General features: G+C 70.6%; 211 protein-coding genes, 4 pseudogenes and 1 riboswitch (1 of these 216 running past the window's edge). Of the genes and pseudogenes, 104 read left to right on the top strand and 111 right to left on the bottom strand.

Annotated elements, in window-relative coordinates; genetic code table 11:
• The 3 genes in view from LPA41_RS06130 to LPA41_RS06120 are tightly spaced (each overlapping or abutting the next) and all read right to left on the bottom strand, a layout consistent with a single transcriptional unit that may run on beyond the window.
• Positions 1-391, bottom strand: partial view of an NAD(P)/FAD-dependent oxidoreductase gene (locus LPA41_RS06130; protein WP_229068952.1) — the beginning only. 1,034 nt of this gene lie to the left of the window's left edge; only the first 391 of its 1,425 coding nucleotides appear in the window; its start codon is at positions 389-391; the stop codon falls past the left edge of the window.
• Positions 388-1,332 carry an FO synthase gene (locus LPA41_RS06125; protein WP_229068951.1) on the bottom strand — a complete coding sequence of 315 codons (945 nt, stop codon included), beginning with the start codon at positions 1,330-1,332 and terminating at the stop codon, positions 388-390. Before LPA41_RS06125 ends, LPA41_RS06130 begins: the two co-directional genes overlap by 4 nt.
• On the bottom strand, positions 1,329-1,772 hold the full coding sequence (locus LPA41_RS06120) for a MarR family winged helix-turn-helix transcriptional regulator (protein WP_229068950.1): 444 nt from the start codon (positions 1,770-1,772) through the stop codon (positions 1,329-1,331). The genes LPA41_RS06125 and LPA41_RS06120 overlap by 4 nt, the downstream gene beginning before the upstream one ends.
• A gap of 116 nt (positions 1,773-1,888) precedes the next feature.
• On the opposite strand from LPA41_RS06120, the gene LPA41_RS06115 reads away from it, so the two are divergent.
• Positions 1,889-2,971, top strand: coding sequence for a tartrate dehydrogenase (locus tag LPA41_RS06115; protein ID WP_229068949.1), 1,083 nt, complete (start codon positions 1,889-1,891; stop codon positions 2,969-2,971).
• 59 nt (positions 2,972-3,030) lie between these two features.
• Positions 3,031-4,014, top strand: coding sequence for an SMP-30/gluconolactonase/LRE family protein (locus LPA41_RS06110; protein WP_229068948.1), 984 nt, complete (start codon positions 3,031-3,033; stop codon positions 4,012-4,014).
• A 78-nt stretch (positions 4,015-4,092) separates the two neighbouring features.
• On the opposite strand, the gene LPA41_RS06105 is transcribed toward LPA41_RS06110, so the two are convergent.
• The gene (locus LPA41_RS06105) at positions 4,093-4,524 is read right to left on the bottom strand and encodes a universal stress protein (protein WP_229068947.1); all 432 of its coding nucleotides are present in this window, start codon (positions 4,522-4,524) and stop codon (positions 4,093-4,095) included.
• A gap of 172 nt (positions 4,525-4,696) precedes the next feature.
• Between LPA41_RS06105 and LPA41_RS06100 the strand changes: the two genes are divergently transcribed.
• The 8 genes from LPA41_RS06100 (at position 4,697) to LPA41_RS06065 (ending at position 13,952) form a co-directional block, all read left to right on the top strand.
• Positions 4,697-6,622, top strand: a complete 1,926-nt coding sequence (locus LPA41_RS06100) for an MFS transporter (RefSeq protein ID WP_229068946.1) — start codon at positions 4,697-4,699, stop codon at positions 6,620-6,622.
• 165 nt (positions 6,623-6,787) lie between these two features.
• Positions 6,788-7,246 carry a hypothetical protein gene (locus tag LPA41_RS43205; protein WP_374238116.1) on the top strand — a complete coding sequence of 153 codons (459 nt, stop codon included), beginning with the start codon at positions 6,788-6,790 and terminating at the stop codon, positions 7,244-7,246.
• 55 nt (positions 7,247-7,301) lie between these two features.
• Complete coding sequence (locus LPA41_RS06090; protein WP_229068945.1) at positions 7,302-9,167, top strand: pentapeptide repeat-containing protein; 1,866 nt, start codon at positions 7,302-7,304, stop codon at positions 9,165-9,167.
• 50 nt (positions 9,168-9,217) lie between these two features.
• Positions 9,218-9,892 carry a hypothetical protein gene (locus LPA41_RS06085; RefSeq protein ID WP_229068944.1) on the top strand — a complete coding sequence of 225 codons (675 nt, stop codon included), beginning with the start codon at positions 9,218-9,220 and terminating at the stop codon, positions 9,890-9,892.
• 139 nt (positions 9,893-10,031) lie between these two features.
• On the top strand, positions 10,032-11,069 hold the full coding sequence (locus LPA41_RS06080) for an iron-siderophore ABC transporter substrate-binding protein (protein ID WP_229068943.1): 1,038 nt from the start codon (positions 10,032-10,034) through the stop codon (positions 11,067-11,069).
• On the top strand, positions 11,069-12,112 hold the full coding sequence (locus LPA41_RS06075; protein ID WP_229068942.1) for an iron ABC transporter permease: 1,044 nt from the start codon (positions 11,069-11,071) through the stop codon (positions 12,110-12,112). The genes LPA41_RS06080 and LPA41_RS06075 overlap by 1 nt, the downstream gene beginning before the upstream one ends.
• A 5-nt stretch (positions 12,113-12,117) precedes the next feature.
• Entirely contained in the window at positions 12,118-13,143 is a 1,026-nt protein-coding gene (locus tag LPA41_RS06070; protein WP_229069128.1) for an iron chelate uptake ABC transporter family permease subunit, read from the top strand.
• Complete coding sequence (locus LPA41_RS06065; protein ID WP_229068941.1) at positions 13,140-13,952, top strand: ABC transporter ATP-binding protein; 813 nt, start codon at positions 13,140-13,142, stop codon at positions 13,950-13,952. The genes LPA41_RS06070 and LPA41_RS06065 overlap by 4 nt, the downstream gene beginning before the upstream one ends.
• Positions 13,953-14,029: 77 nt before the next feature.
• On the opposite strand, the gene LPA41_RS06060 is transcribed toward LPA41_RS06065, so the two are convergent.
• Both LPA41_RS06060 and LPA41_RS06055 read right to left on the bottom strand, forming a co-directional pair.
• Complete coding sequence (locus LPA41_RS06060) at positions 14,030-14,830, bottom strand: RNA polymerase sigma factor SigF (protein ID WP_229068940.1); 801 nt, start codon at positions 14,828-14,830, stop codon at positions 14,030-14,032.
• Positions 14,831-14,893: 63 nt separating this feature from the next.
• Entirely contained in the window at positions 14,894-15,187 is a 294-nt protein-coding gene (locus LPA41_RS06055) for an STAS domain-containing protein (RefSeq protein ID WP_229068939.1), read from the bottom strand.
• Positions 15,188-15,422: 235 nt separating this feature from the next.
• Here LPA41_RS06055 and LPA41_RS06050 point away from each other — a divergent pair, with 235 nt between their 5' ends.
• The 3 genes from LPA41_RS06050 to LPA41_RS06040 all read left to right on the top strand — a co-directional run bounded on the left by LPA41_RS06050 (position 15,423) and on the right by LPA41_RS06040 (position 17,693).
• Entirely contained in the window at positions 15,423-15,599 is a 177-nt protein-coding gene (locus tag LPA41_RS06050) for a hypothetical protein (protein ID WP_229068938.1), read from the top strand.
• Positions 15,600-15,791: 192 nt separating this feature from the next.
• A complete protein-coding gene (locus LPA41_RS06045; RefSeq protein WP_229068937.1) occupies positions 15,792-17,276 on the top strand; it encodes a SulP family inorganic anion transporter in 1,485 nt (494 codons plus the stop codon).
• Positions 17,277-17,303: 27 nt separating this feature from the next.
• A complete protein-coding gene (locus tag LPA41_RS06040; protein WP_229069127.1) occupies positions 17,304-17,693 on the top strand; it encodes a MerR family transcriptional regulator in 390 nt (129 codons plus the stop codon).
• A 56-nt stretch (positions 17,694-17,749) separates the two neighbouring features.
• Here the strand turns inward: LPA41_RS06040 and LPA41_RS06035 are convergent, their stop codons facing one another.
• From LPA41_RS06035 to LPA41_RS06015, 5 genes are all read right to left on the bottom strand, one after another.
• On the bottom strand, positions 17,750-18,532 hold the full coding sequence (locus LPA41_RS06035; RefSeq protein WP_229068936.1) for an ABC transporter permease: 783 nt from the start codon (positions 18,530-18,532) through the stop codon (positions 17,750-17,752).
• Positions 18,529-19,491 carry an ATP-binding cassette domain-containing protein gene (locus LPA41_RS06030; protein WP_229068935.1) on the bottom strand — a complete coding sequence of 321 codons (963 nt, stop codon included), beginning with the start codon at positions 19,489-19,491 and terminating at the stop codon, positions 18,529-18,531. Before LPA41_RS06030 ends, LPA41_RS06035 begins: the two co-directional genes overlap by 4 nt.
• Positions 19,492-19,763: 272 nt before the next feature.
• Entirely contained in the window at positions 19,764-20,609 is an 846-nt protein-coding gene (locus tag LPA41_RS06025) for a DUF4097 family beta strand repeat-containing protein (RefSeq protein ID WP_229068934.1), read from the bottom strand.
• A gap of 224 nt (positions 20,610-20,833) precedes the next feature.
• Positions 20,834-21,373 (bottom strand): ribbon-helix-helix protein, CopG family, encoded by a 540-nt coding sequence (locus LPA41_RS06020; RefSeq protein WP_229068933.1) that lies wholly within the window; start codon positions 21,371-21,373, stop codon positions 20,834-20,836.
• A 388-nt stretch (positions 21,374-21,761) separates the two neighbouring features.
• Entirely contained in the window at positions 21,762-22,322 is a 561-nt protein-coding gene (locus tag LPA41_RS06015; protein WP_229068932.1) for a hypothetical protein, read from the bottom strand.
• 125 nt (positions 22,323-22,447) lie between these two features.
• On the opposite strand from LPA41_RS06015, the gene LPA41_RS06010 reads away from it, so the two are divergent.
• Positions 22,448-22,708 (top strand): hypothetical protein, encoded by a 261-nt coding sequence (locus LPA41_RS06010; RefSeq protein ID WP_229068931.1) that lies wholly within the window; start codon positions 22,448-22,450, stop codon positions 22,706-22,708.
• Positions 22,709-22,936: 228 nt separating this feature from the next.
• Positions 22,937-24,214 (top strand): prolyl oligopeptidase family serine peptidase, encoded by a 1,278-nt coding sequence (locus LPA41_RS06005; protein ID WP_229068930.1) that lies wholly within the window; start codon positions 22,937-22,939, stop codon positions 24,212-24,214.
• Positions 24,215-24,220: 6 nt separating this feature from the next.
• On the opposite strand, the gene LPA41_RS06000 is transcribed toward LPA41_RS06005, so the two are convergent.
• The gene (locus LPA41_RS06000) at positions 24,221-25,393 is read right to left on the bottom strand and encodes a glycosyltransferase family 4 protein (RefSeq protein ID WP_229068929.1); all 1,173 of its coding nucleotides are present in this window, start codon (positions 25,391-25,393) and stop codon (positions 24,221-24,223) included.
• A gap of 90 nt (positions 25,394-25,483) precedes the next feature.
• On the opposite strand from LPA41_RS06000, the gene LPA41_RS42675 reads away from it, so the two are divergent.
• Positions 25,484-26,254, top strand: coding sequence for an FKBP-type peptidyl-prolyl cis-trans isomerase (locus LPA41_RS42675; protein ID WP_229068928.1), 771 nt, complete (start codon positions 25,484-25,486; stop codon positions 26,252-26,254).
• Between the two features lie 38 nt (positions 26,255-26,292).
• On the opposite strand, the gene LPA41_RS05990 is transcribed toward LPA41_RS42675, so the two are convergent.
• Positions 26,293-27,207 (bottom strand): pentapeptide repeat-containing protein, encoded by a 915-nt coding sequence (locus LPA41_RS05990; protein WP_229068927.1) that lies wholly within the window; start codon positions 27,205-27,207, stop codon positions 26,293-26,295.
• 130 nt (positions 27,208-27,337) lie between these two features.
• Positions 27,338-27,604 carry a hypothetical protein gene (locus LPA41_RS05985; RefSeq protein ID WP_229068926.1) on the bottom strand — a complete coding sequence of 89 codons (267 nt, stop codon included), beginning with the start codon at positions 27,602-27,604 and terminating at the stop codon, positions 27,338-27,340.
• 93 nt (positions 27,605-27,697) lie between these two features.
• Here LPA41_RS05985 and LPA41_RS05980 point away from each other — a divergent pair, with 93 nt between their 5' ends.
• Positions 27,698-28,099 carry a hypothetical protein gene (locus LPA41_RS05980; protein WP_229068925.1) on the top strand — a complete coding sequence of 134 codons (402 nt, stop codon included), beginning with the start codon at positions 27,698-27,700 and terminating at the stop codon, positions 28,097-28,099.
• Between the two features lie 44 nt (positions 28,100-28,143).
• Here the strand turns inward: LPA41_RS05980 and LPA41_RS05975 are convergent, their stop codons facing one another.
• Entirely contained in the window at positions 28,144-28,662 is a 519-nt protein-coding gene (locus tag LPA41_RS05975) for a MarR family winged helix-turn-helix transcriptional regulator (RefSeq protein WP_229068924.1), read from the bottom strand.
• A gap of 107 nt (positions 28,663-28,769) precedes the next feature.
• Between LPA41_RS05975 and LPA41_RS05970 the strand changes: the two genes are divergently transcribed.
• Positions 28,770-29,624 carry a class III extradiol ring-cleavage dioxygenase gene (locus LPA41_RS05970; RefSeq protein ID WP_229068923.1) on the top strand — a complete coding sequence of 285 codons (855 nt, stop codon included), beginning with the start codon at positions 28,770-28,772 and terminating at the stop codon, positions 29,622-29,624.
• Positions 29,625-30,974: 1,350 nt separating this feature from the next.
• Here the strand turns inward: LPA41_RS05970 and LPA41_RS05965 are convergent.
• On the bottom strand, positions 30,975-32,201 hold the full coding sequence (locus LPA41_RS05965) for an SGNH/GDSL hydrolase family protein (RefSeq protein WP_229068922.1): 1,227 nt from the start codon (positions 32,199-32,201) through the stop codon (positions 30,975-30,977).
• A 1-nt stretch (position 32,202) separates the two neighbouring features.
• A complete protein-coding gene (locus LPA41_RS05960; RefSeq protein ID WP_229068921.1) occupies positions 32,203-35,196 on the bottom strand; it encodes a glycosyl hydrolase 115 family protein in 2,994 nt (997 codons plus the stop codon).
• Between the two features lie 186 nt (positions 35,197-35,382).
• Here LPA41_RS05960 and LPA41_RS05955 point away from each other — a divergent pair, with 186 nt between their 5' ends.
• Together LPA41_RS05955 and LPA41_RS05950 are read left to right on the top strand one after the other, a co-directional pair.
• A complete protein-coding gene (locus LPA41_RS05955; protein ID WP_229068920.1) occupies positions 35,383-36,216 on the top strand; it encodes a MerR family transcriptional regulator in 834 nt (277 codons plus the stop codon).
• Between the two features lie 9 nt (positions 36,217-36,225).
• On the top strand, positions 36,226-37,044 hold the full coding sequence (locus tag LPA41_RS05950; protein WP_229068919.1) for an endonuclease/exonuclease/phosphatase family protein: 819 nt from the start codon (positions 36,226-36,228) through the stop codon (positions 37,042-37,044).
• Between the two features lie 44 nt (positions 37,045-37,088).
• Here the strand turns inward: LPA41_RS05950 and LPA41_RS05945 are convergent, their stop codons facing one another.
• The 4 genes from LPA41_RS05945 to LPA41_RS05930 all read right to left on the bottom strand — a co-directional run bounded on the left by LPA41_RS05945 (position 37,089) and on the right by LPA41_RS05930 (position 40,748).
• Positions 37,089-38,384 (bottom strand): GAF domain-containing protein, encoded by a 1,296-nt coding sequence (locus LPA41_RS05945; RefSeq protein ID WP_229068918.1) that lies wholly within the window; start codon positions 38,382-38,384, stop codon positions 37,089-37,091.
• 120 nt (positions 38,385-38,504) lie between these two features.
• A complete protein-coding gene (locus tag LPA41_RS05940; protein WP_229068917.1) occupies positions 38,505-39,191 on the bottom strand; it encodes a bifunctional 2-polyprenyl-6-hydroxyphenol methylase/3-demethylubiquinol 3-O-methyltransferase UbiG in 687 nt (228 codons plus the stop codon).
• Between the two features lie 188 nt (positions 39,192-39,379).
• Complete coding sequence (locus LPA41_RS05935; RefSeq protein ID WP_229068916.1) at positions 39,380-39,712, bottom strand: hypothetical protein; 333 nt, start codon at positions 39,710-39,712, stop codon at positions 39,380-39,382.
• Between the two features lie 529 nt (positions 39,713-40,241).
• The gene (locus tag LPA41_RS05930) at positions 40,242-40,748 is read right to left on the bottom strand and encodes an NUDIX hydrolase (protein ID WP_229068915.1); all 507 of its coding nucleotides are present in this window, start codon (positions 40,746-40,748) and stop codon (positions 40,242-40,244) included.
• 118 nt (positions 40,749-40,866) lie between these two features.
• Between LPA41_RS05930 and LPA41_RS05925 the strand changes: the two genes are divergently transcribed.
• Entirely contained in the window at positions 40,867-41,322 is a 456-nt protein-coding gene (locus LPA41_RS05925) for an N-acetyltransferase (protein ID WP_229068914.1), read from the top strand.
• A 21-nt stretch (positions 41,323-41,343) separates the two neighbouring features.
• Here the strand turns inward: LPA41_RS05925 and LPA41_RS05920 are convergent, their stop codons facing one another.
• From LPA41_RS05920 to LPA41_RS05905, 4 genes are all read right to left on the bottom strand, one after another.
• The gene (locus tag LPA41_RS05920; RefSeq protein WP_229068913.1) at positions 41,344-41,730 is read right to left on the bottom strand and encodes a VOC family protein; all 387 of its coding nucleotides are present in this window, start codon (positions 41,728-41,730) and stop codon (positions 41,344-41,346) included.
• On the bottom strand, positions 41,727-42,689 hold the full coding sequence (locus tag LPA41_RS05915; protein ID WP_229068912.1) for a MarR family transcriptional regulator: 963 nt from the start codon (positions 42,687-42,689) through the stop codon (positions 41,727-41,729). The genes LPA41_RS05920 and LPA41_RS05915 overlap by 4 nt, the downstream gene beginning before the upstream one ends.
• A 39-nt stretch (positions 42,690-42,728) precedes the next feature.
• Positions 42,729-43,565 carry a hypothetical protein gene (locus tag LPA41_RS05910; RefSeq protein ID WP_229068911.1) on the bottom strand — a complete coding sequence of 279 codons (837 nt, stop codon included), beginning with the start codon at positions 43,563-43,565 and terminating at the stop codon, positions 42,729-42,731.
• 118 nt (positions 43,566-43,683) lie between these two features.
• Positions 43,684-46,428, bottom strand: a complete 2,745-nt coding sequence (locus LPA41_RS05905; RefSeq protein WP_229068910.1) for an alpha-amylase family glycosyl hydrolase — start codon at positions 46,426-46,428, stop codon at positions 43,684-43,686.
• Between the two features lie 118 nt (positions 46,429-46,546).
• On the opposite strand from LPA41_RS05905, the gene LPA41_RS05900 reads away from it, so the two are divergent.
• Entirely contained in the window at positions 46,547-46,783 is a 237-nt protein-coding gene (locus LPA41_RS05900) for a hypothetical protein (RefSeq protein WP_229068909.1), read from the top strand.
• Positions 46,784-46,886: 103 nt separating this feature from the next.
• Here the strand turns inward: LPA41_RS05900 and LPA41_RS05895 are convergent, their stop codons facing one another.
• The 5 genes from LPA41_RS05895 to LPA41_RS05875 form a co-directional block, all read right to left on the bottom strand.
• Positions 46,887-47,243 carry a hypothetical protein gene (locus LPA41_RS05895; protein WP_229068908.1) on the bottom strand — a complete coding sequence of 119 codons (357 nt, stop codon included), beginning with the start codon at positions 47,241-47,243 and terminating at the stop codon, positions 46,887-46,889.
• 67 nt (positions 47,244-47,310) lie between these two features.
• A complete protein-coding gene (locus LPA41_RS05890) occupies positions 47,311-47,976 on the bottom strand; it encodes a dihydrofolate reductase family protein (RefSeq protein ID WP_229068907.1) in 666 nt (221 codons plus the stop codon).
• Positions 47,976-48,467, bottom strand: coding sequence for an SRPBCC family protein (locus tag LPA41_RS05885; RefSeq protein ID WP_229068906.1), 492 nt, complete (start codon positions 48,465-48,467; stop codon positions 47,976-47,978). The genes LPA41_RS05890 and LPA41_RS05885 overlap by 1 nt, the downstream gene beginning before the upstream one ends.
• 3 nt (positions 48,468-48,470) lie before the next feature.
• Positions 48,471-48,893, bottom strand: a complete 423-nt coding sequence (locus LPA41_RS05880) for a helix-turn-helix transcriptional regulator (RefSeq protein ID WP_229068905.1) — start codon at positions 48,891-48,893, stop codon at positions 48,471-48,473.
• Between the two features lie 60 nt (positions 48,894-48,953).
• Positions 48,954-49,790 (bottom strand): hypothetical protein, encoded by an 837-nt coding sequence (locus LPA41_RS05875; RefSeq protein ID WP_229068904.1) that lies wholly within the window; start codon positions 49,788-49,790, stop codon positions 48,954-48,956.
• A gap of 68 nt (positions 49,791-49,858) precedes the next feature.
• Here LPA41_RS05875 and LPA41_RS05870 point away from each other — a divergent pair, with 68 nt between their 5' ends.
• Complete coding sequence (locus tag LPA41_RS05870; RefSeq protein WP_229068903.1) at positions 49,859-50,215, top strand: VOC family protein; 357 nt, start codon at positions 49,859-49,861, stop codon at positions 50,213-50,215.
• Between the two features lie 14 nt (positions 50,216-50,229).
• On the opposite strand, the gene LPA41_RS05865 is transcribed toward LPA41_RS05870, so the two are convergent.
• Positions 50,230-50,565, bottom strand: coding sequence for a gamma-glutamylcyclotransferase family protein (locus LPA41_RS05865; RefSeq protein ID WP_229068902.1), 336 nt, complete (start codon positions 50,563-50,565; stop codon positions 50,230-50,232).
• A 76-nt stretch (positions 50,566-50,641) separates the two neighbouring features.
• On the opposite strand from LPA41_RS05865, the gene LPA41_RS05860 reads away from it, so the two are divergent.
• Complete coding sequence (locus LPA41_RS05860) at positions 50,642-51,241, top strand: GrpB family protein (protein ID WP_229068901.1); 600 nt, start codon at positions 50,642-50,644, stop codon at positions 51,239-51,241.
• A 6-nt stretch (positions 51,242-51,247) separates the two neighbouring features.
• On the opposite strand, the gene LPA41_RS05855 is transcribed toward LPA41_RS05860, so the two are convergent.
• The gene (locus LPA41_RS05855; RefSeq protein ID WP_229068900.1) at positions 51,248-51,904 is read right to left on the bottom strand and encodes a TetR/AcrR family transcriptional regulator; all 657 of its coding nucleotides are present in this window, start codon (positions 51,902-51,904) and stop codon (positions 51,248-51,250) included.
• Positions 51,905-51,954: 50 nt separating this feature from the next.
• On the opposite strand from LPA41_RS05855, the gene LPA41_RS05850 reads away from it, so the two are divergent.
• Entirely contained in the window at positions 51,955-52,974 is a 1,020-nt protein-coding gene (locus LPA41_RS05850) for a DUF2867 domain-containing protein (RefSeq protein WP_229068899.1), read from the top strand.
• 249 nt (positions 52,975-53,223) lie between these two features.
• Here the strand turns inward: LPA41_RS05850 and LPA41_RS05845 are convergent, their stop codons facing one another.
• Entirely contained in the window at positions 53,224-53,520 is a 297-nt protein-coding gene (locus LPA41_RS05845) for a hypothetical protein (protein WP_229068898.1), read from the bottom strand.
• Between the two features lie 263 nt (positions 53,521-53,783).
• On the opposite strand from LPA41_RS05845, the gene LPA41_RS05840 reads away from it, so the two are divergent.
• A complete protein-coding gene (locus tag LPA41_RS05840) occupies positions 53,784-54,356 on the top strand; it encodes a hypothetical protein (RefSeq protein WP_229068897.1) in 573 nt (190 codons plus the stop codon).
• 24 nt (positions 54,357-54,380) lie between these two features.
• Here the strand turns inward: LPA41_RS05840 and LPA41_RS05835 are convergent, their stop codons facing one another.
• Genes LPA41_RS05835 through LPA41_RS05825 form a run of 3 tightly spaced genes read right to left on the bottom strand, consistent with a single transcriptional unit; the run spans position 54,381 to position 57,009 of the window.
• Positions 54,381-55,370 carry a hypothetical protein gene (locus LPA41_RS05835; protein WP_229068896.1) on the bottom strand — a complete coding sequence of 330 codons (990 nt, stop codon included), beginning with the start codon at positions 55,368-55,370 and terminating at the stop codon, positions 54,381-54,383.
• Positions 55,367-56,710 carry a hypothetical protein gene (locus LPA41_RS05830; RefSeq protein ID WP_229068895.1) on the bottom strand — a complete coding sequence of 448 codons (1,344 nt, stop codon included), beginning with the start codon at positions 56,708-56,710 and terminating at the stop codon, positions 55,367-55,369. Before LPA41_RS05830 ends, LPA41_RS05835 begins: the two co-directional genes overlap by 4 nt.
• The gene (locus LPA41_RS05825) at positions 56,707-57,009 is read right to left on the bottom strand and encodes a DUF6403 family protein (protein ID WP_229068894.1); all 303 of its coding nucleotides are present in this window, start codon (positions 57,007-57,009) and stop codon (positions 56,707-56,709) included. The genes LPA41_RS05830 and LPA41_RS05825 overlap by 4 nt, the downstream gene beginning before the upstream one ends.
• 87 nt (positions 57,010-57,096) lie before the next feature.
• Here LPA41_RS05825 and LPA41_RS05820 point away from each other — a divergent pair, with 87 nt between their 5' ends.
• Positions 57,097-57,495, top strand: coding sequence for a hypothetical protein (locus LPA41_RS05820; RefSeq protein ID WP_229068893.1), 399 nt, complete (start codon positions 57,097-57,099; stop codon positions 57,493-57,495).
• 42 nt (positions 57,496-57,537) lie between these two features.
• On the opposite strand, the gene fahA is transcribed toward LPA41_RS05820, so the two are convergent.
• From fahA to hppD, 4 genes are read right to left on the bottom strand one after another with little or no spacing between them, the layout of a single operon-like run.
• Entirely contained in the window at positions 57,538-58,740 is a 1,203-nt protein-coding gene (gene fahA / locus LPA41_RS05815; RefSeq protein WP_229068892.1) for a fumarylacetoacetase, read from the bottom strand.
• On the bottom strand, positions 58,737-59,513 hold the full coding sequence (locus LPA41_RS05810) for a hypothetical protein (RefSeq protein WP_229068891.1): 777 nt from the start codon (positions 59,511-59,513) through the stop codon (positions 58,737-58,739). The genes fahA and LPA41_RS05810 overlap by 4 nt, the downstream gene beginning before the upstream one ends.
• Complete coding sequence (locus tag LPA41_RS05805) at positions 59,510-60,715, bottom strand: homogentisate 1,2-dioxygenase (protein ID WP_229068890.1); 1,206 nt, start codon at positions 60,713-60,715, stop codon at positions 59,510-59,512. Before LPA41_RS05805 ends, LPA41_RS05810 begins: the two co-directional genes overlap by 4 nt.
• Before the next feature lie 35 nt (positions 60,716-60,750).
• Positions 60,751-61,956, bottom strand: coding sequence for a 4-hydroxyphenylpyruvate dioxygenase (gene hppD / locus LPA41_RS05800; protein WP_229068889.1), 1,206 nt, complete (start codon positions 61,954-61,956; stop codon positions 60,751-60,753).
• A 154-nt stretch (positions 61,957-62,110) separates the two neighbouring features.
• On the opposite strand from hppD, the gene LPA41_RS05795 reads away from it, so the two are divergent.
• Positions 62,111-62,899, top strand: a complete 789-nt coding sequence (locus LPA41_RS05795) for a class I SAM-dependent methyltransferase (RefSeq protein WP_229068888.1) — start codon at positions 62,111-62,113, stop codon at positions 62,897-62,899.
• Here LPA41_RS05795 and LPA41_RS05790 read toward each other — a convergent pair.
• Positions 62,831-63,487, bottom strand: coding sequence for a GNAT family N-acetyltransferase (locus LPA41_RS05790; protein ID WP_229068887.1), 657 nt, complete (start codon positions 63,485-63,487; stop codon positions 62,831-62,833). The two genes, LPA41_RS05795 and LPA41_RS05790, sit on opposite strands and share 69 nt — an antisense overlap.
• A 16-nt stretch (positions 63,488-63,503) precedes the next feature.
• Positions 63,504-63,617: riboswitch (SAM riboswitch) on the bottom strand.
• Positions 63,618-63,800: 183 nt separating this feature from the next.
• Between LPA41_RS05790 and LPA41_RS05785 the strand changes: the two genes are divergently transcribed.
• On the top strand, positions 63,801-64,184 hold the full coding sequence (locus tag LPA41_RS05785; protein WP_229068886.1) for a TipAS antibiotic-recognition domain-containing protein: 384 nt from the start codon (positions 63,801-63,803) through the stop codon (positions 64,182-64,184).
• A gap of 27 nt (positions 64,185-64,211) precedes the next feature.
• On the opposite strand, the gene LPA41_RS05780 is transcribed toward LPA41_RS05785, so the two are convergent.
• A complete protein-coding gene (locus LPA41_RS05780) occupies positions 64,212-64,616 on the bottom strand; it encodes a DUF427 domain-containing protein (RefSeq protein ID WP_229068885.1) in 405 nt (134 codons plus the stop codon).
• 443 nt (positions 64,617-65,059) lie between these two features.
• Between LPA41_RS05780 and LPA41_RS05775 the strand changes: the two genes are divergently transcribed.
• A complete protein-coding gene (locus LPA41_RS05775) occupies positions 65,060-65,512 on the top strand; it encodes a VOC family protein (RefSeq protein ID WP_229068884.1) in 453 nt (150 codons plus the stop codon).
• On the top strand, positions 65,512-66,048 hold the full coding sequence (locus tag LPA41_RS05770; RefSeq protein ID WP_229068883.1) for an ATP-binding protein: 537 nt from the start codon (positions 65,512-65,514) through the stop codon (positions 66,046-66,048). The genes LPA41_RS05775 and LPA41_RS05770 overlap by 1 nt, the downstream gene beginning before the upstream one ends.
• A gap of 741 nt (positions 66,049-66,789) precedes the next feature.
• On the opposite strand, the gene LPA41_RS41745 is transcribed toward LPA41_RS05770, so the two are convergent.
• Together LPA41_RS41745 and LPA41_RS05765 are read right to left on the bottom strand one after the other, a co-directional pair.
• Positions 66,790-66,912 carry a hypothetical protein gene (locus LPA41_RS41745; protein ID WP_255689285.1) on the bottom strand — a complete coding sequence of 41 codons (123 nt, stop codon included), beginning with the start codon at positions 66,910-66,912 and terminating at the stop codon, positions 66,790-66,792.
• Positions 66,913-67,085: 173 nt separating this feature from the next.
• Positions 67,086-68,084, bottom strand: coding sequence for a Clp protease N-terminal domain-containing protein (locus LPA41_RS05765; protein WP_229068882.1), 999 nt, complete (start codon positions 68,082-68,084; stop codon positions 67,086-67,088).
• Positions 68,085-68,285: 201 nt separating this feature from the next.
• On the opposite strand from LPA41_RS05765, the gene LPA41_RS05760 reads away from it, so the two are divergent.
• Complete coding sequence (locus LPA41_RS05760) at positions 68,286-70,313, top strand: cellulose binding domain-containing protein (RefSeq protein WP_374238120.1); 2,028 nt, start codon at positions 68,286-68,288, stop codon at positions 70,311-70,313.
• Between the two features lie 36 nt (positions 70,314-70,349).
• Here the strand turns inward: LPA41_RS05760 and LPA41_RS05755 are convergent, their stop codons facing one another.
• Together LPA41_RS05755 and LPA41_RS05750 are read right to left on the bottom strand one after the other, a co-directional pair.
• On the bottom strand, positions 70,350-71,165 hold the full coding sequence (locus LPA41_RS05755) for an SAM-dependent methyltransferase (protein WP_229068880.1): 816 nt from the start codon (positions 71,163-71,165) through the stop codon (positions 70,350-70,352).
• Between the two features lie 61 nt (positions 71,166-71,226).
• The gene (locus tag LPA41_RS05750; protein ID WP_229068879.1) at positions 71,227-73,284 is read right to left on the bottom strand and encodes a hypothetical protein; all 2,058 of its coding nucleotides are present in this window, start codon (positions 73,282-73,284) and stop codon (positions 71,227-71,229) included.
• A 167-nt stretch (positions 73,285-73,451) separates the two neighbouring features.
• Between LPA41_RS05750 and LPA41_RS05745 the strand changes: the two genes are divergently transcribed.
• Entirely contained in the window at positions 73,452-74,492 is a 1,041-nt protein-coding gene (locus LPA41_RS05745; protein ID WP_229068878.1) for a hypothetical protein, read from the top strand.
• A gap of 23 nt (positions 74,493-74,515) precedes the next feature.
• A complete protein-coding gene (locus LPA41_RS05740) occupies positions 74,516-75,097 on the top strand; it encodes a dihydrofolate reductase family protein (protein WP_229068877.1) in 582 nt (193 codons plus the stop codon).
• 1 nt (position 75,098) lies between these two features.
• Here the strand turns inward: LPA41_RS05740 and LPA41_RS05735 are convergent, their stop codons facing one another.
• The 5 genes from LPA41_RS05735 to LPA41_RS05715 all read right to left on the bottom strand — a co-directional run bounded on the left by LPA41_RS05735 (position 75,099) and on the right by LPA41_RS05715 (position 78,634).
• Entirely contained in the window at positions 75,099-75,815 is a 717-nt protein-coding gene (locus tag LPA41_RS05735; RefSeq protein WP_229068876.1) for a helix-turn-helix domain-containing protein, read from the bottom strand.
• 240 nt (positions 75,816-76,055) lie between these two features.
• Positions 76,056-76,562: a hypothetical protein gene (locus LPA41_RS05730; RefSeq protein ID WP_229068875.1), complete on the bottom strand. Its 507-nt coding sequence runs from the start codon at positions 76,560-76,562 to the stop codon at positions 76,056-76,058.
• 192 nt (positions 76,563-76,754) lie between these two features.
• On the bottom strand, positions 76,755-77,672 hold the full coding sequence (locus tag LPA41_RS05725) for a hypothetical protein (protein WP_229068874.1): 918 nt from the start codon (positions 77,670-77,672) through the stop codon (positions 76,755-76,757).
• A gap of 129 nt (positions 77,673-77,801) precedes the next feature.
• Complete coding sequence (locus LPA41_RS05720; RefSeq protein ID WP_229068873.1) at positions 77,802-78,335, bottom strand: hypothetical protein; 534 nt, start codon at positions 78,333-78,335, stop codon at positions 77,802-77,804.
• A gap of 110 nt (positions 78,336-78,445) precedes the next feature.
• The gene (locus tag LPA41_RS05715) at positions 78,446-78,634 is read right to left on the bottom strand and encodes a hypothetical protein (RefSeq protein WP_229068872.1); all 189 of its coding nucleotides are present in this window, start codon (positions 78,632-78,634) and stop codon (positions 78,446-78,448) included.
• A 197-nt stretch (positions 78,635-78,831) separates the two neighbouring features.
• On the opposite strand from LPA41_RS05715, the gene LPA41_RS05710 reads away from it, so the two are divergent.
• Together LPA41_RS05710 and LPA41_RS05705 are read left to right on the top strand one after the other, a co-directional pair.
• Positions 78,832-80,787, top strand: a complete 1,956-nt coding sequence (locus LPA41_RS05710; protein ID WP_229068871.1) for an ATP-binding protein — start codon at positions 78,832-78,834, stop codon at positions 80,785-80,787.
• Positions 80,788-80,858: 71 nt separating this feature from the next.
• Positions 80,859-83,789 carry an Ig-like domain-containing protein gene (locus tag LPA41_RS05705; protein ID WP_229068870.1) on the top strand — a complete coding sequence of 977 codons (2,931 nt, stop codon included), beginning with the start codon at positions 80,859-80,861 and terminating at the stop codon, positions 83,787-83,789.
• Between the two features lie 52 nt (positions 83,790-83,841).
• Here the strand turns inward: LPA41_RS05705 and LPA41_RS05700 are convergent, their stop codons facing one another.
• Positions 83,842-84,651 carry a GNAT family N-acetyltransferase gene (locus LPA41_RS05700; protein ID WP_229068869.1) on the bottom strand — a complete coding sequence of 270 codons (810 nt, stop codon included), beginning with the start codon at positions 84,649-84,651 and terminating at the stop codon, positions 83,842-83,844.
• Positions 84,652-84,723: 72 nt separating this feature from the next.
• On the opposite strand from LPA41_RS05700, the gene LPA41_RS05695 reads away from it, so the two are divergent.
• From LPA41_RS05695 to LPA41_RS05685, 3 genes are all read left to right on the top strand, one after another.
• Positions 84,724-86,949 (top strand): SpoIIE family protein phosphatase, encoded by a 2,226-nt coding sequence (locus LPA41_RS05695; protein WP_229068868.1) that lies wholly within the window; start codon positions 84,724-84,726, stop codon positions 86,947-86,949.
• A gap of 82 nt (positions 86,950-87,031) precedes the next feature.
• Positions 87,032-87,388, top strand: coding sequence for an STAS domain-containing protein (locus tag LPA41_RS05690; protein ID WP_229068867.1), 357 nt, complete (start codon positions 87,032-87,034; stop codon positions 87,386-87,388).
• Positions 87,381-87,791: an ATP-binding protein gene (locus tag LPA41_RS05685; protein WP_229068866.1), complete on the top strand. Its 411-nt coding sequence runs from the start codon at positions 87,381-87,383 to the stop codon at positions 87,789-87,791. The genes LPA41_RS05690 and LPA41_RS05685 overlap by 8 nt, the downstream gene beginning before the upstream one ends.
• A gap of 194 nt (positions 87,792-87,985) precedes the next feature.
• Here the strand turns inward: LPA41_RS05685 and LPA41_RS05680 are convergent, their stop codons facing one another.
• Positions 87,986-88,585: a chemotaxis protein CheB gene (locus tag LPA41_RS05680; RefSeq protein ID WP_229068865.1), complete on the bottom strand. Its 600-nt coding sequence runs from the start codon at positions 88,583-88,585 to the stop codon at positions 87,986-87,988.
• Between the two features lie 173 nt (positions 88,586-88,758).
• Here LPA41_RS05680 and LPA41_RS05675 point away from each other — a divergent pair, with 173 nt between their 5' ends.
• On the top strand, positions 88,759-89,397 hold the full coding sequence (locus tag LPA41_RS05675; RefSeq protein WP_229068864.1) for a hypothetical protein: 639 nt from the start codon (positions 88,759-88,761) through the stop codon (positions 89,395-89,397).
• A 20-nt stretch (positions 89,398-89,417) separates the two neighbouring features.
• Here LPA41_RS05675 and LPA41_RS05670 read toward each other — a convergent pair whose 3' ends face one another.
• Entirely contained in the window at positions 89,418-89,564 is a 147-nt protein-coding gene (locus LPA41_RS05670; RefSeq protein WP_229068863.1) for a hypothetical protein, read from the bottom strand.
• A gap of 291 nt (positions 89,565-89,855) precedes the next feature.
• Here LPA41_RS05670 and LPA41_RS05665 point away from each other — a divergent pair, with 291 nt between their 5' ends.
• From LPA41_RS05665 to LPA41_RS42910, 3 genes and pseudogenes are all read left to right on the top strand, one after another.
• Positions 89,856-90,092 (top strand): hypothetical protein, encoded by a 237-nt coding sequence (locus tag LPA41_RS05665; protein WP_229068862.1) that lies wholly within the window; start codon positions 89,856-89,858, stop codon positions 90,090-90,092.
• Positions 90,093-90,498: 406 nt separating this feature from the next.
• The gene (locus tag LPA41_RS05660) at positions 90,499-91,062 is read left to right on the top strand and encodes a DUF5709 domain-containing protein (protein ID WP_229068861.1); all 564 of its coding nucleotides are present in this window, start codon (positions 90,499-90,501) and stop codon (positions 91,060-91,062) included.
• A gap of 57 nt (positions 91,063-91,119) precedes the next feature.
• Positions 91,120-91,247: pseudogene (locus LPA41_RS42910) on the top strand (ADP-ribosylation/crystallin J1); the annotation flags it as partial.
• On the opposite strand, the gene LPA41_RS05650 reads toward LPA41_RS42910, so the two are convergent.
• From LPA41_RS05650 to LPA41_RS05635, 4 genes are all read right to left on the bottom strand, one after another.
• Positions 91,248-91,814: a hypothetical protein gene (locus tag LPA41_RS05650; protein WP_229069142.1), complete on the bottom strand. Its 567-nt coding sequence runs from the start codon at positions 91,812-91,814 to the stop codon at positions 91,248-91,250.
• A 203-nt stretch (positions 91,815-92,017) separates the two neighbouring features.
• Entirely contained in the window at positions 92,018-92,935 is a 918-nt protein-coding gene (locus LPA41_RS05645; protein ID WP_229068860.1) for a S41 family peptidase, read from the bottom strand.
• Positions 92,936-93,051: 116 nt separating this feature from the next.
• Complete coding sequence (locus tag LPA41_RS05640) at positions 93,052-94,347, bottom strand: MFS transporter (protein ID WP_229068859.1); 1,296 nt, start codon at positions 94,345-94,347, stop codon at positions 93,052-93,054.
• On the bottom strand, positions 94,344-94,883 hold the full coding sequence (locus LPA41_RS05635; protein WP_229068858.1) for a transcriptional regulator: 540 nt from the start codon (positions 94,881-94,883) through the stop codon (positions 94,344-94,346). Before LPA41_RS05635 ends, LPA41_RS05640 begins: the two co-directional genes overlap by 4 nt.
• A gap of 175 nt (positions 94,884-95,058) precedes the next feature.
• Between LPA41_RS05635 and LPA41_RS05630 the strand changes: the two genes are divergently transcribed.
• Together LPA41_RS05630 and LPA41_RS05625 are read left to right on the top strand one after the other, a co-directional pair.
• On the top strand, positions 95,059-95,460 hold the full coding sequence (locus tag LPA41_RS05630) for a GNAT family N-acetyltransferase (protein WP_229068857.1): 402 nt from the start codon (positions 95,059-95,061) through the stop codon (positions 95,458-95,460).
• 209 nt (positions 95,461-95,669) lie between these two features.
• A complete protein-coding gene (locus LPA41_RS05625; RefSeq protein WP_229068856.1) occupies positions 95,670-97,235 on the top strand; it encodes an MFS transporter in 1,566 nt (521 codons plus the stop codon).
• 205 nt (positions 97,236-97,440) lie between these two features.
• On the opposite strand, the gene LPA41_RS05620 is transcribed toward LPA41_RS05625, so the two are convergent.
• The gene (locus tag LPA41_RS05620; protein WP_229068855.1) at positions 97,441-97,665 is read right to left on the bottom strand and encodes a hypothetical protein; all 225 of its coding nucleotides are present in this window, start codon (positions 97,663-97,665) and stop codon (positions 97,441-97,443) included.
• A gap of 228 nt (positions 97,666-97,893) precedes the next feature.
• On the opposite strand from LPA41_RS05620, the gene LPA41_RS05615 reads away from it, so the two are divergent.
• Positions 97,894-98,460, top strand: coding sequence for a hypothetical protein (locus LPA41_RS05615; RefSeq protein ID WP_229068854.1), 567 nt, complete (start codon positions 97,894-97,896; stop codon positions 98,458-98,460).
• Positions 98,461-98,499: 39 nt separating this feature from the next.
• Here LPA41_RS05615 and LPA41_RS05610 read toward each other — a convergent pair whose 3' ends face one another.
• Positions 98,500-99,402, bottom strand: coding sequence for an NYN domain-containing protein (locus LPA41_RS05610; RefSeq protein WP_229068853.1), 903 nt, complete (start codon positions 99,400-99,402; stop codon positions 98,500-98,502).
• A 913-nt stretch (positions 99,403-100,315) separates the two neighbouring features.
• On the opposite strand from LPA41_RS05610, the gene LPA41_RS05605 reads away from it, so the two are divergent.
• The gene (locus LPA41_RS05605; RefSeq protein WP_229068852.1) at positions 100,316-100,582 is read left to right on the top strand and encodes a GlsB/YeaQ/YmgE family stress response membrane protein; all 267 of its coding nucleotides are present in this window, start codon (positions 100,316-100,318) and stop codon (positions 100,580-100,582) included.
• Positions 100,583-100,690: 108 nt separating this feature from the next.
• On the opposite strand, the gene LPA41_RS05600 is transcribed toward LPA41_RS05605, so the two are convergent.
• The 4 genes from LPA41_RS05600 to LPA41_RS05585 form a co-directional block, all read right to left on the bottom strand.
• On the bottom strand, positions 100,691-101,230 hold the full coding sequence (locus LPA41_RS05600) for a hypothetical protein (protein ID WP_229068851.1): 540 nt from the start codon (positions 101,228-101,230) through the stop codon (positions 100,691-100,693).
• Positions 101,231-101,259: 29 nt separating this feature from the next.
• The gene (locus tag LPA41_RS05595; RefSeq protein ID WP_229068850.1) at positions 101,260-101,880 is read right to left on the bottom strand and encodes an SMI1/KNR4 family protein; all 621 of its coding nucleotides are present in this window, start codon (positions 101,878-101,880) and stop codon (positions 101,260-101,262) included.
• A 365-nt stretch (positions 101,881-102,245) separates the two neighbouring features.
• Positions 102,246-102,401, bottom strand: a complete 156-nt coding sequence (locus LPA41_RS05590; protein WP_229068849.1) for a hypothetical protein — start codon at positions 102,399-102,401, stop codon at positions 102,246-102,248.
• Between the two features lie 309 nt (positions 102,402-102,710).
• Positions 102,711-102,911 (bottom strand): hypothetical protein, encoded by a 201-nt coding sequence (locus LPA41_RS05585; RefSeq protein ID WP_229068848.1) that lies wholly within the window; start codon positions 102,909-102,911, stop codon positions 102,711-102,713.
• A 167-nt stretch (positions 102,912-103,078) separates the two neighbouring features.
• On the opposite strand from LPA41_RS05585, the gene LPA41_RS05580 reads away from it, so the two are divergent.
• Both LPA41_RS05580 and LPA41_RS05575 read left to right on the top strand, forming a co-directional pair.
• Entirely contained in the window at positions 103,079-103,870 is a 792-nt protein-coding gene (locus LPA41_RS05580; RefSeq protein ID WP_229068847.1) for a class I SAM-dependent methyltransferase, read from the top strand.
• 159 nt (positions 103,871-104,029) lie between these two features.
• Entirely contained in the window at positions 104,030-104,437 is a 408-nt protein-coding gene (locus LPA41_RS05575) for a hypothetical protein (protein WP_229068846.1), read from the top strand.
• 97 nt (positions 104,438-104,534) lie between these two features.
• Here the strand turns inward: LPA41_RS05575 and LPA41_RS05570 are convergent, their stop codons facing one another.
• From LPA41_RS05570 to LPA41_RS05545, 6 genes are read right to left on the bottom strand one after another with little or no spacing between them, the layout of a single operon-like run.
• Positions 104,535-105,497 (bottom strand): phage tail tip lysozyme, encoded by a 963-nt coding sequence (locus LPA41_RS05570; RefSeq protein ID WP_229068845.1) that lies wholly within the window; start codon positions 105,495-105,497, stop codon positions 104,535-104,537.
• Positions 105,498-105,500: 3 nt separating this feature from the next.
• The gene (locus tag LPA41_RS05565) at positions 105,501-107,264 is read right to left on the bottom strand and encodes a hypothetical protein (RefSeq protein ID WP_229068844.1); all 1,764 of its coding nucleotides are present in this window, start codon (positions 107,262-107,264) and stop codon (positions 105,501-105,503) included.
• Positions 107,261-111,631, bottom strand: coding sequence for a hypothetical protein (locus LPA41_RS05560; RefSeq protein WP_229068843.1), 4,371 nt, complete (start codon positions 111,629-111,631; stop codon positions 107,261-107,263). Before LPA41_RS05560 ends, LPA41_RS05565 begins: the two co-directional genes overlap by 4 nt.
• Positions 111,624-114,008, bottom strand: a complete 2,385-nt coding sequence (locus LPA41_RS05555; RefSeq protein WP_229068842.1) for a hypothetical protein — start codon at positions 114,006-114,008, stop codon at positions 111,624-111,626. Before LPA41_RS05555 ends, LPA41_RS05560 begins: the two co-directional genes overlap by 8 nt.
• Positions 114,005-116,038 (bottom strand): DUF6603 domain-containing protein, encoded by a 2,034-nt coding sequence (locus LPA41_RS05550; protein WP_229068841.1) that lies wholly within the window; start codon positions 116,036-116,038, stop codon positions 114,005-114,007. The genes LPA41_RS05555 and LPA41_RS05550 overlap by 4 nt, the downstream gene beginning before the upstream one ends.
• A gap of 1 nt (position 116,039) precedes the next feature.
• On the bottom strand, positions 116,040-116,882 hold the full coding sequence (locus tag LPA41_RS05545) for a hypothetical protein (RefSeq protein WP_229068840.1): 843 nt from the start codon (positions 116,880-116,882) through the stop codon (positions 116,040-116,042).
• A 224-nt stretch (positions 116,883-117,106) separates the two neighbouring features.
• Between LPA41_RS05545 and LPA41_RS05540 the strand changes: the two genes are divergently transcribed.
• From LPA41_RS05540 to LPA41_RS05525, 4 genes are all read left to right on the top strand, one after another.
• Positions 117,107-117,688: a helix-turn-helix domain-containing protein gene (locus LPA41_RS05540; protein WP_229068839.1), complete on the top strand. Its 582-nt coding sequence runs from the start codon at positions 117,107-117,109 to the stop codon at positions 117,686-117,688.
• On the top strand, positions 117,688-118,593 hold the full coding sequence (locus LPA41_RS05535; protein WP_229068838.1) for an ABC transporter ATP-binding protein: 906 nt from the start codon (positions 117,688-117,690) through the stop codon (positions 118,591-118,593). The genes LPA41_RS05540 and LPA41_RS05535 overlap by 1 nt, the downstream gene beginning before the upstream one ends.
• Positions 118,590-119,387 carry an ABC transporter permease gene (locus tag LPA41_RS05530; RefSeq protein ID WP_229068837.1) on the top strand — a complete coding sequence of 266 codons (798 nt, stop codon included), beginning with the start codon at positions 118,590-118,592 and terminating at the stop codon, positions 119,385-119,387. Before LPA41_RS05535 ends, LPA41_RS05530 begins: the two co-directional genes overlap by 4 nt.
• Positions 119,388-119,484: 97 nt before the next feature.
• Entirely contained in the window at positions 119,485-120,024 is a 540-nt protein-coding gene (locus tag LPA41_RS05525; protein WP_229068836.1) for a YsnF/AvaK domain-containing protein, read from the top strand.
• Positions 120,025-120,044: 20 nt separating this feature from the next.
• Here the strand turns inward: LPA41_RS05525 and LPA41_RS05520 are convergent, their stop codons facing one another.
• From LPA41_RS05520 to LPA41_RS05505, 4 genes are read right to left on the bottom strand one after another with little or no spacing between them, the layout of a single operon-like run.
• Positions 120,045-120,860, bottom strand: coding sequence for a hypothetical protein (locus tag LPA41_RS05520; RefSeq protein WP_229068835.1), 816 nt, complete (start codon positions 120,858-120,860; stop codon positions 120,045-120,047).
• Between the two features lie 11 nt (positions 120,861-120,871).
• Complete coding sequence (locus LPA41_RS05515) at positions 120,872-122,017, bottom strand: WXG100 family type VII secretion target (RefSeq protein WP_229068834.1); 1,146 nt, start codon at positions 122,015-122,017, stop codon at positions 120,872-120,874.
• Complete coding sequence (locus LPA41_RS05510) at positions 122,017-122,298, bottom strand: hypothetical protein (RefSeq protein WP_229068833.1); 282 nt, start codon at positions 122,296-122,298, stop codon at positions 122,017-122,019. Before LPA41_RS05510 ends, LPA41_RS05515 begins: the two co-directional genes overlap by 1 nt.
• Positions 122,295-122,594 carry an SAV_915 family protein gene (locus LPA41_RS05505; protein ID WP_229068832.1) on the bottom strand — a complete coding sequence of 100 codons (300 nt, stop codon included), beginning with the start codon at positions 122,592-122,594 and terminating at the stop codon, positions 122,295-122,297. Before LPA41_RS05505 ends, LPA41_RS05510 begins: the two co-directional genes overlap by 4 nt.
• 16 nt (positions 122,595-122,610) lie before the next feature.
• Here LPA41_RS05505 and LPA41_RS05500 point away from each other — a divergent pair, with 16 nt between their 5' ends.
• On the top strand, positions 122,611-123,459 hold the full coding sequence (locus LPA41_RS05500; RefSeq protein WP_255689281.1) for a copper homeostasis protein CutC: 849 nt from the start codon (positions 122,611-122,613) through the stop codon (positions 123,457-123,459).
• On the opposite strand, the gene LPA41_RS05495 is transcribed toward LPA41_RS05500, so the two are convergent.
• Positions 123,460-124,137, bottom strand: a complete 678-nt coding sequence (locus tag LPA41_RS05495; protein WP_229068830.1) for a TetR/AcrR family transcriptional regulator — start codon at positions 124,135-124,137, stop codon at positions 123,460-123,462. It lies immediately after the preceding gene.
• Positions 124,138-124,202: 65 nt separating this feature from the next.
• Between LPA41_RS05495 and LPA41_RS05490 the strand changes: the two genes are divergently transcribed.
• Entirely contained in the window at positions 124,203-125,324 is a 1,122-nt protein-coding gene (locus LPA41_RS05490) for an FAD-dependent monooxygenase (protein WP_229068829.1), read from the top strand.
• A gap of 71 nt (positions 125,325-125,395) precedes the next feature.
• Here the strand turns inward: LPA41_RS05490 and LPA41_RS05485 are convergent, their stop codons facing one another.
• From LPA41_RS05485 to LPA41_RS42905, 3 genes are all read right to left on the bottom strand, one after another.
• Complete coding sequence (locus LPA41_RS05485; RefSeq protein WP_229068828.1) at positions 125,396-126,052, bottom strand: DedA family protein; 657 nt, start codon at positions 126,050-126,052, stop codon at positions 125,396-125,398.
• A 182-nt stretch (positions 126,053-126,234) separates the two neighbouring features.
• Positions 126,235-126,873 (bottom strand): response regulator transcription factor, encoded by a 639-nt coding sequence (locus LPA41_RS05480; protein ID WP_229068827.1) that lies wholly within the window; start codon positions 126,871-126,873, stop codon positions 126,235-126,237.
• Between the two features lie 8 nt (positions 126,874-126,881).
• On the bottom strand, positions 126,882-128,039 hold the full coding sequence (locus tag LPA41_RS42905) for a histidine kinase (protein WP_229068826.1): 1,158 nt from the start codon (positions 128,037-128,039) through the stop codon (positions 126,882-126,884).
• A gap of 132 nt (positions 128,040-128,171) precedes the next feature.
• On the opposite strand from LPA41_RS42905, the gene LPA41_RS05470 reads away from it, so the two are divergent.
• Positions 128,172-128,861: a class I SAM-dependent methyltransferase gene (locus tag LPA41_RS05470; RefSeq protein WP_229068825.1), complete on the top strand. Its 690-nt coding sequence runs from the start codon at positions 128,172-128,174 to the stop codon at positions 128,859-128,861.
• 133 nt (positions 128,862-128,994) lie between these two features.
• On the opposite strand, the pseudogene LPA41_RS05465 reads toward LPA41_RS05470, so the two are convergent.
• Positions 128,995-129,714 (bottom strand): annotated as a pseudogene (locus tag LPA41_RS05465) (cytidylate kinase family protein); the annotation flags it as partial.
• Positions 129,715-130,047: 333 nt separating this feature from the next.
• On the opposite strand from LPA41_RS05465, the gene LPA41_RS05460 reads away from it, so the two are divergent.
• A complete protein-coding gene (locus tag LPA41_RS05460; RefSeq protein WP_229068824.1) occupies positions 130,048-130,545 on the top strand; it encodes an NUDIX hydrolase in 498 nt (165 codons plus the stop codon).
• Between the two features lie 493 nt (positions 130,546-131,038).
• Here the strand turns inward: LPA41_RS05460 and LPA41_RS05455 are convergent, their stop codons facing one another.
• Positions 131,039-131,965 (bottom strand): hypothetical protein, encoded by a 927-nt coding sequence (locus LPA41_RS05455; protein ID WP_229068823.1) that lies wholly within the window; start codon positions 131,963-131,965, stop codon positions 131,039-131,041.
• Between the two features lie 47 nt (positions 131,966-132,012).
• Here LPA41_RS05455 and LPA41_RS05450 point away from each other — a divergent pair, with 47 nt between their 5' ends.
• From LPA41_RS05450 to LPA41_RS05430, 5 genes are all read left to right on the top strand, one after another.
• Positions 132,013-132,192, top strand: a complete 180-nt coding sequence (locus tag LPA41_RS05450; RefSeq protein ID WP_229068822.1) for a hypothetical protein — start codon at positions 132,013-132,015, stop codon at positions 132,190-132,192.
• A gap of 56 nt (positions 132,193-132,248) precedes the next feature.
• Positions 132,249-132,971 (top strand): class I SAM-dependent methyltransferase, encoded by a 723-nt coding sequence (locus LPA41_RS05445; protein WP_229068821.1) that lies wholly within the window; start codon positions 132,249-132,251, stop codon positions 132,969-132,971.
• Complete coding sequence (locus LPA41_RS05440; protein WP_229068820.1) at positions 132,968-133,294, top strand: hypothetical protein; 327 nt, start codon at positions 132,968-132,970, stop codon at positions 133,292-133,294. Before LPA41_RS05445 ends, LPA41_RS05440 begins: the two co-directional genes overlap by 4 nt.
• Positions 133,294-134,097: a nitroreductase family protein gene (locus LPA41_RS05435; protein ID WP_229068819.1), complete on the top strand. Its 804-nt coding sequence runs from the start codon at positions 133,294-133,296 to the stop codon at positions 134,095-134,097. Before LPA41_RS05440 ends, LPA41_RS05435 begins: the two co-directional genes overlap by 1 nt.
• A gap of 205 nt (positions 134,098-134,302) precedes the next feature.
• Complete coding sequence (locus LPA41_RS05430) at positions 134,303-135,232, top strand: serine hydrolase (protein WP_229068818.1); 930 nt, start codon at positions 134,303-134,305, stop codon at positions 135,230-135,232.
• 29 nt (positions 135,233-135,261) lie between these two features.
• On the opposite strand, the gene LPA41_RS05425 is transcribed toward LPA41_RS05430, so the two are convergent.
• From LPA41_RS05425 to LPA41_RS05415, 3 genes are all read right to left on the bottom strand, one after another.
• Entirely contained in the window at positions 135,262-135,870 is a 609-nt protein-coding gene (locus LPA41_RS05425) for a DUF998 domain-containing protein (RefSeq protein ID WP_229068817.1), read from the bottom strand.
• Positions 135,871-136,456: 586 nt separating this feature from the next.
• Positions 136,457-137,218 (bottom strand): histone deacetylase, encoded by a 762-nt coding sequence (locus tag LPA41_RS05420; RefSeq protein ID WP_229068816.1) that lies wholly within the window; start codon positions 137,216-137,218, stop codon positions 136,457-136,459.
• A gap of 51 nt (positions 137,219-137,269) precedes the next feature.
• Entirely contained in the window at positions 137,270-137,773 is a 504-nt protein-coding gene (locus LPA41_RS05415; RefSeq protein ID WP_229068815.1) for an NUDIX domain-containing protein, read from the bottom strand.
• Between the two features lie 224 nt (positions 137,774-137,997).
• Here LPA41_RS05415 and LPA41_RS05410 point away from each other — a divergent pair, with 224 nt between their 5' ends.
• On the top strand, positions 137,998-138,594 hold the full coding sequence (locus LPA41_RS05410; RefSeq protein WP_229068814.1) for a hypothetical protein: 597 nt from the start codon (positions 137,998-138,000) through the stop codon (positions 138,592-138,594).
• 262 nt (positions 138,595-138,856) lie between these two features.
• Here the strand turns inward: LPA41_RS05410 and LPA41_RS05405 are convergent, their stop codons facing one another.
• On the bottom strand, positions 138,857-139,153 hold the full coding sequence (locus LPA41_RS05405; RefSeq protein WP_229068813.1) for a barstar family protein: 297 nt from the start codon (positions 139,151-139,153) through the stop codon (positions 138,857-138,859).
• Between the two features lie 2 nt (positions 139,154-139,155).
• Positions 139,156-144,588 (bottom strand): RHS repeat-associated core domain-containing protein, encoded by a 5,433-nt coding sequence (locus LPA41_RS05400; RefSeq protein ID WP_229068812.1) that lies wholly within the window; start codon positions 144,586-144,588, stop codon positions 139,156-139,158.
• A gap of 226 nt (positions 144,589-144,814) precedes the next feature.
• Here LPA41_RS05400 and LPA41_RS05395 point away from each other — a divergent pair, with 226 nt between their 5' ends.
• Genes LPA41_RS05395 through LPA41_RS05385 form a run of 3 tightly spaced genes read left to right on the top strand, consistent with a single transcriptional unit; the run spans position 144,815 to position 147,161 of the window.
• Positions 144,815-145,612 (top strand): ABC transporter ATP-binding protein, encoded by a 798-nt coding sequence (locus LPA41_RS05395; protein ID WP_229068811.1) that lies wholly within the window; start codon positions 144,815-144,817, stop codon positions 145,610-145,612.
• A complete protein-coding gene (locus tag LPA41_RS05390; RefSeq protein ID WP_229068810.1) occupies positions 145,609-146,370 on the top strand; it encodes an ABC transporter permease in 762 nt (253 codons plus the stop codon). The genes LPA41_RS05395 and LPA41_RS05390 overlap by 4 nt, the downstream gene beginning before the upstream one ends.
• A gap of 14 nt (positions 146,371-146,384) precedes the next feature.
• Positions 146,385-147,161 (top strand): MerR family transcriptional regulator, encoded by a 777-nt coding sequence (locus LPA41_RS05385; protein WP_229068809.1) that lies wholly within the window; start codon positions 146,385-146,387, stop codon positions 147,159-147,161.
• A gap of 54 nt (positions 147,162-147,215) precedes the next feature.
• On the opposite strand, the gene LPA41_RS05380 is transcribed toward LPA41_RS05385, so the two are convergent.
• Both LPA41_RS05380 and LPA41_RS05375 read right to left on the bottom strand, forming a co-directional pair.
• Positions 147,216-147,998: a hypothetical protein gene (locus LPA41_RS05380; protein ID WP_229068808.1), complete on the bottom strand. Its 783-nt coding sequence runs from the start codon at positions 147,996-147,998 to the stop codon at positions 147,216-147,218.
• The gene (locus LPA41_RS05375) at positions 147,995-148,516 is read right to left on the bottom strand and encodes a SigE family RNA polymerase sigma factor (protein ID WP_229068807.1); all 522 of its coding nucleotides are present in this window, start codon (positions 148,514-148,516) and stop codon (positions 147,995-147,997) included. Before LPA41_RS05375 ends, LPA41_RS05380 begins: the two co-directional genes overlap by 4 nt.
• 512 nt (positions 148,517-149,028) lie before the next feature.
• On the opposite strand from LPA41_RS05375, the gene LPA41_RS05370 reads away from it, so the two are divergent.
• From LPA41_RS05370 to LPA41_RS43200, 6 genes and pseudogenes are all read left to right on the top strand, one after another.
• Positions 149,029-150,129, top strand: coding sequence for a tyrosine-type recombinase/integrase (locus LPA41_RS05370; protein WP_229068806.1), 1,101 nt, complete (start codon positions 149,029-149,031; stop codon positions 150,127-150,129).
• Positions 150,126-150,446, top strand: a complete 321-nt coding sequence (locus tag LPA41_RS05365; RefSeq protein ID WP_229068805.1) for a helix-turn-helix transcriptional regulator — start codon at positions 150,126-150,128, stop codon at positions 150,444-150,446. Before LPA41_RS05370 ends, LPA41_RS05365 begins: the two co-directional genes overlap by 4 nt.
• 80 nt (positions 150,447-150,526) lie before the next feature.
• Entirely contained in the window at positions 150,527-152,032 is a 1,506-nt protein-coding gene (locus LPA41_RS05360; protein ID WP_229068804.1) for a hypothetical protein, read from the top strand.
• Positions 152,029-152,391 (top strand): hypothetical protein, encoded by a 363-nt coding sequence (locus LPA41_RS05355; RefSeq protein ID WP_229068803.1) that lies wholly within the window; start codon positions 152,029-152,031, stop codon positions 152,389-152,391. The genes LPA41_RS05360 and LPA41_RS05355 overlap by 4 nt, the downstream gene beginning before the upstream one ends.
• 149 nt (positions 152,392-152,540) lie before the next feature.
• A complete protein-coding gene (locus tag LPA41_RS05350; protein WP_229068802.1) occupies positions 152,541-152,834 on the top strand; it encodes a hypothetical protein in 294 nt (97 codons plus the stop codon).
• A 15-nt stretch (positions 152,835-152,849) separates the two neighbouring features.
• A pseudogene (locus tag LPA41_RS43200) lies at positions 152,850-152,993 on the top strand (hypothetical protein); the annotation flags it as partial.
• Between the two features lie 93 nt (positions 152,994-153,086).
• Here the strand turns inward: LPA41_RS43200 and LPA41_RS05345 are convergent.
• The gene (locus LPA41_RS05345; RefSeq protein WP_229068801.1) at positions 153,087-154,412 is read right to left on the bottom strand and encodes an NtaA/DmoA family FMN-dependent monooxygenase; all 1,326 of its coding nucleotides are present in this window, start codon (positions 154,410-154,412) and stop codon (positions 153,087-153,089) included.
• Positions 154,405-154,878 carry a flavin reductase family protein gene (locus tag LPA41_RS05340; protein WP_229068800.1) on the bottom strand — a complete coding sequence of 158 codons (474 nt, stop codon included), beginning with the start codon at positions 154,876-154,878 and terminating at the stop codon, positions 154,405-154,407. The genes LPA41_RS05345 and LPA41_RS05340 overlap by 8 nt, the downstream gene beginning before the upstream one ends.
• Positions 154,879-155,082: 204 nt before the next feature.
• Here LPA41_RS05340 and LPA41_RS05335 point away from each other — a divergent pair, with 204 nt between their 5' ends.
• Positions 155,083-155,664, top strand: a complete 582-nt coding sequence (locus LPA41_RS05335; protein WP_229068799.1) for a TetR/AcrR family transcriptional regulator — start codon at positions 155,083-155,085, stop codon at positions 155,662-155,664.
• Between the two features lie 565 nt (positions 155,665-156,229).
• On the opposite strand, the gene LPA41_RS05330 is transcribed toward LPA41_RS05335, so the two are convergent.
• The 3 genes from LPA41_RS05330 to LPA41_RS05320 form a co-directional block, all read right to left on the bottom strand.
• Positions 156,230-156,385 (bottom strand): hypothetical protein, encoded by a 156-nt coding sequence (locus LPA41_RS05330; RefSeq protein ID WP_229068798.1) that lies wholly within the window; start codon positions 156,383-156,385, stop codon positions 156,230-156,232.
• Between the two features lie 118 nt (positions 156,386-156,503).
• The gene (locus LPA41_RS05325) at positions 156,504-157,247 is read right to left on the bottom strand and encodes a cyclopropane-fatty-acyl-phospholipid synthase family protein (RefSeq protein ID WP_229068797.1); all 744 of its coding nucleotides are present in this window, start codon (positions 157,245-157,247) and stop codon (positions 156,504-156,506) included.
• Between the two features lie 126 nt (positions 157,248-157,373).
• Positions 157,374-159,242: a hypothetical protein gene (locus LPA41_RS05320; protein ID WP_229068796.1), complete on the bottom strand. Its 1,869-nt coding sequence runs from the start codon at positions 159,240-159,242 to the stop codon at positions 157,374-157,376.
• Between the two features lie 82 nt (positions 159,243-159,324).
• Between LPA41_RS05320 and LPA41_RS05315 the strand changes: the two genes are divergently transcribed.
• The 3 genes from LPA41_RS05315 (at position 159,325) to LPA41_RS05305 (ending at position 162,256) form a co-directional block, all read left to right on the top strand.
• Positions 159,325-159,819 (top strand): DinB family protein, encoded by a 495-nt coding sequence (locus tag LPA41_RS05315; RefSeq protein ID WP_229068795.1) that lies wholly within the window; start codon positions 159,325-159,327, stop codon positions 159,817-159,819.
• A gap of 125 nt (positions 159,820-159,944) precedes the next feature.
• Positions 159,945-160,667 (top strand): ABC transporter ATP-binding protein, encoded by a 723-nt coding sequence (locus tag LPA41_RS05310; protein WP_229068794.1) that lies wholly within the window; start codon positions 159,945-159,947, stop codon positions 160,665-160,667.
• Complete coding sequence (locus tag LPA41_RS05305; RefSeq protein ID WP_229068793.1) at positions 160,664-162,256, top strand: hypothetical protein; 1,593 nt, start codon at positions 160,664-160,666, stop codon at positions 162,254-162,256. The genes LPA41_RS05310 and LPA41_RS05305 overlap by 4 nt, the downstream gene beginning before the upstream one ends.
• A gap of 148 nt (positions 162,257-162,404) precedes the next feature.
• Here LPA41_RS05305 and LPA41_RS05300 read toward each other — a convergent pair whose 3' ends face one another.
• Entirely contained in the window at positions 162,405-162,737 is a 333-nt protein-coding gene (locus LPA41_RS05300; RefSeq protein ID WP_229068792.1) for a glyoxalase superfamily protein, read from the bottom strand.
• Between the two features lie 131 nt (positions 162,738-162,868).
• Between LPA41_RS05300 and LPA41_RS05295 the strand changes: the two genes are divergently transcribed.
• Positions 162,869-163,033: a hypothetical protein gene (locus tag LPA41_RS05295; RefSeq protein WP_229068791.1), complete on the top strand. Its 165-nt coding sequence runs from the start codon at positions 162,869-162,871 to the stop codon at positions 163,031-163,033.
• Positions 163,034-163,079: 46 nt separating this feature from the next.
• Here the strand turns inward: LPA41_RS05295 and LPA41_RS05290 are convergent, their stop codons facing one another.
• Positions 163,080-163,958 (bottom strand): hypothetical protein, encoded by an 879-nt coding sequence (locus LPA41_RS05290; RefSeq protein WP_229068790.1) that lies wholly within the window; start codon positions 163,956-163,958, stop codon positions 163,080-163,082.
• A 222-nt stretch (positions 163,959-164,180) separates the two neighbouring features.
• Here LPA41_RS05290 and LPA41_RS05285 point away from each other — a divergent pair, with 222 nt between their 5' ends.
• The gene (locus LPA41_RS05285) at positions 164,181-165,893 is read left to right on the top strand and encodes a hypothetical protein (RefSeq protein WP_229068789.1); all 1,713 of its coding nucleotides are present in this window, start codon (positions 164,181-164,183) and stop codon (positions 165,891-165,893) included.
• Between the two features lie 65 nt (positions 165,894-165,958).
• On the opposite strand, the gene LPA41_RS05280 is transcribed toward LPA41_RS05285, so the two are convergent.
• Entirely contained in the window at positions 165,959-166,123 is a 165-nt protein-coding gene (locus tag LPA41_RS05280) for a hypothetical protein (protein ID WP_229068788.1), read from the bottom strand.
• Between the two features lie 162 nt (positions 166,124-166,285).
• On the opposite strand from LPA41_RS05280, the gene LPA41_RS05275 reads away from it, so the two are divergent.
• Both LPA41_RS05275 and LPA41_RS42670 read left to right on the top strand, forming a co-directional pair.
• Entirely contained in the window at positions 166,286-167,437 is a 1,152-nt protein-coding gene (locus LPA41_RS05275; protein WP_229068787.1) for an acyl-CoA dehydrogenase family protein, read from the top strand.
• Positions 167,434-169,377 carry a SpoIIE family protein phosphatase gene (locus LPA41_RS42670; RefSeq protein ID WP_229068786.1) on the top strand — a complete coding sequence of 648 codons (1,944 nt, stop codon included), beginning with the start codon at positions 167,434-167,436 and terminating at the stop codon, positions 169,375-169,377. The genes LPA41_RS05275 and LPA41_RS42670 overlap by 4 nt, the downstream gene beginning before the upstream one ends.
• 73 nt (positions 169,378-169,450) lie before the next feature.
• Here LPA41_RS42670 and LPA41_RS05265 read toward each other — a convergent pair whose 3' ends face one another.
• Both LPA41_RS05265 and LPA41_RS05260 read right to left on the bottom strand, forming a co-directional pair.
• Positions 169,451-170,461 carry an ATP-binding protein gene (locus tag LPA41_RS05265; protein WP_229068785.1) on the bottom strand — a complete coding sequence of 337 codons (1,011 nt, stop codon included), beginning with the start codon at positions 170,459-170,461 and terminating at the stop codon, positions 169,451-169,453.
• Positions 170,462-170,624: 163 nt separating this feature from the next.
• Positions 170,625-175,157 carry a HAMP domain-containing protein gene (locus tag LPA41_RS05260; RefSeq protein ID WP_229068784.1) on the bottom strand — a complete coding sequence of 1,511 codons (4,533 nt, stop codon included), beginning with the start codon at positions 175,155-175,157 and terminating at the stop codon, positions 170,625-170,627.
• 310 nt (positions 175,158-175,467) lie between these two features.
• On the opposite strand from LPA41_RS05260, the gene LPA41_RS05255 reads away from it, so the two are divergent.
• The 6 genes from LPA41_RS05255 (at position 175,468) to LPA41_RS05230 (ending at position 196,064) form a co-directional block, all read left to right on the top strand.
• Complete coding sequence (locus LPA41_RS05255) at positions 175,468-176,262, top strand: RNA polymerase sigma factor SigF (RefSeq protein ID WP_229068783.1); 795 nt, start codon at positions 175,468-175,470, stop codon at positions 176,260-176,262.
• Positions 176,263-176,358: 96 nt separating this feature from the next.
• Positions 176,359-177,903: a methyl-accepting chemotaxis protein gene (locus LPA41_RS05250; protein ID WP_229068782.1), complete on the top strand. Its 1,545-nt coding sequence runs from the start codon at positions 176,359-176,361 to the stop codon at positions 177,901-177,903.
• A 346-nt stretch (positions 177,904-178,249) separates the two neighbouring features.
• Entirely contained in the window at positions 178,250-191,302 is a 13,053-nt protein-coding gene (locus tag LPA41_RS05245; RefSeq protein ID WP_229068781.1) for a hemopexin repeat-containing protein, read from the top strand.
• A gap of 27 nt (positions 191,303-191,329) precedes the next feature.
• Complete coding sequence (locus LPA41_RS05240) at positions 191,330-193,750, top strand: hypothetical protein (RefSeq protein ID WP_229068780.1); 2,421 nt, start codon at positions 191,330-191,332, stop codon at positions 193,748-193,750.
• The gene (locus LPA41_RS05235) at positions 193,747-194,730 is read left to right on the top strand and encodes a hypothetical protein (RefSeq protein WP_229068779.1); all 984 of its coding nucleotides are present in this window, start codon (positions 193,747-193,749) and stop codon (positions 194,728-194,730) included. The genes LPA41_RS05240 and LPA41_RS05235 overlap by 4 nt, the downstream gene beginning before the upstream one ends.
• Positions 194,727-196,064, top strand: a complete 1,338-nt coding sequence (locus LPA41_RS05230; RefSeq protein WP_229068778.1) for a cytochrome P450 — start codon at positions 194,727-194,729, stop codon at positions 196,062-196,064. The genes LPA41_RS05235 and LPA41_RS05230 overlap by 4 nt, the downstream gene beginning before the upstream one ends.
• A gap of 337 nt (positions 196,065-196,401) precedes the next feature.
• On the opposite strand, the gene LPA41_RS05225 is transcribed toward LPA41_RS05230, so the two are convergent.
• A complete protein-coding gene (locus LPA41_RS05225) occupies positions 196,402-196,734 on the bottom strand; it encodes an STAS domain-containing protein (protein WP_229068777.1) in 333 nt (110 codons plus the stop codon).
• Positions 196,735-197,361: 627 nt separating this feature from the next.
• Here LPA41_RS05225 and LPA41_RS05220 point away from each other — a divergent pair.
• From LPA41_RS05220 to LPA41_RS05210, 3 genes are all read left to right on the top strand, one after another.
• Entirely contained in the window at positions 197,362-197,679 is a 318-nt protein-coding gene (locus tag LPA41_RS05220) for an STAS domain-containing protein (protein ID WP_229068776.1), read from the top strand.
• A gap of 88 nt (positions 197,680-197,767) precedes the next feature.
• A complete protein-coding gene (locus LPA41_RS05215) occupies positions 197,768-198,151 on the top strand; it encodes a response regulator transcription factor (RefSeq protein WP_229068775.1) in 384 nt (127 codons plus the stop codon).
• A 158-nt stretch (positions 198,152-198,309) separates the two neighbouring features.
• Positions 198,310-198,498 (top strand): hypothetical protein, encoded by a 189-nt coding sequence (locus tag LPA41_RS05210; RefSeq protein WP_229068774.1) that lies wholly within the window; start codon positions 198,310-198,312, stop codon positions 198,496-198,498.
• Between the two features lie 319 nt (positions 198,499-198,817).
• Here LPA41_RS05210 and LPA41_RS05205 read toward each other — a convergent pair whose 3' ends face one another.
• Entirely contained in the window at positions 198,818-200,371 is a 1,554-nt protein-coding gene (locus LPA41_RS05205) for an ATP-binding protein (RefSeq protein WP_229068773.1), read from the bottom strand.
• A 482-nt stretch (positions 200,372-200,853) separates the two neighbouring features.
• Here LPA41_RS05205 and LPA41_RS05200 point away from each other — a divergent pair, with 482 nt between their 5' ends.
• Together LPA41_RS05200 and LPA41_RS05195 are read left to right on the top strand one after the other, a co-directional pair.
• Entirely contained in the window at positions 200,854-202,077 is a 1,224-nt protein-coding gene (locus LPA41_RS05200) for a PP2C family protein-serine/threonine phosphatase (protein WP_229068772.1), read from the top strand.
• A gap of 228 nt (positions 202,078-202,305) precedes the next feature.
• Entirely contained in the window at positions 202,306-203,307 is a 1,002-nt protein-coding gene (locus tag LPA41_RS05195) for a sensor histidine kinase (RefSeq protein WP_229068771.1), read from the top strand.
• A gap of 208 nt (positions 203,308-203,515) precedes the next feature.
• On the opposite strand, the pseudogene LPA41_RS05190 reads toward LPA41_RS05195, so the two are convergent.
• Both LPA41_RS05190 and LPA41_RS05185 read right to left on the bottom strand, forming a co-directional pair.
• Positions 203,516-203,722 (bottom strand): annotated as a pseudogene (locus LPA41_RS05190) (response regulator transcription factor); the annotation flags it as partial.
• A 306-nt stretch (positions 203,723-204,028) separates the two neighbouring features.
• A complete protein-coding gene (locus LPA41_RS05185; RefSeq protein WP_229068770.1) occupies positions 204,029-205,012 on the bottom strand; it encodes a chemotaxis protein CheB in 984 nt (327 codons plus the stop codon).
• A 255-nt stretch (positions 205,013-205,267) separates the two neighbouring features.
• Between LPA41_RS05185 and LPA41_RS05180 the strand changes: the two genes are divergently transcribed.
• From LPA41_RS05180 to LPA41_RS05170, 3 genes are all read left to right on the top strand, one after another.
• The gene (locus tag LPA41_RS05180) at positions 205,268-207,787 is read left to right on the top strand and encodes an ATP-binding protein (protein WP_229068769.1); all 2,520 of its coding nucleotides are present in this window, start codon (positions 205,268-205,270) and stop codon (positions 207,785-207,787) included.
• Between the two features lie 638 nt (positions 207,788-208,425).
• Complete coding sequence (locus LPA41_RS05175) at positions 208,426-209,691, top strand: PP2C family protein-serine/threonine phosphatase (protein WP_229068768.1); 1,266 nt, start codon at positions 208,426-208,428, stop codon at positions 209,689-209,691.
• Positions 209,688-210,032 (top strand): STAS domain-containing protein, encoded by a 345-nt coding sequence (locus LPA41_RS05170; protein WP_229068767.1) that lies wholly within the window; start codon positions 209,688-209,690, stop codon positions 210,030-210,032. The genes LPA41_RS05175 and LPA41_RS05170 overlap by 4 nt, the downstream gene beginning before the upstream one ends.
• A 35-nt stretch (positions 210,033-210,067) precedes the next feature.
• On the opposite strand, the gene LPA41_RS05165 is transcribed toward LPA41_RS05170, so the two are convergent.
• The 3 genes from LPA41_RS05165 to LPA41_RS05155 all read right to left on the bottom strand — a co-directional run bounded on the left by LPA41_RS05165 (position 210,068) and on the right by LPA41_RS05155 (position 212,902).
• Positions 210,068-210,430 (bottom strand): hypothetical protein, encoded by a 363-nt coding sequence (locus LPA41_RS05165; RefSeq protein WP_229068766.1) that lies wholly within the window; start codon positions 210,428-210,430, stop codon positions 210,068-210,070.
• A gap of 596 nt (positions 210,431-211,026) precedes the next feature.
• The gene (locus tag LPA41_RS05160) at positions 211,027-211,572 is read right to left on the bottom strand and encodes a DoxX family membrane protein (RefSeq protein ID WP_229068765.1); all 546 of its coding nucleotides are present in this window, start codon (positions 211,570-211,572) and stop codon (positions 211,027-211,029) included.
• Between the two features lie 67 nt (positions 211,573-211,639).
• On the bottom strand, positions 211,640-212,902 hold the full coding sequence (locus LPA41_RS05155; RefSeq protein WP_229068764.1) for a vanadium-dependent haloperoxidase: 1,263 nt from the start codon (positions 212,900-212,902) through the stop codon (positions 211,640-211,642).
• Between the two features lie 58 nt (positions 212,903-212,960).
• On the opposite strand from LPA41_RS05155, the gene LPA41_RS41730 reads away from it, so the two are divergent.
• From LPA41_RS41730 to LPA41_RS05135, 5 genes are all read left to right on the top strand, one after another.
• Positions 212,961-213,089, top strand: coding sequence for a hypothetical protein (locus tag LPA41_RS41730; RefSeq protein WP_255689276.1), 129 nt, complete (start codon positions 212,961-212,963; stop codon positions 213,087-213,089).
• 136 nt (positions 213,090-213,225) lie between these two features.
• On the top strand, positions 213,226-213,714 hold the full coding sequence (locus tag LPA41_RS05150; protein ID WP_229068763.1) for a hypothetical protein: 489 nt from the start codon (positions 213,226-213,228) through the stop codon (positions 213,712-213,714).
• A gap of 13 nt (positions 213,715-213,727) precedes the next feature.
• A complete protein-coding gene (locus tag LPA41_RS05145) occupies positions 213,728-215,704 on the top strand; it encodes a sensor histidine kinase (RefSeq protein WP_229068762.1) in 1,977 nt (658 codons plus the stop codon).
• Positions 215,701-216,348 (top strand): response regulator transcription factor, encoded by a 648-nt coding sequence (locus LPA41_RS05140; RefSeq protein ID WP_229068761.1) that lies wholly within the window; start codon positions 215,701-215,703, stop codon positions 216,346-216,348. The genes LPA41_RS05145 and LPA41_RS05140 overlap by 4 nt, the downstream gene beginning before the upstream one ends.
• Before the next feature lie 135 nt (positions 216,349-216,483).
• The gene (locus tag LPA41_RS05135; RefSeq protein ID WP_229068760.1) at positions 216,484-216,849 is read left to right on the top strand and encodes a hypothetical protein; all 366 of its coding nucleotides are present in this window, start codon (positions 216,484-216,486) and stop codon (positions 216,847-216,849) included.
• 48 nt (positions 216,850-216,897) lie between these two features.
• Here the strand turns inward: LPA41_RS05135 and LPA41_RS05130 are convergent, their stop codons facing one another.
• Together LPA41_RS05130 and LPA41_RS05125 are read right to left on the bottom strand one after the other, a co-directional pair.
• Entirely contained in the window at positions 216,898-217,092 is a 195-nt protein-coding gene (locus LPA41_RS05130; protein WP_229068759.1) for a hypothetical protein, read from the bottom strand.
• Positions 217,093-217,235: 143 nt separating this feature from the next.
• Entirely contained in the window at positions 217,236-218,483 is a 1,248-nt protein-coding gene (locus tag LPA41_RS05125) for a hydrolase (RefSeq protein ID WP_229068758.1), read from the bottom strand.
• 170 nt (positions 218,484-218,653) lie between these two features.
• Between LPA41_RS05125 and LPA41_RS05120 the strand changes: the two genes are divergently transcribed.
• On the top strand, positions 218,654-219,988 hold the full coding sequence (locus LPA41_RS05120) for a histidine kinase (protein WP_229068757.1): 1,335 nt from the start codon (positions 218,654-218,656) through the stop codon (positions 219,986-219,988).
• Positions 219,976-220,617, top strand: a complete 642-nt coding sequence (locus tag LPA41_RS05115) for a response regulator transcription factor (protein WP_229068756.1) — start codon at positions 219,976-219,978, stop codon at positions 220,615-220,617. The genes LPA41_RS05120 and LPA41_RS05115 overlap by 13 nt, the downstream gene beginning before the upstream one ends.
• Positions 220,618-221,411: 794 nt before the next feature.
• Here LPA41_RS05115 and LPA41_RS05110 read toward each other — a convergent pair.
• Complete coding sequence (locus LPA41_RS05110) at positions 221,412-222,293, bottom strand: hypothetical protein (RefSeq protein ID WP_229068755.1); 882 nt, start codon at positions 222,291-222,293, stop codon at positions 221,412-221,414.
• 669 nt (positions 222,294-222,962) lie between these two features.
• Here LPA41_RS05110 and LPA41_RS05105 point away from each other — a divergent pair.
• Both LPA41_RS05105 and LPA41_RS05100 read left to right on the top strand, forming a co-directional pair.
• Positions 222,963-223,850: a phosphatase PAP2 family protein gene (locus tag LPA41_RS05105; RefSeq protein ID WP_229069126.1), complete on the top strand. Its 888-nt coding sequence runs from the start codon at positions 222,963-222,965 to the stop codon at positions 223,848-223,850.
• Positions 223,851-224,778: 928 nt separating this feature from the next.
• Positions 224,779-225,531, top strand: a complete 753-nt coding sequence (locus LPA41_RS05100) for a hypothetical protein (RefSeq protein ID WP_229068754.1) — start codon at positions 224,779-224,781, stop codon at positions 225,529-225,531.
• A 209-nt stretch (positions 225,532-225,740) separates the two neighbouring features.
• Here the strand turns inward: LPA41_RS05100 and LPA41_RS05095 are convergent, their stop codons facing one another.
• The 4 genes from LPA41_RS05095 to LPA41_RS05080 form a co-directional block, all read right to left on the bottom strand.
• A complete protein-coding gene (locus LPA41_RS05095) occupies positions 225,741-226,292 on the bottom strand; it encodes a DUF4241 domain-containing protein (protein WP_229068753.1) in 552 nt (183 codons plus the stop codon).
• Positions 226,293-226,326: 34 nt separating this feature from the next.
• Positions 226,327-226,641: a hypothetical protein gene (locus tag LPA41_RS05090; protein ID WP_229068752.1), complete on the bottom strand. Its 315-nt coding sequence runs from the start codon at positions 226,639-226,641 to the stop codon at positions 226,327-226,329.
• A 120-nt stretch (positions 226,642-226,761) separates the two neighbouring features.
• Positions 226,762-227,121 (bottom strand): DUF6578 domain-containing protein, encoded by a 360-nt coding sequence (locus LPA41_RS05085; protein WP_229068751.1) that lies wholly within the window; start codon positions 227,119-227,121, stop codon positions 226,762-226,764.
• A 129-nt stretch (positions 227,122-227,250) separates the two neighbouring features.
• Positions 227,251-227,511, bottom strand: a complete 261-nt coding sequence (locus LPA41_RS05080) for a hypothetical protein (RefSeq protein WP_229068750.1) — start codon at positions 227,509-227,511, stop codon at positions 227,251-227,253.
• Positions 227,512-227,710: 199 nt separating this feature from the next.
• Here LPA41_RS05080 and LPA41_RS05075 point away from each other — a divergent pair, with 199 nt between their 5' ends.
• Positions 227,711-228,346 carry a hypothetical protein gene (locus tag LPA41_RS05075; RefSeq protein WP_229068749.1) on the top strand — a complete coding sequence of 212 codons (636 nt, stop codon included), beginning with the start codon at positions 227,711-227,713 and terminating at the stop codon, positions 228,344-228,346.
• The last annotated feature ends 199 nt before the right edge of the window (positions 228,347-228,545 follow it).

Genomic DNA, 228,545 nt, shown 5'->3' with positions numbered 1-228,545 from the left:
CCAGCACCAGCGCCCGGCACCGGAACGAGCCCCGGTTCGTCGTGACGATCCAGCGCTGCGCCGCCTCGTCGTACTCCGCCGCCGTGACCTCGTGCGACAGCCGCAGGTGCGGCGCCACCCCGGGACGCGCCGCGAGGCCGCGCAGATAGGTCTGGATCTCGCGGCCGGGCGCGAACGTGCGCGACCACGCCGGGTTCGGCGAATGCGCGAAGGCATAGAGGTGGGCGGGCACGTCACAGGCCACACCGGGGTACGTGTTGTCGCGCCACGTGCCACCCACGTCGGCGGCGCGTTCCAGCACCACGAACGTCTCGTCGCGGGCCGCCAGCTCGATGGCCGCGCCGATCCCGGCCAGCCCCGCACCGACCACGACGACGTCGACGTCTGTCACAGCAGGCCGTAACGGGTGGTGCGCTGCCGTGCCGGCCGGCCCAGTTCGGCGGCGATCCGGTCGACGTCCGCCCGGGTCAGCGACAGGCCCTGCTCCTGACCGGCGGACGGGTCCAGCTCGCCGTCGAGCAGCAGGCCGCCCAGGTCGTCGGCGCCGCCGCGCAGCAGCTGCAGCGCGCCCTCGGCGCCGACCTTGGGCCACGGTGCCTGGATGTGGTCGATCCGACCGGCCAGCAGCAGCCGGGCCACCGCGGTGATCGCCCGGGCGTCGCGCGGGGTCGCGGCCGGCGAGCCTGGCATCGCGATGAACTCGGTGAACCCGCCGGTCCGTTCCGCGATCCCGGCGAGCAGCCGCAGGTGCGCGACCCGCTGCGCGGGCGTCTCACCGATCCCGTAGACCATCGTCGAGGTGGAGGTGAGCCCGGCCGCGTGTGCCGTGGTGATCAGTTCCACCCAGCGGCCGACGGGCAGGTCGGCAGGGGTGCGCATCGCGTCGTCGAGGATCCGCGCGCCGGTGCCGGGCACCGAACCCAGCCCCGCCGCCCGGGCCCGGTCGAGGAACTCGCGGGGCGTGACACCGAGCCGGGCGGCCGCGTCGGCGACCTCCGCCGGCCGGAAGGCGTGCAGGTGGATGCCGGGGGCGGCGCCGGCGACCGCACGCACCAGCTCCAGGTAGCCGTCGTCGGGCGCGTCCGCCGGCAGCGGGCCCTGCACGCAGATCTCGGTGGCCCCCAGCGCGGCGGCCTCCACGACGAGGTCCCGCACCAGTGCCGGCGAGCCGCCGACGCGGGCGGTGTCCAGGTTGCGGTTGACCACGAACGTCAGCCGGTCGCCGGCGCGCTCCCGGCGCACCGCGTCCGCCCGGGCGCACAGGTCCTCCAGGCCGGCGCCGTCGGCGCCGAGCAGGTCCACGGCCTCGGCATCGGTCAGCGGGATGGTCATCGTTCACTCCGGGTGCACAGCAGCTCGGTCAGCTGCGGAAAGATAGGTACGGCACACTCCAGCGCCCGCCGGTCCTCCGGGCCGAGCCGGGCGAACGCCTCGGCCAGCGCCCGCTCACAGGCCGCGTCGTACCGGTTCAGCAGCTCGGCGGCGTACCCCGAGACGCGGACCGTCATGCGCCGCCGGTCGGCGCCGTCGCGGACCAGCTCGACGAGACCGGCCCGCTCCATCGCGCCCAGCAGGTTGCTCACCGTGGGGCGTGCCAGCCGCAGCCGTTCGGCGATCTCCGTGGTGCTCATCGTCTCGCGCCCCGCCAGGGCCCGCAGCACCTCGATGTGCGCCTCGGGCATCTCGGGCAGCCCGTCCGCGGCCCGGGTGGCCCGCAGCAGCGCCCGCCGCAACGGCCCGAGCTGCCGCCCGAACTCCCCGATGATCGTCACCGGTAGAGCCTACTGGATAGGTTCGTGACAAACCTTCCCGCGGTAGGTCCCGCTGGACGCCGGTGGCCCCTCGGCCGTCTACTCGTCGTAACGCCCGAACCACGACGGAGGCCGACGTGACCGATCCGCAGACGTTCCGCATCGCCGCCATCCCCGCCGACGGCGTCGGCATCGAGGTCGTCGAGGCCGGCCGCACCGTGCTCGACGCCCTCGCCGCCGCCTCCCACGGACGCTTCGCCTTCGCCTGGCAGGAGTTCGACTGGGGCAGCGACCACTACGCGAGGCACGGCCGGATGATGCCCGCGGACGGCCTCGACCAGCTCAAGGACTTCGACGCCCTCTACTTCGGTGCGGTCGGCTGGCCCACCGTCCCGGATCACGTCAGCCTCTGGGGGCTGCGCCTGAACATCTGTCAGAACTTCGACCAGTGGGCGAACGTCCGCCCCGTCGAGTTCCTGCCCGGCATCCAGAGCCCGCTGCGCAAGGCGGACAGCACCGACCTCGGCTGGGTCGTGGTCCGGGAGAACTCCGAGGGCGAGTACGCCGGGCTCGGCGGCCGCAACCTCGGCGCCCGCCCCGGCACCGGCGAGGTGGCCGTGCAGTCGGCACTGTTCACCGAGTACGGCTGTGAACGGATCATGCGGTTCGCGTTCGACCTGGCGCGTACCCGTACCGTCAAGAAGGTCTCCAGCGTGACCAAGAGCAACGCGCAGCAGTACGGCATGGTCCTGTGGGACGACGTGTTCACCCGGGTCGCCGCCGACTACCCGGACGTCGCGACCGAAAGTGTCCTGGTCGACGCGATGGCCGCGAAGTTCGTGCTGCGGCCCGAGGAGCTGTCCGTGGTGGTCGCCTCGAACCTGAACGCGGACATCCTCTCCGACCTGGGCAGCGCCCTGGCCGGCAGCCTGGGGCTCGCCGCCAGTGCCAACCTGAACCCGGAACGCCGGTTCCCGTCCATGTTCGAGCCGGTGCACGGCTCCGCCCCGGACATCGCCGGCCGGGGCATCTGCAACCCGGTCGGCGCGATCGGCAGCGCCGCCCTGATGCTCGACCACTTCGGCCTGCACGCCGAGGCCGCAGCGATCCGGCACGCCATCGAGGCGACCACCGGCAGCGGCGTGCGCACCCGCGACGTGGGCGGCACCGCCGCCACCCGCGAGGTCACCGAGGCGATCATCGGCAATCTCAAGCTCTGACCGGAAACGACCATACGCAGGCAATTGTCTTATCGAGCACCGGCGTGGATGATGACCGCATGCCGCGCCGACTCATTCATCCTCACCGATGGAAGCCGCCCGTCGCCGCCGACCGCGGGCCCACCGCGCCGCTCGTCGTGAAGAGCCTGCTGCCCACCGGCGGCACCGGGCCCGAGGATGTCGTCTTCGACCGGGACGGCCGGGTGGTGGCCGGGCTCGCGGACGGGCGGATCGTGCGGATCGACCCGGCGACCGGGGTGCGGGCCGAGATCGGTGACACCGGCGGGCGGCCGCTGGGCCTGCAACCCCGGGCCGACGGCGGCGTGCTGATCTGCGACCACGACCGGGGGTTGCTGCTGCTGCGCCCGGACGGCGGCGTCGAGGTGCTGGTGGGCCGGGTGGACGGCGAGCCGCTGCGGTTCGCGAGCAACGTCGTCGACAGTCCGGACGGCACGATCTGGTTCACCACGTCCACCAGGCGCTGGGACCTCGCCGACCACCTCGGCGACGTGTTCGAGCACACCGAGACGGGCCGGTTGCTGCGCCGCGACCCGGACGGCACGGTCCGCACCGTGCTGGACGGGCTGAAGTTCGCGAACGGCCTGGTGCTGGCCCCGGACGGCACGTACCTGCTGGTCGCGGAGACGGCCGGGTACCGGATCCGGCGGCACTGGCTGGCCGGGCCGCGCGCCGGGACGACCGAGATGTTCGCCGAGAACCTGCCGGGCTTCCCGGACAACATGAGCCTGGGCAGCGACGGCCTGGTCTGGGTGGGTGTGGTCGCGCCCCGCAACCCGCTGCTGGACCGGTTGCTGCCGCTGCCGGGCGTGCTGCGGCTGCTGGTCTGGAACCTGCCGGCGGGGGTGCGGCCGAAGGCGGAACCGATCGCCTGGGTGATGGCGTACGACCTGGACGGCCGGCTGGTGCACGACCTGCGCACGACCGACGGCTCCTACGGTTTCGTGACCTCGGTGGCCGAGCACGCCGGGACGGTCGTGGCCGGCAGCCTCACCGCTGCGGACGTGGCGGTGCTGGCGATCTGAGCCGGCGCCGGACGCGGCCGTCCCTGCGGTCTGAGCCGACGCCGGACGCGGCGGCCAGGGCGGTCTGAGCGGGGCGCCTCAGCGGACCACGGCGACGGTGCATTTCGCGTACGCGGAGACGTGCTGACTGACCGAGCCGAGCACCAGCCCGGCGAAGCCGCCGTGGCCGCGCTGCCCCACCACGAGCAGGTCGGCCTGCGCCGATTCCTCGATCAGCATCTTCGCCGGACTGCCCTGCCGGACCACCGGGCGAACCAGCACCGGCGGCTCCTCCCCCAGCTCCTCCTTGATCACTTGGAGCAGATCGTCAGCGGTGCGCTGGCTGGGGTCCGGGACGAACCTCTCGGACACGCTGACGCTGCCGGCCGGCGGCAGCAGGGTGTGCTCCCACACGTTGAGCACGACTAGGTCGGTGCCGTGCCGGGCGGCCTCGGCGGCGGCCCAGGTCAGCGCCTTGCGGCTGCCGGGGGAGCCGTCGACACCGACCACGATGCTGTGCCAGTCACTCATCGCCGCCTCCGTCCGCGCAGGCCATCACCCTCCAGAGTGGTCGAGATCTCGGTCGGCCGCCAGACCCGGATATTTTCACGCATCGGCGCTTGTCGTCACGCCAAGTTGCGGGCCTGTTACAGCGGGCTTAACTTCCGCTCAATTGGTCGGACGGCCACAGAGGGGGGCTCCCATGGCCACCACAACGACTGCCGGATCCGTCGCACCGGACGCCGGGCAGGTCGACCGCAAACCGCTGATGACCGGGCCCGCCCTGCTGATGATGAACCTGGGCTTCTTCGGGGTCCAGTTCAGCTTCGGCCTCACCCAGTCCGCGGTGAACCCGCTCTTCCTGCTGATCGGCGCCACCCCCGACCAGCTGCCGATCCTCAACCTGGCCGGCCCGGTCACCGGCCTGATCATCCAGCCGCTGATCGGGGCGATCAGCGACCGCACCTGGCATCCGCGCTGGGGGCGGCGGCGGCCGTTCATCACCGCCGGCGCGCTGCTCTGCGCGGTCATCCTGTTCCTGTTCCCGTTCGTCGGCATCCTGTGGCTGGCCGTGGTCTGCTTCTGGCTGCTCGACGCCGGCAACAACACCTCGATGGAGCCGTACCGGGCGTTCATCTCCGACCGGTTGCCCAAGTCGCAGCTGGCGCGCGGCTTCCTGACGCAGAGCATGTTCACCGGCGCCGGCGCGGTGCTGGCGAACCTGTCGCTGTTCCTGCTGGAGAAGGTCGAGGCGCTCCAGCGGACCGCCGGCAACGGCGTGCCGTACTGGATGTACCTGTGCTTCATGATCGGCACGTTCTGCATCCTGCTGACCGTGCTGACGGCGATGGCCCGGACCAAGGAACTGACCCCCTCGGACGAGGACATCGCCGAGATCCGGTCCGCGCCGAAGGGCCTGCACCATGCGGTGAAAGAGATCGCGGACGCGGTACGGGTCATGCCGGTGGCGATGCACAAGATCGGCGTGGTGTTCCTGTTCCAGTGGTACGCGATGTTCATCTACTGGCAGTTCGTGGCCGTCAGCCTCGGTGAGACCGTGTTCGGCACCACGCCGGAGCAGGGCGGCCCGGCCTGGGAGGAGGCGATCGGCTGGAGCGGCCTGACGAACGCCACCTACAACTTCGTCACCATGGTGTCCGCGCTGTTCCTGGTCGGGTTCGCCCGGCGGATCGGCGCGAAACGGGTGCACGCGGTGGCGCTCGGGATGGCCGCGGTGTCCCTGGTCTGGCTCTCCGACATCACCAACCAGTACCTCGCCCTGGTCCCGATGATCGGGCTCGGTGTCTTCTGGGCCAGCGCGGTGGGCGTGCCGTACCTGATGGTGGCGAGCATGGTCCCGGCCAAGCGCACCGGCGTCTACATGGGCATCCTCAACATGATGATCGTGGTGCCGATGCTGATCCAGACGATCACCTTCGGCTGGATCTTCGAGCACTGGCTGGACGGCAAGGGCAGCAACGCGATCATGCTGGCCGGTGTCCTGCTCGGTCTCGGCGCCGTCGCGATGCTCTGGGTGAACCCGCCCGACGAGGCCGACGAGTCCCCGATCGTGCCGCTCGGCGGCAAGCGCAGCATCACCGTCTACGACCGGGTCGTCGTCGGTTCGGACGGCACCCCCACCAGCCTGTACGCCGTGGACCGCGCCGCCGAGGTGGCCCAGGCCGCGCAGGCCCGCCTGGTGGTGGTGACCGCCTACCGGGAGGGCGGCACAGGCGAACCGCCGGCCGAGGGTGTGCACCGTGACCTGGTCGGCGCCGACGCCGCCCGCGCCGCCCTGGCGACGTCGGTCACCGGCCTGACCAGGGAGCGCGCCCGCTACATCGACCAGCGCCTGGTCGTCGGTGATCCGGCGCAGGCCCTGCTCGACGCGGTCGGCGCGGACCCGGCCAACCTGATCGTGGTGGGGAACCGGGGACTGGGCGCCAGCCAGGGACAGCTGCTCGGATCGGTGCCGGCGAACGTGGTCCGCAACGCCGTCTGCGACGTCCTGGTGGTGCAGACGTCCGCTCTCGACGAGGAGCGGGTGCTGGCCGAACACCCATCCGCCGGCCAACCGGCCGACCGGGCCGGTGAGCCGGACGCCGGCGGTGACCCGAAGATCACCTGAGGCCGCGGCTATGCAAGACACGGGAACTATGGTTAGCAAGTCGACGCTGCTGCGCGGCCTGGCCCGGCTGCTCAAACCCCGGGACGGCGCGGTGCAGCTGGACGGCACGGCCCTGGCGAACGGCCCCTGCAGCAACTCTCCGGCGGTCAGCGGCAGCGCGTCTGGGTGGCGATGGCGCTGGCCCAGGACACCGATCTGCTGCTGCTCGACGAACCCACCACGTTCCTCGACATCAACCACCAGGTCGAGTTGCTGCGCCTGCTGCGCACCCTGAACGAGCAGTCCGGCAAGACGATCGTGGCGGTGCTGCACGACCTCAACCTCGCCAGCCGGTTCTGCGACCACATCATCGCGATGGCCGACGGCAGCATCGTCGCCGTTGGCACCGGCCTGCGAGCCCGCGGCGCCACGGTCATCGATGCCTCCCGCATGATCGCGATGCCGGGCTTCGTCATGGAGATGGCCGGGCGGCCGGGTGTTCTCCCAGGCGTGGATGCCGATTCCGGCAGGAATACGGCATTCGCCTACGGCCGGAGGTCCCGAACGGTGGATTGCGAGGACATCACCACAGATGCCAGGCTGGCGGCCATGAGCGCAGCCCCACCACCGCGGCGCATGCGCTGATCTTGCTGGCTCGGAAAGCGAGCCTGTCGAAGCGCGGGATGAGAAGACAGGTGACATGCGCAGCCGCCACAGCGTCCGGGCCCGAGCTGTTCTCGCCGGCGCCGCGGTCCTCAGCGCTCTCGTGGTCGAAGCACGCGTCTGGCATTGGCCGTGGACCCACGCGTTCGTGTCCTGGCTCGGCACGCACGTCGTCTCGGTGATCGCCGCGATCGTGGTCGGCCTGGTGCTGCTTCCCAGCTTGATCCGCGAGAAGGTCGCGCCCGTCGACCGCAGTAACGCCACAGCCGGTGACAGCGCACGATGGCCGTGGCTGCTGTCGGACTCCGGGCTTCTCACGGTGGTCGGCACTCTGGCCGGAATCGGCATGGCCGCTTTGATGGTGATGCTCGAAGTCTCCGACGACCTGGCCGCTGGGCCGGACCGCGCCAAGCTGCAGATCGAGGCAATCAAGTACGGCCTCGGATCGATCGCGGCGGGCGGCGCTGCGGCCGCCCTTCTTCTCGCTGTCCGACGGCAGAGGCACACCGAGCAGATTCATGCTCACACCGTCGAGGATGCCGCCGAGAAGCGTGTCACGGAGCTCTACACAAAGGCGGTCGAGCAGCTCGGTTCCGCCGACGCCGCCGTACGCCTGGGCGGTCTCTACGCCTTGGAACGCGTCGCGGAGAACAACGTGAGTCAGCGCCAGACCGTGGTCAACGTCCTGTGTGCCTACCTGCGGATGCCGTACCGGCCGTCGAGCAGCCGAGGACCGGACTCCATCGGTGCGCTCCTGCCGGCACAACCGTCGCGGCAGAAGCCGCCTTCGGAGATCGTGACTCCCGCCGAGCGAGATCCTGCCCAGGAATTGCAGGTACGACTCGCAGCGCAAAGAATTCTGGCAGCACACTGCCGCCGGGACGACGGAGGACCACTCGTCACTCCACAGCCGTGGGGCAACGTACAGCTCGATCTCAGTGGAGCCGTCCTCGTGAAGATGATTCTTCGCGACGCGTCCCTTCGTCAGGCGACCTTCTCGGATGCGATATTCGTCGGCAACGCTGATTTCACCGGTACGGAGTTCACCGATGGCGTTTCCTTCGTTCGCGCGGAGTTCAGAGCCTCAACGGAATTCGGCAGAGCAACGTTCGACGGAAAGACACTGTTCGACAACACGGCGTTCGGCGACGCAACGGACTTCACTGATTGCAAGTTCACCGGCGCAGCATCGTTCAAGGCGGCAAGGTTCCGGGGACGCGCTCGTTTCCGGGAGGCCGTGCTGACAGAAGCCTCCTTCGTGAGCACGCGCTTCGAGGAGTCCGTTCAGTTCGGCGGAGCAGTCTTCAGCGGCCGGGCAATATTCTCCGGCACAGACTTCGAACAGGAGGCGAGATTCGGCGAAGCGATGTTCGCGAAATGCAAGTTCTTGAACGCTCGATTCAAGGGCGAAGCCTGGTTCGGCCGCACCTCCTTCGCTGACTCCGCGGACTTCGGCGGCACCATCTTCAGCGACAGCGCCCACTTCATCGAGAGCCGGTTCGCCAAGGACGCCAAGTTCGGTGAAACCCGATTTCAGTCGGAGACGTCGTTCGCCAGATCCACCTTCGAGCGCCTCGCGAACTTCGGCGCCTCGTCCTTCGCGGCCGGAACTTTCACCGGCGCCCGATTCGGCGGCCGCGCCTGGTTCGTCGCAGCGAACTTCGCCGAGGTCGGCGTCTTCGACGGGGCCACCTTTCTCGGGGACTGCCGCTTCACGAAGGACTTTCCGGGCGATGTCGTCCGATTCATCAACGCGCGCGTCCTGGCCAGGCCGGACCGTAAGGACGAATGGCCGGAGGGATGGCAGGCCCAGCACCGGGTTCCCGGCGACGACGAGGATTTCCTGGTTCTTCGACGAGCATCTGCCGCCGAGCCGGTGGCCGGAGACATCATCGACATCTAGGCGAGACACGAACTCACCGAAAGCGGGCGCAGGACGATGAAGGTATCATGATGGCGAGTTTCGCGAACATCCTCCCGGTGTATATCGTCGCTGACGAATCGGGTTCCCTGGGGCCACAGATCGAGGAGATCAATCAAGGCCTCGAATCCTTGCTGGATGCCATGCGCAACTCGCCCCTCGCGGCCGCCAAGATCCGGCTGTCGATCATCGGCTTCGCGGAAGATGCCGAGGTTCGCCTGCACCTCGCAGATGTACGGCAGACCACCACGCCACCGCTGCTGCAGAGTCGCGGAGCGTCCATTTACGGCGCGGCTTTCTCGAAGCTGCGCGACCTCATCCCGGCCGATCTCGTGACGCTGAAGAGCGAGGGCTATTCCGTCCATCGCCCGGCGGTCTTCTTCTTGAGCGACGGGCAGCCTTCGGACGGTGACGGATGGCGCCCGGCCCACCAATCCATCACGGACCGGTCCATCGCCAGATGGGCGCCCACCATAATCGCATGCGGCGTCGGGGACGCTGAAGCCGAAACGATGCTCAACGTGGCGACGAGTCCGGAGTACGCCTTCGTGGTCGCTCATGGGGTGGACATCGGTCCGGCGGTCTCGCAGTTCTGCCTGGCCCTGACAAGTAGCGTCGTGGCATCAGGGAAGTCACTCGGCAGCGGCGCCCCTCATCTGGTGGTGCAGCGCCCAGGAGGGTTCCTCATGGCCATCGATGTGGTGTGACCACAGCGCGAGCAACCGGCGCTCGCTCCATTGACCTGCGGCTTCGCCTCGGGGGCCGGGCCGAAGCCGATCATGCGGTCCGCCGGGGGCAGTGTTAGGTTAGGCACCCCTTACCCCGGATGTATGGAGTTCTCTCAGCATGCGCGCAACCCGATTCCTTGCCGGGATCGTCGCCCTCACCACCACGCTGGCGCTCACCGCCTGTGGTGGCTCCTCCGACACCGACGAGGCCCCGGCTGCCTCGGGCAGCGCCGCGGCGTCGTTCCCGGTCACCGTCACCCACGCGTTCGGCAGCACCACCATCGAGAAGAAGCCCGAGCGGGTCGCCGCGGTCAACTGGGCCAACCACGAGGTCCCGCTCGCGCTGGGCGTCGTACCGGTCGGGTACGCCAAGGCCAACTTCGGCGACGAGGACGGCGACGGCCTGCTGCCCTGGGACGCCGCGAAGCTCAAGGAGCTCGGCGCGCCCACCCCGGTGCTGTTCGACGAGACCGACGGCATCGACTTCGAGGCCGTGGCCAACACCAAGCCGGACGTCATCCTGGCCGCCTACTCCGGCCTGACGCAGCAGGACTACGACACCCTCACCAAGATCGCGCCGGTTGTCGCGTACCCGAAGGCGCCGTGGGCGACCGCCTGGCGCGACAGCATCAAGCTGGAAAGCCAGGCCCTGGGTCTGGCCGCGCAGGGTGACGCGCTGATCGCCGACATCGAGAAGCAGATGGCCACGTCGGTCGCCCGCTACCCGAAGCTGGCCGGCAAATCGGCGATGTTCCTCACCCACATCGACCCGACCGACCTGAGCAAGGTCAGCTTCTACACTACGCACGACACCCGGGCGCAGTTCTTCACCGACCTGGGCATGAAGGCGCCGGCCAGCATCGAGAAGGCCTCGGCGACGACCGACCAGTTCAGCCTCACCCAGAGCGCCGAGCAGGTGCAGAACCTGAGCGACGTGGACATCATCGTGACCTACGGCGACGCTGAGGGCACCACCCTGGCCACGCTGCAGAAGGACCCGCTGCTGTCGAAGATCCCGGCGATCGCCCGCGGCTCCTTCGTCTCGCTGCCCGGCAGCACGCCGGTGGCGACCGCCGCCAACCCGACGCCGCTGGCCATCCCGTTCGTGCTCAACGACTACGTGGACCTGCTCGGCAAGGCCGCCGACAAGCTCTGATGACGCTCGTCGAATCCCCGTCCGGGCCGGACGTCGCCGCCGTGCGACGCCCGGCCCGGGTGCGCCTGGCCTGGCTGCTGGCCGTCGTGGCGATCCTGGCGCTGGTCATGCTCGCCTCGGTCGCGTTCGGTTCCCGCATCGTCGGCCTCGCCGACATCACCGCCGCGCTGGGCGGCGCCAACGACACGCTGGACCAGGCGGCCGTCGCCAAGCGGCTGCCGCGTACGGTCCTGGCCGCCCTGGTCGGCGCCGCGCTCGGCCTGTCCGGCGCCGTCATGCAGGGCGTCACCCGCAACCCGCTCGCCGACCCGGGCATCCTCGGCGTGAACATGGGCGCCATGCTCGCGATCGCGCTGGCCCTGGTGACCGTGGGACTCTCCACCGCGACCGAGTACATCTGGGTCGCCATCGCCGGCGCCGGCGTCTCCGCGCTCTTCGTCTACGCGGTCGGCTCGCTCGGCCGCGGCGGCGCCACCCCACTCAAGATTGCTCTGGCCGGCGCGGCCACCTCGGCCGCCCTGGCGTCCCTGGTCGTCGCGGTGGTGCTGCCACGCGGCGACATCACCGACAGCTTCCGGTCCTGGCAGGTCGGCGGGGTCGGCGGCGCCACCTGGGACAGCATCGGCCACATCGCGCCGTTCCTGCTCGCCGGCCTGGTCATCTGCCTGCTCTGTGCCCGGCCGCTGAACTCTCTGGCCCTCGGTGACGAACTCGCCGCCGGTCTGGGTGAGCGGGTCGCCGTGGCCCGCGGGATCGCCGCCCTCGGCGCGGTGGTGCTCTGCGGCGCGGCCACCGCGATCGCCGGCCCGATCGCGTTCGTCGGCCTGCTCGTCCCGCACGCCTGCCGCCTGCTGATCGGCCTGGACCATCGCTGGCTGCTGCCGTTCTCGGCGCTGACCGGCGCGATCCTGCTGACCTTCGCCGACGTGGTCGGCCGGGTGGTGAACCGGCCCGACGAGATCGAAGCGGGCATCATCACCGCGCTGATCGGCGCACCGTTCTTCATCTCCATCGTCCGCCGGCAGAAAGTGCGCGAGCTGTGAGCACCATGACCCTGCAGGCCGTCACCCGCGGCCGGGTCCGGCGCAACCGGCGGCGCCGCACCGTGATCGGCGTGCTCGGCGGCGCCGTCGTCGCGATGTTCGCGGTCTCGCTGATGGTCGGGCAGACGTTCTACCCGCCCGGTGACGTGCTGCGGGTGATCCTCGGCGAGACCGTGCCGGGCGCCTCGTTCACGGTCGGCGAGCTGCGCCTGCCGCGGGCGGTGCTGGCCCTGGTCACCGGCCTGTGTTTCGGCATGGGCGGGGTCACCTTCCAGAGCATGCTGCGCAACCCGCTGGCCAGCCCGGACATCATCGGCATCAGCTCCGGGGCGAGCGCCGCGGCCGCGTTCGCGATCATCGTGCTGGACCTGGGCGAGGCCGGGGTCTCCGCGTTCGCGATCGGCGCCGGCCTCGGCGTGGCACTGCTCATCTACGTGCTGTCGTTCAAGGACGGCGTCGCCGGGACCCGGCTGGTGCTGATCGGCATCGGCATGGCCGCGATGCTGGACAGCGCCACCGCCTACGTGCTCAACCAGGCCGGCCAGTGGGACCTGCAGGCCGCGATGCGCTGGCTCAACGGCAGCCTGAACGGCTCCACCTGGGACGAGACCCTGCCGGTGGTGATCGCCCTGGTCGTGCTGGCCCCGATCCTGCTGAGCCAGGCGCGGGACCTGTCCATGCTGCAGCTCGGCGACGACACCGCCGCGGCGCTCGGTACCCGGCTGGAACGTACCCGTCTGATCGCGATCGTCGCCGCCGTCGGTCTCATCGCCTTCGCCACCTCGGCCACCGGGCCGATCGCGTTCGTGGCGTTCCTGGCCGGGCCGATCGCGGCCCGCCTGGTCGGCCCCGGTGGTTCCCCACTGATCCCGTCCGCGCTGGTCGGGGCGTTGCTGGTGCTGCTCGCCGACTTCCTCGGCCAGTACGCGTTCGACGTCCGCTTCCCGGTGGGCGTGATCACTGGCGTGCTCGGCGCCCCGTACCTGATCTATCTGCTCGTCCGCACCAACCGCGCCGGAGGCTCGCTGTGACCACCCAACACTCCCTGTCGGTGGAGAAGCTGACCGTCGGGTACGGCGACCGGGTCGTCATCGATGCGCTCGACCTGCTGGTGCCGCCCGGCCGGATCACCGCCATCGTCGGCGCCAACGCGTGCGGCAAGTCGACCCTGCTGCGCTCGATGTCCCGGCTGCTGGCGCCGAAAGCCGGGCACGTGCTGCTGGACGGCCGTGCCGTGCACAAGATGCCGGCGAAGGAGCTGGCCCGCACCCTCGGGCTGCTCCCCCAGTCACCGGTCGCGCCGGAGGGCATCACCGTCTCCGACCTGGTCGGCCGGGGCCGTAACCCGCATCAGCGCATCCTGTCGCGGTGGAGCCGCGAGGACGACGTCGCGGTGGCCGCCGCGCTGGACGCCACCCAGACCGCCGAACTGGCCGACCGTGCCGTGGACGAGTTGTCCGGCGGCCAGCGACAGCGTGTGTGGATCGCGATGGCCCTGGCGCAGCAGACCGAGCTGCTGCTGCTCGACGAGCCGACCACGTTCCTCGACGTCAGCCACCAGGTCGAGGTCCTGGACCTGCTCACCGACCTGAACCGGGATCGCGGCACCACCATCGTGATGGTCCTGCACGACCTGAACATGGCCGCCCGGTACGCCGACCACCTGATCGCCCTGGCCGCCGGGGAGCTGCACGCCGCCGGAAACCCGGCCGAGGTGCTCACCGAGGACTGCGTGCGCGCGGTCTTCGGCCTGGACAGTCAGGTGATCACCGACCCGGTCTCCGGCAAGCCGCTGATGCTGCCGATCGGCCGCCACCACGTGACGGCGACCGCAGGCTGAGGCGGGTCCGGGGTCCGACGCGGACGGCCGCGCCGGGAACTCCGGCGCGGCCGCGAGACGATTCGCAGGCGTACGGCTCAGCACATGGCGGAGTCGTCCAGGCGCTGGCGCAGCTTGGCCAGGGCCCGGGTGAGCAGCCGCGACACGTGCATCTGGGAGATGCCGATCTGTTCGGCGATCTGCGACTGCGTCAGGTTGCCGTAGAAGCGCAGGCTGACGATCCGCTGCTCCCGCTCGTCGAGGCTGGCCATCGCCGGGCCGAGCGCGATCCGCAGCTCGGCCAGCTCGAAGGCGGTGTCCTCACCGCCGAGGGTGGAGCCGAGCTCGGCGCCCTCCTCGTTGATCGGGGTGGAGAGGCTCGCCGAGGAGTAGGCGCGGGCGCCCTCCAGTCCTTCGAGGACCTCGTCCTCGGTGATGCCGAGGTGCTCGGCGATGTCGGCGACCGTCGGCGAGCGGCCGAGGGTGTGGCTCAGCGTGTTGTTGGCGCCGGTGATGGCCAGGCGCAGTTCCTGCAGGCGGCGCGGCACCCGCACCGACCAGGTACGGTCCCGGAAGTGGCGCTTGAGCTCGCCGACGATCGTGGGGATCGCGAAGCCGGCGAAGTCGACGCCGCGGTCGGCCTCGAACCGGTCGACCGCCTTGATCAGGCCGACCACGGCCACCTGGTAGAGGTCGTCGCGGGGTTCACCGCGGTTCGCGTACCGGTTGGCCAGGTGCCGGGCCAGCGGCAGCCAGGCCTCGATCGCCCGATCCCGCATCGCGGGCCGCGACGGGTGGCCGGCCGGGAGGACGGCCATCGCGTTGATCAGCTCACTGGCCCGATCGGTGCTCTGGTTAGCGTCGGTGCGGGCGGCAGTGGTGTCAACGAGCACGGTCATCTTCAACTCCTTGCGGTTCGGGCGTGGCGTGCACGCACCATTGCCCACTGCGGAGCGAACCAATCATCGCGTGGTCGTGAGATCACCCAATCCGGAGATCGTGAACACCGGGGCCAGCATCGGGCCGGTCACCAGCCGGATCCGCTCCACATGGGGGAACAGGCAGGCGAGCCCGGCACTGTCGATGTAGTCCACCGCGGTCAGGTCGACGACCAGCGGCTCCGCCCCGGCGTCGAGGGCCGCGGTGACCGCCACCCCGAACTCACCGGCGTTGCTCATGTCGATCTCGCCGACGGCGGTGAGCACCACCCCGCCGTCGGCGCGCCGGTCGGTGCTGAGGGTGAGCTGAACGGTCAACGGCCGGCCCTCGGCCGCGTGTCACACAGTCGCATAGCGGGCAATTTTACGTGGCCCGCCGGAAGCCGCAACGCGGGCGACGGCCCGCCGGAACGCCTCCGCCGAGGTCAGGCGGACAGGGCCTGCTCCACGATCGCGCAGGCCTGCGGCGTGTGTTCCGGTCCGCCGGTGGCCTTGGCCAGCAGCCGCCGAACTGCTCCGCTCCGGTGCGGTCCACTTCTTCCAGCTCCGGCACATGGGCGGGACCATCGCCGACGTCCCGCCGGAAGCCACCGCGTTCCCCCACCGCACGCCGGCCTTCCAGGCCACCACGATGGGCCGCAGCCGGGACCGGCTCGACACCGCCTGGGACGCGCTGGCGCCGCACTTCGACGGGCTCTACCGCCACGGTCCGCGACCTGGTACGCCGTGAACGCGGCTGAGGCTCGCGGTGATCATCGACACGCGCGACAGCCGCAACTCTCCCCTCACCGGAGAGTAGAGTCGGCGTCGCCATCCGCCCTCGCTGGTTCTTCCGCGCGCCGGGGCGCCGCCTGGTAGACCCGTACTGATCAGCCCTTCCGGCAAGGGCCGGCACGCTGTGCCCGAGATGGAAACGAGCCCCATGTCCTCGCAGTCCCCCGCGGCGTTGCCGCGCTGGTCCCGTCCGTCCTGGCTGTCGTCACCGCGGGTACTGCGCACCGAGGTGCTGGCCGGCCTCGTGGTGGCGCTGGCGCTGATCCCGGAGGCGATCTCGTTCTCCATCCTGGCCGGCGTCGACCCGCGCGTCGGGCTGTTCGCCTCGTTCACGATGGCCGTCACGATCGCCTTCACCGGTGGCCGGCCCGCCATGATCAGTGCCGCCACCGGCGCGATCGCCCTGGTCGTCGCGCCGCTGGTGACGTCACACGGCCTCGACTACCTGATCGCCGCCGTCATCCTCGGCGGGCTGCTCCAGGTCGTGCTGGCGATGCTGGGCGTGGCGAAACTGATGCGGTTCATCCCGCGCAGCGTCATGGTCGGGTTCGTCAACGCCCTCGCCATCCTGATCTTCACGGCTCAGGTGCCGCACCTGATCGGCGTGCCGTGGCTGGTCTACCCGCTGGTCGCCGTCGCGCTGGCGATCATGTTCCTGCTGCCCCGGGTCACCACGGCCGTGCCGGCGCCACTCGTCGCGATCGTCCTGCTGACCGCGTTCACCCTGCTGACCCACCTCACCGTGCCGACCGTCGGCGACGAGGGCGCCCTGCCCGACAGCCTGCCTGCCCTCGGCCTCCCGGACATCCCGTTCACGCTCGGCACGCTTCAGGTCATCGCCCCGTACGCGCTGGGTATCGCCCTGGTCGGCCTGATGGAGTCGCTGATGACGGCCAAACTGGTCGACGACATCACCGACACCCACTCGGACAAGACGCGCGAGTCGTGGGGCCAGGGCGTCGCCAACATCGTCACCGGGTTCTTCGGCGGCATGGGTGGCTGCGCGATGATCGGCCAGACAATGATCAACGTGAAGGCGTCCGGTGCCCGTACCCGTCTCTCGACCTTCCTGGCCGGTGCCTTCCTGCTGGTCCTGGTCGTCGCCCTCGGCGACGTGGTCGCCCTGATCCCGATGGCCGCGCTGGTCGCCGTCATGATCATCGTCTCGGTCGGCACGTTCGACTGGCACAGCATCGCCCCGGCCACGCTCCGCCGGATGCCGGCCGGCGAGATCATCGTCATGCTGGTCACCGTGGCCGGCACGCTCGTCACCCACAACCTCGCGATCGGCGTCGTGCTCGGCGTGCTGGCCGCGATGGTCATTTTCGCCCGGCGGGTCGCGCACTTCGCGGCGGTGGAGAAGATCGACGACCACACCTATCGCGTACGCGGTGAGCTGTTCTTCGCCTCCAGCAACGACCTCGTGTACCAGTTCGACTACGCCGGCGACCCGGACCACGTCGTCATCGACCTGTCCGGCACCCACGTCTGGGACGCCTCCTCGGTGGCCGCCCTGGACGCGATCACCACCAAGTACCGGCAGCGCGGCAAGACCGCCGAGATCACCGGACTGAACGAGGCAAGCGCCCGCATGCACGACACCCTGGCCGGGCAGCTGGGCGGCGGGCATTGAGAGACTGATCCGGTGACCGCAGGACTGATGCAGATCGGCGAGGCCGCCGACCGGGTGGGCCTGAGCATCCGCACCATCCGCCACTACGAGGAGGCCGGCCTCGTCGTGCCGTCGGCGCGCAGCGAGGGCGGGTTCCGGCTCTACACCGAACCCGACCTCGACCGGCTGCGCGTCATCAAGCGGATGAAGCCGCTCGGGTTCACCCTCGACGAGATGCGCGACCTGCTCACCACACTCGACGCCCTCAGCGACCCGGCCGTCACCGGCGACGGCCGGACCGTGCTGCAGGACCGCCTCGCCATGTTCCACACCGCCGCGCAGAACCGGGTCCAGGCCCTGCGCGACCAGCTGGCGATGGCCGAGGGGTTCGCCCACCAGATCCAGGAACAGATCGAGCGGCACACCGGCGAGTCCTGACCCTTTTTTTGTGCGGCGCTCGTCAGCTCGCCGCGCGCTTGTCGGAGCGGCGCTCGTCAGCTCGCCGCGCGCTTGTTGTAGCGGCGCTTGGCCCAGACGTACGACAGCACGGAGATCCCGGCGCACCACCCCAGCGCGATCCACGCGCTGTTGCCGATCCCGGACCCGAGCAGCAGTCCTCGGAACGTCTCGATGATCGGGGTGAACGGCTGGTACTCGGCGAAGGTGCGCAGCCCCGCGGGCATCGTCTCGGTGGGCACGAACCCACTGCCCAGGAACGGCAGCAGACTCAGGAACATGGGCGTGTTGCTGGCCGTCTCCACACTGTCGGCGACCATGCCGAGCGCCACCGCGAACCAGATCAGCGCGAACGACGTCGCCGTCGCCATCCCGACCACGGCCAGCCACTCGATCGGCGTGGCCGTCGGTCGGAACCCGATCAGCAGCGCGACACCGAGCACCGCGCCCAATGCCAGGAAGTTCTGCACCAGGCTGCCGAGGACGTGCCCGGTCAGCAGCGACCCGCGGGAGATGGCCATGCTGCGGAACCTGTCGACGATGCCCTCGGTCATGTCCATCGCCACCGAGATGGCGGTGCCGGCGGCCGCGCCGGCCATGGTGAACAGCAGGATGCCGGGGGTCAGGTAATCCAGGTACTCGGCACGCCCGCCACCGAGACCGGCGCCGAGGGTGCCGCCGAAGACGTAGACGAACAGCAGCAGGAAGATCACCGGCAGGCCGATGAGCATGACGGTCAGCGACGGGTACCGCCGCAGGTGCAGCAACTGCCGGTGCAGCATGGTCCGGGAGTCGGCGACGGCATGGGCCATGGTGGTCATCTGATCTCCTCGGTGGTGGCGGCCGGGGCGCCGGTGAAGGCGAAGAACACGTCGTCCAGGTCGGGCGTGTGGATGGACAGGTGATCGGGTTCGGCGTGCACCCGGTCGAGGGTGCCGAGCACGGCCCGCAGCGAGGCGATGTCGCCGTCACTGGGCACCTGCAAGGTCAGCGCGTCGTCGTCACGATGCGTCGTGTCCAGCACCGCGGCCGCCGCCTGCAGCGTCCGCGGATCGGCGAAACGCAGCAGCAGATGCCCACCCGGGATCCGGCGCTTGAGTTCGTCGGCGGTGCCCTCGACGACGATCCGGCCCTGGTCGAGCACGGCGATCCGGTCGGCGAGCTCGTCGGCCTCATCCAGGTACTGCGTGGTCAGGAAGACCGTGACGCCCTCGGCTACCAGTTCCCGGACGATCTGCCACATGGCGTGCCGGCTGCGCGGGTCCAAGCCGGTGGTCGGCTCGTCCAGGAAGATCAGCCGGGGGTCGCCGACCAGGGTCATCGCCAGGTCCAGCCGGCGCTGCTGACCGCCGGAGAGCAGCGACACCGGCTTGCGCGCCGACTCACCGAGGTCGAAACGCTCAATCAAACGATCCACCCGGCGTACGCCCTCCGTCCGGCCCAGCCGGTTCAGATCGGCCATCAGGCGCAGGTTCTCCCGGACGGTCAGCAGCCGGTCGACGGCGGCGAACTGCCCGGTCAGGCCGATCGCCGCGCGTACCGCATCCGGGTCGTCCGCCGGGTCGTGCCCGGCCACACGCACCGCGCCGCCGTCCGCCGCCAGCAGCGTCGCCAGGATCCGGACCATTGTCGTCTTGCCGGCGCCGTTCGGGCCGAGCAGGGCGAAGACGGTGCCCTCGGTGACGGTCAGGTCGATGTCGTCGAGCACCACCTTCGTGCCGAAGCGCTTGCGCAGGCCGGCCACCGAAACGGCGGGTCTGCTGGTGACTGTGGTGGTCATCTGTGCCTCCAGGGGGTTTCCGGGCAGGAGTCATCGCCGCCCGTGCCTCCGGGCGGAGCTTCCTCAGTGGGGTTTCTCAGCGGCGCTTTTCTCGCGGCGTTCTTCTCGCGGCGTTCTTCTCGCGGCGCTCTTCTCGCGGCGCTCTTCTCGCGGCGCTCTTCTCGCGGCGCTTTCTTCGGAGCTTCTCTTCGCGGGCTTCTCTTCGCGGGGCGTTTCTGGGCAGCGGCCATCGCCGACCGGTCGGCGGGCCGCGGCCGGGACGGCGGGTGGGGTTAGGAGCGGTGGATCAGGATGTCGCCGAACGAGGTCCGGGCACGCACCTCGGCCCGCTCGTCAGCCTCGGCCGGCCCGTCGGCGGCGGTCATCTCGTTGCGGATCTTGCCGTACTGGGTGTGCACGTCGAGCCTCGCCGCCGTACCCGGCCGGATGCCGATCTCGATGCGCCCGGCGGCGCTGCGCAGCGTCGTCGAGCCGCGGACCAGCTCACGGACGCGGATGTCGCCGTTCGATGTGTTCGCGGTGAGCGAGGCGGCGGCGTGGTCGGCCACGATGTCGCCGTTCGCGGAGTTGATCTGAAGTTCGCTGCCGGCATGGCCGACCCAGGTCTCGCCGTTGCCGTTCTTGAGCACGGCCGGCCCCGCCACCGAATGCACCTGAAGCTTGCCGGACCCCGTGGTGATCTTGGCGTCGCCGGTCACGGTCTCCGCGACGACCAGGCCCATCCCGGTGGTCAGCGACAGGCTCTCGGCCTGCTCGACCTGAAGATCGCCGGCGCCGCTGCGCATCCGGACAGCACCGAGCGCCCCGGTGACACGGCCACTGCCGGCGCCGAGCTTGGCCTCGAGGTCCGAGCCGACCGGCAGCTCGACGAGCACGTCGACGGTGCCGACCCGGCCGAACACACCGAGGCCGGGCTGCTTGGGGCCACGCACAATCAGGGTGCCCGACGTGAAGTCCACCCGGGTCTGCTCGGCGGCCCGCACGTCACGGCTCTGACTGTCGTCACCCGGGCGTACGTGCACCACGGTGTCCGTCCGATCGGTCGCGAGCACCTGCAGGTCGCCGGAGCTGAGCTCGATGGAGGCGGTGACGGGTCCGGGGGTGTCGAAAGTGGGCATGGCTGGTTCTCCGTTCTTCTTGAGGATCAGCGCGCCTTGAGGAGCTGCTCGCCTCGACGGGTAGCTCTCTCGACGGGTAGCTCTTGAGCCAGCTCTTGATGTCGGCCAGCTGCTGATGCGAATCAGCTCTTGATGAGGGCCAGCTGCCGATGCGGGTCAACTCTTGATACGGGTCAGCTGCTGATGCCGGCCAGCTCTTGATACCGGTTAGCTCTTGATGCGGGTCAGCGGACCCAGCCGGTGTAGCGCTGGCTTCCGGTGGCCGCGCTGATGGTTGCCGGGACGCCGGTGGCGGGTCGCCCGTGCTCGTTGTCCGCGGCAGCGGCCGCCGCCCGGATCAGCCAGGTGTTGATCGAGACGCCGGACCGGGCGGCGGACTGCTCCACCCGTGCCTTCAGGTTCTCCGGCAGGCGCAGACTGATCCGCACCGTCGCCTCGTCCTCACCGGCCGGCGCGGGCGCCGCGGCGGGCGGCGGGTCGTCGGGGGGCGGGGTGCCGGCGGGCCCGCTCCACGGATCCGGCGGCGCCGGTGTCACCACGAACGTCGGTTCGCGATCACGCAGCCGCAGATCGACCGACCCGGGCGCCAGATCACGGGTGATCTCGGCGGCCGCCTCGGAGAGCGCGTCCAGCAGGGCGAGCCGCACCGCCGACTCCAGCGGCGCGGTCAGCCGCTCGGCCAGCTCCCGCGCATCGTCGCCACCGGCCGCGGCGGCAACGGCGAGTTCATGACGCAGGGCGTCGATGTAGGGGCGCAATTCCATGACGCCACTATGACACCACGGTGATGCCACACGCAACCTCATGGCATCACGGTGGTGTCAGCGACGCCACGAAAGACCACGACGGCCGCCCAACCCGATCCCGGGTGCCTCCGCGGCCCGGCAGCGCGGCCCAGAGATCGCCGCACCGGGCACGTCGGCGGCGGGAATGGCCGCGCTGGCCAGACGGCGGCGGGATGGCCGCGCTCGGCGGCACAACCCTCGGGATCGCCGCGCTCGGCGGCGCGCGACCTGGGGACCGCTTGCGCTCGGCGGGGCGGCGGGCGACGCAGCCGTCCTTGGCGGCCGATGGACGCCCATACCGAGATGTTGATCTGCTAGCGCTACGAAATCGCGGTTTCAACCCCATGATCACCGCGATTTTGTAGCGCTAGCAGATCAACATCGACGCACCAAGCACATCCGCATCCCGCACGCGCTGCCCCACAAGCCCGGCCAGCGCCGCGGCCGCCTCCACCCGCCCGGTCCGGTGGCACCGCTGCGTCACGAACCGCTCGCGCACCCCGTCGGCCCGCACCCGCCGCGCGTTGCGGGACAGGTGGGCGCGGTGCCGCACGGCCACCGCCCGTACCGCTTCGAGGTCCTGCGTCGCCGGCAGCAGCAGCTTCACGTGGTGCTCGAAGTAACGCTGCGGCTGCGCGGCGCCCTGCGCCGCCGTGACCGGGGCCTCGGCACCGGACGCGGCCGCCTCCACCTTGAGCCGGGTGACAACGAAACCCTCCGCACGCAGCGTCGCAGTGGCCGCGCGGGCCTCCTCCTCGGCCGACGCGGGCGTGCCCGCGCAGAGCCAGCTCAGCATCGGCTGACTGGCGTGCTCACCCCGGTCGAGCTGGATGCGCGTGTACTTCACGCCCCGCGCGTCCGCCACCGCCCGAAGCCTCTCGTCACCAGCGTCGGCGGCCACCGTCAGGTGGATCTCGTATCGACTCACGGACGCACGCTATCGACCGGGTACGACATCCACGGCCCGCCATCCACAGCCCGCCCTGCCCGCCGCCCAACCTCGGTGCCGCCTCACTTCCGCTGGGGGTTGCGCCCGGGGGCGATGATGGCGGGATGGGCGCTGAGAGCTGGGTGATCCTCGAGGCGGGCACGTTCGCCTCTGCCGCGCTGGCTGTCGCGGCGTGGCTGTTCGCGTTGCAGGGCGTTGAGTTCGCGAGCTGGTTCGCCGGGGTGGCCGGCGTCGTGGTCGGCCTCGGCGCGATCATCCTGGCGCCGCAGGCCTCGCACCCCGCCGCGCCACCACCCGATCCGCTCCGGCCCGGCACCCCACCGGCACTTCCGGTCTCCGCGCCGCCCGCCGCCGTCCAGCACTGAACGGCCGGTGACACCGACGCCGGACGCACGGCACCGCATGGTCAGCCGGCTGCCGGTGGCCGGTCGAGGACGCCCAGGCTGATCTGGCCGCGCGGTCGTGGCATCAGGCGGAGCGAGGCTGGCCTCCAGCCGCTCAGGGGGCCCGGTGATGAGTGACGAACATTGCCAGGTTGTTTCCTCCGCGATACGTTGCAGCCATCGACAGACTTCGTTTTCGCGGGGGTCAGCATGGCCGTGCCCATCAGTCGCCGTACCGTTCTCGCCGCGTCCGCCGGCGCCGCCGCCACCCTGGCCGTCCCCGGTCTTGCCGAGGCCCGCACCGGCCGCCGCGAGACCGGCCGGGGCAAAGGCCGTGTCGGGTTCGTCCTGAACGCGACGACCCTCGACGGCGGCGAGCAGGTCACGTCGCTGACCCTGGACACGTCGCGGCTCGGCCCGATCGACCCGGCGAGCCTGAGCACCGGCACGTTCCGGGTGCACGCCACGGCGACCAGCCCGATCCCGCCGGCGCCCGGCGAACTGATCTTCAGTGAGTACGATCTGGACCGCGTCGTCACCGCCGTCCGGCTCGACCGGCGCGGCGACATCGTGCTGTCGCTGTCCACCGCGGAGGGCCAGCTCGGCGGCGGCACGCTCGGCTACCTCACCGCCAGGGGACGCAACGTCCGGCTCGACCTGACCTACACGATCACGCAGCTGGCGCCGCTGACCCGGCGGGACGGCCGGCCGGTCACGATCACCGGTTTCGACCAGGGGCGGCTGGCCAACTTCGAGGTGGACGCGTTCGATCACCACCGGACCGCGGACCTGAAGTACCGGCTGTACGAGCCGAAGTCGGCCCGGGGCGCGCGGCCCCTGATCGTCTGGCTGCACGGCGGCGGGGAGGGCGGGCTGCTGCCCGACGGGTACTACGACAACGAGACGACGCTGCGGGCCAACCGGGGTGCGCTCGGATTCGCCACCCCGCAGGCGCAGCGGATCTTCGGTGGCGCCTACGTGGTGGCGCCGCAGAGCACGTCGTACTGGATCGAGGACGGCGACCGGTTCGCCCCGCAGATCCAGCGGGTGATCCGGGACGTGACACGCCGGCACCGGATCGACCCGTCGCGGATCTACGTGGCCGGGTGCAGCAACGGCGGCTACATGAGCCTGAAAATGACGACGGTCTACCCGGAACTGTTCGCGGCGTCCGTACCCGTCTGCGGTGTCGTCGCCTCCCTGCAGGCCGGCGCGCCGCCGCTGATCCCGGACGCCCAGCTCGCCGCGATCAGCACCCCGACCTGGCTCATCACCTCACTGGACGACACCACCGTGCCGCCGGGCCCGAACACCATCCATGCGAACGAGGTGATCCCGGGGTCGCTGATGACGCTGTACGACAACGTGATCTGGGACGGCTACCAGTTCCCCGGGCACTGGTCGTGGATCTACCTGGCGCACAACGATCCGGCGATCGACGGCACCCGCGTCTGGCAGTGGATGTCGGCCCGGCGTCGCCGGCGCTGAACCGTCTCAGCGCGACGCCGGCACCAGGTCGGCCAGCAGCTCCTCCCAGCGGGCGGCGATCACCGGCATCTCGTACTCCGCCGCGGTCGCCCGTGCCGCCTTGCCCATCCGTTCCCGGTCGCCGCAGTCCGTGATCAGCCGCGACATCCCGGCGGCCAGCCCCGCCACGTCCTCGGCCGGCACCAGCAGCCCGTTCACCCCGTCGGCCACCACGTCCGCCGGACCGGTCGGGCAGTCGAACGACACCACCGGCAGCCCGGAACCCATCGCCTCGAGCAACACCATCGGCAGGCCTTCCTTGCGCGAACTGAGCACGAAGATCGACGCCTTGGCGAACTCGGCCTCCAGGTCGCGGCTCAGCCCCCGCAGCCGTACCACTCCTCCAAGATCTCGTTCGTCGATCATCGCGGTCAGTTTCCGCCGCGCCTTGCCCTCGCCGAAGATGTGCAGCTGCCAGCGCGGATGCGCCGCGTGCACCGACGCGAACGCCTCGATCAACAGATCGAAACCCTTCTGCCGGGCCAGCCGACCGGCTGCGGCGAGGATCGGGGCACGCTCCTGATGCGGTACGGGTGGACGAGGCGGAATCCCGTTCGGAAGGTGCACCAGCCGGACCCGGTCACCGAGCGCCTCCCGGTAGGACGCAAGGTCAGCACGGGTCAGCACGGTCACCGCGTCCAGCCGGTGGTAGGCGCGCACGATCTCGCGCCGCAACCGCACCGAGTAGGCGGCGAGGTTCATGTGGTCCTGCCCGATCCGCACCACCCGCCGCGACCCGAACCACGCCGACAGCAGGTTCAACGCCGGCCGCGTCGTGATCACCACGCCGTCCCGCTGCGCCCGCAGGTACCGGATCACGCGCAGGTCGACGAACGGGTCGAACAGCTTGTACCGGAAGTCCCGCCCGTGCGGCAGCGGGTTGCGGAAGTACCGGGTCTTGCGAGAGAACCGGGTGTTGCTGCCGGGCGTGTCCGTCCACCTGGACCCGTTGTCCCGCAACTCGGTCAGGCAGACCAGCCGCACCCGCGGATCCAGCGGCAGCGCCGGTTCGGCGGCACTGCGGTACACACTGGCGATCTCCACATCGTGGGTGCCGCACAACGCGTTGGCCTGGTTGAAGACCGTCCGGATCGTCCCGCCGACCCCGTACGCGTTGTGCAGCAGATACCGAATGTTCACCTTTGCCAACCTATGGCGGCCTGTCAATCACGACCGGCCGGCCGTGCTCGGGGGCCTGATTCTTGCGCTCAGGTGTCGTATTGTCGGGCGGTGCCTGATCCCGTAGCCAGCCCCGGCAGCGCGGCTGCCAAACGCGCCGCCGGCCCGCCCAGCAAGCTCGGCGGAGCTCAGCCGCCCGGCGCTCGGCCGCTCAAGGCTCAGCCGCCCGGCGCTCGGCAGCTCAACGCCCAGCCGCTCAAGTCGAAGGCCGAGAAGCGGGCCGAGGCGAAGGCCACGAAGGCACGCAACCAGGCGATGCAGAGACGCCGCCGGGCCCTGGCCATGGCCGGCACCGCCGCCGTAGTGCTCGCCCTGCTGGTCGGCCTCATCGTGTGGATCGGCAACTCGTCGCAGCCGAACCCCACCGCCGCGACCGCGACCACGGATGCCGCCCCCAGCCCGGCCGCGGCCACGCCGAACTCGACGTTCCCGCCGGTGCCCACGGGCGCCGACCCGGCCCTGCGGACGAAACCGGCCGCCGAGGGCGGCATCGGCACCGTCACCGAACTCAAGACGACGACCCTCGTCCAGGGCACCGGCCCGGCCGTCCAGTCGGGTCAGACGATCCAGGTGAACTACGTGGGCGTCACCTACGCCGACGGCAAGGAGTTCGACTCGTCCTGGGACCGGTCGGAGGCGTTCAGCTTCCCGGTCGGCGCCGGCAACGTCATCCAGGGCTGGGACCAGGGCCTGCTCGGCGTCGAGGTGGGCAGCCGGGTCCAGCTCGACATCCCGTCCGACCAGGCCTACGGCGACAAACCGACCGGCGGCCGCCCGGCCGGAGCCCTGCGCTTCATCGTCGACGTCCTGTCCGCGTCCTGACCACACCGCGCCCGTCCGGGTGCCTGGCCTGCCGCGGGTCAGGGACGGACAGCGGGATCGAACGTACCGGCCAGCGTGTCTTCGACAAGTTCGCCTCCGGTCCGCTTGAAGCCGTTCGCTGTCACCACCCCGTCGGTCACCACGGCGCCGGTGAAGTTGAGAAGGCCCGCGTCGAGGGTGGATTCGTTGAAGCTGACGACTCCGCCCTCGACGGCGATCTCGGTGAACCAGATGCGCGCCCCACCGAAGACGGCTCCGTCGAAGAAGAACTCCCCGTCGAGGAAACGGGCACGGTGAAAGGACACTTTGCCGCTCATGAACCGCGCCCCGGTGAGGTCGCCCCCGTAGAAGATCGCTTCCTCGAAGCGGAAGTTGTTCCCCTGCCAAGAAACGCTGGAGAAGCCGGGCCGCAGGTGATCGCGGATGACGCGCAGAATCGTCCGCCGTACCACTTTCTCCCCGTGCACATAGTGCTGGCTGGTGGGATCCGCCTCGTAGGGGATCTGCAGATACGCTGTCAGCACGTTGATGCACAGCTGCCGCTGCTCCGGCCAGTCATCGGCAAGCGAGGTCATGGCGTAGACCCCGGCCAGCCGGACCGCGGGGCTTTCCTGACCGAGTTGCTCCGAGGCCTTCACGAAACGACCGGTCAACTGTTCGGCATCCGCACGACGGGCGTCGCCTTCGGCGAGTCGCTGCTTGCGGTAGGCGTACACGCCGGCGAGGACCGCCCCCGCGAAGGTCGCCACCGTCAGCGCCGCCTTCAGGACGTTCAACGACCGGTCGGCGTCCGAGGCGCCCGGCGCAGCCGCGGGCACGAGACTGTGGTCGAGCAGGAAATAGACCGCCCAGAAAGCTACGGCCGCGGTCACCAGCCAGAGAACGGCCACCAGCCAGACAGGCTGCAACCGAGGCGCATGCCCGGCCTCTTGTCCCGCCGCACGAATGCCCATCCAGGAATCATGACAGGGTTGTCGATCGACCAGTGTCACTCGATCGACTGTTTCGCGGATCGACGAGGCCGACTGGGGCATCCGCGTGTCCGGGGACCGCGCGTGACGCCGACGTCCGCCCGGTGGCGCGTCAGCTCGCGTGATCGCGCGGCCGATAGCGGACCACGGCCACACCGCCGAGGCAGATCGCGGCCACCAGGGCCAGAACCGCCGGGAAGGCCGCGTCGTGGCTGTTCAGCCAGCTCGCCAGCGACAGCAGGACCACGGCGAGGCCGAAACAGAGCCCGTACAGCCCTGCCCTCCGCCGCCGCGTCCGGGCCAGCGTGATCATGCCGTAGACGGCTGCGCCGGCGCCGAGCACTCCACCGGCAAGAACCAACCAGAGAGAAGACGACATGTCTTCCTGCTACCCCGATGCGTCCGGCGGCAATCGACGTCCGTCTCGGCGTCACCGACGGAGCCGGATGCGGCGGGTCCGGGATACGGCACCATGAGGGTTGTGCCTTTCCACCCGGCGCCCGGGCGCGCTGAGCGTGATCCCCGCTTCGATGCCTACCGCGAGCGCGCCGGAAGGCTGTCCGCGCACGGCGGGCCGTTCGGACTGCTGTACCTCCGCTTCGACACCTACTGGCATCGACTCGGCGGGAACCTGTGGTGGCGCCGATGGTCGGAGCCGAGGGAACTGGTCACCGGCTATGTCGCCGTCAGCCATGGCGGGTTCGACGACTTCGTCCAGGATGCGGCCACACTTGCCGACGAGCTTGAGCACTGGCGGCGCGGCCTGTTCCCCTACCGCGGCGAGATGCTGGACGTCGAGTGGCTCGACGACGCCGGCTCACGCCGGGCACGGGACATCACCTTCGCCCTGGACGAAGGTTCTGGGCTCGACTGAAGCATCGGCCCTGGCTCGCGCTCCCGGGTGCGGCGGCTTCGTCGTCACGGGCGGGGGCGCGGCTCCTCACCGGGTGGGCCGGAGCTCAGGCACGGGTCGGCGGGGTCGATGACGCGCATGATGCGGCGGGCGATGTCGCGCAGCTGGCGTTGCTGTGCCTTGGTGAGCGGGTCGAAGACCAGCCGCCGCGCCTCGGCGACGTGCCCCGGAGCGGCCGGGACGAGCTTGTCCCAGCCGGCGTCGGTCAGGATGGCGAGGGTGAACCGGCCGTCGGCCGGGTCCGGGGTGCGCCGCACCCAGCCGCGCTTCTCCATCTTCGCGACCACCTGTGACAGCCGCGGCAGGGAGCCCTCGGCGAAGGCGGCGAGCGCGCTCATCCGCAGCGTCCGTTCCGGTGCCATCGACAGGCCCGCCAGCACCTGGTACTCGAAGTGGCTGAGCTGGGAGTCGCGCTGCAACTGCGCGTCGAGGGCGGCCGGCAGGCGCGTCATCAGCGCCGCCACGGCCAGCCAGGTCTGCTGCTGGTCATCGTCGAGCCAGCGCGGCTCCGAAACCTCACCCATCCCTGGAGTATAACTTCAGCCTTTAACTTACCCGTACGCTCAGATCACTTGCGTTCTTAAGTCATCAGCGCCTACATTGACTTAAACGTTGAAGTTAGGTACGAGCCATGACCACTCGATCCGTTCCGGCCGGCGCCTACGACGCGCTCCTCGCGCGGGCGCTGCCCCAAGCCCGAACCCAGCGCGCGTGGGAACCGGCCGACGGGCCCCTGCCCGCGCTCTTCGTCAGCCACGGCGCCCCGCCGACCCTGGACGACCCGCAATGGCTCGACGACCTGTTCCGGTGGGGACAGTCCATGCCGAAACCCCGGGCGATCGTCGTCGTCTCGGCACACTGGGAGAACGCGCCTGTCGCGCTCTCGGCCTCCGCCGCCGGCACCCCGCTCTACTACGACTTCGGCGGCTTCCACCCCCGTTACTACACCCTGCGGTACGCCACCCCGGACGCCACCGACCTGGCCCGCCGTCTCGCCGGCACGCTGGGCAGCACCGGTGGAGTACACCAGTTCGTCGACCGGGGCCTCGACCACGGCGCGTTCATCCCGCTGATGGCGATGTACCCGGCCGCCGACGTACCCGTCGTGCAGGTGTCCATGCCCAGCCTCGACCCGCAGGCGCTGCTCACCCTCGGCCGGCGCCTGAAGGAGCTGCGCCGGGAAGGCATCCTCGTCATCGGCTCCGGCTTCATGACGCACAGCTTCGCCGTCATGCGCGACCCCCGCCTGACCGGCTACAACGCGGCCTTCGACGAGTGGGCCACCGACGCCGTCACCCGCGGCGACGTCGACGCCCTCACCGACTTCCGCGCCAAGGCACCGGGCGTCGAGGTCGCCCACCCGACCGCCGACCACTACGTTCCCCTGCTGCTCACCGTCGGTGCGGCCGACGACCCCACCACGGCGACCTCGGCCATCGAACGCATGACGTTCGGCAACTCCATCCGTTCCCTGCGCATCGACTGATAGTCCTGGGCTTCGGGCCGGTGGCGGCGCGGTCGCGGCGCTGCCCGGGTCCGTGCCGTCGGGCAGGGTCGTGCCACGGCAGGCGGCAGGGCGGCAGGCGGCCAGGTCGGCAGGCGGCCAGGTCGGCAGGCGGCCAGGTCGGCAGGCGGCCAGGTCGGCAGGTCGGCAGGTCGGCAGGTCGGCAGGTCGGCAGGTCGGCAGGTCGGCAGGTCGGCAGGCGAAGCATGGCAATGCTGACTCTCTGCAACAAGGAACATGGGCCCTGCCCACGCGCGGGACGGCTGTGTGGAGTCGCAGTGGGCCTATGGGCCCCTTGGAATTCCAAGATCTGCGATACGAGGCCGCATGCTTGAGATCATCTTGACGGAGCGTGAGGCCGCGGGGCCCTCAGCGCCTGACTTCGCGCAGCTCCGGCTGCAACGGCTCCAGCTGCAGCGGCTCCAACTGCAGCGGCTCCAGCTGCAGCGGCTCCAACTGCAGCGGCTCCGGCTGGCGACTTTCGCGTCGCTGGAGCGGCTCGACCGGGATCCCTGGCTGCCGGCGTCGACGAGTTCGGCGATGCGCGCGATGTGTCTCGCAGGCGTACGCCCGGATGTTCGCCCTCGCCGGCGGCGGCATCGCGCTGCTCTCCAAGGCGTAGCCGGGTCGACGCGAAACCGGCAACTGTCGCGCGGTGAAACGCCCGGGATGGTGCCGCTATGTCGGTCCGGCGGAACACCGCGAGCAGCCTGCGTCTCCGGAAGCGGACGTCGCTGGTCCGGATCCGGAAGCGGACGTCGTTGGTCCGGATCCGGAAGCGGACGTCGCTGGTCCGGATCCGGAAGCGGCCCTCGCCAGTCCGGATCCGGAAGCGGCCCTCGCCGGTCCGGATGACGCCTCACAGGCCGCCTAGCCGAGATGTTGATCTGCTAGCGCTACGAAATCGCTGTGATCAAGGGGTCAAAACCGCGATTTCGCATCGCCAGCAGATCAACATCGCCACGCGGACGCACCGCGGGGGATCGAGCCGGCCACTGGCTGACCGCGCCTACGGTGGCGTGGGGTGACAAGCCGGCGGACGTCCTGCGCTGTGGCACCGCCCGGCCCAGGCCGGCCTCGCGCAGCCTCTTCAGGTGGTGCGAAATGACCGGCCCGAACAGCTGTTGCGGAGGCGGCCCGACGCACCGCCGACAGCGCGCCCCACGCACCGCCGACAGCGCGCCCCACGCACCGCCGACAGCGCGCCCCACGCACCGCCGACAGCGCGCCCGACACACCGCCGAGAGCGCGCCCGACACACCGCCGAGAGCGCGCCCGACGCACCGCCGACAGCGGTGCGCCGGACCTCGGGCCGACTCGTGGCGGGCGACCTCAGAACAAGCCGCGGGGCACCGCTGCTGCCAGGGACGCGTACCCGGCGGGGTTGAGGTGCAGGTGGTCGCCGGTGTCGTAGGCGGGGGCCAGCCGGCGCGGGTGGGCGGGGTCGCGGACGGCCGCGTCGAAGTCGACGACGGCGTCGAACAGGCCGCTGCGGATTGCCGCGTTGACGACTTGGCGCGACCGTTCCCGTACGCCGTCGGGGTCGTCGTAGATGTTGCCACCGAAGGGGGTGAGTGTCGCGCCGTAGACCCGCAGCCCGGCTGCCTGCGCCCGCAGGACTATCTGCCGGTACGCGCCGAGCAGGTCCGCCACGATCTGCTCCTGGTCGGTGACCGGCGCCGTCCCGATGTCGTTGACGCCTTCGAAGACCAGCAGCCACCGGGCGCCGCTGATCGCGAGGACGTCGCGGTCCAGCCGGGCGAGCGCGTTGGGGCCGAGGCCGTCGCGCAGCACCCGGTTGCCGCCGGCGGCCTGGTTGAGGATCGCCAGGCGGGGGTCGCGGAGCCGGTCGAAGAGCTGGTCGGGCCACCTGTCGTTGCCGTTGGTCGTGGAGCCCCGGCCGTCGGTCAGTGAGTCGCCGAGCAGGACCAGGCCGGCGGCCTCGCTGCGGATCTCGACGCCGCTGATCAGGTACCAGTGGTCGCTGGGTGTCGCGCCGGCCAGGTCCGGATCGCGGTGGTGGTCGCCGTTGACCAGCCACGACGTGGTCCGCGAACCGGGGTGGGAGCTGAGTTCGGTGGTGGCCTGGCCGTCCCGCAGGTACGTCGTGATGCTCAGGTTGGCGCCGGCGAGCACGGCCAGGTCGATCGGGTCGGAGACGATCTGCGCGCCTTTCGGGACGGTCACCGAGGCCCGGCCGCCGAAGGTGAGCGGGCGCAGGGTGCGGGGCCGGATCGCGGAGACCCCGGCCCGGCCGTCGGCCGGCAGCGCGACCGCCGCGGCGGTGATCGGCAGGTCGGCGCCGCCGAACGCGTTCGACAGCCGGATCCGCAGCCGGTGCCCGCCGGCGGTGACCCGCACGGTCTGCCGCAGCGTGGTGTTCACCAGGGTGGCGTCGGTGCCGGTGAACGGTGCCGGCGGCATGTTGTGGGGTTCGGTGAGCTGCGGCATCGCGGCCCAGGTGTGCACCCACGCGGGTGGCGGGCCGGGCAGACCGCGACTGATCAGCCCGGCGGAGGCGGCGGCGCCGGTGGAGGCGAGCAGGGTGCGCCGGCGCATGTCAGAACCTCCGGCTTTCGGCCGGGCCGAGGTAGCTGTACCCGACGCCGCCGGTGTCCACGACGAGCCGTTGCAGGATGACGGTCGGGTCGACGGCGTGGAAGGTCAGCGTGTGGGTGCCGGGCCGGTCGATCACGTGCGTCGTGGTGGTGACGTTGACGTTGTCGGAGGTGTTGCGGGCCCACTGCCGGTTCATCGTGGTGTCGTCGGCGCCGGTCGCGGCGATCACGTCGACTGTCTGCGGCGGCTGGTCGTCGACCGATATCGCATATCGCAGGCCGGTGTTCCCGGGCAGCACGTCGTTGCGCGGCGACAGGTGCGCGGAGATCTTGACGGGACCGGTGGTGGTGAGGGTCAGCCGATAGTCCAGGCGACCCTTCCCGGTCACCGCTGCCATGCCGTTGCCGACCTTGCCGATATCCGGAAGCAACTGCCAGTCACCGGTCCGGCGGTGGTAGTGGTCCGCGTTGATCGCCACGTACCCGCCGGCTTCGGCGAAGCCCACCGGCCTGAGCGCGGGGTTGCGCACGGCGACCTGCACGGTCTGGGTGCCGCCCGGGCCGTCGATCTTGATGGGTACGGTCGTCAGCCCACCCGGGGCCCGCCGCCAGTCGACGCTGACCGTGACGGTCCGCTGCTTCTCCACCCGCCCGGACGCCGGGGTGACCGTGAGCCACGGCTGTCCCGTGCTGATCCGGTAGTCGAAAGCGGTCGTCCCCCGGTTGTAGATCTCGAAGCTCTGCCGCTGCCGGGCCGCCCACGGGCTGAACTCGGCAAGTTCCGCGTCCACGCCCATCGACGCCGCCGCCGGGACCTCGATGCGCTTGAGGTGCGGGTAGATCTCGTCGGGCAGCGCGACGTGGTCGTCGGTCTGCGGCTGCTGCCAGCCGGCGTTGTTGTAGCGCGCCGCGTTGCCGTACCCGATCTTCGGCTGGGTCTGCCAACCGGCCCATTTCCCGCCGGCGAGCCGGGTGTTGTAGTGCTCGCTGAGCGCCTGGTCCTCGGCGAACCGGGCCTCCGCCTCGTCGGCGAGCGCGTTCGTCGCGGCCCGGCCCTGCGCGGCGTAGCGGATGTTGGTGAATTGGGCGCGGCGCAGTTCGTACAGGTTGGCCGAAGCCTGCACCTGGTAGCCGACGAGCTGGAAGTAGGCGTCCCGCCAGGCCGCCGGCACCTGGCGTTCGATCCGGGTGGCCCGGTCGGCGAGGCGCTGCCATTCGGCGACCACGCCGTCCATCTCGCGGTGGTGGTACGGGTTCTCCTGGTCGTTGTAGACGACGTTCTGGGCGTCGCCGGTGATGCGCCGGTTCAGCAGTTCCGGCTTGCGGCGGGACTGCAACCGGCCGTACTCGGACAGCACCTCGGCGATCGCCGGCGCCAGCGTGGGCCCGAAGTTCTGTGCCGCGTAGGACCGTTCCCATTCGTCGATCCGGTGCACCGGCAGCGCGTCCGGGTTCCAGGCGTAGTCGAGGAAGAACTGGGTGGGCAGTTCCTCGTTCTTGAGGTCGCCGACGTTCACCATCCAGAGACGGTCGACCCCGCTGGTGTACGCCAGGTGCAACTGCTCCCACGCATTGACCAGATTCGTCGTGTCGACCCATTTGTAGTTACGGCCGTCGCCGACGTAGTCGAAGTGGTAGTAGAGCCCGTACCCGCCGCTGCGCCGCGGCAGACCGGCGTCCGGGAGTTTGCGCATGTTGCCCCAGTTGTCGTCGCAGAAGACGACAGTCACGTCCTCCGGCGGCTGATAGCCGTTGTCCCAGTAGCGCTGCACCTCCTTGTAGAGGGTCTGCACCTGGGGCGCCGCCTGGAGGCCGAATTCGCGCAGGATTTCCCGCTGGGTGTCGATGATGGAGCTCATCAGGTCGATGCCGTCGCCATCGGGAAGGCTGACGTCGCCGTTCCCGCGCATGCCGAGCGTGATGACGCCCTCGAATCCCTGCTCCTTCATCCGGCGGGCGCCGTCGCGCCAATAGGCGACGATCGCGTCCCGGTTGCGCCGGAAACTCCATTCGCCGGTGCCACCGTACGGGTCGCTGCCGGGCGTGACGATCGTGCCGTTCGCGTCGCGGACCGCCGCTTTGGCGTGCCGGTTCCATTCCTCGATGCCGCGCATCATCGGCGCCTCGTGGGAGGTGCCCATGACGACGCCGTACCGGTCGGCGGTCTCGTGGTTGAGCGGGTCGTCCTCGGCGAACGCGCGCCCCCACACCGCGGGCCACAGGTAGTTCGCCTTGAGCCGCAGCATGGTCTCGAAGACCTGCGCGTAGTACTGCGCGTTGAGCCCGCCGGGGTAGCCGGGCACCTTGCCGGGCCCGAAGTGGTTCGGCGCCCAGGTGCCGGTCGCCGGGTTCTCGTCGTTGATGAAGAAGCCGCGGTACTTGACCTTCGGCGTGCCCTGCGTGTGCCGGCCGGGCAGCGCGTAGAGGGCGTCCGCGTGCGGCACCGGCACGTCGTCCCAGAAGTGCCAGGGCGAGACCCCGATCTTGCGGGACACGTCGTAGACGCCGTAGATGGTGCCGCGCTGGTCACTGCCGGCGATCACGAACGCGCGCCGCACGCCCGGCAGCGGGTTCTCGACGACCTGCTGCAGCGAGGTCTCCCACTTCCCGGCGACGCCCCGGGTATCGATCTTGCGGGTGCGCACCAGGCGGTCGATCAGGTCGCTGCGCCCGATGGTGCCCACGATGATCGGATCCTGGTTGCCCGGCGGCGCGTCGTGCGTCAGGCCGGGCCGGACACCCGTCGCGGCCTCGAGGTCGGAGCGCAGATCGCCGGCGACGCGGACCACGCCCGGATGGTCGTCGCCGTCGATCACGATGGGTGCCGCCTGGCCGGCGGCCACGAGGGGGAACCGGCCGGGGCCGGGCTGGGTGGCGATGTAGCCGGTGGGGTGGCCGGCCGCGGCGGCCTGCGGCGCCGCGATCACGGCGAGCGTGGTCGCGGTGAGGGCGGCGGCGGTGAGGGCGGCGAGGGTACGGGGGAACGGACGTCGCATGGGTACGCCTCCGAAAGTTTCGGATTCGTTTCGCGGGAATGACGGCAACATATAGTCGTGCGTCGATCGCGTCAAGGCGTGAGCAGCCGCCGGGCTTCATGCCGGAAATCCCGGAAGTTTCGGGACCGGGCCGAAACGTACCCCCTGGCTTGCCCTTCTGGTTACTGGAGGGGCGAACCTGGTGACATGTTGTCGATCAGCGAGTTCAGCGAGATGACCCACCTGACCCCGCAGGCCCTGCGCTTCTACCACGCCGAGGGACTGCTCGAGCCCGCCCACGTAGACGAACGGACCGGCCACCGGTCGTACGCCTTCGAGCAGGTCGAGCAGGCCATGCTCGTCACGCTGCTGCGGGACACCGGGATGAGCGTGAAACTCGTCCGGCAGGCACTCGACGAACCGGACCGGGTGCTGAGCCTGCTCGACCGGCACAGCGCGGAGGTCGACCGGCAGCGGCGCGCCCAGGACGAGGCGATCCAAGCGGCCCGGACCGTTTTTGATACCTGGCCGGCGCCTCAGGTGCGCCACGTGCCGGCGATGACAGTCGCGACCCGGCTGGTGCACGGGACGCCGCTGGGGCGTACCGCCCAGGAATGGCAGCAGGCCGAAGCCATGATCGAGGCGGCCACCGCCGAACTCGTCACCGCGGTCGAGGACGCCGGCATCCGCGCGCCCGGCACACCGTGGCGGACCCTGGCCCTGGAGACCCCGGAGCAGGATCGGCGCGTCCTCGACGGCAAGGGACCGTTCTGGATCGTCAAGGTCCCGGTCACCGCGGAGGCTGCCGCGCTGCCCGACGGCGTACGCCTGCAGCAGCAGCCGGAACGCGACGAACTCCAGATCTTCATGCCCGGCCGCAACACCATGGCGAAGTACGGCACGGTGATCCTGCGCCTGCTCAACGCGGAACTGCCCGGTGAGGATCTGTTCGTCAACTTCGCCCTGGCGCGCCAGGAGATCCACCCGGACGGCGTGCTGAGCGCCGCGCCGGTCCAGCGCGCCCCCGGGACCCCGGGTTAGATTGCCTCGATGGCGGACCACACGATCCGGGCGATGACGTGGAACCTCTGGTGGCGCTTCGGGCCGCACTGGCGGGACCGGCAGGCGGGCATCCGGGCCACCCTCGACGGCGTACGCCCCGACGTCCTCGCACTTCAGGAGGTGTGGGCGGGCGACGGCACCTCGCAGGCCGACGAGCTGGCCGAGGCGCTCGGCATGCACGCCGTGTTCGCGTCACCGTCCTATCCCCCGCCCGGCGCCGACCCGGACACCGCCGATTGGGCGGACATCGATCTGGGCATCGCGGTGCTGAGCCGGTGGCCGATTCTGGACAGCGAGGCGCTGGTGATGCCGGCCCGGCACCGCGACTGGGACCCGGTCGCGCTGTGCGTGCGGGCCGACCACCCGGCGGGTCCGCTTCCGATCATCGGGGCGTGTCTGGACTACGGGGTCCCGTACACCGATGACCGGATCGCGCAGGGCGCGTTCCTCGCCGACCTGGCCACCCAGCCACGCCTCGACGGCCCGTGCCCGGTGCTGCTGCTGGGCGACCTGAACGCCGCGGCCACCTCGCCGGTCCTGCGCGCGGTCGGCGACGTGCTGACCGACGCGTGGGTCGCCGGCGGGGGTACGCCCGACGCCGTCACGCTGCCCTCCACGCACCCGTCGGCGCCGCTGGAGGCGGGCCCGCAGATGATCGACCAGCGCATCGACCACATCTTCTTCCGGCCCGGACGCGAGGACCAGCACGTCCGGGTCGAGGCCGTCCGCCTCGCCGGCGACCCGGTCGGCGGCGTCCACCCCTCCGACCACCGGGCCGTCGTCGCCGACCTGCGCTGGCACGGCTGACCCCACGCCGCGCGGCCACGGCGTGCGTGATCGCGGCCCGGCGGTCAGCGGTCGCGGTAGGCGGCCAGCCCGCCGAGCTCCTCGCTGGCGATGAACACCGAGCGCACGTTGATGATGGCCTCCTCGACGTGCGTGGAGCACCCCCACGCCGAGTCGCCCCACGAGTCGGCGATCTTGATCTCGGCCGGGGCGGTGCATCCGGCGGCGCCACCGAGCTGGCAGTGCTCCGGGTGCGGGCTGTCACCCTGCGCGGCCGCGGCGGCACGCATCCGATCGGCGAGTTCCGCGGCGGTGGCGGCCCGCTGGTCCGCTTCGGTGCGAAGTTGACGCTCCGTGCGTACGGCCTTGGCAAGCTCGTCATGGGCCTGCCTGGCCCGTGCCTCCGCCGCCGCCTTGGCCTCTTCGATGTGGTGGCGCTCGATGGCCAGCGCCGCGGTGTCGGCGAAGACCTGGGTCAGCGCGAGGTCGGCGTCCTGGGGGATGCGCGGGCTGCGGTGATACATGGCGAACGTGCCCAGCAGGCCGCCGTCGCGGGCCAGGATCGGGGTCGACCAGCAGGCAGCCAGCCCGGCCCGGCCGGCCAGTTCGCGGAAGTCGGCCCAGAACGGATCGGTGGTGATGTCGGTGACGATCACCGGTTCCCGGCGGTGCGCGGCGGTGCCGCACGAACCGACGCCCTCACCGGTGGCGATGCCGTCGATGGCCTCGTTGTAGAAGTCCGGCAGGCTCGGCGCGGCGCCGTGGCGCAGATGCCGGCCGTCGTCGTCGGCGAGCAGGATCGAGACCAGAACCTCCTCCGGCGCCAGGTTCTCGATGCAGCGGGCCATCCCGTCGAGCACCTCGGCCAGGGGCGCCTGCCGGGCGATCTGTTCCAGCAGGGCGCGGTGCTCGGTCATCAGCCGCTGGGCGTGCCTGATCTGGGTGGTCTCCACCCCGATGACGTGGATGCCGGTCACCGTGCCGCCGGCGGCGCGCCGCGGCTCGTAGGTGAAGTCGAAGAACGCCTCCCGCGCGTGCGCCCCGGTGCCCAGCACCACCCGGGCGTCGCGGCCGGTGTAGGACTCGCCCGTGGCGTAGACCCGGTCGAGCAGCGCGAGGAAGCCCTGCTCAGCGAGCTCGGGCATCAGGTCCCGCAACGCGATCCCGGTGCGCGCCCGGTCCCCGCCGCCGATGGCGGCGAAGAAGGCCGGGTTGGCGGTCTCCACCACGTGCGCCGGCCCGGACAGCGACGCGAACACGGCGATGGACTGCCCGAACAGCGCGCGCAGATCCTCCGGCACCGCCCGATCGGCGTCCTCGTGATCCGGTGCAGCCGGTTGCCGGCCCGATACCGCCGTCATCGTTGTTCTGCCTCTCACCTCGCCGTGGTGGCCCGTGCCGCAACATCTCAGCATGTCCGGCGGCCACCCGCATCACGGGGTGACACCCGCCTGCTTGACGCGGCGCGACGCGGCCGCGGGTCAGATCCGGCGGGCGCAGCCGAGGTAGGTCACCACCGGGCGGGCGCCCGGCTTCTCCAGCACGAACTCCACCAGATCCACCACGCCGTCGTCGGAGATCCGGCCGCTGCGCCGGGCGAACACCGCCTTGACCAGGTCGACCGGGTTGCCGGGCTTGAAGCCTCGGACGTCCTCACCGGTCAGGCCGTGCGCGGCCAAAGCCCGCAGGACCTCGTCGGGCCGGCGCAGGCGTGCGGCCGTGTACCGGCCGGGCGGCATGATGCGCGTGGACGGCAGCCCCTGGAACAGGCCGAGGTAGACGATCCCGCTCAGCGGGCTGCGGGTGACGGTGTCGTAGAACAGGATGCCGCCGGCGGCCAGGACCGCGGCCGCCGCGCCGACCACCCGATCGAGGTCATCGGGGACCTCCAGGGTGTCGGCGCAGTAGACCACGTCGAACGGCCCACCCAGACGGTCCAGGTCGTCGGCCTCGGCGGTCTCGGACCGTATGCCCAGGCCCGGATCGGAGTCCCGTTCGCGGGCGCGCCGGGTGGCGACCGGCGACGGGTCCACCGCGGTCACCCGCAGTCCCAGGCCGGCCAGGTGACGGGCCAGGTCACCGCGGACGCTGCCGATCACCAGGGCCGATCTGCCGGCCGGCGCGACGCCGAGGCGGCTGAGCAGTTCCCGGACGTACCGGATCCGCACGCCGTTGAAGGCGACGGCCCGCAGGTGCCGGCCGTCGATCGCCTCGTCGGTGCCGGCGTTCAGTTCGATGCGCTCCTGAGCGCCCTGAAAGTCACGAGGCCCCGGAGCCTGGCCCTTGAGGCGATATCGTCCCGGCGGCCGGCCCGACCGCCGGGACGCATCCGCTCGGCACCGTCCGGGCGCGCCGGTCAGCTCAGCGGCAGCTCGACCCGGCGGCCCAGCCCGAACTCCTCGGCCTCGTCGTCGGTGACCATCGCGAACGACCCCGGCGGAACCCGTTCGAGCGTCGCCACCCGCGACGCCGCCCGGAGCACGGACGCCTCGTCGGTGCCGGTGAGGAAGAAGACATAGGCGTCGCCGTACTCCTCGCCGTCGTCGTAGCCCGCCGCCCCGTCGGTCTCCACGTCGAGGCCCGCGAGGAAGTCCTCGACGTCATCGATCCAGGGCAACGGGTACTCCCCGGGTGCGACGTCCGGCGCCGGCCGCAGCGGGACATGAACCTCAATGATCAGTGTGGGCACCGCGACATGATCCTTGGCGGGCCGGCCTCGTACAAGATGCTCCTTTGTCTGCGGACCGGAGCCGGCATCAGTCCGGTGTGCCGAGCACGCCGGCGACGCCGTCCACGAACCAGCGTTCGAACTGATCGGTCGTCCAGCCGCGCTCGCGGGCCACCGGTGTACACAGCGTGCCACTGCGCCCGGTGTGCCGATAGGTGGCCCGATCCGCCGCGTTGGGTACGCGTGGCCTTGTTGATCTGCTAGCGATGCGAAATCGCGGTTTTAGGCCCATGATCACAGCGCTTTTGTAGCGCTAGCAGATCAACATCTCGGCAGGGGCGGTGCCGCCGAGGCCGAAACGACGGCACGGGCTGATGCGCGATCGACATCGGCCGGGGCGGCGGTCAGGGCCGGGCCGCGGTGCGATGCGGGCGGGCGCGATGCGGGCGGGCGGACCCGGTGCAGGCGAGCGGGCGCGATGCAGGCGGGCGGGTGCGATGCGATGCGGCGGCCGGAGGTGCGATGCGACGGCCCTGGGTGCGGCGGGGGGTCAGGCCGTTGGGCAGCCGTTCTCGAGGTAGGCGGTGAGTCCCTCGGCTCGGGCCCGGCAGCTCGCGGCGGCTCTGCGGGCGAGCAACGGCGAGAGTCGTTGTTCCTGTTCGGACGGCGTCGACCAGGCCCAGCTGCGGAGTTCGTCGGGTGGCAGTTGGATGGCCGCGACCTGCTCGGGTGACAGCATGCCACCGTCGAACACGAGCATGAGGCCTTCGGTGCGTCCGGAGCGTGGTGGGACCCAGTCGATCGCGAGCAGCCGGCCGGGCTCGACGGTCAGTCCGAGTTCTTCGTGGATTTCGCGGACGGCGGCGGCGCGGGGCGACTCGTCGGCTTCGACGCAGCCGCCGGGCAGTTCCCAGTGGTCCTTGTGGTAAGCCGGTTCGACGAGCAGGAGCCGGTCGGTGTCGTCGAAGAACAGGACTGCTGCGGCCATGCGCTTGGTGGGCAGGCCGGCCGTGTAGTCGGCGACGGCCTGGTGAGCGCCGGCGGAATTCGCGGTCATCGTCGTCCTCCGGTCGGAATGCGGGTGGACCTTGGCAGAATCTCATTCTGTCCCGCGGCTGACGGGGAGGCGTGCCCGGGAACGCCGGACCGGCGGTGATCTCGGTAGGTTGTCGGGCATGACGGACGTACGGCTGGAGCCGATGACCGAGGACCAGTACCGGCCGTGGCGGGCGGAGGGCGAGGCGCATTACGCGCGGAGTGTCGCCGCCTCCGGCCAGTCGGCGCAGGAGGCGGCCCGCACCGCCGCCGACACCTACGCGAAGCTGCTGCCCGACGAGTTCACCACCCCGGACAACCATTTCTGGTACGCCTGGGACGGTGACCGCCGGGTCGGCTTCCTGTGGATGAAGGTCACTGGTGAGACCGCGTTCGTCTACAACGTGGCTGTCGAGCCGGACCTGCGCCGCCGGGGCTACGGTCGCGGGATCATGCTGGCCGCCGAGCGCTGGTGCCAGGAGAACGCGCTGACCAGAATCGGTCTGCAGGTCTTCGCCCACAACCCCGGTGCCCGGGCCCTCTACGAGCAGCTGGGTTTCACCGAGGTCAGCCGCAACATGGCCAAGGACCTCTGACGGCGATCCCCGGGGCGGGGTTCAGGCGGGCTGGAAGAGCTCGATCGGGTTGCCGGCCGGGTCGTCCAGGACGATCTGCCGGCCGCCGGGTCCGCTTATCACGTCGCTGCGGAAGTGGATGCCGGCCGAGCGCAGCCGGGTCACCTCGGTGTCGATGTCGTTGACGAGCAGGTGGATGCGGTTCCAGCCGCCGGGCCGCGGCCGGCTGCCGTCGGGCAGGTCGCGCCCGGCGGAGCTCGCCGGGCCGGACAGCAGCAGCCGCAGGTGGCCGCGCCGGACGTCGGCGAAGGCGGGCAGGAACGTGGTGTTCGACGTGAAGCCCAGGTGGCCGGTGTAGAAGTCGACGGCGGCCTGGACGTCGTCCACCAGGTAGCGCACGTGCACGTTCTCGTCGGTCGGGCTGGTCATGACAGTCCCTCCTCGGTGCTGGCAATGGCGGACGATGTGCTGGTCGCGGCGTTCGACGGTGTCTCGGCGGCGGCATAGGGCGGTGTATCAGAGGCGTAGGGCGGTGTATCAGCGGCGTAGGGCGGTGTGCCGGTGACCGCGTGCGACGCCGGGCGGACGATGGCGTACGCCAGGAAGGTGATTCGCTCGCTGAGCTCGTCGGCGACCTGGTCGAAGGCGCTGAGGCCGGCCGGATCGCCGGCCGGGTCGGCGATGCTCCAGTGCACCGGCCGGGCCGGGCCGCCGAAGTCGGGGCACACCTCCTTGACCCGGTCGCACAGCGTGATGACGTGGTCGAAGTGCCGCCCGCTGAACTCGTCGAGGTGTTTCGCCCGGGCCGCCGACAGGTCGATGCCCCGGGCCGCCATGGCGGTCACGGCGTGCGGATGGACGGCGGTGGGCCGGCTGCCGGCGCTGCAGGCTTCGACGGCGCCGGCGGTGTGGTGGCGCAGCAGCGCCTCAGCCATCTGCGAGCGTGCGCTGTTGCCGGTGCACAGGAACAACACGCGCGCCGCGACGGGGACCGTCGCCACGACGGCGAGCGCCGGCACGGACGGCACCGCAGGAGCGGACGAGACCCCCGGCGCGGGCGAAAGCGCCGGCGCGGGCGAAAGTGCCGGCGCGGGCAGGAGCAACCGCAGTGCCGGGTGCAGGGCGGCTCCGGCGCCGCTCAGCAGATCCGAGCAGCGGGCCAAGTCCAGCGAGTAGTAGGTGTCTCGCCCGTCGGCGCTGCTGCGCCGGGCGGTGACCAGACCGGCCGTGCGGAGTTTGCGCAGGTGGTAGGAGACCAGGTTCTGTGGCTGGTCGAGCAGCGCGGTCATTTCGCGGACGGCCAGGTCACTGCGGGCCAGCTCGCCCAGCAGCCGCCACCGCACCGGGTGCGCGGCGGCGGTCAGGAACGTCGGCGGCTGTTCTCCCATCTCCGGAGATTACATCAAATCATTTTGATGTAATAGCGTTCACGTTCGGGGAAGACCGATCGGGTTCGGGTACGGGACCACTCCCCCGGCCGCCTTCGCCAGCGGCGCCAGCAGTTCCGCGAGCCGGTCCCGGTCCACCGGCCCGAAAGCGGCCCACGGCTGCCCGGCGAGCCGGTCGGTGCCGTCCTCGACGGCCCGGTGGGTGTCACGCCCGGCGTCGGTGGCCCGGCCCGCATCGTCCAGCAGGCCGCGATCGGCGAGCGCCCGGGCCGCGGTGTCCCAGTCGTCGTTGGTCCAGCCGCGGTTCGGTTGGGTCTGTTCCCGGCCGCCGTGCAGCGCGTCCCGCAGCACCAGGGCCTGGCATCCGGTCAGTTCGGCGTCGACGAGAGCGGTGATGTGCCCGTCGCCGCGGTGTTCGCGCAGCACGGTGGCGGCCTGCCACAACCGGCCCACGGGGTCGGCGGGCCGGGGCAGGGCGGCGTTGGCGGCGCCGAGCGCCCGGCCCTCGGTGGTGGCCGCGTCAGCCACCGATTCCAGCACGTCGGCGGCCCGGGTCACGCGTGCCGGATCGTCGGGCAGCACGGCCTGGAGGGCGGCCGCCGCGCCGTCGAGACGGGCGGCCAGGGCCCGCTCCGGTGTGGCGAGGTCCCACACGCCGGGCAGCGCGCGGGCCACCATGTGCGGCGCGAACGAGAAGAACAGCGCGGTGACCGGCGCCGCCGTGACCGCGCCGAGCGGTGCGGCCCGCCCGGCGAAGTAGCCCCGCCAGAACCCGCGCAGCCCGGCCCCCTCGAAGGCGGCCCGGGCCTGCGGCGCGAAGTAGGTGACCGCGTGCAACGGCTCGAACAACTGCCACAGGTCCCGCACTGATGTCATCGACCGATCGAAGCACGGCCCGCGCGGTCGGGCCATCCCCGACGGCCGGGCCGAGCCTGGCCCCCGGGCCGAGCTGGCCCCCGGGATCAGCGGGTGGGCGGGTCAGCGGGTGGGCGGGTCAGCGGGTGGGCGGTGGGCTGGTGTGCACGGCCGGGTCGCCCTGGACGATCCAGACCTCCGGGTTGTCGATCGGCGTGAACGACCGGTCACCGCCCGGTTCGCGGCTGGTCGGCACGGTGTCGCCGTTCGGCAGGTGCACGATGAAGTTCACCGGCTTGGTGTCGTCGGCGAGCGCGATGTCGTACTCCGCCCAGCCGTCCACGATCCGGGTCGGCGGCATCGGCCTGTCCCAGGCGATCCCGGCGAGCAGTTCCGGGTCGACGCCGTCGCCCCACAGGTGCAGGCCCCACCCGTCGTAGTCACCGGCCGGCCGCAGATAGCGCAGCGTGGCCGTCTCCCGCGGCGGGCCGGCGTAGCGGACGGTACGGGCGGCGCTCGTCACCCGGGTGCCGTCCGGTTCGGACAGGATGGCCCGGTAACGGACTGTCGTGCCGGCGGCCAGGTTCAGCGCGGCCAGGTCGTCGAAGGCGGTGTACGCCGGTGAGGAGCTGTCCGTGCCGGTCCGCGTCCACCCGCCGTCACCGACGCTGCGTTCGAAACGGACCACGTGGGTGGCGCGTTCCGGGTCGGCCACGGCGCGCACCTCGACGCGGCCGCGCACGTTGCTGCCCTCGGCGGGCGCCTCCACGGTGAGCTGCGGCGCCGGCACCCGGGCGGCCCGGGCCGGGCTGGTCGCGGTGTGGCCGCCGTTGTCGAGCACCACCGCGCGGTACTGCACGGGTGTGCCGGTGCGCAGCCCGCTGACGTCGTGGAACACCCGGTAGGGCGCGGTGTCGTCGGTGCCGACCGGGGTCCAGCCGCCGCCCGCGGTGCGGGCGTAGAACGTGACCTCGTAGAACGAGTTGCCGGCCACGGCGGCGTCCACCCGCATGCGCCCGCGGGACTCGGGGGCGGCGGTGGGCGTGCCGAGTGAGACGGCGGGGGCCTTCTTCGAGTACGGGATCCGGCTGTCGGACGCGTACACCACGGTGGACAGCGGCGGCACGCTCAGCGTGACCGCCCCGCCGGTGCCGGAGGTGACGCGGTCCGGGCCGGTGCCGTAGACGCGCTGGTAGGAGCGCTTGCCCGGGTGCAGCGGGACGGTGGCGGTGGCGGCGGTCTCGCTGTTGTTGAGGGCGACCACGTACTCCCGCTGCTGTTCGCGGTCGATGCGGGAGAAGGCGTAGACCCCGGCCGCGTCGTCGGCGTACCGATGCTGGTGGGCGCCGTCGCGCAGGGCCGGATGTGCGCGGGTGAGCGCGGCCAGGTCCCGGATGCCGCGGTAGAGCGGGTGGGTGGCGGTGAAGTTGTCGCTCGCGTGGGTGGCGTCGGTGCCGAGCAGGTCGTCGTCGAGGTAGTCGGGAACGCGGCTGGCGAACATGGTCTGCCGGGCGTCCTGGTCGCCGCCGGGGCCGGTGAAGCCCTGCTCGTCGCCGTAGTAGACGACCGGGTTGCCGCGGGAGAAGTACATGAGTTCGTGCGCGAGCCGGTCGCGGGCCAGCCGTTCGGTGTCGTCGGCGCCCGGGTTGTCGGCCACCACGAAGCCGCCGATCCGGCCCATGTCGTGGTTCCCGAGGAAGGTCGGCAGCTGGTAGACGTTGGAGTCGGCGTCGGTGTACCAGTCGTCGCCGGCGAAGAACTGCCCGAGCTCGGCGGCGGGGCGGCCGCGGGAGGCGAAGTTGCGGGCCGCCTCCTGGAACGGGAAGTCGATGACCGCCTGCATCCGGTTGCGGGTGGTGTACTGCGAGGTGAAGGACCGGCTGGTGTCGAACACCTCGCCGAACATGAAGAACTCGCGCTTGCCCCGCGCCTTGGCGTAGGCCAGCACCTCGGGCCCGAACCGCTGCCAGAACGCGTCGTCGACGTGCTTCATCGTGTCGATGCGGAAGCCGTCGATACCGAAGTCGGCGATCCACTTCTTGTAGATGTCGATCATGCCACGGACCACGCGCGGGTTCTCGGTGAAGAGGTCGTCGAGGCCGAAGAAGTCGCCGTAGTACGAGTCCTCGCCGGTGAACGTGGTGTCACCGCGGTTGTGGTAAAGGCTGACGTCGTTGAGCCAGCCCGGCACCTTCAGGTCCTTCTCCGCGTCGTCAAGAACCGGGGTGTACGGCGGCGTCAGCACCGGAAAATCGGGGCGCCCGGCGTAGTCCCGGTCGTCGACCGGCGTCCCGTCCGCGGTGCGGTAGGGCGCGACGTCCTTGCTGACGTACGGCCGGCGCGCACCCTCCTCGTACCCGATGACGTCCGCCGTGTGGTTGGTGATGATGTCGAAGTAGACCTTCATCCCGCGCCGGTGCGCCGCGTCCACCAGCGCCCGCAACTCCTCGTTGCTGCCCAGGTGCGGGTCGATCCGGGTGAAATCGGTGATCCAGTACCCGTGGTAGCCGGCGGACGGCCCGTCCTCCAGCTGCACCGCCTTGTTCTTGAAACTCGGCGTCAACCAGATCGACGTGGTGCCCAGCCCTTGGATGTAGTCGATACGGTCGAGCAGCCCGCGCAGGTCACCGCCGTTGTAGAAGCCCTTGCGGGTCGGATCGAACCCGGACACCAGCGGATCGTCGGGCAACCCGCCCCGGTCGTTGCCGGTGTCACCGTTGGCGAACCGGTCGGCCATCACGAAGTAGAAGTTCTCGTCGGTGACCGGCCCGCGCAGCGAGTGCCGGCCGGCCAGACCACCACCGGAACCGGGCGCGGCGACGGCGGGCGACCCCACCAGCAGGACGGCGGCCAGCGCGACAGCAACGACACGACGCATCGACATGCATGCTGATGCTACGCATCCGGACGGTGCCGCAGAACCCGTACGCCTGATGCGCCCGGGTTGTCCGTGAAACGGCGGGGCCTACAATCACTGACCCCCGCACCGAGGAAAGGGCACCATGGAGCGCATCCTCTACGGACTGGTGGCGGTCGCCGGCGTTGCCGTCATCATCGGTCGCAAACAGTTCGTGAAATCCTCCGAACGAGCCAGCCGGGACATCTTCCGGCGTGACGTCGGCTCCCGGGAGGCTGCCGCCCAGTCCACCTTCACCCAGGTGCTGGCGTTCGTGGTCGGCGGTGCGTTCATCGTGATGGGCTTGCTCGCCATGTTCGGTGTGATCTGGACCGATCTGTAACGAGCACGGTGCGAACGGTGGGCCGGGACCTTCGGGACCCGGCCCACCGGCGTATGCGCGGTCAGGATGCCGTGGTCCGGTCGCCGCGGTCGAGGCCGTGGCGTCAGGCGGCTCCGGCCGGGGATTCCGGGATGTCCGCGCGCCATTCCAGCTCGAACTCCCGCCGCGGCGTGCCCTCGATCAGCGCGAGCAGGTCCAGCAACGCGGACCGGTCGCGGGCCACACCGGCCAGACCACCGGCGCCCTCGGCTCGCTGGCGCACGAAGTCGCCCGCCACCGCTGTCGCGTGCGACCCCAGGAGACGGTCGATGTGGTCCTGCAGGTAGTTGAGGACCTCGTCGGGGACGCCGCCCTGCACGTACGCGTCCTCCGTCAGCAACCACGCCTCGAGAGCGTCGAGGGCTTCCCCGACGTGCCTGCCGTCCTCTTCCGCCTGCCGCAGCACGTCGTCATCGTCCATGCCCACATCCTGGCAGCGCCCCAGCGGCCCGGTCCCGGACTTCGGCAAGTCCGGACGGCGACGGCGGTCAGCGTGGGTGGACGGTGTAGGTCAGGTGCGTCGCCCGCGCGGTCGGCTCGGAGCGAACCGGTTTCAGCGTCACCCGGGACGCGTCGACGCCGTCGAAGAGGCGGGTGCCGGCGCCGAAGAGGACCGGGGAGAGGGCGATCGTGAACTCGTCGACCAGGCCGGCGTTCAGGTACTGCAGGATGGTCTCGCTGCCACCGGCGATGCGGACGTCCCGGTCGCCGGCGGCCTCCCGGGCCCGGGCCAGGGCGCGGTGGATGCCGTCGTCGACGAAGTGGAACGTGGTGCCGCCCAGCCGTTCCCACCTGTCACGGCGCTGGTGGGTGAGCACGAACACCGGGCTGTGGAAGGGCGGCTCCGCGGGCCAGGAGTGCTCGCCGAGTTCGAACATGCGTTTACCCATGACGCTGGCGCCGGTGCGCGCGAACGTCTCCCGTACGACGTCGTTGTCGGGCCCTTCCTCGCCGCCCTCCCCCAGCTTCAGGTTCTCCCGGAAGAACCGCTGCGGGAAGATCCACGCCTGCAGCTCCATCCACTGCGCCACCCAGCGATCCGGCCTCGGGTCCTGTTCCCGCTGCTCAGGCGTGGCGCGGATGCCCTCCATCGACTCGGGCGCGCTGTAGCCGTCCAGCGACATGGACACGCTGAAGAAGACCTTGCCGGCCATCAGCGGGCGATCCCTTCGGCGTACGCGGCCAGATGGCTCAGCGTCTGCTCGCCGCCCTCGACCGCGTGGTACTCCGTCGCGGCCCGGTCCCGCAGCTCCTTGGTGGGGAAGATGGTGCGCATCTCGATCCGGGTCGCGGTGCCCTGCGGCGCGAACGTCAGGACCGACTCGAAGGCGTCCGGGTCGTCGCGGGACTCGCCGTGCAGCATCGCGATCCGCTCCGGCGGGACGATCTCGGTCCAGGTGATCCACTCGGGGTAGTCGGTGCCGTCCGGTCCGTGCATCACGAAGTCCCAGACCGCGCCCTCGCGGAACTCGAAGGACCGCGTGGTGGTGGTGAACCCGTTCGGCCCCCACCACTGCGACAGGTGCCGGATCTCGGTGAACGCCTCGAACACCAACTCCCGCGGTGCGTCGACGACCCTGGAGATCACGATCTCCCGGTCGGCGGTCGCCGGTTCCGCCCGCGTTTCGTGCCGTGCGCCTGCCATCACTCATTCCTCCTGCTGTGTCTGCTCGAGGTCCGGCACGGACCCGGTCTGCTCGAGGTCCGGCACGGACCCGGTCTGCTCGAGGTCCGGCACGGGCGCGGTCTGTTTGAGGTCCTGCACGTACGCGTCCAGCCGGTCGAAGCTCTCGTTCCAGAACTGCTCGAACCCGCCGACCCACTCGTGGATCGGCCGCAGCCCGCGGGCGTCCAGGCCGTAGAGGCGCTGCTTGCCCACCCCGCGAACCCGCACCAGCCCGACCTCCCGCAGCACCCGCAGGTGCTTGGAGGCCCCCGGCTGACTCATCCCCAGCTCCTGGGCCAGATCGGACACCGGCCGCTCCCCCGTCCGCAGCAGAGCCAGGATGTCCCGGCGCTGCGGCTCGGCGATCGCGTTGAACGCGTCCGACGTCGTCGCTGCTCGTGCCATAGCGGCAATCATATTCCCATATAGGAAAACGTCAAGCCGGTGCGGACCCGGCCGGGCAACTCACCGGGGTCCGATGCGCTGGGCGTCGCCGTACACCATGTCCCAGAACGCGAGAAGGTCACGGCGGCGGTGCAGGGCGGTGCCGTACAGCGAACCCGCACTCTCCCGGCGGCGGATCCGCAAGGCCTCCCGGGCGATACGCTCCCAGCGGGAGGGGAAGGCCTCCAGCGCATGCACGGCACCGCCCTCCTTGCCGGTGATCATGCCGCTGACCAGGGTGTAATGGATCCGGCTCAGACCGGTGACGCACCACACCACCGCCTGCGGCGTGAGGGACACCAGACCGTACGGGCTCGGCAGCCGGTCACCGGCCTGCCGCAAACGCCCCCAATAGGTGTCCAGGTTGCCGAGCACCCAGCGACGCAGGGTGTCCGTGTCCGTCCACACTCCGAGAGCCGCGACGTCCGGCCCGAGACAGGGCACGCCGCACTGCGCGAGCGTGTGCCACTCCACCGGACCCCGCACGACAGGTGACGCGGCGAATCGGCCCTCGTGGGACGCCGGCCCGGCGGGAACGACAGCCGGATCGGCCGCCAGGTCGCCCCACGTCACGTAGTAGCCGTCGAACGCGGGACGTTTCCGGTAGGCCCGCAGCCGCCGGTGCACGCGATCCAAAGCGGCCATCCCCGCGTCATCGAGCCGGTCGCCGGTGACCGCGAGGAAGTCAACGTCGCTGGCGTACGGGCGGAACTCGTCAAGCGCCACGGAGCCGACGAGGTGCAGACCTTCGACAAGTCCCGGCGCCTCGTCGTCAGCCAGCCGCAGATAGGCCCGCACCACATCCGCAGCCTCGGACGGCACCGCCCGACTCGTGCCCTCATCACCCGTGCTCGGCATCGCGCCCTCCTTCCGGGGTACGCCGCACAGTGCCACGCGCTGTCACGGTGGTCGATATCGTGGTCGGCATGGCCATCGCCCGCATGCCCCTCATCGTGATCGACTGCCCGGATCCCGGCGCGCTCGCCAGGTTCTACGGCGCGATGCTGGACTGGACGGTCGACGTCTCCCCGGAGCGGGCCGCGGCCTGCGGCGACAACGGCCAGTGCATCTCCTTCCACCGGGTCGCCACCTACCGGCCGCCGACGTGGCCCACCCAGGAACGCCCCCAGCAGATGCACCTCGACGTGCTCGTCGAGGACCTCGACGCCGCCGAGGCCGCGGCGATCGAGCTGGGTGCGACGCGGCATCCGGGCCAGCCGGGTACGAGCTACCGCGTCCTGCTGGACCCGGCAGGCCACCCCTTCTGCCTGTGCCTGCACTGATGTGTCGGGCTCCGTTATTCGTGCCCCACGTACACCCAGGCGGTGTCGTTCGAGGCCAGCGAGGCCTCCACGCGCCGGTAGTCGTCGACCTCGTAGCCGTCGGCCAGCAGGAGCTCGTCCTCGGTGACCTCCAGCGCCGACCCTTCGACGGTCGCGGTGGCGTCGCCGGTGCGTACCAGAATGGGGTGAAAGGCCTCGCCGCTCACCGCGAGCACCGCGGGGTCTGTGATCTCCAGGCGGTCGACCCGGAACCCGACGATCCGGTCGGTGCGTCCGGCGAGTTCACGTCCGAAGACACTGCGTTGCACGGCGGGATCGCGCAGCGTGCCATAGGAGAACAGCAGTGGCATAAAGTGATCCTATCCGGACAGTCCCCGCCTCGGTGTCGTATCCTGGTCGACTTTGCCGAACCAGGAGGTAAGAACCATGCCCGCCTATTCCGAGGACGTCCGGCAGCGCTTGCTGGGCACGCCCGAACAGGATGCGACACGTCTGGTCCGCGAGCCACCTCACGGCTGGCGGACGGTCGTCATCGAGGACTACGACCCGGCCTGGGCGGACCGCTTCGACGCTGTCGCCGCCGTGCTGCGCGACGCCCTGGGCGCGTCGGTCCTGGGCCTGGAGCACGTCGGGTCGACGTCGGTGCCCGGCCTGGCCGCCAAGGCCATCGTGGACGTCGACCTCGTCATCGCCGGCACCGAGGACGAGTCCCGCTACGTGCCCGCGTTGGAGAAGCTCGGGTACATCCTCGTGCTGCGCGAGCCGTGGTGGCACGGGCACCGCATGCTTGTCGACGCCGACGAGGACGTCCACCTGCATGTCTGGCCGCAGGGGTCGCCGGAAGTGATCCGGCACCAGCTTTTCCGCGATTGGCTGCGCACCCACCCCGAGGATCGCGAGCTGTACGCCTCGACGAAGCAGCGCCTGGCCCGGGAGGCGTCCGCCGACGACTACGGCATGGCCAAGAGTGACGTCATCGACGCCATCTTCGCACGCATCTTCGCGGCGGCGGACACGGCCGGTTAGCCGAGGTCAGACCTCCGGGACGTGGTGCCCGGCAGCCGGTCGGCCGGCCGCCGGGCCCGCCGCGGTCAGCAGCCACACGACCCGATCGACGTAGGCGTCGCGGTCCGCCTCGGTGACCGGCAGGCTTCCCGGCGCCACGTGTGCCATCTGCGCATATCCCAGGTAGGCGGTGACCGCCATCAGCCCGCGGCGCCGGGCCTCGTCGGCCGGCCAGCCGAGGGCCACGAACAAGCCTGAGGTGTACGCCACCCGCCGCTCCGTGACCCGTGCCAGCACCGGCGCCACATGCGGATGGTCGGCCGTCGCCAGCATCGCCAGTTCGATCGAGCCCTCCGGCTGCAGCGACGTCGACCCCAGCACCAGGCTGATGAGCAGCCGCAGCCGGGCCAGCGGGTCAGGTTCGGCGTCGACCAGGCCGATGACGCCCTCGGTGTGCTCGCGTTCCCAGCGCAGCACGGCCGCCTCGATCAGGGCGTCCCGGTTGGCGAAGTGCCAGTAGAAGCTGCCTTTCGTCGCGCCGAGCCGGGCCGCCAAGGGCTCCACCGCAACCGCCGCCAGGCCCCCGGTCGCCATCGCATCCAGCGCCGCCGCGGTCCAGTCGCCGGCCGTCAACCGCGGCGCCGTGCGCTTGCCGGCACCGCCCCGGGCGCTTCGCTCACTCATCACCGTACGGTAGCGTATGGAAAAACATACGGGACCGTACGGAGGCGACGATGGCAGCCCTGGTGCACAACGTCCACGAACGAGCACTACCGGTTCCGGCCGCCGAGGTCGGCCGGCTCCTGGACCGCGTCGGAACCGTCGACGACCCGCTCTGGCCCGCCGGCTGGGCCCCGATGCGGTTCGACCGGCCACTCGCCGTCGGCGCCGACGGCGGGCACGGCGTGGTCCGCTACCACGTCACCGGCTACCGGCCCGGACGCAGCATCGAACTGACCTTCCACCCGGTCACCGGCCTGCTCGGCACACACACCCTGGAGATCGAGGACCGCGGCCCGTACGCCTGCGTGCTGCGCCACCGCCTCGACGCCCGCCCGGCCGGCCGGATGCGGCTGCTCTGGCCCGCCATCGTCCGGGTCTGCCACGACACCGTCCTCGAACATCTGCTGGACAACGCCGAACGCGCCGTCACCGGTACCGTCGCCGCGCCCGTGCGCTACCCGTGGCGCGCCCGCCTCGCGGTCGGCCTGGAACGCCCGCGAGCTCACGCCGTGCCGGTCCCGGCCGCCGCGACCCTGCTCACCGCCGCCATCGACCGGCCCGACCTCGCCGACGCCTTCGCGCTCCGGGTGACCCCGACCACCACCACCGACCCGCAGGACTGGGCCGACGCGATCTTCCGGAACCCGCCCGGCATCGTGCGCACGCTGCTGAACCTGCGCAACCGTCTGGTCACCCCGCTCGGCATCGAGCGCGGCGACGCCACGGCCTTCGACACCATCGCCCGCACCGACCGGGAAGCACTGCTCGGCACCGACGCCGGCCACCTCGACTTCCGCGCGAGCGTGCTGGTGGCCACCGACCCGTCCGGCACCACCGTCACCGTGTCCACCGTGGCCGCGACCCGCACCCGCGCCGGCCGCGCCTACCTCGCCGTCGTCCGCCTGGTGCACCCCTGGGTGGTCCGTGCCATGCTGCGCCACGCCGCCCGCACCCTCCAGGCCCAGCCCACCCAGGCCCGACCCGCGGGGCAGGTGGCGGCGAGCACCGGAATCAGCGACGCCTCCGCATAGCGTGAGGTGGCCCGGTTCGCGGCACCACCGACGAGCGAACCTGGCGACCGTCAGGCACCTGCGCCTGCCCCTCGATCCCGTGCCGACCCTCCCGGCCGCGATGGCACCGGACGCCCTGCCCTGCCGAGATGTCGATCTGCTAGCGATGCGAAATTGCTGTTTTCACCCCTTGATCACAGCGATTTCGTAGCGCTAGCAGATCAACATCGCCGCGCGCACCCAACACAGCGAACCGCGGCCACGCCGCACTCACTCACCTGCCTCACCGGCACCCTGCACGCCATCCCCCGCACCTGTTCGGATATCGCGGTACAAGCCCTGCGCGCGCAGCATGGCCACCCACTTCGGGTCGGGTTCGCCGCTCGGCGTGAAACGGGGCGGGCGCCGCCCCGGGAAGTCCTTCGGGAAGAGGGCGAACGTGGTCCGGCGCGACAGAATCGCGTACAAGAACTCGATGATGCCGCCGGGAAACCGCGGCCACATCATGCCGCGAGCCTCGGTGGCGGTGATGGTCCAGGTGTCCGGTTCGCCCGGGCGTTCGATCACCCAGTACACGGTGTCGCCGTTGTCCGTGCCGGCGGCAGAACTGTCCGGGACCGTAGATCTCGACGAGATTCTTGTAGTCGGCGGGCAGCCGGAGACCGACTTCCGCCTCGACGGGTTCCCAGTCGATTTTCGCGCGAGCGTGTGCCGGAGCGGGCACCAACGCGAGCAGTTCGTTCAGCGCCGGCATTTGAAGATCGTAAGGGCGGCCGCATCGGGGTCCGGGCCTGGGAGGGGGCGGAACCGGCTGATTACAGTGTGCGGCCATGGGACACGTCTTCGCCCGCCTCGCCGGTCACGGCCTGGTCCTGATGCCGCACTGGCCGTACAGCTTCGAGCGCGCCGACCCCACGTCCGACGCCGTGGTGGTGACGAACTGGCGTGCGGACGGGCCGGCGACGGCGCTCGTGGATCCGGCGGAGGCGCGGACCGTGCCCGGCGTCGTGGACGTGGAGCCCGGCCCGGAGCATCCGTTCTGGGTCATCGAGACCGGCGTCTTCGACGCGGCCTGGCCGCACGGGTTCGGCATCGCGTCGACGGTCGACCCGTACTGCCTCGTCGGTGAGCACGACGCGTCGATCACCGTGCAGGGCCCGGTCCGGGTCGACGACCCGGCCGAGCTGGTCGCGCCGGGTCAGACGGTCGCGGCCCGCCGCACGACGGACCAGGGGGTACGGGTGGTCGAGCTCACCTACGAGCACGAGGGCGAGCCGTGGTGGCAGGGCCTCTACCTCTACCCGCGGGCGGGCGACCAGGTGCTCGTCTTCGCCGCGCAGTCCCGCGAGCCCGGCATCGCCGCCACCCGGCACGGTGTGGAGTGGATGCTGGGCCTGATCTGAGAGGCCGGGCGGCCGGCGGCGCGGCTATCGGCTCTTGCGGATCACCGCGTCGGCCTTCTCGCGCGTCCTGCGCCACCGGCCCGGCCCGCCGCGGCCCGCGCGCCGGCCGGGTCCGGTGCTGCCCGGCAGGGCGTCCGTCCGACCGATCAGCTCTTGCACCCGACGGGTCAGCCGGCGGGCCGCCACGTCGTCGACGGGCGCGGTCATCTCGTCCAGCAGCTGCAGGTATTCGCCGGTCAGCCTCTCCAGCTCCTGCCGGTCGCCGGTGTGCCGGAGGGAGGCGTCGAGGTCGATGATGTGCTGGGCGAGCACGGACACCGCCGCGCTGAGCGCCGCGCGGTCGTCCTCGGCCGCCGTCAGGCGCTCGTGCCGCTCCGCTGCGAGCCGGCCCGCCCGGCGGCCGGCCGACCACACGATCAGCGCGCCCAGCACCACCGTCGCCAGCGCGGCGAAGGCGACCAGGAAGCGCGGGAACGACGGGCTGATCGTGCGGGCGCCGTCGGGTACGAGGCCGGAGCGCACCATCAGGTCGTAGGTGACGACGACGACCTTCAGTGCCTCGACGGGGCGGTCGGTGAACTGGTCGACGCCGCGGGAGATGGTCGTCTCGACGGCCAGGGACCGGCCGAACGACTCCTCGCCTTTCTCCGAGTCCGCCTTCGGCAGCATGTCGCAGCCGTAGCGGTCGTAGCCGCCGTCGGCGTCGTGCCGCAGGACCAGCACCAGGGTGCCCCGCGCGGCGCGATCCACGCGGTCGCAGCCGTCCTCGGCCGGGTCCGCGCCGGGCGACAGGAACAGCACGACGAGTCGCCGGTTGCCGATCACCTGTTCCGCGGCCTCTTCGTCGACGGCCGTGCCGAAGCCGGGGTCGACGTGGACCGACGAGGTGCGCACGTCGCGGCCCGCGCGGCTCTCGAAGACGCCACCACTCCACAACGCCCAGCACGCCAGGAGCACCATGACCACCGAGGTGAACCCGAACGGGGTGGCGACGAGCCGTCCGAAACGCCTCATGTCAGCCGGCCTCGCAGATAGTCGTCGGGGCGGTACCCGCGGTACGGCAGTCGCCGGCCCGCGTCGTCCAGGTCGCGCTCCGCCTTGGCGAGCAGCTTCCGCACGTGCGAGGCCGGCAGTCCGTGATCGAGGGCCTCGCGGGCGGCGGACAGGGCGGTCAGCGCGCGGGCCAGGGCGGGCTCGCTGTGCTTGTCGGTGAGCGCCGACATCTCCACCGCGAGCGCGGCCAGGCCGGCCAGCTGAGCGGCCGGCCCGGCGCTGCCGGGTGTGCCGACGCGGCGCGGCGAACGCAGCAGCGAGGTCGCCGAGAGCAGGAAGAACGTGAGCACGCAGCCGGCGAACACCCACGGCAGGGCGGGCAGGGCGACCCGCAGCGGGTCGAACGGCTGGAAGGGCAGCGGGCGGTCGAACAACCCGGCGTACCGGATGTCGCTGATCCGCCAGAGGTAGAGGCCCAGCACGTCGGTCTGTGGGTAGGCGGACCGGCTCATCCGATCGTTGAACTGGCTGTAGAAGCTCGCCGCGGCGACGTCGTCGAAGCCTTCGGCGCCCGGTCCGTCGTACTCGACCCACTGGCCGTACATGACGATCACCGGACGGCCGGGGAACTCGGCGGTCAACGCCGGGCCGAACCGCGGCATCGGCTGCCCGAACGGCTGCTGCGGCAGCGCCACGACCAGTGGCTCCGCACCACCGAACGCGGTGCCGGCCTTGGCGGGGAGTTGCGCCGCAAGCGTCGTCCCGGGCGCGCGGTGCATGCCGGTGCGCCGCAGGTCGGCCACCACCGCGCCGATTTCCGCGGCCGTGGGTTCCCGGCGGGTGAGGGTGTCCGGGGCGTCCGGCTGTTGCTGTTCCCGGGCCTTGGCGATCACGGCGACCAGCGAACCGGTCACGTCCCCGGTGGCGAATCGGGTGCGCCAGCCGGAGATCCGGTCGGGGACGGCCGTCCAGATGTCGCCGGAGACCTCGGTGCCGATCACCCGGATGGTGGCCGGCTCGACGTCACGCACCCGGGCGCGTTCCTCCTCGGACAGTCCGGGCGGCGCGACCAGGATGCGGTAGCCGGAGTCGCCGATCGCGGCCCGGACCCGCGCCTCGTCCCAGTGTGCGATCGACCCGGGCAGCCGGACCACCGGCGCGGCGCGCACCGCCGCTGTCATCTCGGCGACGGTCGGCACCGTCGCGCTGCCCGACAGGCCCGCCGATTCGGTCATGAACTGGGTGGCGGGCGCCGGGGCCCGGTAGCTGACCTCGACGTCCTGCCGCTGGGCGCCGAGGAACAACACGAGCACGACTGCGGCGACGGCCAGCGGGACCAGGCGCAGGATCCGAGAGGTCATCGGCGGGCATCCCCGCGCCACAGCCGGTCGGCGTGGCCGGCGAGGCGCTCGGCCTGCTCGGCGGCCCGGTGACCACCGCGGTGCGCGGCCAGGTTCACCGCCTGGTCGAGCAGTCGCTCGGCCTCGATCACGCGGGACTGCGAGGCGTCCCGGCTGACCGAGGCGATGTCGATCGCGGCACGCGCGGCCGACCAGGCCATGCGCCGCCGCAGGCGGGCCGACCGCAGCCGGGGAACGGCCGTGGCGGCGAAACCAGCGGCGACGATCACCAGCACGCCGAGCACCCAGACCCACCACATGATCGTTATTGTGGCAGCCCGCGCCAACGGTCCCGCAGCGCGGGCGGCGGCGGGAACTTGTCGTACCCACCGTCTACGTTGACCGCCATGGCAGAACGACCGAGCACCCGATGGCGACGGCAAGTCGATGAGCAGACGGCCGAGGTCGCCGGCGGCGTCCTGACGGAGGACAAGGCGTATGCGGCCCAGCTGTGGCCGCCGACCTTCATCGACGCGGTCGACCAGGCGCTGGCGGCCTATGAGCGTGAGGTCGCCCAGTTCGCGGCTGCTGCCGACGACGAGCAGGTGTGGGCGGCCGTCGAACGGGTCGTGACGGCGCTGAACGAGTTGGACGTCGAGGAGGGCCGCATCGAGACCGAGGAACGCGAGGATCTCGCCGAATACATCGACGCCGTCCTGACCGGCGCGGGCGTCGACGTCGAGGGCCTCACCGCGCGGCGGGACCTCGACCGGTCGGAGCTGACCGACGAATGGCGGGAGTGGTGAGCTGAGCCCGGGGCGCCCAGCGGACGCCCCGGGGGCATCGGATCAGAGGGACGGGGCGGGCACGACCCGGCCGCGGACCTCGCCGAGGCCGATGCGCGTGCCGGCGGCGCCGGGGGCGTAGGCGCTGATCACGACCTCGTCGCCGTCGTGCAGGAAGGCGCGGGTGGATCCGTCGGGCAGGCGCAGCGGGTTCTGGCCGTTCCAGGACAGTTCGATGAGCGATCCGGGTGAGCCGCCGCTGATCGTGCCGGAGGCGAACAGGTCGCCTGTGCGCAGCGACGCGCCGTTGACGGTGAGGTGGGCGAGCATCTGGGCCGGCGTCCAGTACATGCCGGCGAACCGGGGCTCGGAGATGACGTGGCCGTTGAGGCGGATCTCGAGTCGCACGTCCAGGCCCCCCGGCGCGGCCTTCTCGTCGTCGAGGTAGGGCTGCAGCGGCACGGCCCGCTCCGGTGCCGGGATGCGCGCGTGTTCGAGGGCGGCCAGTGGCAGCACCCATGGCGACACCGAGGTGGCGAAACTCTTGCCGAGGAAGGGGCCCAGTGGGACGTACTCGAAGGCCTGGATGTCGCGAGCCGACCAGTCGTTGACCAGGCAGACGCCGAACACGTGCCGGTCGAAGTCGGTCAGCGGCACGGGCTGGCCCAGCGTCGAGGGGGTGCCGACCACGAAGCCGAGTTCGGCCTCGATGTCGAGCCGCTGCGACGGGCCGAAGATGACCGAGCCGTCCGGCCGGCGCTGCTGCCCGCTGGGACGGGTGATGTCGGTGCCGGAGCAGATCACCGTCCCGGCCCGGCCGTGGTAACCGATCGGCAGGTGCTTCCAGTTCGGGGTGAGCGGTTCCTGGCCGGGTCGCAGGATCCGGCCCAGGGTGGTGGCGTGGTCCTCGGAGGCGTAGAAGTCGACGTAGTCGGCGACCGTGAACGGCATCCGCATGACGGCCTCGGTGGCCGGGACCAGCGGCAGCAGTTCGCGGTAGACCTCGTCGGCCAGCCACGTGCCGATCTCGGCGCGCAGCGCGGCCCAGACGTCGGGACCGGCGGCGAGCAGCGCGTCCAGCGACGGGCCGGCGACCGCTCCGGCGAACTGCGGCGCCAGGCGGCGGACGGCGGCCGGCAGGTCGATGACCCAGGTGCCGGCGGCGACCCCGGTGCGCGGGTGCGGGTCGGCGGCGGTGCTGAACACGCCGTAAGGCAGCGCGCCCGGGCCGAACGGATGGTCGGTCGGGATGTCGAGCCAGGTCACCGCGGATCCTCCGGGAGCAGTCCGAGCCGCACCAGGCCGTCGACCGGTTCACTGATGCTGCACGTGCCGAAACTGATGAAATTGTCGCGGATCTGCCGGGCCAGTTCGGCGTCGACGGTCGCGATCGCCGCGGCCACCCGGTGCCCGTCCTGGTCGGCCAGGGCCGACGCCACCTGCGTGTTGTCGCCGCCCTGCAGCGCGTGCGCGGTCGCGAGCAGCACGTTGAGGAAACCGTGGTGTTCGAAACCGGTCGCCGGGTCACGGTGCCGGATCGGGTCGTGCAGCCCGGCGGTGAGCTTGAACGGCACGTGCGCCCGCACCGCGGCACGCAACGCCCGGGCGAGTCCGTGTTCGCTGGGGAACGCGTCCGCCCGGACACCGCCTGTCCTGATCTTGAGACGCGAGCGGGTGCCGCGCAACGCGGCCAGGCGCGACGTGGTGATCGCGTCCAGGTGCAGTTCGGTGTACGCCCACCGCGGCGCGCCCGCGACCACCGGCTCCGGGCCTTCCACCGCGACCACGTCGATGCCGGGCGTGACCGGGATGTCCGCGACGGGACCGGGCAGCACCAGCGACACCGGCAGCGCCGGACCGCCCGCCGCCGCCTCGGCCAGTTCGTCGAGGCGGCCGAGCGAGCAGACGAACGGGCCGAGCAGCGACGCCAGCGGCGAGTCCTGCCGTTTGCGGTGCGCCGCGACGGCCTCGCCCATCGGCAGGTTGCCGGGCGGGAAGATCGCCGCGTCGTCGAAGAGCCGGGTGAACAGCGGGTTCACGATCGCGGGCCCCGCCCCGCCCAGGTCCAGGCGTAGCGGCCGTCGTCGCTGATCCGGCCGGCCTCACCGAGGCCGAGCGGCCGGAACGTGTCGACCATGACGGCGGTCTCGTCGAAGCTCTCCGCGCCGAGGCTGGCCTCGATGGCGGCCGGTTGCGGACCGTGCGGGTGGCCGCCGGGGTGCAGGGTGATCGAGCCGACGTTGATGCCGGAACCCTTGCGGGCCTCGTAGTCGCCGCCGACGTAGAACATCACCTCGTCGCTGTCGACGTTGGAGTGGTAGTAGGGCACCGGCACCGCGAGCGGGTGGTAGTCGACCTTGCGGGGCACGAAGTTGCAGATCACGAAGTTGGCGCCCTCGAAGACCTGGTGCACCGGCGGCGGCTGGTGCACGCGACCGGTGATCGGTTCGAAGTCGGCGATGTTGAACGCGTACGGGTAGAGGCAGCCGTCCCAGCCGACCACGTCGAACGGGTGGTACGGGGTGATGTGCACGGTCCCGGCCAGCCCGCCCGGCCCGTCGCCGCGGTGCTTGAGGTAGACCTCGACGTTCTCCTCGTCGGCGATCGTGGGCGCGGACGGCAGCCGCAGGTCCCGTTCGCAGTAGGGCGAGTGTTCGAGGAACTGCCCGTAGCGGGAGAGGTAGCGCTTGGGTGGCGCGATGTGACTGTTCGCCTCGATCGGGTAGAGGCGCAGCGGTTCGTGCCCGGCCGGCACCCAGCGGTGCGTGGTGGCCCGCGGGATGATCACGTAGTCGCCGGCGCCGACGTCGAGGGCACCGAAGACGGTCTCCACGGTGCCGGTGCCCGCCTCGACGTAGACGCATTCGTCCCCGACGGCGTTGCGGTAGAGCGGCGACGCCGTACCGCAGACCACGTAGTTGATCCGGACGTCGGCGTTGCCCAGCACCAGCCGCCGGTCGCGGACGGCGTCGCAGGACTTCCATTCCTCGCCGTCGAAGAGGTCGTGCAGTTTCAGGTGCCGCGGCAGCAGCGGCTGGTTGGACTCGGTGCACTGGTCGGGCAGCTGCCAGACCCGGGCGCCGACGACCGCGGACGGCACGTGGCGGTGGTAGAGCAGGGAGGAGTCCGAGGAGAAGCCTTCCTCGCCCATCAGCTCCTCGTAGTAGAGGTTGCCGTCGGGGTCGCGGTGCTGGGTGTGCCGTTTCGGCGGTACGTTTCCGGCCCGCTGGTAGAACGCCATCGGTCTCCTCCCCCGCTCTCGTGACGGGAACGTGACTAGAAGTTGCCTCGTTTGGCCTGCTCCCGCTCGATCGCCTCGAACAGCGCCTTGAAGTTGCCCTTGCCGAAGCCGAGCGAGCCGTGCCGTTCGATCAGTTCGAAGAAGACCGTGGGCCGGTCCCCGATCGGCTTGGTGAAGATCTGCAGCAGGTAGCCGTCCTCGTCGCGGTCGACCAGGATGCCGCGCTTCTGCAGCTCCTCGATCGGCACGCGGACGTTGCCGATCCGGGCGCGCAGCTCCGCGTCCTCGTAGTATGAGTCCGGCGTGGCCAGGAACTCCACACCCTCCTCGACCAGGGCGTCGACGGCCCGCAGGATGTCGTTGGTGGCCAGCGCCAGGTGCTGGGCGCCGGGGCCGCGGTAGAACTCGAGGTACTCGTCGATCTGCGACTTCTTCTTGCCGATCGCCGGCTCGTTGAGCGGGAACTTCACCCGGTGGTTGCCGGACGCGACGACCTTCGACATCAGCGCGGAGTAATCGGTGGCGATGTCGTCGCCGATGAACTCGGCCATGTTCGTGAAGCCCATGACCCGGTTGTAGAAGTTCACCCACTCGTCCATGGCGCCGAGTTCGACGTTGCCGACGATGTGGTCGAGAGCCTGGAAGATCCGCTTCGGCGCGCCGGGCCGCTTGCGGTGCGTGGAGCTGCGGGCGACGTAACCGGGCAGGTAGGGGCCGGTGTACTGGGTCCGGTTGACGAGCGTGTGCCGGGTTTCGCCGTACGCGGCGATCGCGGCGATCCGCACTGTCCCGAACTCGTCGCTGACGTCGTGCGGCTCCTCGAGGACCGTGGCGCCCTGCGCGCGGGCGTGCTCGACGCACTTGTCGACGTCCGGCACCGACAGGGCGATGTCGGTGATGCCGTCACCGTGCCGGGCGTGGTGGCCGATGACCGGGCTGTCCGGGTCCACCCCGCCGTTGATCACGAAGCGGATGGCGCCGCTCTTGAGCACGTACGACATGTGGTCGCGGTTGCCGGTCTCCGGCCCCGAGTACGCGACCAGCTCCATGCCGAACGCGGACTGGAAGAAGTGCGCGGTCTGGGTGGCGTTGCCGACCGCCCAGACGATCGCATCCCACCCGGTGACCGGGAACGGGTCACCGGCGGAGTCGTACTCCACGAGACCCACCAGCTGCTTGAGGCTGTCGAGGTCGAGCTCGGCGAGCCGCTCCTCGCTGGTCAGCGTGTCGTTGACGGACATCATGCTCCCTTCGGCGGGACGGCTGATGTCCCATAGGCTGGACAACGGTTGTGGCCTGCGCAACAAGCAGTGTTTCGGCGAGGCAGATTGCACAGATCGCCCCTGCGGTACGGACGGGGTCTACACAATCTGCACAGCTGCCTATGCTTCGACGATGACCGATCGCGTACGGGCCTTCGACACTGCCAGCAACGACTTCGACCGTCTCGGCCACCACCTGTGGCAGCCGATCGGTGCCGCCACCGTCGACCGGACCGCCCCCTCCCCCGGCGAACGCGTCCTCGACGCCTGCTGCGGCACCGGCGCCTCCGCCCTGCCCGCCGCCCACCGTGTCGGCGTCACCGGCCGGGTCGACGCGATCGACCTGTCCGCGCCGATGGTCCGGGTCCTCGGCCAGCACGCCGCCGGCCTGCCGCAGCTGCACCCGCAGGTCGCGGACGCCACCGCGTGGGAGAGCGGGGACTACGACGTCGTGCAGGCCGTCCTCGGCGTCTTCTTCTTCCCCGACATGGCCGCCGGCACCGAACACCTGGTCCGGCGCGCGCGGCCCGGCGGCCGGGTCGGCGTGACCATCTGGCGCAAGGGCGCCGTCGAACTGGCCGGGCAGCACCTGGGCGCGGCCGTCGGCGCGGTCACCGGCAAGGAGGCCCCGAAACGGCCGTCCGGCCCGATCGACGGGGTGAACACGGCCGAGACGTTCCGGCCATGGCTGGAGCAGCGGGGCCTGTCCGGCGTCGGCGTGACCGTCCACGAGATGACCCTGGAGATGACTCCCGAGGTGGCGTGGCTGCTGGTCACCGGCTCCGGTTTCGTGTCGGCGCTGTCCGGCCTGGACCCGGCACAGATCGACGCGGTCCGGGACGGTTACCTGGGTTCACTGGCCCGCGACGGCGTGCGTTCCCTGGACGTCACCACCCTGATCGGCGTCGGCACCCGGGCCTGAGGAGCCGGCGTGCGGCGCGGCGCCGACCAGGCGGGCGGCGTCCGGCCAGGCCATCCGGTACTTGCCGGGAGTCCCGTTCAGCCGGGCGGGGTCACCGCCGGGCGCCGCGACGACGCCGGTCTCCACCCGGATGCCGCCGCAGGCCCGGTAGAACATCTGGGCGCGGGTGTTCTGCCGCAGCACCCACAGGTGCAGCGCGGGCGAGCCGGCATTGGCGAGGACCGCGCGGGCGGCGTAGGCCATCAGTTCGGTGCCGATGCCGGCGCGGTGCTCCGAGCTGTCGACGTGCAGGTTGTCGACGAGGCTGCCCCAGCGCGGGTCCGCATCGAGCACCACGTGAACGAAACCGGTCAGACGGCCGTCGCGCTCGGCGAGGATCGTGGCGGCCCCTGCGGGCGAAGCGAGCCGGGCCGACCACACCGCACCGCGTTCGCTGAGCAGATCGCCGTCGAGGTAGGCGTCGGCGTAGGCGCCCCGGTAGTGCCGCCGCCAGCTGTCGGCGTGCAGCGCGGCGATGCGACCGGCATCAGCGGCGCTGGCGGGGCTGAAGACAACCGGGGTACGGGCATCGAACTCGGACAGGGACACGGTGACAAACTCCTCCGCTGGCGGCTTGCCGGGCGGGGTCGCGCCGGCCAGGTCCTCACCCGGAGCACCCCGCCCGCGAGCGGAGGGTTGCCGGCCAGCAAGCCGGGGCTGTGCGCTGGCACTCATGACCTTCACCGCCGACCGTAGCAGTCCCGGACGCACCGGTGCGGGCGTGGCCCGGCGCCCCACCGGCATGCCCTGCACACGCGTACCGAACGTCGTCCGGGGGCGTAATCCGGTTGCCCGGCCGTCAAGATCATGTAAGCCTCGGTGCCGCCGGGTCTCACGAAGGCCCGGATGTCACCGGAAACCGATGAAGGAGACCAATATCGACAGTCACCAGGCCCAGGCCTGCCGCCAGGCGCTCGCCGACGAGCAGGCCGCCAGTCTCGCGGCGACGAACGGCTGGGCGCACGTCGACAAGGATCAGGTCCACCGCGACTGGCACGAACTGTACGGCGAGATCGCGGCCGAGATGGCCGGCATGCAGCCGGGCGACGAGCGCGCTCAGCAGTTCGTCGAACGGCACTTCGCCATCGCGTCGCGGTTCTACACCCCGAGCGGGCCCGCCTATGTCGGGATGGCGCTGCTGTATGCCGAGGACGACGCCATGCGCGAGTTCCACAACTCCTTCCACCCCGACATGGTGCGGTTCCTCGGCGCCGCGATGCGCGCCTACGTCGACGCGCGGCCCTGAGCCGGCCGGGTGGCTGCCGGCAGGCGGTCACCAGCCGCGCGTCCCGGGGCCACCCTTGAACGGGCCGACGATGTCCGGCGTGATCCAGCCACCGTAGAAGTCGCCCTCCTGCGGTTGGACCAGAACACCCCCGACCCGGCATTCGCCGACCCGGCTGGGATAGAAGGCGACGGCCCCGGTGATCTGGGCGTACGCGGACACGGGGCGCGCGTAGGACCAGCCTGCCTGCTGCACCCGGAGGTCGCCGGCCACCAGGTCCCAGTAGTCGGCGACGCCTTTGAACTCGCAGTACGACCGGCCGGTGCCCGGTTCCAGCACACCGTCGGCGATGTCGTCCCGGGGGACGTAGTAGACCGGCGGGTGCGACGTCTCCAGAACCCGCCAGCAGCGGTCACTGTCCACGATCGTCCGGCCCGCGTGCACAATCGTCACCCGGGCATCGCTGCGCTTCACGCGCGGCGGGCGCGGGTAGTCCCAAACCGACTCCATCACCCCAGCTTGCCAGCCGGTCCCCCGCACCGCCGATGCCGCCGCCCAGGAATGCGCCCCGGTGTCTTGTCAGGTGCCGGACTGTCCGCGCTCTGCTCGTGAGACGCGGCGCAGCATGAGGGCACGGCCAGGAATGCGCCGGTCGTCGTGCACCGGAGGAGGTCCGCATGATTCGAGCGTTGAGGCACGTGCTCGACGACATGCTGAAAATGCGGTAAGCGCCGTGACGCCCCGGGCGCGGAAACCCTGCGGGCTACGGCGCGGGACGCGCCAGAACCTGGAGCGTGCTTTCCGCACCGAACTCAAATACGAGACCCTGCAGGACCGGCAGAATCTGGGCAAGTACGACAAATTCCTGACCGATTGCAAGAAGTAAGGTGCGAGTAATGGGACAAGGATTGGTGCCGTACCTCTGCTGCGCCGATGCCGCCTCGGCCATCGCCTTCTACACGTCCGTTCTCGGCGCGGTCGAGACGCAGCGCTGGACCGCCGACGACGGCCGTATCGGGCACGCCGAGTTGATTTTCGGCGACGAGCCGTTGTATCTCGCCGACGAACACCCGGAAATCGGTGTACGAGGGCCGCACGCGCACGGTGGCACCCCGGTGTCGCTGGTGCTCGGCGTGCCCGACGCCGACGCGACCGTGGCGGAGGCGCTGCGGGCCGGTGCCACCCTGGAACGTCCGGTCACCGCCCAGGACGACGGGACGCGCGCCGGCTGGATCGTCGACCCGTCCGGGCACCGATGGAACGTGCACAGCCTGGCGGAGGAGTTGCCGCCGGACCGGTTGCGCGACCGGGTCGGCGATCGGTACGACATCACCGACAATCGACCGTGATGAGAAAACCAACACTGTTCCTGACCGTCGGACTCCCCGGCACCGGAAAGACGACCGCCGCCCGCCGCATCGAGTCCGAGCAGGACGCGCTTCGGCTCACGAAGGACGAGTGGGTGAAGGCCCTCTACGGGCCCGAGAACCCGCCGGCGGCCACCGACGTCATCGAAGGCCGGCTCATCCGGATCGGGCTGCGCGCCCTCGAACTGGGCACCAACGTCGTGATCGATTTCGGTCTGTGGAGCCGGGACGAGCGCTCCGCCCTGCGCCGGGCGGCCGCGGACCTGGGCGCGGCGGTGGAGATGCACTACCTCGAGGTCTCCCCCGCCGAGCAGCGACAACGAATCGACAGACGCCAGGCCGAAGCGCCGGACACGACGTGGCCCATGTCCGAAGCGGAGATCGCCGAGGCGGCCGCCACCATGGAGATCCCCACGCGCGGCGAACTCGACGGCAGCGAAGCCGTCGGCAACCCACCGGCCGGCTTCGCCACCTGGGACGACTGGCGCGCCCACCGCTGGCCACCAGCGGTCTCCTGACGGGCGGGGAGCTGCGCAACCCGGGCGCCCGGCGGTCTTCTGCTGGTGCTCTACTACCCGGACGCGGCCGGCGACAGCGCGGAGAAGTTGTGCCTGCTCGCCTCCCTCGCCGCTTCGTGACGGCGACATCGACGCAGGCGGCCGGGCGCGGGCAGACCGGGCGCGGGCAGACCGGGCGCGGGCAGACCGGGCGCGGGCAGACCGGGCGCGGGCAGACCGGGCGCGGGCAGACCGGGCGCGGGCAGACCGGGCGCGGGCAGACCGGGCGCGGGCAGGCCGGGCGCGGGCAGGCCGGGCGCGGGCGGTGTCCCTATGGTTTCGTCAAGCAGGCAGCGCGAACTCTTCTGCCCGATTTGCGCTGGTGGAAGGTTGCGGAGCACAGGGCGTTGGATGTTGATGCGGCGCCGGGCGGGGCGGCGTGGTGTTGCTTGCCCTCGGCTCTGGTGCGATGCCTGGACAAGTGACCGCGGTCGGTTGCGTCGGGTCCGCGGGGCAGTGTTGATCTGCTAGCGGTGCGAAATCGCGGTTTTGACCCCTTGATCACAGCGATTTCGTAGCGCTAGCAGATCAACATCTCGCCATGAGCGGCGCGATCGGCGCCACGGGGTCGGGGCGGGTCGGGTCAGGGCGGGTCGGGTCAGGGCGGGTCGGGTCAGGGCGGGTCGGGTCAGGGCGGGTCGGGTCAGGGCGGGTCGGGTCAGGGCGGGTCGGGGCGGGGGCGGGGCGGGCGCGCCGCGCGTCTTATCGCAGGAGCAGGTTGAGCAGGACGGTCAGGCCGACCGACAGCAGGATCGACACCACGATCATGCCGAGGCAGCCGGCGGGGCCGCCGAAGAACCGGACCTCTGTGTTTCCGATGCGCATGGCTGCCCTCTACCCCGTTGTCGCGCGGGCACACGCGTCGGTTCACGGTTCGCGCGGTGACAAGGGTCAAAGCCCAGGCGGTGACGAACATCGAATCGCCCACGGTGACAAGGGTCAAAGCCCAGGCGGTGACGAACATCGAATCGCCCACGGTGGCAAGCGTCGAAGCCCGTTCAGTGACAAGCGTCAACGCCCGCGCGAGGAGGGCCGGCGGACAGGCAGGACCCGGCGGACAGGGGCACGCCCGCCCCGAAGGCCCGCAGCACCCGCGCCGCCCGCGTCCCCGGGTGCGAGTCCAGCAGCCGCAGCAGGTGGGCCGTGTCGCGCGGCCACTCCGGTCCGGCCCGTAGCAGGCTTTTCAGCGGCACCTCGTCGGCTCCGGTCTCGGCCGCGATGACGGCCGCCAGCCGGCGCCGGTCGAGGCCGTCGGCGAGCAGTTCGCGCGTCCCCTCGTACTGCGCGGTGGCGTCGCCGACCAGGTGCGGGTACGCCTCGGCGACGAGGCCGGTGGTCACCATGGCGTACAGCACGTCGTCGGTGCGGGTGGGCCCGCCGCGCCGCCGGGCCGCGTCGTCGGCCTCCAGGGATGCCCAGAGCACCGGCGCCACGGCGTAGTTGACGCGGTCCCGCACGACCGCCGACATCAGGAAGTCGCGCAGGCCGCGGCCGCGGTAGCGGTCCCGGCCGATCAGTTTGTCGCGCACCGGGCGCAGTTCGCCGGGCAGCCGGTCCTCGCGCGTGATCTGCCGACTGCTGAACAGCGCCCGCCGGATCTCGCCGACGTCGGCGCCGCAGGCGCGCAGGGCGGCCGTCGCTCCGGAGCCGGTGTCGGCGAGCAGGGCGGAGAGCACCTGGTCCGGGGTGCTGGGGCCGGGGTGGTAGGCGGCGCAGCGGATCAGGGCGGTGTTCGCCGCGCCGGTGAGCGGTACGGCGGGGCTGAGGACGACGGCTTCGACGTCGGGTGCCTCGCCGTCGCGGATGGTGCCGGCCGCGAGGACGGCGCGCAGCACGGTGGGGGTGACGTCGAACGCGTCGAGCAGGTGGGTGATCGTGGGCGCGGCGCTCGCCAGCCCGATCAGCAGGTGCTCGGTGCCGATCTCGCCGCCCGCGACGGCCTTGGCGGCGGCGAGGACGGCGGGGAACCGGTCGGTGCCGGTGAACGTGACAGCCATGATCCGAAGACTAGGGAGGGTCCGGGGCGGTTCGCGTCTGCCTACGGGCTGGAATCGCCTCTATCTAAAGTCATAGTGGCCAATTGACAGACATCTTTTCCTGGGACGACGATGGGAGCGCTCCCACCTCAACCCGGAGGTTTCCCCGTGCATGTGCCGTCGTTCCGGCACGCGTTAGCGAGCGCCGTCCTGCTCGCTTCCGTGGCCGCCGTCTCCCCCGCCCACGCCGCCACACCCGCCACCGCCACGCCGGCCACCCGATCCGCCGCCGCGCCGACGAACCGCACCGCCGCCGCGCCGGTCACCCGCATCGACGTCGACGCCCGAGCCGGCCTGGCGACCGTCGGCGACACCGCCCTCGGCGTCAACCACGCCATCTGGGACACCACCCTCGGCACACCGGCGGTGTCCGGCCTGCTCAAGGACGCCGGCGTGAACATGGTGCGCTACCCCGGCGGCTCCTACGCCGACATCTACCACTGGCGCGACCACACCGCGCCGGGCGGTTACGTCGCACCGAACACCGACTTCGACACGTTCATGGCGGCCGCCGAACGCACCGGCGCCGAACCGATGATCATCGCGAACTACGGGACCGGCAGGGCCGAGGAGGCCGCCGACTGGGTGGAGTACGCGAACATCACCAAGGGGTACGACGCGACGTACTGGACCATCGGCAACGAGAACTACGGCAACGGCCATTACGGCTCCGCCTGGGAGGCCGACGAGCACGCCGACAAGAGCCCCAAGGAGTACGCGAAGACCGTCATCGCGTACGCCGAGGCCATGAAAGCCGTGGATCCCAGCATCAAGGTCGGTGCCGTGCTCACCATGCCGGGCAACTGGCCGGACGCCATCGTCGGCCCGGGCGACACCGGCTCCTGGAACCAGGAGGTGCTCACCCGCGCCGGTCACGTCATCGACTTCGTCGACGTGCACTGGTACCCCGGCGGAACCACCCCGGCCGAGGCGCTGACCAAGCCCGCGCACATCCAGGACGCCGTGCACCTGCTGAACCAGCAGATCGACAGGTACGCCGGACGCGACATCGCGATCAGCATGACCGAGACCAACGTCGAGGTCGGCCGCAACACCCAGCCGGGCGCGCTGTTCCTGGCCGACGTCTACAGCGGCCTGCTCGCCCAGGGCGTCTTCACGGTGCACTGGTGGAACGTGCACAACGGCCTCGGCACGGTCTCCACGGTGGCCGGGCAGACCGATTACGGCGACTACGGGCTGTTGTCCAGCGGCACCTGCACGGCCGACAACTCGGTGTGCCAGCCGCCGCTGAACACGCCGTTCGCCCCGTACCACGCCCTGGACCTGATGGGTGACTTCGCGCGGCCCGGCGACCGGTTCGTCGGCACCGGCTCCGGCGACGACCTGGTGAGCGCGCACGCGGTGCGGCGGGCCGACGGCGACCTCGCGGTCCTTCTGATCAACAAGGACCCGGAGGCGGAGCGTACGGTCTCGTTGAACTACCACGGCTTCACCCCCGCCACGGGTACGCCGTCGGTCGCGACGTTCACCAACGGCGCGGACGGGATCACCGCCGCCCGGTCCGGCACCGCGGCCTCGCAGACTCTCAGCCCGTACTCGATCACGCTTGTCACCCTCGACCCGGCCCGCACCGAAGGCGTCGCGCCGAAGGCACCGGGCCGGCCTGCCGCGACCGTGACCGATCGCGGCGCGACGATCTCGTGGCCGGCGTCGGCGGGTGGCGTCAAGTATGAGGTCTACCGGCAGAACGGTGGCGTCGGCGACCTGCTCGGCGAGACCACCGGCACCTCACTGCGGGTGAGCAACCTGGAGCCGGGGCGCCGGTACACGGTGAACGTCCTGGCCCGCGACGGCGCCGGAAGGTTGTCGCCCCCGTCGCCGCCGCTGACCTTCACGACGGATACGCCCGACGCCGCGAGCTGCACGGTGGCGTTCCGCAACACCAACGACTGGGGCAACGGGTACGTCGGTTCGGTCGATGTCACGAACAGCGGAACCAGCGCGGTCAGCGGCTGGACCCTCGCCTTCACCTGGCCGACGTCGTGGCAGAGCGTGAACAGCGGCTGGAACGCGACGTGGAACCAGGACGGCCGCACGGTCCGGGTGACAAGTGACGGCAGCCTGGCCCCCGGCGCGTCGACGAACGTCGGGTTCGTCGGCGCCTACAGCGGGCCGAACGTGCCGCCGGCGGTGTTCACGTTGAACGGCACCGTCTGCACCAGCAAGTGAGCGACGGGTCCCCGGCCACCGCCGGGGACCCACCTCTCAGGGCTTGCGGCCGATCGCCGCCCACACGTTGATGTCCGACCGCGCCGGGATCTCGGCGTCCGGCTCCGGGCGCCACTCGCTGGCCGGGACCACGCCCGGCTCCACCAGCTCCAGGCCCGCGAACAGGTCGGTGAACTCCTGCTGGGTCCGGGTCCACACGTCCGACTTGCCCTGCGCGATGAGCTGCTGGTAGAGCGCCTGCTGCTCGGCAGTGCCGAAGTCGGAGGTGGCGTGGGTGGCGACGAGGTAGCTGCCGGACGGCAGCGCGTCGAGCAGCCGGCGCACGATCGGCTGGGCCGCGCCGTCGCCGTGGATGAAATGCAGCACCGCGATCAGCATCAGCCCGACCGGCTGCTTCAGGTCCAGGGTCTCATGCAGCACCGGGTGCGCCAGGATCGACTCCGGGTCGTTGAGGTCCGCCTCGATGTAGGCGGTCTCCCCCTCCGGGCTGCTGTTCAGCAGGGCCCGGGCGTGCACCATGACCAGCGGGTCGTTGTCGACGTAGACGACGCGGCTCGCCGGGGCGTGCCGCTGCGCCACCTCGTGCGTGTTGTCCGCGGTCGGCAGGCCGGTGCCGATGTCGAGGAACTGCCGGATCCCCGCCTCCGCGGTCAGGAACTGCGTGGCCCGCCGCAGCAGTGCCCGGTTCGCCAGCGCACCGAGGCGCACCTTGGGGAAGAGCCGCTGCAACTCGTCACCGGAGGCCCGGTCGGCGGCGAAGTTGTCCTTGCCGCCGAGCCAGTAGTTGTAACGCCGGGCCGGATGCGGCTGGGTCGGGTCGATCCCCGAGGAGACTGCGCTCTTGTCATCCACGTCAGCACGATAGCGCCATCATCAAACTCCAGGATGGACGGGAGCCGATCTTCGCGCGGCGTCAGCAACTGCTGGCGGTGTCGCCGCCGTCCGTGGCGCAGGTGTCGGTGCCGGAGCCGCCGTTGGCGGTGTCGCCGCCGGCACCGTCCTGCACATCGAGGTGGTCGTTGCCGGCGTTCCCCACGGTGAGATCGGTGCCGTCGCGGTCGATCAGGGTGTCCTGACCGCCCTGCCCGTCCAGGTCGTCGTTGCCCGGCCCGCCGTAGATGGTGTCGTCGTCGGCACCACCGTCGATGTCGTCGGCGCCAGTGCCGCCGTTGACGATGTCGTTGCCGAGACTGCCGTTGATGGTGTCGTTGCCGTCACCGCCGTCCAGGACGTCGGGGTTGCCTCCGCCGTCGATGGCGTCGCCGTCCGGGCCGCCGGCGATGGCGTCGGTGCCACCGCCGCCGCCGAGGATGTCGCTGCCCGGCCCGCCGTCGATGCCGTCGTCATCGGCGCCACCGTCGATGTCGTCCACGCCGGCACCACCGTCGACGGTGTCGTTGCCGACGTTGCCGTTGATGGTGTCTGCGCCGTCACCGCCGTAGATGAGGTCCGGGTTGCCGCCGCCGTCGATGATGTCGTCGCCACCGTCCCCGTGCACGGTGTCCGAGCCGCCGCGGCCCTCGATGGTGTCGTTGCCGCCCAGGCCGCAGATGACGTCGCCGGACCCGGTGCCGATGAGGGTGTCGTCGCCACTGGTGCCGGTGATGGTGCACGCGCCGGCGGTGAGATCCCGTACGAAAACGTCCCGTGCGGTGTTGGTGTCCCCGGTGACCAGGTTGTCCGCCGTCGAGGAGAACGCCACATGCTGACCGTCGCCGCTGATGAAGGCCGGGTCCGAGTCACCGTTTCCCTCGGCGCCGCCGTCGGTGAGGCTGACCCGCTCGGTCGTGGCCGCCTGACGGTCACGCACGAACACGTCGACGAAGCCGTTGGTGTCCGAGGCGACCAGGTTGGACGCCACCGAGGGGAAGGCGACATAGCGGCCGTCGTCACTGAGCGACGGGCTGCCCGACTCGGCGTTGGCCTCGGCTCCGCCGCTGGTGAGGCTCACCCGTTCGGTCGTGGCCGCCTGACGGTCGCGGACGAACGCGTCGGGGACGCCGTTGGTGTCCGACGCGACGAGGTCGGGCGCCTGCGACTCGAAGCCGACATAGCGCCCGTCGTCACTCATCGAGGTCCGGCTGGACGACGCGCCGGAGCCTTGGAAGCCACCGCTGGAGACGCTGACGCGTTCGGTCGTCGCCGTTTGCAGGGTGTGCACGAAGATGTCGTACGCCTCGTTCGTGTCACCCGGCACCAGGTTGTCGGCAGCGGAGGTGAACGACACGTGGCCGCCACCACCGCTGATGCCCGGCAGTGAGGAGACCTCGTTCGACTGTGCCCCCGCGGAGGAGACGCTCACCCGCGTGGTGGTGCCGGCCTGACGATCCCGCACGAACACGTCCGTCGTCGCGTTGGTATCTCCCGTCACCAGATCATCGGCTCCGGAGACGAACGCCACCCGGGTGCCGTCGTCGGACACCGTGGGCTGGATCGACGCGTCGCCGGCCTGCGTCCCGCCGTTGGTGAGACTCACCCGCTCGGTGGTGCCGGCCTGCCGGTCGCGCAGGAACACATCACCGGTGCCGTTGGTGTCGCCGGCCACGAGGTTGTCGGCGAGCGAGGTGAAGACCACGTACCGTCCGGTGCCGCTGATCGCCGCGATACCCGACGTGCTGTTCCCCTGGGCACCGGCGGAGGAGACGCTGACCCGCTCGGTGGTGCCGGCCTGGCGGTCGTGCACGAACACGTCCAGGTCGTTGTTGGTGTCACCGGCGACCAGGTTCGTCGCGAAGGACTCGAACACGACGTAGCGGCCGTCGTCACTGGCGCCCTGCGTGGGGAGATCAAGCCCGCTGTCCGCATCACCCTGCGTACCGCCGCTGCTGACGCTGACCCGCTCGGTCCCCACGGCGGCGGCCGCCGGCCCGGCGTCCAGAACCACCGCGGCCAGTGTCGCCAGCGTCGTGGTCACGAGAACCGCGCCGAGTCGTAGGCTCCGGCTGCTCGTGCTTGCCCAGGTCGTCCGCATGACATCCACGTCCCTTCGCGCCCCTGCATACGAACGAGAACATCTACCGGCATCACTTGGCGAGACGGATTTGTCGCGCCAAATGCACCGCGATCCCTGGTGATCAGCTGTGCGAGAGCTGAGCGCAGCTCAGACGCCCCACAGGGGACCGGACCGAGAATCGCCGCATGTCGATTCTTGTCACGCGAGGGCCAGCGGGACGATGGGCGCATGCCTGCCTGGCGTTCATCGCCGGCGAGGTGGCTCTGCGCCTCTACTGGATCGCGGGGGGCCGATGGGGTTACACCGCCTGCGACCGGACAGCTCCGACCGACCCCGCCGGCGGCTGCGGCGCGGACCACGTCACCACGCTGCCGTTCGGGGCCGGCTGGGGTGCGGTGGGCGCCAGCGCCGTCCTGGCGGTGCTGACGGCGTACGCCGTGCGGGTCCCCGGCCGTGCCGCGTCCGCCGGCGCGTGGACCGCGGCCGGCCTGCTGACGATCGCCGCGTTCCCGCTGCACCTGCTCTTCGAAGTACCGGCGGCGCTCGCCGGACGCCCGTCGGACTGGCGTGACCTGGGCGCCCGTCTGGCGCTGGTGCTCGGTGGCGTCCTGTTCGCCGGACTCGCCAACGCCAGCGGTGCGGTGCGCGGGCCCGCGGCGTCCGGTTACCGGCCGGTGCCCCGGTGGACCCGTCGCTGGGCGTACGTGGCCGTCGCGCTGCCGATGGTCGGCTGGGCCGTGCCGCACGGGCTCTGGCTGCTCGGTGTGCCGTTCGGCATCCCCGAGCGGCAACTCGCCGACATCCACCACAACCTGACGGTGCCGACCGGCGTGGCGATCACGGTCGTCCCGCCACTCGCCGGCCTGCTCTGCCTCGGCCTGGTCCAGCGGTGGGGCCAGCAGTTCCCGCACTGGGTGCCGGGCCTGCACGACCGGCAGGTTCCCCGGCTGCTGGCGCTGATCCCGGCCGGCACGGTGGCGATCGCCCTGGCCGTGTACGGCCTGCTCAGCAGCGCCGTGCTCGGCAGACGCCTGGCCACCGGCGAAACTCCCTGGTCGGAGGTGCTGGACGGGTGGGCGGTGACCGCCACGCTGCTGGTGTTTCTCGGCTGGGGCGTGGCCTTGGGCATCACCGCCGTCGGCTATGCCCGCACCACCAGGCCGGCCGAGCCTGTCGGTTCTGTACAAGACGGGGCGGTGACCGGTTCCTACCATCAGGGTCGGTAATCGCGATTCGGGAGGGCACAAGCATGCGCGAACTGGTCTGGACCGGCTTCATGTCGCTGGACGGCGTGGTCGACTCGCCGGGCGGCGGACCGGGTGAGGAGCACCGCAGCGGCGGCTGGGTGTTCAAGGACCTCGAGTTCCGGCCGGAGGCGTGGGAGCTCAAGGGCGAGGAACTGGCCGAGACGTCGGCGCTGCTGTTCGGGCGGCGCAGCTATGCGGCGTTCGCGCCGACGTGGCGGGAATCGGCGGACCACGAGGGTTACAAGGAGCTGCCGAAGTACGTGCTGTCGACCACGCTGACCGAAGATGCCCTTGTCGACGGGTGGGGGCCGACGACCATTCTGCGCTCGGCGGCGGACGTGGCCGAGCTCAAGAACGGCGACGGCGGCGCGATCTTCATCCACGGCAGTGCGGAGCTGGCCCGGCGGCTGTCGGACGAGGGCCTGATCGACCGGTACCACCTGTTGATGTTCCCGGTACTGCTCGGCTCCGGCAAAGGCCTGTTCAGCGACGCGGACCGGGCCAAGCAGATGCTGCGGCTGCGCGATTCCGGGACGTACGCGAACGGCATCGTCAAGCTGATCTACGACGTGCAGCGGGGCTGAGTCAGTGTGTGGCGGCGACGGGCCGGCTGGTGTCCAGGGCGATCGCCCCGCCGGCGCCGTCCCGCAGCTGCCGCGCCGTGCGCCCGACGTACCGCTGCAATGCCCGCGCCAGGTGCGGCTCGTCGAAGTAGTCGAGCCGGTCCACCGCCTCGGCGGTCGTGGCGCCGGCGCCGAGCAGCAGCGCCGCCGACCGGGCCCGCTCGATCTGCCGGACCGCGCCCTGGGTGAGGCCGGTCGCCGCCCGGAACCGGCGTTCCGCGGTGCGCGGCGAGACAGTGCCCGGCCGGCCGTGACGCAACTCGGCGACCAGCGGATCCCGGACCACGACGCCGTCGGCGACCAGGCGCGCGACGAGCGCTTCGGCATCGTCGGCGCCGGGGGTCTCCCAGTGGGTGCCGGCCAGCCGGAAACGACGGCTCGTGGCGCCGGGCAGCACCGCGCCCGAGTCCACCAGCGCGGTGGCGGGCAGCGCGCGCAGCGACGTGCCGACCGCGAACTCGATGCCGGTGAAGACCGCACCCGCCGGCACCGGCGCCGTGCCGGTGCGCGTCTCCGGCCCGGTCACCGCCGCGTGGGTGGCGCCGTCCTGCTCCCAGAAGACCAGCCCCCAGCACGGCGTCGCCACCGACGTCATCTCGGTGACGCGCCCGGCCGTACACGTCCAGACGGTGTCGACCCACGCCAAGTCCGACGCCCGGTTGAGGAAGCGCAATCCCACGCGGTGCAGGATACGGGGCATGGGAAGCATCGGGCTCGGGCTGGCAGCGGTGGGCCCGCCGGGATACCTCAATCTCGGCCGCGACCGGTTCGCGACCCGGCGCGGGAGGTCGTCCGGCGCGGCTTCCTCGGGTTCGAGTCAGGTCTCTGGGGGACTTACGTCCGAGGTGCGACGACCCTGCTGGCCTTGAGCGTCGGCATCCTCGCGTACCTGCGCTACGGACCCCGGCGGGGCGCGACCTCACGGCGGTGACACACGCGCACCGTCGCCCTGGCCGTCCTGGCCGGAGGATGCGCTTCGCAGGCTTCTGGCCGCAACCGCGAAGATGACAGCCAATACCACCGCGAAGCTTATGGCGTACGCCCATTCGCGGCCGGTGCTCACGCTCAGCACGACAAGGCCCCCGAAGAACGGCACGCCGACGCCCAGGCCGACAACCGCGCCACGACGAGCCCGCGCCAGACGTGCCGCTGCGCCGAGCGGCGGGACATCATCGGTGGCGCCGGACGCTTTGCGGTGTATCCGCTGACCCCAGCCGAGAGCCAGCCACATCAGAGCCCACAAAGCTCCTTGCAAGCCACTGGCGGCGATGGATTCCGCGACCGGATCTCCGCGGTCGAGCAGGAGACGGAAGGGAAACCAGGCCACGGCCATGACCACGCAGACCGCGGCGTACGGGCCCGGTGGCCCACCGAGCCGGTTCAGCAACGCATTACCGCGGTTCGATGTCGCGCGCTCCTCCACCATGGAGGCGTTCTTTCCCCCGGCGGGCCACACGCAGTCATCCCAGGTACCTGTCCCGGGAGCGCTATGGTCGACATGAGCACGCTCTGCGATCTGCTTCGCGCCCGCTGATCGCCGGCGACGACCAGCGGCAGCGCGGTTGCCGTCGCCTACGGTGGCCCGGCAGTCCGGGGGCACCGTGGGCGACCGCGGTGTCTACTTGCCGGTTCGCCAGCTTGTCGGCACGCCGGCCACGCCCGTCGAGTGCTGGTCCGCCCCGGTGGCCGTCATCAGCCAGATCTGCGGGTTCAGCGATGCCGTGCTGACCGCCGGCGGCGGGGCCGGGTCGTCCGGGAACGGCGGGGTGGGCGGCGCGGCAGCCCCGCTGGCGTACGCGAGCCACCGCCCGTCCGGCGACCAGACCGGCGACGACTCGTAGACGTCGGGCGTGTTCGTCACCTGACGCTCCCGGCCGGTGACGGCGTCGACCAGCCACAGATCGCCGCGGGCCTGGACCGCGATGGTGCGGCCGTTCGGGCTCCAGTCCAGCTGGGTCGCCGGCAGGTCGCTGAGCGTCCGCGTCGTGGTGCCCTCGGCGGACCGGTAGATGTTCACGCTTGTGACAGCGGCGGTGGCGATCCGGGCGCCGGTGGGCGACCACGCCGGCTGGAGGTTGCCGCCGTCGGCCGGGGTCACCAGTCGGTGCCCGGTGTCGGCGTTGTCCTTGTGGACCGTACGGATGTCACCGCACGACTCGAACGCGACCCACTGCCCGTCCGGCGACCAGCGCGGGTATGCGGGCCCGCACGGCGCCCCGATCAGCCAGCGGTCGCCGGAGCCGTCGACCGCCGACATCGCCCGGATGTCGAAGCCCTGCGTGTAGGCGATTTCGCCCCCGTCCGGCGAGTAGTCCGGGCTGGCGTACGCGGGAAGCTCCTGGCCGTAATCGAAGACCCCGGTGCCGTCGGGGCGGACGCTGGTCAGCGTTCCCGCCCTGTCGCTGCGCTCGGAGTCGAGGAGGAGGATGCGCCCGCCAGGCTGCGCCGGTGCGGCGGCAGCCGCGGCCGGAGTGCCCGTGACCAGCAATGTTGCGGCGATCGCCCCCGTGGCGAGCATGTTCCGGTACTGAAGCACCATGTGCTCCTTTCACCGCTCGACGAATGTCCTCACCGGACACTCGCAGGCCCGGGGAAACTCCGGGCGAACGGCGGAAGACCGACCGGCGGCAGTTGATCACCTCGTCGACGGTGATCGATCGCGGCGCTAGACGATCGCTGCCGCGATCGCGGAGATGATGCCGCCGATGAGCAGAATCGGGCCGGTGGTGGCGCCCACGACGGCGCTCGGGGTGATGCCGCGTGACCGGGCGATCGGAACGGCCACCAGGGAGGCCGCGGTGACGCCGACGGCGATGATGTAGATCAGCCCGTACCCGATGATCGCGGCGACCGGGAACAGGTGCACGCCGACGACGAACGCGACCCACGCCGCGGTCAGGTCGCTGCGGCGCCGGAGCGCCAGCAGGACGGCGCCGAGACCGGCGACCGCGAACTCGAGGCCGACGACGATGCCGAAGGTACGGCTAGTGTCCTCGTCGAAGACGGTGCCGTCCGTCCAGTGCTGCCAGGCGAGCAGGATCCCGGCGGCGACGGTGAGCACCGAGGCCACCGAACCGGCGATCAGGAACGGTCGCCAGCGCCGTGGCGGTGCCTCCTGCGCCCAGCCGAACCAGGACGACGCGAAGAACCCGAACACCGCCGCGGTGACCGCGATGTCCCGGACATGTTCGGCCAGCACGTGACTCCTTCGACCGTCGACGATTATCGATCGAAGTGTAGACATCAACAGCCACGCCGGTGTGCCGGTCGCCGGCGCTCAGGCGGCTCGCCGGGAGATCGAAATGATCGCTACACGTCTCTCACGTGCACGGTGTAGTCCATTCCGCAGCCGAGGGAGAAGTTCCAGAGCCCCTCCCAGAGGTACGCGCCGGTGCCCCGGTCGTTGACGACGATGCCGAGGACACCGGAGGCCTCCGTGCTGATGCCCAGATGATCCGCCGCCCAGTTCCGCTTTCGCGTCGTCGCTGATGTCGGCATCAGATCAATGAGGCGGGTTGCTCGAAGGTCACCGTGGTCGACCAGGGCGTCTCCACCGACCCGCCGGCGCCCTCGGCGCCACGGTCACCTTCCGCCAGGCGTGACCACGCCCGCGCGGCATGCCGGCGACTCGCGAGTGTGACCAACAAAGCGGCGAAACCGCCCTTAAACCCCCAATTGTCCCATAACCTGGGATCATGGCATCGGTAGTCGTGGCGGAGGACAACGTCGAGCATCAGCGACTGCTCGGCGAGATCCTGCAACGGTTGAACCACGACATGATCATGGTGAGCGACGGGCGGGCGGCGCTGGCCGCGATCCGGGCCCGGCGGCCGGACCTGGTGATCGCCGACGTCGACATGCCGCACCTCGACGGCGTACAGCTGTGCCGGGCGCTGCGCGAAGACCCGGACCTGGCCTCGACGCCCGTCGTGCTGGTGACCGCCTATCTGCCGGCGGGCGACCCGGACCTGAGTGCGGCGGGTGCCACCGTCGTGGTGCGCAAGCCGTTCAAGGTGCGGCACCTGATGGACGTCGTGCAGCGCTGCCTGGACACCGGCGCCACCGACCTGGTCAACGCCCCCGGTTTCGTCGAAGCGCTGCTGTACAGCCTCGACGTCGGGGTGTGCGTCTGCGACCCGCAGGGCCGGCTGTTGCTGCTCAACAAGGCAATGCGCGCGCTCTTCGGCGACGACAGCGCCGCGGTGCCGCTGTCCGAGTGGTCGCATCGCTTCACCCTGCGCCACCTCGACGGCACACCGCTTCCGGCGCCGGAGCTGCCGCTGTCGCGCGCGCTGGCCGGCGAGACCGTCGAGCGCGCCGACATGTTCGCCTACGACCTGCATCGGCGCCCTCGCTGGCTGGTCGTCAACGCCCATCCCCTGCGCGACCCCGGCGGCACACTGATCGGTGCGGTGGCCGCCGTGCACGACGTCACCGCCGACCACCAAGCCCATCTCTATCAGCGGTGCAAAAGCGCCGTACTGGAAGTTCTGGCCCGCGCCCCGGACACCGGCACCGCCGCCGCCGAGGTGCTCCGGGTGATGAACGCGCAGCTGGGCTGGCCCTACCTGCGGCTGTGGCTGGTCGACCCGGTCAGCGACCGGCTGCTGCCCGCAGCGGTCTTCGCCGCCCCCGACGCCCAAGCCTTGCCGATGCCGGCCAACTTCGAACGCGGGCACGGGCTGGCCGGCCTCTGCTGGTTGCGGGGCGAATCGGTCTGGGTGCCCGACATCCACGCCCCCGGCTCCCCGGTTCTGCCGGACATCGCCCGGGTGGCCACGTACCACGCGGCCGGCGCCGTGCCGGTGCACGGCGGTTCCGAGGTCGCCGGGGTGCTGACGTACTTCTCGTACGACCGCCAGGAACCCGAACCCGCCCTGGTGGTGCTGATGACCGGCATCGCCGGGCACATCGGCGCCTACCTGGAACGCCGTCGCGCCGAGGAACTGGCCCAGCAACTGGCCGCCAGCATCGAGGAGTATGTCGCCCTGGTCGGCCACGAGCTGCGGACCCCGCTGACCTCCATCGCCGCCTGCACCGACCTGATCACCCAGGAGCCGGACGCCACTCCGCTCGCCGAGTTCCGCGACCTGCTGGAGGTGGTCGTCCGCAACAACGACCGGCTCCTCGCCCTGGTCGACCAGTTGCTCGATCTGACCGCGCTGGAGTCCGGGCACGTCACCATCAACGCCGAGGCCGTCGACCTGGCCGGCATCGTCGCCGCCGTCGTCGACGGAGCCCAGGACGCTACCGCAGGCCGGCACATCGACATCGACACCGCCCTGCCCGACCGGCTCACCGTGCCGGGGGATCGGGACCGGCTGCGCCAGGCCGTCGACCACCTGGTGGACAACGCCGTCCGGTACAGCCCGGACCACAGCGGCATCACCGTCACCCTTACCGCGTCCGAGTCCGTCGCGGTCCTCGCCATCACCAACCTGGACAGCGGCGTGCCCGCCGAGGAGCATCCCCAGCTGCTGCGACGGCTCTACCGCGGCAGCAACGCCCGGCACAGCGGCATCCCCGGCACCGGGCTCGGCCTGACCCTGAGCCGCGCCATCGTGGACCGGCACCACGGCACCCTGACCATCACTCCGCAGGAGCCGTCCGGCACGACCGTCACGGTTCGCCTGCCCCGCACCACCGGGTAGCCGCCGCACCGCTTTCAGCGCGACGGATATGCGACAACCCCGAGGCGGGCACCCTGTGTCACCTTGTCGTCATGCTGCGTCGACTTCGGACAGTCGCGACTGCCCTTCTTCCGTTCGCCCTTCTCCTCCCCGCCGCGCCGGCCCGAGCCGCCGTCACACCCCTCGCGGCGATCAACTTTCAGCCCGCCACCTCCACCGTGCCGGCCGGTCACACCGCGGACACCGGCGCCGCGTTCAGCACCACCCGCGGCTCCGGCTGGGTGCGCCAGGACGACCGCACCCCGCTGGACCTGACCGCCAACGCCCGCGACCGGGCCCGCGCCGGCATCGCGGCCCGGCTCAACACTGTGATCCACCTGCAGTACGGCGACACGGGTGGCACCAACGGTGTCGCCACGCCCGCCGCCTGGGAGTACGTCCTGCCCGCCGGCCGGTACCAGGTCACCGTCTCTGCCGGTGACCAGCCCGCCTACGACAGCAGCCACACCGTGCGCGTCGAGGGCACCCCGGCGATCAGCGGCTTCGTCCCCACCGCCGCCGCCGAGTTCCGGCAGGCCACCGTCACGGTCGGCGTCACCGACGGCCGGTTGACCGTCGACGCCGCCGGGGGCACCAACACCAAGCTGAACTACGTCGAGATCGCCCGGGTCACCGACGAGCCACCGGCGGCGCTGACCGCGACCCCGAGCGACGGCCAGGTGGCGCTGGGCTGGACCGGCAGCTCCGGCGCTTTCCAGATCCTGCGCAACGGCACTCTTCTGGCCAGCACGGATAAGACGTCCTATCTGGACACCTCGGTCGCGAACGGCACCGCGTACAGCTATCAGGTCCGGGATGCGCAGGGCCAGTCGAACACGGTCACCGCCACCCCGGCGGCCTTCGCCTTGAAGGTCAACTTCTCGGACGCGGCGACCGCGCCACCGGCCGGGTATCTGCGGGACTCCGGCGACGCGTACACCGCCGGGCGCGGGTACGGCTGGGTGGACCTCGGCGAGCGTACGCCGGTGAACCTGACCGGAAACGGCCGTAACCGCAACCCGGCCGCCGGGCAGAGCGACGTGCGCCTGGCCACGCTGATGCACGCTCAGCTGCCCGCCGGCTCGGGCGGGACGCCGGCACCCGGCGCGTGGGAGGCCGCGCTGCCGGCCGGTCTCTACACGGTGACCGTCGCGGTCGGTGATGCGGGGACCGCGGTGAACAGCGCGCACTGGGCGAACGTCGAGGACCAGAACGCGATCGCGGCGTTCGTGCCGACGGCCGCCACGCGGCACGCGACGGCGACCCGCACGGTCCGCGTCACCGACGGCAAGCTGACCCTGACACCGTCCGGCGGGACCAACACCAAGTTCAACTACATCGACATCGCCTCGGTGCCGGCGTGGGGTGCTTCGCCGGGCGTACGGGCCAGCACTCCCCCCAACCTCGCCACCGCAGTCCCCACCACGTCCAGCGTGGTCGAGGACCTCGTGCTGCCCGGCGGCGGTGTGGCCGCGTCGTCGCTGACCCCCGCGACCGTGACGCTGACCCGGCTCGGCGACCCGGCCCCCGTCGCGGCCACCGTGATCACCAGCGGTGGCGGGGACGTCGTCAACCTCTCCCCCACGGCCCCGCTCGCCGCGAACACCAGCTACCGGTTCACCCTGACCAGCGGCGTCAAGGACGTCATCGGTAAGGCGTTCACCCCGTACTCGATCGTCTTCACCACCGGCAGCGGCGGCGGCTCCGGCGGCCCGATCGCGTTCGACAAGACCGTCGGCGTGGCCACCGGGGCCGCGTTCACCACCGTGGTGACGGGCCCGGACGGGCGCCTGTGGGCGGGCACCCTGGACGGGCGGATCTTCCGTTTCCCGATCAACACCGACGGCACGCTCGGCACCCCGGCGATCATCACGGCCGTCCGCGACAACGCCGCCGCCCTCGGCCTGCCCGGCGCGCCCGCCCGGACGGTGATCGGCATGGCCTTCGACCCGGTGTCGCAGGCGCTGTGGGTGACCGACAACTATCAGTACGTCGGGCCGCTGAACGTGCCCGACTGGTCCGGGCGCATCGGCCGGCTCGCCGGGCCCGGCTACACCACCTACACGCCGGTCGTGACCGGCCTGCCCCGCTCGGTGAAGGACCACGAGAGCAACTCGATCGCGTTCGGGCCCGACGGCGCGCTCTACCTGAGCCAGGGCGCCAACAACGCCATGGGCGCACCCGACTCCACCTGGGGCAACCGGCCGGAACGGCTGCTCAGCGCCGCGATCCTGCGCCTCGACCCGGCCCGGTTGCCGGCCACGCTGCCGCTGAACGTGCAGACCTCGGACGGCGGCGGCTACGACCCGTACGCCGCCGGCGCCGCACTGACCCTGCACGCCACCGGCGTGCGCAACGCCTACGACCTGACCTGGCACCGCAACGGCCACCTGTACGCACCCACCAACGGGTCCGCGGCCGGCGGCAACACCCCGGCCACACCGGTGCCGCTGCCCGCCGCCTGCACCCGCCGCGGCTACACCGGTCCCGCCGTGCCCGCGCTGAACGGCGTGCCCACCTCCGAGACCGACTACGTGTTCGACGTCAAACCGGGGCGCTACTACGGCCACCCCAACCCGGTGCGCTGCGAATGGGTCCTGGCCGGCGGGAACCCGAGCGCCGCGACGGATCCGTTCGAGGTGCCCGCCTACCCGGCCGGGACCCGCCCCGACCCGAACTTCGACCTGGCCGGCACGTACGACGCCGGCCTGCACGCCTCCGCCAACGGGGTCCTGGAATATCGGGGCAACGCGTTCGGCGGCGCCCTGGACGGCAAGCTCCTGGTGGTGCGCTACTCGGCCGGCCAGGACATCCAGACCTTCGACGTCGCGGCCTCGGGTGCGCTGAGCAACCGGACCACCGGGCGGCCCGGCCTGACCGGTTTCAGTCAGCCGCTGGACGTCACCGAGGACCTGGCGACCGGCAACCTGTACGTGACCGAGCTGGGCGCCAACCGCATCACCCTGCTGAAGCCGCGGTCCTGACCTGCCGCCCTACCCGGCCGGTGTCCTTCCGGGCACCGGCCGGCGGCAGCCGTCAGCGCCAGATCATGTCCACCTGGTGCTCGAACGTGACGAAGCCGGCGCGGGCGAACGCGGCCGCCATCGGCCGGTTGCCCACATCGGTGGCGGCGCGCACCCACGGGTAGTCCTGCTCGGCGAGCAGGCGCGTCCCCGCCGCCAGGATCTCGTCGGCGTAGCCCCGCCCCCGGTGCGCGGGAACGACACCGATGTACGCGATGATCGGGTTGTACCCGTTGTGCGCCGAGATGACGAACCCGACCGGCTCGCCGTCCGGCAGGACCGCGACCCGCCACCACGCGTGCGGGCTGGCGTAGCGTTCCAACTCCTCGCGGTACTGCAGCTCGGCGGACTCGCGGGCGGTCATCCGGCTCAGTTCGTCGCGGCTGTGCGCGTCGAGGGTGCCCTCCAGCACGAGCGCCATCAGGCCGATCAGTTCGGCCGCGTCGTGCGGCGCCCGGAAGGTGAGCCGGCCGGACTGCTCGGCGATCGGCGTGCCGGGACGCCACTCCAGGCGCAGCCGCTCCACGAACAGTCGCGCGCCGGTCTTCTCCAGCGCGGTCATCCACGGGGTGCCGGCGGCACGCCACCCGGGCGGGAGGTACCGCGTGTAGTCGGGCGGCGTCGCGGTGAAGGGGGCGGCGGCTTCGAGAAGGCGTACGCCGTCGGCCTCGTCCGCGACGTCGAAGACGTCCATCAGAGCCGGCTGCGGATCGCCGGGCCGTGACCACCAGCCGGCCCGGGCAGTGACCCGGTCGCCGCGCAGGGCAACCCACAACCATTCCGGGTGCCGGCGCCCGGCCGCCAGTTCTACCGGCCCCCGCACCCGCGGCACAACCCGTTTACGGATCCGCCGTCGCGTAAGGTCAGGGTTCGTCATCCCGCCTCGCCTTCCGGAGTGTCCGACCTGACCGGGTCAGCCGTCGTGGCGACCACCGCAGCGCCCGCCCCGCCGTCCCCGGTGGCGGGCCGGATGTCGTTGTGGCTGGTGCTGGCCCTGGTGGTGGGGGCGTACGGCGCCGGCGCCTCGCTCGCCTTCGAAGGTTTCGGCGCGCCCTCGGTCGTGGCGCTGTTCCTGCCGGCCGGTGTCACCCTCTCCGCCCTGGTGCTGAACCCGCGCCGGCGCTGGCCCTGGATCCTGGGCGCGGTGGTCGTCACCGAGATCGTGGTGGACGTGTCGTACGGCATGTCCGCGCGGTGGGCCCCCGGTTTCGCGCTCGCCAACTCGGTGGAACCGCTGGTCGGGGCGCTGCTGCTGCGGCACTGGTTGCCGGCCGAGGTGGACCTGCGGCGCCGCCGTGACCTGCTGGTGTTCCTGGGCTGCTGCGTCGGTGCCGCGCCGGTCGTCGGTGCCGCGATCGGCGCCACCACCCTGGCCGCGAGTTCCGCCGCGCCGTGGCCGCAGGCGTTCGTGTCGTTCTGGGCCGGCGACGCGACAGGCGTCCTGACCGTGGCCGGTGGGGTGCTGGCCTGGCGGTACAGCCCGGACCACACGTCCGGGCCGCTGCGCTGGCTGGTCAGTGTCGGGGCGGCGGTGGCGGCGACGATGATCGGTTTCTGGCCGCACGACATCCCGCTGTTCTACCTGCCCATCCCGGTGCTGTTCGCGCTGGCGTTCAGCCAGACCCTGGTGGTGACGCTCACCGCCGGCATGGCGATGACGGTGACGGCGAACCTGATGACCAGCACCGGTCACGGCCCGTGGGCGGCGCTCGACACCTCCGAGCAGCTGATCACCATGACGTTGCAGCTGTTCCTGGCCACCACGATCCTGGGCGCCTGGACCCTCGCCGTCGGCGTCGCCGAACGTGATCGCGCCCGCCGGGACACCTCGGTGGAACGCGCCGCCCGGCTGCGGCTGCACGCCCTGCAGGTACTCACCACCGACCTGGCGAAGGCCGCCACCTCTGCGGAGATCGCCGACGCCGTCGTGCGCGAGGGCCTCGGACTCATCGCCGACCACGGCAGTGTCGCGATCGCCGTGCCCGGCAGCACCGAGATCGCCCTGTGGACGTCCCCGGACGTGCCGGCGGGCGCCGAGGCCCGGTACCGCCGGATGCCGAGCAGCACCGCGACCCCGCACAACGACGCGATCCGTACCGGACAGCTCGTGTTGCTGGAGACCCGGGCCGAGGCGGTGGCCGCGTACCCGCATCTCGGGGAGCTCTATCAGGCGCTCGAGGTCAGCAGCACCCTGTGCGTCCCGATCACCGGCGACACCGGCCCGGTGGGGTCGCTGGCGTTCAGCTTCCACCGCGAGCACGGCGCCGACCCCGAGGTGCTGGCGTTCGCCGAAACCCTGGCCACCCTCACCGGGCAGGCGCTGCGGCGGGCGCAGAGCTACGAGCGGGAACGCGACGCCACCCGGCAACTGCAGCAGGCCCTGCTGCCGGCGCTGGGCAGCGGACTCGGCGGCATCCAGGTCTGCGCCGACTACCGGCCCGCCGACGTGGCGCACCAGGTGGGCGGCGACTGGTACGACGTGTTCGCCGTGCCCGCCGGCCGGATCGGTTTCGCGGTCGGTGACGTCGTCGGGCATCAGCTGGCCGCCGCGGCGGCGATGGCGCGCCTGCAGTCGGCGCTGCGGATCCTCGCCCAGAGCGCACCCGGCCCGGCGCGGGTGCTCGACGACCTGGACCGGGCCAGCGCCCTCATCCCGGACGCGGGCACGGCCACCGTCGGATACGCCGACTACGACCCGGCCACCCGGCTGCTGCGGTACGCCTGCGCGGGACACCTCCCGCCGCTGCTGGTCACCGGCGCCGGCGCCGAATACCTGTGGGGCGGCCGCTCGCTGCCCCTCGGCGTCGCGCCCGCCGCACGGGACCAGGCCGAACTCGTCGTGCCGGACGGCGCCGTCCTGGTCCTCTACACCGACGGCCTGGTCGAACGCCCCGACGAGCACATCGCCACGAACATGCGGCGACTCGCCGACGCCGCGGGCGGCCTGCGCGACCCGGACGCGGAAACACTGTGCCGGCACATCCTCGAGTACATGGTCGGCGACGAGGTGCTCGGCGACGACACCGCCATCCTGTGCGTCCAGTTCGCCGGCCCCGCGCCGGCCGCGTCAGTGGCGCACGCCGACGGGCGGATCATGCCGGTCCCGTCCGGAGGCGGTTGACACCCGTAGTTCACGCCGATCATGCTGACGGAGCATTTTGGGGCTCCTCCATGTCAACCCCGGGAAGGTGCCGCAACCAGTCATGTCCGACTTCGAGACGCACACGATCCACCAGGACGGCACGATCGTGGTGGCCCTGGCCGGTGAATGCGATCTGCGCAGCCGCGACGAAATGATGGCGACGCTGCTGGCGGCGGTCGGCTCCGGCGACCCGGTCACCGTCGACCTGGCAGGCGTACGGTTCCTCGACTCCAGTGGCCTGCACGCCCTGGTGACCGCGCACCACGCCGCACGCGAGCGCGCCGGCAGCCTGTACGTCGTCAACGCCACCGGCACCGTCGCGACCGTCCTGCGCATCACCGGCGTCCTGGACCTGCTGCGACATCCGACACTCCCGGCGCAGGCCGGCGACTCGCAGCAGGCCGATCAGGATGACTGAGGCGAACACGGCTGCCGCGCCGGTCGAGGTGATGGCCTACAGCGAGCCCGGGCAACTGCCGGCGGTCCGCGCTTTCACGCGGCAGCACGCCCAGGATCTCGGTCTCGGCCCCGACGACGTCGAGTCGCTGGTCATCGCCGTGAGCGAACTGGCCACGAACACCCTGCAGCACACCAGCGGCGGCGGCCGTGTCCGCATCTGGGCGGAGCACGGCCAGGTGGTCTGCGACGTCGTGGACGGCGGCCCCCTGCGGTCGCTGGGCCGGCAGATGCCCGCGGCCGACGCCGTACGCGGCCGCGGTCTCGCCATCGTCGAACGGCTGTGTGACCAGGTCGATGCCATCGCCGGCCCGGACGGCACCGCCGTCAGACTGCGTTTCGCCCTCACGCCCCGCACCGTCTGATCGCCGTCTTCCGGCCGATCACCGGGTCGGCGGTATTGCCGCCGCCCTGTGGTCGCGTCCGCCGGCGTCGCGTCCGCGCCCAGATGTTGATCTGCTGGCGCTACGAAATCGCTGTGATCATGGGGTTGGAACCGCGATTTCGCATCGCCAGCAGATCAACATCTCGCCATGGACGGCGCAACCGCGAGGTCGGATCAGTCGCGGGTCGGTGCCGGCAACGACGGCGTGATCGTCAAGGCGGTCAGCAGCGCGGCCAGGTCGTCGAGGTCGGTGATGTGGTCGATGGTGTGGTCACGGCCGATGGTGGCCTGCGGCATGGCCGGCTCGGCGGAGGATCCGGGGCTGCACGCGATGACGGTGCCGCCGAAACGGTGCACGGCTGTCGCACCGGTGGCGGCGTCGTTGCCGCGGCCGGACAGGACGACGGCGATGGCTCGGGGGCCGGCGGCGACGGCCAGGGTGGTGAGCAGCAGGTCGGCGGAGGGCCGGTGCGGCGGCAACGACCCCGACATGATCAGCGCGATGGTCATGTCGCCGGTGATCAGGGTGTGCCGACCGGCCGGCGCCACCAGGACGTGGCCCGGCCGCAGCGCCTCGCCGTCGACGGCGGCGGTCACCGGCAGCGCGGTGCGCTGGTCGAGGATCTCGGCGAGCTTACTGACCCGCTGCGGTTCGCTGTGCTGCAGAGCGAGGACCGCCGCCGGCAGATCGGCCGGCAGTGGTGCCAGCACGCGGGTGAGCGCGTCCAGGCCACCGGTCGAACTGACCAGCGCGATCACCGGAAACTTGTCCATCACGCCTCCCTTTCCCGGCACAATCCCGCCCCTGAGCTTAAGGCTCGCCCGTCTCCGACATCGTGGACGGGCACCCGTCGGGCGGGTCGGAGATTCGGGTCGAATGTGTCGGTGTCGCGGATGCCGGGTAGCTGTGGGGTGATCTGAAACGTCGATGGAACGGAGTCAGCGGCATGGCTGCCACCAAGACTGACAAGAACCGGACGAGCCGTAACGACACTCCGAACACCCCGGACGTGAGCGAAAGCAAGATCGCGCGGATGAAGGTCGACGAGCTGCGCCGCGCGTTGAACAGCCGCGGCGTCAAGGGCACCGAGGGCCTCAAGAAACCAGAGCTGGTCAAGAAGCTGATCAAGGCCGAGGTGCGATCGACCAAGGGTGACCGCAAGAACCCGACCAGCGGCAACGACACCCCGAACACCCCCGAGGTCAGCGAAAGCAAGATCGCCCGGATGAAGGCGGGCGAGCTGCGCACCCAGCTGGCGCGGCGCGGCGTCAAGGGCACGGACGACATGAAGAAGCCCGAACTCGTCGAGCGGTTCGTCAAGGCGGAGCTGAAGTCGGCGAAGAAGGCCAAGAGCGGGACCTGGTCCACGAAGGACAGCCGGAAGAACCCCACCAGCGGCAACGACACCCCGAACACCCCCGAGGTCAGCGAAAGCAAGATCGCCCGGATGAAGGTGGACGAGCTGCGTGCCGAGCTGGCGCGGCGCGGCGTCAAGGGCACGGACGGTCTCAAGAAGCCCGAACTGGTCAGCAAGCTGGTGCGGAAGCTCACCGGCAAGGGTACGAAGGCGTCCGCCGCGAAGTAGCCACCGGGAGGCCGGCGCGGTCAGCGGTTCCGCACGGGTCTCGCACGACGCCTGGCCGACGGCGTGAGCAGGGGCGTGTAAGCCCACAGCAGCCCGGCGACCAGCATCGCCGCGAACAGGCCGGCGACCGACAGCAGGCCCACGAGCAGCATCCACATCGTTTCCATCACCGCAGTCTGCACGCCTGCCCCGGCTCCGCGGCCGGGGCAGGCGTATCAAAGGCGTCAATATTCGGCGGCTCGGCGCGCCCATCAGCGGTGCGCGGGCGCCCAGGGTGTGGCCTGTGCTTTTTGTGCTCGGGATCACCTGGACGTCCGGATTTCCGGGCCAGGCGGCGTCGTTGGAGTCAAAGGCCCGCCGACCCGGCGGCCGGCACCCGCCGCGGTCCGATCCGGCGGCAAGCCAAACCATCCCACGACACCGCAACGCGGATCGCGCACGCGAAAGGAGACATCGTCATGCATCCGTTTCCCGAAGAGACGCTGCGTGCCGAGGCGCTGTTCGCCTCAGATCTGCAGGCGTCGGAAGAGGTCAGCCCGGAGGCCGTCGACGACGTGGTGGTCCAGGTGCTGCGGCGCGACGGGCCGTGTGAGTGCGCAGCCCGGATGGCGTACGAGTTCGGCGAGCACCCCGACACCGCCGTACGCCGGATGCGGTGGGCGCGCCGGATCATCCGGGGCCTCGCCACGACCTGACGCTCTGTGGCGGGCGTCACGCGCACGCCGGGATTTCCCGGCACCACCGCCCGGTTGTACCGGGAGCCGGTGTGCCATGTGTCCCAGGGCCTCACCCATTGCCTTCGCGGAATACCGTTCGGCTGGAGCCGCGTCGCGCCACTCGCCTTCAGGCGACCTTGCACACCGGCCTTCGCGTTCAGCGGCCCGGCGCCCTTCGGTGCCGGGCCGCCTTCTTCCGGTGCCGGGCCGCCTTCTTCCGGTGCCGGGCCGCTTTCTTTCGGTGCCGGGCCGATCCTCCGTGCCCGGCCGCTTGCGGTGCGAGGGCCGCTTCCGGTGCCTTCGCCGACGCTCCGAGCGATCCGCCGTACGGAAATTCGTCCCGAATCCGGGCATGGACGCGCCCCGGCCGGGTAGCCCGCAGATCATGCGACAGGACAACTACCCGAGGCCGGTGTCGGACCCGGAGACCGAAGGCTTGCCGGGCACCGCCGACGACGACTCCACCGCGTACGACGACGTGGACACCGGACGCCAGGCGGACGGCCCCGACCCGGCAGCGCTGCCCGCCGAGCGCGCGCAGGCGGTGGACCGGTTCGGCACCACGGCGGAGGAGCAGCGGGCCGGCGAGTCGCTCGACGACCGGCTGTCGCAGGAGGAGCCGGACATCCAGCCCGACGACCCGCTGCAGTCGCCCGGGGCCCTGGCCGACGAGGCGATCGACGAGCAGGGCGCGGCCCAGGCCCGGCTCGACGCCGACGTCTACGGTGAAAACCCCGTCTCGGACCCCGATTCGAAGGTCTCGATGTACGACTTCGGCCGGCTGGACGGCACCTCCCCGACCGCGGTCGGTCGCCTCGTCGAACCGGACGCCGGATTCGGTACGGACGCGGAGCCCGACAGCGTCGCCGCCGACGCCGGTGCCGCCGGTGGCGGTGCCAGCGCCGAGGAGCTCGCCATCCACGAGACCGAGGCACCCGGCTACCGCTGAGCCGGCGGCGCCCAGCATCCGGTCGCCGGCCGGCCACAGCTGGACGATCACGACCTCGTGGGCCATGTCGAGACGGTGACGTTGTGGCGGCCGACGGGACCGAAGGAGCTCGCGCTGGCCGAGGACTCGGGCTGGCGTGCCTGGCCCCGCGCCTGCCGGATCAGCCGATTTTCTGTCCGGTCCTTCTAGCGTGTCTCTGGCTGGAGGCCATACTCGGCCAGCCACTGGAGCAGCTGCTGGCGGGCGGTTTCCACGAGGCGGCCTCCGGTGAAACGGATGTCGTCAGTCACCTCTGCCACGCAGTCCGCAGGAGGCACGAAGCGCTGTGCTTCCTCGTCGGTGGTGAACTCGGCCTCCGCGAGGACCAGACCCTGTAGATGGCCGTCGAAGACGTCAACGCCCAGGGGAGGCACGCTGAAGCGTGTCTTGGACAGCAAGGTGGCCGGCAGCCGGGCGAGCAGGTCGTACTCGGTCGGCGACAAGTACGTGTTAGTGATCAGTCCCTGAGCGGCGCCCGGCTGAGTGACCGGCACTTTCTGGGTCAGTTTGAGTTCGCAACCGCCGTCTGGCCAGTCGGCGCGTCGTAGCCGCAGGCGGGTCCCCACCAGATACCGGTCGGTGATCGTCCGGGTGGCCGTCACTGCTGCCGGTGGTGGCGGTTCAGCTAGGAGGAACCGCCGCTCCCGTTCGACGCGAGCGTACTTTCCCGGACGAACTGACTCGCCTCGAATGCTGCCGGCCTTGTCGGTCATCAGGAGAGCTTGTCAGCAGATGCCGTTCTCCGGCAGCGCGTTTCCGTGGCTTGCGACGTCACATCAGCCTTGCCCGCTGGCAGATCTCGGCGGCGTAGGTGGTCCAGTCTCCGTTGGAGAGTTGCTGCCATTGGATGGCTGACTTGCGGAGGTCTTGCCGGAGGTCGGACGCCTCCCCTGGCAGCGGTGATCGAGCGGCGCTGTCATTCCAGCGCTGCACGTGCCTCGGCCAGGATGGTCGGGGCGGTGGTATTGGCCAGGGTGTGCTGCAGGGCCATCCGGTAGGCGACGTCGAAGGCATCCCGCGCGGCCACGGCCACGTCGGGCGTCACCCCGACGCCTTCCCAGTTGGTGCCGGTGACCGGGTTGATGGAGCGGGCCACCGGAACCGTGATTTCGAGGGTCGGTGTGATCGGGAAGGCGTCCGCAGGGTGAGCACCGCCCTTGGTGGTCTCCCCGACCAGGGTCGCTCGTCTCTGCGCCTGCAGGTTGTAGCAGACCTCCTCGGCGGCCGAGAAGGTGGATTCGCTGGTCAGCAGGTATACGGGCCGGTCGAGGTACCGCTCGCCGGGCAGCCACGCATGGCTCCAGAACTGACGGGTCTGACCGGTTGCACCCTCGTAGATGCTGTTGAGATGGGTTTCCCCGTCCGGGAAGAAGTAGCTCGTCCAGAACACGGCGCCGTCGGGAGATCCACCCCGGTTCTCACGAAGGTCGATGATCAGCGCATTCGTGTGTGACACCAACTCCATGGCCGCGGCGATCGCGCGGCCCCCGACGCCGGCCGAGGTGACGAACCGCAGGTCCAGCAGGCCGACGTTGCCGTCCAGCCGCTCCACCCGCGCGATGCCGTAGTTGGTGAGTCGCTGCTGCTCTCGCCAGACCGCCTCCGTCTCGGACTCCGTGAGCGCGTCGCGGGCGGCTTTCGTGCGTGGGCGTACCCGTAGATGCTTGTCCTGACAGACCTCGAACAGTTCCGCCGTCAGCCGCCGGCCGAGGGCTTCCTCGTCCAACCCGTCATACTCACCGGCGGCCAGTCGCCGGCGGATGCCGTCAGCCGCCTCCTGAGCCCGGTCGGCAAAAATGTATCTGCCACACAACAATTCCAGCGCCTTCTCCACGAGATGTGCCGACGTCGGTGCGTCATTTCGATCACTCATCATTTGGGATCCCATTCACTCTTCGGCATGGTGGACATGTCGCCGATCGTCGAAGTCAGGGTGCGGCGATGAAGGCGTCACGCCAGTGCTGGTGCGGCTTCCCGGACGGAATCCTCAGCTTCCGGCTGATCCGGACCGCCGGCCGGCGTGGCGGCCCGCAGCGCGGCGTCGACTCGGCGGTTGCTGGTCATGGTCGCGGTGACGGCGGTCATGGTGAGGAGGAGGCCGGCTGCGGTGTAGAGCGGGGTGCGCACGTCCGACGTGGAGGCCAGCCAGCCGCCGAGGAAGGCGCCGAACGGGGCGGCGCACATGGCGAGCATGCGGGAGGTGGCGGCGACCCGGCCCATGAGGTGGGCGGGGACGATCGCCTGTCGCAGGGAGGGTGCTATCACCATCGTGGCGCCCATGCCCGCGCCGCAGACGGCGAGCGCGAGGCCGGCGACGTACGGGTTCGGGGCGGCGGCAAGGCCCAGGATGGCGAGTCCCTCGACGGCGGCTGTGACGGTCAGTGCGGTGCCGGTGCCGAGTCGCCGGCTGAGGGTGGAGGCGACGCCCGCGCCGAGCAGGCCGCCGGTGGCCTCGGCTGTCAGGAGCAGGCCGAAGCCGTAGGTGTCGATCCCGAGGCGGTCGTGGGCGAAGAGGGCCAGGACGGTCCCGACGGCGGTGAAGGCGATGTTCCCGACCGCCGGGCGCAGCGCGAGCCCGAGCAGCACCCGGTCCCGCCAGACGTACGAGGCACCGGCCCGCGCCTGCCGCAGCAGCGACTCCCGGGCCGGCGTCGCGGGCCGGGGCACGGCGGGAAGCGACCGGACGAGCAGTGCGGAGAGTGCGAACGACACCGCGTCGGCGAGCAGTGGAACCGCCCGCCCGAGCGCGAGCAGGGCACTGCCCGCGGGCGGCCCCACGAACCCGGACATGGCGGTCTGGGCTCCACGGAGGCGGGAGTTGGCTCGCTCGAGGAGTACGGGTTTGCGGCCCAGCAGATCCGGCAGGTAGGCCGTGGCGGCCGTGTCGAAGAACAGGCCGCCAAGGCCGAGCAGGAACGCGACCGCCGCAAGCAGCGGAATGCTCAGCATGTCGAGTGCGGCCGCCGCGGCCGGTATCGCGAGCAGCACCGCACGTGCCGCGTCCGTGATCCACATCGTGCGCCGGCGGTCCCACCGGTCCACCAGCGCGCCGCCGAGCACCCCGAACAGCAGCCACGGCAGCGTCCCGGCGGCCGTGACGACGGCGAGTGCCATCGGGTCCCGGGTCAGCGTCAACGCGAGCAGCGGCAGCACGGCATGCGTCACCCCGTCACCGAGCGAGGAGATCGTCTGCGCCGTCCACAGTCGTCCGAACCCGGCCGGCAACGTCCGGACGTCCGCGCTCATTCGGCGCTCCCCTCGGCCTGACCGCGCCGCTGCGGGTGGAACAGGGCGAAGACGAGCGACGTGTCGGGCAGCGCCGGGTCGGACAGCTTGCGGTACTCGTCGGCCAGCGCGTGCAGCCGCGCACCCAGCTCCGCGAACTGTTCCTCGGTGAGCCGCAGATGCGCCATCCGTACGTGCCGCTCCGCGTCCGCCGGCGCGGCCTCCAGGTCTGCCACCGCATGCCGCATCAGCACGTCGGGGCCGCCCTCGCCCGGGTCCGGCAGCTCGATGGACCGCGCGGCCATCGCGTAGTACCGCTCGGTGACCCCACGGACTTTCCGCGTCCGGACCACCTTCACCAGGCCGGCCCGTTCGAGCAACCGCACGTGATAGCTGGAGCTGCCCTTCGCCAGGCCCACCCGGTCGGCGATCTGCGTGATCGTTGCCGGCTCGAAGCGGAGCACGGCCATGATCCGATGACGCGTGAGGTTGGAGACGGCGCGCAGCTGCTCGTCGGTGGTGACGTGGAACGTCTCGGGGACATCGTCGGCAGGCATGCGCTCAATGGTCAACGATCCTTGACCATTGCGCAAGGGGTCTCCGTGCGACCTCTCACCGGAGATCCCAGAACCCGGCGCGGGACGGCAGCGCCCGGCATGCACCGGCCGGCACACAGCACAGGGGACCGGCGCGGCGAGGCGATTCACCCTCGACTGGATCCGCGGGAACGAGATGGCGCGACGCTACCTCGACGGGTTTCCCGGCGACGGGGACGTGGGCGTGGTCGCCGTGATCGACAGCAACCCGGTGGGTGCGGTGTGGGGCCGCGCCCTGCCTGCCGAGCGCGCCGGCTACGGGTTCGTGGCGCCCGATGTCCCCGAACTGACGCTCGGCGTCGTGCCGGAAGCGCGTGGGCGTGGCGTGGCGTCCCGTCTGATGACCACCGTCGTCGACCTCGCCAGGCAGCGCCGTATCACCGGCCTGAGCCTCAGCGTCGAGGACGGCAACACCGCCCGCCGCCTGTACGAGCGCTGCGGTTTCGCGGTGGTGGGGCGTAACGGCGACTCGGACACCATGGTGCTTAACATTTCTCAGAGCGGTGACGGTGATTTCCAGCCCAGGGCTGCGACTTGATACTGCAACCCGATGTCGTTGCTTACGGCAGTTCAAGTTGATTGCGGTAGTGCCCTGACGATGGCTCGCATCTTCCGCGTACAACTTCTGATGGACGCGCGGACCGGACACCTGCGATAGGTTTCTGGCGAATGTCCGAACATCGAAGGGCAATCGATGCGAGCGACAAGGCACTGGCGCGCATCCGTTGCGTCACGGGCGGTGCGGCAATGACCGCGGCCTTGCCGGCCGGCAGCGACCTCACCACCCGGGCCCGGCGCCGGGAGGGCCGCGTCCTGCTGGCAGCCGCCCTGGCCAACGGGCCGGCCGAGCTGCTGGACTTCATTCTCCCGCTCTGGGCCGGCACGGCCCTGGGCGCGAGCGCCACCCAGGTGGGCGTCCTGATCGCCGTCGAGCTCGCGGTGTCGGTGGTGGTTCGCCCGTTCGCCGGGATACAGGCCGACCGGTTCGAGCGCCGTCATGTGGCTGCCGCCGGTGCGCTGATCTACGCGCTGTCCTGCGCCGGTTACGTCGTCGCCGACAGCCTCCCACTGGCCTGGGCGGCCGCGGTGCTGGGCGGCCTGGGTGGAGCGCTGTTCTGGGTGGCCGTCCGGGCGATGGTCGGTGAGCGGCTGGCGGAGGACAGCGCGGTCTATCCGCGGCTGACCTCCGCGGAGGAGACCGGTGCCTGGGTGTCCTTCGTCGCCGGGCTTTCGCTGATCGGCATGTCCGGATACCGGTCGGTCTTCCTCGCCTGTGCGTGCGCGTGTCTGGCCGCCGCAGTGGTTTTGCTGAGTGCGCCCCGGCGGGTGGCATCCCCCGCGCCGGCCCTTCCGGGCAGCGTGGCCCGGCGGCTGCGACCGATGCTGGTCGCCGTCGCGGTGACCATGGCGGCCGAGGCGGCGATCGCGCTGCTGCTGCTCCTGCACCTGCAGCGGCACTTCGAGCTCGAGATCCTGCAGATCGCCTACGTGTTCCTTCCGGGCGCGATCGCCATCGCGGTCCTACCGGAACGCCTGCACCGATTCGTTCTGCGCTACGGCCGGGTCCGGGTGCTGGCGCTGGCGTCGGTGCTGAGCGCTGTCTTCGCGGTGGGCCTCGCGTGGGCACCCAACCCGCTGGTGATCGCCGCGCTGTGGGTGCTCAGCGGGGTGGCGTGGGCGGCCGTCATCCCCATCCAGCAGGCGGTCGTGGCCGAGGCCTCCGGAGCTCAGGTCGGCCGCGGCATGGGCCTCTACGAGTCGGCGGTCCTGCTCGGCACGCTGGCCGGATCGCTGCTGGCCGGCGCCCTCTACGACGAGTTGTCGTGGCCGGTCGCCTGCCTCGCCACGGCAGCGGTCATCCTGACCGGTGCGGGCCTGGTGCCCTGGTCGGTGCGAGCCCTGGGAGTCGTGGACAAGCCGGCCGGCTCGGCGGAGCTGGGCGTCGGCACCCCGGCATCGATGCCCGAGCCGGTTTCCGGGCCAACTGCCGGCCCGGCCTCCGAGGCGGCTCCCGAGCCGGCCGGAGTTCCCGCGGAACAACACGATGCTAGGCCGCCTCGATCCCGTTTCCGGTCGCTCGGACAGCACTCGATGATCTTCCTGGTGGTGCAGATCGTCCTCGCCGCGATCGATCTCTCCTGGTTGCGTGACCTCGGAACCGGAGCCGTCGATCCGCTCTCCAACACCAGGGACGTGCCCGTCGACGGACTCGCCGAGGTGGTGTACCACGCGGGTAGGATCTGGGCGTTCGTTCTGGTGATCGATGTGGTGTGGACCGTCGTGACATCGCTGCGGCGGCGCCCCGGGAGGTGACTGCGGCGGCCGGCACGGTGGAGCCGTGCGGCCATTCCCCGACCGGGTGGCGAACCTACAGGGGTGACGGCCGGAGCCGCCACGAAAAGCCGCGTCAGACGATGTCTGGCTGACCTCGCGGAACGAGGGTTGATTCTGGGCGCGTTCAGCGGTCCCGCTAAATTCCATACGCGCGGATTGCGGCTAGATCAGTGAGCTGCGTGAGTCATCGCGTCCGTCCATCGGCTTTTCTCACGAATGTCATGGTTCCCACGCCGGTGACGACTCCGATGATGGCGACGAAAGGCGTTGGGTCCAGGTCGCTCATCTCCTCGATCGCCAATCCGGTGATCGCACTGAGGGCCGTGCCGAAGAAAATGAGGCTGAGCGCGGTTACGACCGCCCATTTTTGTGCGGTGACAAGCAGGCGATCAGCGGCCGAACGGATCATCCAACAAGTAAACCATGCAGGATCGCCAATGAGGACTTCGGCTGGGGCGCTACGACCGGCATTGGACCCGCACGGAAGAGCAGGCGGCGGCCTATGCCTGACCTCGGGCGGTCGCACCGAGCCCGCGCGGACGACAAGCTCCAGCCCGACGAACCCAACGGCCTGCTACCGCTGCCGCCCATTCGGGCCCCGTTCTCACGACCGAAGCCAGAGGATTAGGGTCAGGACGTGACTGACGACCGGATCCGTGAGCTGGTCGCAGCGATAGCTGACGGTGTGACGGCTACCGCGGAACAGTTGCAAGGTTTGACGCAACCCGAGATCGAGGAAGTTGAGCGCGATCAGCCGGCGCCGCTCGCCCGGAGCTATCAGCAGTTCCTGGAGTTGGTCGGAAGCGGTGCTGGACGCTTCCTGCGGGGCAGTGACGTGTTCTACCCATCGGTTCTTGGTCTGGGTCAGGCTGCTCGTGCGCTGCTGGAGGAGAACCAGGTCGAGTTCGCATTGACGAACGAGGACCGGGTGATCCTGATGCATCAGGGCTACCAGTTCGATTTCTTGCGGGGCGCCGGCCCGGATCCCGAGGTCTGGTCCTTCAGCGAGGGCGCCATGGTCGTCGCGCCGGCCGTCAGCTTCCCACGCTTCTCCGAGTGGTTGGCAGCGCACGTCGAGCAGCAAACCCAAGCGTGGGAGCGACTCGTCCCCTGGTACGAGGACCAGAAGGCGAAACCACCGGGACAACCGCGAGTCTTTTCCGGTCGGTTGAACCCCGACGGCAGCATCACGGAACAGTTCTAGGCTGACAATTAGCAATTCTTACGGTTGCGCCTTCCGTAGCTAGACCTCGTCACACTTCTCCCAGAACTTTGTCCGGAGCCTGTGCCGCACAGTTTCATCCAGATCGATGCCACCGCGGCGGTCAGATAGATCAGTCAGCAAGGCCTTGTCGATGTCTCGGGGAATCGATGGCCTTCCGGCCATCAGTTCCGTCAGCGCCTCTGCGGTGGCGGACCTGCGAAAAGTCGCCAGAACGTTGGTGACCACCGAGTCGATCTGCTCGGCGAGGTAGGCGGGATCCTCGTCCGTTGCCGAGCCCGCAGGCTCGCTGCCGATGGTCGCACCGGACTCCAGTACGGCCGAGGTACGGTGCGCGTACGAGCCTCCCTGCGAGGTGACGCCGTTGGGCGTAGCTTTTGCTCGCGGTCGCCAGCCTTGCACCTCGACCTTCGTCACCGTCTGGTCGATGGTCTCCGGAAATATCGTTTTGAGCCCGTCGGCGGCGCGAATCAGATGTCTGCTGATGGCGTGGGGCTTGTCCTTCGCGTCGGGAACGGCGAGCAGAATCACCTGTACGCCGTGGGCTTGGGCCTCCTCGACAGCCTCGGTCAGATCATCGTCTCCGGAAACGAGGATGAAGACGTCTGCGGCTCCGTTGCGTGCGTGCGTCACAAGGTCAAGACCAATGCGCAGGTCAACGCCTTTCTGCTGGCCCTCCCTGCCGAATCGGCCGAGTCGCAACTTGACGTTCGACAGTTCGCCGATGAGCTGCTGCTGTATGTCAGGCACGCCGTCTCTGGCGGAGTCATACCAGTGCACCCGCAACACCGGCAGCCCTGACAACGCCTCGGCCTGCTGGACGAGCGCGTCAATCAGTGACTCATAGTCGACCTCGATCCCATTGCGAAACGACGTCCCTGTCACCCGGACAGCGGTGGCGCTGAGCAGATAACCGACGTCCACGTAAAGGGAGCACATGGGCCTCACGCCCCACAGGATGCCACCAGCCCCGGAGTGATGCGGACCCAGGTGCGTTCGACGCGCGGTCCACGCACACACATCAGCTGCTCTTTCTCATTGCTCCAGGACCCCGGCCGACCCGAGCCCGTCGCGGGTGACCTCAGCCGACGGCGTGTCCGTCTCTTTGAGCGAGGCGGACGGCAGGCCCGGCGTGCACGGCGCTCACCCACTCCCGTCCGGCCGTGGTGCACCTTGGCCCGGCTGCCCCGCAGCCACCGCCCCCGCATCGCCGAGAGCCGGCCGAAGGCGACCCAGATGGCGCGCGGCCGGTATTGCCTGAGCGCGCCGCAGCGGCGGGCCGGCGGTATTGCCTAGGCCGTCGACATCCGTCGGGCGGGCGGCAGCGCCCGAGCGGGCGGTATCGGCCGGGCCGCGGTCCTGAAGCAGTGAAACAAGCAGCCGAGATGTTGATCTGCTAGCGCTACGAAATCGCTGTGATCATGGACCTGAAACCGCGATTTCGCACCGCCAGCAGATCAACATCCCCGCACGAGTCCCCCGCAGCGGCCCACAGCCACGAACTCACCAACCACAACCCACAGAAAAGCCACAATCGATACTGCAGACCCGCTTGGCCAAACCACAGGGACACCCCCGGCCGCCTGCCCCGCCAGATCCGCTCAAGGCCTCGACCGCAACAGGCCTGGCAGGTCTTCACGGAGGCACCGACCGACGCTGACCTTGACGCCGGGCGGTCTACGGCTTGCCGTCCGCACCGGGCCCTGAACGGGCGCTCACGACGTAAACCCGGTCACCGCCGCCCGGGGTGTGACGTCGGCGTCAGTGGATCATTGTTTGCCGGGCAGCGGCAACGGGGCACCATCCCAGCGCTACAGACATCACCGAGGAGCGCAGCGTGGAAGTCACCGGAATCATCACCGCAATCGTCATCGGCCTGGTCATCGGCGCTCTCGGCCGCCTGGTCGTGCCCGGCAAGCAGAACATCCCGATCTGGCTGACCCTGGTGATCGGCGTCGTCGCGGCCCTGATCGGCACGTTCCTGGCCGCCGCCATCGGCGTCGACGACACCGCCGGCATCGACTGGATCGAGCTGGCGCTGCAGGTCGGCCTCGCCGCCGTCGGTGTGGCCCTGGTCGCCGGCACCCGGGGTCGCCGCCACTGACCTCTCAGCCGCAGGCCGCTGAGCCATCAGCAGCAGGTCGCTGAGCCATCAGTCGCAGCGAGCCGTCACCCTCCCCCGGGTGGCGGCTCGTTCGTGTTCGCGGCCCGTTCAGTCCTGGATGATCGAGGAGACGACGTGCCGGCCGGCCTCGCACAGCCAGAACGGGACGCCGCCCTCCGACACCGGGTGCAGGCCGCGCCCGTGCTCGGGGCAGACCGGCCAGATCCGGTTGCGGTCGTGACCGATCCAGTCCTGCACGTTGTCGGCGACCATGACGGCCACCTCCGCGAAACTCATGCCGGTGATCCGCCCGCCGTAGCCGCCGGCGCGCACCACCCCGGTCGGTTCCTGGTCGTCCGGCGGCGTCGTCACCAGCTCCAGGCCCGGCAACGGACCCAGGTCGGTCTCCGCCTGCCGGGTGATCGACCGCAGCGCCCGCCCGGCCAGCTCGACGCGGTGTGCGTACACCAGCGGATTGATCCACTCCACCGGCATGGCGCCGTTGCCCGCGTACACCGAAGTGATCCACTCGAGGAACTCCGGCTCCTCGCTGTCCGGGTCCCAGTCGAACGGCTCACCCTGCGCCAGCGCACCGACCCACCGGCGGAACCCGTCGTCGCGACGCGGGTCGTCCACATCCAGCCCCATCTGCCGCGGCGTCCTGAGGTGACCGGCTGTCAGGCCGGCTCCGCCGGTTCCCAGAACATGGCCTCCTCGTCCAGCTCCGGCACACAGTCGGCCCGGCCGGCCAGGGCGGGGGTTCCGTCGGTCAGGGCCCGGGCGGTGTCGGCCAGCATCGCGGTCACCGACGGCCACAGCGGACCGCCGCGTACTGCCGACTCGTCGTCCCATCGCATCACACAGCCGTGCTGCGGACCGGGCCGGAGGTCGACGAACAGATTGGTGTGGCCGTGATCCCAGGCGACCGGCAGGAACTGGCTGCCGAACACCGTCGTTTCGCCGCCGGCCGGTCCCGTCGCGTCCGCCTCCGGGCTCACCTCATAGGACATCAGTTCCCGGCACTTCGCCCGTACTCTGATCGCGTCCGCCGGACCGAGGGGCAACTGGCCGGGCGGCAGGAGGTGGACGGTGCTCTCCGGGTCGAAGCCACCGCCGGCCAGGCGCCACCAGGCGACCAGGTCCGCTGGGAGCGGGCCGCCGATCTCGGCGGCCACGGCGTCGATGTCCGCCTCGGTGGCCGGCGTGGTGAACCATTCCATCTCGATCAGCTCAGGATCGCGATGCTCGTCGAGCCAGCGCACGATCAGGTCCCAGGACACGTCGACAGCGGGGTGCATGGCGGGCATTGTGGCACGCCGCGGCCGGCAAGCCTTGCGAGCCGGGGAGACGGTTCAAAGCTACGGGCGGGTCACGGGCCTTCGCCGAGAGAGAACGTTCGTGCGCGCCCATCACGTCGAGCACGACCTGACCAGAGACAACGCGGTAGGACCACGGTGGTTCGACGAACGTCGTCCAGAGTTTTGTGCCGTCCACGCGCCAAGCGGCGAACTCGAGTTCGGCTGACATGAGCACCACGTCGTCGTGCTGACGCCAGGACCAGAATTCGCACCGCGCCTCCTCCACCCAGTTCCGGCGCCATCGGCCGGACCGCGCCTGATAGGCGATCAGGCGAGTGCCCGCGCCGATGAACAGTTGACGTTGCTCATCCGTCCTGGTCGCTGTCGCCCGCGACGGGGAAGTCATCCCAGAGGTCGGCATGCCGGCGCCAGGCGCCGAGGATGGTCGGCGGCGTCAGACCGACCAGGAGGTGCGTTCCGCCTATGGCGACCGCGAACGGGCTACCCCACACATCACTCACTCTGTGATCATGCCTGGGATGGGCCTCGCTGACCGTGGTCGGCGGCATGCCACTCGAAGCCCAGATAAACTGCTGCGCCGAGCGGGTTCCCACGAGCGCGTCCCGCAGCTCCGGCCCGACTGCGAATCAACTCACGGCGATACGCCTGAATAGCGGCAAATAGAGATGTCTACCCTGGTCAGGTGCCGGGCAGCGGTGCACCGTCGTGAGGTTCTCCCCGACCGACGACCGCTGCTCGGCACCATGCAGGTATACGACCATCACACTCGCGTCGCAGTTGAGTTCGTTCGCAAAGCCGGACAGTCGGCCTCAGGAGTAGAAACCGGCCCCATAGGACTCATCGGTGACGATGAAATCCTGCGGCCGGTTCTCGCGTAGCCAGCGGTAGCGCTCGCTGAACTCATCGAGTGCCGCAGGAATGCCGCATCCACGAGCGCGTCTTATGGCCTGCAAGCCATGAATGATCCGATGCTGGACAATGTACTCGTCGACCTCGGGCCAAGCCTCCACGTGACCATCATGCCAGGACAGCCAGCGCCCGCGACGCGGCACGAGCACGCGTCGGCTACCGACGACGGTTGACCGTCCGTAGTGCGGATTGCGGCAGATCAGTAAAGGTAGTGGCCTGCCCGATAATGCAGTTGTTGAGCGCTCCGCCCGTCATTACGGTGGGCACCGTGACGGCGGATCTGTTCGACGCGGCAGCGATGTACGACGACGACTACCTGCACTTCTTCGCCTCGGCGGAGGGCGACAATGGGCCCACGCACGGTCCTGTGGTAGGAACGGCGTACGCCGCCACGTCTGGCGCCACTGACATCGTCTGGCGGCTGCTGGATCTGCGACCTGGGATGAGCGTGCTTGATCTGGCCTGTGGTCACGGTGCGCTGGCCAACAGCCTGGCGGCCCGTGGCTGTAAGGTCACCGGCCTCGACTCGTCGCCGGTCTTCCTCGACCGGGCTCGCACTGACGCCGCGGCGATGGCCGTGGACGTCGAGTACGTCTCGGGCGACATGCGACAACTTCCGGCATGGACCGGCCGGTTCGACCGTCTGATCAACTGGACGACAGCCTTCGGATACTTCGACGACCTCACCAACCGCAAAGTTTTGGATGAGATGACGCGGGTCATGCGGCCCGGCGGGCGGATGGCCATGGATTTGGACAATCTGCCGAGGTTCCTGGCGTCGTATACGCCATCGCGGATCACCGCCGTCCGGGACAACGGTGACATGCTTGTCGACCGCAACCACTTCGACCCGCTGAGCGGGCGGTTCGAGGTCAGACGCACGGTGGTTCGCGACGGTCGAGCCCGTGAACTGACTTTTCTCAAGCGATTGTTCGGCTTTCCTGAACTGCGCGACTGGTGCACGGCTGCGGGGTTCACCACCGTGGCAGGGTACGGCGAAGACGGGGAGCCACTGCATATCCAACACAATCGGATGATCCTGATCGCGGAGCTGCAGTAGCACCTCACCAGCATCTCCACGTGCTGTTCTCGGCAGTGCAGCACGTCACCCGCGGCACGGAGGACGACCAGCGCCGGTGACGGGTTGCTGCAGGCTGGTGTGCCCGATCGGCGGCAGATCCGTGCGAGCTCCGCCGCCAGGGACTCTTATCCTCCGCTCATGGAACCGGTGAACGTACTGGCGATCGGGATCGACCTTGATCTTGTGCGGACGGAGGATGGTGGGCGGGCAAGGCCCCTGCTCGGCGGCTATGCCCCGGAAGGCCGGTTCACGTATCGGCCTAATTGGGGGCTACCCGGCTGGCCGGGAGGAAAGCAGACCGCAGGACCCGTGCTCGGTTTCTCACGGACCGACGTTCGACCTGGTGAAGGTGTCCGGGTGATCGTGGTCGCGCTGTTTTTTGAGCACACTCCGGACTGGCGAGACGTGGGGCCGGGTGACGTACTCCGGATGTATGAGGGCTCCCGGATCTGCGGTCACGGGCGCGTCGCTTGGGTCAAGCCCGCCACCTGGCCCATGTCCGAAGACGAGCAGGACTGTCTGGCCACGTGGCTGATCCCGACCTGACGCGCAGATATGACCGCTCATCGGCACGAGCGTGCGTCGGCCGGCACCGGACCGAGCCTGAGAATGCAGCCGGCCCGGTCCGGGTGGCCGGGGCCGGTCACGGCACTGTGGCCCGGGCCTGGTGGGAGAAGGCCCGGCGGACGGCGAAGACGTTCTGCACGGCCGGGTCGGTTCGGGGCAGCCGCTGGCCGGACGCGTCGAGGATCGCGCCGGGGACCTCGAACCGGTAGACGACGTCGTCGCTGGCCGCGTCGACCGTGACCGCGGGGTTGGTGACGACGGCGAACACTCCCGGATAGCCGGTCCGCATCTCGCCGGCCAGATAGTGCAGCTGTGCGTCCATGCTGCGCAGCATCTCCACGCCGAGTGCCCGGCCCTGATAGACGTGGGCGAACAGCCCGGACCGGCGGTTCGGGGAGGTCCACTGCGCCAGGCCGACTCCGGGCAGGCAAGGGCCGCCGGGCCGGGGTCGCATCATGATCTCCTCCGGGGTGAAGTCGACCACGACACCGTCGAAGTTCTTGGCACGCGTGGGGTGGCTCGCACTGCTGCCTTCGATCCGCGACGGGATGACCCCGGACTCGGCCAGCAGGTTGCCGACCACGCCCGCGGCGCCGGCGGCCGGGAATCCGTACTGGTGGATCAGCAGGCCGGTGGCGTACCGCAGCCGTTCGGTGAGGGGAACCGCCGGCCAGTCGCCGGCGGCCGGGGTCACCGCGCCGGGCGCGGGCGCGAGGATCTCCAGCACGTCACCGGCCGGTGTCCAGGCCAGCGTGCCACCCTCGAAGTCGGAGCTGCGGCCGTCGGCGCCGTCGGGGTACTCGTCGGTGATCGGGAAGCCCCACGAGCCAGCCGGGCCGCCCAGGCTCTCGTAGTACTCGCGGATCCGGCCGTGCACCTCGTGCATCCCGCGTTCGGGATGTGCGGTCAGCAGCGCGAACTGGTGTGGCCGCAGCTGTCCCACGCCGGCTGTGTCCATGGGGCCGGTCGCCTGGCCGGGATCGATTCCGGCCAGGCGCATCCGGTCGGCTTTCTGATCGAAGTCCGTCTCGGTTGCCATCTGTCACCTCGGTGGGTTGGTCGTATCGAATCGCAGGCCGGAGTCCGCGTTGCCGCTACCGGCCTGTTTGACCCGGCCCCGCCAGGAGTAGTGCCGTCCGTCGTATCCGCGGGCCAGCTGGTCCACCATGGTGACGGCGCAGCCGGCGCCGGTCACCTCCTCCTCGTGCAGCCGGCGCAGGTCCGCCATGATGCGGCTGCGGGCGGCCCGAAGACTTCCGGTGGGGGTGTCCAGCAGCCGGGCACGGACGAGCATCCGACCGGCGTCGGCGATCATCGGGATCCAGGTGGACGGTACCGGGGTGGCCAGCCGCCAGATGAGCTCGTACGCGCTGGTCGTGGCCGGGGTGAGGAGATCCGTGTCGCCGGGCGGGCGGTTCTGCTCGACGCCGAGCCCGGCCGGGCCGACGACGGTGTGTTCCATCGCCCAGGCCAGGTTCGCCATCTCGTCGCGCTGGATGGTGACCCGTTCGCGGGGCGCCGAGCGCAGCGCCCCAAGAGCGGACGGCAGCACGACCAGCAGCGGTTCGTCACCGTCCGGCCCGGTGTCGCTCTGCGGCCCGGCGCCGGGCCGCGGCGCCGCGGAAGGCTGGAACTGCAGGCCGATGTCGCCGTGCCGGGTCGTCGCGTCGCTGACCACGGTCGCCACGCCGAAGGTGTCCCGCACGATCACCCAGTCAAGCGCGGCGACGCAGCCGACCGGCACCGGCACCGGGGCCAGCAGCCAGTCCGGGCTGTAGACGGTGGCGAACTCGACGGCGGCCATCTTGACCAGCCCGGTGGGCCCGCTGCCCGAGGTGAGGCTGACCGCGCCGTCCTCCAGCTCCCAGAAGCGGTCGCTGGGCGCACCGGGGAACGTGATCGGTGCGGCGAGCGCGGTGCTGACCGCGGTTCCAGTGGCGCCGTCGCGGGGCGGGACCGGGCCCAGCGCGGCGACGGCCTCCGGGGTGGCACGGTCCAGGGCGTACCAGTCCAGGCCGTCGCCGTCGTATTCGCCGGCCTGCAGCACGAGTTCCTCGGTACGGCCGGGCAGGGGCGGGGCGGCGATGGTGAACGCGTACTCCAGCCGCTCGTTGACCCAGGCCGGCGCTGCTTCGGGGTGGTTCACGTCGGCGAGGCCCCAGCTGTTCCGAGCGCGTACCGACCAGTCGCCGATCAGCGTGTCGAGGCGGGACACGTCGTCCGGCGCCAGACCGGCCAGGATTTCCGCGGGCAGCCCGGCCGTCGGGGTGGTGCCGGCCGGCCGGGTAGCCATGCACCGCAGGATCGCCGCCCCGTCGATCGTCGCGCCGTGCAGCAGAGTGCGGTACCGCTGGTCGACGGGTCCCTCGACTCCGGTGACCGGTGGCGGGTCGAACCGGGTCCCGGCGTGGCCGCGCAACCGTCCGGCCACCACGTTCAGGCCGGCCGCGTGCAGCGCCCGGGTCAGGTCACGGCCGGCCCGCACCCTGGCCCGCCACGTTCCGGCGCCGGCATACACCAGCTCGGGCTCCTGCTCCACCAGAGCCTCCAGCGGGCGGCCGGGGTCGAGATCGACGGTGGCGCCGGTCGATGCGCTGCCCTGCGGAAGGTATCGGGTGAACCGCGACCAGCTCGTCTGCACGTCCACGAGGACCGCGGTGCCGCCGTCGCTGCCGGTCAGCTCGCCGAGCTGCCACTGCCGGGCGAGGAACCAGAGCGGGTCGGCCACCGCGGCGGCCAGGCCGATGCCGGGATCGGCGGTACGGGCGTGCGGTTCGATCCGGTCCCAGACGATCGTCCCGGTCATCGCGGCTCCCGCACCTTGATGCCGAGCTGGGCGAGCCAGTCGCGATTGCGGGCGACGACGGAGTCCGACAGGTTGATACCGGCCATCCGGGGCAGGCCGTCGCGGAGATTGGTCAGCGGCAGCAGCGCGCCGATCTCCGACTTCGCCAGGTCCTCCAGTTCCACCGTGCGCAGCCGGGCCAGTTCGACGGTCTCGGCAATCGTGGCCTGCAGGGTCTGCCAGGACCAGCCCTCGGCGAGGTTCGGGCAGACCGCGAGCAGCACGCTCTGCGGCGGCCGCGCATCCGGTCCGTCGTAGTGCAGCGCCACCCCGGTGTCGGTGGCGGCCACCTCGGTGTCCATGGCGTCCTTCCCGGGCTTCATCGCGAACGTCGGCAGCGTCTCGGTGACCTCGTCCAGCACCAGAGCACTGACCGTCGACCGGTCGACGAGTGCGGGCGCACCGGCGACGACCAGGTGCACGCACGGGTCGGTACCCCGGTTGGCCGGAGGCAGCGGGCCGCCGACCCAGCGGTCGCCGTCGCGCCAGGGCAGCTGGACGGCGGTCAGCGGCTCGGGCGTGCCGCCGCCCGCTTCGACGAACAGGCGCAGGTCGTCGTAGGCGGCGATCCGGTCACGGACCACCGCGAACCGCTCCAGCAGGGCGTGCGCGCCACCGCCGGTCAGCTGCGCCTCGGGGACGCGGTACGTGCCCAGGCCGGCCGGGGTTGCGGCGACGGCCACCACGGCGTCCCCGCCGACCCGGCGTACCGCGTCGGTCAGCGCCTGCGCACCGGCGGGGGCCGCGCAGCAACGCCGCAGCCGTTGCGTCCAGTCTCCGGTGGCCGCCTCCGGGTCGGCGGTGGCGACGATCCGGGAGACGTCGGCCAGCATTCCGGATGCCGCGGCGGCACAGCCGCGGGCCGGGCCGGCCGTGGCCGTCCCGGCGACGGGGAACGCACCGGTCAGCCCCGCTTCCGCGAACGGCTGGAACAGGGTGTGCGGCACCGCCCGGTCGTCGGTCATCTCGGGGGCGCAGGCGGCCGCCACCGCGGCGACTCCGGCGCTGAGCGCGGCGAGGACCGTAGCGAGATGGTCCGCGATCGGGTGCAGCGCCGCGGCCGGCAGCGGCGCCGGTGCCGTGGCTGCCGGGTCGTCGCGCTGCGGCGGCCGGGCCAGGTCGGCGGGTCCGGCGGGCCGCGCGGCGGCCAGCACCACCGCGGCCGCGGCGGCCATCGCGAGCAGCCGGGTCCAGGATCCGTCGCCGGTGTCGAAGACCCGCAGGTCGCGGGCCACGGCGGCGAGCTGCCCGAATCGTTCGGTCAGCACGTACGGTCCGCCCGATTCCACGACGACGTCCAGCGCGCCGATGCCCAGGTCGGCGACGCTGTGGCGGGCGTCGACCGGGTGACCGCCGGCGTCATGTCCGCTGACCCGGACCCGCACCCTCCCGAGATCACCGAGGATGCCGCCGGCCCACGCCTCGACGCCGGGGGCCAGGCCGGCCCGGACGTTGCGCGACGCCTCCGGTGGCGTGTCCGGGGTCGTGTCCAGGGTGAGCAGCAGCCGGTGGGTGACCATGGTCCCGCTTGCCGGGGTGCGCAGGACCTCCACGTCGGCGGGGAGCGGCAGGCCCTGTGCCTGAGCGGTGAAGATGTCGCCGGCCCGGTCATGGCGGCCGGACACGAGTTGGTGCAGCCCTTCCGCGACGACGGTGTCGGAGATCGCCTGGACGGTGACGTCGTGCTCGTTGAGGATGCCGCTGAGGCCCGTGTCGTCCGCGCGCAGCTGCCGGATCGCGCCCGGCCGGGCCGTCCAGGCCCGCCACGCCGCCAGCCCGTCGAGCACGTCCGGTGGCGCCGGCTGCTCCGGTTCGGGTGCCGGCTGATGCTGCGGGAATTCCTTGCGCAGCACAGCGACCCATTCGTGCAGCCCGGCGTCGCCGAGGCGGCGTTCCAGCATGGATCCCAGGACCGCGCCCAGGGGTTGCCCGTTCGCCACCGCCTGCAGCACGTAGCGGGCGGTCCGGGCGCGCCGCGAGGTCAGGTCGAGCGAGGCAAGGGTGCCGGTCTCGACCGGATCGCCCTGCCGGGCGCCGCGGTGGTTCAGTTCGGCGGCGCGCAGCACCGCGGCGGTGCGGGCCTGCGCCAGCGACGGCGCGTGGCAGGGCCGGACCGTCCGGGTGGGCCGCACCACGGTTCGGTCGGACAACGTCGGCTGCCATGGCGCCGGGGCGGACTCCGGCGGCCCAGGTTCCGTCGGCCTGCCGTCGGGGCCGGTGGGAAGCCGCAGGTCGACGACCACGCCCCAGTATCCGAGGTGGAGGCCCTCCGGCCGGGCTGTGCGCATCCGGTCCAGCCGGCGGGTGGCGATCGAGGTGAGCCACGCGTCGAGCCGGTTGGCGGCGGTGGCCAGGACTTCGCCCACCAGCTGGGTGTAGACCGCAGCGCTGATCCGCCCGGCCCGGCCCTCCTCGGCGAGCACCCGGACGCCCGCGACCGTGGCGTCCCGTAGCGGGTGTTCGGCGATCTGCAGGTCGTCCAGGTGACGGCGCAGGACGCTGTCGGCCCGGATGATCACCGTCTCCGGCGCTGGCGGGCGGAACGGTGGCACGCGCGGTGGAGCGGTCTCGGCGAGGCTGGACCGTACGAGGTAATAGAGCAGTTGCGGGGGCGGTGGTTCGGTGGGGCGCCCGTCGGCCAGGCCGGTGAGGTACTCGGCCGGGTTGCCGGCGATCAGGAGATTCAGATCGTCGGCGGGGCTCTGCTCCCACGACGGCAGATGCGTCCGCTCCACCCTGTCGAAGATCTTCTGCAGGGCCACGTGGGTGTGCCCGGCGAGGGAGTCGTCGAGCCGGACCTCGACGGTGCTCCGCCCACCGGCCGCCGGGACTTCGATGATGGTCGCCGTCAAGCCGTCGACCGCGGTCACCGAGGCGGGGTCGCCGGTGATCCGGCTGACCTTGTAGTGGCCCGGGTCCGGCACGGGGCCCTGGCCGAGGATGCGGTCCACGGTGTCGAAGCGCCGCCCGGCCACCTGGACCCAGAACGGCCGGAGCCTGCGCAGCACATCGACCAGTGTGGTCAGGGAGTCCTCCCCGGGTTCCGGCATCCACGCGGCCAGCGGCAGGACGGGCAGCACGCCGTACGGCTGACGGCCGATCCGCAGGGTGGGCAGCGGGCCGCGTGCGCGCACGTAGTCGCCGGCGTGGTGGCCGAGGAACCTGATCTCCGTGTCGTCCCGGTGCGGCGCCCAGCGTGCCTCGGTGCCGTCCGCGGTGGAGCGCCGGATCAGCAGGGCCGGAGCCTGGGCGAAGGCGGCCGGGAACAGGGCACGGCTCATCGCCGCGGCGTGCGCCGGCCCGGGGTCGCCGCCGTTCTCCAGGCCGGACAGCAGCGCGTGCTCGAGGCCCAGGGCGGTGCTGAGTGCCGCGGCCGCGGTGGCTGCGGGCACCCCGCGCAGCGCGCCCTCCGCGGGCGGTGCGGCCGGCTGCTGGAAAAGCCGCCGATAGCCGGCGAACACGTCGCCCGTGCGGGTCCAACCGGACCGGGCGCCGTCGTGGTTGTTGGTCGGCGTGCCGGCCGGCAGGAACCCGATCCGGCCGAGCGCGTCCTGGTCCTCGAACAGCTCGGTAAGACGCGCCGTCTCGGTGAGCGGGTCGTGTCCCGCGGACGGGGCCCGAATGCCCAGCACGACGAGCCGATCCAGGTGGGTGCTCGTGGGCGGCCGTACCGTTCCGTCGGGGTCAACCGTGCCCAGGTCGACGCAGGTCGCCAGGCCCCGCGCGCAGGCCGCGTCGAAGTCGACGGTCCATCTCAGTTCCGCGTCGGCCAGCAGCCACGGCTCCGCCGGCACGAAGGCCAGCTTCTTGTCCGGTTCCGGGCCGACCGGGACCGTGGTGTCGGCGCGGGTGATGTGCGCCGACAGAGCCAGCTGCTCCCCCGCGTACCCGAGAACGATCCATGAGTCGGGCAGCAGCCGGGCGGTGGCACGCGCGGGCGCTGCCGGCAGGGCTTGACCGGTGCGGGTGGCGCGGGCCACGTGCAACGCGCGGCCGACGCCTACCCGGCGGGTGAGCACCTCCCAGGCGGCGTGGCGCCGGTGCTGCCGGCCGGCCGCCGGTTCCGCGGAGTCGGCGGCGGCGTGGTCACGCCAGAAGTCCTGCCCGGCGGCGATCTCGGCGGGTCGCAGCCCGATGTCGCCGGGCACCACCGAGATCTCGTCCGGGTAGATGCGCACCCGTAACACCGGCATTCGCCGCGCGTCGGTCACCGCGCCGGGGCCGTCGAGCGAGCGGTACCCGAACCGGGTCTCGATCCGGACCGGCAGCAGGGCCACGGGCAGGGCGGGGTCGAGATCGTTCCACAGGTCGTCCGGAATCTCAGGCACGTCCCTCTCCTCCGAGCAGGTACTCGTCGGCGGGCAGCAGCACCCGGAAGGGCGGCTGGTACAGCGTGGCCGCGACGTCCGCGGAGGTGGTGCCCAGCCGGTCCGCCACCGCGGAGATCAGGTCGGGCTCCGCAGTGCCGGTGTCCGTGGCCCGCAAACCGAATCGCGGTTCCTGCGGCGGCAGGGTGAGGCTGATGTGCCAACCCGGCTTCGTCAGCTCGTCGGCGGCGATGGCGATAGCGGCATAGGTGACGTCCGGATCGAGCCGGCCACGGAACACCTCGGCCGCGGTGTTGAGCCCGCCCGGGACCTGGGGGATCCGCTCGGCGGTGACGATGATCGACGGATACCGCCGGAACAGATCCCCTTTGATCACCAAAACGGCCTGGTCGACGTCGTCGACGGTGTTGTCACCCAGCCGGTCGCGCCAGGCGGTCAGCGGCGGATGATCCGGCCCGCCGGCCCAGAAGCGGCGGAAGCAGGTGGCACGGGGATCGGCCGGGAACCCGCGCCAGCGCAGTTCGCGAACCATCTCGTGGTTCGCCCCGGCCAGGAACGCCTCGACGAACCGCCGGTTGGCGGACAGCAGGCACACCGAGTTCGGGGTGAGCGTGCCGGCCCCGCCCAGCACCCAGTCCTGGTTGAGCGCCCGCAGCCGCTCGACGGCGGGCGAGCCGAACCGGGGCTCCGCGTGGATGCGGTCCAGCGGGGTGCGCTGACTGAGCCGGTCGGCGGCCTCGGTGATCGGGTTGGCCCAGGACAACATCGCCGTGTACGCGGTGTCGGGGCGCAGGGCGTCCAGTACCCGCTCGCGCGGGCCGGCCGGCGCCGACAGGACCGACATCCCCACCGGCATGCCCGCGGCGAGGTCGGCCCTGTCGGAAACGTGCGAGGTGTCGGGCTTGTCGGCGATGCCGGCAATGATTGTGGTGACCATCGGACGTACCGGGACACGGCCGGCCGCGGCAGTCCGGCTGACCCGGGCGGCCACCCTGGCGAACGTGGGTGACAGCACCGCCGGCGGAATGCCGTCCGCGGCGAGGCCGGCCAGCACGGTCCCGGTGCCGTCGGCGTCGCGGACCCGGCCCAGGACCGGAGACACGATGGCCATGACCTCCTCGCCGGGCAACTGGGAGAGCCGGCGATGGATCGGATCGGCCACGACGGCGCCCAGCTGTCCCCACCCGATGCGCTGATTGGCCTGCTGCACGGTGTGCAGCTGGGTCCAGGCCTCGGCCATCAGCTCCTCCTGGTGGCGCTGGACGACCTGGGCGCCCAGCCCTGCCCCGATCCGCTCGGCCGGGTTGAGGTTCAGCTCGTCCAGCCATGCCGGAGGCGGGGCGGAGCCGGCGTGCCACTGCCCGTACACGGGTGGACCGACCACCGGGTCGCCGCCCGGCCCGGTCGCGGTCCTGTCGAGCAGCTCCCGCAGCCGGGCGGCCAGTTCCGGGATGGGCCCGTCGTCCGCGGCGTGGTCGTGGCGGGCCAGGGCGGTCGGCACGGCCAGGACCCGGCCGGCGAACAGCGGTGCGGTGCCGGGCGGCTGCAGGCGGGCGGCGACCGGGTCGACGGCGACCGAGCGACGGCCGAGCGCGCCGCCGGTGTCGGGGGCGCGGCGCAACCGGCCGGCGAGCAGTCTGAAGTCGCCGGCCGGTGCGGTACGGAACGACCAGTGGTCGTACACCGGCAGGGTGACCGTTGCGGACCGGTCCCACACCGCGGAACTGCCGGCCGGGTCGCGGCCCAGGCCGGCCAGCCGCCCGTCCTCGAAGACCGGTACCAGGCAGGCGAGGTAGCCGCTCTCCGGCCGCAGGCGGACCGGGGCGAGCAGCCGGGACCGGACCACGTCGCGGTCGTGCGGTGCGGCCCGCAGCACCTGCCGCGCCCGGTCCTCGTCCGCACCCACCTGCACGTGCGCCCAGTCCCCGGCCCGGGCGGGATCCGGCAGCCGGGCACCGGCACACGACACCACCGGATTCGGGGCGCCGGCCCGGGTCTGGACCGGCGTGGATCCGTCGTCCGGCAGGACCACCAGCATCACCCAGGGCAGCGGCCGGCCGTCCACGTCGAACCCGAACAACCAGGGCAGGTCCGGGTCGTCGAATTCGATGCCGGCCAGATAGTTGGGTTCCATCGCCGGGACCCCGGGGCCGGGCAGGCGGCGGATGATCCGGGCCGGGTCGACCCCCACGACGTCGCCGGGCCCGTACAGCGACAGCAGCACCGCCACCGGGTCGTCGTCGCGGGCCGGGACGTCGCCGCCGTACTCGGCGTGCACCTTCACCGAGATCCGCACCTGGCGGCGGCCGGCGGTGCGGAGTTCGGTGGGCCGGGCCCCCGCGCCGCGTTGCGAGAAGGCCACGAACTGGAGGGTCATGTCAGCTCCCAGGCGTTGACAAGTTGCAGATCCCCGGCTGCTGCGGACGCCTCGAACGCGGCGTACGCCGCCCCCGCGGGCAGCGCCACGGCGTCGCCGGTGAGATCGGCGAGGCGGTTGCGGGAGGTGACCCGCAGCTCGGCCGGGGAACGGAGCTGGAGGAGCGGCGCGGCCACCCGGACGGCGGGGGCGGCGACGAAGGCCTCGGCGATGCGGACGCGGGTGACCGGCGAGGCCTGGCTGCCCTTGATCACGACGGACTCGCAGTCCTCATCGTCGCGCGCCGCGAACTCGCCGAGCCGGTGCTCGTCGACCGTCAGGTCGAATCCGCCGGGCAGGTGGTCGTATCCGGTGGTGCTCAGCTGTGCCTCGCTGCCGCGTTCGAAGAACTGCTGCGGCACGAACGGCGCCGTGCCGGTGGCCGCGATCGGCTGGTCCCGGTCGGTACGGATTCGCAGGGTCACGGGTGTGCCGAGGGGAATGCCGTCCATCCGGCTCAGCGCCTGTTCCAGCGGCACGGCATGCTGCCGGAAACCGAGGCGGGCCAGTGGGTGCACGCCGGCGGTCGCGGCATCCGGGTCCCCGCCGCCGGCGGTCGCGGCGTGCGGGCGCAGCCGGGCCAGCGACGGCACGTCACGCGAGGTCGCCTCCCATGCATCCGCACGGCGCAACTGGGCGCTGAGCACCGCGACCGGGTCCGGCGCGCCCGGCAGCGGGGTGTCCGGCTTCTCGCCCCAGACGATCTCCGGCAGGTCGATGGAGATGCTGAAGAACAGCACGCTGATGCTGGCGTGCCCGGTGATCCGCCACGGCGCCGGCCCGCACAGTCTCCCGGAGAGTTCGATGCTGGCGAACGACATGCCGGCGACCCGGACGCTGACCGACGCCTCGAAGGAGACCTCGAACCGGAAGTACGGCGTGAAGACGAACAGCGCGTCGAAGGCCAGGTGGCCGCGCAGGCTGAAGATGGCCAGTTCGACACCGAGGTCCACCCGGGCACCGAACTGCACCGAGCCGGTGGTGACGGCGAGGTACGCCTCCAGCCGCAGCTCGACCAGCGAACCCAGGTCGAGGCGCATCGCGACCCGGCGCATCCCGGCCATCCCGGCCGGCGGCGGGAACGCCGGGTGAAAGCCGCCGACGGAGAGCGCGAACAGCGCGTCGGGGCCGGTGCGCAGGCGCAGCCGCAGGTCCCCTTCGATGCCGATGAACAGGATCCGCGATCCGTGCAGGCTGGCGTCGACGGCCAGCCCACCGGCATCGACCCGGCCGACGACCAGGGCCTGCAGGCAGATCAGCGGCAGGGCCGGGGACGGCAGGTTGACCACGACCCGGCCGACGACGGTGACCGAGTCGTCGGCGATCAGCACGCCGATCGTGGCGGACACCATGTTCTGCGGTCCCCAGCCGACCTTGACCATCGGACCGACCACGAAGGATCCGGGCCGGCGTGGGAAGCACCGTTCCAGCACCGGCAGCAGCCGGTCCGCCTCGGCCGCCGGGTCGTGGGGGAACAGCAGCCGGGACAGGTCGCCGGAGCTGACCGCCGCGCTGACCTGATCGCGGTCGGGGGCCCGGTTGATGCCGATGACCCCGCCCACCCCGATCAGCAGCAGCCCGAACGGCAGCGGGATCGGCGGGTTGATCTCGCCACCCAGCAGCAGGATGAGCCCCGGTGGCCGGTCGGTGTCCAGCACACCCGCCGCGGTCACCGTCACCACGCCGAGCGAGGCCAGCAACGCCATCCGCCATCGGCCACCGGCCTGCTCCAGGGTGCCTCCGCCACTGGCGCCGGGCAGGGTGAGCGCGGCCGTCACCCGCCGGGGCGGCTGCGGGCCGTCGAGTTCCACCGTGAGCCCCGGTCGCCCGTCCGCCGTGAAGCTGATCCGGGCGCCGATGCCGACCCCGTCGGCGCCCAGGCGCAAACCGGCGAGGTGCAGGTCCACCGAGGCGGCGACGCCGATCGTGACGACGCCGTCCGCTGCGGAGCCGGCGATCCGGGGCTCGATGTCGAACCGGTTCTCCCCCATGTCACACCACTCCCCGGTGTCCCGGGTGCAGTTCCGGTGGCGCGCCGGCGCGGAGGGTCAGGGTCGGCGTACAGCTCTCCTGGATCGGGCTGACCGCGACGATCCGGACGAGGTCCGGCGGCAGCAGCGCTTCCGGTTCCACCGTCAGCGCCAGCCCCGGCTGCTCGGAGGTGCCGAAGCCGGCGGTAGCCGTCCAGCCAAGCCCCGCCGAGGGCAGGACCACCGAGATCCACAGATCGCCGACCGACACGCTGACGCCGTCCGGGGCCGGGACCTCGCGCCCCAGCCGCAGGATCAGTTTCAGCCGGCAGGACCCGGCTCCGGCCGGGGCGGGGATCGGGCCGCCCACCGGGATCTGCCACCGGCCGGCCCCGCCCGGCGTCACCTCCACGACCAGCGGCCCCTCCGGCGACGAGGTGATCGGTGTCGTGCCGGCCACATCGATGATCACGCCGCGGTGCGGCGCCTGGGCGTCCAGCACGGCAAGCGTCAGGCTCGCCGTCGTCCCCGCGGTGGTGAAGGTGAGCCGGTATCCGGCCGACCAGTCCCCTGCGGCGCGGACCGCGTGCAGCGCCAGCCTCTTCTCGGGATCGGCCTCGACCAGGCGCATCATCCCGAACAGCAGCAGGGTGTTCCAGTCCGGTGGCGCGACGAGTTCACGCAGCCGCCGCATGGGGTCCTCGGTGAGCTGGACAGCGTCCGTGGCCGTGTCCCCCGCGGCGGAGAGGGTCTCGGCGAGCAGCGCGCCGACCGCCGCGGGCATCTGCTGGGCCTGCGCGACGGCACGCTCCACCAGCGTGATCAGCACGTCGGCGAGAGCCTGCGGGTCCGCTGCGGCCCCCACCTCACGCCGTCCCGGCCATGGCGGCCCCGCCGGAATCGCCGGCCGCATCAGCCCCGTACCGGTGAACGTCACTTCGCACACCGGGAAACCTAGGCGCGGTCATCAGCATTTGTCTGCGAACAACCTTATTGCCCTAATGGCTGACCGTCATGCGCCTCTCCGATGGGCGCCGCCGCACTCGAACGGCTACCTATATCAGTATCGATAGTGATAGCGTTTTTCCCATGACGGGGACCGGAGACCATCGACTCGACGTGGCGTTGCACCCGGTGCGGATCCGGATCCTGCGGGCCGTCGCCGGCGCCCGGCTCACCACGCACGACCTCGTGGCCCTGCTGCCCGACGTCCCGCACGCCACGCTGTACCGGCATGTGTCCACCCTGGTCGACGCCGGCCTGATGGAGGTGGTGGAGCAACGCCGGGTGCGCGGCGCCGTGGAGCGGGTCTATGCGCTGCCCGCGCAGGGGGTGACGCCCGACGCGGCGGCCCTGGGCAGCGCGACGCCGGCGGACCACGCGCGCTGGTTCACCGCGTTCGTGTCGGGTCTGCTGTCGGAGTTCTCCCGCTACCTCGCCCGCGACGAGGTCGACGTCGCGGCGGACGGTGCCGGCTACCAGCAGGTCGTCCTGCATCTGACCGACGCGGAACTGGCCAAGCTGTCCGCCGACCTCAACCAGGTCATCGGGCCGCTGCTCGGCAACGAGCCCGGCGCGGGCCGGGTGCCCCGCCTGCTGGCCACCGTGCTGGTGCCGACCGACCCGCTCCCCCGCCCGGCGCCGGACGACGCTACCGAAGGGAACGCGTGATGACAGTCAAGATCACCAACCTGACCAAGCGGTACGGCCGGGTCACCGCCGTCCATGATCTGTCGTTCGCCGTCGCGCCGGGCGTGATCACCGGTTTCCTGGGTCCCAACGGCGCCGGCAAGACCACCGCGATGCGCGTCCTGACCGGCCTGGTGTCGCCGACTTCGGGCACCGCGACGATCGACGGCCGGTCCTACCGGGAGCTGCCGCACCCGTCGCGCACCGTCGGCGCGGTGTTCGAGAACAGCGCGTTCCACCCCGGCCACACCGCCCGGGACCACCTGCGCGTCTACGCCGCGATGGGCGGTCACCCGGACAGCCGGGTCACCGAACTGCTCGGCCTGCTGGGGCTCGGCGACGCCGCCGGCCGCCGTACCCGCGAGTTCTCCACCGGCATGCGGCAGCGGCTGAGCCTGGCCACCGCGCTGCTCGGCGACCCGTCGGTGCTGGTGCTCGACGAACCGAGCAACGGCCTCGATCCCGAAGGGATGCGGTGGCTGCGGGAGTTCCTGCGCGGGCTGGCCGGCGAGGGACGTACCGTCCTGGTCTCCAGCCACGTCCTCAGCGAGATCCAGCAGCTCGTCGACGACGTGGTGGTGATCCGGCAGGGCGAACTCGTCGCCGCCGGGCCGCTGTCGCGGCTGGCCGGTCCGCCGGCGGTGCTGGTGAGCTCCCCGGACGCCGACCGGCTCGCGGCGGTCCTGCGGGCGAGCCGGCCGGGCAGGGACGCACCGCGGGTCGACGCTGCCGGTGACGGCCGGCTGCGCGTGCAGGGCCTGGACGCGCCCGGCATCGCCGACCTCGCCGCCGCGCACCGGCTGCGGGTCCACGAGCTGGCCGGCGAGCACACCAGTCTCGAGCAGCTCTATCTGCGTCTGACCACCGAGAGGGCGGCCACCACATGAGGAACCTGCTGAAAGCCGAGATCCGCCGGATGCTGGCCACCCGCCTGTGGAGTGGGTTGCTGCTGGCCGCGGCTCTGATCGGTGGCGGCCTGATCGGGGCGATGGCGCTCGTCGGGCCGGAGAACTTCGACCCGCCGATGCCCGGGCTGGACACCGGGACCGGGCTGCGCGCCCTGCTCGGCATCCTGGGCTACACCGCGTTCGTGCCCGCCGCCGCCGGCGCCCTCGTCGTCACGTCCGAGTACCGGCACCGTACCGCCGCCGTCACCTTCCTGTTCGCGCCGCGCCGGGGGCGGGTGCTCGCCGCCAAGCTCGCCACCTACGGTCTCGTGGGACTGCTCTACGGGCTGGTCCTCGCCGGGACCGCCGCCGCGGCCCTGTTCGCCGTGGCCGCCGCCCGCGGCATCCCGCTCGGCCTGCCCACCGCAACGGTGCTCGCGCTGTTCGCCCGCATCGGCCTGGCCATGGTGGTCTATCTGCTGATCGGTGCCGGCGTGGGCGCGCTGCTGCGCAACCAGGTCACCGCGCTGTGTGTCGTGATCGGCTACCTGTACGTCGGTGAACCCCTGCTGATGATGATCCCGGGCGTCAACGCGCTCTACCCGGTCCTGCCGGGCGGCGCCACCGCCGCACTTACCGACTTCACCTACCTCGCCGACGCCATGTCCCAGCAGCTCGGGAACCCCGCCGTCCAACTGCTGCCACCGGCCGCCGGGGCGCTGCTGCTCTCCTGCTACGCCGGCGCCGCCGCCCTGGTCGCCGTCGTCCTGCCGCTGCGCCGCGACATCACGTGACCTCCGCCGCACCGGTGCGGCGTCCCCCGACGGGGGCGGGTAGCCCGACCGGAGGTGGGTATCCCAGGCGCACCACCCGATGACCCCCGGAGGCACCGTGAACCCCGACGCTTTCGACGCGATGACCACCGAACAACTGCGGGAGCGCGTGACCGGCCGGGGCGTTCACGGTGCCGACCGGATGGATCGCCAGGAGTTGACGGCCGCGCTCGCCGGCAGCGGTGACGACGCCATGACCCGCTCGGAGGAGGAACTGGTCGTCAGCACCGAGCTGTGGGAGACCGGCCGGGCCCGGCTGCGCAAGTTCGTGGTCACCGAGGACGTCCAGATCACCGTGCGGGTGCGTCGCGAGGGCATCCGGCTCGAACGCGAGCCGATCGCGGAGCCCGACCAACGCCCGGTGCGCGACCCTGACGTCTTCGGGCCGGCCGAGGTGTTCGCGACCGAGGCCGGCGGTGTGGTCCACGAGATCACCCTGCACGAGGAACGGCCGGTGATCACCACCGAGATCGTGCCGGTGGAGCGGGTCCGGCTGTCCAAGGTGGTGGAGACCGACGACCGGCTGATCTCCGGTTCGGTGCGCAAGGAGCGGATCGAGGCCGACCTTCCCGGCGAGGGTGCTGTCCGGGAGCTGTGAGGGCAGGTGTACGGGTCCGGCTACCGCCGGGGCAGCACGAAACGGCCCTGTTCGACGCGCTGGCGGGCCGCCTCGGTGGACAGTTCGGTGCGGTGCTCCGGGTTGGCGTGGTAGTGCCGCACGGTGCGGTAGACGGTCAGCGGGTCGCCGGCCAGCCACATGCCGCGGACCACCATGGACGGCAGCAGGAAACCCCGGCGCCCGCCGATGCGGGTGGGCCAGGCGAAACTCACGTCGACCGGTGCGGACGCCGAAGGCAGCACGACGACGACCGGGGAGCCGTTGATCGTCGTCGGCCCCACGTCGGCGACGGACTCCCAGGGCAGGCGGTGCAGCAGGCCGTGCCCGCGGTGTTCCAGCCCGGCCGGGGTGAGCCGCAGGTGGCCGGGCGCGCCGGGCAGCAGCCGCAGCGCGGCGAGGGCGAACCAGACGGCGCCGGCGAAGCAGATGATCGCGATCACCTGGCCGGTCGTGTCGCCGTCGCGAAGCAGGAACAGACCGAACAACAGCAGCGCGGCGAGGTGCAGGAGGAGGGTGCCGACGGCCCAGAAGTACGCCCACCGGGAGTACCGGAAGGTCAGGCCGCCGCCCTCGGTGACCACGCCGGACAACGCCGAGGCTCGGCGCGGCCGCCACCAGAGCACGGTGCCGAGCCCCACGACGGTGATGAAGTAGACGGCGATGGCCGCGCTTCCCACTGCCCCGACGAGGTCGCCGTCCAGCACCGCGAAGACCGCGACGACGACGAGTACGAGGGCCAGCAGCGCCACGAAGACGAACGAGGCCGTTACCAGACGGCCCGGTCCCGCCTTCTCCCAGGGCGACGGTTCCACCATGAACTCTCCCCCTAGAAAATCTTGTCCCACAGTTTCCCGGCATCGTCGCCGACCTCGCCGAGTGCCTTGCCGACCGCGGCCTGGCCTTCGGCGAAGGCGTCATGAACCCCGTCGGGGAGCCGGTCGTAGGCGGCGTCGATGACACCACTGGTCACCACCCCGGCGACGACACCACCGGCGACCGCACCCACCACCGTGCCGACCGGCCCGAACCCCATGGTCCCGGCGAGGGCGCCGCCCGCCATGCCGCCGAGGATCGACGCTCCCATGCCACCGGCACCGGAGGCAACCGCCTTGGCCGCGGGTTTGCCGCGCTGGATGTCGTATCCGATCCCGGCGACGGTGATCACGGCGCCGATCACCGGAACCTTGCCGGCGAGACGTGCCCCGGCGGCTGCGGCGCGCTGCTGGGCCGCCCGACCGGCTGCGGTCTCCTCGGAGATCAGCTTGATCAGGGACCGGGAGTGCGCCGACCCGCCCTGCGAGTTCACGTAGTGCGCTTCGAGCCTTTTCGCCTGCTCCAGAACGCTGTCACCGTGGGCGCGCAGGACTCTCACGTGCTCGCCGAGCAGCCCTCCGGCGAACCCGTTGACGGCGTCGCCGCTGATCAGGAACCATTTCTGGCGTACGTCGTCAGCCATGTTCGTCCAGGTGTCGGCGAGGAAACGCTGAACCGCTCCGGCCTGGCGGGCCTCACCTTCCGCCACGACGTAGGCGTTCGCCTGCCGCTGGTACCCGGCCACCGCGTCGGTGTGGGCGGCGAGCACCGCCGGGGTGGCGGCCGGGTCCGGTGCCGCCGGCGCGGTGCCCGGATCGCCGATCAGGTAGCCGTCCACGGCCAGACCGCCGTTGGCCGCGACCTCCCGGGCGGCGGCCATGTGCTGCCGCGCCCGGTCCAGCTGGTCCGCGAGTTCGGTCAGCCGGCCGGCGGTGTCCTCCAGGGTGGCCCGCAGTTCCCCGGCCGCCGACGCCTCCCGCGACATCCGGTCGCCGAACGCGCTGCCGGCGGCGCCCTGCCATCCCTGCGCCGCCTCGGCCCGGGTCGTCGTCATCGCGGTGGCGCCGGCACCGACCTCGAAGGCCAGCTGGTCACGCAGCCACCGGGCGGTGGCGCGCACCTGCTCCGGTTGCCCGTCGAGGCGGGTGTCGATGGGCATCAATACACCTCGCGGATCGCCGAACCCCCGCCGGCGTCCGCACCGGCGTACAGCCGGCTCGCCTCGGCCACCCGGCCACCGGCGTCGCGCAGGGCGCCGGTCAGCTGGACCGCGCCACCGCACAGCAGCGCCAGCACCTCGGCCACCTCGGCGGTCACCACACCCGCGTCCGGCGGTGCGGGTGCGGCGGCGCCGGCCGCGTCGACGTCGCCGCCGGTACGGGTCAGCCGCTCGGCGATCGCGTCGAGCAGGGCCACGTCGACATCCAGGCGATCGGTCACCGCGTCTCCCCTTCCGCGCCGCGCCGCAGGTATTCGGGTATACGCACGTCCATCAGGATCAGTTCGAAGCCTGTCGCCTGCCGGACCGTCTCCAGCTCGGTGGCGGGCAGCACGGTCCACGGCTGCTCGGCGCCGCAGCAGTCGACCAGCCGGTCCAGCGCGGAGTAGACCAGCAGCGCGAGCCGGCCGTCCCGCGTCGGGCGCAGGTCGACGCTCAGGTCACTGTCGCCGTCGCGGACGGGAGAGCACGGCACGTACACGTACGGTGGAAGGTCCCGCCGCTCGGCCTCGGACACGCCGTCGACGGTATCGATGCGTGGGGCGCAACGCCATCGACTCCCGTGTCGGCGCCGGGGAAGCGACGCGGGATGCGATACTGAGATCAACTACTCCCTGTGGCGTCTGGAGCCCGCGCTGAACGACGTCGCTTTCGAACTCGCCGTCCAGGACACGCACGGGCTGTCGGTGGCCGCCCGCCTCGCGGTGGACCGGATCGAACTGTGTGCCGCGCTCCCCCTCGGCGGGCTGACGCCGTCGCTGGCGTTCGTCGAGGCCGCCGTCGCCACCCCCGGCATCCCGCCCGTCCACGTTCTCGTGCGCCCCCGCCCGGGCGGCTTCGAGCACACACCGGACGAGACCGATCTGATCGTCCGCGACGTGCACCATGTCGTGTCGGCCGGGGCGCACGGCGTCGTGGTCGGCGGCCTGCGCGGCGACCGGATCGACACCGACCTGGTCAAGCGGGTGGTCGACGCCGCGGCCGGCGCCGACGTCACCTTCCACCGGGCCTTCGACACGCTCCCGGACCCGGCGGCGGCTTTGGACGTGCTGACCGATCTGGGCGTACGGCGGGTGCTGACCTCCGCCGGCGCCGACGCCGTGGCCGATGCCCTGCCGGCGCTGGCCGCCCTGGTCCGGGCCGCCGCCGGCCGCATCGAGATCATGGCGGGTGGCGGTGTCCGGCCGGAGGTGCTGACCGACGTGCTGCGCACCGGGGTCCGGGCGGTGCACGCCTCGGCGAAACACACCGTGCGGGACACGGCGACGGTCGGCTTGGGTACCGCCGCACCGGCCGGCGCGGGCGGCCGGGAGACCACCGACGAGGCTCAGGTGGCCCGGTTCCTGGCGGCCTTGCGCCCGTCCGCGGCGCGCCGGGGCTGATCAGTTTCGGCCGGACTCGCCGCCGGGTTCGTCCCGGCCGGGCTCATCGCCGGGCTCGTCCCGGCGGGCGGGGGCCAGGAAGCCGCGCAGGACCACGGTGAGGGCGGTGGTGAGGTCGGCGCGGCTGGCCTCGGTGCCCGGCGGTGGTGCGGTGCGCGCGCCGGCACCGACCAGCCGGTCGAACAGCAGGCCGTCGATGCAGGCGACCAGATGACGGCCGGCCCGCTCGGGGTCGGGGACTCCGGCGGCTGCCAGCATCGCTGCGGACTGGGCGCGTGAGGCGTCCCCGTACGCCAGGATGGTCCTGATCTCCGGGTGGTGGGTGGCCTCCAGCAGGCAGGCGTAGCGCGCGAGGGTCCGGTTGCGGCCCTGGCTCATCCACCCGTCGAGGATGCCGGCGAACGCGGCCGCCGCCGCGGCGACGTCGGTGAGGTCCGGCGCGGGGTCGCCGGCATCGGCGGGCAACCGGCCGGCCTGCAGATCCACCCGGTCGAGGTCGGCGATGCGGCGCACCACCGCTTCGATGAGCGCCTTGCGGGTCCGGAAGTAGGCGGACGTCGTGCCCTCGGGCAGGGCGGCGCGGCGGTCGACGGCGCGGTGCGTCAGGGCACGCATGCCCTCGTCGGCGAGGACGTCGATCGCCGCGTCGGTCAGGAGCGCGAACCGGTCGGCCGGCATGGTGGCATCACCTCTTTCTACAGCTGTAGTATGGCTTCTACAACTGTAGAAATAGGTGAGTGGTCATGACATCCAGCGCCGTGGTGATCGGTGGCGGCATCGGCGGACTCAGCGCAGCCCTGGGCCTGAGCCGAGCCGGCCGGCAGGTGACAGTGCTCGAACGGGCGGCCGCGTTCCGGCCCGTCGGCGCCGGCGTGGTGCTGCAGGCCAACGGCTTGCGCTGCCTCGACGCGCTCGGCGTCGGCGCCGCCGTGCGCGCGGGCGGGATCCCCGACAGGTCCGGCGGCACCCGCACCGCGGACGGGCGCTGGCTGGCCCGGGTCGAGGCCGACCGGCTGGAACGCGTGCTGGGCACCCCGGCGTACGGGATCCACCGCGCCACCCTGCACCAGATCCTGCTCGACGCCCTGCCCGGCGACGTCACCGTCCACACCGGCGCCGCGGTCACCGGCGTCACCGCGGACGGCGAGGTCACCTGGCAGGGACCCGACGGGCCCGCTCGGCTGCGGGCCGACCTCGTCGTCGGCGCCGACGGCATCCGCAGCACCGTCCGCAAGACGCTGTGGCCCGACGCCGCCGACCCGGTGCACGTCGGCGTGACCGCCTGGCGCGGCATCTCCCCCGTCTGGCCCGACGACCTCGTCGTCGGGATCAGCTGGGGCCCCGGCGCCGAGTTCGGCATCGTGCCCCTCGCGGACGGGCGCGTCTACTGGTACGGCGCGGTCAACGCCACCCCGGGCAGCGCCTCCGCGGAGATCGACGCCCGGTTCCGCCACTGGCACGACCCGATCCCGGAGCTGATCGCCGCGACCCCGGCCGTGCTGCGCGACGACCTCGCCTGCCTCGACGAGCCCCTGCCGACCTACGTCAACGGCCGGGTCGTGCTGCTCGGCGACGCCGCCCACGCCATGACACCCAACCTCGGCCAGGGCGCCAACCAGGCCCTCGAGGACGCCGTCGTGCTCGCCGCCGTGGCCGGCGAGCCCGACGGGCTGTCCCGCTACGACCGGCAGCGCCGCCCCCGCAGCCAACAGGTCGCCAAAGCATCCCGCATGATCGGGCGCTTCGGGCAGCAGCTGGAGAACCCGCTGGCGGTGGCGGCCCGCAACACTCTGATCCGGCTGATCCCGCCGCGTCTGGCTCTGCGCTCGATGGCCCGCCACGCCGACTGGCACCCGCCGGCCTGACGCGTCTCCGCCGGCTCGCCGGCCCACGCCGCTCAGTGTCGGGCCGGCAGCGCCCGAAGGGCCGCAGGCCGTCACCCGGCAGGGATCGCCGGCCGGGTGTCGGTGGCGCCCGCACGGGCCTGCGCGACCTGCCGCCGGCGCCGTTGTCGGGACGCCACCGCCGTGGCGGCCGCCACGGCCACGGCCAGGGCGAGGACGGCCGGGCCGCCGAGGGTGAGGATCCGGTGCAGGGATGTCGCGGCGGCGTACCCGGCGCCGGCCTCGACGGCTGCCCAGCCGACGGCTGCCGTCATGCTGTACGGCGCCATCCGGCGGTACGTCATGCCGGTGGCGCCCGCGACGTGCGGCAGCAGCGTCCGCAGCAGCGGCACGAACCGTGACACCAGCAGGGCCCGGCCGCCGTGCCGTGACATCAGGGCCTCGCCGCGGGCCCAGGCGTCCGCGGGCAGCCGCCGGCCGGTACTGCTGGTGCGCAGATGCCGGCCGAGGAGCCGCCCGGTGCGGTGGCTGATCAGGTCGGCGATGACGACCGACGACGCGGCGACCACCACGACCAGCGACAGGTCCAGATATCCGGCCCGGGCGAGCGCGCCGGCGCTCAGCATCAGCGTCATGGTCGGCACGAGCACGCCGACGAGCAGGTTCGACTCGATCAGCAGCGCGCAGGCCAGCACGGCGTACGCGGCTACCGGGGGCAGGTGGGCGAGCAGACCGGCCACGTCGGTCATCGGTGACTCCCGGGGTCGCGCCGCGGTGCCGGCTGCCTCGTGGTGGCGTACGGGCCCGAATGACTGTTCATGGTTTCAGCCTGCGCGCCGCCGCCCGTCGCCGGATCCGCCGTTGTGCGGCGGTCTCCGGCGACGAAAGTCGGGGGTGGCGGGCCCTCGATCAGCCCGCCGTCGGCAGGCCGTCAGGCCATCAGGCCGGCGTCGCGGGCGAGCAGCGCGGCCTGGACGCGGTTGGTCACCTCCAGGCCGGCAAGGATCCGGCTGACGTGGGCTTTCACGGTGCTCTCCCGCATGCTCAGCCGGTCGGCGATGTCGGCGTTGGTCTCGCCTTGGGCGAGCAGCACCAGCACGTCGCGTTCGCGGGGCGTGAGGCGGTCGAGCCGTTTCCGTGCCGCGACGGCCTGGGGTGTGGTGGTGGCGTGGTAGCGGTCGATGAGGCGGCGCGCCGCGGCGGGATGCAGCATGGCGGAGCCGGCGGCGACCACGTGGACGGCGCGCAGGATCTCAGCCGGGTCGGTGTCCTTGAGCAGGAAGCCGTCGGCGCCGGCGGCGAGCGCGTTGTAGACGTAGTCGTCGAGGTCGAAGGTGGTCAGGGTGATCACCTTGGGCGGGCGTGGGAGTGCGCGCAGCCGGGTCACGGCGGTGATGCCGTCCATCCGGGGCATCCGGATGTCGACCAGGGCCACATCGATGTGCAGGGCGGTGGCGTGGTCGATGGCTTCGAGTCCGTCGCCGGCCTGGGCGACCACCTCGATGGCGGGGTCGCCGTCGAGCAGGTCGGACAGGCCGAGCCGGACGAGGGCGTCGTCGTCGACGATCATGGTTCGGATCACGGGCGGGAGCCGTTCTGGTCGGTGCTGGCCGGATGGTCGGCGTGGGCGTCGTGGGGAATGCGGCCGGCCAGGGACCAGTGGCCGGACCCGGTGCGGCCGGCGTCCAACCGGCCTCCGAGCGCGGTGATGCGTTCGCGCAGGCCGACGAGTCCGTAGCCGGAGGAGACCGTGGCGATCGCCGGCGCACCGGCGGCATTGGTGACCTCGACCGTCGTCTCCGGAGGGCGGTAGTCGACGATGACCGTCGCCGGGGCGCGCCCGGCGTGCTTTCGAACGTTGGTGAGCGCCTCCTGAACGATGCGGTAGACGGCCAGCCGATGGGTGGTGGGCGCCTGGTCGGGGCGGCCGACGACGGTCAGGTCGACGTTCTGCCCGGCTGCTCGTGCTTCCTCGGCAAGCTGTTCGACCGGGCGCAGGACCGGCGCTGTGCCGGAGCCGGTGTCCTCGGTGCGCAGCGCGCCCAGGACACCGCGTAAGTCGGTCAAGGCGTCGGTCGACGCGGTACGCAGCAGGTCGAGCCGATCGGCGACCCGCTCCGGCAGCGTGCCGCGTTGCCCGGCGAGCACCCCGGCGTGCAGGGCGATCAAGCTCAGCCGGTGTGCCAGCACGTCGTGCATCTCGGCGGCGATCCGGGAACGCTCGGCGCTGCGGGCTGCCTGCTCGCGCAGCGTGCCCTGGATGCGCAGGTGCTCCACCTGGTCGGCCAGCAGTTGCAGGTTGCGTCGCTGGCTGCCGCGCCACATGCCGGCCACGATGGACAGCGACGAGAGCAGCACCCCGGTCGTCAGCTGAGCCAGCGGCCAGACGGACGTGGCCAGCATCACGACGGTGTTGGCGCTCAGGGCAGCCGCCGCGAGGGCCACGGCCGCACGGGCCCGGCGTCCGAACGCCAGGGAGAAGAGGCTGATACAGAACAGCGGGAGCAGGGAGACGCCCAGGCGTGCCGAGGCGACGGCGAGCAGTGCCGGTGCCACGTACCAGGGCAGCCTGGTCGCGAGCATCGCGCCGGTGCAGAGCAGGATCAGCGCCGCCAGGGCCACCCGCTCCATGCCGTGGGCGAAAAAGGTGACGTTGTAGTAGGAGCCGGCGCCCATCAGCACCACGAGCGCTGCCCGCCCGTACCGCTTGCGCCATCGGTTCAGGACCTCGCGCACCCGTCTGATCCTAGGTGATCGCGGGGAGCCGGCCCGTCGACCATCCACCATGCACATCCCCTACTTTGGTACTGGATCATCGTCGCAGATCGGCCGATCTTCCGGGCGGCGCCCGAACCTAGCGTCATGGTCATGAACGCTGTGGTTACCCACGAGAACCATGCCGAGGTGCTGACCTTCCTGCGCGAAGCGGTACGCGACCGGCGAACCGTCGGCGCTGTCGCGCCCAGTGGCAGGGCACTGGCCGAGGTGCTGACCGCGCCGGTACGGGACCGTCCGGCACAGCCGCTGACCGTCCTGGAGGTCGGTGCCGGTACCGGCTCGGTGACGAGGGCGCTGCTGGGCCACATGCCCACGGGAAGCAACCTGGACATCATCGAGGCGAACCCGCGGTTCGCCGCCCGGCTGCGCCGTCTGGTCGACACCCGGGATCCGCTCACCTCCGCGGCGGCGACCGCCGAGATCCACGAAATGCTCCTGTCGCGGTTCGCGACCGAGCGGCGGTACGACGTCATCGTCTCCGGTCTCCCGATGACCAATTTCGAGCCGGGCGAGGTGAACGACATCATGGCGCGGCTGGTGGAGCTGCTGCACCCCGAGGGAACCCTGACCTATTTCGCCTACGTCGGGACCCGGGCCGCTCGCCGCCTCGTCTCCGCCCCCGCACAAGCCCGCCGGCACGACGCCGTCGAGGCCGTGCTCCAGGCCTGGCGGGCAGCGCACACCGCCCGCCGGCGGACGGTGTGGGCCAACCTGCCTCCCGCCCACGTCTGGCACCTGCGCAGTGCCTTGCGCGGGCTGGCCGACCGGCCGGCGGCCTGATCCGGGTGCGTACGGTTCCACCATGACTTCGCCGGGCGCGCGGACGGCGGCCCCGAGTAAGCGCTCTTCGCGGCGTCGACGTCGCCCGCGATGTCGTCACTGAGGTCGGTCAGCTGCCATCGGCGAGGACCATCGGGGTCATGGTCTCGCCGGCACGCACCGCGGCGTTCAGCCGCCGGTGTCCGCGCACGGCAAGGAAGTCGGGCGCCTGGTGCAGCACCACGATCTCGCCGTCATCATCAGTCACCGCGACGGGGCGTACGCGGTGAGGATCGAGGTGGCACGCCGGTGCCGGACGCACAGTGGCAGGCGTCTCGAGCGTCTCGACAATCCGCGCGACGACCTGTTCGGCGGTTGCCCTCGTGGTGTCACAGATCAGGTCGTAGTTGCGGAGATCGGCCTTGTCGACGCCGTATCGCGCCAGAAAACGCTGCCGTTCACTGTCGCTGCGATCCGCGAGTTGGCGCCGGGCTTCCTCGGCGCTGCCGTATTTCTCCACCGGGTCACCGGGCCGGGCCAGCACACGCCGGGCTGCCACGACGGGATCGGCGATGAGGTGGACCTTGAGGGCGTCAGCGAAGAAATACCACGCCAGCCGGCTGTCGACCACCAACCGTTCGCCGGAGGCCGCGATGTCGTGCTGCAGCTGGTCGATGTGGTGGTCGACCTTGTCGTCCAGCTCCGCATGCAGGTTGAACTGCAAGGCGGTCATGCCGTGCTCCGCGGCCATCCGGCGATAGAGATCACCGATGCTGACCCGCCGGACCCCGAGCTGCTCCGCCAGCATCACCGAAACGGTCGTCTTACCACTACCAAGATCGCCATTGAGGACTACTGCCCGAGGCAGGATCATCGACCCACCATAGCGGGCTCGCCAGCGCGCCCCGGGCCGTCGCCCTCCTCGGGCGTCCGCGAGCACCCGAGATGCCATTCACGCGCCGCCGGGCCGAGATGTTGATCTGCTGGCGCTACGAAATCGCTGTGATCAAGGGGTTGAAACCGCGAATTCGCATCGCTAGCAGATCAACACCGCCGCGCGGACCCACCGCAGCCGACCGCAGCCCCTTGTCCAGCGACCGCGACCGAGCGGAAGGCAAGCAACACCACGCCGCCCCTTCTGCCTCGCCCGCCGCCGCAGCGACATCCGGCGCGGCCGATCGATCGTGCCGGATCTAGCATGCTGTCCATGAGCGACGGCAACCCCGGTGAGCTACCCGAGCTGACATTCGCACTCCCGACCATCCCGGCCTCGGCCGGAGCTCTGATTCGTGGCCGCAAGGGCCGATTGCTCATCCTGAAGCCGACGTACAAGGGCGGCTGGACGATCCCGGGTGGGGTCGTCGAGATCGGCGAGTCACCCTGGGATGCGTGTCGCCGCGAAACCAGGGAGGAGTGCGGCCTCGACGTCACCACGGGGCGACTCGCGTGCGTTGACTTCCGCCGCCCACGGCCTGACCGTCCGGGTGGTATGCGGTTCCTTTTCGACTGCGGCGTCTTCGACGACGAGGTCCTGAACACGGTGGTCATCCAGCCGGTCGAGATCGCCGAAAGCCGGATCCTGCCGATCGACGCGGCGCTGCCTTTGCTCAGTGGACCAGTCCGGCGTCGGGTACGCGCCGCCTGGAAGGCGAAACGGGTGCGCTATCTGGAGGACGGCCGCCCCGTACCGGGTATTGGCCCTTAGCGGTCGGGGGCCGGCGACCGCACAGCGAGGCGAGGGCGGTACTGGGCTACCGCGCAGCTATGAATCCGTGCCCGATCATCTGTCACCGGCGTGAGCTTCGGCTGGATCATGAAGTTTGCACCGGAGAACAAACGGGGCGGTGGCAAGCCTAGAGCTCGACCGGATGCAGCTGAACGTCCTGGTGAGGAACATAGATCCGCACCCAAACTGGCGTCCTGGCGGCAGTGGGCGCCGGCCCCCGACTGCGGCGGAAGCTACAAGATCATGCCGCTCAGCTACCGACCCACTCGACAAACTTCGATGGCGCAAACCTGGACTGGGACAAAGTGGCCGGCACGAGGGACACACCTCGATGGCAAAGGACAGTCAGTACTGGTATCGACGGCGGAAGCGCAGCTGGGCTGCCCGTGAGTGTGAGCGCCACTTTCGGGCGCGTCAGATGTCTGCCGGAGACGTGGGCCGGGGGCGCGGTCGCATCAACTCGCTGGCGCGTTCAGATCTGGTAGGCGGCCGGTGCGATGCGGGTGGCCGACGTGCCTGGCGTCCAGGCCAGCATCCCGATCCCCTCAACGGCGGCGTCGCTTCTCCGCACGCCTCCGACGATGTCGATGCTCATCTCAGCGGCCACCGTGCGGGCGGTGCACGCGAACGAGAAGTCAGCGAATGCTTCTTCCATGTCTTTGTTGTCGTGCATCAGCTCCGGGCAGCCGGTAACGCCCAGAGCGTCGAGGTGGCGGCGCTCGATCGGTAATGGTTGGCCGATCGCCCAGGCCGGAACTGTCTCGCTGTATCGCCGGACAGTGCGGCCGGCCCGCGCGATCAGCCAGTCCGATTCGTCGCCGTACTCGGTGAGGGAGTACGCGTGCGCCTCGCCGTAATGGCTGCTGAGCTGCTCGAGCAGGTACCGCACCTCCTCGCCGTGCTCGTCAGGCTGCGGATCGCACCATCCACCGGCAATGACAGTCCACCCGTTCAGCTGCGGTGTGACGAAGACCAGGCCACCAGGGCCAGTGATGCTGTCGGAGACCACCGTGTTGGCGAGGGCGAACGTCGCCGCTCGTGCGGGGGTCAGTCCAAGAATGGCCATGATGCCGCGCTGATCGCCGCCCCGGACGCACATCCACGCATCCCAGCAGAGGCTGACATTCAGGAACCGCTCCGAGGGCGCTTTGATACGCACGAGGCGCTCCGCCGCGGCCAGGTCGGCAGGATGCAGGCCCGCTTCACCGGCAATGTTGACCAAAACCTCGAGCGCGGCACCGCGCAGTCTGCCGGGGCCATGGCGCCGGATCCGCTGCAGTTCGGGAACGATGGCTGGTCCTCGCTTGGCGAGCCGCCATACGAGAGTTCGGTACTCGCACTCAGGGCAACCACGGAGTTTGCTGAGCTCGGTCTCCACATCGGCGTCGCTTTCCTTCATAAGATCTTTCTACCTGCCGACGATGCGCTGATGCGCCCCAGCGGGTCATGCAGCTCACTGCCGGCCTGACGCTGCCGTACAGCTCCGGCTCCGTCGTAGGAAACGTCAACCGGATCAAGATGATCAAGCGGCAGATGTACGGCCCGAACAGCGCTCTACTCGCGCACGAGGCGGGATGTGATCTCCTGCCCATCGTCATGGCGAGGTTCGTCGATCCGCTCGGTTAGCGAGTTGATCAATGCGGGTATGGCGTGCGGGCGATGCGAACCGGAGGGCCGACGATTTGAGCAGTACGAGCGCAGCGGGCCGCCGCGCGGGGTTCGCCCGGCGGGACACCGAGTCCCAGGAGTTCATGGACTTCGCCGACTGCGACCCGGACCGGCTGGAACGCACCTACCGGCAGTTCCGCACGGTGAACCGGCTCGTCTCGGGCTGGCGGCGCGTCTACCGGCAGATGATCCGGCCGCGCCTGGACGCCGAGCGGCCCACCACGCTGCTGGACATCGGTTTCGGTGGCGGGGACATCTCCCGCGCCCTCGCCGGCTGGGCGGCCCGGGACCGGCTGGTGCTGCGTGTCACCGCCATCGATCCCGACGGGCGCGCGCTGCGGCACGTGCGCGCCCTGCCGTCCAGCGGGGTGCGTTTCGAGCAGGCGTCGAGTGCGGACCTGGTGGCCCGCGGCGACCGGTACGACGTGGTGGTCTCCAACCATCTGCTGCACCACCTGGACCCGGTGGCGCTGGACGCGCTGCTGGTGGACAGTACGGCGTTGTCGCGCGGGCTGGTCGTCCACAACGATCTGTCGCGGGCGCGCGCGGGTTACGGTTTCTACGCCGTCGCCACGCTGCCGTTCGCCCGCCGGTCCTTCATCCACCAGGACGGTCTGCTCTCCATCCGCCGCAGTTACCGGCGCGCGGAGCTGCAGGCGGTCGTTCCGCCGGGGTGGCAGGTCAGGCCGATGTTCCCGCAGCGTCTCCTGCTCACCCATGAGGGAGCGCACCAGTGACCTTGCCCCTGATCACCGCGGCCGCGGTGAGTTATGCGAGCAACGCCGCCTTCGGCGCCGCCGTCGCCGTGGGTGCCGTCGACAACCGGCGCATCCGCTGGGTCCACCACGCCCTGTACGTGGTGACCTCGTCGCTGACCACGGCGGCGCTCGTGGCGAGCGCTGTCGAACGCCGCCCGGCCGGTCTCGCGCTGCTGCCGGCGGCCGGCCCGCTCGTCGCGTTGCCCTACGCCGGCGGGAGACTGCGCCGGCACGCCGCCGTCGCCGGTTGCGCCGCGCCGGCGTACGCCCTCGCCCTCGTCCTGGCCTGGAGGAATCGCTGATGGAGTTTCTCGATGTGGTGCGCCGCCGCCGGACCACCAACGGTGCGTTCCTGCCCGACCCGGTCTCCGAGGAGCATCAGCGGCTCCTGATGGAGGTCGCGGGACGTGCCCCGTCGCAGCTGAACAGTCAGCCGTGGCGGTTCGTGATCGTGGAGGAACGCGAGACGATCGAGGCCATCGCCCGGATCAGCGGTGACAGCATGACCGAGGCGATGTCCAACGGCACGTTCTTCGAGCGGTACAAGCCGTACTTCCGCTTCAGCAAGCAGGAGATGGAACGCCGCCGCGACGGGATGCTGTTCGACCGGCTGCCGGCGCCGCTGCGCCCGTTCACCAGTCAGGTGTTCACCGCCCGCGGCCAGAAACTGATGAACGCCATGCGGGTGCCGCAGACCCTGGGCGAGGAAAACCGCAAACTCGTGGCCGGTTCCCCGCTGCTGCTGGGTGTGATGCTGGACCGCTCCGAGTACCGGCCGGGCGAGTTGTCCTCGTTCTACTCGGTGTTCAGCATGGGCGCGGCCATGGAGAACGTCTGGCTCACCACCGTCGAGCTCGGCATGGGCATCCAGTTCGTCTCCTTCCCGATGGAGGTTCCGGGGCGCTGGGACGAGATCGTGCGCCTGCTGCGGGTGCCCGACGATCTTGAGCTGATGGCCGTCTACCGCCTCGGCTATCTGCCGACGGAGCAGCGGCGGCCACCCATCGACTGGACCAGTGAGCAGCGCAAGGTGCCGTCGCAGTACGTGTTCCGGGGCACCTGCGCCACGCCGCAGCAGGGCTGGGATCAGCCGATCGGCGGCTGAGGATACGAAAGCATTGCTTTCCGGCCGGCGGGCGCGCGCTGACTCACTCGCGGGCGGTTCGTGTCAACCCACGTTGACGAACCGAGCTACTGTCAACTACGGTTGACGCATGCGGCGATTGTCAGGATCTGATCGAGCGGCGATCCCATACGGCGACGAGACACTCGCTATGCGACTGCGAACCCTTCTGGGGAACGGGCATCCGGTGGTCGCGGCCGCCACCGTCTCCCGCCAAGGGCAGCGGGTGGCGGGACTCGGCGCCGACCCTGCGGCGGACTTCGAGATCGGCTCCATCTCGAAAGGCGTGACAGGCTTGCTGTACGCCGACGCGCTCGCCCGCGGTGAGGTCGATCGGTCGACGGCGCTGGGGGACCTGTTGCCGCTGGGCGACTGCCCCGCCGCCCGGGTGACACTGGCGTCGGTGAGCACTCACCACTCCGGGTTGCCTGGCCTCGCCGCATCGAGCGCGCCATTGCGGCGCACTGCGGCACTGTGGTTGCGCGGAACCAATCCCTACGGTGACAGGTTGGACCAGCTGATCGCTCAAGCGCGGTCGGTCCGGGTCGGTAGACCCCGGGCGCGCTACTCCAACCTGGGATTCGAACTGCTGGGTCACGCCATTGCGACCGCCGCCGGAGTGAGCTACCGGCAACTCGTGTGCCAACGCATCACCGACCCTCTCGGTCTCGATGCCTTCTACGCTCCGACGACTCCCGCAGAGCTGCGACCCAGCGCGCTGACCGGCAGGAGCAGGTTCGGACGTGCCCGGCAGCCCTGGACCGGCGAGGCCGTGGCTCCTGCCGGCGGAATTCGCGCCTCCATCGAGGCGATGGCCCGCCTGACCGCCGCATTGCTGGACGGTTCGGCTCCTGGTCTCAGCGCACTGGATCCGGTCACCCGGTTCGCTGGACGCGCCGTTGGCATCGGTGCCGCCTGGATCACGCTCGAGCACAACGGCCGTACGGTGACCTGGCACAACGGTGGCACCGGGGGATTCCGGTCATGGCTGGGACTGGACCGGGCCGCAGGCGCCGGAGTGGTGATCCTGACCGCTACGTCGGCCGCCGTCGACCGGCACGGCTTCACCCTCCTGGCCGAGACCGCCGCAGGCCCGAACCCGCGGCCACAGCGCTGACGGCACAGCAAGGACCGATCGGCGTGTTGTCATACGTCCGGAGTGCCGGTTGCCGCAGCTTCGGACCTGCTCAACAGGGCGGTACCGACCAGCCAGCTCACCGCGACCGCGAGCATGACACGTTCCAGGACGGCGCCCGTGGTGCCGCGCCCGACGACGAGCATCGTCACGCCCAGCACCGCACCCACCGGCACGAGCAGCGCCAGCGCGGCCGCGGTGAGCCGCCGGATCGCCGGGCGGGTGGCCTCCCACCAGGTCACCGCCATCGCCGCCGCCAGCACGACCATGCCCAGGATCGCCGCGGCGGTGTGGATGACGTCGGCGGGCGTCGTCGGCTCGTACGGCGGCAGCGGACATCGATCGCTGCACGCGACGGCGCCGGAGGTGCCGGCGAAACCGGCCGCGGCCAGCAGGAGCACTCGGGCCCGGCGCGAGGCCTGGCCGAGCACCGCGACGCCGAGTGCGAGCAGCAGCAGACCACAGCGATAGACCATGGCGTACGGCCGACCGGCGACCCCCACCTCGCTGACGTATCCGCGCCACCAGGGCCCCGGCTGCGCGACAAGGGTGACCAGCATGACGGCGGCGCCGGCGGTGACCAGGACCGCGGCCGTCACAGCAAGCCGGTTCCGGGACATCCCGCCATCATGATCGGTGCGCTGCCCGCGCGGACCGGCGGGCCCGTCAACCACCCTCATGATTCCGCGCCTTCTGCCGGCCGCCCGCCGCCTGAGCACTCCTCGGGCGGAGCGTAGGCGCGAATGGTGCCGTCGTGCCGCGGAACCCGTCCGTGCCGGAGGACGGCGACGACACGTTTGCAGACCGGGCACCTGCCCCGCCGGCGCCTCGGTCGCTGAGCCACCCTGCCTCCCCCTGTGCGAACCGGCTCGAGCCTGCGTTATGGGGTGTTGACCGCTGGTGGTTTGATCATTGCGCTCTCCACCTACCGCTTCTCGGGAGACGACGATCTTCTTCTTCGAAGGTGAGCGCGGGCCGGCTTGATCGTCGCCCGCGCCCTCCTCGCCGTCACGGTTACCCTGATCGTCTCCTGCGGCGCGGGCTTCAAGCTGCTTCTGCTCTGCCATTAGCCAGACCCGCAGACAGCCAGCCGATCACCGCCGTCTCCTTGATACCGCGCCGGCACCCGTACAACCCATGCTCGCACCGTATCCACCATGGACCAGTCGATCGACGTCACGACGGCTCGCGCCCTCCCGCGCGACCTCAGGTGCCGGTCAGCTCGTCGGCCAGGGCGAGCAGTTCGGCCATCGTCCACGCGCCGGCGACGCCGGGCCGGGCATGCAGGTAGGACGCGATCTGCTCGCGGTCCCAGCGGTGCGATTCGTGCAGTCCGCCCACGAGCATCCGCAGGTACGCCGCCGCCGGGGCGTTCGGCGTCACCTCGGCAGCCGACCACGGCGCGGTGAACGTGAAGATCGGGTGACCGTCCCGGGCGCCGGCGCACACCAGCGTCTCGTACCGGCCGGGGCCGAGCTGCACCCGGCCGTGCCGCACGACATCGTCGAGGACGTCGAGGTCCACGCCCGGCTCCCGGTACATCTCCTGGGCGACCACGTCGGCGAACTGTCCGGCCGTCATCAGGTAGGCGCGGGCGGCCACCGTGCCGGGCAGCTGCGGGTCGTACATCGCCATGCCGCCGGCCCACTGTGAGGACTCCAGCGCGAAGTAGATGCCGCCCGGCAGCATCACCGGCGCCGTGGCCAGGGGCTCACTGGCGTCCCGGCACCCCGGCAACACCCGGCGGGCGCCGGGCGGGCGGCCACCGGCCAGGTAGTAGCGCAGCCGCGCCGCGTACAGGTTGGATCCGTAGGCGGCGTACCAGACGAGCTCGCAGGCATCCGCCGGCGCCGAGACGGTCATGGGTACGGGTCGGGCTTCACCCCGGCGAACCATCACGTCCGAGCTCCGCAGCAGATCCGCCGCGTCCGGTTCTGCTCCCCCGGCGGTCACGTCGAAGTCGTTCATGGCCGCATTCTGCGTCGCCGCCCGGCCACACGGCAATGCAGTCCCCAGCCTTCACCAGCCGAGGGTGACCGGTTCGGCGGGTGTCCCGGACGTGAGCAGGTCGGTCAGCAGGGCGGCAAAATCACGCGGCGAGAACAGGTCGGGCCCGGCGTGATCGGTGATGTCCGGCAGCCGCCACCACCGGAAGGCGGCGAGGTGCTCGGCGGCAAGCTGGTCGTCGGTGAACTCGCCGCGAGGCTCGAACCGGGTGGTACGGACGAGGAAGTAGTCGTTGACCATGCCATCGAAGCCGGGCACTTGATCCGGGGCGACGACCACCTGACGCCAGACATGCGGCAGTTCACCGGCGGCGACCAGGCCGGTCTCCTCCCGCAACTCCCGGCGCAGCGCGGACGGGCCGTCCTCCCCCGGCTCGACGCCGCCACCGGGGGCGGCCCACACGGCCGGCGCTCCGGCCAGGACCGCCGGGTGCGGGCCGACGAACCGGCACAGCAGGACGTGGTCGTTCTCGTCGAGAATAATCGCGCGGACGGAGGCGCGAAGGTGCGGCGACATGGCGGACTCCTGACCCGGTACGCGCCGTGACACATCGATCGACGCGAGGAGCAGGGTAACGCGGTTGTCTTCTGACGCCGGGCCGGCCGGGTGGTTCTCCGGCACTACGATTCCGCACATGTGGCGGGCGAACGCAACGATCTCGGCAGTGGCGTACCTCTTCTGGACCGCGCACCGCGTCAACCTCCCCGCCGCCACCGTCCCGGCAGAGCTCGGCTGAGCTCATGAGCCCCGGTGGCACCGACGCGAGCCTGCTGGAGTTGGTGGTGGGTTTCTTCGTCGCGACCTCGCTCATTGCGGTCATCACGATGACCCTGCGCCGCCGCGGCGGCCGCCAGGACCTGCTGGGCAATCAGGTCCGCGAGTTACAGGCGCGGACCGCCGCCGCAACGCCCCGGGACGCGGACACTCGCCTGCGGGACGAGGCCACCCGGATCGCTGACGCCCGCGTTCACGAAGCCGCCTCCCGCGCTCCCGCCCCTGACGCTTCCCGCGCGGAAGCCACGTCTGACGCGCTGACCTCCGATGCGTCCGCCCCGGCTGCGGTGTCCCCCGGCGCGGGAGTTCCGGATGTCACGGCGGTGGGTCAGCCGGCTCAGGACGGCACTGCCCCGCCGGACGGGTGGCTGGCGGCGCCCGGCGGGAACAGCGACGCGATGGCCGACGCGTTCGCCTGGCTGCGGATCGCGGCCCTCGTGGAAGCCGGGCAGCGCGAGCAGGCGGTCGAACTGCTCAGCACCACGATGACCATCTCGGCGGACGAGGCGGAGATGCTCGTCGACGGCCTGAGCGAGGCGGGCGGCGAACGGCGCCCCGATTGACCCACGCAGTGATCCTCTGGGAAGGGCCAAGCGCGTGCTCCTGGCCAGATGAACCCGATCAGGCGCGAAAGGCGCGCATCACCGTGGAGGACACCGCCGCCAAGCCGGGACGCGCCGGCACCAACAACGATGACCCAGCCGATGCGGCGGTCGGTAGCACGTCGCCGGGCGTCAGGTCGGCGGCGTCGGTCCAGATGCCCTTGTTGTCGTTCCGGAACGGGTGGTGGGCGCCGGGAGGCGGTTTCCCCTCCCGGCACCCGCTCTATCCGAGAATCTCCACGGTGAACCGCTCGGCATAGCCGGCGGTGACATCACTCGCCGCCACGTCGCGCAGCAGCGCCACGATCTTGTCGAAGAGTTCGTCACCGAGCTGGCGCCGGCTCTCTGACGACTCCTGCCAGACGAGGTGGACCGGTCGTTCGACATCGGTGGTGAGGCGATCCCAGAGCGCGTCCAGGTTCTTCCCGTAGTAGGGACCGAAGTCGAGAGCGGCCGCAAGTGCCCGGTGCAGGTCCAACTCGGAGGCGATCTCTCGACCACGAAGCACGACAGTCGTCATCGCTACTTCCAGTTCGGCAGCTGGTAGACGGTTTCGTAGTGGTTGTAAGTCACATACGCGAGGCCGTCGTCAGAATAGACGAGGCGCGTCCCCGGCTGCTTGGCGCGCGACATGTTCCCGACCAGGCCGACATCGGCCTCGAACCAGCTGCGCCCGGGCGCGGCCGGCACCACACCTGTCGTGTTCCGGAACGGGTCGCCGCCGATCTGTCCTCCCGGGACCTTGTTCCCCAACGCCTTGCCCGGCTCCCAGCCCGCCGCTTGCGCCTGCGTCTTGGTCACATAGTTCGACGGCAGCCGCCCGGTGGCGCGCAGCGAATCCATCAGCGGGTTCGCGGCCTGAGCGGTGGTCAGGCTGTTTCTCAGGCCGACGGCCGCGTTGACATTCTCTGCGCCGCTGGTGGCCCGCGGTGCTTTCGTGGCGCCGCCCCGGGCGGCTTTGACAGCACTGGCACCGCCGACGAGCATGCTGCCGACGTCGAGCACGCCGCGGGTGACTTGACGGACCGGGTTGCCCGAGTCCTCCTCATAGCCGGCCTTGAAACCGTTGATGATGTTTTTCGGCTGGTAAGCCTGCTTGAGGTCGTTCTGCGCGGCCTTCTTCTTGGACTTGGGAGTGCCGACGCTGGTCGCGGACGCGTCGTCGAGGTTTTCGTACGTCTTCAGCGCGCCGGTGACGATCTCCTCGGTCCACTCGGTGGCCTCGGATTGGATGTCTTCCTCGACCTCCTCGCTCTTGTCCAGCGCCTCGCTGATCTTGTCGCCGGCGTCGGAGAGCCAGTCGGTGAGAGATTCGCCGGTCGGGTCGACGGAGAGCAGGACCTGTCCGTCGACGTAGGCGTACGGCGACATCGCGGGTTCACCGATGCCGGCCTTGACCGGGTCGACGCCGGTGAAGGAACCAGTGCCCGGGTCGTACATGCGGGCCCGCATGAAGTAGTCGCCGCCGGCCGTGGCGTCCTGGTATTGGCCGGTGAACTTCAGCGGGTTCGCGGTCGCGGCGTCGGTCGCGGTGATGTCGACCCCGGCCTCGGTGGGTGAGGTACGCGGCAGACCGTACGGGTCGTAGTCGTAGACGGCCTGCACACCGCCGTTGCCGGAGACCAGGGCGCTGGTGCCGCCGAGCCAGTCATGGACGTAGATGCTGGCCGCACCGCCGTCGCGCAGAGCCAGCGGTTCGCCGGTGACGTTGTGCACGAACGTCCGCGCATCGGAGCCGGCGGAGTCGACCGCGATCTGCGGTAGGCTGCCGTTCAGGTCCCAGTCCCAGGTGCGGGTGGACGCGCCGGTGGTCGCGGTCAGCCGCTGGCCGGTCGCGCTGTAGGCGTACGTGGTCTTCTGCCCGCCGACGGTGGCCGACAGCAGCGTGTGGTCGAGGTGGTACTCGTACCGGTCGGCGCCGTCGTCGGTGCGGTTGCCCTCGGAGTCGTACTTGTAGGCTTTGGTGCCGGCGCTGGCCCCGGTCGTGGTCTCCGAGATGAGCTGATCGACGTCGTCGTAGCGGTAGGTGGTCGCGCTGTTGCCGGCCGCGCCGCTGCGGGTCTGGCTCTTGCGGTTGCCGACCAAGTCGTATGTGTAAGAGATCTTTCCGGTGCCGGCGCTGTCGCAGCTGGCCGTTCCGTAGCAGGCATCGGTGAGCCGGTCGGCCGGGTCGTGGCGGTAGGCGACCTGCTCGCTGATCCCGCCGCGGGTGGTGGTGATCTTCTTGGGGTTGCCGACCGGGTCGAGATCCAGGGCGTACTTGCCGACTGTGCCGGTCTCGATGCCGGTGAGGCGGCCGGCCCGGTCATAGTCGAGCCGCTCGACCAGGCCGTCTGCGGGCAGATCGACCGAGGTGCGGCGACCGGCCGGGTCGTAACTGAAGGTCCAGCTGTCGCCGGCGGCGGTCAATTCCTTGATCCGGTTGTCGGCGTCGTAGTCGGCGGTGATCGCGGTGCCGTCCGGGAAGGTCCGGGAGGTGACGTTGCCGTTGCCGTCGTAGCCGTAGTCGAAGACCCGGTCGCCGCGCTTGATCTGCTCGACCCGGCCATTGGTGTCGTACGCGTAGGACTGGCTGCCGGCCGGGTCGTTGGCGCTGGTCAGCTCGTCCTTGGCGTTGTAGCCGAAGGTGTAGACCGGACCGGTGGTGCCGAGCTTGGTCTGGGTGCGCCGGCCCAGGGTGTCGTAGGTGTCGGTGATCGTGTGCTTGTCGCGCTCGGGGTCGCGGCCCGGGTTGCGCGGGTCGGCCACGGTACGGGCGATGACGGTCTCGACGACGTGGCCCTCGGCGTCGTAGACATGCTCGCGGTAACGGCCCAGCGCGTCGGTGGTGGCGATCACCCGGCCGGCCTTGTCGTAGAACGCCGTGCGGGTGTGCTGCAGCGGGTCACGCACCTCGGTGACCGCGCCGTTGGCGTCGTAGCTGTAGCTGGTCGCCTGCCCGCCGGTGGCGTCCGGCGCGAGCACGGTCTTGAGCTGGTCGGCGTCGTCGTAGCCGTACCTGGTGACCCGCTTGTTCGCGTCGGTACGCGTGGTGACCCGGTTGATCGCGTCGTAGCTCGCCTCGGTGACGTTGCCGAGCGGGTCGGTCGTCGAGGTCAGGTTGCCGGCCCGGTCGTAACCGAAGCGGGTGCGGTAGTCGTCGGCGTTCGCGCCCTCGGCGTTGCCCCGCGGCTCCACCTGCGAGGTGCGCCGGTTGTCGCCGTCGTAGGCGAAGCTGGTGACGCCGCCGGTGGCCGACGTGATCTTTTCCGGGTTGCCGGCCGCGTCGTAGTCGGTGTGGGTCTTGCCCTGCTGGGAGTCGGTGACGTCGGTCGGGCGGTTGTTCTTGTCGTAGGTGAACCCGGTCCGGGCCTTCGCCGGGTCGTCGATGCTGGTGACGTTGCTGTTGTTGTCGTAGCTGGCCGAGCTCTGCGCACCCAGCGGGTCGGTGTCGGTGACGGCCCGGTCCAGCTCGTCCCAGCCGGTGTCGCGGCTGACCTCGCCGCCACCCGGGTTCGGGTGGGTGCGGCGCACCGGGTTGCCGTTGCCGTCGTAGTGAAACGTCCAGGTGTACTGGGCCGGGTCGGCGCCGGGCTCGTTGCCGCGCGCGGTGACCAGCTTCTCCAGCAGGCCTTTCTTGCTGTACGCGTACGAGGTCTTGTCGCCCTCGCCGTTGCTCTGCGACTGCAGCCGCCCGGCGGCGGTGTAGGCGTACGTGGTCACGTCGCCGCGCGGTGACCTGACCGTCTCGAGCCGGTCAGCCCGGTCGTAGTCGTAGATCGTGGCGCGCGACAGCGGGTCGACCACCGTCTTGGTACGGCCCCCCTCGTCGTAGCGGGTCTCCCACGGCTTGCCCTTGCCGGGCTGCTGTACCAGCGTCTGCCGGTCCTCGTTGTCGTAGGAGTAGGCCGTCGTGAAAGCAGCGCGGTTGGCGCCGCTGGCCGTGCCACGCGGGTCGATGACCGTCTTCAGCCGGCCGGCGCTGTCGTACGTGTACTCGGTTCGCCGCCCGGTCGGGGTGATCTCCGCCGTCAGGTTTCCGGCGCTGTCGTACTCGTACCGGCTGGTTTTGTCCCGCGGGTCGGTCATCGAGGTGCGCAGACCGCGGCCGTCGTACTCATAGGTGTACGAGCGGCCCTCGCCGTTGGTGCGCTTGGTCATCTCGTGGAAGTCGTTGTACTCCGCCGTCCAGGTCACCCCGTTGCCGTCGGTGTACGTCTTCGGCTTGTTACCGGGCGTGAACTCGGCCTTCTCGGTGAAGCCGAACGGCTCCGGCGCCTTGCTCGACGCCATGTTCCCGGCGCCGTCGAAGGTCGACTCGCGCTGGTTGTTGTTGCCGTCAACGTTCAGGTTGGGGTTGGCCTGCGCGTCGTAGCGCTGGCTGCTGGTGTCGCCGTTGCCGTTCTGGGTGTACTTCACCAGGTTGCCGGCGTAGCCGTCGAAGTTCACCACCCCGTCCGGGTCGGTGACCTTCGCCTCCTGCTTACCGGCGTCCCACTCGACCGTGGTGACCTTGCCGTTGATGTCACGCTGCTCGCTCACCCGCCCGGTCGTGGCGTCGTAGGTGTTGGTGACCTCCGCCAGGCCGCGGGAGTTGATCACCTCACGAAGCCGGCCGTTGTCGTACCGGTACTGGGTGGTCTGGTTGATCGCCGACTGGAACGAGCGCAGCCGGCCACCCTCGTAGTCGTAGTTGGTGAACCGGCCGTCCGGCAGCGTCACCTTCGTGACGAAGCCCAAGTCCTGCCGGTACTCGATCGCCACCTTGCGGCCCGCCGCGTCGGTCACCGACATCAACGCCGATCCGGTGTAATTCAGCGTGAAGCCGTGCCCGCGCTTGTTCTTCGCCGACAGGTAGCGCCCGCTGCCGTCGAACCGATGCGTGACCTGCTCCGGCGTGGTCAGCTCCCAGCCGGCCTCGGTCTTCTTCAAGTCCGACCGCACCCCCGCCGGACGCCGGTACGACCCGTCGTCGGAACGCTTGTAGTCGGCCTGCGCGCCGTCCTCGGCCCGCACCGTGGCCCCGGTATCGGTCGCCGTCACCTTCAAGTCCAGCGTGGACGCCCAGCCGTTGCCGAACAGCCCCGACGACGTGTTCGCCGACGAGTACACCCGGCCGAGCTGGAACGGCACCGCGAACGACGCCATGCCCAGATCCGACTCGATCCGGGTGAACGCGCCGGTGCCAGTGTTCACCCCACGCCCTCGTACCTGCTGGCCGGAGGTGCTGCGGCCCAGCGCGTTCGCGCAGGCACAGCCGGCGGCCTGCGCTGCCGGGATCGCCGGGGTCTCGCCCAACGTCCGCGGCCGGGCGTTGTTCGACGACGCCGACGTCTGAGTGCTGCCGTCCGGGTAGCTCACGGTGATCTTCACGAAGTAGTCGTGGCCGGCGTCCAGCGCCCAGCCCTCCGCCCCGCCGAACCCGCGGCAGAACTGGCGCGGGGAGCCGCACACCGGCAGATCGCCCTTGCCCAGCGTCACCGACTCCTGCGCCCGCTGCGACGCGGCGTCGTACACGGTCGCCGACCACGAGGTGATCGCCGTGTCCGCGAGACTGAAGTAGACCACCAGCGACGTATCGCCTGTCGCATAGCCGGAGCGCAGCACCAGCGCGTCAGCGCCGCGCACCGCGCTCTCGGCCGCGCGGCCCACAACCTGCCTGGCCCGCTTCGCGGGTGCGCCCGCCGCCGCGAACTGAGTCGCGGTCAGCTTCCGGGCCATACCCGCCGCCTCGGTGGACGGCGGCTCCACCGGCGGACGCTCGCCCACCGGGAGTCCCTTGTTCGGCAACGCCGAGACCGGCAATGGGCGCTCGGGCGACCCGGGACCCTGCGGCGCCGGCGGCGTGCCCGGCGCCGCGGCCACCGCGGGTGCCGCGCGCACCGGCACCGGGGCGAGCGCCACCAGCACAGCCGCGGCTAGCGCCAGACCTCGCCTTCTCCATGATCTGGGCAGCGTGAAATGGTCCTCCGGCATGACCGAATCCCCCCGTAAATTATTGGTCATCGATGGATCGGGCGTACGTTACCGATCTGGGAGCGCTCCCGAAAGACCGTGCGCGGAGCTGCCGGTGATCTGGCACATCACCGGCAGATGACCACCGGCGCTGATCGGCGCAGCGGCCCTGGCGGTGAACGCGACCAACGCGGCCGGGAAGAAAGGCTTGACCCTGACGTAGGGTCAACCCCCCAAGCTGGCGGGCATGAGCATTCCGCCGGAAACCGAACAGGCCGTTCCCGCCGCCATCCGGGTACGCGGCCTGGAGAAGTCATTCAAAGAGGTGAGCGTGCTGCGCGGCGTGGACGTCGACGTGGCACCGGGAAGCATCTTCGCCCTTCTCGGCTCGAACGGGGCGGGCAAGACCACCCTGGTGAAGATCTTGTGCACGCTGCTGAAGGCCGACGCCGGCCGCGCGGAGGTCAACGGCTTCGACGTGGCGGCGCGGGCCGCCGACGTCCGTGAGTCGATCAGTCTCACCGGCCAGTTCGCGGCGGTCGACGAGATACTTACCGGGCGGGAGAACCTTGTCATGGTGGCCCGGCTGCGGCATCTCAAGGAGGCCGGCACGATCGCGGACGACCTGTTGCGGCGTTTCTCGCTGACCGAGGCGGGCGCCCGCCGGGTGGCGACGTACTCCGGGGGGATGCGCCGCCGCCTGGACATCGCGATGAGCCTGATCGGGGATCCGCCCGTCGTCTTCCTCGACGAGCCGACCACCGGGCTGGACCCGGAGGCGCGCCTGGAGGTCTGGTCGGCGGTCCGGGAACTCGCCGCGGGAGGCACGACGGTGCTGCTCACCACGCAGTACCTGGACGAGGCCGAGCACCTCGCGGACCGGATCGCGATCCTGCACGAGGGCCGGATCATCGTGAACGGCACCCTCGGCGAACTCAAGCGGCTGCTGCCTGCGGCCAAGGTGGAGTACGTCGAGAAGCAGCCCACCCTGGAAGACGTCTTCCTCAGCCTGGTCGGCGCCGCCGCGAACGGGGAGCAGCGATGAACAAGCACTTCTTCGGTGACACCGCCGTTCTGCTGGGCCGTTCGCTGCGCCACATCGCGCGCAGCCCCGACACCATCATCACCACGGTGATCACGCCGATCGTCATGCTGCTGCTGTTCGTCTACGTCCTGGGTGGCGCGATCCAGACCGGCACCCGCTCGTACGTCAACTATCTGCTGCCCGGCATCCTGATCATCACGATCGCCTCGGGGATCTCCTACACCGCGTACCGGCTGTTCCAGGATCTGCAGGGCGGCATCTTCGAACGGTTCCAGTCCATGCCGATCGCCCGGTCCGCCGTACTCTGGGCGCATGTCCTGACCTCGCTGGTCGCCAACCTGATCTCGCTCGTCGTGATCCTGCTGGTCGCCCTGGCGATGGGTTTCCGGACCAGCGCGGGCGTGCCGGAATGGCTCGCGGCCGGCGGCATCCTGGTCCTGTTCACCTTGGCACTGACCTGGCTGGCGATCATCCCCGGACTCACCGCCAGCACCGTGGACGGTGCCAGCGCGTTCGCCTACCCGCTGATCTTCCTGCCGTTCGTCAGCTCGGCGTTCGTGCCGACCACGTCGATGCCCGGCCCGGTCCGTGCGTTCGCCGAGAACCAGCCGGTCACGTCCATCGTCGACACCTTGCGGGCGCTGTTCGCGCAACAACCCGTCGGCACCGGCATCTGGATCGCGCTCGCCTGGTGTGCCGGCCTGCTCGGGGTGGCCTTCACCTTCGCCGGCATCATCTACCGCCGCCGGATCAGCTGAGCCAGGATCAGAGCATGCTGACGATCGGACAGGTGGCCGAGTACGCCGGTGTCACCGTGCGGGCGGTGCGGCACTACCACCGGATCGGGTTGCTTCCCGAACCGGAACGTAACGCGTCGGGCTACCGCACCTACGGCGCACCGGCGCTGGTGTCGCTCATCAAGATCCGTACCCTCGCCAACGCCGGCGTGCCGCTGACGCAGATCTCCCGGATGCTCGAGGCCGACGAGGCCACCCTCACCGCGGCGGTCGAGCAGATCGACGCTCGCCTGGGTGACGAGATCGAACGGCTGGAGGCCAGCCGCCAACAGGTCCGGAAACTCGTCGCCGGTGACCACCTCGTGCTGGCGCCCGAGGTGGTCGACTATCTCGACCGGCTCCGGGAGATCGGGACCTCCGAGCGGATGCTGGCCGGTGAGCGCGACGGCTGGATCCTGCTCTCGGCCCGCTGGCCCGACGCCGTACTCGAATGGATCCCTGACAAGATCGCCCAGCTCGAGGACCCGCGAGTCGTCCGGCTCTATCAGGTGTTGTCGAAACTCATGGACGCCGAAGAGATCGACAACCAGCTCGCGAACGAGGCCGCCGAGATCATGGTCGAGTTCGCGGAGGAGATGGAGGCCGCCGGGATCGACATCACCAGTACGGGGCAGGACGACATGTTCTTCGCCCTGCTGGACGATCTGGCCGACGCGGCCGACTCCCGGGCCGAGCTGATGCGCGACCTGATGCGCGAACGCGGCTGGGACGGCTGGACGCGGATGCAGCGGTTGCCGGAACCGCCGGGCTGAACGCGGCCGGGCGGTCCGGCAACGGGCACCGGACCGCCCAGGACATCAGCCGCGTCAGCTTCCGGCGGGCAATTCAACACCCTTGCTGTCGTACGCGGTGAAGTCGGTCAGGTTGGCCGGCGCCTTCCCCTGAGCGAAGTCGAACCAGAAGATCTGCATCTTGTCCGCCTTGCCGAAGCCCTCCCAGGCCGTCCGATGCGCCCTGACGACGGCGCCGGTGTCGGTGTCCCGGGCGGTGATCTTGGCGGCGTTCCCGACGTAGTAGCCGAACGTGGGCGTGGTACGGCCGCCGACCACCCGCCCCGCCTCGACCGCGTGGAAGCCCGGCGTCATCCGGCCCGCACCGGCGTCGCTGCCGACGATCTCGATCCGGAAGTCGTCGATGGTGCCGGTCTTCGTGTGCCCGAGAACCAGGGTGAGATTGTTGTCCAGATCATCCGGGTCGATCGTCTCGACGTAGATCACCCATTGCCGGCCACCGGCGCGCTTACCGGTTTCGACGATCGTGCCGAGAATGCCCGGCGCCGACGAGTTGTCGGGCGACGGCACCCGCGCCGACGGGTTGCCGGTCGGCGGCACCGGCGTCGGCGCAGCCGACTGGCCGGCGCCCGACAGCCCGGCAGCCGGGACCTCGCCGGCGGGACGACCCAGGCCGGGCAGCTGGCTGCCGCCGATCAGCAGGGCGGCCACCGTCAGCGCGGACGCGCCACCGACAGCGATCCTGCGACGACGGCGCAGCCGGCCGCCGGCGCTCATCACGTGCGCCAGGTCCAAGGGGGCGGGTTCGAAGTCCGGCGGCGAGTGCATCGCGTCCTTCAGTTCTTCCAGCTGCGTCACAGTCCCACTCCTGCTTCCGTCTCGAGGCGCACCGGCGGCACCGAGCCGGCCGTGATGCGGAGTTTCGCCAGGGCTCGCGAGTTGAGGCTCTTGACAGTGCCCGCCGACAGGTCGAGCTCGCGGGCCACCTCCGCCTCGCTGGCGTCGAAGAAGTGCCGCAGCACCACCACTGCCCGTTCCCGGGGCGACAGCGCCTGCAACGCGCTGATCAGCCAGCGCCGCTTCGACACCACATCGGCGACGTCGTGCGCGGCCGGCGGTTCCGGCATGGTCTCGGTCGCGTACTCCCGCATCGGGCGCCGCCACTGATCGGTGACCAGGTTGGTGAGTACCGTGCGGGCGTACGCATAGGGGTCCTTGCGCTGGACCCGCCCCCACGCGGCGTACACCCGAACCAGGGTGGCCTGGGCCGCCTCCTCCGCCTGATGCCGATCGCCGGTCAGCAGGTACGCCGCGCGTTGCAGACGCACCGAGTTCGCCTGCGCGAACGCGACGAAATCCGCGTCACCGCGTTTCATACGAAGCCTCTGTCCGTTCCATGAGCACCAAGACGAGCGAAGCCCAGGTTCGGTTGCGCTCCCCGAGAGAATCTTGACGCATTCGCGGTCGACGCGGGTTCAGCGGTTGATCGCCGCGGTGAGCGGCGCGTAGATCGGGGCAGCGCTCGAGGATCGCCGTCAGGGTCGAGGTCTCCGCATCTTGTAGGGATCGAGGCTGCTGGGCCGTGACCGGCGGGTGCCGACGAGCATCTGTTGCCAGGTCTCGGCACGGGCGTAACGCTGGACGGTGTGCCGACCCCAGCCGAGGTGGGTGGCGATCCGCGTGGTGTTCGGGCGCGCCGCACCGAGAGCGACCGGTGGGTGCAGTTTCGCTCTCAGATAACCCGTGTTGCCGTCAGTTCCCGCAGCCAGATTTCCACCGTGACGGCCTGGTGACCGGTCTGACCTGGGCGCGGGTATGGACTCTGGATCATCGATGAATCTATGATCCATTCTCGGCATTCCTGAGATCTCTCTCGGGAATCCGAGATGTGTCGTGGATTTTCGAGCTGGAGGCCGCTGTGTCGGTGGCGGTGGTCAGGGACCTGCGGGCGCATCAGCGTCTGGACGGGCCTGGGCAGATCGCGGCGTTCGAGCAGGATCTGCTGGCCGAGTTCGTGCTGGCACGCTCGTCAGCGGGGATCACCGACGCGACGATCCGAGCCGATGTCGCGGCCGTCGAGGAACTGCGGGAGTGGTTCGGCCGGCCACTATGGGAGATGACGCCCCAGCACATCGACGCCTTCTTCGGAAGGCATCTGCGCGAGGCGATGCCGGGCACCAAGGTCCGCAAGGCAGCCGGGTTCGCCGTCTACTTCGAGTTCCTGGAGTTGCGGCACAAGCCGGACATCCACGCGGCCACCGGGTTCGTGGTCGAGTCCCCGCTGGACGAGATGAACCGGCCGCGCGGCGGCACCCATGGTCGGCTGCGGATCCCGCCGACGCCGCGGGAGGTCACGCAGCTGTTCACCGGCTGGCAGCACGGGCTGGATTCCGCTCGCAAGTACGCGCCGGCGGTCCGCAACTACACGGCATTCCGGCTGGTCAGCTTGATCGGGCCGCGAGTGTCGGAACTGTGTCTGCTGCGCATGGGCGACCTGCGCTGGGAGCTGGGCCGGTTCGGCAAGGTGCTGCTGCGCGGCAAGGGCAGCAACGGCCGCGGGAAGAAGGAACGCCTGGTCCCGCTGATCAACGGTTCCCGGGAACTGCTGGACTGGTGGGTGCACGGACCGCGGTGGGAGTTCGACGACCGGATCAACGACCCGATGGCGCCGCTGTTCCCGTCCGAACGCCGCCGGGCCGACGGCAGCAGCGGCTTCGCGACCACCGACACGCTGCGCGACGGGCTCGCCGAGGCCGTCGCCGTCCACCTGCCCACGCAGGCGGGCCGGTTATCGCCCCACTTGCTGCGTCACTTCGCCGCCTCCGACCTCTACCGCAACGGCATGGACGTGGTGGCCATCCAGGAAATCCTGGGGCACGCCTGGCTCAACACGACGATGATCTACGTTCACGTCGACAAGACCCACATCGAGGACGCCTGGGCCGGTGCCGGCCAGCGGGCCGCGAACCGTTTCGGGAGCCGACGATGAAGTGGAACCTGCGCCTGGCCGCCGCGCAACGCGACATCTGGAAGGCCTCGCAGCTGCAGGCCATGCTCGCCGACGCCGGCCTGGTGATCAGCGCCGGGAAGATGTCGCACCTTTGGTCCAGCCAGCCGGTGACGATCCGGCTCGAAGATCTGCAGATCATCTGCACGGTGCTCGGCTGCACCCCGAACGACCTGCTGGTGCTGGAAGACACTCCGCTACCGGCACCGCGCCCGGCCGAGACAGCTCCGCTGCGGGCCGTGGCGGGCGAGGCACCGATCCAGCGCCGGCATGCCGGCCGCAGCAAACCCCCGGTATGACGACAGCGTCACCACGCCGCCGGGGCAAACGCGTCTACCGAGGGCCGGCGCGCAGCTGCGAGCAGTGCCTAGCCTGGGGCGTGCTGCGCCAGCGGATCTGCCGCGGCTGCGAAGCCTTCGCCCGCAAGAACCCACTCGGTCGCTGCCACACCTGCGCCCGCGAAACCGTCCCGGTCGACGAGGGCGTCTGCCGGCTCTGCCGCCGGCAGGCCAGCCTGATCGCCGGACCCGACTGCAAGATCGCGCTGGATCTGACTGTCGCGGCCAGCACCGGCCAGCAACTGTTCCTCGCCGGATTCTCAAGGGCAGCCAGGACGCGCTCGAAGCCGGTGACGTTGCCGGAGACGCAGCCGACACTGGTGGTGGCCTTGCCGGCCCGGTCGGCCGGCTGGGAGCAGCCGATTCTGGTCGACGCGCCGCGCGACTGCCGACATGCCAGCAGCCTCGACCCACCCCGCGATCCCGGCTTCCTGCGCTTGGTACTGCGCCACGCGGATGTCCTGGCCGAGCACAACGGCTGGCCACCACGCACCCTGCAACAGGTCCGCCGCGGCCTGCGGATGATCGCCAGCTGTCACGAACCGGGCGAGCCGGTCAAGGCCAGCACCGTCACCGCCATGAGCCCGCACGGCGTCCCCGGCCTGCGCGTGCTCGAGGTTCTGTTCGCCGCCGGCGACGACCTCGTCGTCGACGACCGCACCGACTCGCTCACCGTGTGGATCGACGCCAAGTTCGACTCGCTGCCCGCCCGGATGCGCGATGAACTTGACGCCTGGATCACCGTGCTCCGACGCGGCACCCCGCGCCGCCGAGCCCGGCCCCGCATCACCACCTTCACCCTGCTCGCGGCCGCCCTCCCGTTCCTGACCGAGATCGCCGACCGCTACACCACGCTGCGTCAGGTCACCCGGCAAGACGTGCTCGACTGGCTCGATGGCCGCAAGCAGCAGGCCTCCGACGCTCATGCCCTGCGAGATCTGTTCGGCGTGCTCAAAGCCCACCGCCTGGTCTTCGCCAACCCAGTCGCACGGATTCACGTCAGCGGCCGGAACCCCAGCACACCGGCGACGCTGACCACCGGAATGCTGCACGCTATCGGCGACGCGGCCAAGAACGACCCGGCACTTCAGATCGCGATCGCCCTCATCGGCGTCCATGCCCTGCGTCCTCATCAGGTCCGCGGCCTGACGCTCGATCAGGTCGATCTGCCGAACCAGCGCATCAACCTCGGCGCCGGCCGGCGCCGCCTGGACGAGTTCACCGCCGCCGCGTTGACCACCTACCTGCACTACCGCCACCAGCGATGGCCGGACACCGGAAACCCGCACCTGTTACTGACCCGCCGCACCGCCCACGAGCGCGGACCGGTCAGCGCCTACTGGCTCACCTGTCTCTTCGACGGCCTGCCGGCCACCGCCGCGCAGCTTCGCGAGGACCGCATCCTGGAAGAAGCCCGCGCCGTCGGCGGAGACCCGCTGCACATCGCCGCGATGTTCGGCCTCACCGCTAAACCCGCGCTTCGCTACGCCAAGGCCGTCTGGCCGCAGCAGAACGCTGACATCGCCGCTGAAAGGATGGAGCAGTGACGACAGCGAGCGAGTTCGTTCAAGCCTTCGTCGGCCGCTTTCCGGTCCTTCGGCCAGACTACGACGATCATGTCGAAGACATGGGCGAGCTCCTACCCCACGTCATCTTTGGGATCGGAGAAGGCTTCACCGACCGAATCGTCAACGCCTACCTGCAGGAAGACGACTCCCTGGACTGGCGAAGCGTGCTGGAGTTCTTCGACGAATACTTCGACCGCGGCGATCGTGACGTCGACGAAGTGCTGGTAACAAGCTTCCTCGACATGCTGCCCTGGCCGAACCAGCCCGGACACGGCCTGGTGGATCAACTACCCAAACGCCTCCGCTCCCGACTCGACCTGCTGCGGCCGGCTGCCTAGCCTGCCTGCCTCTCACCAGGCCCCTCACGAGGTCGTTGGAACGCTGAAACGTCACCAGCCCCAATAGCAGATGTCACCGATTCGTCGGGAACTCACCAGCCGCACAATCGCTACGACCCCGGGTTCAGCACCTCCAGCCGTCAGTATTCGTGAACTCACCGGGGATGGGCTTCGAGGCGTTCTACTGCATGCCCGGAATCAAGGGCGCGCACGAGAAAGGCGGCGTGCAGGGTGAGGTCGGCCGCTTCCGGCGCAACCACCTGGTCCCCGTGCCGGGGATTGCCACACTGGCCGAGCTCAACGAGCGGATCGCGGTCATCGACTCCGCTGAGCACGACCGCCGGTTGGAGCACCGGGTCCGCACCATCGGCAAGACTTCGGGGTTGAGCAACCACTGCTGGCGCCGCTGCCGGCCGAGCCGTTCAAGGCCGGTCGGCAGCTGACCCCGAAGGTCAAACCACGATGGGCTGATCGGGGTCCGGCAGTCGCACTATTCGGTGCCGGCACGGTTCATCGGCCGTACGGTGCGGGTGATGCTGCACGCCAGCGAGGTGATCGTGCTCGACGGGCGCACCGAGATCGCCCGCCACGAGCGGTCGGTGACGAAAAGCTCGCAGACCCTGGTCCTGGACCAATACTTGGAGGCGCCACGACCAGGCGAGGTCCCGCATGACCGTCCCCGCCGCTCGGCCTGGTCAGGCGACTCGTGGATCCAGTCCGTACTGGCCTGCGACGCCGAGGTTCTCCCGCAGGGTGGTCCCTGGGTACTCGGTGGGGTAGATGCCGCGCTTGCGCAGGAGCGGCACAACCTCGTCGACGAAGGCGTCGACGCCGTCCTCGTAGACGTCGGGGGAGACCCAGAACCCGTCGACGGCGCCCGCCTCGAACCACTTCTGCAGGTGGTCGGCGTGTACCTCGCCGGGGCCGACGGTGGTCGGGTGGTAGTCGATCACGCCGTGGGCGAGGATGTCGCGCGGAGACCAGCCCTGGCGCGCTAGTTCCAGGGCGATTCCGGAGCGCGGATCCATCGGCGACGCGTAAGCGGCGGCAAGCTGGTCCGAGGTGAGCGGCTTGTCGTAGCGGTTCGGGCCGATGTTGAGACCCAGCAGCGCGCCGAGGTGGGGAAGGCGTGCTTCGATGATGTCGCCCTGCAGGGAGAGGCGGCGGTCGAGGCCCTCGCGGGTTGTCTGGGCGACGGTGGTCATGAGGCCGGCGAAGTACTTGATGTCGTCGGGGTCGCGGCCGGCCTGCGCGGCGGCGTTGCGCACCAGATCTCGCTGGGCGCGGGCCTCCTCGATCGTCCACACCTCGGCGATGAAGCCGCTGGCGTAGCGGCCGGCGAGCTCGAGCAGGTGCGGGCTGGGGCCGCCGGAGGTGAAGATCACCGGTTGGCCTTGTTCCGACGGCGGGATCGCCAGAGGTCCGCGGGAGGCGACGTGTTCGCCCTGCAGGTTGATGGGCCGAAGTTTGGCGGCGTCGACGAAGCGGCCGGACTTCTGGTCCTTGAGCCACGCGTCGTTCCCCCAGCTACCCCAGAGCGCCTCGACGATCTGGATCGACTCGTGGGCGCGCTGGTACCGCTCGGTGCGGTCGGCGACGGGTTTGCCGTAGTTGGCGGCGACGGCCGGGTCGCTGGTGGTGACGGCGTTCCAGCCGGCGCGGCCGTGGCTCATCACGTCCAGGGCCTTGAACTGGCGTGCGGTATTGAACGGCTCCTGGAAGGTCGTGGATCCGGTCGCGACGAACCCGATACGGCTGGTGGCCTGCGAGATGGCCGCCAGCTGCATCATCGGATCCATGATGTTCTGGATGCCCAGCATCTCCACATCACCGCGGACCGCTGGGAAGTCCGGGGTGAACACAAAGGCGAATCCACCCCGCTCGGCGGCCTGCGCGTAACGGATGTTCGCCTCGACGCTCGCGTAGTTGCCGGGGTCGACATGCGGTGCGCGCCAGGCCCCGGCGAGGTTGCCGTAGCCAGAGGTCAGAGCCATGCCGAGAATCATCTTCTTGTCAGCCATGCGCGTGTTCCTTTCCGTGGGAAAGCGTGTTGGTAGTGCTGTCGAAGAACACGAGCGGCCGTTGCGTCGTGTCCCTGTGTAAACGCGTCACCTGGAGCAGCACCAGCGTGTGGTCGCCGGCGGGCATGGTGCTGTGGGGCGTGACGGCGATCGTCGCGAGGGCGTCGCGGACGAACGCGGCACCGTCGTCGATGGTCATCTCGATACCGGCGAAGCGGTGTGCGGCGGGCCGCCGAAGGGCTTGGAGAATCCCCGCCTGTTCTTCACCGAGAACACTGATGCCCCAATGCGGCGCGCGGCGCAGCACCGGCCATGTCGTTGACGTGTGCGCGAACGCGAGGGATACCAGCGGGGGATCCAGCGACACCGAGACGAGCGAGTTGGCCGGCATGCCGACGATCTGACCGTCGATCTCGGCGGCCACAACGGACAGGCCCGTCGTGAAGCCGGCGAGGGTGTGCCTCATCGCTGTCGGCGTCACTGACGGTGTGGGTGTCTGCGCCCGGACACTCATGGTCTCGAACTCCTTCTCGGCTGCGAGGACAGCGCTCGCCCAGTAGTGACTGGCGGGCCGCGGATAGCCACCCGGCCCATAAGGAGATAGTCTCCGTTTGTACTCGCAGAAACTTACAGGAGACAGTCTCCGCTTTGTCAACGAAAGGCGGGAGTCGTGGCAGAGACCACAGCCGCGAACGAGCGCCGACCGCGCTCGGACAAACAGCGCAACCGGACACACATCCTGCAAACCGCTGAGCGATACTTCGCCGAACACGGCATCACCGGCTCACTCGACGCCATCGCCAAACGCGCCGGCATCGGCCCGGGCACCCTCTACCGGCACTTCCCCAACCGGGAGTCGCTGCTGGCCGCCCTACTGCAAGCACGCAACGACGAACTGGTCTCCCAGCGCGAGGCCATCCGGCAAGAGCCGGACACCACGGCGGCGCTCGCCCGCTGGCTGGACGCGCTGAGCCAATGGGCCACCGCCTTCGACGGCCTGCCCGAACCGTTGCGTGCGGCCTTCTCCGAGGACACCTCTCCCCTCGCGCTCACCTGCCAGGGATTCATCACCACCACCGACGAGTTCCTGCACGCAGCCCAACGCGACGGCGGCGCCCGTCCCGACGTGCGCGGCAGAGATCTGTTCCTGGCCGTCCTGGCCATGAGCTGGGTACGTGGCGCCGCCGTAGCCGACGAATCCTCACCCACCGCGCTGAGTAACCTGATGCGAACCGGCTGGGCAACGACCTAGCGAGTTGACACATCCGCCAGCCGTGGGCGGCCACGTGGCGAGTGAGAAACCCATGCCACGGCCGACCGCGCTCACCCCACCTGCCTCGACCGACGTTCTCGCCGGAGAGGATCCCCCAACGACGCTAACGCTCCGTCACAAAACTGGGTTCTGGCCGCTGGCTCAGGTGGGGCCAACCCAAGCCGTCACAACACCACAGATCTCGAACACCGTGGGGCCACTCAGCCCCATGCCGACACGCCACCGCGGCATATCTGGGCGGCGCCGAGCCTCAGTGACAACCGGCGCTGGACCTCGATTATGGAACGGGAAGTGTGGAGACGACCCGGCCCGTGGTCATCAGTTGCCGAACTGCGTTTCGTTCCACCTTCGTAACTCTTCGCGTAGCGTGCGTACCTCGCCCGGAACAGGGCCTGGGAAGCGAGGCGCCGATTCGGCGAGTGCCTCGGCCTTCTCCTCGCCGATCACGTCCGTGATGGCGTCCCACAGCACGGAGCGGGCACGGGAGAGACGCGGGCCGACGAGTCATTCGGTCATGAACCGGTCGAGCGTGTCACGGTCGACGTCACCTGCCGTTCCGGCGGAGCCGATCCAGTGAGATGACGACGCTCTCCAGGAGCCGGGCGGTTTGGATGGCCTTCTCCAACGGGATCGAGACGAGCCGGTCGGCGTCCTCGGTGTTCATGGTGGCCAGAACCTCACGGCGTACCTGTCTCGGCACAGTTCGATGATGGGGCAGCCCTGATCTGGATGGGCCGGGAAAGCGGCCTCTCGGAGGCCACGATGCTGCGTTACGTGAGAACGGGCGTGAGCGGGGCCCAAGCCGCCGCATATAGGCGTCAGGCCCGGCGCAGCACCAGGGTTACGAAGCCGAGCACGCCCCGATAGCCGCCCAGCCATCCGTTCCGGTGATTCCGGGCGATCGCCAGCACCGCCGCGGCATCCGGATGGCCCGGGTTGTCCAGCGCCCATCCGGTCAGAGAACCGGTCCACGACCACTCGTATTCGTCCCACTCCGCAGCCTCACTGACGTGCGCGTACACCGGCACCCAGCCGGCGTTGGCGGCCACCTCGACCAGACCCGCCAGGGCGGTGTAATCCGCCGGGGTCGCATCCAGCGCGTCCAGCGCCGCCCGGGTCGGCGGCACCGCCCAGAATCCTTCGCCAACCATGAGTACGCCGTCGGCGTTCAGGTGCCGCCCGGCCGCGTCGAGGGTCTTCCCGAATCCACCGAACGCGTGCGTCGAGCCGATACAGAGGACCAGGTCGTAGCCGCCGTCGGCCGGATACTCCCGGGCATCCCGCTCGTGCAGCGTGAGCCGGTCGGCAAGCCCACGTTCGGCGGCGGCGGCCGCCGCGCGCTCCAGCGCGTACGGGCTGAGGTCAAGGCCGTCGGCGACCCCGTCCGGGTAGTGCGCCAATGCCTGCAGCGCCCACGCCGCCTCCCCGCAGCCGAGGTCAAGGATCCGAGCCGCAGGCTCGCGACCGGCCCGGCGCAGCAGGCGGTTGAGGTTCACGCCGGAGACGGGCGCCGCGATCGGGTGGTGGGTGTGCGCGATGCTGCTGAGCCGTTGACGATCCACGAGCACAGTCAACACGCACGAACCGAACCGCCGCTCACCCACCCGGATGCGCCACAACGGGTCCTGGAGACGATCGGAGCCAGCCAGTTCGTGCGGTTCACTGCGGCCCCGCTCCGGATCGTCTGATCACCCGCGACCGAACGGTGTCTCCCGCAGCACGATCCGATTGTCACGGACCACCAGGATCCGGCCGTCGTCGGCGACCGCCAGCAGTTCCCGGCGTGCCTCACCGGCATAACCGTCCAGCGGCGCGCTGGTGCAGGTCAGGCTCGCGCAGCGCCACACGGTCTGGCGCCAGTACCGGGCCGGCTCGCCGATTGTGAGGTGCAAGCCGCGGTCGCCGGTGGAGGGCAGGGCGGCGGTCAGATAGACGTACGGCCCGGCGACGGCCACCGCACCAGACTGCGCGGCCGCGCCGGGACCGACAAGCGCCGAGTTGTCGCCGTCGTACAACTCCCCCGCCCGAACCGCGACCGCACGATCGCCGGCGGTGGTCCACACCGCGTCCGGCGGAGCGGCCCGCCCGTCGGCCTGGCGCGGGCCGGCACAGGTGACCGGCTCGCAGCTGAACCGGTGCACGCTCCAGCCCAGCCAGAACGATGCTGTCGGCCGCCCGTCGGCGCCGATCGCCAGCCGCGCCCGGCTCCCGCCGGAGAAGCCGTCCGCCGGGGTGTGGTCGGCGAACCCCAGCTCGTGGCGTTGCGGAGCGGCACAGGCGACGTCCGCGCATCGGATCATCAGGAATCGGTATCGGCCGTACTCGCCGCCGTCGGCGGGCACCGCGACGAACAGCCAGATGGCACCGTCGGGCGCGGCCGCGCCGGCGGCTTCGGTCCCGACTCCCTGCGGCCCCGGGCTTTCCCGGGCGTCGGCGCGGACCGGTAGCCAGGCCTGGCTGCAGCCGTCGCGGACGCACCGCGCGTACTGCACGAACGGGCCGCCGGTGTCCGGGCCGCCGGTCACCGCGGTCTTCACCACTGTCCCGTCCGGGCCGATGGAGGCCGTTCCGAAGCCGTCGACCGTGGGCGGGCCACCGCTGACGTCGGTGAAGCGGTCACACAGATCGTCGTCGCAGAACCACACCCCGCCCGAGGTCACGATCACCGGATGCCCGCCGGACGGCCAGGCCACCGCCGTCGCGGTGCTCGGACCCCGGTCGTGCGTGCGCACCGACGGCAGCTCGAACGGGTTGAGGACGACCAGCGCCGCGGGCACGAGCACGGCTGCACCGAGCAGTGCGGCACCCGGCCACCACACGGCCCGGGTCGACCGGTTCGGGTCTGCGACATCCGGGTGGGCGGCAACATGGGGACGGGCGGCGAGTCCGACCTGCGCCGCCAGCGCGACAACGATCAGCGCGGCGCCGACCGGCGGACCGGCGTACGGGCCTGCGCCGAGCCCGACGGCGTCGGCGACGACCGCGAGAAGGATCGGCACCCCGACACCGCCCAGCAGGAACGACACCGCATCCCGCCACGACGGCGCCCGACCGGCCGCACCGGCCACCCACGCGGTCACGCCGAGCAGCAGCCGAACCGCCACGAGAGCCACCGCGACGGCAACGGCGACCACGACGAAGAAAATCATCAGGCCGGCGGCCACGCGCAGCAGGACGTAGCCCGCGCCGGCCGCCGCGCCGAGAACGGCCACCGCGAACGGCAGGCCCGCCGCTCCCCGCGAGACGGCCCGCAGCGGCCCCGCCGCGCGAACGACGGCAACCGTGCCCGACAGCAGAGCCAGCAGCCAGCCGAACACCGTCACCGCCAGCCGCAGCACAGCGACATCGTGGCTGTCACCGACGCTGGGAACACCGTCGACGATCACCAGCCGGCCGCCACCGAACCAGTCCAGCGCCGCCGATACCGCCAGCGTCACCGCCACGATCGGCAACACCACCGCCGCCACCAGCCGCCGGGCCGTCCACCCGAGGCGATAGGCCACAAGGACGTCACCGAACGGACCGCCGCTCACGTCGGACGGCGGGGAGGAAGACATCGCGCCAGGATAGACGCGAGGCGATCTTGTAGCGGTCCCGCTCGCCCCACCCGGCCGGCGTAGTCGCCGTAAGGTCGTGCCCATGCTCGAGTCACAGCGCGAACCCGTGCCGTTCAACGATGACAACGAGACGGACACGGCCCTGGCATTTCTGTCCTTCGGCCGGTCCTGTGTCCTGAAAAAGCTGGACGGGCTGGACGAGGGGAAGCTACGACGCCGCCTGGTGGTGTCCGACACGACGCTGCTCGGGCTGGTCCAGCACCTCACCGGCGCCGAACGATACTGGTTCGGATACACCGTGGCCGGCGACCCCCGGTACGCCGATGCCGGCCTGGGCATGACGGTCGCCGAGGACCAGTCGGCCGGACAGGTCATCGCCGGCTACCGCAACGCTGCCGCCGACAGCGACGCGCACATCCGTGCGGCCGGTGACCTCGACGTCCGTACCGCCCAGGCCGTGAACGGCGAGCCCCGTACGCTGCGCTGGGTTTTGGCTCACATGACCAGCGAAACCACCCGGCACGCCGGACACGCCGACATCCTCCGCGAACTCATCGACGGCACCACCGGCCGGTGATTCTGGAGGGACCGAGGTGTCGTTGACCTTCCGCCCGGTGATGCGGAAGGCTGCCAATGATCAGAGCCGATCGATGGGGGAATCGTCGCACCGTGGTTGATCCATCCGTCCCTGCCGTTGAGGTAGTGGAACTCACCCAGCGTTTCGGCCCCGTGCTCGCCGTCGACCGGCTCAGCCTCAGTATCCCGCCGGGGATGTTCTACGGCATCGTGGGACCCAACGGGGCCGGCAAGACGACCACCCTGACGGCCGTTTGCGGGCTGCGGGAACCCACCTCGGGATCGATCAGGATCGCCGGGCACGATCTGCGCACCGACCGGGACACGGCACTCGCCCAGTTGGGCGTCATGATGGACGGGCTGTCGCTGCCCGAGCGGTTGACCGCCACCGAGCTCCTGCGCTACAGCGCCGGGCTGCGTGGCCTGGACGACGGCTGGCAGGCCCGGGCGGGCGATCTGCTGGAGATCCTCGGGTTGGACGTGGTCCCGCGCACGCTGATCGTGGAGTACTCCACGGGCATGCGCAAGAAGATCAATCTGGCGCTGGCGATGCTGCACCGGCCCCGGGTGCTGGTGCTGGACGAGCCGTTCGAGGCGATCGACCCGGTCTCCGCCCATTCCATCGAACAGGTGCTCAAGCAGTACGTCGGTGCCGGGGGCACCGTGCTGCTGTCGAGCCACATCATGGACTTCGTCGAACGCAACTGCCGCCGGGTGGCGGTCGTGGCCGGTGGGCGGGTGCTGGTCGAGGGACCGGTGGCGGAGGTGACCGCCGGCTCGACACTCAACGAGCGGTTCGTCGAGCTGGTCGGCGCCGACCCGGTGCGCCACCTGGAGTGGCTGGGATGACTCGCACGCTGTTCGCGCTCAAGCTGCGCCTGTTCCGCAACGGCCCGCACAACGAGCGCGGTTTCAGCCTGGTCGCCGGTCTGGTTCTGGCGGCATTGGTGATCGCGGGAGCTGCGGTGGCCGCCCGCGGCGTGATCGACGAGGGCTGGGTCCTGGTGGCGCTGACCGTCTGGGGTGGCATGTGGCTGTTCGGGCCGCTGGCCCAGCCACGCCACGATCCGTCGGTCATCTCGCGGGAATGGCTCCGCGGCTACCCGATCCCGGCGTGGCGGCTGGCACGGGCGTTGTCCTGGACCGAAATGCTCGGCGTCGGCCCGCTCATCACGCTGGTCTGCCTGTCGTCCCTGGTGGTGCTGGCCACGCCGCGCGGCCCCGCAACCGTCGCGATCGCCGTGGCGGCGGTGCCGGCCCAGCTGTATCTGCTCATCTGGGCGGGCAAGACGGTGGCGGCGTCGGCCGCCTGGCTGCTGCAGACCGGGGCCGGGATGACATTGGCCGCTGTCCAGACCGCGGTCATGCTGTCGCTGTCGTTCGCCGGATGGGTGCCGGTCGCGGCGTGGCTGCTGCCGCGTCTCGGCGACGGTGACACCGCCCTGACCGTCCCCAGTGCGGTGCGGCTGCCGACATCGCTGACCGACATGCTCACGGCATTGCCGACCGGTTGGGGGTACAGCGCGGTGGTCCCCCGTGACAGCGCCGCGTCGAACCTGGTCATGCTGCTGGCCCTGGGTGCCCTGCTGCACCTGGTCTGGATCGCGCTGACGGCTCACGCCCTGCGCCGGTCGCCGCGCCGGGCGGCCCCGCAACGGCCCGCCACACCCGGACGCGGGCTGCCGTGGCCCTTCACGGCGCCGCGGGTGTCCGCGGTCGCCGCGCGCGAGCTGGCCACCTGGACGCGTGATCCGGCGCGTGGCGTGGAACTACGCACCGCCTGGCTGACACCGTTGTTCATGGCCCTGATCATCGGGGTCACCGACTGGAGTTGGGCGTTGCCCCTCGCCGGCCCGGCGGCGGCCGTGTTCGGCGCGATGGTGGCGATCAACACCTATGCCCTGGACGGCACGGCGCTGTGGCAACTCCTCACCACACCAGGAGCCATCAAAGCCGACGTGTACGGGCGGATGGTGACCTGGGCACTGCTGTTCGGCCTGCCGTCCGTCGTGCTGACGGCCGTGTTGTGGGCCGTCACCGCCTCACCGTTGGGCGGCGTCGCCGTCCACGGTGCCATCAGCGCGGCCGCAGTCGGCTGCGCTGTCGCGCCGTTGCTCGCGGTCGTGATGCCGGCCGTGGGCGCCGACGCCCGCGATCGCGTCTACCCGGGCCAGCAGGCAGGCGATCCGACCGGCGGGCAGATGACGATCTTCCCGGTCGTACTGCTGGCGGCCGGCATCCCCGCGATCATCGGCGCGGTGACCGGGGACCGATGGTGGGTGACCGCGCTCGCCACCGTCCTCCTGGCCACCGCCGTCCTGTCCATGACCCCCACTCTCGTCGTGCGCCTCCTTCACCAGCGCGGGACGCGCCTTCTCGACGCGATGGCCTCCCGGGACACCGCCACGCTACGCCCGTCCGCCCTGACGAAAGGCTGAGGCCCAGGCCACCGCCGGAGCGGATTCCGCAGGCAAGGAATGACTTTTGTCTTCGGGTGAGCAGTGGAATCGAGTACCGCGTCCACGGCTCAGGATGCCGGATGCCGGCGCGTCGATCAGCCTGCTTGATCGCCAGCGGCGGAGATCGTCAGCGTTGAGCGCCGGCGATGCGTAGGCGATTGCCGTCCGGGTCCGTCAAGTGGACCTCTCTCCCCCACGGCGCCTGTTCGACGGCGACCTGGAATTCGGCGGCCACCGCCTCGACATCACCGACGTGCAGGTACAGGAGCGTGTCCGGCCGGGCATCGTCGCGGTGCTCCGACAAGAAGATCTGCATCGGCCCACGTGAAACGCAGAGAAACAGGGGAAAACCGGGCTCGAAACGGTGCTCCCACTGTTTGGCGAAGCCGAGTCGCGCGTACCAGTCCGCCGCCGCCTGGGCGTTCTTCGTATGCAGGATGGGCGTGATCTTCTCGTCCATGCGGTCATCCTGGCAGACCTGTCATCGATGCCGCGGTCGTGGAGCAATCGGCTCGCACCGCAGTCCGGTGGTGTGACGTCCGGAGGCAACTGCGTCATACTCAGGAGTACCCGAGATAAGGATGTGTCCAGGTGATCATCCTCGTTGTTGCGGCTGTGGTCGTCCCGGCGCTGCTCATCGCGCTGGGCATGGACATCAATGCTCGTCGGCGGGGAACAAAGGCTTCACCACCGCAGGACCCGTTGGCCGCACCTCTCACCAAGCAGACGTTCTGGGGGTACGCCGCCGTCGAGTAGCGCGGTTGACGGCGCCGTACCGGAGATCAGTGGCCGGGGCAGCCGGTCAGATGGACTTGAGATCTGCTGCGTCGAGGACGCGAACGACGACCTGGGCGGGTTCTCCGGCCAGGCCCGCGCTGCCGACGCGCAGGCCGGCGACGAACCGCGGCGCCCGCTGAGGTGCCGCGGTTGTCTCGTCAGCGGTGACTGCTCCGAAGAGCCTGATCGCCCTCTTGGCGAGCAGGAAGTCCGTGTCGTCGGTGACCTCGATGACCAGGCCGGGTACGGACAGCCTCGGAACGTCGCGCAGCCGGTCGTACGGCGTACGGGGATGTGCCGCATGGTCCGCCAGCAACTCCTGGACCGTGCCGAGCTCGATTATCCCCTCGATGTCGACTCGCAGCTCGGTGCCGAACTGGTCCTGCCCCACCTCGGCGACTGCCATGGCTTTGACCTGCAGTGAGGGCCAGGTGCTTTCGTCGACGACGGTGACCGGCAGATTGGCTGCGGCACCCGACGGAAGCTTGAACGACAGGGGCACGCTGTCGAAGTCGTAACCGGTCACCCGTACCTCCAGGTCATCAGCCGTCAGCGGCTGCGATCCGGTCCAGGTCTCGCTGGTTTCGGTGAAACGGATCGGGCGCCTGGCGGCCGCGGTGGCGCCTTCCGCGATCACCTTCGCGTAACTGGGGAGCAGGCCGCTGCCGCGCCGATTGAGCGTGAGCAGGACCTGCGGTGCTGCGCTGTCGCCGCTGAAGCGGTCCGCCCAGGCCGATTCGGTGAACTGTGCGGTTCCGGAGACCGCGACGCGCTGCCCGACCAGACCCGCGGACAGTTGCTCGGTCACCAGGCGGGCCCGGATGTCGTGGGCGGTCCAGCCGAGCGGCTCCAACGCCAGGTTGTCGACGTCGACCGCTACCGGCTCGATGTTCTTGTCCACCACGACGGACCGTCCTCTCGCTCTCCCCCGCAGCCCGGGGCTCGGAACGGTATCAGCGATCATGCGGGCGGACAGCGCCGCAACAGTGCTGGCAAGATCACTGTAGCGACGACTGCCCGGGTCATGATCCGTACGGTCGGACACAGGAACACATCAGAGCGAGCGGATCCGGACGCGCCACTCGAAGGGCGGGGCATCGTTGCCGGGTCTGGCTAACGTCGATGCATGCCCGCCGTGGACGTCCGCCGTCTCGTTGATCGTCTGCGCCGCCGGTTGTCGATCCTGTTCGCCGTCGCCGCTCAGCGGGCGGACCGCCTGAAGCTGAGCCGGGGCACCGTCATATTCGGCGTGCTCGGCTGGCTGCTGGCCGTCAGCGGGCTCTACGCGCTCCACTTCTACGGCGCCGCTGAGGTACTGGTCGTGGCTGTATGGGCACTCGTCGTGGTCATGCTCGTCGCCGGTGCGTGGCGGCGACCGATCGATGCGCTTCTCGGCGCGGCAGTGCTGATCGCTTCCGTCGGCTGGGCCGACCATGCGATGAACGCGCTCTCCGGTGTGACGCGCTGGCTGATCCTCCCGCTGGCCGCGCCCTTCTTGGAGGGCGACTTTGCCAAGTCGGTACACGCACTGCTGTTCCTGACCGCGGTCACCATCGTGGCCGTGCGATGCACGTTTGCGGTGACGGCGGCGTCTGTCGCTGTCGCTGTGATGGTGCTGGCCGCGCAGCCGTACCCGGATCTGTTCGCCGGTATGGGGGTGAACCTAGGCTCGCTGGCACTGCCGGTGGCCTTCGGTTCTCTGGCCCGCCGGTGGATCGGCAACCGCGAACCGGTTGTTCACGGCCGGATGCTCGTCGCTCACGATCCCGCTCAGGCGCCGACCTCCGCGGCGGAGGCAACCGATCGGTCGTGGTCCGCTGCGCTCAGCGGTGTCTCCGTCGCGGTCGCGCTGGCGGGACTGCTGCTGTTCGTACCAATCCAGCTGGGTTACAACGCGTTCTACGGCAGTTTCGGACTCGAGCCGGAAGACATCGGTGTTGGATACGCCAAGGCGCTGACACTGCAGCTGCCGTGGCTGCTGCCAGCCGCGGCCGGGCTGGTAGCCGTGATCGCGGTCCTTGCCGTCTGCGGCGTAATACTGGTGCGCAGGCCGGGACCGGCGTGGTTGGTGAACCGGTACGCGGTCGCGCCGTCAGCGCCGATGCGCCGAGCGGCGGCGGTGCTGGCGGTAGCGATCCTGACTCTCGCCGGCATGTACGCCGCACGGCAGGTATCGGGTGCGCGGCCGGAGAACCTGGCAGTTCCGGTCGCACCTGGATCGTCAACGTTCCTACGGATCCGCACATCGGTTGTCGAAGTGCAGTGGACTGCCGACGGCCCGACTCCTGAGATTCCCGACCGGATGCTGCGCCTGGGTGCGTCGGACGGCATGACCGTGTTCTGGCATCCGGGCGGCCGGCAACTGCTCCGGCTGCCGACAGACTCTGTCGCAGTGACGACGCTTTCCAGCGGTGCGGGCGTCGTGGGTGAATTGCCGATGGCGCCGAACCGTCTGCGAATTCTCCCGGATGGCTATGTGTTTCCTCCTGTGCTGCAACTCGAAGGGTTGGCGCAGGAGTCTCCGGCTGTGCAGGCATGCGCGAGTCATGTCGCGAAGAAACGGCTCGGGTCGCTGTTCGCCACCGATCTCTCCGGGCAGCGTTTCTCCCGCACGGACGCGGTGACTGTCGTGCAGGGCCCGACAAATCGGATGTACGTGCTGTACGGGCCCGACTACCGGAACCTGAACGCCGAACTGCTGGCGGCAGGCTTTCCCGCCGAACCTCGCACCTGGTACCCGACGGACAAGATCAAGAAAGAAATGCAGTCCGCTACCAAAGCCGGAGCCGAGCTCATACCGTCAACACAGGCGTGCACCTTCGTACCGCCGCCGAAATAGGCTGCGCGGCTGCGGTTATGCGAACAGCCTGTTTTTAGCGGAGTCGCGGGTGCCTGAGGTGGCTGCTAACTCGTCAGGGACATCAAGAACTCGCCGAGGAGGTTCGCCAGGGCGCCGAGGGGGATGCTGACGAGCCACGAGATGCCGAGCAGCGCCGCTCCTCCTGCCACGAGCAGGAAACGAGGTACGTGCGCCTGCGTGGCGGGATGCTCCGCGGCCGGCTCGACCACGGCGTACCTAGCACCTGGGCACTGCCGTCCGGCGCAGCCACCAACTCCGCGCCGCAGCACCCCGCGTGCCGCGTGCACCCGGTCCGGGGCACAGGTGTTCGAGCGGGCAGGCAATACTTGCTCTCTGGCACAGAGGTGTGCCGGGATGACGGAGGGGTTGACGTGGCAAGGGTCGAGCTCGGCGCTGTGCTGGCTACCGCGCAGCGGATCGCCGAGACCACGATCGCCGCGGAGGCCGCGGTGGTGGACAGGGAAGCACGCTGGCCCAGGACCAGCATGAAGGAGCTGCAGCGGGAGCTGGGCGGTCTGGTCGTCGAGCAGCGCCTCGGCGGGCTCGGCCACGGCTTGCTGGCGGTGGCTCGCGTCGGCGAGGTCACCGGCCGCTACTGCGCGTCCACGTCGATCTGCTTCGGCATGCATCTGGTCGGCTCGGCGGTGCTGGGTGCCAAAGCCACCGCCTGGCACGAGCAGCGATATCTGCGCCCGATCGCCGCCGGCGAGCATCTGACCACGCTTGCGCTGTCGGAGCCCGGCACGGGCAGCGAGTTCTGGTTGCCGCAGACCCGCATGCACGACGACGGCGACGACGTCGTGCTGAACGGGACGAAGAGTTTCGTCACCAACGGCCCGCACGTCGACTCGTACGTCGTCAACCTGGCCGCGGGGGCTTCGGCCACCGGCAGTTTCTCGATGGCGGCACTGGACGCGGAGACCCCGGGAATGCACTGGGGACCGGCGTGGCACGGCTTCGGCATGCGCGGCAACGACTCGCGGTCGCTGCGGCTGCGTGACGTGCGCCTGCGCCGGTCGCAGCTGCTGGGCGAGCACGGTGACGAGATCTGGTTCGTGTTCAACGTCGTCGCCCCGTATTTCCTGATGGCGATGGCCGGCACCTATCTGGGTGTGGCAGCGGCGGCGTTCGACGTGGCCCGTGATCACCTCAGGCGGCGCCGGCACACCCACAGCGGTCGCCGGCTGGCGTCGGTGCCGGTGCTGCAGCACCGGCTCGGTGGGATGTGGGCTCAGGTCGAGCGGGCCCGGCGCCTGCTGTACTTCGCCGCGGAGGAGGCCCAGGCCGGTGGCCCGGCCGCACTGCTGGCGCTGTGCTCGGCCAAGGCGGAGATCGCCGACACCGTCGGGTCGGTCACCAACGAGGCGATGACCATCGTCGGCGGCATCGGGTACGCCGGCGAGGAGACGTTGCAGCGGCTGCTGCGTGACGGCCGCGCCGCGCACGTGATGTCACCGACCACCGACATCCTGCGCACCTGGGCCGGCCGGGCGCTGCTCGACGAACCGATGCTGCAGGAGTGACCGGCGTGTCGCGCCGGATCGTGGCCGTCGGCACCACGGCCGCCCCGGCATGGGCGGACGCCGGCCACGCCGGCACACAGGTGATCACGTTGCCGGTTTCCGCCGTGACCGTCGACGCGGTCACCGGATCGGTCAGCGGCCGGCAGGCGGACGACGTCGTCGTGGTCCTGGGCTCGCAGGTACCGGATCCGGCCGCAGTCGTGCACCGGCTGCGGCCCGGTACCAGCCATCTGGCGGTGATCATCGTCGGCCCCCCGCCGGCCGGCGGCATGGACGCGGTGACACTCATGATCGGCGAACGGGTCCGGCGCATCCATGAGGATCAGCTCGACCACGTGGGCCTGCTGCTCGACGAACTGTTCCAGATGCTGGCCACGCGGCGGCGGCACCGGGCGATGCAGGCCGGGGCGCAAGCACACCTGGCCGCGGCCGGCACACGTATCGAGTCCCGGCTCGGCGAACGGCTCTTCGGCGAACTGCTCAGCCGGGCCCCGATCGGCGCCGTCCTGACCGGCACCGCCACCGAACTGCTGGCCTGGAACGCCCGCGCCGCCGACCTGCTGGATCTGCGGGATCCCGGATCACTGCACACCGGGCTACCCGCACTGTTCGACGATCCGGGCGCGGTGGCGGGATACCTCGCCACCGCCCGGTACGACGCCGGCGACGGCACCAAGCCGGCCACCTTCCACCGCACCGCAGCTGACGGCGTCACCGGTCATCTACGGGTCACCGGGCAGCCCAGCATCGACGACACCGGCCGTACCCGTCTGCTCATCCTGATCGAGGACGTGACCGAACTGGTGGAAGCTCAGCGCGAGCTGACACTGCGCAGCCAGGCGGCCATCGCGTCCGCGCAGGTCGCGGCCGCGCTGACCGCCGCTGAATCCCTCGACCGCAAGCTGCATCGGTGCACGGAGGCCATCACCACCCATCTCGGCCTGACCGCCGCAGCCATCTGGACCGGCGGCGAGGGCACCGCTCCGTCCGCCTTGCGAGCCACCAGCGGGGCGGCGACCGGCATCACCGATGCTTCCGAGCCGGCGGCCGTACCCTCGCCGGGCGTACTCAGCTACCCACTGCTGAGCGAGAACCAGCGGGTCGGCGTGCTGAGCGTGGTGTACCCCGCAACGGCCGACCCCGCCGTGCTGGCGCCGTTGCCCGCCATCGCCCGGCAGATCGCTGTCGGCATCCGCCAGGACCACCTCAACGACAGTGTCCGCGCCGTGGCCGAGGCTCTGCAGCGTCCGCTGCTGCCACCGACGCTTCCGGTGATCCCGAACATGGATCTGGCCGCGCGGTACCTGCCGCACGGCGACGGCACCCGCATCGGCGGCGACTTCTACGACGCTTTCGCACTGCCCGACGGACGCTACGTGCTGGCACTCGGCGACATCCGCGGCAAAGGACCCGAAGCCGCCGCGGCAACCGGGCTCGTGCGGCACACCATCTGGACCGCTGCCCAGCACTCCCCCGACCCCGCGTACGTGCTGCCGCTGGTCAACCAGGCCCTGCTGCGGCTCGGCGACGCACGGTTCTGCACCCTCGTCTACGGGCTGCTGTCCGTCGGCGCACGTGGGTGCTCACAGTTGCAGCTGAGCTGCGCCGGGCATCCCGCACCCGTGATCGCCCGCAACGGCACGGCCCGCCTGGCCGACAGCCGGGGAACGTTGCTCGGGGCGACGCCCCGGCTGCGCCTGCACAGCGAGACCATCGCCTTGACCGCCGGCACGGCCGTGGTCTGCTACACCGACGGCTTCACCGAAGGCGGCGGCGTCTTCTCGCGCGAACCGGAGGATCTCGCCGCCGAAGTGGGTGCTCTGCCCGGCGGGACCCTGTCGGCCGCGGCGGTCGCTGATACGCTGCTTAACCGCGCCGTGAGCAGTTCTGCCGGTCCGGTCCGCGACGATCTCGCCTTGCTCGTCGCCGTGGCGACCTAGCCAGTCCCGTCGGACGGGCCCACGACGCTGCCTGCTGAGACTCCGGCGTGCGCGCCCCTGTCCGCGGCGAACGTCATGCCGAGGCGGACGTCATGACCTGATGCGGGAAGTGCAGTCTGACCGAGGTCCGGCCCGGTACGCAGTCGACGGTCACCACGTCGGCCAGCTGGCGGGCCAGCCACAGCCCTCGGCCGCCCGCGACCGCTGCCAGCGGATCAGGACGGAGGTAACCCGCGAGCACCGGGATCGGGCCGGCGCCGGCGTCGTCGCACTGCACGACGAGCGTGTCATGGTGGTGCCAGGCACGAACACGCACCGGCGGACCACCGTGTCGCAGTCCGTTGGTGGCCACTTCGATGACCGCCACCATCAGATCGTCCAGCGCCTCCCCGGCGAAGCGGTGCCCGAGCGCCCAGCCACTCACCGTCGAACGCAGGTCGGTGAGTCCGGCGACCTCGGCGACGGTGATGTCGTGGTCGACGTGCGCCGGCGGTGGCCGCATCACCGTGTCGCGGTGGTCGGCCAGGTAGCGCTCCGGTGGCAGGTAGTGCGAGGACGGGACGCGACCGGCTGGGGTGAGCTCGTGGGAGTGCGTGGTCCGGACGTCGCGCAGGACGCTCTCCGGGTGATACCGGCTGTCCCAGACGCAGGTGACTGCGGCACCACCCAGCGCATACGTGTGGTTGCACATCGCTTCATACGCCAGGTAGGCGGCAGCCCGGTCGGCCCGCAGAGCGGCGTCCACGCCGGTGACAAGATCGGGTTCGGCGACCACGTGGACCCGGCGGCGCGCCCGATGCGCGTCGGCCAGGTACCGCCGGAAGCTTTCGTAGGCGAAGCCCAGCCGCTGGTAGTGCTTGCCCACGTCGTCCCAGCGCACCGCCGCGGCGACGTCGCCGCCTTGATCAGTCAGCACACTGCGGGTGTGGTCACCGACCACCACCAGCACCTCGTCGTAGAGTGCGACCGACCGGCGCAGATCGGACACCAGCATGCTCAGGTCGCCGTCAGCGTCGACGACGAAAGCCGTGTGCACGAACGGTGACGGACGCGGCGCGGCAGCGGTCGCGGCGCCAATGGTCATGATCGGCAACTTCCCGGATGCTTTCCATCTTGGTGATCACGTGGGCTTCGCTACCGCTGTCGGCGCATCTGGCTGACGCGAAACAGCTGAAAGGGTGGCAGAAACATCGGTACCCTACCGGCTGAGGACTACACCGATGCCGGCACGGCAACGGCACCGCCGATCAGTGGCCGGCACTCCCGTCCTCGAGCCACCGGCCGATGCAGTGCAGCAGATCCTCCGCGTCCACCGGCTTGGTGACGTAGTCACTGGCGCCGGAAGCGAGACTCTTCTCCCGGTCGCCGTGCATGGCCTTGGCGGTCACGGCGATGATCGGCAGTCGCGCGTACTTCGGCATGGCGCGGATCGCGGCGGTGGCGGCGTAGCCGTCCATCTCCGGCATCATGACGTCCATGAGGATCAGATCGACGTCGTCGTGCTGCGCGAGTACCTCGATGCCTTTGCGGCCGTTCTCGGCGTAGATCACTTCCATACCGTGCAGCTCGAGGATGTTGGTCAGCGCGAACACGTTGCGCGCGTCGTCGTCGACGACCAGAACCTTGCGCCCGGTCAGCCGGCCGGCCGGCGCGTCGAGCAGGCCCAGCGTGGCCGTGCCCGGCGTCGGCGGCATGACCGGTGTGCCGGGGTCGACGGACAGGTGCAGGGTGATCCGCTCCCGAAGCTCGTCGAGGCTGGTGAGCATCTCCAGTGGCCGGGTTTGAGCAAGCGCCTGCAGCAGCGTGTCGTGATGCGGGGTCAGTGGATGGGTCCGGTACGCCAGGACCGGCAGGTGACGCAGCCTGGTCTCGTCGTGCAGCGCCTTGAGGAAGACCGAACCGCTGTCGGCCGGCATCGACAGGTCCAGGACGACCGCGTGGACGTTCTGGGACACCAGCTCGGCGATCGCCGTGTCCGCGTCGACGGCCGTGGCGACGTGCACGGCGCCGTGGGTGTCGGCCACCGCGGCAGCGGCGCCGCGCGCGATCAAGGTCAGTAGTCCGTGTTCGTCGGCTTCGAGCACCAGCAGCCGGCGGGTGGTGTCGCGATCGCGCGCCGACGGCTCGGCGACCAGTTCGGGCACCGGTGTGCTCGTCACCGGGTCGGCGTACGTGAAGACCGCGGGCGGTGCCGGTGTCTGCACGGGCATGAACAAGGTGAAGGTGCTGCCGTGCCCGAGGACGCTGGTCGCCTGGATCTCACCGCCGAGCAGGTATGCGATCTCCCGGCTGATCGACAGGCCGAGGCCGGTTCCGCCGTAGCGGCGGCTGGTGGTCCCGTCGGCTTGCTGGAACGCGTCGAAGATCGCGCTGAGCTGCTGTTCGGCGATACCGATGCCGGTGTCCTCGACCCGGAACGCCACCACGGTGTCGTACCCGGTCATCGATGCGGGCAACTCGTCACGGCCGGCGCGTTCGATGAACAGCTGAACCCGGCCCTTCTCGGTGAACTTGACGGCGTTGGACAGCAGGTTACGCACGACCTGCCGCAGCCGCTGCTCGTCGGTGTAGAGCTCGATCGGTGCGTTCCTGGCGACGGAGATCTCGAAGTGCAGATTCCGGGAGGTGGTCAGCGGACGGAACGTCGCCTCCACGTAGTCGACCAGGTTGCGCAGCCGGAACGCCTCCGGGGCGATGTCCATCTTGCCGGCCTCGACCTTGGAAAGGTCGAGGATGTCATTGATCAGCTGCAGCAGGTCGGTGCCCGCTGAGTGGATGACGGTGGCGTACTCGACCTGCTTGGGGCTCAGGTTGCGGGTCGGGTTCTGAGCCAGCAGTTGAGCCAGGATCAACAGCGAGTTCAGCGGCGTACGCAGTTCGTGGCTCATGTTCGCCAGGAACTCCGACTTGTATTTGGAGGCAAGCGCCAGCTGCTGGGCGCGGGCCTCGAGTTCCTGGCGGGCCTGTTCGATCTCGGAGTTCTTCGTCTCGATGTCACGGTTCTGCCGGGCCAGCAGCGACGCCTTGTCCTCCAGGTCGGCGTTCGAGCGCTGCAACTCCTCGGATCGGGCCTGCAACTCCTCGGAGCGGGCCTGCAGTTCGGCGGCGAGGCGCTGGGACTCGGTGAGCAGGACATCGGTACGAGCGTTGGCCACCATGGTGTTCACGTTGACGCCGATGGTCTCCATCAGCTGGTCCAGGAAGTCCTGGTGCACGTCGGTGAACGCGGTCATGCCGGCCAGTTCGATGACGCCCAGCGTCTGGTCCTCGACCACGATCGGCAACACCACCAGGTGCAGCGGAACCGCGGAGCCCAGGCTGGAGGAGACGGTGACGTAGCCGGCCGGGACGTCGTTGACGACGATGCGCCGCTTGGCCGCCGCCGCCTGCCCGACCAGCGACTCACCGAACGCGAACGTGCGGCCCGCGCCGCTGTGCCCGTAGCTGCCGACAACGCGCAGCCGGGCGCCCTCGGCGCCGTCGTCCACCAGCAGGAACGTGCCGAGCTGGGCGTTGACCAGCGGCGTCAGCTCGTTCATCACCAGGGCCGCGACGACCTCGAGATCACGGTGGCCCTGCATCAGGGAGGAGATGCGCGCCAGGTTGGTCTTGAGCCAGTCCTGTTCCTGGTTGGCGCGAGTGGTCTCGCGCAGGGACTCCACCATGAAATTGATGTTGTCCTTGAGTTCGGCGACCTCGCCCGAGGCGTCCACCGTGATGGACCGGGTCAGGTCTCCGGTCGCCACCGCGCTCGTCACCTCGGCGATGGCGCGCACCTGCCGGGTCAGGTTGCCGGCGAGTTCATTGACGTTCTCGGTCAGCCGCTTCCACGTACCGGAGACGCCTTCGACCTCGGCCTGGCCGCCGAGGCGTCCCTCGCTGCCCACCTCCCGGGCCACCCGGGTCACCTCGGCGGCGAAGCTGGACAGCTGGTCCACCATGGTGTTGATCGTCGTCTTCAGCTCGAGGATCTCGCCGCGGGCGTCCACGTCGATCTTCTTGGTGAGGTCACCCTGCGCCACCGCCGTGGTCACCTGGGCGATGTTGCGGACCTGGCCGGTGAGGTTGTTCGCCATGGAGTTGACGTTGTCGGTCAGGTCCTTCCACGTGCCCGCGACATTGGGCACCCGGGCCTGTCCGCCGAGCTGTCCTTCGGTGCCGACCTCCCGGGCCACCCGGGTCACCTCGTCGGCGAAGGCCCCCAGGGTGTCGACCATGGTGTTGATCGTCTGTGCGAGGACAGCCACCTCACCCTTGGCCTCGACGGTGATCTTCTTGCTCAGGTCGCCCTGGGCGACCGCGGTGGCCACCGAGGCGATCGAGCGCACCTGGCTGGTGAGGTTGGAGGCCATCACGTTGACGTTGTCGGTCAGGTCCTTCCACGTGCCCGCGACGTTCGACACCCGGGCCTGCCCGCCCAGCCGGCCCTCGGTGCCGACCTCCCGGGCCACCCGGGTCACCTCGTCGGCGAAGGCGGACAGCTGATCGACCATCGTGTTGATGGTCTCCTTGAGTTCCAGGATCTCGCCGCGCGCGTCGACCCGGATCTTCTGGGTGAGGTCGCCGCGGGCCACCGCGGTGGTCACCTCGGCGATGCTGCGCACCTGGGCGGTGAGGTTGTCACCCATGACGTTCACCGACTCGGTGAGGTCCTTCCAGGTGCCGGACACGCCCTTGACGTCGGCCTGACCGCCGAGGCGGCCTTCGGTGCCGACCTCCCGGGCGACCCGGGTCACCTCGTCGGCGAACGACGACAACTGATCCACCATCGTGTTGATCGTGTTCTTCAGCTCGAGGATCTCCCCGCGGGCCGCCACGGTGATCTTCTGCGACAGGTCACCGCGCGCGACAGCGGTGGCGACCTGGGCGATGCTGCGGACCTGACCGGTCAGGTTGCCGGCCATCGAGTTCACCGAGTCGGTGAGGTCACGCCAGGTGCCGGCTACGCCACTGACCTGAGCCTGACCGCCGAGGCGGCCTTCGGTGCCGACCTCCCGGGCGACCCGGGTCACCTCGTCGGCGAACGACGACAACTGATCCACCATCGTGTTGATGGTGCTCTTGAGCTCCAGGATCTCGCCGCGGGCGTCGACGGTGATCTTCTGTGACAGGTCACCGCGCGCGACCGCGGTGGTCACCTGGGCGATGTTGCGGACCTGGTTGGTCAGGTTGCCGGCCATGAAGTTCACCGAGTCGGTGAGGTCACGCCACGTCCCGGCGACACCGGGCACCTCGGCCTGGCCGCCGAGCCGGCCCTCGCTGCCGACCTCCCGGGCCACCCGGGTGACCTCGTCGGCGAACGACGACAGTTCGTCGACCATCGTGTTGATGGTGTTCTTGAGTTCCAGGATCTCGCCGCGGACGTCCACGGTGATCTTCTGCGACAGGTCACCGCGCGCCACGGCGGTGGCGACCTGCGCGATGTCGCGTACCTGGTCGGTGAGGTTGCCGGCCATCGCGTTGACCGAGTCGGTCAGGTCCTTCCAGGTGCCGGAGACGGCCGGGACCTCGGCCTGACCGCCGAGCTGGCCTTCGGTGCCCACCTCGCGGGCGACCCGGGTGACCTCGGAGGTGAACAGCGACAACTGGTCGACCATGCCGTTGAAGACGGTGGCGATCTCGCCGAGGACCCCGTCGGCATCCTCGGGCAATCGGGTACGGAAGTCGCCGTCGCGGACCGCGGTGAGGCCTGCGAGCAGTTGCCGCAGGTCGCGATCGGCGACTGCTGCGGTGTCCGCGTCCGTCGTCTGCCGCTGCGTCGCGGTCGCCGTGTCGGTCATCCGATCCGTCCTTTTCCGTTCCCTCACCGCCGCAGGCGTGAGCACCTCGTATCGGCGGTAAGTATGCACACGGCCGCGGGCCTGCATCGCACAGCCGTGCTACTCCCTCAGGCGACCCACGGATCAATGGCCAAAATCCGGTAGATCGCAGTGCGCATCCTCCGATCGGGTCTCGATCACCGACCGAAAGTATGGTTTGTGTACCGCGGCGTCATGGGCACAACTGCAGCGCAGTCGCCTCGGGCCGCTGATCCTCCGGGATCCGGCATCCGGGACACCGCCGCGAGGAATCCAGCTACGAGGAGTACGCATGAGCATCGCCGTTGACACGATCGCGCCCGCAGACTCGTCCACGAGCACCGACCGGGCCAGCGAACTGATCAACGCGATGGCCGCGCTGCCCGCCGCAGACCCCCGGCGCGCGCAGCTGCGCGGCCGGGCGATCGAGGCGTGGCTCCCGCTGGCCCGGCACCTCGCCAACCGCTACGCCAACCGAGGCGAACCCCGCGACGACCTCCACCAGGTCGCCGTGATGGGCCTGATCAAGGCCACCGACCGCTTCGAGGCCGACCGCGGCGTCGACTTCGCCGGCTTCGCCATCCCGACCATCGTCGGTGAACTCAAGCGCCACTTCCGCGACAAGACCTGGTCGGTGCGGGTCCCGCGGCGGCTGCAGGAACTGCGGCTGGCGATCACCGGCGCCAACAACACCCTCAGCCACACCCTCGGCCGCTCCCCCACGGTCGCCGACATCGCCGAGCACCTGGGCATCAGCGAGGACGAGGTCGTCGAAGGCCTGGAAGGCGCCCGCGCCTACAACTCCACCAGCCTGTCCACGCCGATCAGCGAAGGCGGCACCGAACTCGGTGAGACTCTCGGCGGCGAGGACGACGGCTACACGCAGGCCGAGACCCGCGTGACCCTCGGACCGGCCCTGGCGAGCCTCGACGAGCGGGAACAGAAGATCATCACCCTGCGCTTCTACGGCAACCAGACCCAGGCCCAGATCGCCGAGCAGGTCGGCATCTCGCAGATGCACGTCTCGCGGCTGCTCACACGCGCCCTGGCGAAGCTGCGCGGCCAGCTCGACGGCGCAGCAGCCTGACGGTTCCTGTCATCGCTCACGTCGGCCGGCAGCCCGGCGTGAGCGCGGTGTGGGCCGGGTCGATGGAAGCAGCATGCGCGATCAGCCGCTTCGATCATGAGAACACCGGAACGCGAGCCCGATAGAATAAAACATATGCGACAGTTCGGGCGCGGTCCGACGATCAGCACCCTCTCCTTCGGCACCAAGCTGGCGGGCGGCTTCGCACTGACCCTGGCACTGACATTGATCATGGCCGGCACCGCGGTCGCCGCTCTGACCTTGGTCGTGCGGAGCAACAACACGGCAGTCACCGCGGCCACCGACAGCCTGCTGGCGGCCCAGCGGCTGAGCACCGCGATGGAAAGCCGGGCCTCCAGCGCCCGGGGATACCTGATCACCGGCAAGCAGGCCGACCTGCAGCGCACCCAGCAGGACCGCGAGGCGTTCCTCGACCAGGCAGCCCGGCTGCGCGGCAGCCTCGCCGAGCAGACAGCCCGGCAACTGCTCGATGACGCCTCCGCGGCCGAGGCGAAGTACACCGCGAGACTGGCACCAAGACTGCGCGCACGACAGACGATGCGTGACCTCACGCAGGTCAGCCGACTACTCACCCCCGAGTTGCTCGCCGCCCGCCACGCCGTCCAGGACGCCAACCTGGCGCTGGTCAACTGGGTACGCGCCGACGTCGAGGCCGATCGCGATCGTGCCGCCACACGCGCCAACCAGGCCATCACCGCCGTCACCGTGCTGGGCGTGCTCGCGCTCGTCTGCGGCGCGCTGATCGCCCGGCGCCTCAACCGGGCACTGCGCCGGCAGATCGGCGCCGCCGTCGGCCACATCCAGGGTTCCTCGACACAACTGCAGGCGGCGGCCGCCCAGCAGGCCGCAGGTGGCCGCGATCAGGCCACCGCACTCAACGAGATCACCACGACCATCAACCAGCTGCTGATCACCTCCCGGCAGATCGCCGACGGCGCCCACCTGGTCTCCAAGACCGCCGCGGACACCGAAGCCGCCGCCCACCACGGCGACGCCGTCATCGAACAGACCCGTGCCTCCATCGCGACCATCCGCACCCAGGTCGATCAGATCGTGCAGCACATGATCGAACTCGGTGAAAGATCTCAGCGCATCGGGTCGGTCGTGCGGCTGGTGGCGGAACTGGCCGAGCAGACCAACATCCTGGCCATCAACGCCAGCATCGAGGCCGTCGGCGCGGGCGAGCACGGCCGCCGATTCGCGGTCGTCGCCGAGGAGATCCGCAAACTCGCCGACCGTACCGCCGTCTCCGCCAAGGAGATCCGCGCACTCGTCGACGAAATCCGTGGCGCGGTCAACACCACCGTCGTCGTCACCGAGACCGGCGCACGAGCCGTCGACGCAGGCACCCGCAACTTCGATGACGCCACCGCCGCGTTCCGCACGATCGCCCGGCTCGTGACCACCACCAACGACGCCACCCGCGAGATCGAACTGTCCACCAAACAGCAGAGCATCGCCGTCGAACAGGTCAACATCGCCGCCTCCGACACCGCCCGGGTATCGCGCGAAGGGGAAACCAGCGCGACACAGACCAAACAGACCGCGGCCCATCTGGCCGTCCTCTCCGCGGACCTGCTGGACCTGGTCGGGACCGGGCGTACCGGCACGCCCACCTGACCGGCCGCCCGCACCGCCGGCCCGGCACCGCCCCAAGCCGGTCCCGCCACAAAGCTCCCCCGCACGACCATGGAACGCGGGCTCCCGCAAGTCGACCGGTCAGGCCGAGTGCTCTGCCGGACAGTCAGTTGAGGCGCTGAAACACGACTCTTCGTTGACGGTCATCGATCACTGTCGGCATGCTGGCGACACTACTGGTCGTGACCACAGCCCTACTTAATGCCAACGTGACTGATCGTCGTCTGCGGCTGATCGGCATCACCGGCATGGGCGCACCGAACCTGGTCTGTTCGCGCGTGGGTCGTCCACGCCCCGACGGCGCATGCCGTGAAACGAAAGGTCACCCATGTCGAGGGACGGTTCTCTGCCGAGTTACGAACTGCTGTTCGGTGAGCTGGACCTACGTCCGGCGGACGAAGCCCGCACGGTCTACTCCCCCGCCGCCTACCTGGCTGACCTGCTGCGGTTGCTGGAGGACAACGTCGATGGAGCCTCGTTGCTCGACCGGCGCGCGGACATTCGTGACATCCCACTGGACGCGGAGAACACCCTTACCGAACGCCCCTACCTGGACATCGTCAACGAGATCCTGGAAAGGTTGGTCGGCCCCGACCCGTACGAACGGTTGCGGACCATGCGTTTCCCGTTCGACAAGCCGTTCTCCTTGGCCGATGAGCGGCTGCGCCGGTACCTGGTGCGCCTCGGCGTGGACCCGGTCGAGCTGTACCGGTGCTTCGCCGCGCCGGCTGACCCGGACGTGGTCGCGCGTGAGCAATTGGGTCTGACGCCCGAGCAAGTGGACGAAATCATCGTGCCGCGACCGGCCGAGGCCGACGTGCGGGCCGCCTACGGCTTGGCCGACGCGGAGTCGCCGACTGTTCTCGAGCAGCTCGATCGTTTCCAGCGGGCCACCGGCCTCACCGCCGATGACGTGCGAGAACTGCTGTTCCAGCGCCTTACTCCCGGGCAGCCGGGCGCCGCCGGGTTCTTCGTGCACGGCGGCGCCCCGGTGGGCCTGGACGCCGAGGGGACAAGCCTGGTCGCGAACGGTGCCGCGGTGCCGCTGGACTGGTTCGACCGGGTGAGCCGGTTCGTCCGGTTGGCCCGGTGCACCGGGTTCGGCCTGACCGACCTCGACCTCGTGCTGCGGACCTGCTGCGCCAATCACCTGGACGCCCGGGCGATACGGACGCTGGCCGTGGTGCGATGGCTACGTGACCGGTTCGACCTGCCGGTCGATGTGGTGTGCAGCCTGGCGGCGCCGATGGACACTACTGGCATCGTCGCCGCGCGCACATCGCCGGACCTGTTCGGCCGGACGTTCATCGGCGCTCTGCCGGAGGGCGTCGACGCTCCGCTGGTCTGGGCTTGGCCGGGCGAGGCGCCGGCCGGGCACGCGGAGCTGACCTGCGTCGGTGACCTGCTCGCGCCGGCCAACCGGGAGTTTCGCCGCCGGGTGTCCAGCGCGCTGGCGCTGGCCGAGGCCGACCTGATCACCACCGTCGAACGGCTACGCGAGCATTACGGGCGCACGCCTGCGCAGCCGAGCCCGTTCGACGGCGGCGAGGTCGGGCTCGGCGCGTTGTCGCTGCTGCACCGGGTGAGTCGGTTGACCACGGCGTTGGGCATCTCGGTGAACGAGCTGTTCGACCTGTTGGAGGTCCTCGATCAAGATCCGTCGCTGTGGCGGCGGAGCACGTTCGAGATCCTGCTGGACACCGGCGCCATCGTGCGTGACAGCCATCGCATCCTGGACGCGCCCGATCCCGCCTCGGGCCTGTGGCTGGCGCAGACACTGACCGCCGTCGTGGACTGGCTGCGCGGCAGCGGGCTAGGCACGGACGACCTGATCGACGTGCTCCCCGGCCGGGCCACCGGTCCAGCGCTGGAGCGGGAGAAGGAGCAGGCAGCCGTACTGGCCGCGCTTGGGGCGCAGGTGGACGAGGTCTCGCTCACCCCTGAGCTGTTCGTCTCCGCCCGGTTCGGCGACCGCGCCGCGCGGGTCGTGCACGAGGTGCTCACCTCGTACGAAGGGGTGGTCGCCGACGCCGACGACCGGCTGTTGCGGCTGGACGCCGAGGCGGTCGCACTCGCCGCCTACGACGCGGTCACCGAGCTGGGCGCCGTAGGTGCGGAGGACTTCCTCGGCCTGGGCCTGGACGAGCGACTGGCCACGAAAATCTTCACCAATCTGGTTCTGGCCGGGTATCTGAGCGCCGACGGCACCCTGGACGAGGCGGTGCTGGCCGCCGAACCACCCCTGGCGCGCGACTTCGCGCCGCAGCGCGACCAGCTCCGCGACCTGATGCAGTCTCTGGTGCTGAACGCGGACGGCGGTACCGCGTTTCTCTATCCCTCCGACCTGGAGGCACTGCCCGGACTGGACCCGCGGGCCCGCGACGAGCTGTACGACAACCTGATCCACCACGGCTACCTCGAGCCGAGTGGCGACATCGTGGGCGACATCGCGGAGCTCGTCGTCGACGCCGGGTTGGACGACGTCACGGCGGCGGTGCTGACGTCGTTGCACGAGCGGGTCACCGCCTTCGCCGGCCTTCCATTGCAGGTCGGTCCGGACACGTTCGCCGGATTGCCGCTGGACGAGGGCCGGATCGCCGAACTGCTGGCCGGCCTGCGGTTCAACGGCTATCTCGACGAGTCCGGGATCTACCGCGACAAACAGGCCGTGGCCGCGCTCGACATCGACGAGCTGACCATCTCCCTCGACTTCTTCGCCTACCGCGCGGACATCCTCACCGCCATGCAACAGCAGATCGCCACGGTACGGGCCCAGCGGTGCACGTTCACCGCGGAGGACTTCCGGCCGATCGCCGACGCCGCGGTCGCCGCCCGCGTGGTCGCCGTGCTGGACGGCCCGTACACCGAACGGGCTTTGATCCGGCCACAGACCAAGGCCCAGCTCGGTCAGCCGGAGCAGCTGCCGCCGTTGCCCGGGAGCTGGCTCGCCGCCGAGCGGGCCGTCATCGTCGCCCAGCTTGCCGTGATCGCCCGCGACGAGCGGCCGTACGTGCTCGATCCCGAGGCCCTGGCCGGTCTCGGCCTGGACGCCGGCGAGCGGGACGGGTTCATCCGGCTCCTGGTCGAGGCCGGTGACCTGGAGGAGTGGCTGACCGTCCCGCGGGAACGCGTCGCCTATTTCGCCACGGCCGGCAATGAGCTGGGCTTCGCCATCACCGGCCTGGGCGACTACGGCCGCGACGTGTTCTCGCTGCTGCACGGGATCGCGCGGGAAATCGCCGCCGGCACCGCCGAGATCACCGCCACGCTGCAACACCGCGCGCAGGAGCAGTCGGCCGCGCTGCTCGACGTGCTGCGTGACGCGCTCGGCGTACCCACCGCGGTTGTCGAGGCCCTCGCCGGGACCGTGGTGGGCGATGTCAACGACGCCGTGCAGGCCCTGCTGGGCGGGCCGACGGCCGAGGCGGCGCGTACCTACCGGCGCATCCGCGGTTTCGCGCGGCTGGCGGCGAAACTCGACCTGGACGCCGCCGAGACGGCGGTCGCCTTCCGCGACCAGGACCTGGCCGGCAAGTTCCCGGAGCCGCTGACGCTCCCGCCGGGGAACGCGTCGATCGACGCCGTGCTGTCCAGCGCCGACGGCAACACCTACCTTTTCACCGAGCTGGGCTGGTTCCGGTACGCCGCGGGCAGCCCCACCCCGGTGGATGAGCTGCCCGCCGCGTACACCGAACTTTCCCCCGCCCTTGCCCCGCTCGACCGGGTGGACGCCGCCTTCACCCGCCCGGACGGCACCGAGTGGCTGGTCGGCCGGGACGACACGGGCACCGCCCGCACCTTCGTGCGGCGCCCGGGCAGCACCCGGTGGATCCCGGCCGAACAGGTGTGGGGCGCGGTCCGTAACGCGTTCACCGTTCCGTCGCGCATCGACGCGGCGTACGTGGACGCCGACGAGCGGACCTACTTGTTCGTCGGGGACCAGTACGTCCGCTACTCCGGCGCCGATCGCGAGTTCGTCGACGAGGGCTTTCCCCGGCCGGTGAACGAGTGGTGGGCCGGCACCGCCGACCTGCCCGCGCCGTTCACCACCGCGATCGACGCCGCTTTCTGCGATCAGGACGGCAGGGTCCACCTGTTCTCCGGCGACCGCACGATTACGGTCGGCCGCTCCGGCGACATCGAGAGCGGACCCCGCCCGACCGCCGACGTGTGGGGACGCACCCCGGAGGCGATCGGCGACCGGATCGACGCCGCCTGGACCGACGGCTCGGCCACCTACCTGCTCGCCGGGGACTTGGTCGTGCGGCACTGCGACGGCGTGGAGAACAACGGGCTGCGCACCGACGACGGCTATCCCCGCCGGCTCGGGTCGCAGTTGCCCGGCCTGCCCGCCGGATTCGATCGCGACCTGGACGCGGTCATGCTCGGCGCGGACGGCGTGCGGCATCTGTTCCGTGGCGACCGGACGGTCGCGCTGACCCGCGACGCCGAGCCGGTGCCCACCGCGCAACGCTGGGGCCGGCTGGGACCGGCGTTGCCCGGCGGCCGCGTCGACGCCGGGTTCACCGGCCTGGACGGGCGCACCTACCTGTTCAGCGGCAGCCGCTACCTGCGGTACTCGGGTGCCGACTACGCGCTGGCCGACCTCGGCTACCCTCGCTTGATCACCGGCGACTGGGGCGGGCTGCGCACGGTGCGCGCGTCGTTCGTGCTGGACGGCCGGACCTACCTCGTCGGCGTCGCCGGCGATCTGTTCGCCATCCCGGCCAGCTGGAAGGCCACTCTGGACAGCGGCCGGCTGTCGCCGTTGCTGCGCCGCCGGTTCGCCGAGCACGGCGTGTCGTTCCCGGCGGACGCCCGGGTCGAACCAGGCACTGGGTCGATGTGGGGTCTGACCGACGAACAGGGTGCCCGTTTCACCGTACGGCTCGGCCCGGACCGGCTCACCGTGTCCAGTGCTGACGATCGCCCCTACTACGTGCGCTACTCGACCCGGGACTACAGCGTGCCGGACTCCGGCTACCCGCGCCCGCTCAGCGACGACTGGTGGAATCTGCCGGCCGGGCTCGGCACCGGGCTTGCCGAGGTCGACGCGGTGCTGACCGGGCGCGACGGATTGACGTACCTGTTCAGCGGCACGACGTTCGTGGTGTTCGACGGCCGCCGGCGCTGGTGGTCCGAACCGCGTACCCTGCGGCAGCACTGGGACAGCATCCCGTTCGACCGGGTCGACGCGGCCTTCCTGGGCCGTGACGGGCGCACGTACGTGTTCTCCGGCGACCGCTTCGTCCGCTACTCCACCGCCGATTACACCCGCGTCGACGACCGCTACCCGGCTGGCACCGCCACGCTGTGGGGACACGTGCCGAACAACCTGGCCCGGACCGGCCGGGTGGACGCCACGCTGGTCATGGAGGCAGTGGAAACCGTCGACCGGGTGGAGGTCACCCGTGTCTACACCTACCTGTTCTCCGGCGACCAGTACGTGCGGTACGAGGGCCGGGACTACACCACCGTGCAGGACGGCTACCCCCGGCCGCTCTCCGCGCTGCCCGATGAGCCGCGCCTGGGCAAGCTACCGGTAACGCTCACCCGGGTCGACGCGGCGTTCGCCGACCGCGGCACCGTGCACCTGATCGAGGGTTCCCGCCGACACGCCGTTTCCGACCGGCTCTACCGGCAGTACACCGGTCACAGCGACGTCCGGTGTGCCTTCCTCGAGGACGGGACGCTGCTGGTGGAGGGGGTCACCGGGTGGCGCCGGGTCAGCGCGGTGGAGGCGAAGGTCCCGGACTCCGCGCCGGCCCGTCCCCGGCTGCTGCGCGACGTCCCGACCGGCTACATGACCGGCTTGGACGCCGCGCTGACCGCACCGGACGGCGCCGCCTACCTGTTCAAGGGCGCCGGATGCTACGACGTGCGGCTGCGCCGGGAGTACCCGATCGCCGACACCTGGGGCCGGCCGCGCGACACCATCAGCCTCGACGGCGTGGTGGACGCGGTCCTGGTCGGCCGGGATGCCACGACGTACGTGTTCAGCGGCGACCAGTTCGTGACGTACTCCGGGCAGAGCTATCCGACCCGGGAGGCCGGCGGCGCACCGCGGCCGGTCGCGGAGCACTTCCCCGGAATCACCGCGGTGGCGTTGGCCTACGTCTACCAGCAGACGACCTACCTGTTCGAGCCGGCCGACGCGGACGGCCGGATGCGGTACCTCACCTACTCCGGCGCGGACTACTCCAAGCCGGACGGGGCGCCCGGCATCGCCGACGCATCGTTCTTCGGCGCCGCGCCGGGATTCGGGCCACCCGCCGCTGTCCTGGTGATCGACGAAACCATGCTGCTGCTGCGCGGTGAGCGGTTCGTCCGGCGGACCGGGATGTCCGGAGCGTGGTCCGCGCCGCAACCGCTGGACCTGTTGTGGCGCGGTTACGGCACACTCGCCCAACCGGGCGAGGTGCTGCGGACCGCGTTCATCGCCCGCGACGGCAGCGCGCACGTCTTCTTCGGCGAGCGCTACGCCACGTACGACGGCCGATCTTTCGGCGATCCGGCCGAGGTGCGCACGGCGTGGGGGATGCCCGCCTTCGCCCGCGTCGACGCCGCTGTCGTGGACCCGGAAACCGGCGCCGCGTATGTGTTCTGCGGCGAGCGCTACGCCCGCTACAGCGGCACCGACTACCGCGACGCCGACCCGGGGTATCCCCGCCTGATCGCGGCGAACCTGCGTACCGAGGAGCCGTTCCGTAACCTGCCCGAGTCCTTCGAGGACACTGCGGCGGCGCGCGGGGTGGACGCGGTGGTGGCCGGCGGACGCCACATGTACCTGTTCGCCGGCGACGGCTGCCAGGTCGTCTCCCGGTCGGCCTACGCGACCGATGAGGTGGCCACGCTGGGTCGGGCCCGCAACACCGTCACCGACACCGGCAAGGTCGACGCGGCGCTGGTGGCCGGCACGGCCACGTTCCTGTTCTCCGGCGATCAGTACGTCCGCTACAGCGGCACCGGTTACGCGCTCGTCGATGACGGCTACCCGCGCACCATCGAGTCCGCGCCGGCCGGCGAGTTCGGCGCGGTGAGCGGCGCCGACCTGCCGGTGCCGTTCCGCAACGGCATCGACGCCGCGTTCCGCGACGCCGCTGGCGGTGTCCACCTGTTCCACGGCGCCGACTACCTGCGCGCCGACGTGCGGCCGGCCGACCCGCGCCCGGCTGCCGAACTGTGGGGCCGGGTGCGTAACGAGTTCGCACCGGCCGGGACACCGATCGACGCCGCCTTCGTCGCCCCCGGCGGGGAGCTGTACATCTTCCGGGGCGGCCAGTTCGCCCGTTACAGCGGAAACGATCTGACCTACGCCGACCCGGGCCACCCCCGCACGATCCGCGACGACTGGGGCGATCTGCCCGCCGCGTTCGAGGACGGCATCGACGGCGCGTTCCGTCTGGGGCAGGCCACCTATCTGGTCAAGGGCGCCGAGTACGTCCGATACTCGGCCGGCAGGTACACCGCCGTCGACCGCACCTTCCCGCAGCCGATCGCCCACCGATTCGCCGACGCCGGCGATTACCGGCTCAGCGACGTGCACACCATCTCCCGATTCGCTCGGCTCGCACACCGCACCGGTGACGGCAGCCTCTCGGCCGTGCTGGCCGACGACCCCGCCGTGCCGGACCCCTACCAGCGGCTCAGCGAGCTGTTCGGATGGCCTGCCGAGGACATCCGGTGGGCGAAGCGGCACGGCGGTTTCCTGCCTGCGGCGCCCGGCGAGGAGGAGCGTTTCGACCTGGAGCTGGTGCTGCGCCTGGTGCAGCAGTTCTCCTTCGCCGCCCGGTTCGGCACCGGACCGGCTCGCCTGCACACCGATGTCTGGTCGCCGGTGCACAGCGCGGCCGGCGGGCCGCAGCGGGCCGCAGCGCTGGAGCGTGCAGCGCGCGCCCTGCACGGCATGCTCGCCGAGACCCTGTCCGCGGCAGACCTGAGCGTGCTCACCGACCAACTGCACGACGACGTGGCCGCGCTGCGCCGCGACGCGCTGGCCTCGGCGGTGCTCGCCCCGGTCGCCGACCCACTGCCCGGCACCCTCTTCGAGCGGTTGCTCATCGACGTGGACATGGGCGCGCAGGGCCGCACCTCGCGAGTCCGGGAGGCGATCGCGGCCGTCCAGTTGCACCTGCACCGCTACCTGCTCGATCTGGAGCCGGCCGCCGCACCGGCGGGCTACGACGACGAGGCCCGGCAGCGGGTCAAGCGGTGGTGGGCATGGATGCGCAACTACCGCACGTGGCAGGCGAACCGCAAAGTCTTCCTCTACCCGGAGAACTACCTGCGGCCGGAGCTGCGCGATTCCAAGACGCCCGCGTTCCGGCAGCTGGAGAACGATCTGCTCCAGGCCGGCGTGACCGCGCCGGCCGCGCAGGCGGCGTACAAACGCTATCTGGACGAATACACCGAGGTGTCCCGGCTCGCCATCGCCGGTGGCTACGTCTACGCCCCTCGCGACGCCGCCGAGGGCAGCCGGTCACTGGTCCTGTTCGGACGAACCCGGACCAGCCCTCGCCGCTACTACTACCGGGACGCGACCTTCCGCGACGGTGACCGGCTGTCGGCCACCTGGGGACCCTGGCTCAACGTCGAGGTGCAGATCGACGCCGAGAAGGTGTACCCGGTGCACGCGTTCGACCGGGTCTTCGTGTTCTGGGCGACGATCGAGACGGTCACCCCGGAAGCGACAGGCTCCACCACCATCATCGCCAAGCAGACCGGTGACACCCAACAGGTCAGCACCCCCGACGTGCAGCAGAACGTCAAAATCTACTTCTCGTTCCGCAACCTGAACCAGGAATGGGTGCCGGCCCAGATCCTCGCCACCGGCGCGCCGCGCCCGGACGGGCTGGGCAACGTCGCCCTGTCCGTGCGCTCCGGCCCGCTACCCGGTCAGTCGGGCGAGCACCAGGCGATCGTCGTCACCTACACCGCGGCCACCGGGGCCGGCGAGCTCACCGGGGCCGCCTTCGCACTCACCCCGGAGCTGTACACCGTCGCAGTCGAGGGCATACCGACCGAGCCGGCCCGCACCGGCGACCTCGGTCTCATCCTCGACGAGCCGGGCGACATCGACCCGTTCGGCGTCGTCTGGTTCAGCTCGCCCGCGTCGTTCACCGAGGGAGCCTGGTTCAGCGTCGACCACAAGGGTGGCAGCTTCCTGTGCCGCCCGGTCGTCCCGGCCCCGGCCGAGCAACCCACACCGGCGCCGATCCGGGGCAGCGCCGAGACCTTGCCCGCCTGGGACCGCATCGACGCGGCCGTCGAACTGCCCGACGGGTCCCGTTACTTCTTCGACAACACCGTCGGGAAGTACGTGCTGATCCGCACCGGGCGCAGCCGCTCCGGGCCCAGCTCATCCATCTCCGCCCGGTGGGGCCGCACCGGGCGTCCGATCACCCGCAGCGGCGTCGTGGACGCCGCTCTGACCCGCGGTGATCAGATCTTCGTCTTCTCCGGCAGCCAGTACCTGCGCTACTCCAACGGTCTCACCGCGCCGGCCGACGCCGGATACCCGAAAGAGTTGCCGATCAACACCGAACGCCTGCCGCGCTGGTCGAAGGTGGACCACGCCTACACCGGCGCGCAGGGCGTCGAGTACTTCTTCTCGGCCGAGCTGAAGGGCTGGGTGAGTTCGGCCGATCTGCATACCCTGCGCCCGGTCGACCGCGGGTGGGAGGCCAGCGCCCTGCCGGAGGCCGACCGCGTGGCGTTGCTGACGCGTTTCGCGGGCGGGCTGCTCGGCAAGTGGGGCGCGGCGTTCCTGGAAGCCGCCGTCAAAGCCGGCAACGCCCGGCCCGGCAAGGGAAGTCTCGAAGAACCGCCGCAGGTCGACCTGCTCGCCCGCTGGTGGTCGGTCGACGCCGGGTACGTCGACGGCAACCACCTCTATCTGACCAGCGGCACCGAGTACGTCCGGTACACCCTCGGCGCCGACGGCGGCATCCCTGACCTGATCGACGAGGGTTACCCCCGGGCGCTGCCGCGGCCGCTGGACGCCGTCTTCCAGCAAGGCGGGCGCCGATACGCTCTCAGCGGCGACGCCTACGCGGTCGTGCCGCCCGCCGGGCTCGCGGGGCTCGGCGACTTCGCCCGCACCGCCGGCCGCTGGGGCGACCTGCCGGACGGGATCACCGGCGCCCTCGAGACGACCGCCGACCTGTTCCTGTTCATCGACACGACCTATGTCACCTATCCGCGATCGGCGGCGGTGACCCGGCCGTACGAGTTCGCCGCCCTGCAGCACGAGGTCATCCGCCTCACCACCAGCACCGCGTACAAGCTGAATCAGCGGTTGCTCGCCGGTGGGGTGGCGGCGCTGCTGGACACCGGCACGCAGGAAACCGACGAGCTGCCGGCGTTCAGCACCGGCAGCTCCGACGCGACGACGGTGCGGGTCCGTGCGGACCGGGTCAACCCGGCCTGGCTGCCCGGCCGTGACCACCTCGACTTCCAGAGCGCCAACGGCATCTACTACTGGGAGATCTTCTTTCATGCCCCGCTGCTCATCGCGCAGGCGCTCAACGCGGCGCAGCGATTCGAGGACGCGCGCGTCTGGTACGAGTACGTCTTCGACCCGACCCGGCCCGGCCGCTACTGGCGCTTCCTGCCCTTCCTCGCCGTGGACCCGGCCGCGCTCGCCGACGACATCTCCGGCGCGCTGACCGACCTGCGGAGAATCGGCGCCGACACCGACGCCCTGCACCGGCAACTGGACCCGGTTCTGGAGACGCTGCGGTCGGTGGCGCCGGTGTTCCACGGCGTACGGGAACTGACCGCAGCCGACCGCCGGTCCCTGGCCGGGGTCGCCGCCGTGACGGTGACGGCGCCGCCCGGGCTGCCGTCCCCCGGCGACCTCACCCCACTGCGGGAGGCTTTGGCCGTGGCGAAGGAACTGCAGCGCCAGTACGACCTGATGGGTGACCGTGGCCGGCTGCTGGACGCCTACCGCAACGACCCCTTCGACCCGCACGCCATCGCCGAGCTCCGCCCGGCCGCCTACCGCCGGGCCACCGTCATGGGCTACATCGACAACCTGCTCGACTGGGGCGACCTGCTGTTCCGCCAGTACACCCCGGAGAGCATCGACGAGGCACGGATGCTCTACATCCTCGCCCACGATCTGCTCGGCGTACGCCCGGACATGCCCGCAGCCGCAGCCCCGACACCCGCCCGCAGCTACCGTGAGCTCGACGCCCGGGCCGAACCGGCCGGTGCCCGGGCCGAGCTGACCGCGGGCGGCGCCATGCTCGACGGTGCGGGAGCGGTGCACAGCACCGTCGCCGACACCTACTTCCAGGTTCCGGGCAACTCGGCGCTCGGTGCCTACTGGGATCTGGTCGAGGACCGGCTCCGCAAGATCCGGCTGTCCTTGGACATCATGGGGATCAGCCGTCCGGTGCCGTTGTTCGCCCCACCCGTGGACCCGGGTGACCTGGTCCGCAGCGTCGCCTCCGGCGCCGGGGTGGAGTCCGCCCTGCGCGGCGGCACCGTGCCCGTGCCGCACCACCGGTTCCCGGTCGTGTTCCGCCGCGCCCAGGAACTGGCCGACCGGCTGCGCCAGTTCGGGCAGGACCTGCTGGGCGCCCTCGACCGGCGCGACACCGAGCAGCTCATCCTGTTGCAGACCCGGCAGGAGTCGGAGATCCTCGCGCTCACCCGCGGTGCCCGGCAGGCGCAGGTCGGCGCGGCCGAGGCGAACCTCCGATCGGCGCGGGCCGCCCGGGACGCCGCCGGCGCGCGGATCGCCCACTACCAGAAGTTGCTCGATGACGGGCTGTCGCCGCTGCAGCTCGCCCAGCTCACCACCATGGCGGCGGCCTCCACCGCGCACCTGGTCTCCAGCGGCCTCAAGATCTACGCCTCGGTCGCCCACGCGACCCCACAGGTGCTGGTGGGCCCGTTCATCCTCGGCACCGAGTACGGCGGAAAACAGGTCGGCGACTCGCTGGAGAACGCCGCCGAGATCGCCGAGTCGCTGGGCGAAGGGCTCAGTGTCATGGGCGAACTGCTGGGCGTCCGATCCGATCAGGAGCAGGCCCAGCAGGACTGGCAGTTCCAGCTCGACATGGCACGCAACGACCTCGCCCAACTGGAGCCGGAGGTCGCCGCCGCCGAGCACCAGCTCACCGCCGTGCGGGGCGAACTGGACATCCTGCGGCAGCAGATCGCCCACCAGGACCAGGTCGCCGCGTTCCTGCGGGACAAGTTCAGTGGCGCCGAGCTCTACCAGTGGACCGCGGCCCGGCTCGGTGCCCTCTACTTCGAGGCGTACGGGCTGGCCGAGGAGACCGCCCGCAGCGCCGAGCGGGCGTTCCACTTCGAACGCGGCGTGCCGCAGAGCACCGTGGCGTATGTCAAGGCGGCGTACTGGGAGAGCCGGCGCAACGGCCTGCTCGCCGGCGAAAGCCTCACCCTCGACCTGGACAAGCTGGGCAAGGCGTACGCGGACAGCCACAGCCGGGACCTGGAGATCACCAAACGGGTGTCGCTGCGAGACCTCGACGCGGTGGCCCTGTTACGGCTGCGCACCGAAGGAGTGTGCGAGTTCACGCTTCGCGAGGAACTCTTCGACCGGGACTTCCCCGGCCACTTCCGGCGCCAGCTCCGCACCATCGCGGTCACCTTCACCGGCACGGAAGGCACGGTAGTCCCACTCAGCGCCGTGCTGACCCAGACCGGCCACAAGACTGTGCTGGCCGCCGATCCCCGCGCGGTCAAGCACCTGCTCGATCCGCGCGGTGAGCCGCCGCCCACGGTGCGCTTCGACTGGCGCGCCGACCAGCAGATCGCCCTATCCGACGTGCCGGAGGGTTACGACAACAACGGCCTGTTCGAGACGCGCTTCGACGACGACCGGTACCTGCCGTTCGAGGGCACCGGCGCCGTCTCCAGCTGGCGGCTGGAACTGACCGGCCGGCGGCCGGCGCAGCAGCCCGGTGATGTCGCGCTGACCGTGCGGTACACGGCCGCCAACGGCGGCGAGACCTTTACCGGCGCGGTGCGGGGCATGCTCAAGCCGTACCCGGCGGCCCGCTACCTCGACGTCGCCGCCGACTTCCCGTACGACTGGGAACAGCTCCTCACCGGTGAGAGCCGGCGGTTGCGGCTGCCGCTGACCGAGCACGACTTCCCGGCCATGACCGGGCGGCAGATCAACGGCATCCACGCCGCCTACTCCTACGACCCGGGCCGGGCCGGCGGGGCCAGGCTACTGATCAACGGCAACCGCAACTTGCCGCTGGCCGACGGCCGTCTGCTGAGCACACCGGGCCTTACCCTGCCCGCCGACGGCACCGGGCTGGACCTGGTGCTGGACGGCGATCCCGCGGGGCTGACCGGTCTCGTCCTCATCATCAACTACCGAGCCACCGCCTGAGCGCGGACGATCCGGACGGAGGCGGCCGTGCCGCTCAAAGGCAAGCCCAAGGGCTCCACGAAGCGCAAGACCCCCAGCCGTAACCCGATGAAAGACACGGACACCTCGCCCGACCCGGGTCGGATGGACACCGATGACAGCACGCACGAGTCGCAAGCCTCGTCCGGCTCGCACGGCGGCCCGCTGACCGGTGACCTGTCGCCGGCCGGCAGCGGATCAGCCGCGACCGGCGGTGACACCGGCGTGGCTGCCTCCGCCCGGCCCTCCAAACGGGTGAAGACCGAGGACCTCACCGGGGGTGCCGTCCGGGACACGTCCTCGGTAAGCGGGCCGGGTTCCGGGTCCGCCACGACGGCGGCTCAGACCCTGCTGGCGCGCCGGCACGATGACCTGCCGGCCATGACCCGGGTACGGATGCAACCGCTGGTCACCCTCGACGACACGGCGCGGATCACGAACCTGCAGATCAGTTCGCAGCAGCGCACGCCGTCGCCGTTCGGCGGCCCGATGGGCGACCACACGGTGGCCTGGTCGGCCATCGTCGACAGCATCCGGGCCCGCATGCACGGCCAGCCGATCGACAAGGCCATCGACCTGCTCGGCAACGCCCAACGAGACGCCGAGGGGTGGATGTCCCAGCCGGACTCGGCAGGCATGAAACTGTTCGACATGCTGCCCGACCGGGAGCAACGTGTCGGCCCGCTGGAGAACTGGGCCTGGCTCACCGCCACTCAGCTCGCGGCGGCGAAGACCGCAGCGGCGGCCGGTGACACCGCGAAGGCGGCCGCCGAGCTGCAGAAAGCGATCGCCAACCACCTGGCCTATCTCAACTACCTTCCGTTCGCGACGGTGCTCGCCGCGTCCGCGGGTGGTTCGAAGGGCTCGACGGAGAACTGGAAACGTCAGCGCATCCTCGAGGTCGAGAAGCGGGGTGAGCCGAAGGGGGCCGCGGCGCTGCCGGACACCGACGCCGGCATCCTGCGTGACCAGCTGTGGGGCCTGTTCGCCTTCGACGCCGCGCTGCGGGAGTCGGACGCGTCGTTGTTGTTCACCGACGAGGTGGCCGTCGCACAGGCCGAACTCACGACGCTCAACGGCCTGTCGAAAAGGCTCAGCTATGAGATCGAGTGGCAGTCCGGGCCCACCCGGCCGGCGCTCGACACCGAGGCGATCAGGACCGAGGCGATCGCTCTGGCCGCTCGAACCACCAGCACGTCGATGAAGCGCGCTGCCGAGCGGATCCGGGACAGCGCAACTCAGTTGCACACTTTCAGCAATGTGACGAACAAGCAATCACGTACGAAGGTCATCAATGAGATGCAGATCTCGGTCCTGCGTGGGACGGCGGACGCGACAGCCGAGGTCAATGAGCTTGTGACGCGGGAGATCAACGCGTTGCCCAGGGCCGCCTTGATGCTCGCCGAACTGGTGCACGAGCACCAACGCACGGCTGCCGCCGCATACCCCCGGGCGGTGACGGTCTCCCATTTCCTCGGACGCCGCGAGAAGGAGGACACCGACGCCCAGAGCCGCGAGAAGGCCACGGCGGCAGCACTCGACAAAATCGAGACGGAAATCATCGCGGCCTTTCCGAAGGCCGCCGAGACCACGCCCCTGACCGATCTCATGAAAGCCGTCACCGCCCGGTACGGCGAGATCACCGCCACGCCGACGCCGGCGGAGGCGAACAGCTGGACCACCGACTCCTCCAACGAGGAACTGGTCGTCACCTACGACCCCGCCGCCGCCGTGCCCCTGACAGTCAACGGACGGGCGGCCGCTCCCACCGGGGTGGCCGGCATGGGCTCGCACACCACAGCCTGGACCGTGGAGGTCGCCGCCGTACAGGCGCTGGTCAGCAAGGCCACCTCGGCGGAGGAAGCAATCGGCGCGCTGGCCGAAGAGACGCTGAACGATCTCGATTCCGACGTGATGAAGCTGGACTGGCTCCTGCCCGCCGACCAGCTGGAGGCAGGCCAGCTGGTGGATATCTTCGCCCAAGCGGAGGCGGTACTCGACACCACCGACGTCGCCGAAGCAGCCACCGCCTTCCTGAGCTTCCGCAACCTGCTGCCGTTCGCCACCTTGGACGCGGGCGGGCGCGGCGGCAAGGGCGAACGCTCGACCCGCCCCCGCAACGTGAACTTCGACGACACCTCCCTGGATGATGCCGCCGAGCTGATCCACGAAGCTCTCACCAACGCAGACCCCAAGGCGGACACCCGCGCCGAGGCGATCGCAGCGCTCACCAGCGCGGCCGATCAGCTGGCGAAAATCCCGTGGCACGAGGAAGACGCGCTCAAGAAACCGGCCGAGGACACCATCAAGCGATTGCGGGCCAAGGTGAATCTCCTGAAGAAGGGCGCGCCGGATGACGTCGCCGGGATCATCCGCAGCACCCGGGCAGCCGAACACGCCCGGGTCACCCGACAGGCAGCCGGGAAATGAGCACCGCGGTCCCGGATACCCTTCAGCGTTACGTCCGCACCGATCAGATGCCCGACGCGCGGATCTTCGTCGCCCCGTCAGCCGAGGCTCGATTCCTCTGCCGGCGATTCGGCTCGCTGGTGGCGCCCGCGCCCGGCGCCGAGACCCGATGGTCGCGCGCGGTGGCCATGCTTGTCGTCGCGCCCTTCACGCAGTTCACGATCTTCAGCTTCGATCTGCAGGCATTCCTGTACGAGGTCTTCCACCAGCGACTACCGGCAAAGGCCGCACACCTGCTGCTGATGCCGGCGGTGAACTTCTTCGTCCTGGCCGCCCTCGCCCAGGTCTGGTTCGGTGCCCACCCCACCACGCATGCGACAGTGCTCGCCGGCCCCAACCTCGCCGGTGTCTACGCGATGCTGCTGGCCGTCTGGTACTTGGTGCTCGCGGTGCACACGCGGATGATCGCCTGGGGCTTGATCATGGTCGCTATCGTGGCCGGCCTCTACGTGGCGGCGAACGTCTACTACGGGCACCTGTTCGCACTGGACCCGCAGCAGCGCTCGTTCTTCACACCCACACCGACGCCCGTCAATCCCTGGCTCGGTGCGCTCGCGTGTGCGGCGCTCATCGCGCTGTCGCACGCAGCGGAACGCGAACTGCCGCCCCGCGTCACCGGAAGCGACAGGTGGTTGTCGTTACGCGAGTTCCTCGGCGGCCGGCTTCCGTTGCGGCGACGCGTACTGAGGTTGTTGATGGTCGCCGTGCAGCCGGTGTCCGGGATGCTCAACGAGTTCGTGGCCTCGCCGCGACTCATGCCCTACGGCGTACTGATGCGCATGCTGCACCTCGGGTATCAGCCCGCCGTCGGGGCGCTGCTGCGCCACCACGTCATGCTCGCCGAAGCCAGCGGCAACCCCGCGCTGGACTACGTCGGCATCGGTGGCGGCACCCGGCTGAACACCGCCGAGATGGCACCGGCCGGACAGGCCGTGCCATGACCGGCGGTCTCCCGAACGGCCCACGGGGCGCTCTGCCGCAGACGATCCGGTTCGCCCGCGACCCGTACGGTCTGTTCCTGGACGGCAAACGCCGTTACGGCGACCCGTTCACCGTCCCGACGCTGTTCGGCCGATGGTTCGTGACCGGGCAGCCCGAGGGCATCAGGACCATCTTCGGAGCCGACCCGGCCGGCTTCGGGCCCAGCGCGGCCGTACCGATGCAGTGGTACCTGGGACCAGGCTCGATCGCCCTGCTCTCCGGCCGGCGCCACCTGCGCGAGCGTCAGCTCATCATGCCCGCCTTCCACGGCACCCGGATGCGGGCCCACACGGCCACGATCCAGCGCAACACGGCACAGCGGGCGGCGCAGCTGCGACCCGGCGAGCGGATCACCATGGTGCCGTTCGCCAAGGAACTGTCCCGGCGCAACGTGGTGCGCGTGCTGTTCGGCGCCCAGGACCAGCGACGCGCGGCGCTGCTCGCCGACGCCGTGCGCGACGTCGTCGGCGCGGTGACGCCACTGGTCGCATTCGTCCCGCTGCTGCGGCGCGACCTGTTCGGCCTGACCCCTTGGCGGCGTATCCAGCGACACCTGGCCGCCTTCGACGCGCTCGTTCACGCCGAGATCCGCGCCCGGCGCTCGGCCGGCGGGCCGGGCGACGACGTCGTGAGCGCACTGCTCTTCGCCCGGGACGACGACGGCGTCGGCCTGAGCGACCGGGACGTACGCGACGAACTCGTCACGTTCCTGTCCGCGGGCCAGGAGGCGGCGTCGCACCTGCTGGCGTGGACGATGTACTGGATCCACGCCGACCCGGACGTGCACGCCCGGGTCCTGGCCGAACTCGAACCCCTGGGCCGCGAGCCGGACCCGGAAGCACTCGTCCGGTTGCCGTTCCTTTCCGCGGTCATCGACGAGACCTTGCGCATCCACCCGATCGGCCCGAGCGTGGAGCGCAAACTGGCACAGCCGCTGGACGTGCTCGGCCATCACCTGCCCGCCGGGACGGTGGCCGTGGCCGCGACCGTCCTCGCGCACGCCGACCCCCGCACGTACCCGCGCCCGGAGCTGTTCCGGCCCGAACGGTTCCTCGAACGCCGGTTCTCCGCGGCCGAGTACCTGCCGTTCGGGGGTGGAGTGCGCCGCTGCCCTGGATCCGATTTCGCGGTTCACGAAACAAAGATCACTATGGGTACGCTGTTGGCGGGGCACCGCTTCGACCTGGTCGACCGGCCGCCGGTCCGCCCCAGGCGCTACACCGTCACCGTCGGCCCGGCCGGCGGTGTCCGCGTCGTGTACCGCGGTCCCCGTGGAAAGCGGGTGGCGCTCTAGCTAGGACGTGTTTCGTAGCGTCGTCAATGTTGCGGCGTGGCGGTGATCGATAACTGAAGAGGTCTCCGGTATCTAGTTCAGCGACCAAGCCAGAACTTCATACCGGAGACCCCGTGCCGAGCGAGGCGACACGACCTGACCGACCTGCGGTGGGCGGTTCTTGAGCCATCGCTGCCTGCGGGAGCGGGTCGTGATCGACCGCGCAAATGGACCATGAGGACGGCAGGCTGGGAGCCCGGGCCTGGTCCTGGCCGAACATTTCGCCGAGGACATCGGTTGGCATCCGACCGGCACAGGAGAGCGGGTGTGGGCGGCTTTCGCTGTCGCCCCGCACTGATCAGCGCTCGTCGGTTCCGGCAAGCACAGTGTCCAGACCTGTGATCGCCAGGATACGCTGACCTGCCGGGCTCGGCGCGACGACGCTGAAGCCGCGGCCCTGTTCTGTCGCGTAGTGCATCGCACTGATCAGCACGCCCAGCACGGTGGAGTCCAGGAATCCCACTTCGGCGAGGTCTACTCGCAGGTCCGCGACACCGGCGGCCTGGGCCTGCTCGATCAACAAGCCCTGCAAGGTGGCCGAACATGCCAGGTCCAGTTCGCCGGCAAGCGCGATGGTGCATACCCCAGCATCCTTAGTCAGCTGGTGACGCCAGATCGGCGGATGTTCCACCGGTTACCTCCGCCTATCGTCAGTGGTACCCACATGGTGCCTCATCTGTGCCGCACCGCCACGACCGGCTTGCCAAGCGGTAACCGCAGGTTTACAGATCCGCTGTACATGCTGGCTGTCGCGTCCGGTCTGGCGATCTATACGGAATCTCTGAGCGGCCCACGCTACCCATGCGAGCGAAGGCTGGGCCGCGTGAAGGTGACCTGATGGCTCTCGTAGCGCGCCTGGTCGCAACTACGGTGTGTCTTAGCGGAGCAGTGCCGGCGCCACGCGGTCCGGTGCGCTGCTCGCCGTCGCGTCGGCTCGCTGGCCGCGCCGGCCGTTGTCGTCAGCGCGCGGATAGACATCCGGCCAGCGGGTTGGATCATAGACCACGATGCTGGCCTCGGCCCGGCTTGTGAGAAGCACACGTTCTGTCGGACCGTTGACCCTCATCACGCTGCTCCACGATCTGGGCCGATCGCCTTCGCTTTCGCGAGCTGCGACCGGGTGCGGATCGCCGCACTGCCCCGCGAACAGCAACAGGAGATACGCCAGTGCGCTGTCCTAAAACTGACGGAGTCATCCGCCGGCAGCACGCGACCGCGATGCCGCACCGAGGGCTAACCTGAGCTGCAGGAGAGGCTGATGCTCAGCGAAGAAGGGCACCTCATATTGTCCCGGCGGGCCATGCCCGACAGGATTCGAGTCCTGGTCGCAGGCGACATCGACTACCACACCGCCCCGGCATTGCAGCAAGAGCTCATGATGGCGGCCGCTGACCATCCCGGTCTTCGCCTGGAGGCGGACCTCGACGCGGTCACCTTCTTCTCCTGCGCCGGCATCACCGTCCTGCTCATCGCGAAGCATCAGCTGACGGACCGGTTCGTGGTCATCGCCGCTGGACCGTCGGTCGCTCGGCTCCTGCGGCACTGCGGAATCCGAGAGCTGTACGACACCATCTGATCTTGCTCCGCACCCGCACCGTTTTCGCACCTCGGCGCGACGGATACCCGCCGATACAGCTGGAGACAGGCCGACGGAGGGAACCCGCATGAACCACCCTGTGGTCTTGATCGCTGAAGATGACCCCGACATTCGTGAACTACTGCACTTCGTGGTGAGTTCGGCCGGCTACGAGGCGGTGAGCGTAGGCGACGGGCAGGCGGCCGCACAAATGCTCGCGATCAAGCACCCCGCTGCGGTGATCGCTGACGTTCGCATGCCCGCGATGAACGGCATCGACCTGTGCCGGCTGGTGCGCCGCACCAGCGGCCCACGAACCGGGGTTCTGATGTTCACCGCCGATGTCCTGCAGCACGACGTCGAAGCGGGAATGCAGGCTGGTGCCGACCGGTACCTCACCAAGCCCGTCTCGCCACGCCGGCTTCTCACCGAGCTTCGTGAGGTCCTCGCCAGCAAGAAATCGCATGCCTGACACACGTCGATCTGATGCGATCGGGTAAGGAACATTCGATACAGCCGCGACGTCGCGCCCAGCACCCACGTGATATGACGGCGGCCCCTCCCGCCAGGGGCAAGGGGCCGCCATGTCCCGTCTGGGCACGGGGATCACTGCCGCACGAACCCAGGCGGTTGTTCGAGAACTATCACCGCTCACAGCAACGGGCAAACCCCGGCGCGGTGACGTTCCGCTGGCAGAGCGCCATTTTCTTCCGGGTCGCCCGGCACCTGCCTGCCCGGTTTTGCGCGAACATGCCGGGCACGGCATCGGCCAAGTCCTCGATGTCGTCGCTGGTCACGATGGCGGGTCCAGCGTGCTGAGCCGGCCGGCGAACTCCTGCACACTGATCGTGTCTTGCATTCCTCCACAGCCGGAATTACGCCGACGGTTGATTGTGCCAGGCTCTTGCTCGTGAGCTGGCGCGCCGTACCGTCGCCGCACGTCAGCTGGCGGTCGTGGATCATCGTTTACTGCGACGACAGTTTTTGCCGTTCGGTAGGAGAACGACAGAGGTTCAAGGGCCGGTATACGTCTCCTCCGACGACAACGGGACGGGATCGTGGTCGGCCCTCGGCGATCTGTCTGGTGTCGTTCTGCTTCGTGGCACTGCTGGGTCTCGCCGCACCAAAGCTGTACCGCCTATTGCGGTTTGGTGGGGAGTTCAATGGCGAAAGTGGTGCCGGGCCCGGTGTTCTCGGCCAGGGTAATGGCGCCGTGGTGGCGTTCGATGATGGTTCGTGCGATGACCAGGCCGAGCCCGGTTCCGGGAATACGCCGGTCGAGGGCGGTGGAGGCGCGGTAGAAGCGGCGGAACAGGCGGGGACGTTCGGCGACGGGGATACCGATGCCCGTGTCAGCGACGGTCCAGGTGATTGCCTGATCGGTGTCATCGGTGGTGGCGGTGATGGTGACGGTACCGCCGGTGGGCGTGTATTTGATGGCGTTCGACAGCAAGTTGTCGGCGACCTGGCGCAGCCGGTGAGGATCGGCGTGCAGCTCCAGGCGCTCGGGTAGCCGCACGGCGATGGTGAGGTTCTTGTCGCCGGGCATCGTGGCGGCGTCCAATGCCTGGCGGATGATGACGCACAGGTCGGTGCTCGTAGGGCTGATGGCCAGATGCCCTGATTCCAGGCGAGCCAGGTCGAGGAGGTCTTCTGCCATGACCGAGAGCCGTTCGGCGTTGCGGGTGATGACCTGCAGGTAATGCCGTTGCTCGTCGCAGGACAGGTCATCGAGTTCGTCGGCGAGCAGAGTAGCGGTACCGGTGATCGCGGCGAGCGGATTGCGTAGTTCGTGGGTGACCATGGCCAGGAACTCGTCTTTGGTACGGGCCAATTCGATGGCGAGTTCTTCGGCGCGGCGTCGTTCCACGTACTGCCCGATCTGGGCGGCGAGGCCGCTGAGCAGGCCGAGCAGGGTGTCTTCGGGGTCTTCGACCCGGTCGCCGTAGACGCACAGAGCGCCCAGCACGTGTGCGCCGGTGCGCAGTGGCACACCGACGGCCACGCGCAATCCGATCCGGGCGGCAGCGCGGCTGCGCAGTGATCCGGTGTCGGCGCTCAGGTCGGGGATCCAGTGGGCTGCCTGGTCGGCGCACACGCGGCCAGGCAGCGCGATGCCGGGTTCGAGGGTGTCGACGGCGAAGTCGCGTAGCCGCCGGCCGGGTTGGACGTGGCGGGCGGCGCACGTGAGGAGTTGCCGGTCGTCGTCGACGACCCACAGTTCGGTGACCGGCCAGCCCATCTTCACGCCGAGGGCTTCGACAACGCGGTTGGCGGCGGCGGTGCTGGAGTCGGCTTCGGCGAGGCCGCGGGCGACGGCGGCTTCGGTGGCGGTGAAGCGGCTGGCGCGCTGGGTGGTGGTGATGTCGTGGGCGAAGATGTGAAACACCCGGCCGGTGGGTTCGTCGGTGGCGGTCAGGGTCATCTCGATCGGGACGTCGTGGCCGTCGGCGTGCCGGGCGGTCCATTGCATTCGCCGGTCGAGGGTCTGGCCGGGCAGGCCGCTGGCCAGTGTCGCCAGTTCGGCTCGGCCTGCCTCGCGCTCCTCCGGTCGCACGATCAGTTCGTCGACTGATCGGCCGTATGCCTGTGCCGGGGTGTAGCCGAACGTGGTGTGGGCGGCGGGGTTCCAGGCCACCACACGGCCTGTGGTGTCGAAGGCGAGGTAGGCCTCCAACGCGGCGGCGAGCACTGCCGGAGACGGGGGCGGCGCTATGTCGCTGTAGCCGGTACGTTCAGATCCTGCTGGCATCGTTTCCCCCGGTGAACGCGCCTGGATCGGCGGCGGTGTCGTGCCCGGGGGACGCGGGCGGCGCTGTCACGTTCAGGCTAACGCAGGCGTGCGGGCCAGCACCGGTCAGTCAGCCAGGCGGTATGACCGCGTCATCACTGCAGAAGCGGCTCATCTGCTGGGCGGCTCGATCATGGTGCCGGCGCGGTCGTGCCCTGCATCTGAGCTCGTGGACGGGCAGCCATCGGTGTGCCCGCTCCGACTGCTGGACACGATGACACAACCACCGCCGCAGCGAGCCTCGACATGCCATACCGGGCACCTCGTCCCCGCATACGCCATGGCTTGCTGGGCCGGTCCGAGCTGCTCATCGGTATCACTTGACCTGCCGTTGCGGCGTGCCAGCTGCCAGTGATAGCGGCATACCGCACTAGGCTGAACTCGTGGACTCACCGGTTGCCATGCCCGACGTCGAACGGCTGCGCCGTTTCGAGGCGGTCACTGACGCGACCTTGTCTCGGCTGGACGTCTCGGACCTGCTGGATGAGCTACTCGATCGGGTCCGGGACGTGTTGAACGCCGACACCGCGGCCATTCTGCTACTGGATCGACAAGCCCAGCAACTTGTCGCGACCGCCTCCACAGGGCTCGAGGACGAGGTGCGGCAAGGGTTCCGGATCCCGGTCGGCGCCGGGTTCGCCGGCCGCGTCGCCCACACCCGCGGACCCGTCATCCTCAACGACGTCACCCCGGCGGACGTGGTCAACCCGATGCTGATCGACGCGGGACTTCGTTGTCTGCTCGGTGTGCCGATCTTCGCAGCCGGCGATGTCATCGGTGTGCTGCACGTCGGCGCGCGCAGGCCAGGGGCGTTCACCGCCGACGACATCACGCTGCTGCAGCTGGCTGCCGACCGCGCCAGTGTGGCCGGCCAGATCCGCTCCCAGAAACTTGAGCACGCCGCCGCCTTGGCCCTGCAACGCAGTTTGCTGCCGACCCAGCTGGGCGATGTCGCCGGCCTGCAGATGGCCGCCCGATATGTGCCCGGTCACCACTTCGGCGTCGGCGGCGACTGGTATGACGTGTTCACCCTGCCGTCCGGCTGGCTCGGCCTGGTCATCGGCGACGTCTCCGGGCATGGGCTGGCCTCGGCCGTGGTGATGGGTCGTATCCGCAGCTCCCTGCGCGCCTACAGCCTGATCACCGATGAGCCGGCTCAGGCGCTGACCCTGCTCGACCGTAAAGTCCAGCACTTCGAGGCCGGCGCTCTCACCACGGCCCTGTACGTGATGATCTCCCCGGACCGGTCCACCGCGATGCTGTCGACCGCCGGGCACCTGCGGCCGGTGCTGGCCACACCTGGCGAGGACGTCGTGCTGGTCGACATGCCGGTCGACCCGCCGCTGGGCGTCGGCCGAACCTCCCGTCACCGGCACAGCACCACCATCGCATTCCCGGCCGGGTCGGTCCTGGTGTGCTACACCGACGGCATGGTCGAGCGGCGCGGCGAAACCATCGACGTGGGCATCAAGACACTGCTCGACACCGTCTACGCCGGTGAACCCGAAGCGGTGTGTGCGGCAGTGATGGACCGGGCCGGCACCGAGCGCCCCACCGACGACGTCGCCGTGCTCGCCATTCGCCGCAAACCAACGACCGCTGCCTGACCACGACGTCACCCGCAGCACCCGTGTGTGTGCGTTGGCGCGCGGCCTGCCTAAGCCCGCAGTGTTGCGCCCGCATAGGCGACAGCGGCGAGGGTATCGGATCATATACGCCTTGTGCGGTCATCCGCGGCATCGGCGCCGCGGACTCAGCCGCCAAGACCAGGAGAGCCGGACACCAAACGATCAAGACCATTGGGGCTGTGGCCCTTGAGTCCGTGAGGGGAGGCGATGATCGTGGACCACGACGGCCACCAGGATGGTGACGCGTTCGTTCACAGTGCGCTGATCGCCGGCACGGATGACGACCTGAGCACCTCGCTGATACCCGAGCTGCACCGCGCGGCAGCCATCTGTGACGAAGTACTGCTGGTTGTCAGCGAGCACACTCGCAAACTGCTTGCCGACCAGCTTCCCGACCGGACCGGTTCGTTGCGCTGGGCTGATCCCGCGATGTTCTACCAGCGACTCGGGTTCGCCTACGAGGGCTTCCGCCGTTACCTGTCCCAGCAGGCGCAGTCGCAGCGCCGGGTTCAGGTCGTCGCCGAACCCGACCTGATCGAGCGGACAGACACGGCCCTGCGCCCCACCCGGGTCGCCGCGTACCTCGCGTACGAGGCGGCCTGCAATGACGCGTACGCCCCGTACCCCTCGGCGGTGACCTGCCTCTGGGACAGCCGCCGCCACCCCGATGTCGTCCTGCGAGGAGTACGGCGTACCCATCCACGTTTGCTGACCCCGGCGGGCTCGCAGCCCAATCTCGAGTACCAGCCACCGCAGCAGTACCTGACCAATTGGTCCCGGACGCCGCTGTCCCCGGCGCCACCACACGTCGACCATGACCGAACTTTGACCGAGGTCGCCGAACTCAGCGACCTGCGCGCGACGCTGACGGCTTGGGCAACCCGCCACGGCTTCGCTGACGAACCCACCGACGATCTCATCGTCGCGGTGACCGAAACGGCCAGCAACGCACTACGCCACGCCGCTACCGCGGTCCGGGTCCGTGCCTGGCGCCGCGACAGCACCCTCGTCGTCCAATGCGACGACACCGCCGGCCTGCCGGTACCGGCCGTTGCCGGCTTCCACCACCCGAACACCACTGGCGCCGCCCCCGGCGGGCGCGGGCTCTGGCTTGCCCGGCAACTGGCCGACATCGCACTCATCAACACCGTTGCGGGCCGAACCTCGATACGGCTGTACTTCCCGCACGCCGTCCTGCATAGCGCATGACGTGTGCGCGGCACCGTACACCGACCAGCCGTGGCATCCTTCAGACGGCCCCGAATTCCCGACTGTCACGGCACGCTCTGATTCCGCAGTTTTGTGTTCCCGCGGACGCTGTCTACTGCCCGTGCATACCGGCCCCAGGGTTGGGCTGGCGGCGATGGCTGCGTTGAGACGGAACAGCGCCGTCCGTACCGCGTAACCTGACCCGGAATCAGCTGCCGCTGCCCGGACGCACCAGCCCGGATCCATAGGCGAAGACGACCACCTGCGCCCGATCGCGCAGGCCGAGCTTATTCAAAATCCGGCCGATGTGGGTCTTCACGGTTGCTTCGGCGACCTGCAGGCGACCGGTGATCTCGAGGTTCGACAGGCCCTGCGCCACCAGAAGCGGCACCTCGCGTTCCCGCTCGGTCAGGCCCATCCGCGAACGTCGGGCGCCCGCCGCAGAGTCCGCGACAGCCGCGGTCAGTAGCGGCCCGAGACCGTACCCCGCGCGGCCGACTACGCCGTGGGGTGCTGTCGGTGCACTGAACGCAGTACGGCCTCGGGCAGCGGCTTGACTCTCGCACCGGATTCGCTGTGCGTGCGTGATCGCCATCGACGCGGGAAATCCATGGCCGTGCCGGCACGATAGAGCACCGGCAGACGTCGGACCGTTTGTGACGACAGCGCGGGATTGGCCGGGTCCGTCGCCTTCCTGCCCAGTTCGCGCGCGCTGTGCCGGTCATGGGTTCGCCGGCCGGGTCGCGCCGACGTGCTGGCGCAGGTTCTGAATGGTGTCGGCGGTGTGTTCGCTGGTGTGGGCTGCGGCGTGGTACCGGTCGGCTTCGTCGGCGGTGTCGGCTTGCGCGGCGAGGTGTCGGTAGATCTCGGCTTGGTCGCGCAGGGTGGAGGCGACGGTCATGAGACCGGCTTCGGCGTTGTCGGCTTGCGCGGCGAGCATGCTGTGCGGGGCGAAGCCGTGACCGACGTGGCAGCCGTAGCGGATGGTGCCGGCGATGTCGACGCGGTGGATGCCGCCACCGCAGTCGGGGCAACCGACCGGGACGGGCCGGCGATGCTGGTCGTCAGGCCGCTCGGCGGTGGTGGCGTGGAGGAGCATGTCGGTCTCCGTGATCAGCACCGGGTGCAGTTCGGCGGGTGCCGGGCCTGCTGTGGTCAGCAGCCCGGGCAGGGTGCCGGCCAGGGTGGTGGCCGGTGCGACGTGGTCGGGCCGCATGCGCAGGGCGGTGGCGGGAAGGTCGGGGTAGGCGGCGTCGTCGGGGTGCTGCACGGCGGTCAGCCCGCCGTGCATGCCCAGCGCCGCGAGGCCGGCGATGCCGTCGTCGAACACCCCGGACAACAGGATGCCGACGGTGCGGGGACCGGCCCAGCGGGCGGCGGTCAGCAGCAGCGGGTCGATCGCGGGCCGCACCCGGTGGTACGGCGCGGCGTCACTGAGCCGCACGCGGTGGCCGGAGCCGACGAGCAGGTGCAGGCCCGGTGGGGCGACGTAGACGTGACCGGGAAGCAGCGGGGCGCCGTCGGTGGCCGTGGCGACCGGCAGCGGGCCGGCACGGTCCAGGGTTTCGGCGTCGCGTACCCGGGCCGGGGTGATGACCAGCAGCACGGCCGCGGCAAGGTCCGCGGGCAGGCCGGCGAGCAGGGCGCCGGCTGCCTCCAGCGCGCCGAGCGAACCGCCGGCCACTACCAGATCACGATCTGCCATGAGGTGCCCGCTCTCGCCGCGTCGCCGGTGATTCCGGCGGTTCGGGGCCGTCTTCCCCGACATCCGGTACTCACACCCTCAGCAGGCAAAAGTCTCCGAAACGGAGGCTTGCACGCCCGAGCCGCCACAACGGGCGGACCGGCCATCCTCACGAGATCCCTCCCGGCACGCGGCGGGGTTTCTCCGGGGAAAACAGGGAATGCCAGCCGGACGAGACCGGTGGCTTGCGGGCCGTGCGACAAGTCAGGACTGCCCATGAGCATGGTCGACGAGGCGGTAATCGGGGACACCGCGCGGGTGGCGGCGGCGGACCGGGCGCGGCGGGTGTTGCCGGCGCAGCCGATGCCGCTGGATGCCATCGCCCGGCTGGCGGCCCGGCTGGTGCACGCGCCGATGGCGGCGCTCACCCTGGTCGGCGGTACGGAGGAGTTCTTCGTCGGTGTGCACGACATGCCCGGCCAACTCACCTCGAGCGGGCGGGCACCGCTGGCGTACTCGGTGTGTAAGTACATCGTCAGCCAGGACCACCCGGTGCACTGCGGCGACATGCGTCGCGACTTCGGTGGCCGGCTGAGCGATCATCCGCTCGCCGCCGAGTTCGGGATCCGGGCGTTCCTGGGGGTGCCGGTGCGTGACGCCCAGGACCGTGCGGTGGGTTCACTGACCGTCCTGGACACCGCGCCACGGCAGTGGAGCGACCACGACATCACCGTCCTGGTCGAAGCCGCCGAGCTGCTGCGCCCGGCTGGCACCGAACCGGCCGGCCCGACCGTCGCCGCCTTGGACAGTGCGACGCTGCTGGACGGCCTTCAGGAGGCGTTCCTGGCGGTGACCCCGGACGGCCTGGTGGTCGGCTTCAACCGGGCCGCCCAGAAAATGCTCGGGTACCCGCCGGGCGAGGTGTGCGGCCGGCACCTGCAGGACACCCTGCTGCCCGATTACGGCGGTCAGCCGATCGGGGCAGCACTGGACCGGCTGTTCACCGCCGGGCCCCGGCAGCCGGTGCCGCGCCAGATCAGCGCACGCCATCGCGACGGGCACCGGCTACCGGTGCGCGCGTCGCTGTCGGTGGCGCGTGGCGCCGCCGGCGCGCTGGCCTGCATCTTCCTGACCGACATGTCCGAGCAGACGACCATCCAGGAGCGGGCCGACCGCAACGACGGGTTCCTCACCGCCCTGCTGGACAGCCTCAGCGTCGGCGTCGTCGCCTGCGACGAAACGGGACAGGTCGTGGTACTGAACCGGGTACTGCGGGAGGTTCAGGGCCGCCCCGCCAGCGGCGCGCCCCCCGCCGACTATCCCTCGGCAATCGACGGGCTGCTGCGCGACACCGAGATGCAGCCCATTCCGTGGCAGCAGACCCCGCTCATGCGCGCCCTGCGCGGCGAGCACATCGCCAGCGTCGACGTGCTGACCACGATGCCCGGCGACCGGATCCGCACCTTCGCCAGCACGGCCCAGCCGATCCGCGCCGCTGATGGCCGGCTGCTCGGCGCGGTGGCGGTAGCGCACGAAGTGACCGCGATGCGCCGCGCCGAACGGTTCCGCACCTGCCACCGCACCGTTCAGCACGCGCTGAGGAACGCCTCCTCGACAGCAGAGGCAACACCCGGCGTGCTGCAGGCCGTCGGCACCGCCCTCGGCTGGCCCTGCGCGGAACTGTTCCTCATCGACGAGACCACCGGCCACCTGCGCTCGGTGGGCCACTGGGATATCGACGACGCCGAGCCGGACGGCTTCTTCGGGCACACCCCACAGCGCGGGTACGGCGTCACCGGCCGGGTCTGGCAGACCGGACAGGCGATCTGGGTGCCCGACATCGCGGCCAGCCCCCAGCTGCACACCGCACAGGAGAAGAGCCGGGTACAAGTGTGCCTGGCGCGCGGCGTCCGGGCCGCGTTGGCCGTACCGGTCCGCGACGGCACCACCCTGCTCGGGGTTCTCACCTGCTACGCGGCCACCCCCGAAGTCCACGAGGACCTGCTCACCGTCCTGCTGGACGGCGTCGCCGCGCAGATCGGCGTCTACGTCGCACTGCGCCGCGCCCAGCAACTGGCCCACCAACTCGCCCGTACTCAAGACGACTTCATCGCCCTGGTCGGCCACGAGGTGCGCACCCCGCTGACCTCCATCGCCGCCAACGCCACCATGCTCGGCGAAGACGCCATCAGGTTCGACAGCGACCACCAGCAGATGATCCACACCATCACCCGCAACACCGCGACACTGCAAACCACCATCGACACGCTGCTGGATCTCGCCGGCCTCGAATCCGGACACGTCAACCTGCACATCGGCCACATCGACCTCGCCGCCATCGTCGCCGATGCCGTCACCGCAGCAAGCCCCACCGCGGCCGACGCGCACGTGCGACTGCACACCTACCTACCACCACGGCTGCCGCTCGACGGCGACCCCACCCGGCTGCGGCAAGTCATCGACAACCTGCTGACCAACGCCGTCAAATACAGCCCCGGCGGCGACGTACACATCCGCCTGCACCAGGCCGACGGCATGGCCCGGTTATGCGTGGCCGACACCGGCATCGGCACCCCGGAACAAGAACGACAACGCGTCTTCGACCGGTTCTACCGCGCCAGCAACGTCCGCCACCACGGCACACCCGGCAGCGGCCTCGGACTCAGCCTCGCCCGCACCATCGTCACCCTGCACGGCGGCACCATCGACCTTGCCGCCAATAATCCATCCGGTACCAGCACCTGCATCCACCTGCCCCTGTCGGAGCACACACCCCCGTCGGACACCTCTGGATAGCCTTCCAGGTCTCGACGGTGGCGACAGCTCCGCTCGCCCCGGGCGCGGATCTCGCATGCGCCCGGTTGACCGCCTTTGACCAGCGTGACAGCTCCGGCAGGAATCGGCGCCGCTGAACACCGTTCGCACGCTCCCGCGGGCGCCATCGGTCTGCAACCCGCCGGTACCCGCGCTGAGCCGCACGATCAGGCTGGAAAGCCTCATCAGGCCATCGGTGCGTCGTCCTCGATCGTGGCGGGCGTCGCGTCCGGCCGCCAAGGCGGTGGCCGGCACTGCCCTGAAGCGCTTGTACCGGCCCCGCCCGGGGCCGGCAAGGGCGCTGCTTCCCAGGGCGGCCACCACCAATGGTCTAAGGCCCTCGCGGAATATTCGCACCCGCGCGCTGGGTGCGGGCCGGCGGAGATGGCGGAGTGCTAACTGACGGCAGTACTGGTGATCCACGCCGGTAGTCGCCGCCGACGCTCCGCGCGGTAGGCCGTGGTTGCTGCCTGGGGCGCCTCGACCAGCAATGACAACACCAGCGATGGTGACGCGAACGAAACTCTTCCAGCTCCCTGCCGTTCCACCAGCGAAATCACTGGCATTGAACCGACCGGATAACGCGTCGGACCCCGGCGCTGAGCACGTATGTTGCGGCAATGGATCAGCACGTCGACCTGCGGCTGCTGCAGGTGCTGGGCGACATGACGGCGTCGTCGCATCTGATGCAGGCCGACGAGGTGGCGCCGAAGGTGGACTCAGCGCTGTCGCGGCTCGGCATGGGCGCCACGATGTATCTGATTGATCACGAGCAGGTACTGCTCAACGTACTGCCGGTGCCGGGCCAGCACGCGCCGTCGTCGATCCCGGTTGACGAATCCGTGCCGGGCCGCTCCTACATGCTGGTGCAGCCGGAACCGGACCCGCAGCACCCGAGGCGCTTGTGGGTGCCGCTGCTCGACGGCACCGAACGCTTCGGCGTGATCCGGTTCGCTCTGCCCGGCAATGCCGACCCGCGAGACAGCGGATGGCAGCAGCGATGTGAGCTGGTCGCCGGCCTGGCCGCGCACCTGGTGCACTCCAAGATGTTCGCCGGCGACATCCTGCCAGGAACCCGACGGGCCCAGCCGATGACGGTCGCGGCCGAGCTGATGTGGCAGATGCTGCCGCCGCTGACCTCCAGCCACGAACGGCTGGCGCTGACCGCGATCATCGAGCCGTGCTACGACATCGGCGGCGACGGCTACGACTACGCCGTCGACGGCGACACCGCCTGGCTGGTGCTGCTCGACGCGATGGGCCGCGGCTTGACCGCTGCGGTGGCCTGCTCGGTGGCGCTGTCGGCAATCCGGGCCACCCGCCGCGCCGGCGGTGACCTGCTCGAGCAGGCACGCGCCGCCGACGAGAACCTCGTCGAGCAGTTCGGGCCCACCGGCCGGGCCCGGTTCGTCACCGGCCTGCTGGCCCAGTTCGACCTGGAAACCGGCCACGTGCGCTACATCAACGCCGGCAACCCGCTGCCCGTGATCCTGCGCGACGCCGACCTGCTCGGCGTCGTGACCGGCGGCGCCCGCGTCCCTCTGGGCCTACGTTCCACCTCCGACATCCGCGTCGGCGAGAAGCAACTGCAGCCCGGTGACCGGATGCTGCTGCACACCGACGGCGTCATCGAGGCCCGCGCTACCGATGGCAGTCTGTTCGGCGCCGCCCGGCTGACCCAACTCGCCACTGAATGCGAAAAGGCCCGCCTGCCGGCGCCGGAAACGCTACGCCGACTATCCCTCGCCGTCGCCGAGCACCGCGGCGGACCACCGAGCGACGACGCCGCGATGGTCCTGGTCGAATGGTCGGCCGCCGCCGCACAGCGCACCTCAGTAGGGCCACCATTCCCCACACCTCCGGACGAAAGCGAAGAACGGTCATGAACCGGTCGGGACTGACAGTCACCAGCGCCGACGTCACCGCGGACGTCACCGTGATCAATATCGTCGGAGAACTCGACATCCGCACAGAGGAACTTGTCCGCGCCCAGGCCAGCGCGCTGTGGGACCGCGGCCGAGCCCACTTGGTGTTCGACATGGCCGGCCTGACGTTCTGCGACTCCACCGGTATGGGCACCTTCATCGATCTGGCGCAGGGCGCACGTGAACAGCACGGATGGATCCGCCTGGCCGCCCTCAAACCGTTCGTCCTGCAGTCATTCCATCTGCTCCACCTGGACCAGGTCCTCGACCTCTACGACACCACCGACAACGCCCTCACCTAGTCTTGATCTTGCGACCGGGCTGCCTGGCATGCCGGTCAGGTCGCCGGCGATTCAACCGTCGGAAATCCCAGTTCGGCCGGGTGAGCGGTGTGGGAACCCGGTTCAACAGTCCGGTCTTGTCCGAAGATCTGCCCGGCCCGGTCGCCACCACCGTGTCGGCAGGCTGTCACCAGCTTCCTATCGAGGGCACCGCACAGATGGTCACCGGCGCCGACGACGACGTGATCCGACAAGGCATCGATTCCGCCGGCCGAGGCGATCAGTGCCACCACCGGGAAACGCACGGGGAAGGGATCCACGCCGGCGATGGACCGATCCAGCTCCACCGCGCCGGACAGCCGCTCGCCATGAACTTCGGCGGCACCGCCGGTGTCGGGCATATCGCTCACTTTACGCATGGCCACCACGCTCCAAGTCACCTAGCTACGCCATCACAACCACCAGCCGTTAGGTCCCGGCGAACGACAACCGGCCCGCCCGCTCGCTCGCACCATACGGGCGCCTGCGCAGCCGCCTGCCGCGCTCGCTGCCACAAGTGCTGGTAAGCGCCGATCACTCTCGCCGCCACCGTCCGTACGGGACAAAGCGCGGGAGGTGTGGAACCACACCCAGCTACAGCGGGTCACCGAACTGCTGTGGGACGTTGCCGCACGGCACCGGCGTCAGACCCGTCCACGACGGCTGGCGGGTGCGGTAGCCGATCGGCGACCCAGCGCCCAGATCCGCAGCCCGGCTGATGGCCGTGCTGCGGCGCGCCCGACTCGGCACCTGCTACCGGATCGTCTCGCTGCCCCACCAGTGGAGCGCCTCGATCTGCGCGAGCGCGTCGATGGCCTCATCGATCTGATCGGGGCCGGGGACCAAGAACTACTTCGGCGCCTGCTGAGCGACACCCTGATCTCCGGCAGATCAGGGCGATCGGCCCGGGACAGGGCCTTTCGCGCGAAGCCGGCGGCGCGGCCGGGATGGCAGCCACGACGCCGTCCGCGTCTGCTCAGACGAGGGAGTTCGGTGCGCCGGCGTGCCGGTGCTGCTCGTCCGGGCTGCGTTTCAGGCCCACCGGGTACGGCCGGTTGCGCGCCGGCCGGCGCCGCGCGAGGGTGCCCGCGATCGCGACGCCCGCCGCGATCAGGACCAGGTTCTTGACGATGAACTGGCCCTCCAGCGTGAGCACGCCCGGTGCCTTCCACGTCAGTTGCGGGAAGAGGATCAGTGGTGTCAGCGTGCCGGCCATCTGGAGCAGCAGCGCCACCAGCGTCGTGCGCAGCAGCAGGCCCAGCAGCAGGCCGACACCGATCGAGAACTCCAGCACCGCCAGCAGCGACGTCGCCGGCTGGCCGGTGAGCACGCCGAAGGTGAGCGCGCCGATCGTGTCCTGGGCCAGCGTGTCGACCGGGCTCAACCCCGGTTTGAGTTTGGGTATCGCGAACCAGACGAAGACGACGCCGAGGCTGAGCCGTAACAGCAGCAGCCCGTGGCGCTGGGCGAAGCGGACGGCGGTGTCCTCGATCAGTACGGCACGGTTCATCAACGAGCGCATGGTGGGTCTCCTTCGAGAAGGGGCCGCGGCCGCCCCCGTTCCGTGTCGGCCGCGGCCCGGATGACGGTCAGGATTCGGTGAGCAGGGTGGCGAAGACGTGGTCGGCGAGCCGGTACGCCACCGGCTGCGCCTCGTCGGCGTCCCAGGAGTAGTGGACGCCCAGGTAGATGCGGCTGCGGCCGTTCTCCTTGCCGGCGCCGGAGAACGTGGTGAACCCGCGTTTCACGCCGGCGGCGAACGGGTCGTCGGTGGACAGCTCGAACGTCTTGTCGTCGGTGCCGAAGTAGTTCGCCATCATCCGGGCGTGTGCCGCGCCGAACGTGGCGTGCCCGGAGACGTACGCGGGGAACGGCGGCGAGAACCGCGCGCCCCCGTAGTCGATGGACAGCGGCTGCCAGAGCGGGTCGGCGGCCACACCGGGGTTGTCCACCAGGGCGGCGAGGCGGATGGCCGTGTCGGGACGCCACAGGTCCAGTTCGGTGGCGTACTTCGCGTCCCAGGCCACCACTGCCGCATCGGCCATCACGATCGCGACGAGCGCGAACAGGCGCGCGGTCGCGGCCAGGTCCAGGCCTTCGTCGGTGGCCAGCACCCGGCTCATGGTGAACAGCTGGCCCGGCGGCTTGTAGGTGCCGTCGAGGTCGTTGGCCCAGAAGTGCGCGATCTCGGTCTGCTCGGCGGTACGGGTGACCGAGTCGAAGCGGCCCAGCTCCTTCACCTCGTTGACCTGCGCCGCGTACTCCTGCGAAGTCAGCAGCGACGCCACGTCGGCCGCGCCGGCCGGCAGCGGCGGCCGGAACGTGGCCAGCCAGCTCTCCAGCGGCCCGCCCCGCAGCGAGAACGGCCGCACCCGGCCCCAGTTCGGGGTCACCGGCTCGATCGCCGGGTTCGCCGGGCGCCACGCTCCCGGCGCCGTGCCCGGCCGGTACGGGGTCGCGTCGTCGTGCCGGTCGGCGCTGCGGTCGGCCAGGATCGCCAGCGCGGCGCTGGTACCGATGCGCCGGCCGGCGAGCACGGCCCGGCGCTTCGCGCCCGGCGCCGGCAGCGCGCCTTCACGCTGCGCCAGCTGGGCGTCGAACGTCGCGGACTGCTCCGGGAAGAGCGCGCTCAGCACCCGGTGCGCGGCCCGGTGCACCGCCGCCTCCTTGTTCTCCGTCCCGGCCGCGTCCAGACCGGCCAGGTACGGTGCGTGCGTCGGGGTGATCGCCATGATCGCGTCGTGGACGGCGATGTGCAGGATGGCGCCCGCGCGGGCGATCGGTCCCGGTGCGCCGCCACGCACCCGGACGGCTTGCAGGAAGGTCTCGTTCCAGTCGAGCACGGCGTTCATCTGTCCTCCTCGGGCTGATGCTTCGACTCTGTGGCCGGGCACGTCCCCGGGTGCAGAGGTGGATGTCCCGGGAACCCGGGTGGTCCGCCCGGCCGCGCTCACCGCAACGGCCGGGCTGCCCGGGCGGCTGTCCCGGCCGGGTGGGGCGGATGTCCTGCTCGACGGGACACCGGGCACGGGACGATGAACGTCACCAGCAGAGTTCGGCCTGGTGTCGGATCGCCGCACAACGCTTCGACGCCACGGCACCGTGGCCTACGCTTCGGCCGTTGCACACGGCACCGCATACCGCAGGCCAGACGGCTTCACATGCGGAGGTTGACATGAGCCAATCAATCGCCACCGACTTCATCGGCATCGACATCCCGGGCGTGACCGTCCACTTCTACTCCTCGGTCACCGCCCTGCGCGCCGGCCTCGTCGCCAACCCCGGCGAGGTGCGGGAGTACTTCGATCGGGACGGCTACCGGCTGACACCGCGCTTCGACACCGAAGGGCGGGTCACCGAGATGCTCCGGACCACCTCGCAGGTGCCGGAGGACGTCCTGCAGGCACGCCTCGACGGGGTCATCGCCAACAGCAGGCGCCGCATCGAGGACATCCTCGTGACCGGCGTGCACGCCGCCGACCGGACCAGCCTGGACACGGCGGCTGCCATGCTCGAGAAACTCGCCGACGCGTCGTTCGCCGACCGGTACCGGTTACTGGAACAACCACCGTTCGCCGACACCGGTCAGCCCGGTATCGGGCGGCCCGGGCGCCACGATCGCGGCGCCATCCACAACTGTCTCGCGCACGCCCGCTGCTGGTAGCGCGCGACCCGCCATGCGCGAACATCTCCGCTCGCTCAGGTCGGTTCGCGGGGCGCTGACCGCCACCGCCGTCGTCGCCGGCATCGCGCTAGTCGTCGCCGGCCAGGTGACCGGCGCCGGCCGCCCCGCCGCCGACGAGGCGCTGCTGACCGCGCCCATCGCCCTCTCGTTCACCCTGATGGGCGCGCTGGTGCTCGTCGGGGTGGGCGGACACGTCGTCGGCCGGCTGATGATCCTGGCCGGCCTGGCCGCCTGCGTCGCCCTGCTGGGCGCGAGCTGGTCGACCGCGCTGCCGGCGGCGTGGCTGAGCCAATGGTCGTGGTGGCCGCCGTTTCCGCTGATCTTCCTGGCCCTGCTGTACTTTCCCGACGGCAGGCTGCCGTCGCCGCGGTGGCGGCCACTGGCGGCGGTGATCGCCCTGGCCGGTGGGCTCGCCACCGCCGGCTTCGCCACGGCGGCGCTCCACGCCCCCCGCACGCTGCTCACCGAGATCGACACCCCGGTGCCGGAGGCGGCCGGACTGCCGCTGCGCATCGCCGGCCTCAGCTTCCTCACGGCGACCGCCGGGCTCCTCGGCGTCCTGTGGTCGCTGGCGGCACGCTGGCGCCGCGCCGACGACGAGACCCGTCATCAGCTGATGTGCCTGCTGCCCGCGGGCGTGCTGATGGTGATCGGCTTCGGGTTGAGCACGGCCGGCGTGTCCGGCGCCTGGGCGGTCGCCGCGATGACGGTCCCGATCGCGATGACGGTCGCGGTGCTGCGCTACCACCTCTACAACCTCGACACGATCGTCAGCCGCGCCCTCGTCTGGTCGATCATGAGCCTGCTCGTGGTGGCCGGCTACGTGCTGATCGTCGCCACGGTCCGGCAGATGTTCGTGGCACGGACCGACGCGCACGCGTCGCTGGCGGCGACCGGAGTGATAGCCGTGGCGTTCGAGCCGCTGCGCCGCCGGGTGCAGATCGTGGTGAACCGGCTGCTGTACGGGGACCGCGACACCCCGTACAAGGTCGTCGCGCAACTCGGCGACCTGCTGGGGCGCACCATCGAGCCGCGTGCCGTGCTGCCGTTGCTGACCAGCACCGTGGCCCGGTCGTTGCAGGTCCCGTACGTCGCGGTCGAGCTCGCCGAGGACGGGTACTCTCGCCGGCACGCCGAACACGGCACGCCGTCCACCGCGGTGGAATCCTTCGACATGGTCGCCCACGGGCAGCAGGTCGGCCGGCTGCTGGTCGCCACCCGCAGCCCGGGCGGCCGCTTCAGCCGCCGCGAATGCCGCCTGCTGCAAGGGGTCGCGGTGCACGCGGCCGTGGCGGCCGAGGCGACGAAACTGGTCCGCGACCTCCAGCATTCCCGGCTGCGGCTGGTGCGCGCCCGGGAGGAGGAGCGGCGCAAGCTGCGGCGGGACCTGCACGACGGGTTGGGGCCAAGTCTCGCGGGCATGTCGATGCAGGTACGGGCCGCGCAGAAACTCGTACCCGATCAGTCCCGGGTCCGGCAGATCCTCACCTCCCTCGCCGGCGATCTGAAGTCCTGCACCGCCGAGGTGCGCGAACTCGTCGACCAGCTGCGCCCGCCGGCGCTGGACAACGGCCTGGAATCCGCGCTGCGTGCCGAGTGCCGGCGCTTCGACGGCGCGGACCTGTCCGTGCGGCTGCACCTGAGCGGGGATCTGGAGACGCTGCCGGCCGCCGTCGAGGTGGTCGTCTACCGCACCGTGGCCGAGGCGCTGACCAACGTGGTCCGGCACGCGGAGGCGTGCGTCTGCGACGTGGCCGTCGAACGGTCGGCCGCGGCGCTGACCGTGCGGATCACCGACGACGGCGTCGGGATGGACCGGCCCACCCGGCCCGGCGTGGGCCTGGCCTCCCTGCGCGAGCGGGCCGCCGAGCTGGGCGGCCGGTGCACGATCACCGCGTCGCCGCCCGGCGGGACCGCCGTCACAGCCACCCTGCCGCTGGTCCCGATGGCCGTCCCGGTGGCCCCGTGAGCGACGGCCTGCGGGTGCTCATCGTGGACGATCACCCGGTCGTACGCCGGGGCCTGCGCACCATGCTCGAAGACGAACCCTGGGTCGCCGAGGTGGTGGAGGCGGCCGGGGTCGACGAGGCGGTCCGGCAGGCCGTCACCCGGCAGGTGCACGTCGTGGCCATGGACATCAGCCTGCCCGACGGCGACGGCATCGAGGCGACCCGCCGGATCCTGCAGGCCCGCGCCGAGGTCGCCGTCGTGATCCTGACCATGGCGGAGGACCAGCATCTGGTGACCCGGGCGCTGCGGGCCGGTGCCCGGGGCTACGTCCTGAAAGCGACCGACCCGGACGCCGTGATCGACGCCCTGCGCACCGTGGCGGCCGGCGGGATCGTGCTGGGCCCCGCCGTCGGCGCCGCGATGCTGGCCTCGCTGCGGCACGACCCCGGCCGCCTGCCTGCCCCGTTCGACCAGCTCACCACGCGGGAACGCGACATCCTGACGCGGCTGGCGGCCGGTGACAGCAATGCGCGGATCGCGCGGCGGCTGGGGCTGTCGGAGAAGACGGTACGCAACCAGTTGACGCCGATCTTCACGAAGCTGGGGGTGTCCGATCGGGTGCAGGCGGCCCTGCTGGCCCGCGACGCCGGCCTGACCGACTGAGCGCCGATACGGCCAGTATTCGGTCATGATCCGGACCGCGGCGATCGCCGGAAGCGTGGGCTGCGAGAAGCCGTCGCGTACGCCGCCGACAAGAGCCCCGTGGTCGTGCGGGTCGGCCGCGTCTATCGTGCGTGGATGACCGTCGCCTTCGACCGGCCGGTACGCGACATCACCGTCCGAGCCGGCACGCAGACCAACTGTGGCGGGTTCGCCCAGATCTCCGCCGACCTCGAGCCGGCCGAGCAGTTCGCGTTCGTCGACGCCCACGACCCGCAGCGGACAGGCAGCCGCGACCAGGATCTGATCGATGCCTGTGTGACCGCGGTGCGCCGCGGCGTCGTCGAAGAATTGACCAGCATCGGACAGGGTGAGCTGCCGGCGGTCCTGTTCGTGTTGCGGCGGGTCCTGGCGCACGAGGTCGACTCGGTGGGCTTCCGGAACGTGGAAGCCGGTCGGAAGGCCGTCATCGAGGCGGTTCGCCGGCTGAGCGAAGCCTCCTGACGTCTGGGCTCGATCATGACGGTCGGCCGGGCCGGCTGATCCTGCAGGTCATTCGACACGAGGTTTGCTCGCTGACTGGATCCTTGACAGGACCACGCCGGCCAGGCGGGCGTTGCCGTCGTCGTACGGGTGGACGAACGCGACGTCGAGATTCGCCCGGGCCGCGCGGGCCGCCGCCGGGATCGTGAGGTCGGCGGCCTCCGACAGGCAGGCCTCGTACCGTTGTGGGGTGTCGGCGCTCACCCCGTACCGTTCCCGGCCGTTCTTGGCGTGAGCCCGGCCAGCAGCAAACCCGTGGCGTGGGCGGTGACTCTTCGATTCCCATGGTCCCCTGCGGGGTCCGCACGGGTCGCTGCCGGACGAACTGCCACCGCACGGGTCGTTACCTACCGGACGAACTCCATTTCGGGGAACCGCGGGTGCGGGGCACGAAGCAGCCGGCCGTCCCGGTGACGCAGGTGCTGATCGAAGAACGCCCGGAGGTAGGTGCGCTGGACCGTGACCGACCTGTGCGGGTCCAGGGTGCCGGTCAGTTCGGCCACCTGCTCGGGGGTGAGGCCCAGGATCGGCGCAGCCTGCGGGTAGAAGACCTGACCGTCGTTGAAGGATCCGTGGACCGCGCCGCTCAGCTTCAGCTGACGTTTCCAGCCCCGCTGGTTCGCCCAGAACGTGTTCCAGGTGGGATCTTCGGCATCGGTGCCGTGGTCGCTGCTCACCAGCAGGAACGGACGGCCGGAGCCCGCGGTGGCGCCGGCACCGACGAGGGTGCCGTCCAGGTTGACGCCGGCCTTGACGCGCGGGTCGTCGTGCATCGTGGCGGCGGCGGTGCTGCCACCGAGGGAGTGGCCGAACATGCCGATGCGATGCAGATCGAACGCGCCCCGCAGCCCGGCGGGGAGCCGGCGATTCCCGGCGTCCGGATTGCGGCCGGCGTTGATGGCGGCCAGCTGGTCGAGGACGAACCGGGTGTCGGCCGCGCGGACCGCGGCGGCCTGGGCGATGACCTGGTCGTCGATCTCCTGCGGAATGGTGGAGACTTCGACCCGCCCGCCGGGGAACTCGACCTCGGAGGCGTCGTGGGTGTGGTCGATGGTGACGACGATGTAGCCGTGACTGACCAGTTCCTCGACCAGGGCGGTGCTGGTGCCGCGGTCACCGCCGAGGCCGGGCGAGTAGAGCACGACCGGGTGGCCGCCGGTCTTCCGGTCCACCGGTGCGCCCGCCCGGCCGTGCGTGTTCGTTGCGCGCACCATGTCGGCGGGCAGGCCGAAGACCTCGGTGAAGTGGGGTACCGCACCCGGTGACAGCCACGGCGCCGCCGGGTAGCCGCGGCTGTTCTGTGCCGGGTACCAGATCTGGGCCATGATCTCGCGGGTCGGGTGGGACGGGACCCACGGGTCGGTGCGCGCGGAGTCGATCAGGTGCAGCGAGACGGTGCCGAGGCGTCCGGAGCCGGTCGGCGCCGGGAGCGTGAAGCTGTCGGGGCCGGCGGGCGGCGGTGTCGCGGGCTGGGACAGCGCGGCGACGGGTGCGGCGGCGGCCATCAGTCCGAGGCCGGAGGTCAGCGCGGCGGCGGCCAGCAGCCAGCGGCGACGTCGTGATGGCCGTACGGTGGCCGGGGAGTTGTCGGTCATGGTGGGGTCCTTTTTCCTTCGTTCGCGGCTGCCGGGGTCGGTGATCACGCTGCCGGGATCCGGGCGCGTTGTCGGTGGGGCGGGCAGCCGGTTCGGGGTGGGGTTTTCCGCACCCCGGGCGGAAGGGTTGCCTCATGGCCGGCCTGCCGCGGGGTGTCTACCGTGATCACGTGATCTCGACAGAAGCGGCCGTTCCCCGACTGCGCGGCAGAGCGCTCACCACGGCGCTTGGCGCCCTGTGGTCGCCGCGCAGCTGGCGTGCCACCGCCCATGCGCTCGTGGGGCTGCCGGCCGGCGTGGTCAGCTTCGCGCTGACCTGTGGCCTGCCGGTCGGTGTCGGCTACAGCGCGGGGTGGAGCCTGCTCTACGCCCCCGGCAGCGACTGGGCGTCGACCACCGCTCTCGTGGTGCTGGCCGTGGTCCTCCCCCTGCCGCTGCTGGTGGCCGTGCCGGGTCTGACCGCGCTGCACCGCAGGCGCTTCCGGTCGCTGCTCGGCGTCACGATTCCGCCGCTGCCGCGCCGGGACGGCACCCTGCCCCGCCGGTTGCTCGGTGAGCTGGGCACGTCCGCCCTGTGGCGACAGATCGCCTACCACGTGCTGGCACTGTTCATCGGCACGGTCGGGGCCGCCGTGACGGCGGCCTTCTGGCTGGCCGGGATCGGGATGGGCGTGGTCCTCGCCCTGCAGCTCACGGGAGTCTGGGACAACGAGCGGCTGCCGTCGGCCAGCAGTGGGCTGAACGTGCTGGTGCCGGCGGCGCTGCTCGCCGCGCCGTGGGTGGCCCGGGGCGTGGCCCGCGTCGACACGGCCGCGGCCCGGGCCCTGCTCGGCCCGAGCCGCAGTGAGGCATTGTCCGTACGGGTGGAGTCGCTGGCCCGGAGCCGGGCCGACATCGTGGCCGCCACCGACGCCGAACGCCGCCGGATCGAACGCGACCTGCACGACGGTGCCCAGCAACGGCTGGTCTCCCTCGCGATGAACCTGGGCATGGCCCGCGCCAACCTCACCGACACGCCCGAACCCGCCCGGCGCGCCATCGCGGCCGCCCATGACGAGGCCACCGAGGCCCTCGCCGAGCTCCGGGAGTTCGTCCGCGGCCTGCACCCGGCCGTGCTCAACGACCGGGGTCTCGACGCGGCCCTGTCCGGCATCGTGGCCCGCGCGCCGCTACCGGTGCGGCTGACCGTGGCCGTGCCGTCGCGTTGCTCGCCGGTCATCGAGGCGATCGCCTACTTCGTCGTCTCCGAAGCCCTCACCAACATCGCCAAACACGCTCACGCCCACCACGCCGAAGTCACCGTCGAACACGCCACCGGCCGGCTCCGCGTGGTGGTCACCGACGACGGCCAGGGCGGTGCCACCCTCGGCCGTACGGTGAACGGTGACGGCACCGGCCTGCGCGGGCTCGCCCAGCGTGCCGCCTCGGTCGACGGCACGTTCGCCCTGCACAGCCCCTCCGGCGGCCCGACGACCATCACCGTGGAGCTGCCGTGCGAATCGTGATCGCCGAGGACTCGATCCTGCTCCGGGCGGGCCTGACCAAACTGCTCGCCGACGGCGGTTTCGACGTCGTCGACGCCGTGGGCGACGCCGAGCAGCTTCTCCGCGCGGTCGGCGAGCATCGTCCCGACGTGGCCCTCATCGACGTACGGATGCCACCCACCCACACCGACGAGGGGATCCGCGCCGCCCTCGTCATACGCCACCAGTACCCCGGTGTCGCCGTCCTCGTCCTGTCCCAGTATGTCGAGGAGCGCTACGCCACCGACCTGCTGTCCATTCGGACCAGCGGCGTCGGATACCTCCTCAAGGACCGCGTCGCCCACGTTTCCGACTTCCTCGACGCCCTGCGCCGGGTCGCCGCCGGCGGTACCGTGCTCGACCCCGAGGTCGTCGCCCAGCTACTTGTCCGTCACCGTGACAACCCCATCGACCGCCTAACCCCGCGCGAACAGGAGGTGCTGCGGCTGATGGCCGAGGGCCGTTCCAACAACGGCATCGTCGACGCGCTGCGGGTCAGTCACAGCGCGGTCGAGAAATACATCAGCAGCATCCTCACCAAACTCGACCTTCCGCCCACCGACACCGACCACCGCCGCGTTCTCGCCGTCCTGAAGTTCCTGGGTAGCTGATCGGCACCGAGCTCCCGCCACCGCACCGCATCCCACCGGTGTACGAGAGATGCTTTCACGGAGCCCGGCGCTGATTGATTACGTTGGATGCGCGGACGCCAGGACAGCGATAACCCTCATCTCCATCGCCATCTCCGTCGTCTCGCTGATCGTCTCCGGGACGCTCGCGCTCCGGCCGACGCTCAGCAGTTCATCTTCGACAAACTTCCCCGGCAACCGGTCCAGCCGTACACGGACCTGCCGCTGGAGGTCCGGGCCCAACTGCGCAACGCGTACGCCGGGCCGGCGCACACGTCCCGTCCAGCGCCGCCCGAGCCCGCCGCGGCGCCGCGACCTCGCACGGAGCAGCAGCCGAACCAACGGGCGGGAGGACTGACGAGGGCGGCCGGCGGAACCGAACACCCTGCGTGCCCCACTCAGCGTGCACGTTATATGCGGCATGAGAGTGCGTGTCGAGACCGGGTGAGTGCTGAGCCGCCTCGGGCCCGGCATAGTCTCCCACCATGCGGTTGGGGCGGTCTGCGGAAGCGTTCACCATCACGGTCGACGACGAATAGTTGGCCGAGCTCAGGAACAGACTCGGCGACCGGCGCCTCAAGTGGATCTGGGACAGGGGAGCCCATCTGTGGCTCTTCCGGTCCGGCCTGGCCAAGATCCGGATCAGCAGCCCCTCGCGCGTGCCGGCGCACCTCCGCGGCCGGCTCACCGGCGACGGGACGCTGACCGGCACGCTCGGTGCCGTACTCCTGGGGCGCGCGCAGAGCGGGACGGGCGGCTGCCCCGTAGTCGACTCCCTACTCGCCGGGGGCGGCACGGTACAGATGATGGACGACATAGACGTAGGCCATTGGCAGCAGAATGGACACCAAGATGACGTAGCCGGCGGGCAGGAATCGGGTGAGCTGGGCCAGTGCCGCCGCGATGAGCAGCGCCACCACCGCCCCGAGGAGCAGGAGGCGCGGAAACGCCCGCTTCACCGGCATGTCGGCCAGGAACAGCCGGATGACGACGACGATCACGAGTGAGGGGACGGCGACGGCTGTGCCCACTGCCAGGATGGGCATACCGTCGGACGGGAGCAGCGGCAGCTCGTACCGGTCAGCGATGTGGAAGAAGATGTAGGACAGGAAGCACCACCCGGGCGCCCAGCTCGCCACCATGATGATGAAAAGGTTGAGCCGCACCGGGTCGGTCCGGTCGTCGACGTCCTCAGGCCGGTTGTCCAGCAACCCCGGCCGCGACGGCGGAAGAGGCTCGAGGAACCACCCCCCGAAAGCGGAGAGAAGAGCCGGCCCGACCAGAACACAGCCTAAGAACACGCCGTACAAGTAGCCGGGATCACTCCCGCTGACGCCCGGTGACGGCAGCGGTGCGATGGCAGCCAGCTTGACGGCGAAAAGACCAACAACCATGTGATACGCGAACAGGCCACCGACGACGATCCAACCGGCCCGCAGTCCCGCCCTGCGGCGGATGGCCACCGGGGTCTGGAGAACAGCGCCCAGCAGTAGCCAGGTCAAGGTCATCGGCACAATGACGTACCCGCTGGAGCGCAAAGCATCGCGCCAGGACGCCCACGGCTCACCCGCGTCCGCAAGGTCATGGAGAAACACCGCGACCCCGACACCGACAGCAATAGTGACCACGCCTGCCACCCCGCGCGCGATGCCGTTCACTACAGCGCCAGGCTCGCGGGCAGCTTTGTTCCTCTCCTGCGGCGGCACATAGTTCCTGGCCGACTCAGGCAGAACCGGCGGAGTCCACGGCCCGGCAGACTCTGTCTCCACCACCTCGCCGACTGCGGCCGGCGCCGGCGCGGGGGCCGAGGCGGCAGCCGGCGCGGGGGCCGAGGCGGCAGCCGGCGCGGGGGCCGAGGCGGCAGCCGGCGCGGGGCCGTCCGGAGCAGCGGGCGCCGATCCGGGAACAGCGCTGCGAAGGGGTCGTCGCATGCGGCGATCATAGATGCCGGCCGCACGCCGAATCGTCGCTCCGCTTCCGGGAACATGACAGCGGATCGACGTGACGTGTGGTCTTCTCGTCGCCGCGGGGAGCGTCAACGAACCCCTGCGCCTGCTCGGCGTTTTACTTCTGCAACCGGTCCGTAGCCTCGCCTACCGTTGGTGAGCCTCGGTGGCACGCCTCTCAGCGGTACGGGACCCGACGTACTCATCTCGCCGGATCCGCGCACTCGGAGGGCCCCGTTTTCGATACGACCGGCTGTGACGAAGGGTCGTCCGGCGTCACATCGACCACTACCCTTGGTCGCCGTGACGACGCTGGACGCTCCCCCCGAGCACCCCGAGACCGTCGCGACACCGAACCGCCGGCGTCGCCGGATCATCGGGATGCTGGTCTGGACGGCGCTGTTCGTTGTCGGGATCCAGTTCGTCGGCGTGCCGACCAGCGACCCGCTGATCGCGTTCGGCTGGCTGTGGCTGGCCACCATCGCGTGGCGTAACGACGAACCGTGGCGAACGCACCTGCGGTTCCCGCGCGACTGGCTGCCGATCTGCCTGCTGCTGGCCGTCTACAACATGTCTCGGGCCTGGGCCGACGGACTGGCCGAACCGCACGTCACCGAGCTCATCGCGTTCGACCGTTGGGCGTTCGGCTGGTTCACCGGCGGGCTCACCCCCACCGAATGGCTGCAGCAGCACCTCTGGCAGCCGAACGTGGTGCAGTGGTGGGAGGTGGTCGTCTCGATCGTCTACTTCTCGCACTTCCTGACCCTGCCGACGATCGCCGTGGTGCTGTGGATGCGGTCGCGGCCGCGGTGGGCCCGGTTCATGCGACGGTGGTTCCTGCTCAGCGTCTTCGGCCTCATCACCTACTTCGCCTACCCGGCGGCGCCGCCGTGGTGGGCGGACCAGTACCGCGGCCTCGTCGAGGCGACCCGCATCTCCACCAACGGCTGGAAGGCGATCGGCCTGGAGGGCGCCGGCAACACCCTGAACGCGTTGCAGGTGGAGACGGCGAACGATGTCGCCGCGATGCCGTCGCTGCACACCGCGTTCGCCTTCATGGCGGTCGTCTTCTTCCTGCCCGCAGTACGCCGGCGGTGGTGGCCACTGCTGCTCATGTACCCGCTGTCGATGACCTTCACGCTGGTCTACACGGCCGAGCACTGGGTGATCGACGTGCTGGTCGGCTGGGCGTACGTCGGCTTCGTCTTCCTGATCGGCGGAATCGGGGAACGGTGGTGGACCCGCCAGCACCCTGATCCAGTGCGGTAGAAATCCCGAAGACCCACGCTCGACGTGCCATGGCATAGCTGGGTGGCACTCAGTCGTGAGCGCTGCCGTCGCCGATGACCTTTCCACCGAGCCCGGACCGGGACGGTTCCTTGCCGGCGAGATCGTCTTCGAGCGCGTAGAGCGTCACGTGGGGGGCATCGGCAACTCCTCGGCGTCAGGAGACAGCGGCAGGACTGATATCGGCCACGCTCGATCAAGCAGCATAGGCAGGGTTTCCGGCCGTCGCTTCCGGGAGCCGCCACCCGAGGACGCCGCCACACGGCCGGACTGGTGAAATCGATTCCATGACGTGGTTCAGCGACAAGGATTTGCGCCGGGTGGCCGGGCCCACCTCCTACGAGCGGGGCACCGAGTACGTCGACGCGGTCAGCACCGTCGACGAATTCCCCGACGGCGTCGTCGCGTCCGTCGAGGGCACCGAGTCCCACCTGGTGCGGCTCGTCGACGATCACGGGCTGCGCGGTGAGTGCGGTTGCCCGTACGGCCGGGACGGCAACTTCTGCGAACACTGCGTCGCCGTCGGGTTGTCGCTGCTCGCTGCCCAGCCGGCCCGGCGGCGCCGACCCGCACCCGCCGTCGACCTGCGGGCCTACCTGACCTCGGTGGACCAGCAGAGCCTGGTGGACCTGGTGCTGGAGCTCGCCGCCGACGATCCCGCGCTGCACCGGCGGCTGTCGTTGAAAGCGGCCACCGCCGGCGAGCCCGACATCGCCCAGCTGCGCCGCTCGGTCGCCGGGCTGCGGGCGCGCGGCTTCCTGCCGTACGGGCGCAGCTTCGACTACGCGCGCAAAGCCGCCGAAGTGGGCCCGGCTGGCCGGACGTCCCGATTGCCGACTTCGCCGAGGCGCTCGGCGCCGACGGGCTCGCGGTCTACCGGCGGCTGCTCGCCGAACGGCCCGGCGAACCCATGGTCCGGATCCTGCTCGAGGACTTCCACAAAACGATCTCGCACGACACCGACGCGCTCGTCGCGCTGTACGCCGAGGACCTGCCGACGGCCTACCGCTACTGGCAGATCGGGGACGCGCTGCGCACCGCCGGCCGGCGCGACGAGGCCATCACGTGGCTGCGGCGCGGCCTGACCGAAGCCGCCCATCCGAACCAGCGCATCGACGACCTGCTGGCCACCCTGCTGACCGAGACCGGATCGCACGACGAGGCGGCCGGCATCCGGTGGCGGCTGTTCACCAGCTCACCGAGCCCGCGACGGCACCGGGAACTGCTCGACGCCGCCGAGCGGGCCGGCACCCTCGCCGGGACCGCGGAACGCGCCGACGCCCACCTGCACGAGCGGGCCGCGCGGGGCGGCTATCAGGCGGACCCGCTGGTCGAGGTGCTGCTGGCAGCCGGCGACGCGGACGCCGCCTGGGCGGCAGGTGTCCGCTACCGGTGCGGCCACGGCATCCTGTGGCGCCTCGCCCAGGACCGGGCGGCGACGCATCCGGCGGACGTCATCCCGGTGTACGCGGCCCAGGTCGAGCAGGAGATCGAGGGCAAGAACAAGAAGGCGTACGCGGAGGCAGCCCGGCTGATGTCCGCGCTGCGGGAGTTGCACGAACGGGCCGGCAGCACAGGGTTCGCCGACTACGTGGCCTCGGTGAAACAGCAGCATCGCCTGAAGCCGTCCCTGCTGGCCGCGCTCACGAAAGCGGGCCTGTAGGCGGCCCCGCGCGAGGCGGTCCCGCGACGACGCCCGCCGGAGCACCCGCGACCGGCGAGCCATCGGCGTCTTCCTGACGCTGGCCTTCGTAGTGTTCCTCGTGGAGCGGCCGCAGTGGTCCGGCGCCTTCTCGGGTACGCGGCACTGGGCATCGTCGTGGGGCGGATTCAGGCGGCCGTCGCACCACTGTTGGCACATATGTCAGCAGTTCAGTACCGCGCCCGGTGCTCCAGGTCTCCGAAGTCGGTGAGGAAACAGGCGACGTCATTGTCAGCGGTACAGCCGGCCCAGGTCAGATACCGTCCGTCCGCACCAAGCCGGAAGGCGACGAGGTTCGCGCCGCTCGCCGGGTCGGTGTAGACGCCGTAAGCCTCGTCGCTGTCGAACGACAGGTCGGCGATCAGGTCCTCCCGAGCCTCGTCATCCGTCAAGGCCTCGAACACCTCCGGCGAACCGAACGACCCGGCGCCGCCGTCGACCGGGTACACGTACGGCTCCCCGTTGCGCTGGGCCGGTCGCCAGCCGGCAACCGCTTGGGGATGCACGACCACCCGAGCCGCGATCATCAAGCCGTCGCGGTGCAGGATCTCAACGGGATAGGCACCGGGTGCCACAGTCTCGGAGAACGCCCACCGTGCGGCCTCACCAGCAGGAAAGCCGGTGCCTGGTTCAGCAGCGATGAGCCGGCCGCTCGGCAGAATCAGCCGCGCAGCGGGAGTGACCACAGCACCGGCCAGGAACCTGTCCCAGTCAAGACTCATGCGAGCCATGCTCCTGACCCTGTCAAGCCGCACCTCACGAATCCGGGCGGCCTGGTACCGGCTCGCTGGGACTCTCGCGGATCTGCTCAAGGGCGTCGAGCAGATCCGCCCATAACGTCTCCGCGGCCTTGCGGGTCTCGGATGCCAGGTTGCGGTGCACAACCCGCTTGGCATCAGCCAGACCAAGGCCGGTGCCGTCGGAAATGGCCTTGATCGCGAAGATCGGCGAATCAGTGCGCCGGAGCAGTTCCCTGGCTATGTCGTCAGCGTCAGCGCCGGCGGCGCGCATCGCTCGCGCCGACTCCGTCAAGAACAGAATCCGCGCGGCTCGCGCTGCAGCGTCGTTCATCCCAGGACTGTAGCGAGGTCGCCGAGTGCCGCAATCCAAACCCGTCCTTCACACAGCGTGCCCATCCGCGACCGGACGAGCGCGCATTCTCAGCGGCAGAAGAGGACGTTGAAACTCGTCCTAACGCGTGGCCGGGTGCAGGGCGCGTATGCGGATAAGGAAGCCGGCGAAATTTCGCTCTTCCAGGTCGTCATTCCACCTCTCAGCCGAGACGACGGATGTCACGAGCCCGGATCCGGCAACCGGCTCGGGCTCGAAGCGGCAATGCAACGTGGCGATCGAGATCACGGTTCCCTCCACCAGCGGAGCGTGCGGATCGCCGTGATGGTCTTCAATCGCATCGACGGTCGCGGCGACGCCGCCTTGGAGTACGGTGTCGAGCCACGCCAACTCGGCGGATTCCGGATGCCGCAACCGCCACGACACCTTGGCGCCCGCTGGGAAGGACGTGCCGCAGCATTCCATCTGCCAGCTGGCCATCCATACGCAAAGCTGCACAGCACAAGCCTGCCAGACGCGGCCGACGACTTCGGCGGCCCAGCATTGAACCCCAGATCGCCGCAGGAGCGAATGTCAAACGATGGGCGCCGTCACAGCCTGCGCGACTGATCAACGCTCGCCGGACAGAAGGTCACCCGATTTAAGCTGATTGCCACCCACGCCGGCGACGACCGCGTGCAGGCTGGACGGCTCGACTACGACGAGGTTGACCTCAAGCTCGTCGGAGCCATCTTCGCGAAGTACATGGTCAAATACGTCACCGGGCCGCGCCCAATGTCGGCTGTCATAGCCGGGCTCGCCTTCCAGCCGCCAGCCGTCACGAACCGCCTGGACGGCCACGACGAAGAAGCTGAGACGCTCGTTGCTCATGGACAGCATCATCCCGGCCCAACCCTACGAGCAGTCACTGGCCGGCCGGCGGCGGTGGGCACGATCCGCGGCAGAAGTGCTCGCTCACGGGCCGGCCGTCAGGTCGCTCGATCGCACTTTCTGACTGCGGCAGGGAGATCGTGTGGAGGTTTCGTGTGTGGCCTCCCGTGGGTTGCGACGGCGGTGCAAGATCGTCGCCATGGAGTTCCAGTGGGATCCGGTCGATCAGCCGACCGAGCCGTCCGCGACGGCAGCATGGAGCGGGCGCGGCTTGCTGCAGGCCGTTCTGAGTTGTGCCGGTTGGCTGCTGCTCATTCCCGCCTGGTGGCTCGCTGAGACGCCCGTGCTCGTCGGTTCGTTCGTCGGCTGGTGGATCTCGTTGTTAGCTGTGGTGTTCGCTGTACTCGTCTCGACTGCGGCGATCTTGATCGCCTGCGTACGCCGTTCATGGGGAGTCGCCGTGGTGAGCTTGTGCCTGGCCGCTGCCGCCTTTGTCGTCGTCTCGCGGCAGGATTCACAGGTCTACCCCGTTGACTATCGATATCGGCTGCACCGGGCCGCGCTCGCCGAACTGGCCCAGGACTACCGGGCCGGCCGCTTGAACGACGGGCTCACCCTGCCGTCCGACCTGCGATCCCTGTGCCCGTCCGGATTCGCGTACGCCAGTCAGACCGAGTTGTTCGTGCAGCTATGGCAGAACCGGCGACACGAGTCGGGCACAGGACTCGCGTATTTCGCCGACCCGCCTACCGAAAAGTCGGTCGTCAACACCGCCGACGGCGATCAGGGGTACCCGCGACGCGAGGTAGGCGACGGCTGGTGGTGGGTGGCGTAATGCCACAGCCGGCGACGAACTACTTTCGGCACGACCGTGCGTCGGCCGGCACCTGACCGAGCCTGACCCTCCTGTCGCCGCTTCCTGAAGAGTGACCCCGTAGGGATCCGGGAAAGTTGACCCCCTTCCTCCTTGATCTTGGAAGGGGTGTTGAAGGTGGAGGACTGGGCTGAGATCCGTCGGCTGCATCGGGCCGAGG

The sequence above is a fragment of the Actinoplanes sp. DH11 genome, from assembly GCF_020873875.1.
Lineage (GTDB): Bacteria > Actinomycetota > Actinomycetes > Mycobacteriales > Micromonosporaceae > Actinoplanes.
This window is presented reverse-complemented; position numbering and strand designations above follow the sequence as displayed.

Bases quoted from the DNA above. Each gene is read 5' to 3' on its own strand.
- LPA41_RS06125 (WP_229068951.1), bottom strand. From the start codon at position 1,332: ATGACCATCCCGCTGACCGATGCCGAGGCCGTGGACCTGCTCGGCGCC.
- LPA41_RS06110 (WP_229068948.1), top strand. From the start codon at position 3,031: ATGCCGCGCCGACTCATTCATCCTCACCGATGGAAGCCGCCCGTCGCC.
- LPA41_RS06105 (WP_229068947.1), bottom strand. From the start codon at position 4,524: ATGAGTGACTGGCACAGCATCGTGGTCGGTGTCGACGGCTCCCCCGGC.
- LPA41_RS06100 (WP_229068946.1), top strand. From the start codon at position 4,697: ATGGCCACCACAACGACTGCCGGATCCGTCGCACCGGACGCCGGGCAG.
- LPA41_RS06090 (WP_229068945.1), top strand. From the start codon at position 7,302: ATGCGCAGCCGCCACAGCGTCCGGGCCCGAGCTGTTCTCGCCGGCGCC.
- LPA41_RS06085 (WP_229068944.1), top strand. From the start codon at position 9,218: ATGGCGAGTTTCGCGAACATCCTCCCGGTGTATATCGTCGCTGACGAA.
- LPA41_RS06080 (WP_229068943.1), top strand. From the start codon at position 10,032: ATGCGCGCAACCCGATTCCTTGCCGGGATCGTCGCCCTCACCACCACG.
- LPA41_RS06075 (WP_229068942.1), top strand. From the start codon at position 11,069: ATGACGCTCGTCGAATCCCCGTCCGGGCCGGACGTCGCCGCCGTGCGA.
- LPA41_RS06070 (WP_229069128.1), top strand. From the start codon at position 12,118: ATGACCCTGCAGGCCGTCACCCGCGGCCGGGTCCGGCGCAACCGGCGG.
- LPA41_RS06060 (WP_229068940.1), bottom strand. From the start codon at position 14,830: ATGACCGTGCTCGTTGACACCACTGCCGCCCGCACCGACGCTAACCAG.
- LPA41_RS06050 (WP_229068938.1), top strand. From the start codon at position 15,423: ATGGGCGGGACCATCGCCGACGTCCCGCCGGAAGCCACCGCGTTCCCC.
- LPA41_RS06045 (WP_229068937.1), top strand. From the start codon at position 15,792: ATGTCCTCGCAGTCCCCCGCGGCGTTGCCGCGCTGGTCCCGTCCGTCC.
- LPA41_RS06040 (WP_229069127.1), top strand. From the start codon at position 17,304: ATGCAGATCGGCGAGGCCGCCGACCGGGTGGGCCTGAGCATCCGCACC.
- LPA41_RS06035 (WP_229068936.1), bottom strand. From the start codon at position 18,532: ATGACCACCATGGCCCATGCCGTCGCCGACTCCCGGACCATGCTGCAC.
- LPA41_RS06030 (WP_229068935.1), bottom strand. From the start codon at position 19,491: ATGACCACCACAGTCACCAGCAGACCCGCCGTTTCGGTGGCCGGCCTG.
- LPA41_RS06025 (WP_229068934.1), bottom strand. From the start codon at position 20,609: ATGCCCACTTTCGACACCCCCGGACCCGTCACCGCCTCCATCGAGCTC.
- LPA41_RS06020 (WP_229068933.1), bottom strand. From the start codon at position 21,373: ATGGAATTGCGCCCCTACATCGACGCCCTGCGTCATGAACTCGCCGTT.
- LPA41_RS06010 (WP_229068931.1), top strand. From the start codon at position 22,448: ATGGGCGCTGAGAGCTGGGTGATCCTCGAGGCGGGCACGTTCGCCTCT.
- LPA41_RS06005 (WP_229068930.1), top strand. From the start codon at position 22,937: ATGGCCGTGCCCATCAGTCGCCGTACCGTTCTCGCCGCGTCCGCCGGC.
- LPA41_RS05990 (WP_229068927.1), bottom strand. From the start codon at position 27,207: ATGGGCATTCGTGCGGCGGGACAAGAGGCCGGGCATGCGCCTCGGTTG.
- LPA41_RS05985 (WP_229068926.1), bottom strand. From the start codon at position 27,604: ATGTCGTCTTCTCTCTGGTTGGTTCTTGCCGGTGGAGTGCTCGGCGCC.
- LPA41_RS05980 (WP_229068925.1), top strand. From the start codon at position 27,698: ATGAGGGTTGTGCCTTTCCACCCGGCGCCCGGGCGCGCTGAGCGTGAT.
- LPA41_RS05975 (WP_229068924.1), bottom strand. From the start codon at position 28,662: ATGGGTGAGGTTTCGGAGCCGCGCTGGCTCGACGATGACCAGCAGCAG.
- LPA41_RS05970 (WP_229068923.1), top strand. From the start codon at position 28,770: ATGACCACTCGATCCGTTCCGGCCGGCGCCTACGACGCGCTCCTCGCG.
- LPA41_RS05965 (WP_229068922.1), bottom strand. From the start codon at position 32,201: ATGCGCCGGCGCACCCTGCTCGCCTCCACCGGCGCCGCCGCCTCCGCC.
- LPA41_RS05960 (WP_229068921.1), bottom strand. From the start codon at position 35,196: ATGCGACGTCCGTTCCCCCGTACCCTCGCCGCCCTCACCGCCGCCGCC.
- LPA41_RS05955 (WP_229068920.1), top strand. From the start codon at position 35,383: ATGTTGTCGATCAGCGAGTTCAGCGAGATGACCCACCTGACCCCGCAG.
- LPA41_RS05950 (WP_229068919.1), top strand. From the start codon at position 36,226: ATGGCGGACCACACGATCCGGGCGATGACGTGGAACCTCTGGTGGCGC.
- LPA41_RS05945 (WP_229068918.1), bottom strand. From the start codon at position 38,384: ATGACGGCGGTATCGGGCCGGCAACCGGCTGCACCGGATCACGAGGAC.
- LPA41_RS05930 (WP_229068915.1), bottom strand. From the start codon at position 40,748: ATGACCGCGAATTCCGCCGGCGCTCACCAGGCCGTCGCCGACTACACG.
- LPA41_RS05925 (WP_229068914.1), top strand. From the start codon at position 40,867: ATGACGGACGTACGGCTGGAGCCGATGACCGAGGACCAGTACCGGCCG.
- LPA41_RS05920 (WP_229068913.1), bottom strand. From the start codon at position 41,730: ATGACCAGCCCGACCGACGAGAACGTGCACGTGCGCTACCTGGTGGAC.
- LPA41_RS05915 (WP_229068912.1), bottom strand. From the start codon at position 42,689: ATGGGAGAACAGCCGCCGACGTTCCTGACCGCCGCCGCGCACCCGGTG.
- LPA41_RS05910 (WP_229068911.1), bottom strand. From the start codon at position 43,565: ATGACATCAGTGCGGGACCTGTGGCAGTTGTTCGAGCCGTTGCACGCG.
- LPA41_RS05905 (WP_229068910.1), bottom strand. From the start codon at position 46,428: ATGTCGATGCGTCGTGTCGTTGCTGTCGCGCTGGCCGCCGTCCTGCTG.
- LPA41_RS05900 (WP_229068909.1), top strand. From the start codon at position 46,547: ATGGAGCGCATCCTCTACGGACTGGTGGCGGTCGCCGGCGTTGCCGTC.
- LPA41_RS05895 (WP_229068908.1), bottom strand. From the start codon at position 47,243: ATGGACGATGACGACGTGCTGCGGCAGGCGGAAGAGGACGGCAGGCAC.
- LPA41_RS05890 (WP_229068907.1), bottom strand. From the start codon at position 47,976: ATGGCCGGCAAGGTCTTCTTCAGCGTGTCCATGTCGCTGGACGGCTAC.
- LPA41_RS05885 (WP_229068906.1), bottom strand. From the start codon at position 48,467: ATGGCAGGCGCACGGCACGAAACGCGGGCGGAACCGGCGACCGCCGAC.
- LPA41_RS05880 (WP_229068905.1), bottom strand. From the start codon at position 48,893: ATGGCACGAGCAGCGACGACGTCGGACGCGTTCAACGCGATCGCCGAG.
- LPA41_RS05875 (WP_229068904.1), bottom strand. From the start codon at position 49,790: ATGCCGAGCACGGGTGATGAGGGCACGAGTCGGGCGGTGCCGTCCGAG.
- LPA41_RS05870 (WP_229068903.1), top strand. From the start codon at position 49,859: ATGGCCATCGCCCGCATGCCCCTCATCGTGATCGACTGCCCGGATCCC.
- LPA41_RS05865 (WP_229068902.1), bottom strand. From the start codon at position 50,565: ATGCCACTGCTGTTCTCCTATGGCACGCTGCGCGATCCCGCCGTGCAA.
- LPA41_RS05860 (WP_229068901.1), top strand. From the start codon at position 50,642: ATGCCCGCCTATTCCGAGGACGTCCGGCAGCGCTTGCTGGGCACGCCC.
- LPA41_RS05855 (WP_229068900.1), bottom strand. From the start codon at position 51,904: ATGAGTGAGCGAAGCGCCCGGGGCGGTGCCGGCAAGCGCACGGCGCCG.
- LPA41_RS05850 (WP_229068899.1), top strand. From the start codon at position 51,955: ATGGCAGCCCTGGTGCACAACGTCCACGAACGAGCACTACCGGTTCCG.
- LPA41_RS05840 (WP_229068897.1), top strand. From the start codon at position 53,784: ATGGGACACGTCTTCGCCCGCCTCGCCGGTCACGGCCTGGTCCTGATG.
- LPA41_RS05835 (WP_229068896.1), bottom strand. From the start codon at position 55,370: ATGAGGCGTTTCGGACGGCTCGTCGCCACCCCGTTCGGGTTCACCTCG.
- LPA41_RS05830 (WP_229068895.1), bottom strand. From the start codon at position 56,710: ATGACCTCTCGGATCCTGCGCCTGGTCCCGCTGGCCGTCGCCGCAGTC.
- LPA41_RS05825 (WP_229068894.1), bottom strand. From the start codon at position 57,009: ATGTGGTGGGTCTGGGTGCTCGGCGTGCTGGTGATCGTCGCCGCTGGT.
- LPA41_RS05820 (WP_229068893.1), top strand. From the start codon at position 57,097: ATGGCAGAACGACCGAGCACCCGATGGCGACGGCAAGTCGATGAGCAG.
- LPA41_RS05805 (WP_229068890.1), bottom strand. From the start codon at position 60,715: ATGGCGTTCTACCAGCGGGCCGGAAACGTACCGCCGAAACGGCACACC.
- hppD (WP_229068889.1), bottom strand. From the start codon at position 61,956: ATGTCCGTCAACGACACGCTGACCAGCGAGGAGCGGCTCGCCGAGCTC.
- LPA41_RS05795 (WP_229068888.1), top strand. From the start codon at position 62,111: ATGACCGATCGCGTACGGGCCTTCGACACTGCCAGCAACGACTTCGAC.
- LPA41_RS05785 (WP_229068886.1), top strand. From the start codon at position 63,801: ATGAAGGAGACCAATATCGACAGTCACCAGGCCCAGGCCTGCCGCCAG.
- LPA41_RS05775 (WP_229068884.1), top strand. From the start codon at position 65,060: ATGGGACAAGGATTGGTGCCGTACCTCTGCTGCGCCGATGCCGCCTCG.
- LPA41_RS05770 (WP_229068883.1), top strand. From the start codon at position 65,512: ATGAGAAAACCAACACTGTTCCTGACCGTCGGACTCCCCGGCACCGGA.
- LPA41_RS41745 (WP_255689285.1), bottom strand. From the start codon at position 66,912: ATGCGCATCGGAAACACAGAGGTCCGGTTCTTCGGCGGCCCCGCCGGC.
- LPA41_RS05765 (WP_229068882.1), bottom strand. From the start codon at position 68,084: ATGGCTGTCACGTTCACCGGCACCGACCGGTTCCCCGCCGTCCTCGCC.
- LPA41_RS05750 (WP_229068879.1), bottom strand. From the start codon at position 73,284: ATGCGGACGACCTGGGCAAGCACGAGCAGCCGGAGCCTACGACTCGGC.
- LPA41_RS05745 (WP_229068878.1), top strand. From the start codon at position 73,452: ATGTCGATTCTTGTCACGCGAGGGCCAGCGGGACGATGGGCGCATGCC.
- LPA41_RS05740 (WP_229068877.1), top strand. From the start codon at position 74,516: ATGCGCGAACTGGTCTGGACCGGCTTCATGTCGCTGGACGGCGTGGTC.
- LPA41_RS05730 (WP_229068875.1), bottom strand. From the start codon at position 76,562: ATGGTGGAGGAGCGCGCGACATCGAACCGCGGTAATGCGTTGCTGAAC.
- LPA41_RS05715 (WP_229068872.1), bottom strand. From the start codon at position 78,634: ATGCCGACATCAGCGACGACGCGAAAGCGGAACTGGGCGGCGGATCAT.
- LPA41_RS05710 (WP_229068871.1), top strand. From the start codon at position 78,832: ATGGCATCGGTAGTCGTGGCGGAGGACAACGTCGAGCATCAGCGACTG.
- LPA41_RS05705 (WP_229068870.1), top strand. From the start codon at position 80,859: ATGCTGCGTCGACTTCGGACAGTCGCGACTGCCCTTCTTCCGTTCGCC.
- LPA41_RS05690 (WP_229068867.1), top strand. From the start codon at position 87,032: ATGTCCGACTTCGAGACGCACACGATCCACCAGGACGGCACGATCGTG.
- LPA41_RS05685 (WP_229068866.1), top strand. From the start codon at position 87,381: ATGACTGAGGCGAACACGGCTGCCGCGCCGGTCGAGGTGATGGCCTAC.
- LPA41_RS05680 (WP_229068865.1), bottom strand. From the start codon at position 88,585: ATGGACAAGTTTCCGGTGATCGCGCTGGTCAGTTCGACCGGTGGCCTG.
- LPA41_RS05675 (WP_229068864.1), top strand. From the start codon at position 88,759: ATGGCTGCCACCAAGACTGACAAGAACCGGACGAGCCGTAACGACACT.
- LPA41_RS05670 (WP_229068863.1), bottom strand. From the start codon at position 89,564: ATGGAAACGATGTGGATGCTGCTCGTGGGCCTGCTGTCGGTCGCCGGC.
- LPA41_RS05665 (WP_229068862.1), top strand. From the start codon at position 89,856: ATGCATCCGTTTCCCGAAGAGACGCTGCGTGCCGAGGCGCTGTTCGCC.
- LPA41_RS05660 (WP_229068861.1), top strand. From the start codon at position 90,499: ATGCGACAGGACAACTACCCGAGGCCGGTGTCGGACCCGGAGACCGAA.
- LPA41_RS05650 (WP_229069142.1), bottom strand. From the start codon at position 91,814: ATGACCGACAAGGCCGGCAGCATTCGAGGCGAGTCAGTTCGTCCGGGA.
- LPA41_RS05640 (WP_229068859.1), bottom strand. From the start codon at position 94,347: ATGAGCGCGGACGTCCGGACGTTGCCGGCCGGGTTCGGACGACTGTGG.
- LPA41_RS05635 (WP_229068858.1), bottom strand. From the start codon at position 94,883: ATGCCTGCCGACGATGTCCCCGAGACGTTCCACGTCACCACCGACGAG.
- LPA41_RS05630 (WP_229068857.1), top strand. From the start codon at position 95,059: ATGGCGCGACGCTACCTCGACGGGTTTCCCGGCGACGGGGACGTGGGC.
- LPA41_RS05625 (WP_229068856.1), top strand. From the start codon at position 95,670: ATGACCGCGGCCTTGCCGGCCGGCAGCGACCTCACCACCCGGGCCCGG.
- LPA41_RS05620 (WP_229068855.1), bottom strand. From the start codon at position 97,665: ATGATCCGTTCGGCCGCTGATCGCCTGCTTGTCACCGCACAAAAATGG.
- LPA41_RS05600 (WP_229068851.1), bottom strand. From the start codon at position 101,230: ATGGGGCTGGATGTGGACGACCCGCGTCGCGACGACGGGTTCCGCCGG.
- LPA41_RS05595 (WP_229068850.1), bottom strand. From the start codon at position 101,880: ATGCACCCCGCTGTCGACGTGTCCTGGGACCTGATCGTGCGCTGGCTC.
- LPA41_RS05575 (WP_229068846.1), top strand. From the start codon at position 104,030: ATGGAACCGGTGAACGTACTGGCGATCGGGATCGACCTTGATCTTGTG.
- LPA41_RS05570 (WP_229068845.1), bottom strand. From the start codon at position 105,497: ATGGCAACCGAGACGGACTTCGATCAGAAAGCCGACCGGATGCGCCTG.
- LPA41_RS05565 (WP_229068844.1), bottom strand. From the start codon at position 107,264: ATGACCGGGACGATCGTCTGGGACCGGATCGAACCGCACGCCCGTACC.
- LPA41_RS05555 (WP_229068842.1), bottom strand. From the start codon at position 114,008: ATGACCCTCCAGTTCGTGGCCTTCTCGCAACGCGGCGCGGGGGCCCGG.
- LPA41_RS05550 (WP_229068841.1), bottom strand. From the start codon at position 116,038: ATGGGGGAGAACCGGTTCGACATCGAGCCCCGGATCGCCGGCTCCGCA.
- LPA41_RS05540 (WP_229068839.1), top strand. From the start codon at position 117,107: ATGACGGGGACCGGAGACCATCGACTCGACGTGGCGTTGCACCCGGTG.
- LPA41_RS05535 (WP_229068838.1), top strand. From the start codon at position 117,688: ATGACAGTCAAGATCACCAACCTGACCAAGCGGTACGGCCGGGTCACC.
- LPA41_RS05530 (WP_229068837.1), top strand. From the start codon at position 118,590: ATGAGGAACCTGCTGAAAGCCGAGATCCGCCGGATGCTGGCCACCCGC.
- LPA41_RS05520 (WP_229068835.1), bottom strand. From the start codon at position 120,860: ATGGTGGAACCGTCGCCCTGGGAGAAGGCGGGACCGGGCCGTCTGGTA.
- LPA41_RS05515 (WP_229068834.1), bottom strand. From the start codon at position 122,017: ATGCCCATCGACACCCGCCTCGACGGGCAACCGGAGCAGGTGCGCGCC.
- LPA41_RS05500 (WP_255689281.1), top strand. From the start codon at position 122,611: ATGCGTGGGGCGCAACGCCATCGACTCCCGTGTCGGCGCCGGGGAAGC.
- LPA41_RS05495 (WP_229068830.1), bottom strand. From the start codon at position 124,137: ATGCCGGCCGACCGGTTCGCGCTCCTGACCGACGCGGCGATCGACGTC.
- LPA41_RS05490 (WP_229068829.1), top strand. From the start codon at position 124,203: ATGACATCCAGCGCCGTGGTGATCGGTGGCGGCATCGGCGGACTCAGC.
- LPA41_RS05485 (WP_229068828.1), bottom strand. From the start codon at position 126,052: ATGACCGACGTGGCCGGTCTGCTCGCCCACCTGCCCCCGGTAGCCGCG.
- LPA41_RS05480 (WP_229068827.1), bottom strand. From the start codon at position 126,873: ATGATCGTCGACGACGACGCCCTCGTCCGGCTCGGCCTGTCCGACCTG.
- LPA41_RS05470 (WP_229068825.1), top strand. From the start codon at position 128,172: ATGAACGCTGTGGTTACCCACGAGAACCATGCCGAGGTGCTGACCTTC.
- LPA41_RS05460 (WP_229068824.1), top strand. From the start codon at position 130,048: ATGAGCGACGGCAACCCCGGTGAGCTACCCGAGCTGACATTCGCACTC.
- LPA41_RS05455 (WP_229068823.1), bottom strand. From the start codon at position 131,965: ATGAAGGAAAGCGACGCCGATGTGGAGACCGAGCTCAGCAAACTCCGT.
- LPA41_RS05450 (WP_229068822.1), top strand. From the start codon at position 132,013: ATGCAGCTCACTGCCGGCCTGACGCTGCCGTACAGCTCCGGCTCCGTC.
- LPA41_RS05435 (WP_229068819.1), top strand. From the start codon at position 133,294: ATGGAGTTTCTCGATGTGGTGCGCCGCCGCCGGACCACCAACGGTGCG.
- LPA41_RS05425 (WP_229068817.1), bottom strand. From the start codon at position 135,870: ATGTCCCGGAACCGGCTTGCTGTGACGGCCGCGGTCCTGGTCACCGCC.
- LPA41_RS05420 (WP_229068816.1), bottom strand. From the start codon at position 137,218: ATGAACGACTTCGACGTGACCGCCGGGGGAGCAGAACCGGACGCGGCG.
- LPA41_RS05415 (WP_229068815.1), bottom strand. From the start codon at position 137,773: ATGTCGCCGCACCTTCGCGCCTCCGTCCGCGCGATTATTCTCGACGAG.
- LPA41_RS05410 (WP_229068814.1), top strand. From the start codon at position 137,998: ATGAGCCCCGGTGGCACCGACGCGAGCCTGCTGGAGTTGGTGGTGGGT.
- LPA41_RS05405 (WP_229068813.1), bottom strand. From the start codon at position 139,153: ATGACGACTGTCGTGCTTCGTGGTCGAGAGATCGCCTCCGAGTTGGAC.
- LPA41_RS05400 (WP_229068812.1), bottom strand. From the start codon at position 144,588: ATGCCGGAGGACCATTTCACGCTGCCCAGATCATGGAGAAGGCGAGGT.
- LPA41_RS05395 (WP_229068811.1), top strand. From the start codon at position 144,815: ATGAGCATTCCGCCGGAAACCGAACAGGCCGTTCCCGCCGCCATCCGG.
- LPA41_RS05390 (WP_229068810.1), top strand. From the start codon at position 145,609: ATGAACAAGCACTTCTTCGGTGACACCGCCGTTCTGCTGGGCCGTTCG.
- LPA41_RS05385 (WP_229068809.1), top strand. From the start codon at position 146,385: ATGCTGACGATCGGACAGGTGGCCGAGTACGCCGGTGTCACCGTGCGG.
- LPA41_RS05375 (WP_229068807.1), bottom strand. From the start codon at position 148,516: ATGAAACGCGGTGACGCGGATTTCGTCGCGTTCGCGCAGGCGAACTCG.
- LPA41_RS05365 (WP_229068805.1), top strand. From the start codon at position 150,126: ATGAAGTGGAACCTGCGCCTGGCCGCCGCGCAACGCGACATCTGGAAG.
- LPA41_RS05345 (WP_229068801.1), bottom strand. From the start codon at position 154,412: ATGGCTGACAAGAAGATGATTCTCGGCATGGCTCTGACCTCTGGCTAC.
- LPA41_RS05340 (WP_229068800.1), bottom strand. From the start codon at position 154,878: ATGAGGCACACCCTCGCCGGCTTCACGACGGGCCTGTCCGTTGTGGCC.
- LPA41_RS05320 (WP_229068796.1), bottom strand. From the start codon at position 159,242: ATGTCTTCCTCCCCGCCGTCCGACGTGAGCGGCGGTCCGTTCGGTGAC.
- LPA41_RS05315 (WP_229068795.1), top strand. From the start codon at position 159,325: ATGCTCGAGTCACAGCGCGAACCCGTGCCGTTCAACGATGACAACGAG.
- LPA41_RS05305 (WP_229068793.1), top strand. From the start codon at position 160,664: ATGACTCGCACGCTGTTCGCGCTCAAGCTGCGCCTGTTCCGCAACGGC.
- LPA41_RS05300 (WP_229068792.1), bottom strand. From the start codon at position 162,737: ATGGACGAGAAGATCACGCCCATCCTGCATACGAAGAACGCCCAGGCG.
- LPA41_RS05285 (WP_229068789.1), top strand. From the start codon at position 164,181: ATGCCCGCCGTGGACGTCCGCCGTCTCGTTGATCGTCTGCGCCGCCGG.
- LPA41_RS05265 (WP_229068785.1), bottom strand. From the start codon at position 170,461: ATGACCATTGGCGCCGCGACCGCTGCCGCGCCGCGTCCGTCACCGTTC.
- LPA41_RS05260 (WP_229068784.1), bottom strand. From the start codon at position 175,157: ATGACCGACACGGCGACCGCGACGCAGCGGCAGACGACGGACGCGGAC.
- LPA41_RS05255 (WP_229068783.1), top strand. From the start codon at position 175,468: ATGAGCATCGCCGTTGACACGATCGCGCCCGCAGACTCGTCCACGAGC.
- LPA41_RS05250 (WP_229068782.1), top strand. From the start codon at position 176,359: ATGAGAACACCGGAACGCGAGCCCGATAGAATAAAACATATGCGACAG.
- LPA41_RS05245 (WP_229068781.1), top strand. From the start codon at position 178,250: ATGTCGAGGGACGGTTCTCTGCCGAGTTACGAACTGCTGTTCGGTGAG.
- LPA41_RS05235 (WP_229068779.1), top strand. From the start codon at position 193,747: ATGAGCACCGCGGTCCCGGATACCCTTCAGCGTTACGTCCGCACCGAT.
- LPA41_RS05230 (WP_229068778.1), top strand. From the start codon at position 194,727: ATGACCGGCGGTCTCCCGAACGGCCCACGGGGCGCTCTGCCGCAGACG.
- LPA41_RS05220 (WP_229068776.1), top strand. From the start codon at position 197,362: ATGCTCAGCGAAGAAGGGCACCTCATATTGTCCCGGCGGGCCATGCCC.
- LPA41_RS05215 (WP_229068775.1), top strand. From the start codon at position 197,768: ATGAACCACCCTGTGGTCTTGATCGCTGAAGATGACCCCGACATTCGT.
- LPA41_RS05195 (WP_229068771.1), top strand. From the start codon at position 202,306: ATGATCGTGGACCACGACGGCCACCAGGATGGTGACGCGTTCGTTCAC.
- LPA41_RS05185 (WP_229068770.1), bottom strand. From the start codon at position 205,012: ATGGCAGATCGTGATCTGGTAGTGGCCGGCGGTTCGCTCGGCGCGCTG.
- LPA41_RS05180 (WP_229068769.1), top strand. From the start codon at position 205,268: ATGAGCATGGTCGACGAGGCGGTAATCGGGGACACCGCGCGGGTGGCG.
- LPA41_RS05175 (WP_229068768.1), top strand. From the start codon at position 208,426: ATGGATCAGCACGTCGACCTGCGGCTGCTGCAGGTGCTGGGCGACATG.
- LPA41_RS05170 (WP_229068767.1), top strand. From the start codon at position 209,688: ATGAACCGGTCGGGACTGACAGTCACCAGCGCCGACGTCACCGCGGAC.
- LPA41_RS05165 (WP_229068766.1), bottom strand. From the start codon at position 210,430: ATGCGTAAAGTGAGCGATATGCCCGACACCGGCGGTGCCGCCGAAGTT.
- LPA41_RS05160 (WP_229068765.1), bottom strand. From the start codon at position 211,572: ATGCGCTCGTTGATGAACCGTGCCGTACTGATCGAGGACACCGCCGTC.
- LPA41_RS05155 (WP_229068764.1), bottom strand. From the start codon at position 212,902: ATGAACGCCGTGCTCGACTGGAACGAGACCTTCCTGCAAGCCGTCCGG.
- LPA41_RS05150 (WP_229068763.1), top strand. From the start codon at position 213,226: ATGAGCCAATCAATCGCCACCGACTTCATCGGCATCGACATCCCGGGC.
- LPA41_RS05145 (WP_229068762.1), top strand. From the start codon at position 213,728: ATGCGCGAACATCTCCGCTCGCTCAGGTCGGTTCGCGGGGCGCTGACC.
- LPA41_RS05135 (WP_229068760.1), top strand. From the start codon at position 216,484: ATGACCGTCGCCTTCGACCGGCCGGTACGCGACATCACCGTCCGAGCC.
- LPA41_RS05125 (WP_229068758.1), bottom strand. From the start codon at position 218,483: ATGACCGACAACTCCCCGGCCACCGTACGGCCATCACGACGTCGCCGC.
- LPA41_RS05105 (WP_229069126.1), top strand. From the start codon at position 222,963: ATGCTGGTCTGGACGGCGCTGTTCGTTGTCGGGATCCAGTTCGTCGGC.
- LPA41_RS05100 (WP_229068754.1), top strand. From the start codon at position 224,779: ATGGTCCGGATCCTGCTCGAGGACTTCCACAAAACGATCTCGCACGAC.
- LPA41_RS05095 (WP_229068753.1), bottom strand. From the start codon at position 226,292: ATGAGTCTTGACTGGGACAGGTTCCTGGCCGGTGCTGTGGTCACTCCC.
- LPA41_RS05090 (WP_229068752.1), bottom strand. From the start codon at position 226,641: ATGAACGACGCTGCAGCGCGAGCCGCGCGGATTCTGTTCTTGACGGAG.
- LPA41_RS05085 (WP_229068751.1), bottom strand. From the start codon at position 227,121: ATGGCCAGCTGGCAGATGGAATGCTGCGGCACGTCCTTCCCAGCGGGC.
- LPA41_RS05080 (WP_229068750.1), bottom strand. From the start codon at position 227,511: ATGAGCAACGAGCGTCTCAGCTTCTTCGTCGTGGCCGTCCAGGCGGTT.
- LPA41_RS05075 (WP_229068749.1), top strand. From the start codon at position 227,711: ATGGAGTTCCAGTGGGATCCGGTCGATCAGCCGACCGAGCCGTCCGCG.